The following is a 209,582-nucleotide window of genomic DNA, read 5'->3' as shown; positions in this document are numbered from 1 at the left end:
GGTGTGACCCCACCCGAGTGGGGTCACACCGTGCCGAGGGCGGAGGCTCTCGCTGGGCCAGGACCGCTTTACGGGAGAGGACACCGCCATGGCGGCTGTCGGCGTCCCGGAACATGGCGGTGTTGTCACGCGGTGGGGCGACCTCGTCGTGGATGGGGCACAAAGGAACTCGAAGGGAACTCACAGGTGACAGCTGGTGACGAACGAGCCGTACGCGCAGCGGAGTTGACGCCGTTCACCGAGTTACCGGACTGTTGAGTCACTGAGTCCGCCGAGTCCCATCCGACACTTCACGGAGGCCCGGAACCATGTCCCAGAACCACCCCCGCCTGTCCCGACGCACGGTTCTCGCCGGCGCCGCCGCCGCGCTCGCCGTGGCGGCCGACGCCGGCACGGCGAGCGCCGCTTCCGGCGCCCCGACTCGCGCGTACCCGACCGAGTTCCCGCTTCCCGACGGTTTTCTCCCCGAGGGGATCAGCATCGGCGGAGAGCCGTACGCCTACATGGGCTCGCGCGCCAACGGTGCCGTCTACCGCACCGATCTGCGCACCGGCAAGGGCGGATTCATCTACGCGGGGGCCACCGGCACCGCGGCCATCGGGCTCAAACTGGACCATGACGGCCTGCTCTACATCGCCGGAGGCGGCGGCGGATCCGCGCGGGTCGTCGACTCCCGAACCGGCGAGCTCGTGACCACGTACCAACTTACCGACGAGACCGGCCACTTCATCAACGACGTCATCCTGCTCGGCGGTCGCGCCTGGTTCACCGACTCGCGCGACAGCGTGCTCCACGGCGTACCGCGCGGTCGCGCAGGAGAGATCCTCAGGCTGCCGCTCAGCGGCGACTGGGTGCAGATACCCGATGTGAACAACGCCAACGGCATCGTGGGCACCCCCGACGGCCGAGGGCTGATCGTCGTCAGCAGCACGTCCGGCACGCTCTACCACGTGGACCTCAGGACCGGTCGCGCCACCGAGATCGCGCTGAGCGGCGCGGACAACGTCTCCAACGGCGACGGCCTCGTCCGCATCGGTCGCACGCTGTACGTCGTGCAGAACCGGCTGAACCTCATCAGCGTGTTCGATCTCGACGCCAAGGTCCGCACCGCCACCCTGCGCCGTACGATCACCGACCCCCGCTTCGACGTCCCCACCACCGCCGCACGCTGGGGCAATCGCCTCTACCTCGTCAACGCTCGCTTCACCAGCCCCCAGACGCCCGACACGACGTTCAACGGTGTCGCCGTGTCCCTCTGACGCGGGGGCGCCCGGGCAGGTTCATCGACCCCGCCGGCCGGGCGTCAGGAGCGGCCGCGACGCATGCGGTTCAGGCGGTTCAGGCCCGCCCGGCCACGGGGGGCCTCGCCGGCGCGTACCGGTGGGGCGGGCGGCCGCTCCGTCCGTCCGCCCGCCTGGTGGGACAGCCGCTCGGCGAGGGAGACGATCGTGGGGTGCTCGTACTCTCGCTGGTGTGGGGACCGTGGGCGGGAGGCGAGGGGATGGCCGCCCGCACCGGCCGGACGGATGACGGCGTGGTCCGAGCCGTCACCGCGGCCGAGGGCCTGGCGCTGTTCGACGCCGCCCTCGCGGCGGGCGAGCCCGTCCTCGCGCCGCTGCCGCTGGACCCGGCGGCCTCCCGCGCCCGACGGCCCCTCCCGCCGCCCCTGCGGGACCTGTCCGGTCCGTCCGGCCCTCCGCTGGGCGCGGCCGGGGAACCCGGTGACGGCGGAGGACCCGGTGATGGCGGGGGACCCGCTTCCGGTACCGGCCGGGTGCCGGACGAGACGCCGGGCGCGTGGCGCGAACGGCTGGCGCGGCTACCCGTCGCCGACCACGGCCCCGCTCTGCTCGCACTGGTCCGCGAGGCGGTCGCCCACGTGCTCGGGCACACCGGCGCGACCGCAGTCACGGCCGACCGCGCCCTCAGCGAACTCGGCCTCGACTCCCTGGCCGCCGTTCAGCTGCGCAACCGGCTGAGCCTGCTCACCGGTCTGGAGCTGCCCCCCACGCTCACCTTCGACCTGCCCACCTGCGAGCAGCTGACGAAGCATCTGCTCGCCGGGCTGTCCGAGGCGCCGCCCGACCGGGAGGCGGTCGCCGCCGGGTTGGCGCGTCCCGCGAAGGCCCGGTCACTCCAGACCCTCGCCTCCCTCTACCGCCGCGTGTGTGCGACGGGTGACGTCGTCTCGGCGATGCACCTGCTCGTGACCGCCTCCTTGGCGGTCCCCGGCTTCGGCCCCGAGGATTCCGCCGCGCACGCCCTGGACCCGCTCCACCTGGCCAAGGGTGAGGCCGGCCGGCCGCCGCTGGTGTGCTTCCCCGGCTTCTCCCCGGCCCTCGGCAGACCCTGGTACGCCACGCTCGCCAGCCACTTCGAGGAGGACCGGGACGTGTGGGAGATGCGGCACCCGGGGGTCACCTCGGGCGACGCGCTGCCGCGCGACTGGCGGACACTGGTGGACCTGCACACGGCCACCCTGCGCGAGCGGCTGGGCGGGCGCCGCCCCGTCCTGCTGGGGTGGTCGATGGGCGGGTGCCCGGCCCACGCGGTCGCCGCGCGGCTCGCGGCCACCGGCACTCCGCCCGCCGGCCTGATCCTCCTCGACACCTACCATGTGACCCCCGAACGGGAAGCCGAGCCGTGGCTGCTCGCCATGCCCGCCCGCGCGGCTCTGACCATGGGAGCGGAGTTCGACACGGCGGTGGACGACATGGCCCTGGCCGCGTTCGGCGGCTACACCCGGATGCTCCGGGGTTGGCACCCCGAACCCCCGGACGTGCCCGTCCTGCTGGTCCGCGCCACCGACCGGCCGCCGGAGGCGGACACCCACGGCGACACCCCCGCCGGGCACGAGGGGCAGGCCTCCTGGCCCGGTCCGTGCGACACCATGGAGGTCCCGGGTGATCACTGGACGATAGTGGAGGAACACGCCGTCACCACGGCCCGGGCGGTCCGCGCCTGGGCCGACGGGCTCGCGGGGCGCACCGGCTGAGCCACGGCCACCCGGCACGGGCAGGCCGGACCCGCCCACCTGCGAAATGCGCTCGCGCGGTGCCGCGAGACCGCGGCCCCCGGGGTCAGCCCGTCATGCCCGACGAGGTGTAGCCGTCGATGAACCGGCGCTGTAGCAGGAGGAAGGCGATCAGGACCGGGATGACCATGATCAGGCCGCCGGCGCTGACGAGTGTGTAGTCCTGGGTGTAACCGGACTTGAAGGAGAAGAACGCGGTGGAGACGGGCATCTTGTCGCTGCTCTGGATGAAGGTCACCGCGAGCAGGAACTCGTTGTAGGCCCCGAGGCCGGCGACGAGTGCGGCCGTCAGGATGCCCGGCCAGGCCATGGGCAGGACCACGCGGGTGAACACCCGCCATTCGCCTGCCCCGTCGAGACGGGCCGCCTCCTCGTACTCCTTCGGCAAGCCGACCATGAAGGAGCGGATGAGCAGGGTGGCGAAGGGGCTGAAGATCGCCCAGTAGATGATGACCAGGCCGAAGAGGCTGTCGTAGAGACCGAGGTTGGTCCACATGTAGAACAGCGGGACCAGGAAGAGCTGGATGGGCAGGGCTGTGGTGACCAGCAGGTAGTAGATGATGCCGTTGCTGCCGGGCACGCGCAGCCGGCTCAGGGCGTAGGCCGCGCAGCTGGAGATCACGCACACGCCGAGCGCGGTGGCGATGACCACGATGGCGCTGTTGCGCAGGCCGACGCCCATGTTGGCCTGCTGCCAGGCGTCGACGAGGTTGTGCCACCGCGGGTGGGTGGGCAGGCCGAGCGGGTTGTCGGCGAGGCCGGAGCGGGTCTTCAGCGCGTTGAACGCGAACAGCAGCATCGGGCCGACGGCGAAGAGCGCGAGCAGCAGCAGGACGGCGTAGGTCGCATACCGTCCGAACGAGAGTTTCCTCAACGGAGTCCGTTGGGTCGGCGAGGTGTTCACGGTACTCAAATGTCCCACCCCCGGCGGCGCAGGTAGAGGAAGCCGGAGACCGCGATCACGCTGATCAGGGCCATGATGACGCCCATGGACGCGGCATAGCCGGCTTCTTGGTTGGCGAAGGCGCTGCGGTACAGCAGGGTGCCGAGTACGTCGGTGGAGCCTGCCGGGCCGCCCTGGGTGAGGATGTAGATGTAGTCGAAGATCAGGAACGACCAGATCACGGTCATCAGGCCCAGGAACATCAGGGTCGGCCGGATCCCGGGCAGGGTGATGTGCCAGAACTCCTGCCACATGTTCGCGCCGTCGATACGTGCCGCCTCGTACTGTGAGGGGTTCACCGCCTGCATCGAGGCGAGGAAGATCACGACGAGGAAGCCCCACCACTGCCAGGTGTTGATGAACGCGACCGTGCCCAGCGCCAGGTGCGGGTCACCGAGGAAGTTGACGTCCTTCAGGAATGGCAGGCCCAGGTTGGCGAGGCCCTGGCCGATGCCCTGGTCGGGGCTGAGCAGGCTTTGCCAGATCGAGCCGGAGACGACGGTGGCGACGACGTACGGGATGAAGTAGGCGACGCGGAAGAGCATCTGGAAGCGCTTGACCCGGGAGAGGAGGAACGCTCCGAACAGTCCCATCGCCATGGGCACCGTGAGGAAGAACGCCGTCCACAGGACGTTGTGCCACAGGGCGTTACGGAACTCCGCGTCGCCGAAGAGGCGTTGGTAGTTGTCCAGGCCGACGAAATTGGCCGAGCCGAGCCCGGTCCAGTCGGTGAAGGAGTACCCGATCGACAGAGCGCCGGGCACGGCGATGACGAGGGCGTTGACCACCAGCAGCGGTGCCATGAACGCGAAGCCGATGCCGGCGCGGCGCAGTTTGCCGCGCCGGGCCGTACGGGCGGGCCTGCTGGGCGGGGCCTTGGGCCGGTCGACGTGCAGGACGGCCACGGAGTCACGCTCCCTTCGGAGCGGGCACGGGTGGCCGCTTGCCGGCCTTGAGCTCCTGCTGGAACAGCTTGTCCAGGCCCGCGCAGTAGTCCTTCGGGCTGAGGTCGCCGGTGATCACCTTCTCCATCTGTTCGTAGAGGTAGGTGTCCGACTTGGGCGGCCAGAAGGTCCAGGTGGTGTAGCCGATGTCTTTGGCCGCGTTGAGCTGGAGGTAATGGCGCTTGACCCGGGGATCGATGTCCTTGGGGAAATCCGCTTCGGTCACCTTGACGGGGGCCGGGGCCACGCCGGTCGCGGACAGCCACTCAAGTTGGCGCCGCCCGTCGGAGACCAAGTAGTCAAGCACGTCTACCGCCTGCTCGGGGTGCTCGCAGTCCTTGTTGACGGAGTAGGCGGTGCCGATCGACAGCGGCTGTACTCCCGCGGGCACGCTGCTGTTCATGGACGGCAGCGGTGCCCAGTCCCAGGTCGCGTCGTTGCCGGCTGCCTTGCCGAAGTACGGGGCGATCTCACTGAACGTCCAGGACCCGTTGAAGAACAGGGCCACATCTCCGCTCGCCATCTGCTCGTAGACGGCCGTGAACTTGTTGGTGAAGTACTTGTCCGGGCCGCCCCCGAACCACCCCTTGTCGAACCAGCCCTTGAGCACGGCGATCGCTTCCACGAAGACAGGGTCGGTCCACCTGCGCTTCCCGGTCAGTGCCTCGTACAGGGCCTCGGGACCCGCGAAGGTGTTCCAGATCCAGGTCACATGCCACTCGGTCGCGGCCTTGAACTCCGCGTTGCCCGCGCCGACCGGCACCATGCCCTTCGCCGTCGCGTCCTTGCAGAGATCCTCGAACTCGGCCCGGTTCGTCGGCGGCTTCCAGCCGTGCTTCTTGAGCGTGGCGGGGTTGTAGAAGACGGCCATGGTCTCGTAACCGGACGGCAGCGAATAGAGCTTGCCGTCGGCACGGCCGGCGTCCAGTGCCCACGAAAGCAGATTGTTCTGCCAGCCGAGCTTGTCCACGTAGGGGTCCAGCGCCAGCAGATTGCCGTTGCTGACATAGGGCAAGGTCTGCGCCGGGCCCGCGGTGCCGACGATGTCGGGGCCGCGGCCCGAGGCGATGGCGGTCTGGGTGAGCCGGCCGATCGTGTCGATCTGCTTCACCGACATCTGCACCTTGCGCGCGTTCGCACCGGTGGCGGTCTTGTTGTAGGCGTCGACGAAGTTCTGCTGGAAGTACTTCTCGATGTCCTTGCTGGCGAAGGCTCCCCAGTACGTGATCTGGTTGCCACTCGCACCGCTTCCTGAGCCGCAGGCGGACAGGGCCGTGGCGCCCAGCGCCGCGGTGCCGGTCAGTTGCAGGAATCGGCGGCGTGAAAGGGATGCGGTCATGGGGTGGTCTCCGAGTTCTGAGGTGCCCGGTGTCGGTGACGGTGACAAGGGAGGGGCGGGTGGTGCGACGTCACTTGCTCATCACCAGCCGTACGGTCCGCTCGGCGAGGTCCGAGATACGGGAGCCGTCGAAGCCTCGGATGGCGCTGCGGGCGGTGTCGTTGAGGGGCTTGGTCCAGTGGGCCGGCAGCCGCTCGGCGCCGCTGATGATCCCGGCGACGCTGCCGACGGTGGCGCCGTTGGAGTCGGTGTCCCAGCCGCCCTGCACCGTGAGCCCGATGCTGGCGGTGAAGTCGCCGTCGCCCCACAGGAGTCCGGCCACGACGAGCGCGGCGTTGTTGACCGTGTGGACCCAGGAGTAGTGGCCATAGCGGTCCTCGACAGCCGCGCGGGCCTGCTCCCAGGTGTCCCCGGCCGCGTGCCGGTCGAGGACGAACCGGATGGCCTCGGCCAGCCTGCTGCGGGGAGGGACGCAGGTCAGGGAGGTCTCGACGGCCTCGCGTGCGGTGCCGGTGAACGCGGCGGCCACGAGTGCCGCGGCCCACATCTCCCCGTAGACGCCGTTGGCAGTGTGGGACAACTCCGCGTCACGGTAGGCGAGTTCAGCGGCAGCGCGCGGATCGCCGGGGTGGACGTAGCCGAAGATGTCCGCGCGTATCTGGGCCCCGATCCACTCGCGGTAGGGGTTGTCGATCTTCCCGGCGCGGGAGGGTTCGTGCCCGATGACCAGGTTGCGGTAGGTGGAGCGCTCGGCGGTGAAGGTCTGGGTGTACGGGAGCCGGTCCAGCCATTCGGCGGCCACGTCCTCACGGGTGTAGCCGAACCCGTACTCCTCAAGGATGTGCAAGCCCAGGATCGTGTAGTCGATGTCGTCGTCGCGCGCGCTCTCCGAGATCCGGCCGCGGGTGGTGTACGGCCAGAACTCGCGCAGCCTGAATCCCTCGGGCATGGGGTCCAGGACGGGTATGTAGTCGCGCAGGGGGTAGGCGTCGGCCAGCTCCAGGTACGTGCGCAGGTGACCGGCGGTCCAGTGGTCGCCGTGCTCGACCGGCTTGCCGAGATTGCATCCCGCGCAGCGGCCGAGCCAGGCGCCCAGCATCCGGTCCCGGAGTTCCGGCTCGCCGATCGTTGTCACGGCGGGTGCCTCGGGCAGGGTCGCGAGAATGGCATCGAGGCCATCCGGCTCGTCGTAGGTCCAACTCGCCTTGCGGGCCGTGGTGGTGAGCTCGTCCAGGAGCCTGCGGGCCGCGGTGACGTCGTCACCGGCCGCCGCCTCGTGCCCGGCCGCGGCGAGTTCGCCCAGCTCGTATCCGCTCTCCTGGCGCTGCGCGAGTTCCCAGCGCAGCAGTTCACGAGGATCGTGGGGCTCGTGGTTGTTCATCGTTCACTGCTCCTGTCGTTCACGTGCAAAGGATTTATGGGGGAGGTCAGGCCGACTCGCGGCGCACAAGGGAGTTGGCGATGACGAGTTCCCGGGAGGGGGCCGTCTCCTCGGTGTTCAACTGGCGCAGGAGGGCTTCACCGCACGAGCGGCCCACCTCGCGCGCCGGGTTCACCACGGTGGTGAGCGCCGGGGTGATCAGGGACGCGGCGTCGATGTCGTCGTAGCCGGTGATGGCGAGCTCGGCGGGCACGTGCAGACCGCGCTTGCGTGCGGCATCCAGGACACCGATGGCGATGAGGTCATTCGCGCAGGCGATGGCATCCGGCCTGTCCTCCCGGTCCAGAAGGATCTCGGCCGCCTCCCGCCCCGCGTCCCGGGTGAAGTCGCCCCGGACGACGAGGTTTTCGTCGACCACCTGGTCGGCCTCGGCCAAGGCCCGGCGAAAGCCCGCCTCACGCACATCGCTGGGGCCGGTGTGCCGGGTTCCGCCGATGTACGCCACCCGGCGCCGTCCCAGGTCGCACAGGTAGCGGACCGCCTGGGCCATGCCTCCCTCGTCGTCGCTGCGGACCAGGTCGCCGAGGTCCGCGTCGAAGGGGCCGCCACCCAGGCGGACCACCGGCATGATCTTCCGATGCTCCAGCAGGTCCTTCCTGGAGAGCTGGAAGGGAGCGATGACCACACCGTCGACACTCCGCGTCGCCATGTCCCGCAGGAAAGCGGTCTCCTGCTCGCGGGTTCCGTCGGTGTTGCAGACCACCGTGCGGTACCCGGCCGGCACCAGCACGTCGTCCAGGCCGCGCAGCATCATCGGATAGAAGGGGTTGGTCAGGTCCGGGACGATCAGCCCGACGGTCATCGTCCGCCGGGTACGCAGTCCCTGTGCGAGGGCGTTGGGCTGGTAGCCGAGCTCCTCGATGACCCCGAGCACGCGGGCCTTGGTCTTCTCCGAGACCGGCCGACGCCCCGACAGCACGTGGGAAACCGTGGTGACGGATACCCCGGCCCGCGCGGCGACCTCTGTCATGCCGACCTGCGTCACTCTCGACCTCCGTGCAAAACGTTTGGCATGGTGTGGCCGTCACGTTCGTCCCACCCTTGCTGTGTTGTCAAGAGGTGAACCACGTATTAATTGGCGATTTCCGGACGAGCTCCTGATGTGTGCGATGACTCTTGACGAGGTCCGAGGTATCAGCTTGAGTTGGCGCGCAAATCGTCTTGCATCCACGAAGCCGGTGTCATCGACGTAGTCGATGTGGTTGCCGGTGATGGTGCAGCTGCTGGTGCAGGCGCTCCGGCGGTTACCGCGCACCCGCCATCGCGAGTGACGGGTCCCTTCGGTGCTTCGGTGCGGTACGTAAGCGGTGCGGGCCGTGCGAGACCGCCCCATGCCCGCTCCGTCGTGTGCGGCGGGACGGATCGTGGGTGCCCGGCACCTAGGGATACGGCGGCCTGGTTCCGGCTCCACCGCGCGGCGAACCTGGTGGTCAGGCGGCCGCCGTAGCCGTCGAAACACTCGCCTCGGACCCGTACCGGCGTTCACTCCCGCAGCGGGCACACCGATGAGGCGACTCCACTGAGGAGCACGCGATGAGCATCACCCGCACCATGAGCTGGAACCCCGGGGCCCTCGACGAGATCCTTTCGAACGACGAGGGGCGTCCCGTCCTGTTCACCAACGCCCGCATCCTGACGATGGACCCGCTGATCGGGACCATGACCGGCGCCGACCTCCTGTTCGTCGGCTCCCTGCTGGTGGGGGTCGGCCCCGCCATCGTCACCGCGGCAGGGGACGACAACGCCATCGTCGTCGACTGCACCGGCCTGACCATCGCCCCCGCCGTCGTGGACGCTGTGGCGCTGGCCGGTGGCCGTGGCCACCGCTCGGAGTACGTCGCGACGCTGACCCCGGGCAACACATCCGACTTCCTGGTGGTTCCCGACGAACTCGCCACCGACGTGCCAGGCGCGGTGACCACCCTCGTGACCCGGCCGGAGCGGGTCCACGCACTCGTCGCGGCCGGCCGGCCGGTCCTGTGGGCCGGCGCCGATGTCCCCGGGCGGGTCACCGCCCCCGCGACGGGCATCCCGGCCGCCGCGGACCTGACCGGCAGCCCGCGCGTCGGCGTCTGGATCGACAAGAACGACTTCCTGCACCAGGAGCTCACCGCCGACGGCCGCTATGACGAGACCCGGGGCGGCCGTCCGCACGCCTACCAGGGCCGGTACTGGATCGACGGCGACCGCGTCGACTACCTGGACGACCTCGGCTTCTGGGCCTACGGAGAGTTCCAGGGCGACGAACTCCACCACGCGGGCTACGTCATGAAGCTCGGCTGACCTTCCCTCCGGTCGGCGCGCTCACCGTCCCGATGCCGACGCCCCGGCCGCACGGCCCACTCCGGCTCGCGGCCCCTCCTCCCGGCCCTCCCCGCCGTACTGAAAGAAGCCCCCTCATGAACGTCAACGACACCACCAGCGCCGCCGTGCTCGAAGAGCTCCGGCGCCGTCCCGCCGCCCGTCGGCGCATCCTGTTCACCGGCGCGACCATCGTCACCATGGACCCCGGCCTCGGCGTCATCGACGGCGGCGACCTCCTCGTCGAGGGCGACACGATCACCGCCGTCGGCCGCGACCTCGGCGCGGGCGATGTCGTGGCCGTCGACGCCACCGGCACGATCCTCACCCCCGGCTTCGTCGACACCCACCGGCACGCCTGGGAGGCCCAGCTGCGCCGGATCATGCCGGACGTCGATGACCTCGGCGGCTATGTCATGGCCACCCTGGCCGGCTACGCCACGGTCTACCGGCCCCAGGACATGTACATCGGCACCCGGCTGGCCGCCCTGACCGCGATCGACAGCGGCATCACGACCATGCTCGACTTCTCCCACAACTCCCGCACCCGCGAGCACTCCGACGCCGCGATCGAGGCCCTTGCCGACACCGGCATCCGAGGCGTGCACGCCTCCATGGGCCCGCACTTCGGCGCGTGGGACCGGCAGTGGCCCGGCGACCTGACCCGCCTCAAGGACCGGTACTTCAGCAGCGAGGACCAGTTGCTCACGCTGCGCCTGGCTACCCTGGCCACCGCCGAGATCGCCGGACCGACGCTCGCCTACGGCCACGAACTCGCGCGTGTCGCGGAGGAGTTGGGCATCGGTGTGAGCGTGGACGCCGTCTTCGGCACGTCCTCCTCCGAGGCGGTCCTGCGCTGGGCCGAGGACGGCGTCCTCAGCCCCGACGTCACCCTCATCCACTCCACCGGGCTGACCTCCGAGGCATGGCAGGCGATGGGAGAGAGCGGCACCACCGTGGCCCTCGCCCCCACGTCCGACGCGCAGATCGGCCTGGAGACCGCGATCCCCGCCGTCGACGAGGCACTGTCCGTCGGAATCCGCCCCGGACTGAGCATCGACGTCGAAGTCGCCCTGGCCAGCGACATGTTCACACAGATGCGGGCCCTGCACGCCATCCAGCGGATGCGCGCGGTCAACGCCGCCTACGGCACCGACCGGCAGCCCTCCCGCATCACCACCCACGACGTCCTCGACTTCGCCACCCTCCAGGGCGCCCGCACCAACGGCCTGGCCGGCGTCACCGGCTCACTCACCCCGGGCAAGAAGGCCGACCTGCTGGTCATCCAGGCCGAGGACCTCAACAACATGCCGCTCAACGACCCGATCGGCACCATCGTGCTGGGCTCCGACGCCCGCAACATCAGCGCCGTCCTCATCAACGGCGAGCCCCGCAAGTGGGACGGACGGGTCCTCGACGTCGATCTGGCCGCCCTGCGCGGCGAGGTGCACGCCTCGCGCGAGTACGTGCTGAACACCCCGGCTGCCTGAGACAGGGCCCAGGTGTTCAGTTCACGGAGGTCGGTGACAGTGATCACGGTCGGGTGATCTTGAATGAGTGAGAACTCCGAACGCTGGTCCCCGAACAAGTCCTTACCAACAGCCGGGCTCGCCGCAGGTCTCCAAGCCCGTCGGGCATACCAGGACGACCTGGCACGCGACGCGGTGCCCCCGCTGCCGGCTTGGGCGGGCGAGGCCTCGACCTCATCACCGACCTGCCCTCGACGGCCGACAGCTTGCCGTCCGACTCCGTCAACACGTCATGGCGGGGGAGAACAGCGTGCGGCTGTTCTCCCCCGCCATGACGGGACGGATTTCAGATGGCCTGGGCGGTGGGCATGACGGTGATCTCGGTGAGGTTGACGTGACGCGGGACGGCGGCCATGAAGGCGACGGTTTCCGCGATGTCGGCGGACCGCAGGCAGTCGATGTCGCGGATGAGGTCGGCCATCAGCTTGGAGGCGTCGGGATCGGTGACGTGGTCGGGGAGCTCGGTGTCGACCATGCCGGGTTCGATGGTGGCCACGCGGACCATCCTGGGACCGAGTTCGACGCGGAGCAGCCGGGTGAGGTGGCTGACGTACGCCTTGGTGCCGGAGTAGACGGAGAACTTCGCCAGGACGCGGGTGGCCGCGACGGACGAGGTGTTGATCAGGTCGGCGGGCTTCCCCTGGGCGGCGGCGTCCGTCAGGTGGCGTCGTCGTGGGCGGTGGCGGCGGACTTCTCGCGCCACGGGGCGAGGTCGTCCCGCATCTGCTGGTACTTGACGTCGAGCCGCTCAAGGGTGTCGCGCCCGAGGTAGAGGTGCGTGGGCAGCTTCTCGGCAGAGGCGACTTCGACGATGAGGGCGGCGCCCTTGACGGGGTTGCCGAGCTGGGCGTGATTGGCCCGGTCGATCCAGTCCAGCGTCACGTGGGCGGGGGTGTCGTCGTAATCGGCGATGCGGTTCGCGGCGACCGACAGGGAGCTGGCGTCGAGGAAGTCGGTGCGGAAGACGCCTGGCTCGACGACCATCGACTGGATCCCGAACGGTGCCATCTCGGCGGAGAGCGCCTCGCTGATGCCGGCGACGGCGAACTTCGACGCGCAGTACAGGCTGACGCCGGGCTCGCCCTCGAAGCCCGAGCGGGAGCCGATGTGCACCAGCCTGCCCGAGCCCTGCTCGCGCATGACGGGCAGAACAGCTCGGGTGACGTTGATCAGGCCGAAGACGTTGAGGTCGAACAGTGACCGGGCCTCCGCGTCGGTGATCTCCTCCAGCGCGCCGAGCAGGCCGCGGCCGGCGTTGTTCACCAGGACGTCGATGCCGCCGAACCGGTTCACGGCGGCCTCGACCGCCTGCGGGATGCTGTCCTTGTCCGTGACGTCCAGGGCGACCGCGCAGACCTGGTCGGAGTCCTTCAGGTCGGCCGGCACCCGTTCCGGGTTTCGCACGGCGACCACGACATCGTTACCGCCTGCCAGTGCGGCGCGGGCGATTTCAGCACCGATTCCGCGCGAAGCGCCGGTGACAAACCACGTAGCCATAGGGAAAACCTCTTTCGTCGCTTCCCCTTGTCGGGGATTTCCTGTTGACGAATTCAAGTGTGCCGGTCGGCTACAGCGCGATGAAGGCTGCGCTTTTCCTGGGAGTGTCACACCCAGGAAGGCGAGGCGTATGTCGGGGAGGAGCACCGAAGGCCGCACAGTGGCTCCAGCAGGCCCAGGACCATCATTCGCGGCAGCATTCGGGCCCTCCATTCATGGGCTGCGCCCGGCACCCTTGTCGGAGTCCGTCGACAGGTGCGTATTCCGGATGATTTCCGGGCCGGAATTCCGGGTGCCGTCGAGAGGAATACGCCGTAATCGGCCGGGGCGTCGCATGCCAGTCCCGCCGGGGCACATACGCGTCCGCCGGAGACGGTTTTCCGGCGGTCCCCTGGTTCAGGCGCCGTGTGCGGGATTCCGCTGGTGAGGTACGTCGGGTGCGCCGATGGATCCCAGCAGGGCCAGGCCGTCGGCGGAGGGGGAGCTCGGCTCGGCCTGAAGGATGATGAGCTGCTGTCCCGGGGCGCTGCGGATGTTCAGGGCCTCGTGGCGCAACTCCAGGTCTCCCACGAGGGAGTGGTGCACCCGCTTGACGTCATAAGGCGGGACCCGGGAGTACTCCCGTGCCCACAGGGCGCGGAACTCGCCGCTGCGCACCGACAGTTCGCCGACGAGCTCCAGGATGCGGGGATCCTCGGGGGTGCGTGCGGCGGTCCGCTGAAGGTCGGCGACAGCATGATGCCTGGCCCGCTCCGCGTGCCGGTAGAAGGTCTTCGCCGCAGGGTCCAGGAAGAGCATGCGCAGCACGTTGTCGGGCTGCGCGAAGTCACGGTAGAGAGCGTCGGCCAATGAGTTGGTGGCCAGCAGGTCCTGGGCATGACCGATGATGAAGGCCGGCGTCGTGGTCCAGCTTTCGATCAGTCGCCGCAGATGTGGGCGGACACGCTCGACCCGGACCGGGGACTTCGTGCGGCGGGCTGTCGGCCGGGCCAGCCGGAAGAGTTCCCGCTTGTCCTCATCCCCGAGTCGCAGTGCGCGGGCCATGGCCTCCAGCACCCGGGGTGAGGGGCTGAGTTCACGGCCCTGCTCAAGCCGGCTGTAGTAGCTCAGGCTGACACCTGCGAGCGCCGCGACCTCGTCACGCCGCAGGCCGGCCACCTTTCGGCGGCCGACGTTGGACAGTCCTGCCGCGGCAGGGCTGAGACGTTCTCTGCGGGAGCGTAGAAACTGGCCCAGCCCTCCAACCGAGTCAGGGTGTGTGTCGTTGTCCATATGGCCAAGGCTAGGCGGAGAACGACGGATAGGGCTCTTCCGACAGTGGGTGCGTTACACCCAGGAATACGGGTCCCGGGGGGGCGAAAGCACGTGACGGACTACGGGAAGTCTTTACGGGCGCCTCGTGAGCGCGACCGTTCGAATCGCCGGTGCCCCTCGGCAGGTCCCGGCCGCAGCCCAGCTTCCGCAGCGAGTCGCGGGGGCTGGCAAAGAGCATTGAGCAAGGTGGAGAGTTACCCTGTGTGAAGGGCATGCCACGTGGTGCCACAGTATGCGACCGACACTTCCCGTTGCCGGAAAACCATCTAGTCTTGCGGCATGAGCAACGGGACCCCTTTGGGTGATTTCCTCCGAGCCCGCAGAGAAGCCTTGAAGCCACACGACGTCGGTCTGCCCGAACACGGGAGACGCCGGGTGCCGGGACTGCGCAGAGAGGAAGTCGCGCTGCTCGCCGGAGTCAGCTCCGACTACTACATCAGGCTGGAACAGGGGCGCGAGAACAGCCCGTCTCCGCAGGTCCTCGACGCCGTGGCGCAGGCGCTGAAACTGGACGCGGAAGCCGGCGACCATCTCAACCGCCTCTGCCTCACCGCCTCGCAACGCCCCCGTGCCTGGGGCGAGACGGAGGTCAGCCGGCAATTGTTGCGACTGATGGACGGTTGGGAGCACACTCCGGCCTTTGTCGTCGGCCCGGCCCTCGACATCATGGCGGGTAACTCCCTGGCCACGGCCCTCCACAGTGGGTTCGACCGGTTCGACAACCTCGCCCGCATGGTGTTCGTCGACCCGGCAGGGCGCGAGTTCTACCAGGAATGGGAGCGAGCCGCACACTCCTGTGTCGCCGAACTCAGGGCCGCCTACGGATACGACCCCGACTCGGCCCGTATCGCCGAAGTCGTGGCGGAACTGTCCGCCCGGAGCAAGGACTTCGCCAGGATCTGGCAGATGCACGAGGTGAAGGGCAAGTCTCAAGAAGGCAAGCATCTCAAGCACCCCCAGGTCGGAGACCTGCACATCGAATTCGCGGCTTTCACCGTCAACGGGGCCCCGCACCAGCAACTGGTGGTCTACCAAGCTGAACCGGCAGGCCCGACTGCGGCCGCCTTCGAGACTCTGAGGGCCATGGCCACCCAGCCGAAGCAGGCCCGGGCAGCTGTGCCCGTGGCCGACCTCGCCGTCAACGAGCGGTAGCGGCGAACATGAGCATGTGAGCGGTGTGCCCGGCCCCATGGTCCGGCCCCATAGTCCGGCGCCTTGGGGAGGCGCACGCGGCACGCGGCACGCGGCACGCGGCACACGTCACACGTCACACGTCACACGGCAAGGGGCCGTGGCGGATCGGGTCACACGGGAGACGCCAACGCATGAATGCGCCACCATCGCCACCTGGAGCGAAGCGGACTGACGGATCATCCGTCCGGATCGGCGCTCTCGTTCCGCTGACTCGGCCCGGCTGGGTCGAGGCGGGCCAACACTTGCTCGCTGGACTTGAGTTGGCCGTTCGCGAGGTCAATGACGCCGGCGGGATCGTCGGAAGACCACTCGAACTGGTGGTCCGTGACACCGCGGCTGATCCACAGAGGGCCGCGGCGGCCGTAGATGAATTGGCTCGCCTGGGCGTGGCCGCCTTGGCGGGGGAGTATCACAGCGTCGTCGCTCGCGCCGCTGCCGCCAGGGCCGATGCCCTCGGCCTGCCGTTCCTCTGCTCGTCAGCGGTTCTCGACGCGCTCACCGAACAGCCAACGCAATGGGTCGCGCGCCTCGCCCCGGCGCAGTCCCACGGCTGGCGGATCTACGCGGACTTCCTCCTCAGCGCGGGCCACAGCCGAATCGCCGTAGCGGCCGAGTCGAGTGTCTACTGGGCATCCGGGGCCCGCATTCTGCGGGACTATCTCGCTCCACGCGGCGGCACCGTCATCGAACTCGACATGCGCGCGCTCGCCCCCACGGCGGTGTGCGACGAACTCGTCGACAATCGCGCGACAGCCCTCCTTCTTCTGGTCGGCCACCCGGAGCCAGCGGTGTCGATTGTCAAGTCCGTCCGCCGTGACCAGCGCCTCACCGAGATCATGATCGGTGCTCCGGCCGGGCAGCCGGAGTTCGCCGAATGGGCGGCGTTGCTGGGTGACGACGGCGCCGCGATCCCGTTCCTGCGCTACCTGCCCGAGCGCCTCAGCCCACTCGGTGTACGAGTCGGGACGGCCCTCCGCGAGCGGCTGGCCGAAGCGCCCTCCTTCGTCGCTTTCGAGGGCTATGACACGGTCGCCGTCCTCGCCGATGTGCTGCGTTCTCACGGCGCGGACCGGGCGCGCGCTGCCGAATCCTGGCCGCGCGTCGCAGTCGAAGGCACCCGCGGGCGGATCCGGTTCTCCCGCACGCCAGGCATCAGCGTTTGGCAGTGGGCTTGGCCGCCAATCCAGGTCGCTGATCGAGATCCGGCGGAACCCGGTCGCTTTCGGATCCTTCACGCCGGCTGAGAGAGCACGGAGGTCCGGCCGCCCGGAAGGCCACACCACGCGGACGGCTGGGCATACGTGGCCTGGTCACGCGTGCCCGTCCCGTCTGCCGCGCCGATGACCACCGATGGTGCCTGCCCCCATTCCGCGAATGGGCAGATCGTTCTCTGCCGGGCCTGCCGGGCCTGCCGGGCCTGCCGGGCCTGCCGGGGGTGCCGGGGGTGCGCTGGTGACAGCTGACGCTCGTCCGTAGCGTTGGGCGAGAGGAGCGGAGGTGATGCCGTGTGCGACGACACTGAGCAGAACGGTGCACACGACCACCGGGACGATCGACCGCCAGGCCGGCGGGGCGAGTTCTTCGACCGCCAGCAGACCGAAGATGACGGATGCCAGACCGCGAGGGCCGAACCAGCCCACGAACAGGACCGTCTTCCTGTCCAGACCGCTTCCGGCCAGGGAGAGGGCCACCGGCACCATGCGTACCACCGTCAGGCTCAGTACCGCGTAGAGCGCTGCCTGCCAGGTGAGGTGATCGAAGGCGGCCGGAACCAGTACGGCACCGAAGAGAAGCCACACCAGCACCGAGAACAGCGAGGCGGATTGCTCGATGAACAACAGCACAAGGTGTGGGGCGCCGTGCGTCGATCCGAAGGCCAGGCCGGCGACAAAGGCGGCGACGAAACCGTTGCCGCCGATCGCGATGGCCGAGGTGTAGCTGAGGAGGGCCAGTGCCAGGACACCCGTCCCGGCGACGTCCTCGGTGGCCCAGCCCTTGCGCAGGGCGAAGCGCAGCCCCCATCCGGCGATCAGCCCGAGCACCGTGCCGTAGACCAGGCCGATGGCGAGTTCCACGAGGGCACTGCCAGGGGTGTGCGCGTCCGACGTACTCCCGGCCATGGACACTCCGGCCAGGGCGAGTACGACGAATGGGGTGGCGATGCCGTCGTTCAGGCCGCTCTCGACATTGAGGAGCCGGCGAATCCTCCCGGGCACGACCGGATTGACCATCATCGTGGCGCCGAGCGCGGCGTCTGTCGGAGCGAGTGCGGCTGCGACGTACAGCGCGGCCCACCCCGACACCCCGGGGAGCAGACCCACGGCCAGCAGAGTGCCGAGGCCGATACACATCGGCAGCCCGAGCAGCAGAAGTCGTACATACAGGCCGAGTTCCGGGCGCAGGACCCGAAAGGACAGCCGTGCGGCATCGGTGAAGAGCACCCAGGCCAATGTCACCTCGGCGAGTGTTCGCACCGCCCCCGGCGACGGAGCCAGGTCCAGTACGCCGATTCCCTCGCTCAGCAGCAGGCCCAGCAGTACGAATGCCACGGGGGCGGTGAGTTCGATGTGTGCCAGCCGCTGCAAAAACAGACTCCAGAGGAAGAGAAGAAGCAGGATCAGCGAGGAGATTCCATCCACCGGGGGCTCCGTAACCATGACCGCGTCGTCGGCTGGGTCCGGCCGGCCGGACAGGGCGTAGGGCCTGATTCTCGGCGATCGTGGCGTCCAGAAGATCCAACTGGAGCGAGAGATCCTGGCTTTCACCCGAGTGGTGGTACGCGTACGCGCGGTGCGACTCCCGGAGCCTCGCCGACACTCGGCTCTGTAGGCGTCCGGTACGTCGTTGGAAAACGGCGTCCTGGTCGAGCGCCCGGAAGCCGTCGCTGCCTGATCGTGCGTCACCCGATACATGGTTCTTGACGAATCGCTCGATGGAGCGGCGTCGGCGGCACTACGCTGCTGTGTTGTGCAGGAGACGCGCCTTGACACTGCTCGGATCCGGGCGGCTCGCCGGGTGATCGACCCGATGTTTCTCGACACTCCGCTGTACCGCTGCGAGGCGCTGGAGCCCGGCCTCGGTTGCACGGTGAGCATCAAGCTCGAAACGGCGAACCCGGTCCGCAGCTTCAAGGCCCGCGGCACTGAGGTGGTCGCGAGCCTGCTCGCCGACCATGGCTCGCGAGCCGTGGTGTGCGCCAGCGCGGGCAACCTTGGTCAAGCCCTCGCCTGGTCCGGCCGCGGCCGGGGGCTCGACGTGACCGTGGTGGCATCCCGCTTCGCGACCGCGGCCAAGCTTGACCGCATCCGCGCGCTGGACGCCAGGTTGGAGCTGGTGGACGGCGATCACGAGCTGGCTCGCGAGCGGGCGGCGGCCATCGCGCGGTACGACGGCATCCGGTTGGTCGAAGACAGCCTGGACATCGAGACCTGCGAGGGCGCGGCGACCATCGGCCTGGAACTGGTGGGCACCGTACCGTCGTTCGACGCCGTCCTGATCGCTCTCGGTGGCGGGGCGCTGGCCACCGGTGTGGGGCATGTGGTGAAGGCGTTGGCGCCCGAAGTCGAGGTGATCTGCGTCCAGCCGTTGGGCGCACCAGCGATGACACACTCGTGGCACAGGCGGCACGTCGTCACCACCGACTCGACCAACACCATCGCTGACGGCGTCGCCGGCCGGCGCCCCATTCCGGCCGTTCTGGACGACCTCCTGCTGGTCGCTGACGACGCCGTTCTGGTCCAGGAGGCGTCTATCACCGCCGGTATGCGGATGCTCCTCCACCACGCCGGCCTCGTTGTCGAACCGTCGGCCGCGCTCGGCATCGCGGCGATCCTCGAAGACCGTGACCGCTTCGCCGGCCGACACGTAGTCACCATCGTGTGCGGCAGCAATGTCGACGTAGACGCCTATCACCGCTGGGTCGGTGCCGCTCCCATCCACAGGACCTAAACGCCCTCGCCGGTCTCCGCAACCTCGGGGTGGCGAACCCGCGGCGCGGTGCTCATGCGCACCGGTATCTGGAAGTTGGCCGCCGTACGCCAGGAGTTCACGGTGTGATCCGCGAATTCACCTATGGGCAAAGGGAGTTCACCGGAGTGCTCTGGCAACTCGGCCACGCATGACGGAAAGATAACGGGTCTGGACCCAATGCTGGCGCCTGGCCCGGGAAATCGGATACACACCGTCCTGGGTCCGGTCCCGGCCGCACGCACCCGGCGGACGTACGCCCGCCGGCTCTTCCCTCGCCATCCCTCATCCCGGAGGAACCCGTGACCTCACCCATGGCCCCAGGCGTCTCCCGCCGCTCGGTACTGATCGGCGCCGCCACCCTGGCCGCCCTCGCGGGGCCGCTCCCGGCCGTCGCCCGCGCCGCCGCCAAGACCCCGAAGGTCCTGGTCATCGGCATCGACGGCACACTGCTCAGCAGGATCAAGGACGCCGAGGCACCAAACCTGGACAGGCTCATGGCCACCGGACTCACCGCGCCGAGCGCCCTCTACGCCAACCCCATGGCGCCCACGATGTCCGGCCCCGGCTGGTCCACGATCCTCACCGGCGTCTGGCCCGACAAGCACAAGGTCAAGGACAACAATTTCACCGGGCAGCAGTTCGCCCGGTACCCCGACTTCCTCACCCGGATCGAGACCGCCCGGCCCGCCCTGCGCACCTGTGCCGTCTCGTCCTGGGCGCCTCTCACCGACACCGTCTTCTCGTCGAAGGTCGACACCCGGATCTCCACCCCGGGAGCGGAGTACGACACGGGCACCACGTCACGTGTCGTCTCCCAGCTCAGCTCCGGAAATCCGGACGCCGTGTTCGTACAACTCGACAATGTCGACCACGCGGGCCATTCCTACGGTGCCGCCAGCCGGCAGTACCTGGACGCCATCCATGGCGTGGACAGCCAGATCGGCCAGATCCTGGCCACGGTCAATGGCCGGTCGACGTACGGCTCCGAGGACTGGCTCATCATGGTCACCACGGATCACGGACACACCGACGCGGGCGGGCATGGCGGGTCGAGCCGGCCCGAGCGCGAGACCTTCCTGATCGCCACCGGACCGACGGTCACCGCGGGCTCCACGCGCCACGACATCCGGATGCCCGACGTCGCGGCCAGCGGGCCCATCTCGGTATCGCTCTCGACCCCGCCTGGGACCTGGACGGGCGCCCCCTTCAACAGCCCAGGCCCGACGACTTCGACGCGCTCCGCGGCTCACTCCTCACCCGTACGGATGAGACGGGCATCGGGGCGAACATCCTCGGCTACACCCATACGCCGCCCAGCGGCTGGTCCATCGACAACTCCAGGATGGGCACGGGCGGGGTGAGCGAGTGGCGCGGCTGGTCCTTCACCACCGATGAGTTCTGGACCGCGGCACAACCCGACCAGCAGCGCGAGTGCCATGTCCGGGCGCGCAACGTCTTCGCGGTCGCCGACGGCGACGAGTGGTCCGACAAAACGGTCTCCGGCACCTTCGACTCCACCCTGATCAGCCGGGCGTACCCGGTCACCGGCGGCGCCACCGCCACACTCACGTACACGACGTTCTACCGGCACGAGGCACCGCAGAAGGGCGACGTGCTCGTGTCCTACGACGGCGGCGCCCCCGTCTCCGTGAGGACGTACGACACCGACGCGACCTCGCGTGTCGAGAGGATCGCTCTCCGGGTCCCGGCAGGAGCCACCAGCGCGCGCGTCCACTTCCGCTACACCGGCGGTAACAACTGGTTCTGGGCCGTCAGTGAGGTCTCCATCGGCGGGTGACACTCCGAGGGGGCCGGGGGAGGGGAGGTCACCCTGCCCCGGCCCCCTCGGACAGGATCGGTCCCTCGGTCCGTCGGTCCGTCGGTCCGTCGGTCCGTCGGTCCCGAGGTCATGCGAGGGCGGTCCCGACGGGCGGGCATGGCGGAGAATGTTTACTTCTGTTGTTCCTCTTGTTCTTTATTGGTGGCGGCCCTACCTTCCAGCTAGAACCTCGGATGAATGGCCCTGGACACTCCCCGAAGGAACGACATGAAACCTACGCGACCGGGCTCAGCCCGTACCGGGTTCGGCGGGCGCAATACCGTCTGCGCAGCCGCCGCCCTCATTGCCGGGGTGTTCATCGCCCTGATGGGAACGGCCATCGCGCAGCCCGCCGCGCTTCCGGGGACCTCCACGGTCATCGGAGGTCTGCAAGGTCCTCATGGCGCGGCTGTCGTGGACAACACCGGCCGCACGGTCATCGACGTCACGGACTTCGGCGCTGACCCTTCAGGCAAGGCCGACTCCGCGGCCGCCGTCGACGCCGCCATCGCCCACGCGAAGACCGTGGGCGGCCCCACCACCATCCACTTCCCTGCCGGTACGTACCACATCTGGCCCGAGCGGACGCCGAAGCGGGAGCTGTACGTCAGCAACACGGTCGGCAGCGACCAGGCGTTCAAGACGAAGAACATCGGCATCCTCGTCGAGGACATGCGGGATGTCGTCGTCGACGGCGGCGGATCGAGGATCGTCAACCACGGCTTCCAGACCGTCTTCGCGGCGATCCGCTCAAGCGACGTGCGCTTCACCAACTTCTCGCAGACCTGGGTCGCCCCCAAAACGGTCGACATCACGGTCGCCGACACCGGAGCCGCCTCCGGGCAGGCGTACCGGATCATCGAGATCCCCGAGACCTACGACTACGCCGTGGAAGGCACCTCGGTGCGCTGGAACGGCGAGCGGAGCCCGGCCACCGGACAGCCGTACTGGACCGGCACGGACTCCTTCAACTACTCCCAGGTCCACGACCCCGCGACCAACAAGACCTGGCGTACGTCCAATCCGGTCTTCCAGAACGTCGCGAAGATCACCGACCTCGGCGGCGACAGGCTGCGGTTCACCTACAACGACAGCACCGCCCCCGGCGACCGCGGATACGTCTATCAGATGCGCGAGGACACCAGGGACACGCCGGGCGCCCTGTTCTGGGAGTCGTCACGTATCACGGCCGATCACCTCCGGCTCGGCTATCTGCACGGCTTCGGCATCGTGGGCCAGCTCAGCGAGGACATCAGTATCGACTCGGTCACCTTCAAGGCCGACCGCGCCGGTGGCCGCGTCACCTCGGGCTTCGCCGACCACATCCAGATGTCCGGCATCAAGGGCACGGTACGCGTCACCAACAGCCTCTTCGACAACCCGCAGGACGACCCGATCAACATCCACGGCACCTACCTCCAGGTGACCGCCGCCGAGCCGCAGACGCTGCGACTGCGCTACATGCACGACGAGACATCCGGATTTCCCCAGTTCCACCCGGGCGACACGATCGAACTCGTCAACAAGCGCACCATGCTCGCCGCCCCCGGCGCGACGGCGAAGGTGGTCTCGGTGACCGGACCGACCGGCAGCGGTGTCCCGGACGGCGCGGACCCGGACACCTACCTGCGCGACATGACGGTGGTCCTCGACCGGGCGCTTCCCGCCGCGGTAGTCACCGCTCCCGGCGACTACGTGGCCGAGAACACCACCTACACGCCGACCGTCGAGATCACCGGCAACACGTTCCAGGCCGTGCCGACGCGCGGCATCCTCGTGACGACGCGCAGGCCGGTGCTGATCGAGAACAACCGCTTCGACGGCATGAGCATGGCCAGCATCTACATCTCGTCCGACGCCCGCGCCTGGTACGAGTCGGGCCCGGTGCGGAACGTCACTATCCGCGGCAATGTCTTCGACCGCCCCGCGAGCCCGGTCATCTTCTTCGACCCCACCAACCAGGACTTCGTCGAAGGGCAGCCGGTGCACCGCGACGTCCTCATCGAGGACAACGACTTCAACCTCACTGGCGGGACCATCATCTCCGGCCGCGGCGTCGGCGATCTGACCTTCCGTGACAACCGCGTCGAGCGCTACGCCCATCTGCGGCTCACCGGACCCTCGCGGGACCTGCATGTGGGCGATACGACGACGGTGACCACGGACGCGCCGCCCGCGAGCCACCCGTCCCCGCTGTTCACCTTCGACGGCGCGGATGACATCACCCTCGCGAACAACACGTACGGCGACGGCTTCAACAAGCGGGTCAACACGGCCAACATGGCCGCCTCCGAGGTCACGGTCACCGGCGACGGCCTGGCCCTCAACGCCGACAACATCTCGTCCGCGCCGGTTGCCGTCAGCTTTTCGAGCTCCCACTCGAACGTTGCCACGGTCGACAGCGAGGGCGTGGTCAAGGCGGTGAGCCGCGGCACGGTGACGATCACGGCCCGCGCCACCATCGGCGGCGTCCAGGTGACCTCCAACCCGGTGAGGGTCCTCGTCACCACGGCCGCGAAGTCGCCGACCGGTCAGGCGTGGGCGAGCGGATCCGGCCTTCGTCCCGCGGGCGAACCGCTGAGGCCCGATCGAACGTGACCGCGGCCAACGCCGAGTGGAGCCGTAATCGCTGGTCGGTGCTTCCGCGGAGTGCCCGATGTCCCCGGCTGCCGGGTGTGACGGGATCCGAGGTCAGGGCAGGGTGAGGATACGGGGGCCGTCCTCGGTGATGGCGATGGTGTGTTCGATGTGGGCGGCTCGGCTGCCATCGATGGTGCGCAAGGTCCATCCGTCGGGGTCGGTGCGGTAGTTGTTGCGCCCTCCTGCCATGAGCATGGGCTCGATGGCGAGGGTGAGGCCGTGGCGCAGGGGGAAGCCGCGGCCGGGTCGTCCGTGGTTGGGGACGTGGGGGTCTTCGTGCATCTGGCGGCCGATGCCGTGGCCGCCGAAGTCGGCGGGCATGCCGCAGGCGGCCTTGCGGGCGACGGTGCCGATGGCGTGGGAGATGTCTCCGATGCGATGGCCGACGGTGGCGGCGGCGATGCCGGCGTCCAGGGCCTGCTGGGTGGCGGCGATGAGTTCGAGGTCTGCGGGGTGAGGGGTGCCGACGGTGAAGCTGATCGCGGCGTCGCCGCTCCAGCCGTTGAGTTCGGCTCCGCAGTCGATGCTGACCAGGTCGCCGTCGCGCAGGCGGTAGTTGTCGGGGATGCCATGCGCGACGGCGTCGTTCACTGATGCGCAGATCACGGCGGGGAAGGGGGTGGGGGCGAAGGAGGGCTGATAGCCCAGGAACGGAGAACGTGCTCCGGCCTTGGTGAGAACGGTGCGGGCGGCTTCGTCGAGTTCGCGCAGGCGAACTCCCACGGCTGCGGCCGCGCGGGCGGCCGCGAGTGCGTGGGCCACCACGCGTCCGGCCTCTCGCATCGTCTCCAGTGCCGTATCGGTCTTGATCTCCACCATGTGCTGTGACTCCCTGCGCTGCGACGCTACCCAATACTTATACCGGTATTAGTATCACGACCTCGCCGCCGCCTGCGCGGAAGACGCCGGAGGTGGCGACCAGGCCATGTCGGTGTGACCGTCAGAGGCGCGCCATCCGGTTGAGAATCGGCTGTTCCTGACGCAGCACGATGTGGACTCTTGAGTCACCCCCCGAAGGACTTCCGGAGCCGACCACTCGGTCTCAGCATTCCTGGCGCGTCACACTAAGTGTCGCTGAGGCGGAGCCGCAGCCAGCCGGAAAGGAACGCGGCGGAGGACCAAGCGGCGAGGACCCCGAGGCCGGGCCAGGGGCCGATGGGCAGGTCGCGCAGGTCGGTGGTGGACTGGACGGTCAGTCCGGCGGTCATCGGTGCGATCTGCTGGAGGTGTCTTTGCCAGTCCGGATCCGTGACGATATGGGTGAGGATCGGGAATGCGTAGAGCAGGCCGAGCACGATCCCGACGGCCGTCGCTGCGTCCCGGACGGCGGCCGCGGTGCCGAGACTCAGCAGGGCGATCAGGATGAGGTAGAGGACCGACCCTACGGCAGCGCGCAGCGTCGGCCCGTCGGCCCGTCGGCCAGAGACAGGGGTGCGAAACCGTGCGCCTCGGTGAATCCGTTGCCGGGCAGGATGAGCCGCCCGGCCAGCAACGAGCCGAGGACGGCGGCGCTTCCCGTCACCACCAGCACACCGGCGAGAGCGATCGCTTTGCTCACCAGTACCGTGCTCCGAGAAGGCACAGCTGTGAACGTCGTGTGGATCATGCCGGTGCCGTACTCCCCGCTGATCACGAGCACGGCGAGGACGGCGACCACGGCCTGGCCGAGGTAGATCCCGGTCAGGCTGAGCCTGGTGACGTCCTGGGTGCAGCCGCTGCCGTCGCAGGTGCTGGCCGCGATCGACGCGGCGCTCAGTCCCACGGTCAACCCGATCGTGGCCAGCAGAAGCCAGCCAGTGCCACCGACTGTCCGCATTTTCGTCCACTCCGCGTGCAGGGCGTGCCTCATGCGTCCCTCCTGCGGAGCAGAAGGACGGCCGCGGCGAGGGCCACCACGGCATAGCCGCAGAGCACGGTGAACCCGGCCCACGGTGCCAGCGGAAAGTAGCCGGAGGACGGTGTGTACGTACCGAGCACCTGCGGGTACCGCCGCAGACTCTGCTCGATGGCGAAGCCGGCGGCCGGGGTGACCCGCAGCAGCCACTGCGACGCTGTCGCCGGCAGGACGCCGGAGACCGCCAAGAGGTAGGGCAGCACGATCGCGGAGATCGTGAGCGTCGCCGCCGCCGCGCCGCGTCGCAGCACCGCGCCGACGGCGAGAGCCAGGACGGCGGTGACAGCGAGCAGCAGCGCCGTGCCGACCACCACGCGCAGCTCGGTCGGCAGTGGCACCGGGAACACGTAGAACCCCCGGGCGCGCGCACTGTGGGCACCGATCGGGATGGCGACGGCGGCGACGAGTCCGCCCGCGAAGGCGAGGGCTCCCACCACGATCGCCTTGGACGCCAGAACCCGCCCCCGCCGGGGGCTCGCTGCCAGAGTGGTTCGGATCAGTCCGCGCCGGTACTCGGTGGTGATGAAGGACGTGCTCACGACGATCACTATGACCAGGCCGGCGAACACGCCCACCAGGAAGCTCTCGATGGTCAGACTGCCCCCCGAGGCTGGGCCGCCCACAGCCGGTGCGATGTCTCCGGCCCCGGTCACGGTGAAGCCGCCGGCGGAGCGTTTGAAGCCGCCGCCCGTCGTGTCGGTGTAGCTCCCGGTGGTGCCCGTGCCTCCGAGTTGTTCACCCCGCCAACTGGTGCCCGACCACTGGCCCCGCAGGTTGACGCGGCCGAAACGCGCGGTCGCCACTGCGGGGGCGTAGCCCGTGCGGACGCCGGTCGACTCCGTGGCTTCCGGTGAGGTGACGAACAACCCGGCCTGCACGGTTGACGGCAGCCCGGCCAACCGGGCGGCGCCGACCCGGGTCCAGTGGGTGCCGTCGGTGGAGTTGTAGCCGGTGATGAGATCGCCGGAGCGGACCAGGCGCAGCCAGCGTGGGGAGTCCGCGGAGGTGGTCCCGGCGATGCCGGCGGCGTCGTGAACGTAGTTGTGCTGCATCCGCACGCCATGACTCCCGGTGACCATGATGGCCGCATAGGCCGAGCCCTGCGTGCGGTTCGCCTTCACGATGAGTCCGGCTTTCGCCCATGGTGCGGTGCCCCGCGCGGTGTCTCCCGGTCCGCGCGAGATCACACCGGTCAGGGACGTTACGGGAACGGTGATGCTGCCGTCCCCTGCCAGCGACTGGCGCACGAAGTAGAAGCTGTCGTTCACGGCTTCGCCGTCCGGCCCCTGCGGAACCGCGGGGGCGGCACCACGGCCCGTGCCGGGAGCCGCCGTGCCGAGCAGTCCCACGGCCACGCACACCAGGGCCGCGGCGGCCATCGCGAGCACCCAGCCGCGCACGGTCCTGAACTTGGTCCACTCCGCTCGCAGCAACTGGGCGAAGCCGACGCGGGCCGACCGCTGGCCCGGCCGGTCCGTTGCGGTGGCGGTCATCGGGCCTCCTCCGCGACGGTGGTGCCGCGGTACTCCACCGCGTCCCTGGTGAGGTCCAGATACGCCTCCTCCAGCGACGCGCGATGCGCGGACACCTCTGAGAACGGCACTGCCTGTTGGCCGAGGATCTCCACAACGCCTTCCGTGCTCAGCCCGGAAACGCTGAGTGTGTCGGGCCCGGCGGCGGTTACGGCGGCGCCGGCCTGCGCCAGCGCCTCGGTCGCCCGCAACCGCGCGGAGGTGCGCAGCGTCACCCGGCCGCGGGACGTGCCCGCGAGCAGATCACGCACGCTGGTGTCCGCGATGACCCGGCCGCGCCCGACGACCACCAGATGGTCCGCGGTGTCCTGCAGCTCACTCATCAGATGGCTGGACACCAGTACCGCCCGGCCCTGTTCGGCCAGCGACGCCAGGAAGCCGCGCATCCACATGATGCCTTCCGGGTCCATGCCGTTGAACGGCTCGTCGAGCATGATCACCGGCGGGTCGCCGAGCAGCGCCGTCGCGATCCCCAACCGCTGCCGCATGCCCAGGGAGTAGCCGCCGGCCTTGCGCCGAGCCGCTTTGGTCAGACCGACTTGTTCGATCACCTCGTCCACCCGCTGGGCGGGCAGACCTTGCGAATGGGCCAGCCACAGCAGGTGATGCCGACCGCTCCGGGCCGGCTGCAGCGCCCCGGCATCCAGCAGTGCCCCGACGCGGCACAGCGGACGCCGCAGATTCCGGTACGGTCGGCCGCCGACCAGCGCCGTGCCCTCCTCGACCGCGTCCAGGCCGAGGATCACCCGCATCGTGGTGGACTTCCCCGCGCCGTTCGGCCCGACGAACCCGGTCACCCGTCCCGGTCCGACGGTGAAGGTCATCCCGTCCAGGGCCTGCGTCGCCCCGAACCGTTTACGCAGGCCGGTGACCTCGATCACCGCGTCCCCGTGCGGATGGCGGGGGTGGTCGTCCCCGCTCCTGCGGCTGTCCGGCTGTTGCGTGGCGTCCATGTCGCGGCCTTGTCCTCTCGTCCGGCGTGCAGGAACTTCTGCTGAGCCAGACCCTGCGCCGAACGCCATAACGCGGGCCGAACGACGGCTGTCATACCGCTGTTAGGTGCGGCTGTGCATGCTGGACACCGGACTGCCTGAACGGACACGGGAAGAGAGCCGATGGGAACGCAGCTTGACCATCCACGCCGCACCGCGCGGGCGCGCTTCACCCTCCTCTACAGCGGTATCTTCCTTCTCTCCGGCGCCGTGCTGCTGACGATCGCCGGCATCGTGGCCTCCGGGGCGCAGGAGATCGCCCGAACCGCACCGGGCGGATCGGATGCGCCCCAGGACCCCACCCTCGCGCAGGCCCAGGCCCACATCAGCCAGTTGGAAGCCCAACTGGCCCAGGCGGACACGACACAGTCGCACCAGCTCCTGCTGGGATCGGCCGTCGCCCTGGGCGTGATGGCGGCCGTGTCGCTGCTGGTGGGCTGGGCTGTCGCGGGCCGCGTGCTGCGTCCGCTCCGGACGCTCACGACGGCCACGCAGCGGATCTCCGCGGACAACCTGCACGAGCGGCTGGCCGTGTCCGGCCCCCGCGACGAGGTCAAGGATCTCGCCGACACCATCGACGAACTGCTGGAACGACTTGAGGCTGCCTTCGCCGCCCAGCGCGGCTTCGTCGCCAACGCTTCCCATGAACTGCGTACCCCACTGGCCACCATGCGGGCGTCCCTCGACGTGGCGCTGGCCAAGCCGGAGCCCGCCCCGCAGACACTCGCGCTGGCCGATCGATTGCGCCCCGAACTCGACCGGGTCGACACGCTGTTGGAGGGCTTCCTGGTGCTGGCCCGCACCCAGCACGGCGTCCTCCCCGACCACGCGACGGTCTCGCTCCGCGGACTCGTGTCCGCCGCGCTGGCCGCCCGAGCCGACGACATCACCGCCAAGGAACTGACTGTCATCGATGCCGACGCCGTCGCCGTCGCCCGCGTGGAGGGAAGCCGACCACTGCTCGCCCGCGTGGTCGAGAATGTGATCGATAACGCGATCGACCACAACCACCGGGGGAGCTGGATCCGCATCGCCACCGAGGCCGACGACACGACCGCGCGGCTGGTTGTCGAGACCGGCGGCCCGGTGCTCGACCAGCGGCAGGTCGACCAGCTGACCGAGCCCTTCGGCCGGCTCGGCGCGGACCGGACCGGAACGGATCGCGGCTCCGGGCTCGGGCTCTCGATCGTCGCGGCCATCACCACCGCCCACGGCGGCACGCTCGGCCTGGACGCCCGTGCCGAAGGCGGTCTGCGCGTCCGCGTCTCGCTGCCTTCCGCGGCCCGCACCGCACGAACGGAGGTACTGGCATGAGGGTTCTGGTGGTCGAGGACGCCCGCGCTCTCGCCGAGGTCATCGTCGAGGGCCTGCGCGACCAGGGAATGGCCGTCGATGCCGCGTTCGACGGACTGGAAGCCGCAGCCAAGATCGGCGCCAACGCCTACGACGTCGTCGTGCTCGACCGTGACCTGCCGGGAATCCACGGCGACACCCTCTGCCAACTGATCACCGAACGTGACCAGCGAGCCATGGTCCTGATGCTGACCGCGGCCGGCTCGCCCAGCGACCGTGTCAGCGGTCTGACCCTGGGAGCGGACGACTACCTCAGCAAACCCTTCCACTTCCCCGAACTCGTGCTGCGCGTCCACTCCCTGGCCCGCCGCCGACCAGCCGCACGGGCCCGCACCCTGCGCGTGGCGGGCATCGAGCTCGATCCGCTACGACGTGCGGTCACTCGCGACGGCCGCCATCTCGACCTATCGGTCAAGGAATTCGCCGTACTCGAAGTCCTCCTGAACGCCAGCCCCGGCTTCGTCAGCACCGAGGACCTGCTCGAACAGGTCTGGGACGAGCACGCCGATCCGTTCACCAACACCGTCACGGTGACCATCAGCCGGCTGCGCCGAAAGCTCGGCTCCCCACCGGTCGTCAGCACCACCCCGAACGTGGGATACCGCATCGCCGACCTTTGACCCAGTTGTGGGTAAGCCCCTGCGGCCAGGTCCTGTCCGGCCGATCTTCGCGGGCCCGCGACGCCCGGCACGCACGCTTGGGTCCGTGGCTTACAACAGGGGCGTCCGCCAGGATCTGCCGACTCCTTGTCGACAGTCCGGCAGAGCATCGATAATGGATCCGTCGTGCCACTGCCAGGGAGCACAAGGCGACGGCCACGGCACCGCACTCGGCACCCAGGGCGGGGACATCCATTACCACCCGGGTCCGGCCGGGCCCGTAGAAGCCGGGAAGGCGGACCGCGAGTGACCCCGAGACAGCCGGGCAGGCCGTGGGATCCTGACGAGCAGCCGCACCTTGAGCAGAACGTCACGGCTGTCGGCGGCTTCGCCTACGGTGTGATCGGCGCCTCCCTCCACATCTTCGGTGACGGAGTGCCGCTCTACCTGCTGGAGAACTGGCGTCCGGCGCCCGACACCGACCCGGAGTTCCTCAGGGAGTTACCGAGCCGGATGCTCAACGCCCGCTTCGCCGTCGTCGAGTTCACCGGCCGCCACGCGGAGCTCGCGGATCTGCACCGCTGGTGCCGTGACGGCCCTCGCCTCGCCGCCCGCTGGCTGCACGGCCCGGGAGGCCAGGGCAAGTCACGCCTCGCTGCCCGCTTCGCCGCCGAGGCCGTCGGCATGGGCTGGAAGGTGGTCACGGCCACCCATGGCCCCGGCGCCGTCCTGCCGCCACCCGGCAGCCAGGATCTGCGCCAGGACGGAGCCTCCGGCCTGCTGCTGATCGTCGACTACGCCGACCGGTGGCCCCCGACCCACCTGGCCTGGCTGCTGAGCAACGCCCTGCTGCACCGGCCCGGTGTACGGGCCAGGGTCCTGCTGCTCGCCCGTACCGCAGACGCCTGGCCCGCCCTGCGGGCCTCCCTCACCAACCAGCAGGCGGGCACCTCCAGCCAGTACCTGGAACCGCTCGACCCGGAGGCCGGCGGAAGCCGGCACCGGATGTTCACGGTGGCACGCCGGGCCTTCGCGGCCCACTACGGGCTCGGCGCCCCCTCCGCCGTCCCGGCCCCCCGCGGACTGGACCACCCGGACTTCGGCCTCACCCTGGCCGTACACATGGCCGCCTTGGCCGCCGTGGACGCTTACGCCGCCGGCCGCCGGACACCCGAGGGAGCGGCGAACCTGACGCTGTACCTGTTGGACCGCGAACACGCCCACTGGGCCAGGCTGTACGGCGACGCCACCCATGAACTCGACCCGGCGCAGCGCACCTACCGGACCGCACCCGAGGTGATGCGGCGCGCGGTCTTCACCGCCGCCCTCACCGGCCCTCTCGCCCACTCCACCGCCACCGCCGTCCTGACCTCCCTGGACGTCGGCCCGGCGGAGCAAGTCCGCGACGACCACACCGCCTGCTATCCGCCCAGCGGCTCGAACGCCACAGCCGTCCTGGAACCGCTGTACCCCGATCGCCTCGCCGAGGACTTCATCGCCCTCAGCCTGCCCGGCCACCACGCCGACTACCCCGCCATGAACTGGGCGTCCGACGCCGTCCGCACCCTCCTCGGCCGCGACGACGCGGGTGCCGCCCCCGCCTGGGCGTCGCGCGCGGTCACCTTCATGCTTGCCGCCGCCGAACGCTGGCCGCACGTCACCACCGGCCACCTCTACCCGCTGCTCCGTGAGGACCCCCGGCTCGCGGTCGATGCCGGGAGCACCGCGCTGGCCGGCCTCGCCCGCCAGGAGCACCTGGACACCTCGCTGGGCCAGGCGGTCGCCGAGCACTTCCCGACCCTGCGTCACGTCGACCTGGACGCGGGCATGGCCGCCCTGACCGCCCGCCTCGGCGAGCAGGTGATCGCCGAGACACCCTTGGAGGACGAGGCGCAGCGGCCCGTGCTACGCGCGCTCATCCGATCCGACACGGCGGTGCGCCACTCGTACGCCGGGCAGTACGACTTGGCCGTGGCCGCGATGGAACGCGCGGTGGCCGACTTCGAGGCGGCAGCGGTCACGAAGAGTGGCTTCGAGCCCTACCTCGCCAACGCCCTCACCGGACTCGGCAACTACCTCCATCGGCAGGGCCGAACCGTCGACGCACTCGCTGCGAGCGAACGCGCGGTCGCCCTCCTGCGGAAGTGGGCGGATATTCAACCCACCGTCCACGGCCTCAACCTGGCGCAATCGCTGAGTAACCTCGGCCTGTGGCTGGCCGGGACGGGACGCCACGCGGAGGCCGGACCGGCGCTGGCCGAAGCCGTGGCCCTGCTGCGCCCGGCGGCCGAGGCGGATCCGGACGAGCACGATCGCCATCTCGCCTCCGCTCTGCACAACCTCGGAGGGTGGCTCGCTAGTGAAGGCCGCCGGGCCGAGGCCCTGGATACGACCCGGGAGGCGCTGGCCATCCGGCGTCGGCTCGCCGCCGCACGGCCCGAGACCTACGAACCCGATCTCGCCGACCTACTCAGCAATCTGGCCAGGGACCTCGCCGGAATGGGCCGTCGGGCCGAGGCGCTGGCAGCGTCCGCCGAATCGGCCGAAGTCTACGTCCGCCTGGCGCACAGGAATCCGGCCGCGCACGAAGGCGCTCTCGCGGCAGCGCTGTCCAATCTCAGCGTGGATCTCGCGGAGGCCGGCCGACTGGAGGAGGCCCTTGCCGAGAACGAGCGGGAGACAGCCATCCTGCGACGACTGGCCGAGACCAGTCCCGCCGCATACGAACCCTCGCTCTCCCAGGCCTTGGACAATCGAGGCCTGTGGCTGGCGGACCTCGGCCGTCCAGCCGAAGGCCTGGCTGCCACTAGGGAGGCACTGGCGATCCGCCGCCGGCTCTGGCAGGCCTGTCCCACCGCTTACGAAGCCGCCCTCGCCACGACGCTCAGCAATCTGGGCATCAACTTGGTGAGGGCGGGCCGGCCCGCCGAGGGGCTGGAGCCGACGAGCCAGGCCGTGGCGACGCTCCGCCGGCTCGCGCAGGCCAACCCGGCCGCCCACGAACCCGAACTCGCCCGCTGCCTGACCAACCTCGGCCTTCTGCTCACTCTGCTCAACAGACACGACGAAGCTCTCCCGCTCACCGAAGAGGCGGCCTCGCTCTGGGAGCGGCTGGCCGCGGCCGATCCGGCCGCCCACGAAACCAGGTGGGCCCTGTCACTGTTCCCCTTCGCCCTCTGCCGACAGGCCGCAGGCCGAGCGGCCGACGCGCTGGTCCCGTTGGAACGCTCGGTCGCCATTCTGCGCCGCTCCCCGGGCATGGACTCGGCCGCGCTGGCACCCCATCTGGCCCGCGGCCTGAACCTGCTCGCCCGTGTCCACCTCACCCTCGGAAGAACGGACGAGGCCCTGACCGCGGCGGAGGAGGCGCACGCCCTGCACAGACAGCTCGCCGAGACCAACCCCACCGCACACGGGGCCGGGCTCGACGACTCGCGCCGCCTGGTGGCCGGACTGCGCGCCGCGGTCCCCGGCACGCGATCAGATGCCGCAGGCCGTGAAGGCGGTCATCAGTGATGAAGTCGAGGGAGCGGTCGGTCTGTTGCGGTTCTCGACCCAGTCGGCACCGCCCGGGCCCCCGGACGACAGCTCGGGTCCGTCCGAAAGCTCAAGTCACCATGGACGACGGTTCAACCGCCGCGCCCCTTCATGAGCTTGGGCTGAGTGAGAAGGGCTTTGCTCGGGCTGGGCGTTATGCCATGACCCGTGCTTGGGCGGCCTTCTCCGCCAAGAGGGCCGCCGCGTACCGGTGGGTCAGCGTAATCTCACCTCCCGCCCGTTCCAGCAGTACGAGAGAGGTGACCAGTAGACCGTGGGCGAGTCCGTGGAGCACTTGGTTTCCAGTCGAGGAGTAGATGCCGTCCAGAGCCTCGACGAAGGCCCGGAACGACTCCACTTCCACGTCACAGCCCCCTTGGTCGTTCGGGGTCAGTCCGGACGGCAGCTCCAGGAACTCGGCCGTCCCGCGAGCGAGGGAGGCATACAGCTGTCCCGTGCGGAAGCCTGCGTCCCAGAGCGTCTCACCGCCCAGTTCAAAGGGGTAACTCAATTTCCTCCAGCCCTTGGTCGCAACACCGGCCGCACACCAGGCGTATCTTCTGTGGTCGCTCGGGCAGCGGGATGAAGTTGTACGGCAGCCAGTCCTCGCCTTCCCGTAGGCGCGGGCCGTGGTCACATTCGGCGCACGTCGGCCCCGCCGCCGTGCCTGCTTGTCCGCTGCGAATTGTCCCGTTCGTGAAGGAAGTCGAGCAGCAGGCGGAACAGAACGTCTACCGCCTGCTGTTCTTGTTCCGGTTCCAGCTGGGACCAGTGGTGGCGGGTCTCGCTGCCGGGGAACGCCTCCTCAAGGGCGAGCGCCCGCCAGCCGAGGCTGGTCTCCTCTCCCTTGCGCGTGACCAGCCACTCGGTGAACCCGCGCAGCAGGGCGCATGAGCGGCCCAGGTCATATCCGTCGAGGAACGTGAGGGTCGGATAGTAGGAGCCGTTCAGGCCGTACATTCCCGGACGGGCACGGACCTGCTCGATAAATTCGATGAACTCTTTGTCGTTCACGGATCTCCTCAGAAGTCGACAATGATGTATTCGTGAGAGCGTCAATGGCCCTTGTGCTCAGGGATGCCTTGCGCGCCGCTGCGGCGTCCCCGCTGCCCTCGCCAACGCCTACAAACTATCGGCGTGCTTCCCGGCCGGTCCGTCCGGCATCATCACGGGATGATCGGGAATCGGATCACCCATCGCATGGCGGACGGCGTCCGCGTACCAGGCACCTGGAGGCACGCGTTCATATGCAACGGCGGCTCCTACTTCCTCACCGACCTCTTCATCTACGCTGACGGGCTCGTCGACTGCTGGGAACTGGTCACACTTGACGAGTTCGACAAGAAGCTCCGCAGCGGGTGGGTGGCCACCAGCCTTCCGGACGGCGGACGCGCATCCGCACACCATCTGGCCTCGTGGACATTCGGTGAACCACGCACCTGGTTGACGCCAGAGCTGTTGCTCGCCGAAGTCCGTGACACCATCGACGAGCTCAACGGCCGCCCCGACTCGACCGGCCGCTGTATCGCGGCGGTGGACGTCTTCATGGGGGACCGGACGGAGGACAACCGGGCCGCTGCCCGGGCCGCCTACCTGGCCATCCCCGAGACGGTGCGCCATTACGCGCTCGGCGACATGGACCGCAAGGACCATCCCCTGCAGGTCCTGGTGGCGGGACCCGGCGGACGGGCGCCGGATTGGCCTGAGGAACCGGTTACGCGGGAGGAGTACGACGAGGCCATCGCGTACTTCGAGGAGCGAAGCCGGTGGCGCGCGGAAGCCCCTTCACGAGTGCCGGCCGACGGGGCGGCGAACTCCGTCGCCCGCGCGGTCAAGGTGTACCACTCGTATCCGCGGCGCGCGCTCGAACACCCGGGCAAGCGGGCCCTGCGCAACGACTACCCCGCCCCAATCACCGTCGGCGACGTCACCTACCCGTCGGTGGGGCACGCCTACTGGGCCCAGTCCGTCGCCGAACCGGAGGCCCGTACCGCGGTCGTGACGGCGGACACCGGAGCGAAGGCCCGCACTCTCGCGGCTGCGGCGCCGCGGCGCGAAGGCTGGGAACAGATACGAACCGCGGTCATGGCCCGATTGCTGCGCGCCAAGTACGAGCAGCACGCCGACCTCGCCGCGATCCTGCTGGCCACGGGTGACGCGACAGTGCTCTACGACGACGCGGACTCGGGCTTCTGGGGTGACAACGGAGGCCGGGGCCGCAACTGGACGGGACGCCTCCTGGAACTCATCCGGTCCGAACTGCAAGCCCGACAGGCCCGCATCGACTGACACGAGGCCCGAGGGAGAGCAAGACCCGGGTGGCCAGGAGGTGATGGAGCCTGCTCACGCCTAGCTCCTGTCTTCAAAGTAGCGCCGTCCGCCCGGAGGGCGGGCTCGGCGCCCGCCGCGGCAGCGGCAAGATGTCGCCGCGGTGCGTGCGATCGCAAGGCGGAGGATCACCCCAGTACTGGACGTACTGGCGTGATCCCGACAACGCCGAGCACGAGGCAGGCCCGACCCACCGCGACATCAAGCCGTCCCTCAACAAGCACGTCAACGTCGCCGGGCAGGGCCGCTCAGCCGTTCATCGACGCCCTGACGGCGATGGTTCCCGCTGACTTCCCGGCGTCCTTGATGCGGAGGGAACCATTTGGAACGGTGCGGCATCTGTGCCGTCATGGGTCTCGGAATGTTCTTCTTCGGACTGGTCTTCATGGGCGGGTGGGCGGCGGCCGGTGCCGCGCTGGTGTACGCCGTCGTTGTGCTGGTACGTATCGGGCCGCGGGACTGGGTGCGCCGCCACGGCCACCCGGCGGTACGGCTGTTGGTGCCGACACCCGCGTACCTGCGCTTCGACGTGGTGCTCGCCATGTCGGCCCTCCTGGTCGATCTGTGGCTCGTGGCGGTGGCCATCGTGTTCGGATCGGACGGCATCTTCACAGAGGACTGGATGGGTTATCCCGGCATGACGGATCCCTCCGGGCAGGGCTATCAGGCCGGAGTGGTGAGCGCGCTGCACACTTTGGCGTGGTGGACCTCCGGGGTCGCGGCCCTATGCCGGTGCTGGACCACAGCCGGCGTGCAGCTGTGCGTCCTGCCGTTGGCGGCGTTGTGGATCGGATCGTTCGACACGTATTACACGTGACGTGCGCGGCCGGCCAAGGCCCTGTCGAGGAAGTCCTCCCATTCCTCGTCGGTGGGGATGCGGTGACTCAGTTCTCACAGTTCCTCGATCCGGATGCCGGTGTGCCGCGAGATCTCGATGGCTGCCCAGATCCGGAGTGAACCGCCCCGGGTTCGGTGGAGATCTCAGTTGGTGGCTGTGAGCTGGGGTTTCGTGGCTGCTCGGTAGTAGTTGGCTTGCGCTGATCGCGGACAGCAACCCGACAGGGAACATCTCCGCGGTGACCACGATGAAGGTGGCCAGGGCAAGAACCGCCAGGCCGCCGCGGTGCTTTCCCACGGGAACACGCGGCGCGACGGCCTGGCCCTGCGCGTCCTTGGTGGTCATCCCGAAATAGGGCCAAGAGAAGCCAAGAAACGGCGTACGTGGCCGAGCCAGAGCGTCCGGTTGTCCGCGTCGAGGATGTGTCCTGCTCCGGGCAGTTCGATCAGCGCGGCCCCCTGGATTCCCGCAGCGAGGCGGCGGGAACTTTCCGGAAGCACCAGACGGTCTCCCGTCGGCACGAACACGAGGGTGGGGGCCGTCACGCCGGTGAGGTCGCCGCGGACGTCCACGCGGGAGGCAAGGTCGAAGTGGTCGAGCATGCCGGGAGGCATCGAGGCCTTCACCTGCGCCACCGCCTCCTCCACCTCGGTCGGCGACAGCCCGTTCAACTGGCTCTCGGACAGGCACGCCAGGAAAGCCAGCCGGGCCACCTCCTCCCACTCGCCCGCCTTGCCGAGGAGGGCGATCAGTTGGGAGGCGTGTGCGAGGACTGGATCGGCCACGGGAAACCCTGCCGTGAGCACCAGTCCTGTCACCCGTTCGGGATGGCGGGTCGCGGCGCGCACCGCGATGGCGGTTCCCAGGGACTCTCCGAGGATGACGAACGTGCCGTGCCCGCGTGCCACAGCGGAGGCGACAAGGGCGTCTGCGAGCTCGTCGGGATCGAGCGGTTCAGTTGCGACCGGCGTGCCGCCCGCTCCTGGGTAGTGCGGACCGATCAGCGTGTGGTCCCGCGCCAGATCGTCCAGCACCAGCCCGAAGTTGCCTTGGATACCGCCGCCGGCACCGTGCGCCAGCAGCAGGGCAGGGCCGCTGCCCTGCACGTACACATCAAGATTCCGTTCAAGAACGGCCTGTTCAGCGCTCATGGACACGACGCTAAACTCTGACACCGGTGTCAGAGTCAAGTCGCCGCGAGAGGCAGCAGCCCATGCGTATGAAGGAGATGGTCCAGCGGACTGGAGTGCACGAACGACTCCTGCGCTACTACGAACAGCAGGGGCTGCTCGCCCCGGTCCGACTTCCCAGCGGATACAGGGAGTACAGCGACGCGGACGTGGAGACAGTGCGCCGTATCCGCAGCCTTCTGACGGCCGGTCTCTCCACCACCGTGATCGCTCAAGTCCTGCCCTGTGTTGCCGACGACAATGACCGCCTGGTCCCCATGTGTCCGGACCTGGTCCGTCGGCTCCAAGGCGAACGGCAGCGGATTACACAGGAGATCCAGGCCCTTCAGGCATCGCGGGCCATGCTGGAAACGGTGCTCAACGCGGCTCCGTCAGCCCTCACATCGCGGTGACCGAGGTCGGCCCGGTCGCCGTCTCGCCGTCTCGCCGTCGAGGTGCCGTGGGACCGTGAGAGTGGCTTCGGGCCGCGGAACTCGATCAGGCGGGGTTGGCTCGTTTCCACGCTTGGATGATCTCGATGGGGACGCGGCCGCGGTCGGGGAGGGCGTGGCCGTTGGCTCGGGCCCATTCGCGGATCTCGTTTGTGTCGACGGTTCCCCGTTGGTGGGAGCGGGTGGTCGGGGTCCTGGGCGCGGAGGCGGGGGTGGGGGTGAACAGGGGGCCGTTGTCGAGGATGTCTGTGGGGAACAGAGGAACCTGTGTCGTGCCGCTGATGACCGTGAGGAGGAACGCGGTGAGGGTTCCGCTGTAGGTGTACCAGGGGGCGCGCAGTGCTTCGTTGACAGCGACGGTCCATGTGTCGGGCTTGTCGATGGGATCGGTGACCCAGAAGAGGTAGTCACCGTTAGCGGTGACTCCCATGGCGAAGAGTTGTGGTGGGGGGTGGGGCAGGGGCCAGGGTTCCCGGGCACTGTGCCTGACTTGTTCGATCTGCTGCCGGAGCCGGGCGGGCAACGGGCCAGTGAGGTCTGTCCATTCGTTGGCGGCGTGTGGTTGGTACAGGGTGATGAAGCCGCAGAACTGCCCAGGGCCGTAGGTGGTGAGGAGTTGCTTGTAGTCGTGGGGGAGCCGCATGCCGAGTTCCGCTTCGACCTGGTCCCAGTCGGGGGCCGGCGGTGGCGCGGTGGGGGGTGGGCAGATGTCGGTCAGGGCGAACATGGTGACTCCGTAGGGCGGTTAGGGCGTGTTGCGAAAGTAGCGCCGTCCGCCCGCGGCGGGGCCTGCGGCGTCCGGTGCGTGCGATCGCAGGGCGGAGGATCGTCCGCGTACTGGACGTACGTGGACGACTCGGATAGGCACTCAGCGGCCCGTTGCCCGTACCGGCGATGGTCCGGATCGGATCATCGAGGGTCGGCTTTCTGGGACCAGACCCGCTGGATCGTCCGGTAGTCGATCACAGCGATGTCCTCTTGCCGCAGAACTTCACGGGCCTGCGGCGATGTCAGGAACTCGTAGTCTGTCCGGCGCACTCGCCAGCCACCGTCGACGGCCTGCGACTCCTCATTTCCCAGACCGGGATGCACCGCCCATTCATTGAGCCCAGCAGGCAGGTCGCCCAGCATCTGAACGTATCGCGCCGCCTTTCCTTCGATGTCGAGGGAAAAGCTGTCCAGGAATTCGTTGTCGATGACCGGCAGCCCGCGTTGCCGCATCATCCGGCGTCCGGGTTCGAGCCAGACCCGGACCGCAAGGCCGTACTCGGCTGCCAGTGCTACGGCCAGGTCGAGGACGTCATCGCGGCCGCCGTCGGCCAGGCAATGGAAGTCCAGGTGGGTCGGTGTGAGCCCGGCATCGGCGACGGCACTGATCTGGGCGCGGAACTCGAGTTCGATCTCATCGAGCCGAGCCTGGTCGAGGAGAGCCGCCCGTCCGGCGGGCGTCGGAGGGAACAGCTCACCTGCGGGGTCCAGCAGTGAGGGGACTCGTTGCTTGGCGGTCATCGGCCCCCACCGGATGTCGGGCATCTCGCACACCAGGGTGAGGTGGATTCCGAACGGGATCAGCGGCCGTCGGCTGAGCAGTTCCATGGCCTGCGGTGCCGCGGGACACGGGACCATCAGGCTGCACGAGGTGGCGATGCCCGCTTCGATCGACTCGATCACCGCGGCGTTGATCGCTGGATACATCCCGAAGTCGTCACAGTTGACGATCAGCAGCCGGGCAGCGGGCGGATGCCCCAGTAACTCACTCGACCGCTCTGCGGGTGTGACGGCCGCGGGGGCAGTGGTTTCATCCATGCCCGCAGTATGAGACCCGGCCGGACGCCGCGCACCGCCGGGCGGCGTAGCTCGGTCACGACGGACCGCTGCCCGTCATCGAGGGCACCATCCGTCCGTCTGGGCCACCGACCTCCGGCGGCCCGGGGAGAAGCCGGCGCCGCCGAACAAGCTCAGCACCCACACCCACTGAACTCGGCCAACTCGCAACAGCCCAGTACGCGATGCCATCGGTAAAAGCGGCATGCCCCACCGCGAACGCGATCTCTCGATGGGGCGACGTTCACGGGTTTTTCATGAAGTGGTCGACGAACCATCCCTCGGATGCCCGCATGTGACATCTAACGTCGAACGGCAACCACGACGCGAGTCTGGCGGCCGTACGGGCCGGGTACCCCCGCGAGTGGTTCCCGGACGCGGGCGGTGGTTACTACGAGTCGGACATCAACGGCGTCCACCTGTTCACGATCAACACCGAGACGTACAACGGCGACACGGCTCAGCGCGCGTGGCTCAAGAACCGTCTCACGCAGCTCACCGCCAACCCGACGGGCATCAACAAGCCCATCCTCATCCAGGGCCACCGGCCCGCCCCCGGCACCGTCATGGACGACCAGCAGACGTCCAACCCACTGCTCACCCAGGACCTCGCCGACTTCCCGCAGGCGGTTTACCTCAGCGGCCACTCGCACCTCAACATCAACGACGAACGGTCCATCGCCCAGAAGGACTTCACGGCCGTCAACGACGGTTCGATGTCGTACGTGGAGGTCGATCACGGCTACCAGACCGTCACCGACACCGGTCTCACCAACCGCTTCGAGGCGACCACCGCGCAGGCTCTCTTCATCGAGGTCTACAAGGACCGCACGGAGATCGCGCGTGTCAACATGAACGCCGACAAGCACGACATCTACCAGGGCGGCCAGTGGTCGGCGAACCCGCAGCCGCCGTACGCCAGTTCGGGCACCCTCAGCGGACCGACCTGGACCCTGCGGCTCAAGGGCACGACCGACCAGGAGATCAAGGACAACTTCAGCTACACCGCCGCCGCCCGCAACAAGACCGCCCCGGAGTTCACCTCCCGGCAGCCGCTGAAGGCAGTCACCACCGACGCGGGCGCCACCGCTGTCCGGATCTCCCAGGCGAAGGACGACCAGATGGTCCACCACTACGACGTGACCGTCACGGACACGACGATCGGTGCGAAGGTCGTCTCCTCCAAGGTGCTCTCCGAGTACTACTTCATGCCCCGCCCCAACACCCTCGACATCCCCGTCCCGGCGGGTGCGGCCGGTACGCCGTACACCGCGCGGGTCGTCGCCGTCGACGCGTACGGAAACGCCTCGCCGGCCGCCTCGCTGACGTTCGGCGAGTAGCACCGCCTGTGCTGCCCGGAGGGGGCGGGAGACCGTACGTATCCCCCCGCCCCCTCAGGGCCAACGTGATGGTGGATTGGCAGCGCGAGCTCAAACAAGCGCACCTGTACCTCGACGAACCGCTTACTCAGGTGCTGAAGCCGGCTACCCGGGGCAGATTCCGCTGTTCACCCTGAGGCAGTCGCCGGCCTCAGGCCGCAGCGCGTTCGGCGAGTGGGCGGCGCCGCAGGGCGGTCTCGGTCAGTGATCGCGGGGGCAGGAAGGCGGCGGGGTTGTACAGGTTCGTCCCGGGCGGCACGATTTCATCGATCCGGTCGAGGGTCGCGTCGTCCAGGGTGAGCGCGGCGCCCTTGAGCAGGTCCTCCAACTGCTGCATGGTCCGCGGTCCGATGATCGCCGAGGTGACGGCGGGGTGGGCCACGGTGAAGGCTACGGCGAGCTGAGGGAGGGTGCAGCCGATGCTTGTCGCGAGTTCGATGAGCTGTTCCACGGCGTCGAGCTTGGCGGCGTTTTCGGCGATCGCGGGATCGAAGAAAGCCGGTCGGAGCGCGGCACGGCCGGTCGCCAGGTCGACGGGCCGGTCCTTGCGGTGCTTGCCGGTGAGGAATCCGAAGGCGAGGGGGCTCCAGACCAGTACCCCCATTCCGTAGCGCTCGCAGACGGGCAGGAGCGAGGCCTCGATCCCGCGTGCCAGTATCGAGTAGGGCGGCTGGTCGGTGCGGAAGCGTCCGAGGCCGCGACGCTCGGAGACGTGGTGTGCCTCGGCGATCTCCTCGGCCTGGTAGTTCGAGCAGCCGAAGGCGCGGATCTTCCCCTCGCTCACGAGGTCGCTGAGCACCGAGAGCGTCTCCTCGATGTCGGTGGAGTGGTCGGGGAAATGGACCTGGTAGAGGTCGATCCATTCGGTGTTCAGGCGCCTGAGGCTGTCCTCGACCGCCTTGAGGATCCAACGCCGCGAGTTGCCACCGCGGTTGCGGCCCTCGCCCATCGAGAAGTGCACCTTGGTGGCGAGCACGACATCATCACGGCGCCCCCGGAGCGCCTTTCCCACGATTTCCTCGGACTCGCCCTGTCCGTACATGTCGGCGGTGTCGACGAAGTTGATTCCCTGGTCGAGGGCGGCGTGGATGATGCGGGCACAATCGTCGTGGTCGGGGTTGAAGCCGTCCTGGAACATCATGGTCCCGAGGCAGTGGACGCTGACCTCGATACCGGTTCTGCCGAGAGTGCGATAACGCATGGTGATGCCCCTTACTAGTTCAACCCAGCACGCGGAGCGACAGAGGAGTCGGTCGCACGAGGGACCCTAGGATCTAGACTCGGCTCTAGATCAACCCCGTTACCCTGACCGGCATGGTTGAGATCACAACAAGTCTGAGCATCGGACAGGTCGCCGAACGCACCGGTTTGAGCGTTCACGCGCTGCGCTTCTACGAGCGTGAGGGCCTTTTCGTCAATCCCGTGCGACGCGGGCCCGGCGGGCGCCGCGTCTACAGCCAGGATGACGTCGACTGGCTGACCGTCTGCATCATTCTCCGCGCCTCAGGCATGCCCCTGCCCGCGCTCAGCCGATACGCCGACCTCGTCAGAGAGGGCGCCGGTAACGAGGAAGAACGACTCACGCTCATGCGTGAGCACCAAGCGCACGTCACCACCCAGATCGCTGGGCTCACCGAGTCCCTGGACCTGATCCGGTTCAAGGTCGGGGTGTACGAGGACCTTGTCGACCAAGGCGGCGCCACCGCCCATCAATGTCACGCCCCATCCCCTTCGGCTGACGAAGAACTCACGCCGAGCCTTCGCCACGGAGCAGTGGTCGAGTAACCGGCACCGCACCACGCTCGCCGGCACCGGACGACGGCCACGGAGCCGGTCAACGACAACAGCCCCCCGGAGCTGCGGCGACCGACGACAACGCCGCCGGGCGCCGTCCATCGGCGCGCGACGCCGCCCCGCCTATCCGCGCGGCCTCTTACTCGTCCAGGGAGTGACCGGGGCCGGTTCCGTAGCGGCGCGGCGGCCGGACCCGAGCGCCCCGGCCAGCGTGGAGGCGACGATCAGCAGAGCGAGGACGACGGTCATCGTGAGCCGGAGTCCGATGTGGTCGGCGAGGAAGCCGAGTGCGGGCGGGCCGACGAGGAAGGCGATGTACCCCGCGGTGGCGACCGCGCCGACCCGTGCCGCCGCGTCGTGCGGGTGGTCGCCCGCCGCGGAGAGGGTGACCGGGAAGCCGAGCGAGGCGCCGAGTCCCCACAGCACCGTGGCGGCGCCCGCCACCAGCGGGCTGGGCGAGACGATCACCAACATCAGCCCCACGGCCGCGGTGACGGCGCTGACCCGGACGACCTTCACCCGGCCGAAGCGCTCCAGGAGGGGGCCGCCGGCGAAGCGGCCGAGCGTCATCGACGAGGCGAAGGCCAGGAAGGTCAGCGACCCCGCCGTGGCGCTCACGTGGTAGCCGTCCACCATGAGCAGCGGCAGCCAGTCGTTGGCGGCGCCCTCCGCGAAGGCCATGGCCAGGACGATCACCCCGATGAGGACCAGCCGCCGGTCCTGCCACACCCGCAGCCGGCCCCGCCAACCCCCCTGCCCCAAAGCGCCGTTGGCGGTACCGGCCGCCTCCCTCCCGGTGCCGTGCGGGATCAGGAGGACGGCCCGGACCGCGGCGGCCGCGATGAGCACCGCGACGGCCGACAGGTGCCGGCCGACAGGGAACGCGGCGGCGGTCAGCGCCATGCCCAGCAGTGCGCCGACGACGGTTCCGAGGCTGAAGCAGCCGTGCAGCACCGGCAGGACGGGCCTCTTGATGATGCTCTCGATGGCCGCGCCCTCGATGTTGAACGCGACCTCGGCGAGTCCCATCCCGCCACCGAACAGGGCCAGCCCGCAGAAGACCCCGCCCGCCAGCGACAGGCTCGTGCCCGCCGCGACGACCAGGAGCCCGGCGACGATCAGCGACGCGCCGACGCTGATCGTCGCCCGGCCTCCGTAGCGGCGCACGAGAGGTCCGGAGGCCGTGACGCCGGCCATCGAACCGGTGGAAAGACCGAACAGCACGAGCCCCATCGAGCCGGTGGACACGTCGAGGCCGTCCCGGACGGCCGGGGTGCGGGCCACCCAGGATGCCATGCCGGTGCCGGCGGCCAGCATGAAGAGAAACAGGGCGGTGCGCCAGCGGCGCGTAGGCCCTGTCTTCAAAGTCCCGCCTGCTCGGCGACGCCCGGCACGCACGCTCGCCGCGTTGTCGGGATCACCCCAGTACATCCAGTACTGGGGCGACCCTCCGCCTTGCGATCGCACGCACCGACCGCCGCCGAGCCCGCCCTCCGGGCGGACGGCGCTACTTTGAAGACAGGACCTAGCGGCGTCCATGACAGCGGGGCCTCAGCAGACGGGTCGAAGAAGGGGAGCGACAGGAGCGTACGGTCGTACGCCTTGAGTGTACGATCGTACGCATGACGGACCACTTCGCGGGAGACCCCCGTACCAACCATGAGCGGATGCTCGCCGGAGACCTCTACATCTCCGATGACCCGGACATCGCGAAGGCCCAGCAGCGAGCCGTGCGCCTGGCCGCCCAGTACCTCGCGGCGTACACGGAGGACGCCGATGCCGCGCAGCCCGTCGTCGCCGAACTCCTCGGCGGTCTCGGCGCGGGTGCCCATATCCGGCCGCCGCTCTACGTCGACTACGGCACGTACATCACGGTCGGCGAGGACACGTTCATCAACTACAATCTCACCGCACTCGACGTGGCACCCATCACCATCGGGCGCGACTGCCAGATCGGGCCGAACGTGCAATTGCTCACCCCCACCCACCCGGTGGAGCCGGAGCCGCGCCGGGACAAGCTGGAGGCGGCCAAGCCGATCACGATCGGCGACAATGTCTGGCTCGGCGGCGGAGCGATCGTGCTCGCCGGGGTGACCATCGGGGACAACAGCGTCATCGGCGCCGGAGCCGTCGTGACGAAGGACGTCCCCGCCAACGTGGTTGCCGTGGGCAATCCGGCCCGGCTGGTCCGCTCGATCTAGAAAGGGGAAGCACCGTGGCGACCGGAAGGAACGACCCCGAGCGGCGGGATCGCATCATCACCGCCGCGCTCGACCTGATCGCGGAGGAGGGGGTCGCCGGGACGTCGCACCGCAAGGTCGCCGCCCGCGCCGGAGTGCCACTCGGATCGATGACGTATCACTTCGGCGGCATGGACGAGCTGTTGCGGGAAGCGTTCATCCGCTTCTCCAGCAGTATCGTGGCCGTCTTCGAGGAGCGTCTTGGCGCCGCGAACACCCCTGACGAGGCCCGGGAGGCGGTCGCCGACCTCGTCCACCACCTGTCCAGCGGGAATCAGCGCGAACTCGTCCTCACTCACGAGCTCTACACGCTCGCCGCCCGGAAACCCGCCTACCGCGAGCTGACCCGGGAGTGGATGCGCCGCAGCCGCCGTGCGCTGGAGTGGCACTTCGACCCGGCGACGGCACGGCAGCTCGACGCGCTGATCGAGGGGCTTTCCATCCACCGCGCGCTTGAGACCGAACCGCACGACCGCGCCCTGACCGTCGAGGCGATCGCCCGCATCACGCAGGGCGCACGCGGGAATCCCTGACCCGCGTCCCAGGACCCCTGGCCGGCACCCCACCTGACCAAGGTGCCGGCCAGGTCACACCCGTCACCACCCGGACCGGGATCGGGATCCGGCGCAATCCGCGGCGGAAGCGCCGACGGCACCCCTGACGCGATCGTAAACCGCCCTGAACTGGCTTACCACAGAAGTGATTTACCCGGCCCTGCCCGCCTTCAGGCCCTCTACGCGCGTGACGACGGCCGCGGTGATGAACATCAACTTCTCACGTCAACCGCACCCGGAACTGAGCGCAGAACGGGTCAATCGCCGTTCCGCTGAAGTTAATTGTCGCGCTCAGGCGGATCCGCTGAGGCTCCTGTTGCACACCTGCGGGCAGCGGTCCGGCGCGCGGGTGGCGGATCACCAGTCGTGGACGGTCCCGTCGTGGAGGCGGTTGACCGGCAGATACGCCGGGTCGTACGGGTGGGCCGCTGCCAGCTCCTCGTCCAGCTCCACCCCGATGCCGGGGGCCTCGCCCGGGTGCAGGTACCCGTCGGTGAAGGCGTAGGAGTGCCGGAACACCTCGTGGGTGAGGGGGGTGTGGCCCGAGTACTCCTGGATGCCGAAGTTGTGCACGGCGAGGTCGAGGTGGACGGCGGCGGCCATCCCGACCGGGGAGATGTCCTCCGGTCCGTGCACGGCGCTCTTGATCTGGTACTGGGCGGCGAAGTCGAAGAGCTTGCGCAGCGGTGTGACGCCACCGAAGTGGGTGACCGCGGACCGCACGTAGTCGATCAGCTGCTCGGTGATCAGTGCCTGGTAGTCGTACACCGTGTTGAACACCTCGCCGATGGCCAGCGGCGTGGTGGTGTTGCGGCGCACCAGACGCAGGGCCTCCTGGTTCTCGGCGGGCGTGCAGTCCTCCAGCCAGAACGGCCGGTAGGGCTCCAGGTCCTTGCCGAGCCGGGCGGCCTGGATCGGGGTGAGCCGGTGGTGGGCGTCGTGGAGGAGCGGCAGTTCGGCGCCGAACTCGGCACGTACCGCCTCGAAGACGGCCGGCATGTGGCGCAGGTAGGCCTCGGTGTCCCAGTCCTCCACCAGCGGGCGGGCCTGCTGGTGGAGGACCGGCGCGCCGACGTCGTCGGTGTCGGACACCCCGTAGACGGCCTTGAGGCCGGGGATGCCGGACTGGATACGGACGGCGGGGTAGCCCTCGGCCAGCCTGGCCCGTACGGAGTCGAGGAGTTCGGGTATGTCCCGGCCGTTGGCGTGGCCGTAGGTGCGGACGCGTTCGCGGCTGGCGCCGCCCAGCAGCTGGTAGAGCGGGAGCCCCGCGGCCTTCGCCTTGATGTCCCAGAGCGCTACGTCGACGGCGGCGATGGCGGCCATCGTCACCGGTCCCCGCCGCCAGTACGCTCCCCGGTACAGCGACTGCCAGGTGTCCTCGATCCGGTGCGGATCGAGGCCGACGAGCAGGGGCGCCACATGGTCGGTGAGGTAGCTGACCACGGCGAGTTCCCTGCCGTTCAGGGTGGCGTCGCCGAGGCCGGTAAGGCCCTGGTCGGTCGTCAGTTTCAGGGTGACGAAGTTGCGGCCGGGGCTGGTGACGACGACCTTCGCGTCGACGATCTTCATATGTGTGTTCTCTTTCCGGATGTCGGAGGGGTGGGGGTCAGCCCTGGGCCGGTGCGGAGGCTGTCCTCCGGCTGCCGCTGGGCAACGGCTTCTCAGCCCTTGGTGGCGCCGGAGGTCAACCCGGCGACCAGGTATTTCTGCCCGAGGACGGCGGCCAGTACGACCGGCACCGTGATGAGGGTGGCGGCCGCCATCAGGCCGCCCCAGTCGGTGCTCGCGTAGGAGATGAAGTTGAACAGGGTCACCGGAACGGTCTGGGTCCGGTCGTCGGCGAAGACCAGCGCGAACATGAAGTTGTTCCAGCTGAAGACGAAGGCCAGCAGTGAGGCGGTCGCGGTGCCCGGCGCCGCGAGTGGCAGCGAGATCCGCCAGAAGGCGCCGAAGGCGCTCAGCCCGTCGGTGCGGGCGGCCTCCTCCAGTTCGACCGGCAGCCCCGCGAAGAAGCTGATCATGATCCACATGATGAGCGGGACGGAGACGAACATGTGGCTCAGGACCAGCACGGTGTAGGAGCCGACGAGGCCCATCCGCGCGAACAGGTAGTACCAGGGGACGAGCAGCGAGATCGCCGGGACGATGCGCGCGACGAGGATCAGGGAGCCGGTGCGGTGCATGTTGAACCGGCCCACGGCCCAGGCCGCCGGTACGGCGATGACGGCGGAGAGGACCGTCGACACCAGCCCGACCAGCAGCGAGTTGCCCATGGAGCGCACGATCTGCCCGGCCTCGACGATGCTGCGGAAGTTGTCCAGGGTGGGCCTGAACCACAGGCCGACCGATGGGTCGGTGACCTGCACGTTGGTCTTGAAGGCCGCGGCGAACATCCACACGATCGGCAGCGCGAAGACGAGCGTCACGATCGTGATGGCGGTGCCGCGCAGCCACGACCATGTCCCGCGCCGGCGGGCCCGCGGGGCGTTGTGCGGGACGGCCGACGGGCGCGTGGCACGGGAGACGGTGGCACTCATGCGTTCTTCCTTCCGCCACGGCGGCGCAGCAGAACCACGACACCGATGATGAAGAGCGTGAACAGGACCAGGACGGCGGCGGCCAGGCCGTACTCCTGGTAGTCGAAGGTGAGGCCGTAGGCGTAGACGTTGAGGGTTTCCACCTCGAAGTCCGAACCGCCGCCGGCGCCCTTGGTGGCGTAGAGGATGTCGAAGGTCTTCAGCGCGTCGACGGCACGCAGCACCAGTGCGGTGGCGAGCGTGGGTCCGAGCATCGGCAGGATGACGTGCCGGAACCGCTGCCAGCTGTTGGCTCCGTCCACCAGGGCGGCTTCCTCGGGCTCCTCGGGCAGCGTGGTCAGCCCGGCGAGCAGCAGCAGCGTCATCATCGGCGTCCACTGCCATACGTCGATGAGCATCAGCGTGGGCAGCGACTGGCTGACCGAGCCCAGGAACTCCTGCCGGGGCAGGCCGACCGCGGCGAGCAGGTGGTTGGCTATGCCATTGGTGGGGTCGAGGATCAGCAGCCACAGGATGCCGATCGCGACGGGCGTGGCGAGCAGCGGGATGATCAGGACGGTGCGCACCCAGCGCATCCCCCGGAACGGCTTGCGCATCAGCATCGCCAGGGCGAGCCCGAGCGCCGTCTCCAGCACCACCGCACCGACGGTGAAGACCAGGGTGCGGCGGGCGGCCGGCCAGAACCTGCGGGTGTCGCCCAGCGCGTCGGCGAAGTTGCGCAGGCCGATGTGGGTCCTGTCGGCGTTCACCGCGCCGAAGGCGTCGGTCAGGCTGAGGTCGAGGGTGAAGACCAGCGGGAAGACGATCATCAGGCCCACGAAGAGCAGCGCCGGAGCGAGCATCGCCCACTTCAGCCGCCGGTTGGCCTGCTCGAAGGTGCGCGGCCGGCGTACGCGGGGCGGCTTCGCATCCGACGGTCGGGCAGCGGTGCGGGCCGTGGAGACCTCGGTGGTCGACATCAGGACTCCTTGTGGCGGTTGTCGCGTACCAGGAACTCGGCGAACTCCGCGTCCGCGTCGCGCACGACAGGGCGTACGGACTGGCCGAGGATGCCCGCGACCAGCGGACGGCCCACGATGTCGCGGGCCCGGCCGACCTGGAGGACCCGGGGCCGGTCGTAGCCGCGGCCGCGCTCCGCGTTGATCCGCATCGCCTCGGCGAGATCCGGCGGGAAGGAGGCCAGCGTCTTCGGGTCGGACCACACCGAGGAGCGGGCGCCAGGTATGCCGTCGGACTGGAGGGCGGCCGACATCTCGGGACCCGCGGCCCACCTGATGAACTCCCAGGCGTCGTCGCGCAGCAGGGAGAAGGTGTTGATGCCGAGGCTCCAGGACGGGATGTTGTGCGGCCTGGCACCGGCCGGACCGGCAGGGAAAGGCGCGAAGCCGACGCTCTCGCGCACCTTGGACACCTTCGGGTCGAGGAAGCTGCTGTAGATCGCGTCGGCGTCGATGTAGAACGCCGCCTTGCCCTGCGCGAAGATCGGCATCGCCTGTTCGAGGCTCATGTTGGTCGCCCCGGGCGGCCCGGCCTTGGCCAGCAGACCGCCGTAGTACTCGTACGCCGCCAGGGCCTCAGGGCTGCCGATGCCGGACTTCCCGTCGACGACGAAGTCTCCGCCGTGCGAATAGAGGAAGCTCGACCACTGGGAGACGGCGCCGCTGCGCTGGCCCCGGCCGACGTAGCCGTAGAAGCCCTGCTCGCGCCGGGTGAGTTCCCGTGCGGCGTCCATCAGCGCGTCCAGGGTGCGCGGCGGCCCGCCGAGGTCCTCGACCAGGTCCTTGCGGTAGTAGAGCGCGGGGCGTTCGGTCACCACCGGGACGCTCAGCACCTTCCCCGCGGTCACGGACGCCTCGCGCGGGGCCTTCTGGAAGTCCGGCCAGTCGAACGCCGCGTCGTCGACGCGGTCGCTGAGGTCGGCGAGCCAGCCGTTGTGGCCGAAGACCAGCTGCTCCTGGAGTGCGCGGACCATCATCACGTCCACGTCGGTGCCGGAGGCGTTCAGCTTGACGTTGTAGCTGCTCGCGAGCTGGTCGGCGGTGAGCAGGGTCATCGAGACCCGCCGCCCGATCCGCTCCTCGAACTCCTCGGTACGGCGCTTGATCGCCTGGGACCACACATGGTTGATCGCCATGACCCGCAACGGGGTGTTGGCCGAGGGCTTCCCGCCCCCGGTCGAACAGGCGCTCAGCACCCCCGCCCCGGCGGCCCCCGCGGCCAGCCTCCCGAAGGCGCGCCGGCTCAGGAGCTGGCTGCTCGTGGACATCCTTGTCCTCGTCTCTCTGCGATGTCGTGCGGTGTCGCGTAGTGCCGTGCGGTGTCTCGTGGTGCCGTGCGGTACGCGTCGCGTCCCGGCCCGCGCCACTCCGACCTTATTGGTCCAACTGGTAGGACCAGTTGGTTCAGACGGGACCGTAACAGCAGAAGAGGCATGTCGACCAGCCCCCTGAAGGGAAGTCCGGTGAAGGAAAGTCTTGTGAAGGGAAGTCCTGCGGAACCGGTCACCGAACCGGTCGCCGATCGGGCGCTGGACTATTCGCCCGTTCGGTTGCCGCCCCGTCGGCCCTCGGTCTGGCCCAGCAGTGTCTCGATGTGGTTGCGTGCCATGGTGTCGACCCGCAGATCGAGATCCGCCCCGTAGGTACGCAGGCCCAGCATCAGGTGCTCCCGCATCCGCGCGCAGGCGAGGTCCACGTCCCGCGCCTCGACCGCCTCGAAGATCTCCGGGTGGTGCGGCACACCGGCCTCACCGATCGATGGATCGGAGTTCGAGCGGAGCATCATCTCGAACATCATCCCGCTGATCGAGGACAGCATGATCCGCAGGACCGGGTTCTTGCTCGCCACCGCGATGGCGTCGTGGAAGTCCATGTCGGCCTGGGCCTTGATGACGACATCGGTCGCCGACTCCAGGGCGTCCCGTGCGGACCGCATGGTCGCGATGTCCTCGTCCGTCGCCCGCTGGGTCGCCAGCCGGACCATCTCGACCTCCAGCGGGATCCGTGCCTCGATGAGCTGCCGGACGGTGGGGCGGCCCGCCCGGTACAGCGCGTCGTACCCTCTGGCCTGCCCCGAGGACTGTTCGCGGACGAAGGAGCCACGCCCCGGGGCGACTTCGATCAGGTGCTGCGCCTCCAGCCGCCGGAGGACCTCGCGCACGACGTTCCTGCTGGAACCGAACTGGGCGGCGAGTTCGCGCTCCGAGGGAAGTTTCGTCCCGACGGCGATCTCTCCGGACCTGATGTCGTGTTCCAGCTGGCGGGCGATGCGCTCCGTCAGGAGTCCGCGCCGGGCGGGGTCCGAGACCGGGCCCGACCGCTCGGAACCTGACGGGGAGGAGGGGGCGGACGGCTGCATGGTCGCAGCGTACAGCCAGGTCGCGGCCCGTACGTGGCCCCCCGGCCCGGCTGCGTACACCCCGTCCGCCGCACCTCACGGCCTCCGGCCCGCGCACCGCCCCACGGCGCCCCCCGGGGCCTCCGGCGCAAGGGTGATCAGCCTCGATCTTGAGGGTCACCCGGCTCGACTCGTTGTCCAGCCGATGGAAGGGAAGGTGACGACTCCGGCGTGATGGCCGCCCTCCAGGCTGTGAGATGAGGGGAAAGCGCAATCTTTCCAAGCGAGTTGGAAAGACAGTCAAGTCCGCGTCGAGTCCACATCGTTTGGGGTTCGCGGCTATGCTTTGCGTTGCTCGTTCGATATTCGCTGCTACCTGCGTCGGCCTCATTCGAGGCCGAGTCCCGCAACTGCGGGACCAACAGCGGCGAAAGGAGCCCGAGCATGGCAGGAGAAGAACGGAACGAGGGAGACGACGCCCCGGACGGGAGTCCGCTTCCCAAGTGGGTGCGGATCTTGGTCGCGGTGCTGACCCCCTTGGCGCCCGTTCTTGTGGTGTGTGTAGACGCGTACGCGCGCTGATGCGTGCGTAGGGGTGTGGCTACGGTCGTCGGCGCTTCACGAGGTGAGGTTCGGCCGGCTCGAAAACGGCCGAACCTCACCTCGCACTACATGCGCTGTGGGCCTGCCCCTGGCTGACACCAGGGGCGGGCCCAACTTGCGCACGGGCCTTGAAAGCAGGGGGCACCGATCAACCCAAATAGTACAGCTCGCGTCACGGTCCACCGCCCGGAACTGTACACCGGGTCCGACTCTTATGACGTGACTCAGATCGACGGGCTCGACAGGTTTTTCAGCGTCATGGACCGTGTCCGATGTCGCTGTCGGACCCCGGTGAGAGTGCGATCTCCGAGGGGTCGGTCACATGACGCTGCGGTCACGCCCTCCGGGGGACCGCGGCCGCGGGGGTCTGTTCGCCCGTCCGTTCCGGGTCGTACCCGGTGAAGGGACGGTCGAAGAGCCAGTTGTAGAGCATTCTTGAACTTGTCCAGGTAGTTCACCGACGCGATCGAGTTGAGGCCGACGGTCACCATCCCGGCATAGCCCTCGACCGGCGCGGTGCCGGTCACCTGGTTCTCCGTGGCCGGTGAGTTCCAGGCCGACCACCGTGCCCCCACGGCGCCGGTCTACCAGCAGATCATGCGCGAGCACGTCCCGGCGATGAGCAAGGCCGTTGACCTGTACGCCGCCACGCGCGAGCAGGTACTGAAGCGGGAGGCCGTGCTCACCGGCTCCTGAGCGGGCAGCACGGCGGTCACCGGATACCGGGCGTCGCACCAGGGCCGGGGCCCTACGGACACCCCGTAGGGCCCAGCCCTGGTATGCGGGTGTCGGACCGGCGGTCTTCGACGGCAGCTACTCGGTGTACGACGGCACCGGGTGGCGCCGTACGAAGTCCAGGGCCAGGGCCACGGCCCGGTACGGGTCCTGGCCCCCGATGAACTCCAGTCCCACCAGGCCGCGGTAGCCGGCGTCGGCCAGTGCTCGGCGGACGGCGTTGAAGTCCAGTTCCCCGGTGCCGGGGGAGCGGCGGTCGGGGAGATCGGCGAACTGGACGTGCAGGGTGTCGGGCGCGTGGCGGGCGATGGCCGCCTCGACATCCTCGCGGCTGCGGGCCAGGTGGTAGACGTCGAGCAGGATGCCCGCGTTGTCGGCCCCGGCGTGCCGGAGATCCGCGATCAGCTCGGCGGCCCGGGGCAGGTCGGGGAGCAAGTAGCCGGGGTTGTCACCGGCGTTGAGCGGCTCGATCAGTATCGAAGCACCCGCGCGACGGGCCTCGGCGGTGGCGAAGAGCAGGTTCTCGCGGGCCGTACGGTGCTGCCGCTCGGGTGTGTGTCCCGGACGCCGGTTGCCGTAGGGAAGGTTGAGCAGCCGGCAACCCGTCACCTCGGCGGTGCGGACGGCCGCCACGATGCTCGCCCGGCAGCGGTCGACCTGCCCGGGGTCGCTGAGCAGACCGCGCTCTCCCGCGTTCGTGTCGCCCGCGTCGATGTTCAGGCACACCAACTGGCTGTCGCAGGCCAGCAGGGCGGCCCGGAGCTGGGCTATCTGGGCCTCGACCGGCCCGCTGTCGGTGAAGGGCCACCACAGTTCGACCTGGTCGAACCCGGCGCGGGCGGCGAACCCTATGGCGTCGACGGCGGGCAGCCCGGACAGGCACAGCGACAGGTTCAGCGCGTACCTGCCCCGGGGCGCTCTTCCAGCCGTCACGCGGGCACCGTGCCGAGCAGCCGGCTGAGCGCCCCGGTCACCGCGGCAGCGGCGCGCTCGGCGTCACCGCCATCACCGCTGCCGCTGCGCCACGCCACATGGCCGTCCGGCCGGATCAGCAGGGCGGCGTCCGTGTCGAGCCGGTAGAGCCGGGCGAAATCCGCGGCGTGGACGTCGAAGTCGGGTCCGGGGGCGCGACGGATCTCGACGGGCAGTCCGAACCGCTCGGCCGCGCGCCGTACGGCGTCCGCCCACACCGGCCCCCCGGCGCCGTGCGTGCGGGTCCGCGGGCGAGCCGAACGGCGGGCCGCGACCTCGATCACGTCGCCGGGCTCCGTGAGCGCGGCCTCGATGATCGGCTGGAGCTGCGGGAGCAGCCCGAGCACGGCGTTGGTGCCCAGTCCCGGCAGGCCGAGCCGCTTCGGCAGCGGGATCAGCGGGGCGATCCGCCGCTCGCCGTCCAGCAGGACTCCGGGCTGCTCGGCGCCCGCCGGTCCGAAGCTGACGATTTTCATGACTGCTCTCCTTCGCGGGCGGACCGCGCGGCGACGAGGAAGTCGAAGTCGCAGCCCTCGGGGCTCTGGGTGATGTGCCGGTGGTAGAGAGCCGCGTAGCCGCGCTCGGGAGCCGCGGGCACGGCGGCCGGTGTGCGCCGGGCCAGTTCGGCCGCTTCGACCTCCAGGTCGAGCCGGCCGGTCATGGCGTCGAGCACGATGACGTCGCCGTCGGCCACCAGGCCCAGCGGGCCGCCGGCGGCGGACTCGGGGGCGACGTGCAGCACGACGGCCCCGGTGGCGGTGCCGCTCATCCGGGCGTCGGAGATCCGCACCATGTCGGTGACGCCCTTGTCCAGCAGCTTGCGGGGGATGGGGAGTTGGCCGACCTCGGGCATGCCGGGCCCGCCGAGCGGTCCGACCCCGCGCAGCACCAGCACCGAGTCCGCGTCGACGTCGAGGTCCGGGTCGTCGATACGCGCGTGCAGATCGGCCGGCCCGTCGAAGACGACCGCCCGGCCGCGGTGCCGCCACAGGCCCGGCTCGGCACCGGACCGCTTGAACACGGCACCGTCCGGCGCCAGCGTGCCCCGCAGCAGGGCGAGTGCACCGGACTCGAACACGGGCTCCGCGGCAGGCCGCAGCGCGGGGCTCTCGGTACGGCCGTCCTGCTCCCGGTGCCGCTCCAGCACCGCGGACCAGGGCTCACCTGTCCCGGCGAGCGCGTCGGTGTGCACCAGATGGCCGAGCCGGTCCAGTACGGCGGGCAGCGCGCCGGCGTCCTGGAGGTCTTCCAGCAGATGGGGCCCTGAGGGACGCACATCGGCGAGGACCGGCGTGGTCCGGCTCCACTCCGTCATGGCGTCGAGGCCGAGCCGGTGACCGAGCCGTCCGGCGATGGCCTCCAGGTGGATCACGGCATTGGTGGATCCGCCGACCGCGCACAGGACACGGAAGGCGTTCTCCAGGGCCTCGGGGGTGATGAACTGGTCCGGGGCGCGCCCCGAGCGGGCCAGTTCGACCGCGCGCCGGCCCGTGGCCTCCGCCGCGGCGGCCCGTGCGGCACTGGTCGCGGGCAGCAGGCTGGTGCCCGGCAGGGCCATGCCGAGGGTTTCGGCGAGCAGCGCCATGGTGACCGCCGTACCGAGCACGTTGCACGTCCCGACGCCGGGGATGAGACACCCTTCCAGGCGTGCCCACCGCACGTCGTCGATCTCGCCGTTGCGGCGCTTGTCCGCCAGCGGCCACAGGTCGTCGATGGTCTGCGGCTCGCCGTTCCAGCGTCCGGTGGCGCGCGGGCCTGCCGCGAGGGCGATCGCCGGCTTACCGGCGCTGGCCGCTCCCATCAGCTGGGCCGGGACCGTCTTGTCGCAGCCGCCGAGCAGCACCACCCCGTCCAGGGGCGAGGCGGTGATCATCTCCTCGACGTCCATCGCCATCAGGTTGCGCAGATAGAGCGTTGTGGGCCGGACGAACGGCTCGGACAGGGAGATGGTCGGGAACTCCAGCGCCAGACCCCCGGCCCGGGTGATCCCGCGCTTGACCGCCTCCGCGAGCTGTCTGAGCCCGGCGTTGCACGGGTTCAGCTCGCTCCAGGAGTTGGCGATGCCGATGACGGGCCGTGCGCGCACGGACTGCTCACTTCGGCCGCTGCCGCGCAGGAAGGCGCGATGCAGGAAGCCGTCACGGTCGGAGGAGTGGAAGGCGTCCCCGTTCCGTGTCTGGGTGCCGATCTGGGACATGGGCTCACTTCTCTGCTCTGCGGGTCGGTCTCATATGCCGGTCGGGCGAAGGGCCGGCGGTGCCTTGGGGGATGGCCTGCCGAGCGGCTGCTCGCAGGGCCGGTGTGCTTATCCACGGGCGGCGGGCGCCGCTGACCATCCGGCGCCGGTGTTGTCAGGCGGGGTCAGTTCCACGGGGTGGGCCAGTTCCACGCGGTCGCGCTTGGTGTACAACTCCCAGTAGCGCTCGGCGAGTTCGTCCGGGTGCACGAGCGGAACGTCACCGCCGGCACCCTCGGCCGCCGCGCTGCCGGTGATCACGGCGGCGACGGTGGGGGTGCCGGCGTAGACACCGGTTCCCCGCAACTCGCCGCTGAGGGAGTACGGATAGTTGCGGGCGGCTGCCGCGAGCGGGCCCGGGCCGCTCGTGAATGAGGCCCCGAGACCGGGACCGGCGCCGAAGACGGCGATCACTTTCGACATGGGACGTCACCTTTGTCGCGAGTTATCTTGACAGTGGGGTCGACTTCCCTTCCGGTCGTGACACATATCTTGACCATTGGGTCAAATTGCGTTCGGAGGGTACGTGCGACCATGAACACCGACCACATGACCAGGAGGAACACCGGATGCGGGCCGACGCGCAACGCAACGCGGAGAAGCTGCGAAGAGCGGCTGCCGAGCTCTTCCGGGAACGAGGTCTCCAGGCACCCTTGAAGGAGATCGCCCGGCGGGCCGGGGTGAGCCACGGCACCCTGTACAACCTCTTCGGCACCCGTGAGGCGCTGATAGACGACGTCGTCGCCGACCTCGCCGCGGAGCGGCTGGAGGAGGTGGCCCGCGAGGCCCTGGCCCGGGAGGACGCCTGGGACGGATTCGCGTACTACATCGAGAAGATCTGCGAGCTGCAGGTCAGCGACCCGGCGATGGGCGACGTCGTCACCGGGCGCTACCCGGACGCCGAGCGGCTGATGGCCGTGTGCGAGAGCGCCCGCGCCGACAGTATGCGGATCATCGAGCGCGCCCAGCGGGCCGGCGGCCTGCGCCCGGACTTCACCGGCGGGGACATGGTGTTCGTCTTCGGCACCAACGCCCTGATCGCCCGGGCCGCCAAGGACACCGCCCCCGACACCTGGCGCCGGGGCATCGCCTTCCTTCTCGACGGCCTGCGCAGTGAGGCCGCCCACCCACTGCCCAGCGCGCCGCTGACCCCGCGGCAGCTCCACGAGGTGATGACCAACGTCACCGGCGCCGCCTGACCGCACCCGGCGGGAACCGGCGCCGGCCGCACGGACGCCTCCGGCGACCGGGGTGCGGCTGTCTGCCGTAGCCGGGTGACCCGAGGTCGCCCACGGGCTGGGCGGGCGGGATAGGGAAGTTCTGGTTGAAGACCTCATGGGGGTCGTACTGTCCTTTCGCCTTCCGCGGCCGGTCCAGCGTGGGCTCGGGGAACGCCTCCCGGAGCAGTTCCTTTTCCTTGCCCGACTCGAACTCGGCCGCCGGTCGTCGGTCTCGCGTGCGTATGGACGGGATGCCTCCCTCAAGTGGCTGTGCGGGTGGAGTGGACTGCGCCCGGGGCGGGAGAGGGGGCCGGGCGCCTCCGCGTGGATTCAGCGCCTGACGGCTGATGTGGCGGCCGGTGACAGGACGCCGGAGCCCGGCACCCCATGCCTGCCCGGCCCGGTGACCGGGCTGTCCCTGTCGTAGGCGCGGGCGAGCTGGGCGAGGTCGAGAGCGGAGCCGCCGGAGCCCGCCAGCGCCGCGAACACCTGGTGGGCGGTGTGGAAGACGGGCGCGTCCAGGTCGACTTCCGCGAGTGCCTCGGCGACCTGCTCCTGCACGGGGAGCAGTCCGCCGATCGTCGCTCCGGAAGGGGCCGTGGACGGCGTGAGAGCGGCCGGGAGGCAGTAGTCCAGCATCGCGCCGGCCGCCCAGCCGGACATCAGCACGGTCTTCGCCCGCGCCGCGTCCAGACCCAGTCGGCCGAGCAGGGCCGCCGCCTCGGCAGCTGCCGCCACATGGACGCTGACCAGCAGTTGGTTGACCATCTTGATCTGCAGTCCGGCGCCGGAGGGGCCGAGGTGCAGCAGTTCGGAGCAGTAGGTGCCGACCAGCGGGCGGACGGTGTCCAGGTGTTCCGGCTGTCCGCCCGCCATGCCGGTCAGCCGGCCCTCGTGGGCGCGCCGCGGCCCGCCGGTCACGGGGATGTCGAGGAATCCGGCGTCCAACTCGCTCGCCCGGGCGGCCAGGGCCCGTGCGACACGCGGCGCGAGCGTCCCGTGCTCAACGAGCAGATGTCCGGCGCGGATCCCGGCGAACAGGCCGTCGGAGCCGTGATAAATGGCGTGCACGGCCTTCTCGTCCAGCAGGCAGCCGACGAGGACATCGCTGGCCGCGGCGAGCTGGGCCGGAGTGTCGGCGAGCGTGGCGCCGGCGTCGGTCAGTGCCGCCACCTTCGCGGGTGTGCGGGCATGGACGGAGATCGGGTAGCCGGCGGACAGCAGACGCCGGGCCATGGGAAGCCCCATGACTCCCGCGCCCACAAAACCGACTCGTGGCAATGCGCTCACGTCCGCTCCTTCGCGGTCGTTCCGTCCGCTGCTCCGCTGCTCCGCTCGGTCGGCGCCGGGCGGAACATCTCCAAGCTTCTGGAGTATTTATGAGATGTCAATGGAGTCTTACAGATATATTTCATCGCGCGCGGGTGGGTGCGGAGTGGGCTGCCCGTTGACCCGACGGGCTCGTGGGGAATCCGCGGACTGATTTGTCTACCGGCGCATGCCCACGAACGCGTCGACCATCGCGCCGGCCACCTCGGTGAGGTGCCCGCTCATGAGGCGGCGGGCCTTGTCGGGATCGCCGTCGCGGATGGCGGCGAGCAGATCGTGGTGGGCCGTCAGCTCCACACCGGACGTCAGATGGCTTTCCGCGTCCGGCATGAGGTGGTGCAGCCGCCGCACCTCGTCGAGCTGACCTTCCAGGACGGTGGTGGCGCGCTGGTTGCCGGTGACGGCCGCCACCCGGGTGTGGAACGAGCGTGCCGCCTGCAGCGGTGACGCGAGATTCCGTCCGGTCCGCGACTGCTCGGCGCACAGGTTCGCGAGCTGTTCGAGGTCGGCCTCGGTGTGCCGGGTGGCGGCCGTGGCCGCCATCGCCGGCTCCAGCATGTGGCGGATCTCGAACACCTCGCGGATGTCCTCAAGGCGGACTGGACGCACGATGTAGCCCTTGCGGGGCATGACCGTGACCCAGTCCTCCTGCACGAGCAGCCGCAGCGCCTCGCGTACCGGCGTCTTGGACACGCCGTACCGGTTCGCCAGCTCCGGTTCCAGGAGCAACTGGCCCGGACCGCAGTGGGCTTCGAGGATGTCCTCCTTCAGGCGCCGGTAGACCTGCTCGGTGAGCGAGAGCCGTGGCGCGGGGCTGTCATGCCTTGCCTCGGCCGGGAGGATGGACCGCCGCCGCTCGCTCATCGCACGCCGCCTCTCTCAGATCTCAGAAAAATATCTGGCGTACGTGAGATGAGTCAACGCGACGGGGTGTCAGTCGAGGCCGTCGGCGCCCCCCTCCGGATCGCGGACTGCCCTTCAGGCGTAACTTGACCCCACGGTCAAGATGCGTGTTACGATCGAACGGAAGTCGACCCAAGGGTCAAGATATCCGCGAGGGGAAACCATATGTCGAAAGTGATCGCTGTCTTCGGTGCCGGTACCGGCCTCGGAGTGTCCCTGGCCCGCCGCTTCGGCCGCGAGGGATTCCGGGTCGCCCTGGTCGCCCGCCGCGAAGACCGGCTGGACACCCTCGTCGCGCGGCTCACCGCGGAAGGTATCGAGGCCGCGGCATTCCCCGGCGACCTGTCGCTCCCCGCGCAAGCCCCGGCCCTGGTCGACGCCATCCGCGCGCGCTTCGGACGGATCGACGTCGTCGAGTACGGGCCGATCGCCGGCGACATGGCCTTCACCCCCGCCACCCAGCTCGACGCCGCCACAGTCGAGGAGTTCTCGCGGCTCCTGCTGCTCACCCCCGTGGAACTCTTCCGCACCGTACTCCCGGAGATGACCGAACGCGGAGACGGCGCCCTCCTGATGACCACCGGCTACACCGCCGTACAACCATTGCCGTACATGAGCGGCCCCGGCCCCCTCGCCGCCGCCGCCCGCAACTACATCCACTCCCTCAACGGCGAACTCAAAGACACCGGCGTCTACGCCGGCACCCTCACCATCGCCTCCCTCGTCAGCGGCAGCGAAGCCGCCCAACGCGCCCGGACCGGCGACACCAAAGGTGTCGGCGGCCACATCCCCACCGTCCACCCCGACGAACTCGCCCAGCACTACTGGGACATGTACACCCAGCGCAACCGCACCGAACAAGCCCACCCGGCCGAACTGACCCCACCCGACAACACTGCCGCATGGTCCCCCACCGCCAACGCCAACGGATAACACCCCTCCCACGCCCCCACACCACACAACCCCACCGGCCCGGCCCCGGCATCCGTCCTGCCCGGCATGGGGTTTCGCGGCCCGACGTGGCCGGCGGCTGGTCAAGACCTCCTTGATGGCGAGGCTCACAACTGCCCTCGTCCGCACCGCCGCCAACAGATACCCACGACACCCGTGCCGCGGCGCGGGTTCCACCCACGCGCGAAGGAGCCAAAGCCATGACCACAGGAACTCCCTCCGACTCTCCCTCCGGCCGTCCCGTCGTCCTGGTCCATGGGATCGCCACGAACACGGAAGCGCTGTGGCGCACTGCCGGATGGATTGACGCCTTCGAGGCCGCGGGCCGCACGGTCATCGGCCTGGACCTGCCCGGGCACGGCACCGAAACGGACAACCCCCACCGCGACCCCGTCGACACCCTGCTCGAACTCGCCACGAAACACGGCTCGATCGACACCGTCGGATTCTCTGTCGGTGCCTGGGCCGTACTGACCGCGGCAACCGAGCGGCCGGAGCTCTTTCACCGCGTCGCACTGCTGGGCGCCGCGGACTCGGTGCTCACCCAGGGGTTGCACACTCCGGTGATGCAGGCTCCCATGATCGCCATTCTCCGTGCGGATGAGGCGCCTGCGGACAATCCGATGGCGATCGCGATGCGCGCCATGGTGGCGGACTCCGGAAACGACCGCAACGCGGTGGCGGCGTACCTCGAAACGAAGAAGCGCTTTTGCACGCGCGAAGCCCTCACGGTCGTCACTTCCCCCACCCTGCTGGTTCAGGGAAGTGACGACGAGGCCGGCCCGTCCACGATGCTCGCGCGGACGATCCCCAACACGGAACTGCTGTCCATCGACCGGGCGCGCCACTTCGACATCCCCACCGGCGAACAAACCCTCACGGCCGTCACCGCGTTCATCACCCCGGCGAACTGACGAAAACGCAGAACGCCCGCGCAAGGCGATCGCACCGCGCGAGAAGCCGCAGTGGCCGGGGAACGGCTGACTCACCTCACGATCACGAGGGAGACGCTGTTGCCCTTGCGCCCAAAGCAAACAAGGGGCCTGATCTAAATGCGGTCTTGCGAACATCATTGATGTTCTGACTGTTCGAAGATATGGTGTGTGACCTCTTGTGCTTGATCTCCCGGGGGGCCTGCTTTGTCACGAGCACTCGCGGCCGACGGCGTCGCGGCCACTCCGTCCGCGATGCGCACGGTGTGGAACTCACCGCTCTACCGCGGGGCGACCCTCGCGCTGTTCCTGTCCGGGCTGGGTGCTTCGGCCGCCGCGCCGCAGATCACCCTGTTCCTCGTGGACGAACTGCACGTCTCGCTGACCACGGCCGGCCTGTACTACCTCACGAGCATCACCGCCCCGGTCGCCGGATACCTCATCGGCGCACGCTCGGACCGTACGGGGAGACGGCTCGGGCTCTTCCGGCTGTGCGCCCTGACGGGATTCCTCGGCTGGTCCGCCATGGCCCTGTCGGACCAGGTGTGGATGCCGTTCGTGATCGGTACGGTGGTCCTGGCCTTCTCCGGTGCGGCCGGGTCACAGTTGTTCGCCGCGGTCCACGACGACTTGCAGGCCACCGCCAGCCCCGTCGGTGACGGGATCGTCTCGATCGTGCGCATGGCGCTGACGGCCGGATGGATCGTAGGCCCGGTCGCAGGCGCGCTGCTGGCCACCGCCGCCGGACCGCGCGCGATGTTCGTGGCCACCGGGCTGTGCACCCTCGCGCAGATCGTCCCCATGAGCTTCGCGAGCACCCGATCGGCACGACGTGACGCCACGAGCACGGCCACACCACAGCCGCGGACGCCGGCCGAGCGCCCGGGAACGCGGGCCATGCTGCCCCTGCTCGCCTTCACCGGACTGTATGTGCTCGTCTACGCGGGAGAGCCGATCAAGTACGGCTACTTGACGATCTACATGCACAACGACATGCACCTGCCGACGGCGGTCAGTGGCGCGGTGATCGGCATCCAGCCCTTCATAGAACTGATCCTGATGCCGGTGGCCGTGATCGTCGCACGCCGGATCGGCATGATGCGCCTGATGGTCTTCGCCGCCGCCTTCGGCGTAGGAGCGAACCTCTGCTTTGCCCTGACCGGCAGCGCGGTCGGCATGTTCGCCGGACAGATACTCATGGGCGGGGTGTGGGGTGTCTTCGCCGCCCTGGGAATCATCGTCGCCCAACGGCTGCTGCCCGAAGCCGTCGCGACCGCCTCGGCCGTCTTCATGAGCTCCACCGCCATCGCCAGCGCCCTGGGCGGGCTGACGGGCAGTCTCGGCGTGGGTCTGTTCGGGCTGCCGCACGTGTTCCTCGCACCGGCCCTGTACGGCCTTGTGGCGACCGTCGGCATCGCCATCATGGGCCGCTCCCGGTACGCCGTGGGCTAGCTCCCGGTACGCCGTGGGCCAGGCCCTGTCTTCGAAGTCCCGTCTGCTCGGCGGCGTGATCCCGACAACGCCGCGAGCGTGCGTGCGCACCGGACGCTGCCGAGCCCGCCCTCCGGGCGGACGGCGCTACTTTGAGGACAGGACCTCGGACTTGTGGCCGCATGCCGCTCCCGGCTCTGATACGCACCCCTTGCCCCGGCCCGCCGCGCGCCCGCCCGGAAGTTCCTACCCGTGTCCTGTCTCCGGGCATCAGGCGTATGGTCTGTCGCCGCGGCCGCCCAGGGCGCTCCCGTACCCCGGCGGTCGCTCGTCGCCCGGACCGGGCGCCTCGCACGGCCGTCGGCGTGGGGGAGGATCCCTCCGACACCGCTCCGCTCGCGGGACCGTCCCCGCGCGTCTCACCGAAAGCTGTGAAAGGAAATTCCTGTGTCATCCTCTCCGCCCTATCTCGACCCCGCTCTGACTGTCACCGAGCGGGTCGACGACCTTGTCGGCCGTATGACGCTGCCCGAGAAGGTCGGCCAGATGCTGCAGTTGAATGCCAAGGAGGGCGTACACCTCGTCGCGGACATGCACGCGGGTTCCATCCTCCACGCCTCGCCCGAACGCGTTCTCGAAGCGGCCGAACTCACCGATCGGTCGCGGCTGCGCATCCCGTTGCTGGTGGCCGAGGACTGTATCCACGGACACTCCTTCTGGGAGGGCGCGACGATCTACCCGACTCAGCTGGGCATGGCCGCGACCTGGGACCCGGCCCTTGTCGAGCGGGTCGCCAGGGCGACGGCGGTGGAGGTGGCGGCGACCGGGGTCCACTGGACGTTCTCACCTGTGCTGTGCATCGCACGGGACCTGCGATGGGGCAGGATCAGCGAGACCTTCGGCGAGGACCCCTTCCTCATCGGCGAGCTGGCCTCCGCCATGGTCCGCGGCTACCAGGGCGACGGGCTCTCCGACCCGACAGCGATCCTCGCCTGCGCCAAGCACTTCGCGGGATACTCGGAGACCCAGGGCGGCCGGGACGCCAGCGAGGCCGACATCTCGCGGCGCAAGCTGCGCTCCTGGTTCCTGCCTCCCTTCGAACGCGTGGCCCGCGAAGGATGCCGTACGTTCATGCTCGGTTACCAGTCCATGGACGGTGTTCCGATCACGGTCAACAACTGGCTGCTCAACGACGTGCTGCGTGGCGAGTGGGGTTACACAGGCACGCTCGTGACCGACTGGGACAACGTCGGCCGCATGGTGTGGGAGCAGCGGATCCACAGCGACTACACACAGGCTGCGGCGGCAGCGGTCCGCGCGGGCAACGACATGGTGATGACGACACCGAAGTTCTTCGACGGGGCGCAGGAGGCGGTCGAGCGTGGCACGCTCGACGAGTCGGAGATCGACGAAGCGGTCCGCCGCGTCCTGACCCTCAAGTTCGAACTCGGGCTCTTCGAGGAGCCGCGCCGTCCCGACCCCGCCCGCCAGGCCGAGGTGATCGGCAGCGCGGGGCACGCCGCCCTGAACCTGGAGACGGCCCGTCGCTCGCTCGTCCTGCTCACCAACGACGGCACCCTGCCCCTCGCGGGGGGATTCGAGGCGGGTACCGAAGGCCGGGCCGTCGCCGACGCGGCGATCGCGCCTTGTACGGTCGCCGTCATCGGTCCCAACGCCGACGACGCCCAGACCCAGCTCGGTGACTGGGCCGGCTCCTCCGGCCAGGCCGACTGGCTCCCCGACGGCCAGCCGCGCGCGATGATCACGACGGTGCTCGAAGGGTTTCGCGCGCATGTCCCCGAGGGCTGGAGCGTGTCGCACGCCCGCGGCGCGGACATCCTCACCGTCGGCGCCGACCCGGAGGGCGCGTTCTTCCCCGACGGGCAGCCCCGCCCCACGGTCGTCGTCCCCGCGGAGCCCTCCGAGACGCTGATCGCCGAAGCCGTGGCGCACGCGGAGGCCGCGGACTACGTCGTCGCCGTCGTGGGCGACCGTATCGAACTGATCGGTGAGGGCAAGTCGACGGCGACTCTGGAGCTGGTCGGGGGGCAGGTCGCCCTCCTCGACGCACTCGCCCTGACCGGCAAGCCGCTGGTGGTCGTAGTCATCAGCTCCAAGCCACTGGTCCTGCCGCCGTCCGCGCACAACGCCGCGGCGATCGTGTACGCCTCCAATCCCGGCATGCTTGGCGGACGGGCGGTCGCCGAGCTGATCCTCGGCCTCGTCGAGCCGACCGGCCGTCTGCCGATCTCCTTCGCCCGCCACGCCGGGCAACAGCCCACGTACTACAACCAGGTGCGTGGCCAGCACGGCGGCCGCTACGCGGATCTGACGCAGAGCCCGGCCTTCGTCTTCGGTGAGGGCCTGAGCTACACGACCGTCGAGTACGCGGACCTGGAGATCCCCACCGCGGAGCTCGGAACGGGCGACTCGGTCCACGCACGGCTCACGGTCTCCAACACGGGCACGCGCCCCGTCCTGGAGACCGTGCAGGTGTACATCAGCGACACCGTCACCTCGGTGACATGGGCGGAGAAGGAGCTGAAGGCGTATCAGCAGGTGTCGCTCGCGCCGGGGGAGTCGCGTGAGGTCCTGATCGATCTACCGGTCGCCGCATGCACGCTCGTGGACGCGCAAGGCGAGCGTCTCGTCGAGGCCGGTGCCTTCGAGCTCCTGGTCGGTCCGTCGTCCCGTGACGAATCGCTGCTGCGGGCGGGATTCACCGTCAAGGGCTGACGGCCGGCGCACGCGGACGGCCCCGGCCGCCGACGGCACCGCTGTCGAGGTGTTCGTTGTCGCTCCGTCCCCGGGGCGAGACGCCGGGGCGTCCGTCGCGCGGGTACCGGCCCGCGAAGTCCTCATCGCACCACAGCCCGTCCAGCCGGTCTCTCACCCGCATCGCTGTCGTACCGCCCGGGTTGCTCGCCCGCCGAGCGGGGATGGCGCCAGTGCGCAGTGCCCCATCCCTGGCCGCGGCGCCCTGACCGGCCTGCCGGCTCATGGCTCCGGCGTGGCGCCGGCCGGAGGCTGGATCCGCTGGAGCATCTGTTCCATGACGGGGATGGGCAACGCCGGGTGCCGGGCCGCGGCTTGCGCGGTATCGGTGTCCCGAAGCAGCCGGATCAGCACCCGCGCCGGCAGTTGGGGGTGCCGGGCAGCCGCGTGGCGCACACGTTCGTGCGGGTCGTCGAGCAGCCGTACGGCCGACGCGGGTGTCAGCCGGGGGTCGTTCGCGGCCCGGTGTCGAACTTCCTCATTGCTGTCCCGGCCGAACCGCTCGACCAGCTCGGTCGTCGACTCCGGGTCGTCCAGGGCCAGTTGGCGCATCCGCGGGTTCGGGTCGTCGGCGTAGCGGAGCAGGTCGCGGCGGGGGAAGTTCGGGTGGCCGTGAGGGCGATCGGGGGCGCTGAGGCTGCCGGTCCACCACTGCCACACCCTCAGCAGCATGTCAGCGGGGGCGTCGTCACAGGATTCCGCGAGGAAGAGCTGTACGACACGGTCCTCGTCCCGGGCGAGGCGTTCGACGACGTCCGGCGGGAGTCGCCTGGCCCGCGCGACACTCCTGCGCACGAGGGGGTGGGAGGAGACGGCCAAGCGGCGCATGGCGCCGTGATCGTCGTGCAGCTCCATGACCCAGTCGAGCGGGTAGTGGTGGATACGCGGATCGAAGTCGATGCTGATGTCCGCTCGCTGCTCCTCGGTGAGATCAGGGCGCTTGGAGACCTCGAAGCGGACGCGCTTGTCGGGGTCCTGGGCGAGGAGGACGACCAGGTCCGGGTCAAGACGCGGGTTGCCCGCGAGCGCACGGCGCCGGGCTGGATCGGTGTGACGGGCCAGGTGTTCGGCGAGGCCGCGCTCCAGGCGACAGGTCTGCGCCGCGCGGTCTTGGAGTCCCTCGGCATCGAAGACCGACAGGGGCATCGGGTGGTCTTCGTGGTACGCGAGGAGCGCTTCGACGCGGACCTTGCCGTAGGGGTCGCTGAGGAGCGCGAGCCGGGCCGCACTGTCCAGATGTGGCCAGGCCCTCCGGCAGGCCGAGGCCCGTACGGACGGGTCGACGTCGGCGGCCAGGGCGGTGAGCATCCGTACGGGCAGTCCGGGAAGGCGGGCAGCCTCGTCGCGGACCTTTGCGGACGAGTCCGCGGCGAGCCGCGCGTAGGCCGCGTCGGTGAGTTCGGCTCGCCGGTCTGCCGCGAGCATGGTGAGGATCCACCGGTGCCGGGATTCCTGTTCGCCCAGGATCAGACGGGCCCACTGCTCGGCGGTGATGTTCGGCTGGGCCTCGGCCAGCAGCTGCCGCAGCTTCCACTCCGGGTGCACTATGGCCGCCTCGACGACCGCCGTCGGCAGTGGGCGCCACAGGAGGAAGTGCGACAGGCCCAGGAGGCGGGCGCGGAGGTCATCGGGTGTGGCCGGGTTGAGGGCCAGCCCGTGCGCCCACCTCTCGCGCAGCCTCGCCGAAGGCCCCGGTCCCTGAAGCAGTGCCGCCCAAGCGGCTTCCCGCTCCCGAGGGGTCTCCTGGGCCGCCGAGTGAGCGGCTGCCTCCTGGTGCTCCCCGAGGTGGTCCAACAGGGTGAACCAGATCTCGTCCTCCTCGGTCGTCACTCCGATCAGGGTGCTGCCGTCTGTCGCGAGGGTGACGAACTCCGGCTGCCCGGGCCGCTCGCCGAGGACTCCGGCGAGGTCCCACTGACCAATGAGCCGCACTCGTGTCCAGCGCCTGGGCGCACAGCCTGTCCAGTTGCCGGCGACATCGATGAGGAATTCGCCGTCCTCGCCGATGATCCCGTTGCCGGCCGCGAGCCGGTGCCACTGTGCGTTGAGCTCGGCGACCAGGTCGGGCAGGTCCTCTCGGACGGCCGCGGTCGGCTTGGCGTCGCCCGAAACGACCGGTCGCCAAGCGGCTCGGGGCGGCAGTACCTCCTCGGTCCGGCGGCCCCCCACAACTTCCAGTCCCGCGTGTCGCAGCAGCTCTGTGAGCTGATCTCTCCCACCCGTCATGGGAACCCATCCTGCCCGACGCGGTTCTCCGCCTTCCCAGGCAGGCACACATTCCGCATCCCACGAGTCGGGGTCCGTCAAGCGCGTCTCCTCAGCCGGCGCGGTAGTCCGTCAGCGGATGCGGCCACGAAGATGAGGACGCCGGTGACGATCTGCTGTTCGTACGAAGGCAGGCCGAGCAGGCTCATCCCATTGGAGAGAAACCCCAGGAAGAGAACGCCGATGCCGGTGCGCAGCATGCTGCCTCGCCCGCCGGACAGACTGGTGCCGCCCAGGACGACGGCGCCGACGACGTTCAGCAACAACGGGCTGCCCATGCTCGCGCCCGCTCCGGCGAGTCCGGAGGTCAGGACGATGCCTGCCATCGCCGAGGACAGGCCGCCTACGGCATAGACGCTCGTCTTGGTGCGGGCGACATCGACGCCACCGATACGAGCGACCTCGACGTTCGCTCCTACGTGCACGACGCGGCGGCCCCACGCGGTGCGCGTCAAGGCGAGTTGTGCGATGACGTACAGCCCGACGGCCAGCCATACGGCGTACGGAACGCCGCCCGGACCAGCGATGCCGAAGCTGATGAAACCGGGAGGCATCGGGGCGATCGTACTGCCGTGGCTGAGCAGCGTGGTGCCGCCGCTCACGACGTACAGGGCCGCGAGGGTCACGGCGAACGGCACCACGGGCAGTCTTGAGACGATGACTCCTACCACCAGTCCGATCGCGGTTCCGGTCATCAGCCCTGCGACGACACCCGCAGGGACGCTTTCGGTAGTGGTGATGATCCAGGCGCCGGCGACACCACTCGCACCGATCACGCTTCCGGTGGACAGATCGATGCCGCCGGTCAGAATCACGAATGTCGCGCCGATCGCCGCTATCGCGACCACCGCCGACTGGCTGAACACGTTGGTGATGTTCGACGGCGTCAGCAGGCCATCGGTGACGAGGCTCAGGACGGCGATCAGCAGGACCAACGCGGGCAGCATCGAAAGGTCGGCCAACCAGCCGGGCCGATGGGCCGGATCGAGAAGCCATGGCATGCGGGTCGGCCGCCGGACGGTCGTGGCGGCGAGGGCAGGGCGCGCGGGCGAGGGTGCCTGGGCGAGGCCATCCCCGCGGGAGGATTCAGGCGCCACAGCCCCACACCCGCGCGCTGGTGGTGGCGTGGTTGGCCTGGTTGAGGGGGAGGCCCTTGCTCCGGACGGTCCGGGGCGCGACGGTCTTGCCCTCCAGGGCCGTGGCGATCGCCCCGACCGCCTGCTCGCCGAACTCGCCGACGGGGGTGGCGATGTCGGCGTCGATGGTTTTCTGCCGAACGGCCTCGCAGCCGTTCTGGTCGCCGTCGATGGTCACGACGAACACGTGCTCGGGATCGCCGACCGGGGCCAGCCGCCCGGCCGAGGTGAGAGCGGACTGCACGGAAGGCAGGAGGAAGTCCGACGGAACGAAGATCGCGTTGATCGAGGGGTTCTTCTGCAGAGCGTTGGAGGTCGCGTCCAGGGCCTCTGACGGGTCCCAGTTGGTGGGGACCCGGCTGACGACGGTGACCTTGGGGCTGCCTTTGAGCGCGGCGTTGAAACCGTCCCGGCGGCCGATCGCGTTCTGGTCGGTCAGCGCACCCAACAACTCAAGGACCTTCAACGGTTCGGTCCTGGCGGCCCCGGTGAATTCCGCGGCGGCCAACGTGCCGTCGGTCACCGGGTCCCCGGTGATCTGGAACGTGGTGTCCGCCGTGTCCGCGACCGCGCGGTCGACCGCGATGAACGGGACCTTACGGGCCTTCGCCAGGGCGATCGAGGAGGCGATCTGCTGTCCGTCCTGAGCGATCGCGATCACCGCGTCGACCTGGCGGGTATGGATCATGTCCTGGATCTGGGAGGTCTGCTTCTGCGCGTCCTTGTCCGCGACGCTGAAGACGACCTCGTACCCGGCCGCCTCGGCCGACTTCTCGATCGCTGATCTCTCCGCCTGACGGATCGCGTTGAGCAGATCGAAACTCACCCCGATCGTGACCTTGCCGGAGTTCTTCGATCCTCCCGAGTTCGTCGATGAACCGCATCCGGCGAGAACGAGCGAGGACGCGGTGAGCGCGGCCGCACATCGAATGACTGCGAACGGTTTCATTTTGACTCCTTACGAATGGGTCCCGCCGGCTCAGGCCGTCGCCACCGTCCGGCCCTCGTCCGAGGGCGCCGAAGAGCGACCGGCCGGTCGCACGGTCCGGGCGAGATTCCGCCACCGCACCCCGGCGGCGATGACAGCGACGAGCAGGACACCGCCGCGGACGATGTCGAAGACATAGGGTGATGCTCCGGAGAAGACCAGGCCGGTCTGGGCGGTCGCGAGTACGAGGGCGCCGAGCACGGTCCCGGTGATGCTTCCCCGGCCTCCGAACAGGCTGGTACCGCCCAGTACCACGGCCGTGATGACCGTCAACTCGTAGCCCTGGCCGATGGAAGGCTGGACGGTACCGAGACGGGCGGTCTGCGTGAGGGCGGCGAGGGCGGTCAGCAGCCCGGCCAGTGCGAAGACCGCGGCGGTCACCGTTCTGACGGGGATGCCTGCGTCGAGGGCCGCGTCGCGGTGGGATCCCACCGCCTGGACGTATCTGCCGAACACGGTCCGGCTGAACACCAAGCCCCCGCCGAGTGCCGCCAGCACCGCGAGCCAGACCGGCGCGGGCACGCCGAGCAGGGTCCCGGTGCCGATGCCCCGCAGACCGGCGGGAAGGTTGATGTCCTGCTGGCCGGTGATATGACCACCCAGGCCGCGGTACACCTGCATGGTGGCGAGGGTGACGATGAGCGCCGGTACGCGGGTGAGCGCGACCGCCGCGCCATTGAGCAGGCCCATGAGCAGCCCTGCCGCGCCGACGGCGACGAACACGGTACCGGCCGGTTCACCGCTCAGCGCGCGGCTGGACTCGACGGCGGCGGCCAGGAAGAGCATGGAGCCGACGGAGAGATCGATCCCCGCGGTGATGATCACGTACGTCGCGCCGACCGCGGCGATGATCAAAGGGCTCGCCTGGACGGCGATATTGCGGAAGTTCGCCGTCGTGGCGAATCCGTCGTAGAGACCTGCCGGCACGATCAGCAGAACCACCAGGACCGGCAGCAGCGGCTGCCGCCGCATCGCCGCGCGAAGCCGGCTGTACGCCGTTGCCCGCGGCCTCATCGGACACCGCCTGTGGCGAGGCGGATGACGGCCTCCCGCGTCGCCTGCGACCGGTTGAGGACGCCGGCCAGCCGGCCGTCGTGCATGACGCCGACACGATGGCTCAGCCCGAGCACCTCCTCCATCTCCGAGCTGATGAGCAGGATCGACGAACCGGCCTCGGCCAGATCGACGAGAAGGCGGTAGATCTCCGCCTTGGCGCCCACGTCGATGCCCCGGGTGGGTTCATCGAGAATGATCAGGCGGGGCTGCCGGCTCAGCCACTTGCCCAGCACCACCTTCTGCTGATTGCCGCCGCTCAGCGAGCCACCGACCGCGTTCAAGCCGCCGCGGGCGACCAGGCCCACCGTGCCGGCGAGTTCCCCGGCGAGACGGCGTTCGGCGCTGTTGTCGAGCCATCCGATCGGCCGGGAGCGGCATACCGAGCCGAGATCGACCATGGACAGGCTCTCCCGAATCGGCCGGTCGAGAAACAGTCCCTCGTGCCGGCGGTCCTCGGTGACGAACGCGATGCCGGCTCGAATGGAGGCGCGTACGTCGCCGCGCCGCAGCCGGCGCCCGTCCACCTCGATCCGCCCGGTCCTGCCGGCGAGTCCGGCTATCGCCCGGGCGACCTCGGTGCGCCCCGACCCCATCAGCCCGGCGAGCCCGAAGATCTCCCCTCGGGCGATGTCGAACGAGATATCACTGACGCGGGCGTTGTCGCTCACGTCACGTACCGACACAGTGATCTCGGACCGGGGCCGGGGGAGGGCCGGGTAGCCCTGCGCGAGTTCGCGTCCCACCATGAGCGACTCAAGCGTGGCACGGCCGAGTTCGCTCGTCGGCCGGTCCGCCACGACGCGCCCGTCGCGCATGACCACGACGCGCTGACTGAGTCTCTCGATCTCTTCGAGGTAGTGCGTGATGTACAGGACCGCGACCCCGTCGCCGCTCAGCCGCTTGATGATCCGCATGATCAGCTCGCGCTCGGCGAGGTTCAGCGAAGCGGTCGGCTCGTCGAACACGATGGCACGCGGCTCGGACGCCAATGCCTTGGCGATTTCGACCAGTTGACGCTGCCCGGCGGACAGATCGCGCACGATCGCTTCCGGGCCGAAGCCGGCGCCGACACGCTGCAGAATGCGAGCGGCGGCGCTCCGCAGGCGTCGGGGCCTGACCATCATGGTCCGGGATCCGAGACGGCCGATCAGAATGTTCTCGGCGACTGTGAGATCCGGGAAGAGGCTGGTCTCCTGATGCACCGTAGCCACGCCGGAACGCTTCGCCCTGCCCGCCCGCGCGGTGGCGATCGTGCCGCCGAAGGTGACGTGGCCGGAGTCGGGGCGCACGTTCCCGCTGATGATGTTCTTGATGGTGGACTTGCCGGCGCCGTTCTCCCCGGCCAGGGCGACGACTTCGCCACTCGCCACGGTGAACGAGACGTCCTTCACGGCTGCGACACCGCCGAATGATTTCGACACGCGGCCGACCGCGATCGCGGTCGCCGGGCTCATCGTGGGTGGCTCGCGATCACGGCGGCGGGGGCGGCGCACGCCGGTGACTCGGCCCTGGCCGTCGCGCTGAGCGGGCGGCGGGCGCCGAGGCCGCCGGTCCATCCGCGGTGGTCGGACATGATCCCTCCTTGAAGTTCCGGTCACACGTTGAGCGTTGGGTTCGCCTGGAGAGGGGCTGCACGGGAGGCGTGCCGCCGGTCACGGTTCACGTTGTCCGTGACCGGCCCACGTGTGTCCGGCGAGGTTTCCCGTCAGAGGAGCTGCCATTTCTGGTTGTTGCCGTTCCCGCAGGACCAGAGCTGGACGTTCTGGCGGCCGGCCAGGTCGGCGTCCAGGCAGAGGCGGGAGTCGACTCCGCGGACCGTCCCGTCGGAGAAGAAGTACCACCGCTGGTTGGAGTTGCCCGTGCAGTCATGGCTGACGACAGGGGTGCCGTTGGTCTTGCCGAAACCGAACGCGTCCAGACATTTCGTCCCGTTGTAGACGCCGATCTGTCCGTTGGACATGCGGGTCCATCGTTGGTTGTCGCCGTTCCCGCAGGTCGAGACCTGGAGCCGGACATCGTTGGCGTGGGACGCGCCGGGGACGTCGAGACACGCGTCGTAGCCGACGTTGCGCAGCCGGGTCGTGCTCGAACGGGATGTACCGAAGGCGTACAGGAGGCGGTTGACGGCCGTGGGGTTCGGCTCCCACAGCGGCAGATTCTGGGTGCCGCCGTCGAACGCGCTGAAGAGCCGGAGGATGTTCAGCGAGTCGTGGTCCGGGCTCGTGGTCCTCCCTCCGATTCCGTGGCACCAGATCGCGCCCAGGCCGTAGTCGTGGATGACGTCGGTGATGGCGCGCAGGAACGCGACTTCCTTGGGGGTCGTGGCGCTGGGGGTGGCGTCGTAGTTGATGCCGTTGTCGGCGTCGGCGCCGAACTCCTCGATGACGGTGCGGTCGGTGCAATTGCCCATGAGGGTCTTGATGTCGTTGACCCAGTATTCGTAGGTCCGCGCCTCATAGGGAAAGGCGTAGCGGTGCATCGCGAGGTAGACCCCGTTGAAGCGGGAGTCGTTGCACAGCGGCCTCAGGTCGGATCCCCAGCCGCCTCCGTCGATCTGGGCGCCCTCGATGAACATCCGGTCCCTCGGGAGGCCGGCCGCACTCGCGCGGGTGACCCAATTGGCGGCGAAGTTCAGCCACTCGGCGGTGGTGAAACCGACAGGCTCGTTCATCGGGTCGAAGTAGACCAAGGGGTTGGACAGGTACCTGGCTATGACCGTGTCCCACATCCGGTTCCAGGTGGGCAGGTAGCTGTCCGTGATCTTGTTGCTGCCGTCCTCCGACCAGTAGGACAGGAGGACCTTGAAGCCCTTGGCGGTCGCGGAGTCGATGACGGCGTTGTACGTGTTCCAGCTCGCGGTGGCGGGGTTCATCGGCAGCCGGACGGTGTTGGCGCCCAGGGAGCTCTGGAACGCGGTGAACATCCCGTCGGCCTTGTTCCTGGCGGAGTTGTAGTCGTCGTTCGGGGACAGCCCCTGCAGCACGAGCCGGTCGAAGGTGAAGTTGTCTCCGAGGCGGGACCAGTGCACGCCTTGGAACTGACCGGGGTCGAGCCTGGCGTCGGCGGCGGCGGCCGGTGACGCGTCGGACACCGTCTTGAGCGGCACCAGGACCAGTACGGCCAGTGCGGCCAGCAGCCAGGTGACGACGCGGCGGCCGAGGCGGGTGCGGGCAGGCGGGGGTGCGGTGGGGTGGGAGCGTGGCATGGCTTCCTCTCCGGCTTGGCGCGCGAGAATGGCCGGACGCGGCCCGACGTGGGCGGCAACGCGCCGTTAACAACGTGGACATGAACGTAGCGGCGCTTCCTGAGCGCGTCGATCGCGTATTTCGGAACGCGCCGATCCGTGTGACGAATGGCAAAGCTCGGCCCGGATCCACCGCCCGGTTTCACAGCGGTCTCGGCCGGCTGTGGCCGGCTCGCCGGGGCTCCGGCCTTCTGCGCCCCGTGGTCATCCGAATTCCGGATGACGTCGTCCTGTTACTCGCGCTTCGTCGTGCGACGCCCGCCGTTCTAGGTTGGGTTCTACGGCGATGCCGCCTCAGGTCTCCGCGTCCCTAAGTGAACCCTTCCAGGGCGGCCGCGTCGAAATGTTCCCGGTGCCTTTGCTCGTTGATCGGAGCGCATGAGTGAGTGATGTTCGACGGACACTATTCGCGCGAGGCTCGCGGCCGGACGTTGTGGTGCTGAAGGAGCACCGCAGCGACATCACGACAGTCCCGTTGGATCTCGCATGACCGCGTCGACACCGACCGAGGTCGTCGTGCCGCTGGTTCCGCGGGACGGAGCGGACGACGTCGGGCTCGTTCGGGGCGACGTCAAGCGCGGAACGCCGATCCAGGTCTCCGGCGGGACGGTCGCCGCGATCGACGACATCCCGGCGGGACACAAGGTCGCCGTGCGGGCCGTGGCGGAGAGCGCGCCGGTGCACAAGTACGGTGAGGTGATCGGCGTGGCGCTGCGGGACATTCCGCCCGGTGCCCACGTGCACCTGCACAACCTCGGCGTCGGGCCGCACAGCGTCGGTGTCGCGGCTCCTCCCGCCGGGACGCCGGTGTGGACTTCGCCGACTGCCCCGACGCGTGACCATTTCCTCGGCTACCGCAGAGCGGACGGTCGGGCCGCGACCCGCAGCTATATCGCCGTGCTTCCGACCGTCAACTGTTCGTCGACCGTCGCCCGTATGATCGCCCAAACCGCCAACGCCCGCATCGCGGCGCCGAGTGTGGACGGGGTCATCGCCCTCACGCACGATCTGGGCTGCGGCATGGCCGAGGGCACCGCCGGGGACGACATCCTGCGCCGCACCCTGCGCGGCTACGCCGGGCACGCGAACATCGCCGGAGTCCTGATGGTCAGCCTGGGCTGCGAGATCAACCAGCCCGAGAACATCTTCGGCGACGCCCTCGCCGTCGAAACGCTCGTCATCCAGGACCTGGGCGGGACGGCCGCCACCGTCAACGCCGCGCTGGACCGCGTCGAGGCGATGGCCGCGCGGATCGCCGGCCTTGAGCGGGTGCCCATTCCGATCGCGGAGCTGACGCTGGGGCTGCAGTGCGGCGGGAGCGACGCGTACTCGGGCCTGACCGCCAACCCGGCCCTCGGAGTGGCGGCCGATCTTCTGGTCGCCGCCGGTGGCCGGGTCATCCTCGGTGAGACCCCCGAGATCTACGGCGCCGAGCACCTGCTGCGCAGGCGGGCCGTCAATCCTCCGGTCGGCCGCCGTATCGACGAACTGATCGCCTGGTGGCAGGCGTACACGGCGCGTAACGGCGCCGAGTTGGACAACAACCCGTCCGTGGGCAATCGCGCCGGCGGCATCACCACCATCTGGGAGAAGTCACTGGGGGCGGTTCTCAAGGGCGGTACGAGCCCGCTCAACGACGTGGTCGCCTACGCGGAGCCGGTCACGGCACCAGGTCTCACCTTCATGGACACTCCGGGATACGACCCGGTCTCGGCGACCGGCATGGTCGCGGGCGGGGCGAACCTGCTGGCGTTCACGACCGGACGTGGGTCGGTTTTCGGATCGCGGCCCACTCCCTGCCTCAAGATCAGCACCACAACTCGGCTGTACGAACGCATGCGTGGTGATATCGACTTCGACGCCGGCTCGGCCATGTCGAGTGACGATCAACTCCGTTATGGAACCCTGCTGTTCGAGGCCCTGGTAGACATGGCATCGGGGACGCCCAGCAAGTCCGAGGAACTCGGATTCGGCACCGAGGAGATCGTGCCGTGGCGGATGGGAGCCGTAGTGTGACATCAGTGTTCTGGAACGGGCGGGCCACCCTTGGTGAGGGTCCACTGTGGGACTCGCGCATCGACACCCTGTACTGGGTGGATATCGTCGCCGGGGTCGTCCTCGCCCAGATCTCCGGCGCCGACCGGCCCAAGCGGATCGAGGCCGGGGCACAGGTCGGCTGCCTCGGTCTCACCGACGATCCGCGAGTCCTCGTGGCCGGTCTGCGCACCGGCTGGCACCTGCTCGACGTCGGCACGGGCGACCGTACCCTCCTCGCCGATCCCGAGGCGGATCGCCCGGCCTGCCGTTTCAACGACGGATCGGTCGACCCGGCGGGTCGGTTCTGGACCGGTTCGCTGGAGGACGGGGAGACCCGTGCTGTGGGCCGGCTCTACCGGCTGGACGCCAGTGGCGCCCACACCGTGGTCGACCAGGGCTTCTACTGCCCCAACGGCATCGATTGGTCGCCGGACGGGCGCTGGATGTACTTCGTGGACTCCCGCGCCGACGTGATCTACCGGTACGCCTTCGATGTCGAGTCCGGGGCGGCCACGGGCCGTCAGGTCTTCGTCGACACGTCGTCGCTACCGGGCATCCCCGATGGGCTGCGGGTGGACGCGAACGGCGATGTGTGGTGCGCCTTCTGGGACGGCGCCCACGTGAGCCGCTTCACCCCCCACGGAGCTGTCGCCGAGCGACTGCCCGTGCCGGTCCTGCGTCCGACGAGCGTCGTCTTCGGTGGGCCGGACCTTCGCACCATGTACATCACCTCGGCGTCGATCGGGCTCACCGAGGCTCAGCTGGCCGAGTGGCCCCTGTCGGGATCGGTGCTGCGGCGCACCGTCGACACCCCGGGCCGGCCGTCGACCTTCTTTCACTCCGTACGAGAGGCGCCGGCATGAGATTCAGCGGGAAGGTCGCCGTGGTCACCGGCGCCGACTCCGGCATCGGCCGGGCGACGGCGATCCGGCTCCTGGACGAGGGCGCCACGGTCGTCGCTGTCGACCTGAAACACACCCAGCCGTGGCCGGACCAGTCGAAGGGGCGTCTGCGGCTGTTCGACCTGGACGTCGCGGACCCGGACGCCGGACAGCGCCTGGAGACCTACCTGCGGGCGGAGTTCCAGCGGGTCGACGTGCTGGCGAACGTCGCCGGAATTCTGCGCATCGCGCCGTTCCTCCAGGTCACCCGGGCCGACTGGGACCGTGTGGTCGCGGTGAACCTGACCGGCGTGTTCTTCCTGAGCCAGGCCGCCGCCCGCATCATGGTGGACCACGGCACGCCGGGCCGCATCGTCAACGTCTCATCGGTCCACGCCGTGGTGTCCGAGCCGAACGCGGCGCCCTACACGGCGACCAAAGGCGGCATCGAGGCGATGACCCGCACGATGGCATCCGAACTGGCTCCCCACGGCGTCACCGTGAACTGCGTACGCCCGGGCGCCACCCGGACCGGGATGAGCGAACCGATCTACACGCCGGAGATCGTCAGGTCGTTGACGGCGAAGATCCCGCTGCGGGAGATCGCGCCGCCGGAGTGGGTCGCGTCGGCCATCTGCTACCTCGCGTCCGAGGAGGCGCGCTACACCACCGGCGCCTGCCTCGATGTCGACGGCGGGTACGCCATGGACGGCTCGCTGCCAGGGGCGGCGTACTCATGAGCGCCGTCGCCGTGGTCACCGGCGCCGCCTCCGGCATCGGGCGCGCCACCGCCGTGCGACTCGCACGCGAAGGCTACGAAGTCGCGTTGCTGGACCTGGACGCCGTCGGCCTGGCCACGACATGTGCGCGGATCCAGGAGGCCGGCGGGCAGGCGCACCCTCTTACCGTGGACCTGTGCGACCCACTGGAGGTCGGCGCGGTGACCCGGGAGATCGCGGTGACGGTCGGCCCCCCGCAGGTGCTCGTCAATGTGGCCGGTATCGGCGTGGCCGCGACGGTGCTGGAGACGAGCGACGAAGACTGGAACCGCGTCCTGACGGTGAACCTCACCGGGCCCTTCTTCACCACACGGGCGACGCTGCCGCTGATGCTCGACCGCCGCAGCGGGGTGATCGTCAACATCGCCTCAGTGGCCGGTCAGGTCGGCATGGCCCGCCGCGCGGCGTACTGCGCGTCCAAGGCCGGGCTGGTCGGACTCACCCGCGCGATCGCCGTGGACCACGCCCGCGAGGGAATTCGCTGCGTGGCCATCTGTCCAGGCACCGTGGAGACCGAGTGGATCGGGAAGATCCTGGCGAACGCGCCGGACCCGGTCGCCGCGCGCCAGGCGATGGCAGAACGGCAGCTCGACGGCCGGATGGGATCGCCGGAGGAGATCGCGGCCATGGTCGCCTTCGTCGCGGGCCCGGACGGCCGATTCGTCAACGGGGCCGCTCTTGTCCTGGACGGCGGGATGACGGCGGCGTGAGCGCACGGGCGGTCACGGTCACCGGTGCCGGCCGGGCCCGCGCTAGGTCCTGTCTTCAAAGTAGCGCCGTCCGCCCGGAGGGTGGGCTCGGAGGCGGCCGGTGCGTGCGATCGCAAGGCGGAGGGTCGCCCCAGTACTGGATGTACTGGGGCGATCCCGACAACGCCGCGAGCGTGCGTGCCGGGCGTCGCCGGGCAGGCGGGACTTTGAAGACAGGGCCTAGTTCCGCTCTGCCGGACGCCATGGGGCGGCGGATGCGCCGTAGCGGCGTGAGCGCACGGCCCACTACGCTCGTGCAGCGGATCCGCAGGCGGCGGAACCAGTACGAGTGCGTGAACGCGCCCTCCGCGCACTGGCGTTGAAGCCCCGGGCCGGAGCCCATGCTCGGTGGTAGTGAGGGGGATGCCGCAGAGCCGCGAAAGGGGGCCTCTACGTGAAAGAGCCCAGGACGGAACGCCTCCGGGGCATATCGGGTCCGGCATGGACGACACACGTCACCGCCGACCTGCCTCCCCGCGATCCCCGGGATGCCATGTCGCTGCAGACCGCCTGGTTGCGCAGCTTTCTCGCGGTGGCCGACAAAGGCGGGTTCGGTGCGGCCACCCTGGTACTGCACCTGTCGCAGTCGCGGGTCAGCGCCCATATCGCCGCGCTCGAACATGCCCTTGGGGTGACGCTCTTCGACCGCAAGGCCCGTCCCATTCGCATGACCGAGGCGGGCGAGCTGTTCCGTGGGCATGCCATGACGGCCCTGCTGGAGTTGCAGCGCGGCGTCGACGCGGCACGCAGCACACTCGACACCTTCGTCGCGCATGTGAGTGTCGGCAGTTATCCGAGCGTCAGCTCGACCTACCTGCCCGCGGTGCTGCGGGAGCTGAAGTCGAAGTACCAGGGCATGACGGTCGACTTGTTCGAGGGGAACGCCTCGACACTGGAGGAGATGGCCGTCAACGGGACCGTCGACCTCGCGTTCCGGCCGCTGCTGCCGAAGATGCACGAGACGACGCTCTGCCATCGCACGATCTGGCGCGAGGACATCGTCGCCGTGATGCGCGAGAACGACCCCCTCGCCGGCCAGACCTCGGTCAGCGTCGGCGACATCGAGGAGCGGCCGCTCATCGGCAATCCGGCCGGCAGCGAGGAAGACGGCGGCGGGTTCGATCTGCGCCACACGCTCGGCGAGGCGTCCGGGCGGGCCGACATCGTGTATCTGACCGATCAGCCGACCACCTTGGTCGCGCTGGTCCGCTCCGCCTTCGGCGTCGGCATCATCAACCGTCTCGCACTGCGGACCACCAGCACCGAAGGACTGGCCATCCGCACGATCGACTCTCCGACCGCCTTCCGGGAAGTGGCCCTGTTCTGGGCGCGACGGCGCGCGGACACCGTCGGCGTCAAAGCATTTCTCGATGTTCAGGGACGAGCGCGGCTGCCGCCTGGCGTACAGGCGATCTTGAGCTGACCAGCTCCGTTCGGCCGAAGGCAGACCGCGGCGACCGTCAGCGACGGACCGGCGCAAACCGCGGCCTGGCCTCACCTCATGCCGTTACTGGTTGAGGATCTGCGAGTTGGGTGCGAAACGATTCCTGTCCTCCGGGTCAACGATGTCGTCGAGGTTGCTGAAGTAGAACGATGTCGTCGTGCGGGCCACGACGTCGTGGAGGAACTGGCTGCACGACACCGGATACGCCTCCCAGAGCGGGCCGCGCCCCTCGTTGAGGATGACGGTCCATTCCTCCGGTTCGACATCAGGACGGACCAACCAGTACAGGAAGTGTCCCGCACCTTCCACATACCCCCAGGGCACCAGCCTGACATTGCCCTCATGGAGTTCCGACGGCTTGTCCTCGCCCACTTCCCATAGATCGGCGAGGATCTCCTCGCGTTCCGCGGTCTGGGCGACCAGGTCATACATCGCATCCGGGCAACCCGGTTCCAACAGCCGGACAACCCCTGCGAAGACCCCGCCGCCGTACATCTCGACGAGCCGCCTGTAGTCGGCCGGCAGGGCGATGCCCAACGCGTCCTCCACAGCGGACCACCTCACGGTTCGGCCACCGACGGGCGGCGGGCAGAGGCGCACCAGCGGATCGGTATGGCGCAGGCTCCGGGCCATCCGTATATCGCTCGGCAGGGCGCTGAACCGTGGCGGGGTCCTGGTGGCGTCAAGTACCACCGCACACATCCGGTCGCCGACCGCGGCGCTCGGGGTGTCCGACCACCATGAGCGATGTTTGGTCCGGTCGATGAAACCGTCGTGACCGTCCGCGCTGACGGCGGTCCCTGTCGGAGCCACGGCCGTGACAACCACGTGGAACTCCTGATGATCAGCAAGCATGACCTCTACCCTGCACCATGCCGGCGGTTGCGGACCGAAGGGGGGCGAACTCACAGGCTTGACTACCGTGGACCCGGGTGAGTCCGGCATCCGATCTATACACGTAAGCCCCCGAATCGCCACCCCGGCACCCGGCCGGGACAACCTCAAGAACGGCCTCGTCCGAAGCACGGGCTGCGGCAGCGCGTGCCAGTTACGTGCGGGAACTGTCACCGGACGGCTCCCGCTCCCCGCGCGTTGGCGGGTAGCGGCGTCGGAGCAGACCACGGATCAGCCCGCGAGCCGCAGACCCGGAATCCTGGCGCCTACGTCCGGCCCTTGGACGCCGGTGTGCGGTGGCAGGAAGTGGCACGGTCGAGCCGCCAAGAAGTAGCGATACCGCGGCAATGAACGCGACGGTCGGCGCCACCCCTCCCGGGGCGACGGTGGGTCACCCTGCCGCCGAACAGGAGACGCCGGCCGCGACCTCCGCGGTGTAGTCGGCGGCGAGGTCGACGAACATCGCGTGCAGCGCCCGGGACGCGGCGGTGACCGAGCCGGCGAGCGGCCGCTGGATCACCAACAGTACGGCGGTGTCCTCGACTTCGAGAGGCCGGAAGGTGATCATCCCCGCGCGCTCCAGCGGATCTCCGCGCACGCTGAAGTCGGGCAGTACGGTGGTGCCGAGACCCTCGGCGACCATGAGCTTCCCCATCTCCGCGCCGTCCGTCGAGTACGAGAAGCTGGGACTGCGCCCGTGCAGGAGCCGGTGGACGTAGCGGTGCATGAGGTAGCCCGACCGCATCACGACGAGCGGCTGGCTGAGCAGGTCGTCCACCGAGATCCGCTCCTTCGCGGCGAGCGGACTGCCGGATCGCACACAGGCCACCGGCCGGCCGCGCAGCAGCTCCGTGGTGTGGAATCCGGGCGGGGTGTCGTCGCCCTGAAGGTAGTTGACGAGGCCGAGATCGAGACCGCCCTCCAGCAGCGCGCTGTGCAGCGCGGTCTGCTGGGCACTGACCACCTCGACCTGCGTCTCCGGATGCGCGGCCCGGAACGCCCGGATGGTGGGCACGAGCAGCGGCACGGTGGCGGCGTGGACCGTGCCGAGCCGGATCATCCGGCTGGTGTGGTGCTGCTCGTCGGCCGCTCTGCGCAGCCCCTCGACCGCGTCGAGCACACCGGTGATGTGCGGCAGCAGTTCACGGCCCTCGGCGCTGATCCTGGCCCCCGACCGCCTGCGGTCCAGGATGTCCACGCCCAGCTCACGCTCCAGATTGCGGACGGCCTCACTCAGCGCCGGCTGGGACAGATGCAGGGCCTCGGCCGCCCGGCGAAGAGAGCCGAGACGGGTCACGGCCTCGATGTATTCGAGCTGTTCTATCCGCATGACCTCATGTTCTCCGATCGGCGTTGAAGGGAATCCCTATCACCACTTCACGGATCCCGAATGTACGCGGGCGACGACGACGGCTAACCTCGTGAGCACATGCTTCGGTGAAACAGGTTCGAGAGGTGGTGACGGGCGATGCGGGATCTGTGGGAGCTGACCTGCCGCCGTCACGTGGACCTCGCGCGCGTCTCCAGCGCCCTGTGTCGTCAGGTGCGATAGAACCGGGTCCCGCGGCGCACCGCGTGTCACACCGACGCGGCACGAGCCCGGTGTTCACAGCACATCGGCAGTGGCTTTCGCGGTCTTCTCGCTGCTCTCCGCATGCCAACGACTACGCGCTCCGGCCGGTGCTGTCCTCCATGGGCGCCCAGCACATCGTCCAGGGCTGGTTCGTCCTCGACCAGCACATCACGGCCCTCGAAGGCGGTGGAGTCTCCCTCGACGCCGAGGCCGAGAGGGGACTCCGCCAGGTGGTGGACCAGTTCGCGTGGGCACTGCGGCCGGGCAGCGCCTACCAGGTACCGGCCGCCGCCTGAACCGCCCGTCTCACCGGCCGTTTCTCCCGACCATCCGCCGCACACCGCACGGAGGACCACCATGACCGCACCCGTACCGCCCGACGACGCGGCGTCGGCGAACGCCCATGTGATCGCCGATGACACCGAAGCGCGCACGGTGGCCGCGGAGTTGGCCGACGAGTTCCGGGCCGGTGCGGCGCGGCGGGACGCGGGGCGCGTCCTGCCGCGCGAGGAGCTGGCACGTCTGTCCGCCGGCGGTCTGCTCGGGATCACCGTGCCCCGCTCACACGGCGGCGCCGATGTGTCGGCAGGGACACTCGCCGAGGTCTTCCGGCTGCTGGCGACCGGCGACGCCAGCCTGGCCCAGATACCCCAGAACCACTTCGTCTATGTCAATGTGCTGCGCAGACAAGGCAGCGCGGGGCAGAAGAAGTTCTTCTTCGCCGAGGTGCTCGCGGGTCGCAGCTTCGGCAACGCGCAGTCGGAGGCCGGCACCAAGCACGTCCAGGACATCAGGACCAGACTGGCACCTACGGGCGATGGCTCCTATCTGCTGAGCGGTGAGAAGCACTACTCGACGGGAGCACTGTTCGCGGACTGGATCCCGGTCCTCGCACGGGCCGAAGAGGACACGCTGCACGTCGCGTACGTGGCACGTGACGCACCCGGTGTCACTGTCGTCGACGACTGGAACGGCATGGGCCAGCGCACCACGGCGAGTGGCACTGTGCGCCTCGCGGACGTCAGCGTCGCCGCTGACCGGGTCGTACCCCACCACCTCACCTTCCAGGGCCCCCAGTTGCACGGTGCGGTGGCCCAGCTGCTGCATGCCGCCATCGATGTGGGCATCGCCTCCGGCGCCCTCGCCGAAGCCGCCGAATTCGTCCGTACGAAGAGCCGGCCCTGGTTCGAGAGCGGCTACGAAACCGCCGTCGAGGATCCTCTGCTGATCCAGCGCTTCGGTGAACTGGCACTGCAGGTGAGGGCTTCGGAAGCGCTGCTGGCCGCCGCGGCGTCCGCCGTGGACGCGGCGTCCGCCGACCTGACGGACGACACAGCGGCCGAGGCGTCGATCGCGGTGTCGGCGGTCAAGGTACACGCGGCTTCAACGGCCGTCGACACGAGTAGCGCGCTGTTCGAGGTGTCGGGGACCCGCTCGGCGCTGGACAGCCTCAACCTGCACCGCCACTGGCGCGACGCCCGTACTCATACGCTGCACGACCCCGCCCGGTGGAAGATCCAGCACATCGGCCGCTACGTGCTCAACGGCACCCGGCCGCCCCGCCACGGTCTGATCTGAGCGGGACTCCGTCCCGTCGTCCGCGCCCCGCGCCCCGCCCAACGCCTCCCGCCGGAGGTGTCCTGTCAGAAGAGTCCGGAGAATTCAGTGAGCCTCACCTTCCATTGGTTCCTGCCCACGTACGGAGACAGCCGTCACATTGTCGGCGGCGGTCACGGACTGCCGGCGGGCGCAGCGGGCGGACAGCGCCCCGCCGACCTCGGATACCTGAGCCAAATCGGCCGAGCGGCCGAACAACTGGGCTTCGTGGGAGCGTTGACACCGACAGGGGCCTGGTGCGAGGACGCGTGGCTGACCACGGCGATGCTCGCCCGGGAGACCGAACGGCTGAAGTTCCTGGTCGCCTTCCGCCCCGGCTTCGTCGCCCCGACGCTCGCCGCCCAGATGGCGGCGACCTTCCAACGCCACGCGCCGGGACGGCTGTTGCTCAATGTCGTCACGGGCGGCGAGAGCCACGAACAGCGCGCTTACGGCGACTTTCTCGACAAGGAGAGCCGGTACGCGCGCACCGGTGAATTCCTGCGGATCGTCAGGGAACTGTGGCGCGGAAAGTCCGTGTCGTTCACCGGCGAACACCTCCAGGTGGAGAACGCACAGCTGGCCCGTGTCCCGGATCCCGTGCCACCTGTCTACTTCGGCGGCTCCTCACCGGCGGCGGGCGAGGTCGCTGCCCGTCACAGCGATGTGTATCTGACCTGGGGAGAGCCCCCGGCGCAGGTCGCGGAGAAGGTCGCCTGGATCCGCTCCCTGGCGGCCGAGCAGGGCCGTACCGTACGGTTCGGCATCCGCCTTCATGTGATCACGCGCGACACGGCGGAGCAGGCATGGGCGGAGGCCCGCCGACTGCTCGACGGCTTCTCCGACGAGGCGGTGAAGGCCGTCCAGACCGGCCTGGCCCGCAGTGAGTCGGAGGGCCAGCGGCGCATGCTGGCCCTGCACGGAGGCGACAGGGACGGCCTGGAGGTGTCGCCGAATCTGTGGGCGGGCGTCGGCCTGGTCCGCGGCGGCGCGGGTACGGCACTGGTGGGCAGCCACGCCGAGGTCGCGGAACGCATCACCGAATATCACCGCCTCGGCATCGACGAGTTCATCATGTCGGGCCACCCGCACGTCGAGGAGGCGTACTGGTTCGGCGAGGGCGTCCTGCCGCTGCTCGCCGGGTCCGGCCTGTGGACCCACCCGAACGCCCCGGCGTCCGCCGCACAGCACGGCACGGGGGTCCCGTTCGCCGCCGGTGTGAGGCCCTGACACGAGCGGCGGGGATCGGCGCTTCAGCCGCCCTGCCGGCCGAAGGCAACTCATCGAGCGGGGTAACCCCGCTCGGCAGCGAATCGGAGGCCCGACATGAGCACAGAATATCTCTGGTACATCCCCAACACGGTCGAGCCCGGCCATCGCGGTGACGACACGAAAAAAGGGTGGGGAACGCTCGACTTCTCGACTGAACTCGCCCGGGCCGCGGAGGACCACGGTTGGGGCGGAGCCCTCATCGGTACGGGGTGGGGCCGGCCGGACACCTTCACCGTGGCCACCGCTCTGGCCGCCCGCACCACCACATTCCAGCCACTGGTAGCGATAAGGCCCGGCTATTGGCAGCCCGCGCACTTCGCCAGCGCCGCGGCCACTCTCGACCAGCTCAGCGGGGGACGCCTGCTGGTCAACATCGTCAGTGGCCTGGACAACGCCGGGGCGTACGGCGACGGAGAGAGCGACCCGGCACGCCGGTACGACCGCACACGGGAATTTCTCCAGCTCGTGCGTCGACTGTGGAGCGAGGAGAACGTCACCTTCCGAGGTGAGTTCTTCGGCGTCGAGGGCTCGACGGTCAGCCCGCGACCCTACGGCGCCGAGCAGGGCCGGACCCCGAGGCTCTACTTCGGCGGCGCCTCCGCGGCAGCGGAGCAGGTCTCGGCCGCCGAGGCCGACGTCCAGCTCTTCTGGGGAGAGCCGCTCGACGGCGTGGCCGAGCGGATCGACCGCCTCAAGACGCTGGCCGAATTCCTTGGCCGTGCCCACGCCCCGCTGGAGTTCGGCCTGCGTATCACGACGTTGATCCGTGATACGACCGAGGAGGCCTGGCATGACGCCGAGGCGAAGGTAGCCAGTATGGCGGGCCGCGCCGAGTCGGAGGTGTTCAGTCACCAGCGTCGAGCCGTCGGTCAGAAGCGGCTCTACGATCTCGCGCAGCGCGGCGAGGTGCTGGATTCCTGCCTCTACACCACCCCTGGCCGGTTCGGGGGCGGGGGCGCGGGGACCACCTGGCTGGTCGGTTCTCCTGACGACGTGGCCGCGGCCCTGCGCAAGTACGGTGAACTCGGCATCACCCACTTCGTCCTTTCCGACACCCCATACAAACCGGAGGTCGTCCGCATCGGAGACCAACTGCTGAGCCGGCTCCGGGAGCGGAACCCGGTTTGACGGGTTCTCTTCCGGGACGTTGACGCCTGGACATCTTCGACGCCGCCGCGGGCAGAGCTCGCCACCCGGATCAGAGGCCACTGGGGCATCGAAGACTTCCTGCGCCACGCGCGCGATGACCCCGTGATGTAACGCCCGCATTGCACCCCACGAAGGTGTCATTGCAGTACTGGCCAGGCGAACCGCCTTGCCTTGACCGGCACTTGACCCGTACATAGCTTCGACGCCATGCGCATCCGCCAGCGATTCCGGAGGCGACGGGCCATCGATCTGATGCGCGTCGCCACTGCGACGTGTAGCTGACCCTCCACCACGCCACACCGCGCCGCACGTGCGCGCCGACTTCCCTTTCCGCGCCCTCCGGCGTCGTCCCCTGCTCTGCCGGCTCGTTCCCTCGTTCTGTGAAGGCCCGCATGATCCCTCGTATACGCATGCCTCTAGCAGAAGCACAAGGCTTTCCAGGCGGACACTCTTCGACCGCCGGTACGAGTGAGTGGCCGCCGACGCCATCGCCGGTGAAGGGAGGACGACATGAGCGCCACTGTTTTCGACAAGCCGACGGCACCGGTGACAGACGGAGCCGCGGCGGCCACCCCTCAGCCGCGCCGTCACACCCGAAAGCGGTTTGGCCACGCCGCGCGATCACTACGGACTGCCGCGGCCCGTCGGCAGATACGCCTCACCCAAGGAGAACACGTGAGTCCGTTCAGATCCCGTCCCGCCTTCGTCGCCCTCGGCGCGGCAGCACTGCTGACCGCGTCCGTCGCGGTACCGCAGGCCGTCGCCGTCGGCGAGCGCAGCTCCACGGCGCTCGCCTGGTACGACACCACCGCCGAGACCATCGCCGCGGCCGGCGCGCCCACACAGATCACCAACAACCGTACGTGGGCCATCAGTTGGCTCGCGGCGGCACGGGCCACCCGTAATGTGCCCGCGGGCGTCCAGCGCGGCGCCTACCAGGACGCGGCGCTCGCCGCGGCCGTCCACCGTGCACTCGTGGCGCTGGTACCGGCTCGCACGGAGCAGCTCGACACAGCTTTCAAGGAGACCCTGGAGGGGATACCCGACGGTCCGTCGGAGGAGCGCGGCATCGCGGCGGGAGAGCGGCAGGCCGATCTCATCCTCAGGTCCAGGCAAGGTGACGGCCTCGACCCCGCCTCGGTAGACGCGCCGTACACGGTGCCCTCCGCAGCCCCCGGAGTCTGGCAGCCCACACCACCCGCGTACGCCCCGGCCACGCAGTACGGCAACCGCGTCGCCAAGCCCTTCCTGCTCAAGACGCAGAGCCAGTTCCGACTCGGCCCACCGCCCGCGCTGGACTCCAAGCGCTATGCCGCTGACCTCACCGAGGTACGTACATACGGCGCCTCGGACAGCACCGCTCGCAGCGCGCACCAGACCGAGACCGCCACCTTCTGGTACGGCTCCTCGTACACCCTCTACACAGAACCCCTGCGCGTCGCCCTCTCCCGCTCGGCGCAGGAGATCGCCGGGCAGACGAGGCTGGTCGCTCTCTTCCATGTCGTGCTGGTGGACACACAGATCGCGACCTCCGACTCGAAGTACGCGTACGAGAGGTGGCGCCCGGTCACCGCGATCCGCACCGGCACCATTGACCCCGACCCGGACTGGACACCGCTGCACAACACTCCCGCGCACCCGGACTACCCGAGCGGGCACAACACCTACTCGGGTGCCGCGGAGACCGTGCTGTCGACGCTCTACGGACCTCGCACCGCCCCGTTCGAACTGACCAGCCCCACCGCGCCCGGGGTGACCAGGACCTACACCACCTGGAAGCAGCTCTCGGAGGAGAACACCGACGCGCGGATCCTCTCGGGCATCCACACCCGGTCGGCCGATGAGGGCGGCATCACACTCGGCACGAACGTGGCCAGGTATGACCTGGAAAACGCCGGGCGGCTCTTCGACTCACGCTGACGCTCCGGTCGAGTGATCCAGGGGCACCCGGTGGAGAGGTGTCCTTGGACCTCATAGGCACCGCGGACGGCGACCGCACGCGGCACCACGCGCGCGGTGGCCGGCCTGCTCGCCACCACCCTCGTCACCGCCGCCCACCTCTTCCTCACTGAACAGCGGACCTGCCCAAAGCCCCCTGCCAGGGCCTGACCCTTAACAGGCCCTGGACCTCCTCCAACACCTTCTCGCCACCTGGACCGACACCTGGACCGGCACCTCGACCGGCACCTGGACCACCTGCCGACAACCACCCCATGGCAGCCCTACGACACCACCTGACAAAGCACGACTAGATCAAGGACTCGGATACGGCCCAGAGACGCGCGGCGTTGTCGTGGTCGAGGGCGTAGGAGGCGACACCGGCGATGGCTCCGGCGCGCTCGGTGACGGGTTTGGCCTCGGCGCAGTCCTCGTAGTAGCGGCCGGTGACGCCGGCCACGGCCGGGGAAGCGGCCATCAGGACGGAGGTCGCGGCGCCCTGCTGGACGGTCTTGCCCGGCGGCAGGGCGAGTTCGCCCGCGGCCAACATCCCGGCCACCGCCTCCATGTCGGCGTTGCGGGACAGGCCGGTGTCGCCGACGTTGCCCGGCATCAGGGCGTTGACGGTGATCCCGTCGTCGGCCCAGCGTTCGGCGGCGGCTACGGCGAAGTGGACGACAGCCGTCTTGGACTGTCCGTAGGAGGTCCACGGGTCGTAGGGGCGATAGCGGTAGTCGAGGTCGTCGAAGATGACCGGGGAGAAGAGGTGCCCGATGGAGCTCACCGCGACGACCCGGGCGCCGTCCGCCGCGGCGAGCGCAGGGTGGAGGCCGGTGGTGAGGGCGAAGTGGCCCAGGTGATTGACACCGAACTGCCATTCCCGCCCGTCAGTTGTGCGGGCGATCTGTGGTGGCGCCATCACTCCGGCGTTGTTGACGAGGATGTCCAGCGGACCGTCCCAGGCCGTCACGAACGCGGCCACCGTCGACCGGTCGGACAGATCGAGCCGGCCGACCGACAACTTGCCCGAGCCGGACGGAAGCTCCGCCTCCAGGCGCGCCGCCACCTGCGCGCCCGCGTCGGTGTTCCGGACGGCCAAGGTGACGTCGGCGCCTGCCGCGGCGAGTGCGCGGACAGTCTCCACTCCGATCCCGGAACTGGCACCGGTGACCACGGCGCGGCGGCCGTGCAGGTCGACGCCGTCGATCACTTCGGCGGCAGTGGTGGTCGCTCCGAACGTGCGGGGAGTCTGAGGTACGGACATGAACTGTGTCTCCTGATGTGTGAGGAGCCGAGGACCACCTCACGTGTGGTCACTGTCGAACGAGTCCGACAATCGGCAAGGGATGGCCGCCAGGCCCAGGGTGGGGGCGGGAGGGGTTCCTGCGTCGCCGGGCTGTGACGGGTTGGTCAGCCCTGCGCGATCCGGGAGACGTGCTGCCAGTCGGCCCAGGTCTTGAGTCGTTCGGCGTAGAGCGGCTCGATGATCTCGCTGGGCTCGGTCCCGAACAGCACGCGCAGCGGCGGGTTCTCCGCGTCGACGATCTGCAGCAGGGCGGCGCCGGCGTTGGCCGGTTCGCTGTGGCGGGCCTCGCCCATGCGGGCCGCCATGGCCTCGCGGACCCCGTCGTAGGCGGGGTTCGGCTCGGCGTGCGTGGCCGAGGAACCGGCCCAGTCGGTGCTGAAGCCGCCCGGCTCGACGATGGTGACCTTGATCCCCACGCCGGCGACCTCCTGGGAGAGGGAGTCGCTGAAGCCCTCCAGCGCCCACTTGGACGCCTGGTACGCGCCCAGCGACGGGAAGGCGGCGACGCCGCCGACGGACGAGACCTGCACGATGTGGCCGCTGCCCTGCGCGCGCAGGATCGGCAGCACGGCCTGGGTTACCCAGAACGCGCCGAAGAAGTTCGTCTCCATCTGATCGCGCACCTGCTGCTCGGTGACCTCTTCGACCATGCCGAACAGTCCGTAGCCGGCGTTGTTGACCACGACATCGAGGCGGCCGAACTTCTCGTGCGCCGCGGCCACCGTGGCGGCGACGGCCGCCTTGTCGGTGACGTCGAGTGCCAGTGGCAGGACCGCGTCGTCGCCGTACTTGGTGACCAGATCCTCCAGCGTCGCCGTGTTCCTCGCGGTCGCGGCGACCTTGTCCCCGCGCTCCAGCGCGGACTCGGCGAAGGCGCGGCCGATGCCGCGGGACGTACCGGTGATGAACCAGACCTTGCTCATTGCTTCTCCTTGAGGGATGGCCTCCCGGGGCTGCCCCCGGCGCCGGTTTCACTGTAGCCCAGAAAGTTAGACGAGTCCAAATATGGCTCCGTCCAGAAATGCATCCGTCCAGAAATCGCACGTAGTATGGGCTCATGGGAGGAACCACATGAACCTGCGCGAGCGCAAAAAACTGGCGACCTGGCGTGCCATCCAGACCGCCGCGCTGCGGCTCTTCGACGAGCAGGGCTACGAGGCCACGACGGTCGACCAGATCGCGGCGGCGGCGAATGTCTCGCGCGCCACCTTCTTCAACTACTTCGCCGGCAAAGATGCCGCGGTCCTGGACCAGGATCCTGAGGAGCGGCTCAACTGGCAGGCCCTGCTGGATGAGCGTCCCGCGGACGAACCACTCTGGGACTCGCTCACCGCGATCCTGACGGGGTTCTGCGAGAGTCTGCGCGACCGCGTCCCGCTGCAGCGCCGCCTCAAGGCGCAATCGCCCGCCTTCGCGCAGTCGGCCCAGGGCTTCGGCGAGCAGTTCTTCAACGACCTGAGGCGCTGGACGGAGTCCCGTATCACCGGCCCCGACGAACTGACTCCAATTTTGCAGCTGAACCTCGCGGTAGCCGCCACCCTCACCGCCTACGAGACCTGGCCCGCGGAAGAGTCTTTCAACGGGTACCTGCGACGCCTGGAACGCTGCCTGCGGCAGGCCGGCCCCGGCACTCCCGTCGAGTGACCGGTGGGGGAGAGGGAGCGGCGGGCTGGTTGTAAGGACGTTTTTGGGGCTCCAGCCGACGGAAGTTCTCTGGCTCCATGGGCGGGCTGAAGGGGGCGTGAGGCGGTGTGATTCACGCCCCTGCAGCAAAGTGATTTGGCCCCACTTCGACTGAGTGGTTCCAGTGGCCCTGGGCGTGGGGTCTCGCGGTATTTCGGAAGCCTCGGTCAGCCGCCGCCGGCGTGCCCCCGACAGGTGCGTGGAGGCTGCCGACCCGGCTCCACTCAGGCCCGGCTCGACTCAGGCCGCGGACCGCCCAGTGTCCGCGGTAGCTGGACGAGAACGGGTGATGGTCCGGTCGGCACTGGGACCCGGCGGCCGGGCGCCGCAGCTGACCCTGAGCTCAGCGGGACACGCGCAAGGTTGCGTCGGTCCTTCCCAAGATCCATGAACTCCCGCTATGCCCTGAGTGCTGTGGCGCGGCGGGGACGTGAACCGGTTCGCGTGATGACCACGGGGCAGTGCCCGCGCTCCTGCGCGGGTATGAACATGCCCGTTGTTGCGTCCCTTGACCCGATAAGCGGATGGACCCTCCGTGAGGAGATCGCCGCCAAGCTCGCCATTCCCTTCCATGATCTGACACCTCAGGAGGCAGCTGAGGGTCTACAGGCACAGGGGTTGCCCGGATGGTTCGTAGATGACCTTCTGCGGCTCTACGCGGAGATGGCAGCCGATGCGATGTCCGAGGTGACGACGGCGGTGCGGGACCTGACCGGTCGTGCGCCGCGTACATTCGACAGGTTCCTGGCGAATGGGTAGAGCACGCTCGTAGAACCGTGGATCCCACAACGCCGGAGAATTGACGTCAGGCCGGAGGGGACGGGATTTCTTACGTCGCTTCCTGGCCGAGGGCCTGATCGATGCGCGGTGAGGATGCAGTGCCTACTGCGGTGCGGCGTGGGCCGTGACTGGCGCTGAGGTGGAGCACCACCGGGAAGCGGTCTGACGAGGAGTCAATGCCGTGCGCCTGGGCGAGTGGTCAGCAACGCCTGGAGGGCAACGATGTCCCCGACTCGGACGGCTCAGCTCATGGACGGCACCAGCCTCGCCAGACGCATCGTTGAAGAGGTCGCGGTCAAGGCGGCAGAGATCTCACGGCGCACGGGAACCTGCCCCTGTCCGGCGACGGTGCTGGTGGGAGAGGACCCCGCTTCGCTCGCGTATGTCCGCATGAAACGGGCCCGCTGCGCAAAGGCAGGTATCCAGTCCAGTCCCGGCACATCGGTCTGCCGGCCACCACCACGACCGCCGAACTGATCGACACCCTCGCTGCCCTGTCCGACGATCCGGAAATCCACGGCATCCTGCTCCAGCATCCTTGTGGCCCGCACATCGACGAGCGAGCGGCGTTCGAGGCCATTGCCCCGGAGAAGGATGCTGAAGGCCCAGAACCGGGAGACCGCGTGTCGGATGGGCAGTTCCTCTGATATCGGCTCGCCGCCCGTGAGGGCGGTGAGCCCTCGGAGCGGGGGGCCCGCAGATGCGTCAGCCGGCCTTGGCGGGTTCCGCGCAGCGGGCTCGGGTGCCGGCGAGGCGAACGCCCGCGCCCTGCCGCATCACCTCAACGTCCAGGTCACCGTTCATGACCGGTTGCCGGTTCTGCGGCCCAACCTCGATCTTGTCCCTCGTGGGGTGAGGGCGGCGACGAAAGGGTGTTGCCCCGGTGTCGCCACGAGTGAGGCCGCAGCGGCCTGGAGCCGCTGGTTCAGCCAACGGCGTCGTGCAGCAGATCCCGCAGTGTCAGTGCCGCCGGTAGCGGGGCTGCGGGCAGCGCCACATGGACGGTCCGGCGCAGGGCCGGGTCGGTGAGGCGGCACAGGACGAGTTCGTCGGGGACCGCCCGGGCGGCCAGCGAGGGGACCAGCGCCACCCCCAGTCCGGCGGCCGCGTAGCCGAACTTCCCGGTCCATTCCGCGATCCGGATGATCTTCCTGGGGGTGAAGCCCGCCCGTGCGCAGGCATCGGCGAGCATCGTAGGACGGTCGCCGTACGCGCTGTGAAGCCATGCCTCGTCTCGCAGTTCACGCAGGTCGACCGTGAGGGCTCCGGCCAGGCGGTGCGCGCGCGGAAGAGCCACGAACAGTTCGTCCTCGCACAACAAGGTCGTCGTGACACCGTCGGCCGATGGCAGACCGGACGGGTAGTCGCTGACGACAGCGAGGTCCAACGCCCCGTCCGCGAGGCGCTCCATCAGCGTGTCGGTCCAGCCCTCGACCGCGATGACCTCGACATCCGGCTTCGCGTGCTGGAGTGCCCGCAGGGCGGTGGGCACGAGCGAGATGTTGGCGGTGGCGAAGGCTCCCGTGTGCAGCAGTCCGCCGTTCCCCGCGTTCAGCACGGCCAGCTCCCGCGCCGCCCGCGACAGCCGGTCGAGCACCTCCACGGCGTGCCGGTGCAGCGTACGGCCGAGGGGATTGAGCCGTACGCCCCGAGGGAGCCGTTCGAACAGCGGCCCGCCCGCCTGCTGTTCCAGCGCGGCGATCCGCCGGGAGACCGCGGACTGTGTGTAATTGAGCCGGACCGCCGCCTTGGTGAACGATCCGGTCTCTGCCACGGCCACGAGCAGCCGAAGCGCGTCGACCTCGAACACGCCCCTCCCCCTTCACGATCCTCCGGGCATCGCCCGTCTTCCCACAACCCATTCTCCATATGCATGGGTCCTATGCAATCCAGTCGCTGGTGGAATGCCTTGGCCCGCCCTAACGTCGTTCACACGGCGGGGCTTCGCAGGGGGAACGGCCCCGCCGCACCACTGCCCATGAAGTCCGAGGGGGAAATGTGTTGTCACGACAGGGAGTTGGCATGGGGCGGGACCGATGACCCGGGGGGCCGCTGTCGAACTGCCGGCGATGCTGGCCGATCTGGCGGAACTCGTGCGCTGCGAGTCCTTCTCGGCCGACCACGCGGCGGTGGCGCGAAGCGCCGAGGTAGTGGGCGCGCTCGGGAGGAGGCTGCTGGGGGCCGGGCCGGAGACGATTGTGATCGACGGTGTGACCCATCTGCGGTGGACGTTCGGCACCCCGCGGGTCTTGCTGGTAGGACACCACGACACGGTGTGGCCCATGGGCTCGATCAAGAGCCACCCCTGGTCGGTGGCCGACGGGATCGCCCGCGGCCCCGGGGTCCTGGACATGAAGGCGGGCCTGGTGCAGATGTTCCATGCCCTGGCCTCGCTTCCGTCCCCGGACGGAGTGGGCATACTCGTCAACGGGGACGAGGAGGTCGGCTCGGCGACCTCCCGGCAACTGATCGAGGAATCCGTGCGAGGGTGCGCGGCCGCCTTTGTTCTGGAAGCGTCCGCGGACGACGAGGGTGCGCTCAAGACCGCCCGCAAGGGCACTTCGCGGTACGAGGTCGTCGTGCATGGCAGGGCGGCCCACGCGGGTCAGGAACCGCAGAAGGGGATCAACGCCGCGGTCGAGGCCGCTCACCAGGTGCTGTCCATCGCCGGTCTCGGCGCCGCGATGGGCGCCGTCGACGGCGCGGACTCCGTCCTGGGCTCCGCGACCGTCACGCCCACCCTGCTGTCGGCCGGCAGTGCGCGCAACACGGTGCCCGCGCTGGCGCGGGTGTCGGTGGACGTGCGCGTGCCGACCCCGGTGGCACAGGACCGGATCGACGCGCTCATACGGGGGCTCACGCCGCGGGCGCCCGGCGCCCGGCTGGAGGTGCTGGGCGGCAGCCAACGGCCGCCCATGGAGCCGGAGTCCTCCGCCGGACTGTTCGCCCTCGCCTCCCAACTCGCCGCGGAACTGGGCCAGGAACCGCTGCGGGGGATCGCCGTCGGCGGCGCCTCGGACGGCAACTACACCGCGGCTGCGGGCTGTCCGACGCTGGACGGCCTGGGCGCCGTGGGCGGTGGCGCTCACGCGAGCACCGAGTACGTCAAGGTCGGGCAGATGGTCCCCCGCACCCGTCTGCTCGCTCAACTCATCATGCGGACACGGCGCCGGCCCGACCGTGACCGGCGTGGCTCAGTGTGAAACGCGGCTGGGACTTTCTCTCAGCCTCTCGAAAGCCGGTGCTGCCGTTACTGCTGTTGCTGCCGTTCCGTCAGCCGCACCTTGATGGCTGATGGCCGGTCCGAATCGATGGGGAGATCATGGCTCTGTTCCAGAGGAGACGATTCATCATGCGACAGGGCGTGGACGGGCTCGGCCTCGGCGAGAAGCTCGGTAGTTATCCCGTCGCGGGAGTGGGAGGCGGCCTGGCGCAGATGGCGCGGCGGGTCGGCGTGGTGCTGTACGTCATCCTGGTCGTCTGCTTGGTAGTTATCACGCCCCCGGCGGCGTTCGCCAAGGGCGCCGTCATGACAGCGGTGGTGTTCGTCCTGTTCGGCCTCATGCTGGCATGGCGTCGTATGTCCGCGAGGTTCGGACTCAGGCGGTGCTACCTCTACACGGACGGCCTGGTCGTCACCAATCTGTTCGGCGGCGTGCAGGACGCGGTGGCGTGGAGCGAGGTGACCGTGCTGAACCGGCTCAGCGGCGCGTCGCTCTTCATGACCTTCCACCGGGTCGAGATCGCACGGCATGGCCTCAGGCCCCTGGCGTTCCTGGCGCTGGGTCTGAAGCCCCCTCTGGTGGACGCTCTGCTGAGCCAGCTGGCCAAGAACGGTATTCGCTGAGAGCGGCACGTGCCGACCGAGTCGACGCCGCGGCGGACCTTGATGATGCGTGGCCGCAGCCGCCGCACCCGCAGCCTTGTCGCCGGACAAAGAGTTCGTCCCACCGCGCTGTTCCTTGGGCCGGACAAAGGCCACCGTCAACGAGAAAGGGACAGTGGACATGCGAGCCTACGAACGAGATCGCGGCGCGTCCGACCGAGACGGTGCGGCGATCTTTTTCCAGGGTTGTCAAGCTCATTCGCTGGTCAGTGGCCTGCTCATGGTGCAGGTAAGTAAGGCGAGTGTTCGGCGAGTTGATCTGTCTTCGGGGACCCGCCACTGTCCTCGTCGCATGCCGGCATCGGAGGCACACGTCCAGTGTGCGGCCCCCGGCCTTCTCCTGAGAGGGCGTCACTGATACGGGATGTGGATGCCGGCCGCGCGCAGGTTCGCTTCGACCAGGGCGTTCAACCGGGCGATGGAGGGTCCCTGGTCTTCCCGGTGGTGGTTGACCAGTCCGTACCGGGCGGCGGCGTCGGACTGGTTCTGAAACCCGGTCGGTATCGTCCGCAGCGCACGATTGGTCAGCAGATTGGCGGCCACCGCGGACGCGAGTGCTTCGATCCGCGGGTCGTCGGGATCCCAGGATCTGGCGTCCCAGCTGCGCTTGGTCAGCTCGATGAACTCGGGGTCGGCGAGCGAGTGTTCGAGGTGGGTCAGGAAGCTGTCGAAGATCTCCGGAATCAGTGCCCGGGCCAGCACCAGACCCTCGCGTTGAACGGCCACGTAGTCGGGGCTGAAGCTCAGATCGGTGAGTCGGTCCAGGATCGCGCAGGCCCGGTCGGGCAGAAGGGCCCGGTCGCTGTGGTTGAGCCGGTGCAGCGTGTCGCGGCGTGCGGTCAAGTCCTCGATCCGTTCGGTGAGGCGGCGATGGACGTCGTCCAGGGCGGCGGCGAACCGCTCGGGACCGGCGTCGAGCAGGTCGCCGATCTCGGCCAGCGGGACGCCGGCCCCGGCCAGGGTCCTGGCCTGGATCAGCCGGAGCAGGTCGGCCGACCCGTAGCGCCGGTAGCCGGAACCGTCACGTTCCGGCTCGGCGACCAGGCCGAGCCGGTGATAGTGCCGCACCGTCTTGATCGTGACGCCGACGAACGCCGCCGCCTGACCGATCGTGAGCCCGTTCGCCATCGGTTCAGCACACCTCCAGATCGTGGACGGCCGCGGTCTCGGGGTACGGGTTGCGGGCGATCACAGGGGCGAGGGTAGCGCGCGTTGATCGGTGCCCGGTCAGCCCATGGTCGCGATGGAGGTTGACCTTGACCTTGGGTCAGGGTGCACGCTCATCGCGAGGCCGCCTCGAAGGGGCCGGTAGCCACCAGGGCCAACCGTCACGAGATTGAGGAATGACCATGAGCGCGTCCCTCCACACCACAGAGAACTCCGCTGCCGGACAGGATCGCCCGGAGCTGCGGAAGGCCATCCAGGAGATCGTCGATTCCGGTCTCGCCGGGGTGTCGCTGCGTGTGAACGATGAGCGGGGCGAGTGGGTCGGCAGTGCGGGGGTGGCCGAGCTGGGCGAGGCTGCCGAGCCGCCGGTCAACGGGTACGTCCGGATCGGCAGCAACACCAAGACCTTCACCGCGACCCTCGTGCTGCAACTGGTGGCCGAAGGCAAGATCGAACTGGACACCCCGGCGGCCGACTACCTGCCCGAGTTCGCCCTTGACCGGCGGATAACGGTGCGGATGCTGTTGCAGCACACCAGCGGGGTGTTCAACTTCACCGGCGAGCTCTTCGAGGACGGGACGGTCGTAGCGGGGATCCCCTCCACCATCTCGGGCCAGGAGTGGGTGGACAACCGGTTCAGGACCTACCCCCCGGAGAAACTGGTACGACTGGCGTTGTCCAAGCCGGCGCGGTTCGAACCGGGGACGGGCTGGAGCTACTCCAACACCAACTACGTGCTGGCCAGGCTGCTGGTTGAGAAGGTCACCGGCCGCTCGTGCGCCGAGGAGACGCAGGAGCGGATCCTGGGTCCGCTCGGCCTGTCGGACACCGTGGTGCCGTACACCTCGCCGGAGATCCCCGAGCCGCACGCCCACGCCTACTACCGGTACGAGGAAGCCGGCCGGCAGAAGACGGTCGACATCACCCGCCAGAACCCCTCCTGGATCTCCGCCGGCGGAGACATGATCTCCACCACCCAGGACCTCCACACGTTCATCTCCGCGCTGGCGGGCGGCAAGTTCCTGCCGGCCGGGCTGCTGGCCGAGATGCGCACGCCGCATCCCGAGAGCGGCTTCGGCCTGGGGCTGCGTGTGCAGGACGCGGGCCCCAACGGCGGCACCCTCCTCTTCCACAACGGCGGCGCCGCGGGCCACGCGGCGCTGATGTACAGCACGCCCGACGGCAGCAAGACCCTCACCGCCTCGCTCAACTATGTGGACGACGCCGCGATGTCCCTGGCCGGGGTGTTCCTGAAGGCGATGGAGAGGCTCGTCGATGAGGTGTTCGGCGGCGAGCGGGCCGGATCGACTGACGAGGTGGCCGAGCCGACGCAGCCGACGAACTGAGCACCTCGCACCCGTATCTCTTGAAGGTGGGATCGGGATGGGAGGCAGTCTGCGGGATAGATCGTCTGTCACCGGTCGACTTCGAGGTTCCGCCAGGACGAGCAGGACGAGCAGGACGAGCAGGACGAGCAGGACGAGCAGGACGAGCAGGACGAGGAGGGCGTGCAGGAGGTTCGTCGCGCGAGGTCCGCGAGGGCACCGAGGCCCGGCGCCGACCATCCGGTCGTGAGCAGCTCGGCGTCCGCTGGAGTGATCCCGAGCCTCTGGAGGGCCGGGTCGGTGGTTGTGCGACGGTCGGTGATCTCGGTGATGACCCAGAAGGCGCCGCCGGCCACCAGGAGGGGCGGACACGGTCGACGAACATGGCTTTGTCGGCGCCGAACAGGAACGACAGCAGCATCACCAGGAGGATGAGCATGGCCGGCGTGCCCACGGCGACGAGGGCGGTCCACCACGGGTGATCGGCGATCAGTCCCCACAGGTCCATCCATGGTGATCCACCGGCTGACGTCGTTGGTGAGCCACTTCCACACCATCTTGCCGACGGCCAGTGCAAGGACGGCGTGCAACAGGAACTTCGGCAGCGGGTCGAGCGACCCGTCTTCGTCGAGCACCGCACCTCCAGGTCGAGCACCACACCTCCGGGCGGTTGATGATGGGGTGCCCTGTCAGGCGGCGCGCCGGAGCCGGGCGCGGCGGGAGCGCGCGGACAACCCGAGGAGCTCGTGCAGCGCGGTGCCGTTCTCCGCCCAGCGCCGGAGTCTGTCCCGGTCGACCCAGCGGATGCTGTGCCGGTCGCCCCAGGTCATGGCGTCCCGGGAGAAAGTACTGTTGGTGACGACGACGGCGTGGTCGGCACGGTGGGCCGGGCCTGCCGTTCCCTTCACCGCGTACATGACGGAGGACCCCACCTTCCCGCCGACCCGGGTGTGCTTGGCCTGGATGACGATCCGGCCTCGGTGGGTGTGCTCGCCGATGACGTCGGCGGCCTGGTCGCCTCTGCCCCCCACACGCCGTGCCGACCAGCCGTCGCGGACGAGCAGGTCCCGCAGCGCGTGCTCGAACTGCCGGTCGTCCATCGCGTCGATCTCGGCAAGGGTGATCCGCAGCGTGGCCAACCGTTCCGCGTCACGCCGCCGGCCACGCACGGTTCGCGTGATCCGCCAGGCCCCGATGACCCCCGCCGGCAGAACAAAAGCCAGCAGGAACGGCCACCCGTCCTTGAGCGCTCCGAGGGCCGCGACGGCCATCCGGACGGCCAGGACGAGCGCCGCCAGTGCCACGACCGCGGCCGAGAGGACCTCGGGCGCGCCGCGTGGACGTCGGAGGCGTAACCGCTTGCGCCCCATCAGCGGGCGGCGGGAGAGGAGGCGGCCGGCTGCGGTTGCGCGGGCGGCGCCGTGGTGGCCGCCTCACCGAACCCGAACACCTGCCCCCACAACCAGATGCCGGCCGCGAGGCCGGCGATCATCCAGCCGCTCATCCGCTTCGCCCTGCCCGGCTTCGGATTGCGGCGGATGTGGCCGCGTACGAAGTGGAACCCGTCCGGCGCCTTCGACATGACGTCCCTCCCATCAGCGAGCCACGGTCGCGGCCCGTCTCTCTCATTGATGTAGCAGTGGCCACTGACAGAAATTGACGGTTCATCACGAGGCCGAGCTGGGCCGGGCCGTCATCAAGCCAGGGTCCATCGCATCGTCCGGCTGCCCGCCCGACTCGAAGCCCAGGGCCGCTGACCTGGAGGACGGGCGGCCACGTGACTTGAGTGCGGCCCCCGAGTCCCGCCAACCGCAGCCCTGCGAGGTTCACCGATCGGACGTCTCTCACCTGCGGAGACGGCCGAGGCCGCCTCCGGGCATACCGCGAAGGCGAATGGCGAAAAGAAGCGGGAGCGCACTCGTCGCTATTGTGCGCCGGTGCCGCCGCTCTCGCGGGTCTTCACGCCGGGGTCCCCGCCGCGTACGTGGCCCAGTGCGGCGGCGAGCGCGAGCAGCGCCGGGACGGCTCCGTGCCGGGACGAACCAAGGCCGATTCCCACCACATCGGGTCTTCGGTTCTGCTACGACTTGGAAGGGACGGACGGGAAGGCGGAGGCCAGGTCATGTCGGAATACCAGCACTATCATTTTATGGTTGATGAGTCGTTGACCGACGGACAGCTTGCGGAGATCCGCGCATTGACGACGCGCGCCCGCCTCACCCGGCACAGCTTTGTCAATACCTACACCTGGGGCGACTTCAAGGGCGACCCTCAGGCACTGCTGGAATCCACGTACGACGCTTACCTCTACTTCGCGAACTGGGGCACACGGCAGGTGAGTCTGCGTTGGCCCGACACCGCCCTACCCCTGGACGTCGCCGAAACCTACTGCGCCGGTGCGCCGGCGACCAGTCGGGCAGCCGGCGGATATGTGCTGATCTCCCTGGAGTCGGATTCCGAGGGAGAGGCAGAGGATTTCATCGACCTCTTCGACCATGGGCACGACGGGGACATGGGCGAACAGTGGCTGCCCTCCATCACTCGCGCCCGCTCTCACGTCGCCGAAGGTGACCTGCGTCTCCTCTACCTCGCCTGGCTGCTCAGGCTGCAGGCCGGTGAACTCGACGACAACGACCTTGAGCCCCCGGTGCCGCCGGGCCTGGCAGAGCTGCCCGAATCACTGACCGACCTGGCCACGTTCCTCCGTATCGACCCGGACCTCGTCGCGGCCGCGGCCACAGGCTCACCCCGGCCGGTACCCCGCCCTTCCCTGGCTGCCCACCGCGCCTGGATCGCCACCCTCGACCCCGGCGAGAAGGATGCCGTCCTCGCCCAACTGCTTCACGGAGACGACGTCCAGCCCCTGTCCGGGCTGCGTCGGCGCTTCCAGGACACCTGCACGGCCACGGCGCCTGACCCGGCACCGCGTACGGTCGCCGAACTCCGTGCCGCGGTATCGGCACAAAGAGCGAGACGAATCGCCCACGAGCAACAGCAGGAGGCCGAGGAGAGGGAAAGAGTCGTCCGTGAGGCGCGCGAGGCCCAGGACCGGCGCCTGTCCGACCTGCAGCACGATCCCGAGACCGCCTGGCAGCAGGCGGGAGAACTGCTCACCGTGAGGGGAACCCGCCACTACAGGGAGGTCGTCCAGCTCCTGAGCGACTTGGCTGCGCTGGCCGACCGGGACGACACCATGACCGCGTTCACCGAGCGCTACGGCGAATTCATCACCGCCCACCGGACAAAGAAGGCCCTGCTGCGCGCTCTCAGAGCCGACGGACCAGCCTGCGCCGCCCTCATCGCCCGCACCCCCGCGACGGACTGAGACCCCTGCGGCCGTCAAGCGCCCGCGCCACGCGAACGGACGGGTCTGATTGATGCCCCGTAACACGGCGCACGAGCCGATCCCGGGCAACGACGCGGCGATCCCAGGGAGGGCGGTCACCGTCTAGCGCACGCCCTGAAAGGCGCTTGACGACTCGCCCGCAAGCGAGCCCGTCCAGCCGCCTCGCCGACGACATTGCTGGAGCCACCGGACAGGCTCGGGGTGTGAGGCTCAGCGGCCCTGACCGGCGTTTCCGACTGGGCCGACCTTCATCGGGGGAGTCGGCGCCGTCCGCGACGGGTAGCGTGGCGGCGCCCGGCCAGATTCCTGGAGAGCGCCTTTTGGCGGTCGAGCGTCAAGTCCTCATGTCGGACCGGAGACCCAGAGTCGTGAGGCCGCTGGGAGGCAGCCCGCGTTCGTATCTGCCGGATTCTTCGCCGGGGGAGGAATTCGACCGGGCCGGGCCGGCCACCGCCGCGTACGGCCGCGCGGTCAAGGTCGCCAGGAAGCAGTAACCACCCCGCAACCAGCAGCCCTGACCCAGCCTCACCCGGAAAGGAACACCAACTCACGGACCGTCCTCTGATGGCTCCTGCGGCGCCTGACCTGCCGAATCCGTTCGTGCCAATGCTGTTGGGAGCGGGCGACGTCGCTCTGCGCACGCGCCGCCGATGCCACGGTGCTCCGAAGCCGAAGCCGAAGCCGAAGCCGAAGCCGAAGCCGAAGCCGAAGCCGAAGCCGAAGCCGAAGCCGAAGCCGAAGCCGAAGCCGAAGCGGCAGGCGTTCGTGGCTCAGCGCCGTGCCGACGCCAGTGCCGCGCTGACCTCGGCGGCAGAGGCGGGAGCGGCCGGCTGGTTCCTGTACTGGTCGTTCTTGGTCACCGCGTAGGGCGCGCAGAAGGCCGGGGTGCCCACTTGTGAGCGCCAGCTTTCGGCGAGCGGTCCCATGTCCAGGCAGTCGTACCCGAGCAGCGAGAGCAATTCGGCGGCGTGCTTCTTGGCGCCCGGGTCGTTGCCGGCGATCGGCAGGGTGGTGCGGTCGGCCGCGTCCACGGGCCGTGGCAGTGCCGCCAGGTGTTTGTAGTTGATGTTGTTGAACGCCTTCACGACGTGCGCCTCGGCCAAGTGCCGCTGGAGCAGTTCGCTATCGGTGAGCTCCTGCGCTTCGAGTTCCGGGATGGTGCCGTCACGCGGGGCAAAGTAGTTACCGGTGTCGATGACCGTCTTGCCGACGAGGGGCTCCCGGGGAACCGTCCCAATAGCGCCGACCGGGATCGTCACGACGACCCAGTCCCCGGCCGCCGCTTGCGCGGGAGTGGCCGCACGGGCCCGCGGCCCCAGTTCGTCCACGAGGTCGGAAAGCGTCTGCGGCCCACGCGAGTTGCTGAGCACGACGTCCAGGCCGGCGTCGACCGCCAGACGGGCGAGCGTGCTTCCGATGTGTCCACTGCCGATGAGTCCAAGTGTTGCCATACCTGGGAAACCTCCCGGTTGAGTGCCGATCCGCGCGAGTGCCTTTCTTCGATCCCCGAAGCGGGAGTCGTGTGATCAGCGGTGACTGCTGAAATACATGAGGGACCGCGGCCCCGCAGGGACGCCGTCGCTTGCTCGATCCGAAGTTCCGCTGCGGGCCTTGGACCGCGCCGTGTGCCTCGCCCCGTTGTAGACCCGTTGGGTCCAACAGGCCCCGCTCCGCCCCTGCGAGCGGGGCCCTTCGCCGTCCGGGTCCGCTTGAGGGCGGAACGTGCCGCGCGCGGCTGTGGAAGAGGCCAGGTTCGGCAGCTCCCTCCGTAGCCCGCTGTGCGGGCGTCGGGGACGGGCCGCAGGGTGATCAGAAGACGTAGGGGATGTCGTGGATGATGTCCTGGTGGCGGATGCGCCAGACGCCGCCGGTCCGGCGGAAGGTGAAGCGGTAGTACCCGGACTCGATGGGCTTGATGGCGCCTTGGGCGCCGAAGGTGCCGGCGGGCCACCCGCCCTCGGGCTTCCTGGTTCCGACAACGTCGAAGGTGATGAACTGGGTTTCGATGCCGGCCTCGTCGCCGTCGACGGAGACCAGGTGGTCGTAGGTGGTGTGGTGGCTCCAGCCCAGGGGCGGGTGCGGCGCCATGGCTGTGGACATGGCCGCTGCGATCTGCGCTCCTCCGGAGAGGGTTCCCAGCAGTTCCGTCCCGTTGGGCCCGCGATGGTAGTGGACCTCGACGACCGCGTCGGCCTCGTAGAGCTTTGCCAGCGCCTCGCCGTCGCGCCGGTCCGCGGCCCGGGTGTATCGGGAAACGATCTCCCTGATCTCGTTCTCGGTGCTCATGACATTCTCCGGTTCTCCTTGTGGTGCCTGTCGGCGTCCGGGCTTGTGCGGCAGACGGGCGGCGACCAGTCCGCTTGTGATCCGCAGGCGGCATCCTGGCCGGCCGCAATCTGTATGCGTGAAAAGTACATATCCTTGGACGGAAGTGCAACTGTAAGAGTTGCTAATATGAAGGCGTAGGGAGCCACCCGGACCAAGCGGCGGAAGAAAGAGGTACGAGCATGCTGGACGTGAGGTTCTCCAGCGCACTGAAGGCCATGCTCCTGCTGGGCCATGCCGAAGAAGAGGGCAGTCCCGTCCTCAGCTCGACCCAGCTCGCCAGGAGTCTGGACATGAACCCGAGCCTCGTACGCAAGCTGATGGTCCCGCTGGTGCGGGACGCCCTCGTCGCGTCCATCAAGGGCCGCAGCGGGGGCGTCCGCATCGGCAGACCCGCGGACCAGATCACACTGGGCGAGATCTACCGCTCATCCATTGGGGACAAACCGCTGTGGGCCCCCCGGCCGGAGGGGCCCCGGGAGTGCCTGGTCACCAACCACTCCGCCGAGTACTTCGCCAGGCTCACCGACGAGACCGAGGCAGCCGTCCTCGGCACATTGGCAGGCCGCACCCTCGCCGACAGCCTCGACGAGTTGCGCGCCATCGACCGGGCCGGCGGAGCTCCCGCTCCGGAACGGCCGCTCGCCGCGCCCCGTCATTAGCCGGGCTGGTTACCCCGTTGGGGCTTTCGCACAGGATGGCCCGCTGACCGAGCGGTGCGGTCCTTCCACGCCGTGATCACCGGCTCGATCAACGGCCACTGTAGGACGCGGGTGGGGCGAAGCATCGGCCGGTGAGCGTGACGCCGAGGCGCGCCCTCCCGACCTTTCGGCTGCGGCGTTGGTTCCGGCCCCGACAGGGGGCCGTGTCAGCGTTAGCTTCAGGTCAGGTTCTTCGACTGTCGGCAGTGGATCGCCGAGTACGAAGAGCAGTTCCGGCGGCGCTGACCAGTCTCAGCGGAACGCGGCGACATTGCGGGCGGCCCAGTCCGCGAAGGGGCGCGGGGCGCGGCCGAGGACCCGCTGGACGTCCGGGCTGACGCGCAGCTCGGCCGGGCTCGGGGAACCGAGGATGTCCAGGGTGTCGTCGGCGAGCTCCGCCGGCATGCTCTGGGTCATGGCGGCCTTGGCCTCGTCGCGGGTGAGCTCGTGGAACCTCACTGGCGAGCCCAGCGCGGCAGCGATGGCCTCCGCCTGCTGGCGCGGAGTGATCACCTCCGGGCCGGTCAGCTCGTAGGCGCCGCCGGTGTGCCGGTCATCCAGCAGGCAGGCCGCCGCGACCGCGGCGATGTCCGCCGGGTCGATGATCGGCACCCCGACGTCGCCGAAGGGCGCGGCGACGACCTGTTGCGCGCGGACGGACTCGGCCCACCACAGAGCGTTGGAGGCGAAGCCGCCCGGACGCAGGATGGCCCACTCCAGGCCGGACTCCCGCAGCGTGTCCTCCAGCTCGCGCATCGCGATCCGCGTTGGGCCGAAGGGCCTGGTCACCACGCCCAGCGTGGAGAGCAGGACGACCCGGCGGACCCCGCTGTCCGCAGCTTCGCCGATGATGTCGGCAGGGCTGGCTCCAGTGGTGTGCAGGTCGCCGGACAGCAGGAGGAACATCGCCTTCGCCCCGGCCAGTGTGGGCTTGAGGCCGGCCGGCTCGGCCAGGTCGGCCGTCACGTGGCGGACGCCGTTCGGCACCGCCGCCGTGTGCCGTGACACGGCCGTCACCTGCTGGCCCGCCTCGGCCAGTGCCTGCGTCAACGGCCGGCCGATATTCCCGGTAGCCCCGGTCACCACGATCATGATCAGCTCCTTGTCAGATGTCCTTCTGTGGCCTTCACGCTAGGAGCGCGGGCTAACTTTTGGTAAGGACATACCTTGAGGTAAGCTCATGGCATGGCGGGAAGCGTGCAGCACAGACAGGTCGAGGCGGGGAAGCGGTATGACGTGTTTCACACCGACTGCCCCGCGCGCGATATGGTCGACCACGTGACCAGCAGGTGGGGCATCTGGGTGCTGATCTCCTTGCGGAGCAACGACCTCCGGTTCTACGAACTGCGCGAGAGCATCCAGGGCATCAGCGAGAAGATGCTCGCCCAGACCCTGCGCGCGCTGGTCCAGGACGGCCTGGTCTGGCGGGAGGTCGAGCCGACGACGCCGCCCCAGGTCTCCTACGGGCTGACCGAGTTCGGCCGGGACATCGGCGAGCCGCTGACGGATCTGTTCGACCGGATCACACGGCGACTGCCGCCGCGCAGCGCGGGATAACGGGTAGTGGCTGACACGCATCGCATCCCCGACGCGATGGACGACCCGCTGAGCCCAGATGTGCGCCCTGATCCCATAGCGCCCCTCTGGCCCTGAACGCGAACTGGGTCCCTGGGGAGTGCGGATCACGCTCACGCCCGCACCCCCCACCAATGGATGACGGAGCCCCAGAGACAACCTTGAAGGTTACCCCGGGTAAAACAACTTCTTCTCGCAGTACTGCAACAGAGTGTCACCTTCGAATGTGGCAACTTGGAGCACAATGCCGTTTATTTTGTTATTCTGGCCCGCAGGGTTCATGTATGTATTCCAGGACTTATAGGTGCCGTATCCGTCCATATTCTTGCGCCATGCGTAGTAAATCCTGTCGCCGGTCGTCCACTGCTCGGCGAGCCTGACGCGAACATGGTGACCGTCCGCCTTTTCGTCGTACAGCTTGATATTGATGCCGGTAGCTGACCCCTCGTAAGGCCAGTTTGCGATATTTACGGATCCGCTTGAGGTGAGCGGGGAAGTGGTGCAGCTTCCATAGGCGCTAGCAGCGCTTGCGGGACCCACTCCGAGTACCGAAAACAGGAGAGCCCCGCCAGTCAGCATGCTGAATTTTGCCATTTTATTCATTAATCCCCCAAGATGAATTCAGCTGGCCATTTCGCGTTGCGGAAAGCAGCCCTCGGGTGGGCCATGCGGCATTCGGCGGTCGAGGCGCCGAGATGACCTACCCGGGGTCATTTACGACCCTAGAATTCGCGACTGGGCTGCGACAAGTGTCAGCTTGCCCTGCGAAAGACGTCGACGGTGTCGACCAGCACAGTCACCACGGAAACACCGGCGAGCGCGCGGTCTCGTCCGGCACACCCGTAGGGGTAGCCGGGGTGAACCAACGCCGGCCCGGGGCCGGATGTACCGGCAGCCCCTCGATGTCCTTCCCGTCCCGGCGCGCGCGTCGTCCGGCGTACAGCCCCGCCTCGGCGCGTAAGCCCTGCCTCGGTGCAGAAGGCCTGCCTCGGTGCATAAGGCCCTCGCGTGGCGAGTCAGCCCTCCCGGGGGGTGGCAGAAGTCCTGCTGCGGCGGGGACAATCGGTGTCTTCCCGTGGCGGGTTTCCAGGACCCGGGCACACTGAGCGGCGAGGCAAAAGGGGTGCGGCGTGGGTCCGCAAGCGGCGCCGTCCACGGACTCCCGGCGCGCGGCCGACGTCCTGACCATGCACCGGCTGGCCCACAGGGTGGACGGCGTACAGGCGCTGGTGCGGTGGCTGGCGCGCCGGACGGGGTGCTGGGTCGGGTTGATGGACTCGGCCGGCGGCGTACAGACGGCTTCTCCCCGGGGGCGCGGCTCCGATGTGATGCTGCTCGTCGCCGACGCGCTGCGTGTGATGCGTGAGCGGGGGCTGCGTACGTTCGTCACGGATGAGTCCCCGGGCCGCTCGGTCGCGCTGCTGACCATCGACATACCCGGCGACCAGTCCGGCCCCGTCCCGTGTGGACTGGTCCTCGCGGTCGTCGGATCGGATCCTCTCGGGACGGCCGCCCCGGGCGCCGCGGGGCCACTGCTCGGGATCTGCTGGTGGGCGCGGGAAACCGAACGGACCCGGCGGCGCGTGGAGATCGCCGACGCACGCGGACGGGAGGCCGTGCTGCATCTGCTGATGTCCGGAAACCTCACGACGGCGCATCAGATCGCGAGCGTCCTCGCACCGCGCCTCCACGATCCGGCCAGGTTCCATGTCATCGAGTGCGGCGTCGACCGACGGGCCGAGACGATCCGTATCTGCACCGAACTCACCGGCGGCCGGGCCTGGATCGTACGGTGTCCCGTTTACTCCGACCATGTGCTCGTGGTCGCGTCGGCGACCCCGGATCCTGCCGACGCCCGCCGACTGGAAGCCGCGCTCACGGCCGAGATCGAGGGCTGTGTCGTGGGGACCGGCGACGCGCTGGCGCTGCGTGATACGGCCACCGGCTACGAACAGGCATTCCATGCGCTCGCGGCGGCCCGTGGCCGCCCCGAGCGCTGGGCGCGGTTCGACGCCACCCTGGGGCTGCCCGTAGTGATGGGCCACCATGGCCATGCCTGGGCCGACCGCCTGCTGGCACCGCTCACCGGGCACATCCCCGCCCGGGCCGCCGACCCCGACAGCCGCACACTCACCGACACGGTCCGGTCATGGCTGGCTTTCTCGTCCACCGCGACCCGGCACTTGAAGATCCACCGCAACACCCTTGCCTCACGCCTCCGCCACATCGAGACGCTCCTCGGCCTCGACCTGGAGCTGGTGGGTGACCAGGCGAAGCTCGATCTGGCCCTGCGGATCGCGGCGTTGCCACACGTGACGGACCACGGGCCGACGGGCACGGCGCAACCGGCTCCGGCCGAGGACGCCATCGAGGCGCCGCTCCGCCTGCCGGCCGTACGGGAGTGGGCACTGACGCAGTTGCGCCCCGTACACGAGGACGCGCCCGCGCTGGAGACGACGCTGCGCACCTGGCTGCGCAACGACACCCGGCTGAGTACGACGGCGCGGGCCCTCGGGGTGTCGGTGACAGGAGTCCGGAAGCGGCTCATACGCCTCGAACAGGTCCTGCACCGATCGCTATTACGGGCCCCGAACGCGCGCCATGACCTATGGCTGGCCATCGAGATCCTCGATCGCGGAAAACCGGACAGGAACGTCTGACACCCGGCACCGCGTATGGGTGGTCGGGTCCGCCGGCGGTACGGAGCGGCGGCGCCCAGACACCGGCCGCCGCCGCGATCCGCGTGGCCTACGGTCCGGCGTCTGGGTAGATGTGCTCCCACCAGCTGACGGCGACCGCCCCGCCCGGCATCATGGCGATCAGGACGCCACGTCAGTCCGCGTACACGCTCAGTCCCGCGAGCTGCCCCGCCGGCCAGCCGCTGTTCCCGGTGAATTGGATCCGCACGAACCGCGCCGACGAGCCCACGGCGACCGGGATCGTCACGGTGTTGCCGCTCGCCGGGTTGAACACGTACGCGGCCGAGGCGCTCAATGGGGACATGATGCCCCCGTCGGCCACCGTCGAGCCGAGGACCGACAGTGTCTGGGTACGGGTCGCCCAGGCGGGGTTCGGGGGCAGCGACAGGACGACGCGCTTCACCGGGCTGACCGAGCCGAGGTCGACCTGGATCCACTGCGGGAAGGCGGCGTTGTTGGCGCTCTCCCAGTAGCTGTTGCTGTCACCGTCGACGGCGTTGCCCGGGGCGTAGTTCTGCGTCTGGCTGCTCGCGCTCGCGGGCCTGCGCAGTGCCAGGTCCCCGGTCGGCGGCGGAGTCGTGCCGCCCGGCGGGGTGGGGCGGACCGGGGTCAGCGCCAGCTCGCCCTTCAGCATCCGCCCGCCGTCACCGGTGAGCCGCAGATAATAGTCCGACGAGCAGGCCGTACCGTCCTCGTCCAGGGCCCGGATACCCGAACCCACCGGGATCTGCGAGGAGTTCTCGGCGGTCTTCGCGATCTGGTTGCCCTCGTTGAACTCGTCGAACATGGAGATGTAGATCCCCGCGACCCCGAGCCGGCACATGTTGTAGAACTGCCGCCACATGAAATCGCCGTGCGCACGGTGCCCCGACTGGAGATCACCGGGAAGGACACAGGGCTGGTAGTCGATGCCATGGGCGTCGCAATGTGCCTGGTCGGGCGAGTTGACGTTGGTATAGAAGTTGTCGGCGCCCGCGATGTTCCCGATCCGGCCGACCATCCAGGGCGAGAGCATGTCGAAGGCGTGGTACACGTCCAGGTACCCGGCGCGCGAGTCCTCGTTGCCGCTCCGCCAGTGGGTGGGCACCCCGCCCATCACATAACAGCCCTGCGCCTTGAACCAGTTGACGACATCCAGACAGACCGGCGCCGACCAGGTCTTGTTGGGCTCGTTGAAGCCGAAGCCCCAAATACCCACCACCGGCTTGCCGTTCTGCCGGGCATAGGCGGGCGACGCCGTGTACGCCTTCATCTTCTCAAGCCAGTCCGCCTTCATCTCCGGCTGCATATTCGTCCAGCCGGTGGCGTCGTACATGATGTAGAACTTCCGCCCGTGCTTCTCGGCGGCGCTGCGCACCTTCGCCGCCATGGCGTCCCTCGTCGCGCCCTCGCCGCCGTTGGGGTTGAAGCGCTGGAGGGCGGCGGTGTCCATGCCGTACTGCTGCATCCACGAGAAGTGGGTGTCGACGGTCTGCTGGTCGTACGAGGAGAACAGCGTGGCCGGCTGACCGCTGCCGAGCGCCGGATAGGCGGTCCGGTAGGTGTGGGTGTAGTCGCGTACGTCGGGCCAGCTCACGATCGCGGTATTGGTCGGGGAGGGCGACTGGCCCCAGTTCTGCGACCAGTGCCACCAGCCGTTGATGGGCGCGCCGTCACCGGAGCAGGCGAACCAGCCCTGGTAGCCGACGGTGATCTTGCCGACGACATCTCCCGGCGGGGAGGCCGCCGCCTGTGCGCTCTGGGCCTGGGCCCCCAGGCCCGCAGCCGCTCCGGCACCTGCCAGTGCGGACGCGATGACGGTCCGTCGGGAAACGGCCATGGGATTCCTCGCAATCGGCTCGGTCCGGTCCGTGTCCCTACGTCCCGGCGCGCGTGGTGCGAACGCCACTCAACGTAGGGACACGGAAGGCCATGAGCAAGACGAGGAACCGAAATTTATCGACCAACCGACGTCAGGATCCGACAGATTGAGCGAAATTACTGTTCAGAATGGGTACGTAAACCTGAGGGAGTACGGGAGTCGGAACACAGGAGTCCGTGCCACGGCAGTCATGGACCAGGCATTCACCGAGACGGCGCGCACGTTGTATCGATCGAGCGACAGCCGCGGCCGGCCCGAAGCAACCGCCCCGGTCCTGGCAGTCCTCGCACAGGTGTGGGTGCGGGCGGCGCTTACTCCAGTCCCGGGTGTATCCGACCGCCTTCCACCGGTCGTAGGTGAACCTCTGCCCGCAGCCCGCGCATACCGGCCGCCGCGCCTCCCGCTGTGCGGCTTCCCGCGCCTCACGGCGCCGTTGTTCTTCCCGGGCGGCTTGGCGGCGGCGGGCGATGTGGGCGTCCCGGCGGGGGTTGTCGATCGCGTCCAGCGTGGCTCCCGGTGGTCGCGGCCGCAGCGCCGGAACGCGGGTCCGGCCGGGCCGTGCTCGCGCAGAGTTCCAGCGTGGTCGCCACGATCGGGATGCGGCCGTCGTAGGAGTGGTGGCCGCCCTCGCTGTGCCACCGGCCCTGCCAGTGGTGGCGCGCTGACCCGCAGACCTCGACCTGAAGGTCGGCGGCGGGCGCGACGTCCCGTTGGCGGTCCGCGCGCAGCGGGTCACGACCACGGTGGAAAGACTGATCAAAGCCGGCGCCAGCGTGCTTCGGATCACGGATGAGCCGGACATGGGGCAGTACGCCGTCCAGCTGCGGGACCCGGAAGGCAACGAATTCGACGTTGTCTAGGAATCGTTTGGCCATGCGACTCGGCGCGGACTCGGTGCGGACTCGGCGGGGGCGGGTGCGTGGGCGGCCCGGGCCGGGGCACCCGGGTCCGTTCCATCACGGCCTCGAACTGCGGGGAGTCGCCGCGCTGCCCGGCGGTGATCACGATGCGTCCATATCGGAGGCCGACCGGACTTCCTGCCCCTGGGCAACAGTGCTACCAACACTGCCCGCTGTTCGTCCGTCAGATCTCCGCGCGACACACAGCAAGATCATCTCGCGCTCAAGATTCACTTTCGAAACACGGAACACCTAGCTGTCTGAAGGGTGTGAAGCGGGACGAGTGAACAGGTGTGCTTGCTGTATCCCGGCCTTGCGTAGTTCGTCTGCCACGATACGCAGCGCGGTGCGGGCCATATGCGGGAATATCCCGCCCTTGCAGTCCATCCACACGCGGGGGACCGTGTCGTCGACGGCGACGTAGTTGGGGCTGTAGAGGTCGGTGTCGGTCATGACATCTTCGGCCTCCTCCGGCGAGAGTTCGCGGCCGTCCTCGAACACGCACGTCAGACGGCGTCTCGCGGCGGTGAGCGCCGCGACCGCACGGGCCGGGTCGCTCGACTCGACGGCGATCTCCCAGTGCTGCTGAAACATGGCGCCGTCGTCCCCCAGGATACGCAGCGCGCCCGGGTCTACCGTGATGCCGCTTGGTTCGCTCTCCGAGAGCACGGCCCGGCGCATCCAGAATGCGCTCTGGAGGGTTTCCGCGCATGCCTCGGCCACGCGCCAGAGCATCTGCGGGCCGGAACCGCGAACCGCCTCCTCGAACAGGCCGCGTGCGAGTTGGTGGTCTCCCGACTCCAGGGCCCGGCAACCGCGTCTGAACGCGATCTCGGCAGGGTGATCGGCAGTTGGCAGGAGGGACTCATTGGTATCCATACGTCCATAGCTATCACCCAGCTCTGCCATACAGTCGCTGAGCTGCCGAATCACCGGCAGTGCCGACACGGACCCGACCGGTCAGACCCGACCGGCAAATGGTGATGATCACCTGTCAGAGGACACAGGAGGTGCGATGTCCGTGAACCCGAACCCTGAGACAGCTTGGTACCTCCAGTACGCGGTGAGCCGGCCGGGCGAAGGAGCGGGGGCGTCGACTGTCCGGACGTGGCTCGGGAAGTAGCGGGCCCTGAAACACCGGACGTTCGCGTTCAACGCGGGACCGCCTGCGACAAGTCGTGGGCTGCCGTCCCGGCACTCGGGTGGCAACCCTCGGCCGTACTCAACGGGCGCGGTTCCACCAGTCCACGGTCTCCAGCGCCAGCACCTGATCGAGGGAGTCCAGGACCTCCCGCTTGTCGAGCCAGCCGGAGTGGACGGCCCATGCCACCTCGTCCAGGACGACCAGCCCGTAGCCGGGGGTCTCGATCGCCTTCTCGCCGTGCGCCCAAGCCAGAGGCACACAGGGACGTCAGGGCGCGGGGCCGACATCGAAGCTGGATCTCACCGACTGGTACCGCAACCCGAAGGCACCGGAGCTGGGCCGGTTCGGTTCCCTGCACGTCCGTTACGGAAAGCGGTCCAAGGGTTCCCCGCCCAGACGCCGGACAGTCCTGAGCGTGATGCCGTGGGCCGTGGAAGCGGTCGACGACTACGTCACCAACATCCGCCCCCGCTACCGCGCCTCGACCGGAGCAGCCCTGTGGCCAACGGAACGTGGCGGTCGGCTCCAGAGCCAGCAGATCGAGGACCGCTTCGCCGAGTACCGTGACGCCCTCGGCCTGGACTCCGATCTGGTGCCGCACTGCCTGCGGCACAGCCACGTCACCCATCAGATCGAAGCCGGCGCCGACCCGGCGTTCGTCCAGCGGCAGGTGGGCCACTGGTACGCCTCGACGACCGTCCTCTACACCGGTGTGAGCGGTGACTTCACGAACACGATGATGCGCAAGGTCCTGGACAAGGCCCTGCACCACGGCCAGTAGGGAGACGACGTGACAGCGAAACTGGACTACCGGTGGCATCTGCGGGAGGTCAGCCGCAGCCAGCTGATCCGTCGCCTCCAGGTACTCGGTGTCCGCCCGCGTATGGCCCGCAACGCGGCCCCCGTCGAGCTCGCCTCCGAGCTGCCTGCGGTCGTGGTCAGCCGCCTGCTCGGCATTCACCGGAACACCGCCGACACCTGGAAGCGGCTCGTCGGCCAGGGCAACACCTACGCCGCCGAGGTCGCCAGCCGCGCATAATCCACGATTCTCTGAATTCAGGATTCGATGTACTGTCGAGGTGTGCTGACACTCGCTGCTGACATCGAGGTGCTGGCGCGGTTCGGCCGCGCCCTCGCCGATCCCATCCGCTGCCGCATCCTGCTCACCCTTCGCCAAGCCCCGGCCTACCCGGCCGACCTCGCCGACGCCTTGGAGATCTCCCGGACCCGGCTGTCGAACCACCTGGCCTGTCTGCGCGATTGCGGCTTGGTCGTCACCGTGCCCGACGGCCGACGCACCCGCTACGAACTCGCCGACGAACGCCTCGGCCACGCGCTCGATGACCTGCGGGCGGCCGTGGTCGCCGTCGAGGCCGACAAGACCTGCCCGGACGCTACCGACAAGGGCTGCTGCTGAATGACCGCGATATCCCTCGGCTCCAGCCCCGCCCGCCGCGATATCCTCACCCGGCGCATACGCCTGCTCGTCGCCGCGACCATCACCTACAACGTCATCGAAGCCGTCGCCGCGATCACCGCCGGCACCCTGGCCTCCTCGACGGCGCTGATCGGCTTCGGCCTCGACTCGGTCATCGAGGTGTCCTCCGCCGCAGCTGTCGCCTGGCAGTTCTCCGCCCGCGACCACACTGTCCGCGAAGCCCGCGAGCAGCGCACCCTGCGGATCATCGCCGTCTCGTTCTTCGCGCTCGCGGCCTACGTGTCCGTCGACTCCGTCCGGGCGCTGACCGGCACCGGCGAAGCCGGCCACTCGATCCCCGGCATCGTCCTCGCCGCCCTCTCCCTGGCGATCATGCCGTTCCTCTCCGCGGCCCAGCGCAAGGCCGGCCGCGAACTCGGCTCCGCCTCCGCCGTGGCCGACTCCAAGCAGACCCTGCTGTGCACCTACCTCTCCGCCGTGCTCCTGGTCGGCCTGCTGGCCAACCTGCTGCTCGGCTGGTCCTGGGCCGACCCGATCGCCGCCCTCGTCATCGCCGCCATCGCCGTCAAGGAAGGCCGCGACGCCTGGCAGGGCAAGGGCTGCTGCGCGCCTACGGCTCACGCACCCACCGCGGCTGCCGCACCCACCTGCGAGTGCGCGACGGGCTGTAGTTGCTGCTGAGAACCGCCCCCGAGGTTGGTCCGGGGCGCCCGGGCCGACCTTGACGCGCGCATTGCACAACTTCTGATAGCCGGAACTACCAGCGGTCTCTATGTCCGGCATGACGTGCTCTCCAGCAGCAGAGGGGTGGTCAGGGGTGCACGGCGTAGCAGCGCGGGACGTCGAGGTCGGCGGTGCGGACGGTGGACCATCCGGTCGTGAGCAGCTCGGCGTCCGCCATGGTGATCCCGAGCCCCTGGAGGGCCGGGTCGGTGGTCGCGCGGCGGCCGGTGATCTCGGTGACGACCCAGAAGGTTCCGCCGGGCGCCAGGAGGTGGCGGACACGGTCGACGAACGCGGCACAGGGCGTTACCGGCCTGCCGGTACAGCAGTAGGTCTTCCAAGCCCGACAGGCCCGGCCAGTCGTCTGAGACCGCGGATCCGGCCCAGACCCCTCCGCCTGTTCATTCGACCGGATCCGTTGGAACAGCCACACCCGAGATCAATTCACTGCCCAACGGTCCGTAAGCGGCGGTCCGTGTGAGCCTGACCTCTTGCAGCGCAGGACCACTTCGCCCTGTGCTATCCGGCGCGGCCGAGACGGGTGGCGTTGTCGTACGACTCGCGGGCGTCGAGGAGTTCGTCCCAGTGCTCCTCCGTCCAGGCGCAGGCGATCGCCATCGGTTGGAGCATGCTGCGGCCCAGCGGCGTCAACTCGTACTCGACATGCGGGGTGGCCTTGGCCTAGCCCGGCTTCCCGGACGAGTTCCGCGTCTTCTCTCTTGGTCACGCGGCGGGCCTCGAAGAGTTGCGGACGTGTGACCTGGACTGGACGTACGTGGCCCCGGCGGGCGACTTCGACCATGAGGGCACGCGCGCCGGCCGGTACCGGATCGCCGAGCATGGCGACCCGGCCAGCCGAATTACGTATGAGGACCTGGCGATCGCGCTACTCGACGAGATCGAGGCGCCTCGCCATCTCCGCGCCGCTGTCAGCGTGCGAGAGGCGTGACACCCGAGGTCCACAGCACCCCGGGGCCTGAGGTGCCGCTCCAGTGGAGCGATCACGCCTGTGATTGAGCGGCGCCGCCGGTGCTCGCGGCGAGTTTTCATCCGCCCCCGCGCCACGGCGAGTGCCGGTCCGCGATGTCCGCTCGACCGTTCCTCCCTTCGCCCAGCCTGTCAGCTCACCACGGGTTGCCTTGAAACCGGCTCCGGTCAGGTACGACCAGCTGTTGGGATGTCAGCGACGCGCGCGACTGTCAGCGAGCATCCGACCAGTACGGGAATGGGCGAAGCCCGCGACCGCTCGACCACCCCACCGCCGCACGCCGGCCGCTATCTCATCGGCGCCGCCACCAGCGACCAGCAGGTCTATCCCGAGGACAACGTCCTGACCACCAAGACCGTGCAGGGCAACGACGGCGTGTACGGCGCAAACTCACCGCGACCGCGCCCGCCCCGGTACTCAAGTCGCTGACCGTCTCGCCGAACCCAAGTCGGCCTCCAAGACGCACATCTTGTCCGATGCGCAGGGGCTCCCCCCTACACATCGGACTCTCCGCCGCCAACACCCACGACAGTCAGGCGCTGAAACCGATGCTGTGCCACGTCCACAGGGGACACGAATCCCACACGCCCGAATCCAAGCCCCAACGCCCGCACACCGACGGGGTGTGCGACGTCCCTCATCTGTGGAGATGGCTATGGGGTGAACGCACTCGATGATCTCCACGCCGAACTCACGGGCCACCCAACCCAGCTCCCCAGTGTGTCAGCGAGGGCGTGCGCTGCCCGATCAGTTCCACCGCGTCCATGACCGCGGGAACTTCTCGAACCGCGTCCACTCATTGCAGGCGGTGCCCACCGAGACGGCAACGAGACGGCAATCTCGACAGACTTTTCAACCTCCGACAACAGCGCTCCCCATCCCCGAACGCCCCCGGCCACGCTGATATGTCTGCCCGCGAAACCTAGCCCATTTACCCGCTGTGGTTTTGGGTGCAGTTCTTCTGGAGTGAAGGGGCTGAGCCGGCAGAACGCTGGGCCACGGAGCTGGTTGTAGGCGCGGGCGGGCAGCACGCTTGCCGTGGCCCCGCGTTGCGTGATCGGATTGCGGCAGCATCGCGTGCCGGTGGCGGACTGCGCCAGGCATGGAGGTGCGGAACCGAAGGGACCGCCATCCGTGGCTTCCCACGACGCCGACCGTGCAGCCGCCTTGAGCTTGCGGCTCTCAGAAGCACATCAAGAACTACGTCTCCAGATCGACGAGATCAGGACAAGTCTCGGACACCGCCGGTTGAGCGACGACGCACTTGTCACCCATTGCCTGGCCTTTTGTACCGCGTTGACGTCGCACCATCAGGGCGAGGACGACGGGATGTTCTCCCAGTTGCTGCGCGAACGCCCGGATCTCGCGACGACGGTCGCGAAGCTTGTCGAAGATCATGGAATGATCGCCGCGATCCTGTCCCGGGTGCGTGAACTCGCTGACAGGGCCGCCGAATCGCGTGGCCCGGTCCTGGAGGCAATCGGGCGTGAGCTCGACGGATTGGGGGCGATCATGGAATCCCACTTCAGGTACGAGGAGCGGACGATCAGCGAGGCGCTCGACGACCGAATACCTGACACCGACTGGCCCGACATGGTCTTCCGATTCGGTATGGCATGAGTGACATGTTGTGGGGAGGGCACTGTCGACCAGGGCGATCCACGGCCGCCTCGTACGGGGCCTCGTGCCGCATGAGAACTGGTTGAGTCCGCCGCCAAGTCCGTTCGCCGAGTAGGCCCGGAGCGCGGTGCCGGGATTGCTCCCGGTCCGTTTCTCCGGACCTCTCGCCGAGTGAAGTAGGCCGAGACTGCGACGTTGGGGACGCCGTCGCCGGGCGTAGGAGCGGTCGAAGACAGGGGGCAGCGCCTCGGAGCTGATGCCCGGACCGTGGGAGCGCGCGGACAGGGCGTACAGCGCGCGCCGCATCGAGGTATACCTGCGCGGCCGCATAATCAGTGACTCCATACCCGAGGCGCACGATCAGCGGGCTACTGAGGTCGGACTCGTGGAGTCGTAGGGGCTGACGGGCCGTAGCCCCCCGCGGTATCACCGGAGCATGCGGTATTCACAGGGTGGCGGGCCGACTGCCGAACGTCAGAAGTTCGGCCGCGACAACGGCGGCGGGCATGGCGGCTCGCGGGAGCGCCGCGCCGGGGGCTCGGCGCGGCCGGCGCGGTGTCAGACGTTGGCGTAGCCGGGGATGCCGGCCTTGATGCGCTCCATCTCGCGTTCGTCGGAGACGCCCTGGAGGTCGTAGCGGGGGGTGTAGGGGGTTTCCAGGCGGCGGGCGTCCTCGTCGGTGATGTGGAGGTCGAGGGAGGCGACGGCGTCGTCGATCTGCTGGATCGTGCGGGCGCCGACGAGGGGGGCTGCGACAACGGGGTTGCGGCGTAGCCAGGCGAGGGCGACCTGGGCGCGGGTGACGCCGCGGGCGTCGGCGATGGCGCCGACCTCGTCGATGATGACGCGGTCGCTGTCGGCGTTGGCCTTGTAGAGCATGTCGGCGTAGCCGCTGTCGGTCGCGGAGCGCTCGCCGGTGTTCGCCTGGTCGAAGGGGCGGGCGAGGCGGCCGCGGGCCAGGGGGCTCCACACCATGGTGGCGACGCCCTCGTCGGCGCAGAGCGGGAGCATCTCGCGCTCCTCCTCGCGGGCGAGCAGGTTGTAGTGGTCCTCCATGGTGACGAACCGGGCCCAGCCGTGGCGCTCCTGGAGGTGGAGGACCTTGGCGAACTGCCAGGCGTGCATGGAGGACGCGCCGAGGTAACGGGCCTTGCCGGACTTCACCACATCGTGCAGGGCTTCCAGGGTTTCCTCCAGCGGCGTGTCGTTGTCGAGGCGGTGGATCATGTAGACGTCGACGTAGTCGGTGCCGAGGCGGCGCAGGCTGTTGTCGATCTCGGACATGATCGCCTTGCGGGACAGGCCGCCGCCGTTGGGGCTGCCGGGGCGCATGGCGTGGCGCACCTTGGTGGTGATGACGACATCGTCGCGGTTCGCGAAGTCCTTCAGCGCGCGGCCGAGGATCTCCTCGCTGGAGCCGTAGGAGTACATGTTGGAAGTGTCGAAGAAGTTGATACCCGTTTCGAGGGCGTGCTTGATCAGGGGACGGCTGGTCTCCTCGTCGAGGGACCAGACGGGATGGCCGCGGTCGGGGTCGCCGTAGGTCATGGCGCCGATGGCGACCGGGGAGACGTCGAGGCCGGTGCGACCGAGCTTGATGTAGCGCACGGTGGGGCTCCTACAATGAGGGATAGGAGTAAGCGGAGAAGTCTCCGGTTAGCTTCTGAAACATTAACGGAGACGTCTCCGCTTCGCAAACGGGCGGCCGCCCGTAGCCCAGGAGGTAGCCCATGCCCGACGCCGCGCCGCAGCGCTCCGACGCGCTGAAGAACAGGGAGGTGATCCTCCAGGTCGCCCACGACGCGTTCGCCGAGTCCGCGGGCGCCTCGCTCAACTCGATCGCCAAGCGCGCGGGCGTCGGCCCCGGCACGCTCTACCGGCACTTCCCGACCCGCGAGGCACTGATCCTGGAGGTCCACCGGCACGACATGGGCCGCCTCGTCGACTCGGTGCCGGAAGTACTCGCCACCCGTGCCCCGCTGGACGCGCTGCGGCAGTGGTTCACCACGCTCGCCGGGTACGTGCGCATCAAGCACGGCCTCGGCGAAGCACTGCACTCCGCGGCCGCGCAAGAGGTCGTCAGCGCCTCGTGGCCCCCCGTCACCGCCGCGGTCGGCCAGCTGCTCGACGCATGCGAACGCGCCGGCGAGGTACGCCCCGGCATCGACCCCATCGACGTCATCATGCTCATGAGCTGCCTGTGGCGCACCCCCGACAGCCCCGACGGCTCCGCCCAGGCCGACCGCCTGATGGAACTGGCGATCGACGGCTTCCGGCCGTAGAGCGTCCTCCGGGGCCGACACGCCACCGTGCCCCGCGAGGGGGCGAGTAGTGGTAATGACTGACGAAGTGGACGCGGTCGATCGTGATGCCACGCGCGGGGGCCGCAGCCCCCGGTCGAGGTCCCGAGTCGAGGTCCCGATCGGCGAAGGCGGTCGGCCGGGGGCGTACGCGGTGCCGTGTTCGGCGCCGTCGGGGTTCCTAAGTCCTGGCCTGACGCTCCCCGGGCGGCGCGGGCGGCTCACCGTTCCAACCGGCGAGGAGGCGCAACGCGTGTGCGGAGGAGGAGCCGGGTTCCGCGGTGTGGAGGCCGAGCGTCTGGTACGGATCGCCGTCGGGGGTGAGGGCCTCGTAGTCCAGGGCGAGTTCACCGACCAGCGGGTGGCGGTATCGCTTGCTCCCATGCGTACGGCGCAGCACGTCCTGGTCGGCCCACCAGCGGCGGAAGTCCGGGTCGCGGTGGGAGAGTTCACCGATCAGTTCGGCGAGGTGGGGGTCGTCGGGGTGACGCCCGGCGTACAGCCGCAGGGAGGCGACGGTGCTCCGCGCGGAGGCCGCCCAGTCGGCGTACAGCTCGCGGGCGGACGCGTCGAGGAAGAGATACCGGACCATATTGCGCTCCCGGTGCGGCAGCGCGTCGAAGTCGGTGAACAGGGCCCGTGCCAGGCGGTTGGTGGCCAGGACGTCCATGCGACGGCCGAGTACCACCGCCGGGATCTCGGTCAGGGTGTCAAGCAGCCGGTACAGGCCCGGTCGCACCCGCTGCGGCGGCATCGGCCGGCGCGGGGCGCGGGTGGGTCTGGCCAGGGCGAAGAGATGGCCGCGTTCCGTGTCGTCGAGCCGCAACGCGCGGGCGACGGCGTCCAGCACGTTCTCGGAGGCGTTGATATCGCGTCCGCGCTCCAGCCGTACGTAGTAATCGACGCTGACCCCGGCGAGCTGGGCGACCTCCTCCCTGCGCAGGCCCGGCACGCGGCGGCTGCCGGGCTGCGGGGGCAGGCCGGCCTCCTCGGGGGTCATCCGGGCTCTGCGGGAGCGCAGGAATTCGCGCAGCTCCGTATTGCCCCGTCCCGCATCGCCCCGTTCCGTGTTTCCTTCGGGGCCCGACGCATCGCTCATGGTCTCCAGGCTAGATCCTCCGTCCCGTCGACGGTCGGCGACAGCGGTCAGCGGCGGCGGAGGCGCTTGTCACCGATCGCGGGCGACGCGGCGAGATAGTTGTCCGCCGGGTTGATCTCGGTGCCGGGAGGCACGATCTCGTCGATCCGGTCGAGCATGTCCTCGCTCAGTTCCGCCTCCGCGCCCGCGAGCAGATCGGCGAGTTGTCCGGGGGTGCGGGGACCGATCAGTACGGAGGTGACGGCCGGGTGCGACCGTACGAACGCGAGAGCCAGACGCGTCAGCGGCATGCCCGCCTCGGCCGCGAGATCCGTGAGGCGACCGACGGCCTCCAGCCTCGTCCGGTTGGCCGGCACCGTCAGGTCGAACGCCTGCGGGGCTGTCGCCGCGCGGTGGCTCGCGGTGGTGCCCGCGCGCCCGGACAGCCAGCCGCTGCTCAGCGGCCCGTAGGTCAGGATTCCCAGGCCATGGCGCTGCGCGGTGGGCAGCACCCCGCCCTCGATCGTTCTGGTGAGGACCGAGTACCGCGGCTGCTCCGTCAGGAAGCGGTGGTGCCCGCCCCTGTGGGCCGCCCACTGGGCCTCGACCATCAGCTCGGGAGGGAACGTCGAGGAGCCGATCGCACGCACCTTGCCCTCGCGGACGAGGTCGGAGAGCGCCGCGAGTGTCTCGTCGATATCCGTGTCCGGGTCGGGCCGGTGCATCTGGTAGAGATCGATGTAATCGGTGTCGAGCCGCCGCAGGCTCCCCTCAACCGCTCGTCTGATCCATCGCGCCGAGCCACCGCGCTGATTGGCGTCCGGTCCCATCGGCAGACCGAACTTCGTCGCGAGCACCACGTCGTCGCGGCGCCCCTTGAGCGCCTTGCCGACGATCACTTCCGACTCGCCCCGCGAGTAGACGTCCGCGGTGTCGACCAGATTGACACCGGCGTCCAGTGCCGTGTGAATCATGCGGACCGACACCTCGTGGTCCGTGTTGCCCATGGCGCCGAACATCATCGTCCCGAGGGCGAACTCGCTGACCGACATGCCGCTTCCGCCAAGAATCGCGCGTCTCATCGTGTGCTTCCTGCCTTTCCGGGCCCCGGCCGGCCCGATCGCCGTGGCCGTACCTCAAGTCGACCACTCGGCGGGGGCGCGCGGCCCCGCGAGAGGGGACCGCTTGGACCGGGGGTCCAGCAGACCCCCCCACCCCACGCGTGCCCGACGGCGGGCTGGGCCCGGAAGCCGACCCAGCCCGGCCACAAGTACGCCCGATCCCTTGTACGGCATCCACCCGGGCAAGGAGATGCCGCTGAACCTGTTCCAAGGCGACCGCTACTGGAACCTGACCGGTGGCCGGACGTCGACCGCAGCGCACAGGCCACGCTCGGCGACTCCGCCCGGCTCTACCTGAGGCTCCCCGAACGCCATCCGGCGGGAGGCGGCACACCGAGCGCGGAACCTCACCCGCCTTGTACGGATGCCGACGGTTCCCACGCCCCCTCGTTGTCCGCCGCGACCGGGCCGTGATGACCGGGCGCGGCGGTGGTCGACCGGATCAGGCAGGCCACCGCGACGGCACCGGCCAGGGCCAGTGCGGCGCCGAGTATGAACGCGGAGGTGTAGCTGCCGGTGGTCTCCACGATGGCACCTGTCACGATGGGTGCCAGGATGCCCGCGAGTGTCGAGCACATCTGAACGACGCCGGCCAGACGTCCGGTGTACTCCGGTGGGACCGTGGCGATGATCAGTGCCTGGTAGTGGTAGCTGGCGAACAGGAAGAAGATCGCCACACAGACGAGCAGCAGGCCGACGGTGGGGGATCGCACGGCGGGGGAGGGGCCGAAGCAGGCGGCCACCATGACGAGGGATACGACGATCATCCACTTGCGCGGTGTGATCAGGCTGGCGCTCTTCTTGATCAGTCTGTCCGCGGTGAGCCCGCCCAGGACCAGCCCGGCCGTCGCCGCGACCCACGGGATCGTCGCTGTGCCGGCGAGGTCCGACTTGTCCATGCCGCGGGCGTCCACGAGGTACTGCGGATACCAGGTCAGGAACATGAACAGGACCCAGGAGTAGGCGAAGAAGGCGATCGCGAGAGCGATGACGTGGCGCTGCCGGACGAGGTTCCAGAATTCGGCGTGGGAGGTGCTGCCGGCCGTCCGGCTCCGGTTGGTCGCCGGTGTGTGGTCCGGTGTGTGGTCGGCGGTGATGTAGGCATGCTCCGCCGCGTCGACGCCGGGGTGGTCCGCGGGCCGGTCCCGCGCGGTGAACCACCACACCGCGCACCAGATCACACCGAGCGAGCTGAGCATCAGGAACGCCGGACGCCAGCCGAGGGTGGCGCAGATCCAGACCACGAAGGGGGTGGCGATGATGGGGCCCACGGTCGTGCCCGCCTGCGCGAGGTTCAGCATCGTCGAGGTCTGCCGCTTCGGGAACCAGTCCGCTGTGAGCTTGGCGCTGATGGGGGCCTGCGGCCCTTCGCCCATGCCGAACAGCATCCTGACGGCTATGAAGGTGGCGGCGTTCCAGGCGCCCGCTGTCAGCGGGATGGTGAGGGACCATGCCAGCATGCATGCCGTGTACGCCCGGCGTACACCGATACGGTCGACCATGAAGCCGCCGAGGAGCGCGAAGGGCGAGTACGTCCAGAAGAAGGCGCTGAGGATGAGGCCCCACACGGCGGGGGAGAAGTGGTACTCGGCGAGGATGAACGGCGCGGCGACGGACAGGGCGGTCCGGTCACCGTAATTGATCAGACACGCCAGGAAATTGAGCGCGAAGAGCCGGTAGCGGACTTTGGACATAGCGACTCCGCAGTGGTGTTCGCGCCACACGGCCCCGGGGAGTGGCCGAGCGGCGGGAAGAGAGCAGGACAGAAGGCCCTCAGGCCGGGTGAAGGACGACGCTCAGAAGACGCAGATCGGGTTCACCGGGGAACCGGTACCGCCCGGGAGCCGCAGCGGAGCCACGGTCAGCAGAAACTGATAGGCATTCAGCTCGCCGCAGATGGCGATGAGCCCGGCGAGCCTGGGGCAGTCGAGGAGAATCAGCCCCATGGACACCAGCCCGATCTGGTGCAGGGGCAGCGGTACCGCCTTGCTGGGGAAGGGGATGCGTTCGACGCAGTCGCCGCTGTAGACGGCCACTTCGTGGTCGTGCAGCCAGGGGACGCACTCACCCCGGTCGACACCGAGCTGCGCGCGGTCGAGGTGTACGACCTGACGTTCGCCGGGTACGACGGCCATCCCGTACGCGGCTGGCTGCGCCTGCCGCGGGCCCGCGACGGCCGGCTCCCGGCTGTGGTCCAGTTCCACGGTTACGGCAGCGGGCGCGGCCACCCGTACGACGACCTGCCGTGGGCGTGCGCCGGATACGCGCACCTGTTCTCGACCGGGCTCGCGGACGACATCTGCCCGCCGTCCACCGTGTTCGGCGCCTATCACGCCTATCGCGGACCCAAACGGATCACGACATGGGAGTTCAACGGGCACGAAGCCGGGGGCTCCAAGGACCTCGCCGACGCACTGGCCGTCTTCCGCGGCGCACTGGCCCCAGGAAACGAGGAACGATGACCATCCGGACCGCTCGACGCAAGCTCACCGCAGGCGTACTCGTCACCGCCCTGACCGGGCTGCTCAGCGCCTGCGGGGCGGACACGGGGTCCGCGCCGAACCAGATCAACTGGTGGACCTGGGACGACAAGCAGGCCGCCGCCTACGAGGTGTGTGCGAGCGACTTCGAGAAGGCCAACCCGGGCGTGAACGTCACGATCTCCCAGTACAACGTGGCGGACTACTTCACCAAGCTGCTCGCCAACTTCGTGGCCGGCACCGCGCCCGACGCCTTCCAGAACAGCCCCCAGTTCTTCCAGCAGTACGCCTCACTGGACCAGCTGATGCCGCTGGACGACCTCATGAAGAAGACCGGCTACGACCTCGACCGGTTCTCCACCGGCGCCACCACCTGGAGGTACACCGACGGCAAGCAGTACGCCCTGCCGCTGGACTGGTCCTCGGCCGCCCTCTACTACAACCAGGACACGGTGGAGAAGGCGGGATACACCGCCTCCGACATCGAAAATCTCACCTGGAACCCGGACGACGGCGGAGACTTCGACAAGGTGATCGCCCACCTCACCGTCGACCGCGAAGGAGTACGCGGTGACGAGCCGGGCTTCGACAAGAAGCATGTCGCCACGTTCGGCATCGGCCCACTCGGCACGAAGGACTTCACCGGCCAGACCACCTGGGCCCCGTTCTACGCCTCACTGGGCAAACACGTCGCCAACAAGCCCGCCTGGCCCACCGAGTTCACCTACAACGACCCGCGGTTCGTCACGACCATGAAGTACATCCGCTCACTCAGCGACCGCGGATTCGCCCCGCGAGACGGTGAGTTCGCCTCAGCGGGCAACACCCCGAGCGGCCCCGAGCTGGTCGGCTCGGGCAAGGTGGCGATCATGCCGGACGGCTCCTGGTCGGCCGCCCAGTACGCCCAGGTGCCCAACCTCAAGACCGGAATCGCACCGACCGTGACCGGACCCGACGGCACGACCCGCGGCACCATCTCCAGCTCCAACGGCAACAACATATGGTCCGGCACCCCGCACCCCGACCTCACGTGGAAGTGGGTCTCCTACATGGGATCCGCCGCTTGCCAGACCAAAGCGTCCGGCTCAGGCAGCTTCCTCCCCTCCATCCCGGCCGCGATGGACGCCTCAGCGCGATCCATGTCCGCCAGGGGCGTCGACCTGTCCGTCTTCATCGACCAGCAGAAGAACGGCGAACTGTTCGCCAGTCCCGCCTACGGGAACGGCACCGCGATCCAGGCCACCGTCGAGCCGCTCTTCCAGTCGTACTTCGCCCACAGCCGCGGCGAGGACGCCTTCAAGGAGATGGCGAACCGCAGCAAGAGCCTGCTGGCCGGCGAGAAGTAGGCGCACGGCGCCCCCGATGAGGCCGGACTCCCGGCCCGCACCCACAGGTTTGAGAGGACATGGCATGACCCGCACCACCACCCGGACCGTTCACCTGCGCGCGGCCGGAGTGAGCTTCGTCGTCGAGCTCTGTGACCCGCTGCCCCGGATCCTGCACTGGGGCGAGGATCTCGGTGAACTGACCGGCAGCGGCCTGGCCGCGCTGAGCCTGACGGCAGAGGCCGCCGTGCTCAACAACGCCATCGACGCGCCACGGCAGTTCACCGTCTGGCCCACCGAGGCCGACGGCTGGTCCGGCACTCCCGCACACCAAGGCCACCGCGGTGGTGCCGCCACCACCCCGCGGGTTCGTCTCACCGGCGCCGAAGAGCGTCCCGGTGAACTGACCGTCTACCTGCGGGACGAGGGCTCCGGCCTGGATCTCGCCCTCACCTACCGCCTGGACGCGTCCGGGATCCTGGGCGTCCGCACCCGCATGACCCGCCCCACCGCGACGGATGACGGCCGGCAGCTGGGACCGCACGAAGCAGCTCCGTACGATCTCACCGGCTCCACCACGATGCTCCCGCTGCCCGGCCGGGCACAGGAGATCCTCGACTTCACCGGCAAGTGGTGCCGCGAACGCTCCCCGCAGCGCGGCCGGCTTGCCCACGGCAGCCACGTCCGCGAGGTGCGCAGGGGACGCCCCGGCCAGGACGCCCCGCATCTGCTGACCGTCGGTGTACCCGGCTTCGGATTCCGCAAGGGTGAGGTCTGGGCCCTCCACGTGGCGTGGAGCGGCAATCAACGCTGGCTGGCCGAGCGGCTGCCCGAGGGCGCCGGCGCGCACTCCGGGGTACTGGGCGGCGGCGAACTGCTCGCCCCCGGCGAGATCCGGCTCGCACCCGGGGATACCTACACATCACCCGAATGCCTCTTCGCCTGGTCGGACGAGGGCCTGGACGGACTGGCGGACCGCTTCCACGACATGATTCGATCCCGCCCCCAACACCCGGCAACCGTACGCCCATTGACGCTCAACACCTGGGAAGCCGTCTACTTCGACCACCACCAGGACCGGCTGCTGGACCTGGCCGACCTCGCCGTCGCGTCCGGGGTGGAACGCTTCGTGCTCGACGACGGCTGGTTCCTCGGCCGGCGCGACGACACCGCGGGACTCGGCGACTGGACAGTGGACCGTACGGTCTGGCCGGAAGGACTCGGCCCACTGGCCGACCGGGTGCACGGCCACGGCATGCAGTTCGGGCTCTGGGTCGAGCCGGAGATGGTGAACCTCGACTCGCGGATGGCGCGTGAGCACCCCGAATGGATCCTCGGCCCGTCCGCGGGTCTCGGCCCGAGCGCCCGTCACCAGTACGTCGTCAACCTCGCCCACGAGGACGCGTTCGCCTACCTCCTGGAATCGCTGGACGCGCTCGTCACCGAGTACGCCATCGACTACCTCAAGTGGGACCACAACCGTGACCTGCACGAAGCGGTCCACCGCGCCGCGCACGGCGCCGACCGGCCCGGCGTACACGCCCAGACCAAGGCCCTCTACCGCCTCATCGATGTACTCAAGTCCCGCCACCCCGCGCTGGAGATCGAGTCCTGTGCCAGCGGCGGCGGCCGCGTCGACCTCGGCATCCTCGAACGCACCGACCGAGTCTGGGCGTCGGACTGCAATGACCCGGTGGAACGCCAGAGCATCCAGCGCTGGACCGCTCAACTGCTGCCGCCCGAACTGATCGGCTCGCACGTCGGTGCTCCCCGCGGTCACACCACGGGACGGACCACGGACGCCTCGTTCCGGCAGATCACCGCGCTGTTCGGCCACGCGGGCATCGAAGACGACCTCACCGCCAGGACCCCCGAAGAACTGGCCGCGCTGACCCAGTGGGCGGCGCTCTACAAAGAACTGCGCCCCCTGCTGCACAGCGGCCGGGTGGTCAGAGCGGACCTCGACGACGAGACGACCCTCCTGCACGGTGTCGTCGCACGAGACGCGGCCTCGGCCCTCTACTGCTGGGCCCGCACCGAGACCTCGGCGGACGGTCAGTCGGGCCGGGTCCGGCTGCCCGGCCTCGACCCGGCGCGGACCTACCGCGTCCGAATCCGCGGCGAGGCCGGGCTGCCCCTGCTGCACCAGGGCAGCGGACCTGCCTGGTACACGGCGGCGCTCGACGGCTGGGTTCCGTTCCCCGGCACCATCCTGACCAGGGCGGGCCTGCCCATGCCGACGCTCGCCCCGGGCCAGGCTCTGCTGATGGAGATCGACGAAGTCCGATTCGACCGGCGAGGCGGCGCCGGCCATCATGCGTGACCTCGCCCGCTTCGTCGGTCAGCGCCCAGTCCTCCTGCCGCGTTCGCCGGCGGCATTCGCCACAGGCGGCTGACCAGCCTTGATATCGGGCCCGGATATCTCGCTGCTCGCGGCCGCGACCCTGCTGGAGCTCCGCCGGGCGACGCGCGCTCAGGTGGCCGCGGTTGCCTGGGCGTCGCCCAGTGCCATGCCGTGCCCGAGAGCGCTCCACGCCGTCGCGAGGATGTGAGGCTGAGCCTGCGGCGGGGTGACCGCGGGGGCGTGGTCCGGCGCGGCGACGGCGAGTGTGCAGAGGGCTCCCAGGGCTCCGATCACACGGCACCAGCGTTCGAGGTCTCCCTGCCTGGGTCCCGGCAGGCCGAACATGCGACAGAAGTCTTCGCCGAGCCGTTCCAGGCCGCGCCGCAGGTGCGGCTCCTCAAGAGATGTCATGAACGCGGACACGAGGGTGATGTAGCCCGGCCTGCGCAGTGCCAGGTCGGTCAGCACGGTGAGGGCAGCCGCGTCGCGTGCCGGCCCGCAGGGCAGGTCACTGACGGAGTGAAGGGCGATGCGGGTCTGACTCCCGCATTGCTGAACTGCCCTTTCGATCAGAGCGTCCTTGCTGGTGAAACGGTTGAGGATGCCGGCCTTGGAGTAACCCGTGGCATCGGCGACGGCCTGGATCGAGGTGCCCTTCACGCCTCGGCGGGCCAGCAGCCCCGCGGCGATGTCGAGTACCTCTTCGTCGATCTCCTCCTTGGAGGGCCGGATTCTCATGCGCTCAACCTAGCGCGAGCTGACCACCCCAAACATTGACTGACCGCATCGGGAATAGTCTGACCGAATCGGTCAGTTAATCTGTGGCAGTGACCGCCTCCGCGTATCACCCCGCGGTCAGCCCCGTACCCGACACCAGGAGCACCCATGTCCAGCAACACACCGCCGACCCCCAACATCTTGATCGTCGGAGCCGGAGCGATGGGCCTCATGTCCGGCTACCACCTGCGGCTGGCCGGCGCCGAGGTGACGTTCCTGGTGCGTCCCAAGCGCGTGGAGAAGCTGTCACAGCCCCAAGTGCTGTACTCCTACGACGACGCGAGCCTGAGGCCCTTCTCCGATTACCGGCTTCTCTCGGATGTCACCGAGGTCGGCGACCGCGCCTACGACTACGTGATCGTCACCCTCGACGGCGCTTCCTCACGTTCCGCCGAGGGCACCGCCCTGCTGAGCGACCTCGGCAACGCCGTCCGCGACACCTCTGCCGTCGTCATCATCGGCGGCATCGGCCTCGGTCTGCGCCGGCACTGTCTCGACGCACTCGGCCTCGACGAGGAACGCGTCATCAGCGGAGCGCTCACCCTGCTGGCCCACCAGGTCGCGTCCGCCGACCTTCCCATCCACCCGCCCACCGACCCCGCCCTCCTGGCTCAGGCCGACATGGCCTACCGCACCATGCCCACGGGAAGCTTCACGGTCGAGGACAGGTTCCCCGCCGTCGCTGCCCGCTTTAAGGCGCTCTACGACGCCTGCGGCGTGTCGCACTGCGACATCGTCGACCACGGCCAGTTCCCGGCCCAAGTGGCCATCGTGTTCCCCATCTTCGCGGCGTGCGAGCTGATGGGCTGGCCCCCTGCGGCACAGCTCACCGACCACAAGGACACCTGGCAACTCGCCGTCGACGCGGTCCGGGACATCGTCTCCCTCGACGAGTACGGCCCCGCGGGCCGGACCATGGGGAGCGAGAGCCTGACGCGGATGATGGCGGCCTTCGAGGAGAAGGCCCTGCCGTTGGACGCGAGCGCGTTCAACGCGTTCCACCACGGCGGCAAGGTCGCACAGCAGGACCTGGAACTGCTGCGGGACCACGTCGCGGCCGGGGAGCGCGAGGGCAAGCCCATGGTGGCGCTGAATCAGTTGATCGCCGAGCTGACGGCGTTCCGCCGGCAAGCCGTCTGACGATCCACCGCGGAGCCGGCCCTCCCGGTCAGGTGCGCTCCTGCGGGGGATGAGCACCGTCTTCGGTTCGGCGGCGCCGGGTGTCGTGTGGCCGGGTGTGTCCGCTCCGATGCCGCCACGGGGTACGGCCGGTGCCGGTGGACGGTCACGGGTGCGGCTCCGGTGTGAGAGCGGGAAGTGTCACCGTGACGGTGGTTCCTGTCGCGGCTCGGGTGTGTGAGGTGATGCGCACGGTTCCGTGGTGGGCGTGAACGACGGCCTGGACGATGGCCAGGCCCAGACCGGAGCCGCCGCGGGCGCGGCTGCGGCCGGCCTCGGCCCGCCAGAATCGGTCGAACACATGGGAGAGGTCGTCCGGCGCGATTCCGGGTCCCTGGTCGGTCACCCGGATGACTGCCTCGCCTTCGGATGCCGTGACGGTGACGGTGATGGCTGTGCCTGCCGGTGTGTGCTGGATGGCGTTGCCGATGAGGTTGTTGAGGACCTGCTGGAGCCTGGGGGCGTCTCCGCTCACATGGACGGGTGAGGCGGCGTGCAGGCGAATGGTGCGGTCCGGAGCGACGACGCCGGCGTCCTGGACGACATCGAGTGCGAGGCGCCGCAGGTCGACCCGCTGGGCTTCCAGGGGGCGTCCGGCGTCGAGGCGGGCGAGCAGGGACAACTCCTCGACGAGGAGCCGCATTCTGCCGACCTCGCCGTCGACCCGTTCCAGGGCCCGGTCGAGTTCGGCGGGGGTGGTGAGGCCGCCCTGGTGGTAGAGGTCGAGCCAGCCGGAGATCGTCGCCAGAGGGGTGCGCAGTTCGTGGGAGGCGTCGGCGGCGAAGGCCCGGATGTTGCTTTCAGCACGCGCCTGGGAGTCGAAGGCGTGGTTGACGGCGGTGGCGAGCCGGTCGGTCTCGGTGCGCTCCCCGTAGGTGGGGAGGCGTTCGTCGCGGGCGCCGGAAGCGATGGCGTCGGCGGCGTTGGCCATGCGGCCAAGAGGCCGCAGGCCGACCTTCAGGATGAGCAGTGCGGTGGCGAAGGTCAGGACGAGGGTGATTCCGACGATGGACGCCTGGCCGGAGATGAAGTCCGCGACGGTGACCTGGTCGATGTCGGTGCGCACGGTGAGGATGACCGCGGTGGAGGCCACGTCCCCCTCGGATGTCTTGACCGTCAGACCGCTGGTGGGGACGCGCAGAGCGATCAGGTCGGGCACCGACTCGTGGCCGTCGATGGTGACGAGCTGGTCGAACCGGTCGGCGGTCAGCGCGTTGATGGCTTTGGGTACGCCGTCGCCGGCCTGGACGGCGACCTTTCCGTCGTCGCCGATGACGGTGATGCCGAGGATGGGTTCGATCAGGGCGGAAAGCTGGCTTCCGTCGACTGTCTGGGGTTGGCTGACGAGCGCTTGGTGGACGCGGGCGCCGGATGCGTGCAGGGTCGTCTCCGCCCGGTGGTGCAGGTAGTCGCGCAGGGTCAGGGCGCTGGCGATGGAGTTGCCGACGAGTCCGGCGGTCAGGAGCACGAGTATGCCGATGAGGATCCGCCCGCGGATGGTGGTGAGCCGGCGTGGTTTGAGGGCGGAGAGACGCGGGCGGTTCATGTGGTGGGGCGGCGCAGGCTGTAGCCGATGCCGCGGACGGTGTGGATGAGGGGTTCGCGGCCGTGGTCGAGTTTGCGGCGCAGGTTGGACACGAAGCGCTCGACGACGACGGAGTCACCGCCGAAGTCGTACTGCCAGACCGCTTCCAGGATCTGGGAGCGGGTCAGGACGTGTCCGGGCCGGGACAGCAGGAAGCGCAGGAGCCGGAACTCGGTGGGTGACAGGTTGATCACATCGCCGCCGCGGCGCACGGTGTGGCGCGTGTCGTCGAGTTCCAGGTCGGCGTAGCGCAGGACGCCGTCGCCGCCGAGAGGGCCCGCGCTGCCGCGTGAGCGGCGGATCAGAGCATGGAGGCGGGCGCCGACTTCCACGACGCTGAAGGGTTTGGTGACGTAGTCGTCGCCACCGAGCTGGAAGCCCCGGACACGGTCCTCGATGGCATCCCTGGACGTCAGGAAGAGCACCGGCACGGTGATCCCCCTGGAGCGGATCAGCTGCAGGACCTCGAAGCCGTCGCCTCCGGGCAGGCCTACGTCGAGGACGATGACGTCCGGGGTGTGCCGCGCGAGGCTGGTCAGGGCCTCGGGCACGTCCTGGGCGAGGCGGACATCGAACCCCGCGAAGCGCAGGGCGGACATCATCAGGTCGCGAATGCCGGCGTCGTCCTCGACGACGAGGACCGTGTCCGGGGTGTTCATGAGGAGACGTCCTGCTGGGAACCGTACTGGTAGGTCAGGGGCACGGGATCGGGTTCAGGGTCGGGGTTCGGGTCGTTCAGGTGTGCCCCTTCAACATCCAGGTTGGGCAGCCACTTGTCCAGCAGATGTGGCAGCCACCACGCCCGGTCGCCGAGCAGCGACAGAACGGCCGGGACCAGCGTCATACGGACCGCGAACGCGTCGACCAGGACACCGACCGCCAGCGCCAGGGCGATCGGCATGATCGCGGGATCGTGGGTGAACAGGAAGCTCGCGAAGACCGCCACCATGATCAGCGCGGCGGCTGTGACGACCCGCGAGGAGTGACGGGCGCCATCGACGATCGCCGCACGGGAACGCCCGTTCTTCACGTACTCCTCGCGCATGGCCGAGACGAGGAAGACCTCGTAGTCCATGGCCAGCCCGAACAGGACAGCCATCACGATGATCGGGACGAAGCTGGCGATCGGCCCGGTGGAGGGCACATTGAGGGCGTCGGCGAGCCACCCCCACTGGAAGACGGCGACGATCGCGCCGAAGGACGCGCCGACCGACAGAAGGAAACCCAAGGTGGCCTTGACGGGGATGGCCACGGACCGGAACGCGGCCATGAGGAGCAGGAGCGAGAGTCCGACGACGACACAGGCGAAGGGCAGCAGAGCACCGCTGAGTTTGTCGGAGACCTCGATACTGACGGCCGTCCGGCCGGTGACCGCGATAGCGCTGCCGGTCCGGTCGGCCAGCGGAGCGACACGGTCCTGGAGCTCGGCGACCAGCTCACTGGTCGCGGGATCACGGGGCCCGGTCTTCGGGATCACCTGCACCCGTGCGGCGGCCGCGTCGTCGGCGTAGTCCACGGGGCTCACCCGCGCGATGCCTTTCACTCCCGTCAGTTCCCGGGCGACTTCCTCGCTGGTGGTCGTCAGGGTTTTGGCGGGCGCGTCGGTGACCAGGATGACGAGAGGCCCGTTGGCTCCGGGGCCGAAAGTGTCCGCGATCCTGTCGTAGGTCTGCCGGACCGCGGTGCCTTGCGGTCCGCTGCCGTCATCGCTCAGTGCCAGCCGCAACTGCAGGGCGGGTATCGCGAGCACCGCGAGCCCCAGGGTGACCGTGATGAGGGCCCGCCAGGGGTGGCGTACGACACGACTGACCCAGCGAGCTCCCATCGAGGGGCGCCTACGGGGATTGGCCGCGTCCCGCATCCGGCGCACGGTACGGGAACCGGGCCGCGGTCGCAGCCGCTCGCCGGCCAGCGCCAGCAGCGCGGGCAGCAGGCCGAGGGACATGGCGACGGCGACAGCCACGGCGGCTGCCGCGCTCAGTCCCATGGACGTGAGCACGGGAACCCCGGCGACCGTCAGCCCGACCAGCGCGATGATCACCGTGAGGCCCGCGAAGGCCACGGCGCTTCCGGCCGTCGCGGTCGCACGGGCCGCCGCTTCCGTCACACCGCGGCCCTGCGCCAGCTCGGTACGGTGACGCGAGACGATGAACAGGGCGTAGTCGATTCCCACCGCCAGCCCCAGCATGATCGCGAGAGTCGGGGCATTGTCCGAGATGCCCACGACGGAGGACAGGCCCATCAGCCCCGCCATGCTGGCGACCACCGCGAGCAGGGCGGTGACCAGGGGCATCCCCGCCGCGAGCAGGGATCCGAAGGTGATGGCGAGAACAGCCAGGGCCACGAGGACACCGGCCACTTCCATCGGTCCGACCAGCGCTCTGGACTCCTTGTAGGCGTCGCCGCCGAAGAGCACATCGATCCCCGCGGCACGGCTGCCGGCCGCGGTGTCCTTCAGGGCAGCGAGGTCACTCCCACTGACGTCCTGGTCCTGGGCCACGGAGAACTCGATCCGGGCGAGAGCCGTCCTCGCGTCCGGCGTCACGGTCCGGCCGCGTATCGGATCACTGACCGAGAGCACGCCGGGGACGGTGGCAGCGGCCGTCAGGGTGCGTGTGAGGGCGGCGGCGTTCGCCGGGTCCTTGAACGTGGTGCCCTCAGGGGCTTCGAAGATGATCTGTGCGCTCTTGCGGTCGGAAGCCCCGAAATGGCGGTCCATCTTCTCCAGCGCGCTCTGCGCGGCAGACCCCGGAATGTCCGACTTGGCGTCGAAACTTCCCGCGAAGGCGATTCCTGCGCCGGCGGTCACGGTGACGACCAGCAGCCATGTGGCCAGCACCGTACGGTAGCGACGCACCGCGAACACCCCCCACCGATGAAGCAGCACAGCCATGATCACAGCTCATTTCCGTAAGAGACGGTCAGCGAAGCCCCCATCAAAACCGCCTCACTTGACGGAACCACCTCCCACAACCTGACGGTTCCTTGACGGGCGCCGCACGCCACCTGGCGGCGCTTCCCCGTCCGGGGGCCGCTCAGGCGTGATCGGTCCGGGAGGCGCTCTCCTTCTGGGCTTCCGTTTCGTGGAGCCGGGCGGTGAGGGAGGCGTGCACCGCCGCGTAGGCGTCACTGCCCAGCAAGAGCCTGCGGGGAGGCTGTTCCGCCTCGGCCGCGGCGATGACCGCGGTGGCGAGCCTGGCCGGATCCCCGACGGGTTCGGCGAAATTGCCCAGCAGCCGCTCGCGCAGTTCGGCGTAGACCGGCAGCGCGGGCGCGGCGTCCACGCTGCGGTTGTTGGCGTCGGTGCGGAATCCGCCCGGCTCGACCAGGGTGGTGGCGATGCCCAGCCCGGCGACTTCCTGGGCCAGCGCCTCGTAGAAACCTTCCATGGCCCATTTGGTCGCGTTGTAGATGCTGACGAAGGGGAAGGCGGCCTGTCCTCCGATGCTGGAGAGCTGAATCAGATGACCGCCGCCCTGGCCGCGCAGGTGTGGCAGCGCCGCGCGGGCCAGAGTCATCGAGCCGAGGACGTTGGTGTCGAGCTGACGCTCGACCTGGGCGTCGGTGGGTTCCTCGGCGGCGCCGACCAGCGAGTACCCCGCGTTGGACACGACGACGTCGATCCGCCCGAGCGCGGCGAAGGCGTCATCGACGACCTGCCGTACCTGAGCCGGCTTGCTGACATCGAGTCCGGCGCGCCACAGGAGGCCGCCGTACCGGGCGGCCAGGTCGTCGATCGCGGCGGGACGGCGCAGCGTGGCCGCGACGCGGTCTCCGCGGGCGAGCAGTTCCTCGGTGAGAGCACGGCCGAAACCGGTCGAGGTCCCCGTGATGAACCAGGTCTTGGATGCCATCGAGTGGCTCCTGTCTTGTTGTCCAGGGTCGGGTGGCGGGCCGACGGTGATACGGACGGTCGGCCGATGGATAACACACAGCTCGTGCGTTAAAGATGTTACGGCGGCCTCTATCGACATGCAACGCACACCATGTGCACTATTCGCGCCGTGATCGCCCGCGCTCCGCCCGGGCGGAGCTGCCGGACCGGGGGAGGGGGCGCCGGGCCGGCGCGTACGACGGCTGTCCGCGTCCCCGGCGGCGCGGTCAGAAGTACAGGGGCGACGACTGTGGCTTGTGCCAGCGCATCACTGGGCTGCGATCCGGTGCCGGAAGTGTGTGCGCCCGGAGGCCGTTGTCCGCACGCGAGGTCCGGGTCCCCTGAACCCGTCGGAAGGGGATGCCTGGTTCACGGCCTTCCCGTGCCTGACACCGTTGCCTGGACCAGGAGGCCGACGCAGGTCGCGGTCAGCAGGCGCGTCAGTGTGGCGGCGAAGTCGAGGGCCCAGGTGGGCGCGATGGTCCGGTCCTCGGCGTAGGCGCGCGCCAGTGTCTCGGGCGGGTGGGCAACCTGCCAGAGAGTGGCCGCGACGGCGTTGGCGGACGTCACGATGTCGAGCGCGTCGCGGTGACCGAGACCCGGCAGCGCGTCCCCGACCGCTTCGGCCATGGACATGACGGCCGCGCGGCTGACCCGCTTGAACGAGACGACACGCTCCACATCGACGTCGTGTTCGAGGTGCAGGGGAACGTTGGCGAGCAGGTCACAGAAGAGCGGATCCTCGGCCAGCGTGGTCGCCAGCACCTCGGCCACGGTCGCGGGGGTCGCGGGAACACGGGCCCGCAGTGCGTCGCACACGGCGTCCGACCAGCGCGTCCAGCCCTCCGCGGCCAGGTGGAGAAGAACGTCTTTGTGTGAACTGAAGTAGCGCCGCACGGCGGAGTGGTGCACCCCCGCGCGGTCGGCCACAGCGGTCAGCGTCACTGAAGCGACACCGGTCTCCAGTGCCAGGGACCGCGCGGCCTCGATCAGCGCGGTCGACCTCTGGCGCTTGTTCTCGGCGGAGCGCGCACGCTGAAATGAAGGGTTGGCCACTCTCCCACGCTAGCGCACATGGTGTGCGTTGCGCGTTGAACCCCGGTACCTCAGCGCATTTAGTGCACAGGCCATGCGTTAAATGAGGCCGGCCGGAGTGCCGGCCAGTTCAGTCCCGCGCCGCCGCGTCCGTCAGCCGGAGGTGCGCCCTGCGCAGATGCGTACGCATCCGGGCCGCCGCCGTCTCCTCGTCGCTCTCGCTCACCGCTTCCAGGATCCGTTCGTGCTCCGTGCACGTTGCCTCCGCCCAGCCCTCGCGGAACGAGAGCCGGTACTGGTGCGTGTGCGCATGGAGCCGTTCCAGGGTCGAGCGGAGGAATCCGTTACCGCTCAGGCGGGCGATGCGGTCGTGGAACACGGAGTCGTGGTGCATGTAGAGCAACAGCGTTGCACGGCTGCGAAAGTCACCCGTCGCCTTGCGCATCTCGGCCAGCATCTCGGCGAGTTCACGCAGATCGTCCTCCGTCGCCCGCGTCGCGGCATGGGCGGCCGCGGTCGGCTCCAACAGGAGCCGCACCTCGAAGAGTTCGCCCAGACTCCGGGTGCTCAGCAGCGACGCCGCCGCGTATCCGGCGAGTGAACGCTTGATCACCAGGCCCTCCGCCTCCAGACGGGCGAGAGCTTCCCTGAGCGGCGTCGGGGAGATCTCCAGCTCCAGGGCCAGAGTGTTGATGTTGAGCTTCGTCCCCGGTTCTATCTCGTGGTCGACGAGGCGTCGACGGATCGTGTCGTAGGCCGTGTCGGCGAGAGCCTGTCGCCGGGGCGTACCTGCCATGCTGCTGCTCCTGTGATCGGTCTCCAAGAGGGTAGCCCTTCTCGATCATATTTTTTCCGGCGCCTCAGCTGGGGTGGTACAAAGTCCTCCTCATCGTCGCACCCTGATCGATGTCCGGTGTGGACCAGCCGCTGAGAAGTGGCCCCAAGGTGACTCCAATAACCCTTCTGAACTGGGAGTTCAGCCACCCTCGGGGTGTGGGCCGGCTGACGTCACATCTCGATCAGGTAAAGATCGGTACGAGTATTGACTGCGCGGTGATGCTGGCTAACCTTCTGGAAAGTATACGAAACAGTGTTTCTGGTAGTTCGATCGACGGCACACGGTGGCCGGGGTCCGGCCGCGACGCGCGAAGCATCAAGGAGGATGACATGAAGCGCACAACTGCTCTCGTGGCGGCGGTGAGTGGCCTGGTGAGCGTCTTGGCGATCACGGGCTGTTCCACGGGCCAGAGCGTGGCGGGCGGTGGCGGCTTGACGTTCATGACGTTCGAAACCCCGGCGCTGACCGCCACCTTCTGGGATGCCTCCATCGCGCAGGCGCAGAAGTCGGTCCCGGACAGCGAGGTGAAGAAGATCGTCTCGCCCGACGCCGACCGGAACGCCTATGCCAAGCAACTCCAGGCGTCGGGCCAGTTCCCCGACATCCTGTCCTCGATCAATCCGAAGGACTTCACCGAGGCCGGGCTGCTCAAGGCGTACGACCAGAAGTGGCTCGACGAGCACTTCACCGACCCCAACGGGAACGCGATCGGCGGTAAGACGTACATCCCGCCGACCAACTCGCAGATCGTCCCGATGGTCTTCTACAACAAGAAGATCTTCGCTGAGCACAAACTCGATGTCCCGACCACCTGGGACGAGTTCATGAATGTCGTCACCACCCTCAAGAAGGCCGGCGTTACCCCGGTGGAGATGGCCGGCGGCGAGCCATGGTCGGCCGCGATCCCGCTGTCCGGTCTCATCACCGCCGACGTGCTGGGCGCCGACCCCGAGTGGATCCAGAAGCGCTACAAGGGCGAGGTCGAGTTCACCGACCCCGAGGTGGTCGCCGCCGCGGGCAAGTATCGCGAGCTCATCGACGCCGGTGCCTTCGACAAGGGCGCGCTGAGCGTGAGTTACGCGGACGCCAACAAGAAGTTCCTGGCCGGCGAGAGCGCCATGTATCCGATGGGCAGCTGGCTGATCGGCCAGATCCCGGCGGAATCGGCGGACGATTTCGGTACGTTCCTGCTGCCGAGCGAGACGGGCGAGCCGGTCGTCCCGTTCAACACGGGCGGTACGACATCGGTCAACGCCAAGTCGAAGAATGTCGCGGACGCGACCACGTTCGCGCAGACGTGGTCACTGTCCAAGCCGAATCTCAAAACGCTCATCGAGACGGACGGCGCGTTCCCGATGCTCAAGGGCGTCACCCTTGACGACTTCGGCGCGAAGGTCACGCCGATCTATACCGAGGGCTACAAGCTCGTGACCGACCGGAACAGCAAGGTCAGCGCCTTCGGCTGGGTCAACAACGACGACGCGCTGCCGCCGGGCGTGGTCGATCAGTTCAACTCCCTGTCCCAGAAGCTCTTCACCAGTTCCGACACCAAGGGGCTGCTCGCCACGTTCGACGCCGACTGGGACAAGGCCGCCAAGTAGGCGGAGCCCGCCGGTGAAGCGGGCGGGCCGAGGTCCGGACGGATTCTGACATCGTTGTCAGACCCATGTATCCAGATCACGTACATGGACGTCCAGCCGCGGCCCGCCGCTTCGCCCCTCAACTCGAAGGATCAAGCTGTGCACAGTCGATCTCCACGAGCGGGCCGCGGCTTCGGGCTGGCTCCCGCTGCGTTGATCGCGGCCGTTCTGTACGGGGTGTTCCTGCTCTACCCACTGGTCCAGAGCCTCTGGCTCAGCTTCACGGACAAGAGTCCACTCCAGAGCGGCAGCGACTTCGTCGGCCTGTCCAACTACCGCGAGCTGTTCGGGGACGACCGGCTCGTGTCCAGCCTGCTGTTCACCACGGTGGTGGTCGTGGCGGTCACCGCCATCGCCAATGTGGTCGGTCTGCTGCTGGCGATGCTGCTCAACCGGTCCACCGCCAACTACCGTGTGATGCGCACCCTCATCTTCATTCCGCAGGTCCTGTCCGGCGTGATCGTCGGCTTCATCTGGAAGTCGATCCTCACCCAGAACGGCCTGCTCAACACCGTGCTGGCGCAGATCGGCCTGATCGATGAACCGGTCTCCTGGCTCGGTGACCCCAGCCTCGCCACGTTCTCGGTGATCGTGGTCGTCAGCTGGATCACGATCGCCTTCGCCACCGTCGTGTACACGGCCTCGCTCCAGTCCGTTCCGCGTGAGCTGTACGAGGCGGCCCGGATGGACGGCGCCAGTGCCCTCGGCCGCTTCCGCCATGTGACCCTGCCGATGATCGCACCCGGCACGACGATCAGTGTCGTCCTGTGTCTGATCACCACACTCAAGCTGTACGACGTGATCGCCGCCCTCACCGGCGGCGGCCCCGCGGACTCGACCAAGTCGACCGCCTTCTACCTGATTTCCGTGGCCTTCACCGACAACCGGTTCGGCTACGCCTCGTCCATCGCCATGTTCCTCCTGGTGCTGACCGCCGTCGTCTCGTACGGCGTCACCGCCCTGCTGCGCCGAAGGGAGACAAACCTGTGAGCGCTCCCGTCGCACCGCGCGAAGTATCCGGGCCGCGGAAGACCAACGCACCTCACGCGTCCCGGAGGCCGGACCCGTCACGGAATCAGGGGCCACGGCGGCTGTTCTTCCGCGAGAAGTCCCGTCTCCTGGGCGCCTGGCTGATCACGCTGGCGTTCATCCTGCCCGTGTACGTGGCGTTCGTCAGCGCCTTCAAGACCCAGGACCAGATTCTGGCCAACCCGGCGGCCCCGCCCGTACCGTTCACCTTCGACAACATAGTCAACGCCCTGCGGCGGCCGGACAATCTCGTCCAGGCGGGACTGCTCAACTCGGTCTTCGTGACGGTCGCGACCCTCGTCATCCTCGTGCCGCTCAGCTCGATGCTCGCCTTCTACATCTCCGAGCGCACCCCGCGCGTCCGCAACACCATGCTCGCGGTCTTCGCACTCGGCCTGATGGTGCCCCCGCAGGTCGTACTGCTCCCGATCGTGACGCTGCTGCGCGAGATCGGCCTCGCCAACTCGTACGCCGGCCTCATCCTGTCCAACGTGGGTGGCGGCTACCTGTCGTTCGCGGTCTTCGTGTACGTCGGCTTCCTGCGCACCATCCCGCGCGAGGTCATCGAGGCCGCCCGGGTGGACGGCGCCGGAGACCTGCGGCTGTGGTGGCGGATCGTGTTCCCCGTGGTGCGCCCGGCCACCGCCACCGTGGCCATCTTCCTCGGACTCTGGGTCTGGAACGACTTCCTCAACCCGCAGTTCATCCTCGGTCCGCTCCAGGGCCAGACGATCACCACCGGCATCTATGTCTCGCTGGGGGCCTACTCCACCGACTACAGCCAGCTGTTCGGAATCATGTTCCTCGCCGCGATCATCCCTGTCGTCGGATACCTCGTCAGTCAGCGCGAGTTCATCCATGGACTCATGTCGGGAGCCTCCAAGTGACCGAGCACATCAGCGGAGTTCCCGCTCTCGACACACTCGCGGGCGAGTGGCTGGAGCGATCCGCGCTGAACCACCTGCCCTCGCTGCGCAACCAGTGGGGCCAGGGGCACGTCAACGCCGACCTGACGTCGCTGTCCTGGCTCGCGTTCGCGCCGTACAGCGGCGGCTACCATACCGGCGCGCTGCGGATCGACGGCCGCGTGCCGGTCGCCGAGCGGCTGCGCTGGTCCCCCTGGGGCGTGGAGCGCGCGGCCACCGCGAGCGCTCTGGCGATCACCACCGACGTACGCATGGGGTACGAGCGCAGCCGTCTGATGTGGCGTCTGACGCTCCGCAACGATACGCCGGAGCAGGTCACGGCCGTGGTGGAGCAGGAGCTGCTGGCCATGTTCGCCCACTCCGACGTCGACTGGGGCTGGCTGTACGGCAGCCCGTGGAATGCCGGGCATCACCACGACTACTTCACCACCGAGCGCATCCGCGACGAGGCCACGGCCGACAGCCCGCGCCAGGTGCAGTTCCTGCCCATCGGCGAGCGCTGGGTCCGGCTCGGCAGCCCCCGTATCCCCGGGATCCAGCGCGACGAGGACACCGCGCCGATGCTGCTGGAGTCGGAGCTGCCCGACCACTCGACGAAGGACGCGGGGCGGGTACGGGCGCCGGGCGCGGCCTGCCGCGTCAGGTCGGTCCATGTACGTCCGGCGGGCGACGGACCGCTGATGCCGCTCGGCGACGGGTCGGAGTCGGAGTCGGGGTCGGGGTCGGGGGCGGAGTACAGGGTCGAAGCCGGCACGGATCTGCGTATCGGAACGGTGGAGCTGCGCGGCGGGGATGTCCTCGCCTGCGGCATACGGGTCGACGAGCCGGACGTGACCGGCGTCGTCCTCACCCACGGCAACCACCCCGACTCCCTCCAGATCGCCCTGGAAGATGGGCGCTTGACGCTGCGGATCGCGGGCGAGCTGCTGCTCTCCCCGGAGCCGCTGCCCGTCGGCAGCTGGCACACCGTCAGCGTTCGTATAGGCGACGGTGGTTGTGAGCTGAGCGTGGACGGCGAGCCCGTACTGGCAACGTCACTCTGGTGGGAGGGACAGCGCTGGACGGCCACGACCGACGGCGCCACCGTCTCCGTCACCGACACCCGATCGGCCGCACGCTGCGTCTACGCCTTCGCGGCGGCTCCCGACACCGTCGAGGTGGCCGGTGCGCGTGCGGTCGGGCGCTGGAATGTCACGCTGGAGCCGGGAGCCGGGACCACACTCGGCATCATCCTGGAGATCGGCGTGTCGGCGGAGCAGGTCGCGCGGGACGCCGCGGCCGTCGCGGCCTCCTTCGCCACCGAATTCGAGGCGGTGGCCGAGCGGTGGCGTACGACGTGGGACAGTGCCTTCGAGCCGGGGAACACGGAGTTCTCCGGCCATCTGCCCACACTGCGCACCGAGGACGCCGACCTGGCCCGTACGTACTATCTCGGTGCGCTGCTGGCGATCTATCTGCGCAACACCACCGTCAGCCCGATCGGCCCGGTGTTCCTGACCGGCGGGCCGCGTCTCGGTGCCACCACGACCTTCTTCTGGGACCAGTCGGAGTGGGCCAGGACGGCGGCCCTGCTGGAACCGGCCGGGCTGCGCGCCTGGATCGTGGCCGCGCTCGCGCAGCCGTACGATCACTGCCACTCCTTCGATACCCGCAATCTGCTGCCAGTCGGCAACCACTACGCGGCCAACGACCACTCCCTCTTCCGTACGGTGAAGGCGTACGTCGGCGTGACCGGCGACCTCACGCTGCTGGACGAGAAGCCCGGCGGCCTCAGCGTGCTCGACCATCTGCGGGCGATGGCCTACCGGCCGCGCGGGTTGCGGGGGGCATTCGGCGCCGGAGTGCTCGCCGACTTCGGACGCGACGCCTGGGAGTTGCTGGAGTGTGTCCCCAACTACCGTGACGGCGTTGTGTCGTTGAACGCCGGGTATGTCGGTATGCTGCGCTCCCTCGCCACGTTGCTCCGCGCGCTGGGCGATGACGGCGACGCGGAGGCGGCGACGGCGACGGCGGAGGCGGACGAGCTGGCCGCGGCCGTACTCGGCCAGTACGCGGGCGACGGCCGGTGGATGATCGCCCACCCCGAGGGCGACGAAGTCATCGGCCACTGCCTGGACTTCGAGCTCGTCGCCGCCGACATGCCGCAGGACCTGTCACCGGAGCGGGGCGACGCGATGGTCCGCTTCGTCAGCGAGCACCTCATCGACGGGGACTGGATGCGCGCGCTCGACCCCGGCGACCCGATCGCCCCTCTCTCCGACCGGCCCGACCACGGCGCGGCGGGCGCGTTCGCCGCATGGCCGGGGGCCACGGCCTTCGGGATGTGCCGGCTCGGCCACCCCGACATCGCGGCGGACGTACTGCGCCGCGCGCACCGCGCCACGTCCGGCGGGCTGTGGGGGCAGGCGATGGAGGTCACCGACGACGGTACCTACCGGGTCGCGGGCCGCGGGGTCGCCAACCGTGACAGCAACGCGGCCGTCGCGGTGACGGAGGCCGTGATCGCCGGACTGTTCGGCATCGAGGCCGGGATCGAGAGCCTGACCGAGGACATAGGGACGGTACGGAGCCCGTACGGCGAGCTCGACCACGTACGGGCGATCGGCTTCGGACTCCCGAGGCCGGGCCGCTGACGGCCGCCGTCGGCCGACGGCGCCCACCATGAGACGCACCACTCGCACACGCACCACTCGCACACGTACCACTCGCACACGTACCACTCGCACACGTACCACTCGCACACGCACCCCCCCGTACATGTACCACCTCACCTCTCGTACCACCCCCCGCTCAAAGGAGAGTAAAGATGGGGCAGGAGAGAACGACGCGGTCACGCTTCCGCGGTACTGGCCGTATACGGCGCCACTCAGGGCTGCTGGCGCTCGCCGTGGCGATACCCCTCGTCGTCCCCGGCGGCGCGCTGGCCGGACCCGCGGTCGCCGCGCCCGTCCGGGGGGCGGCGGTCGCGCCGACTCCGGCCGAGCAGTGGAACACCCTGCGGCCGAAGCTGGAGGGCATCAAGGGCACCTGGACGAACCAGAGTTACACCGGATCGGTGTCACGCACGATGCCGGACACCGCCCTCCTCGGGAACGGGGACGTCGGAGTGACCTCCGGCGGCAGCACGGGCGTGAAGTCGTTCTACGTCTCCAAGGGCGACTTCTGGGCGGGGAACCCGCAGACGAAGACCGCGCCCATCGGCGGTGTCACCATCCAGAGCGCCACCGAGCAGGACAACGCCAACCTCGCGCTCGGCGCCACGGCGACCGCCAGCAGCACAACCGACTCCTTCGCCGCGTCCCGCGCGGTCAACGGGCAGTGGGGCAGCGGGTACGAAGGCTGGGTCTCGGCGATCGGCAAACCACAGTGGATCGCCCTGGACCTGGGCTCCGTCAAAACCATCGCGCGCTTCGTGGTGCGCAACGACAACGCGGCGCGCCCCGGGAACGAGGCGTTCAACACGAAGAACCTGACGTTCCAGACCAGCGCGGACGGCACCACCTGGAACACCGTCAACACGGTCACGAACAACACCGCCGATGTCATCGACCGGACCGTCACCGCCGTACAGACGCGGTACGTCCGTCTGCACATCACCGAACCGACGCAGAACACCACACCCGACTCGACGAACAATCCCCGCGCCCGCGTCGGCCAGATCGAACTGTACGCGAGCGCGGGTGGTACGACCCCGCCCGCGCAGCCGTTCCGCGAGGAACAGCACATCGTCGACGGTTCGGTCACCACGTCCGTGTCGATGGACAACACCCCGCTGTCGATGAGGACATGGCTGGCCGCCGAGAAGAACATCATGGTCACGTCGGTCACCTCGACCGGTGCCCAGCCGGTGCGGCTCCAGGCGTCGACGTTCGCCGGTGCCATGGGCAGCCCCAACTCCCAGTACAGCAACTCGTCCGGCGTCAACGGCGGGGTGATGTGGGCCGAGCGCGCCACACCGTCGGGACCGAACTGGGTGTCCCGCGCGGCCCTGGCGTCCACGGTGCTCGGAGCCAGCGCCGTACAGCCGCCCACCTCGTCCGGCCCCACGGCGCGGACGGTCTTCACCGTTCCCGCGGGGGGCACCGTGACGCTGGTGACGGCGGTCGCCGGTGGCGGCCGGAATCCCACGGCTCCGCGCGACGCCGCGGTGGCGCAGGTACGGGCGGAGAACGCCGGTTCCATCGGAACGCTCGACACCCAGCGGGTCGCCTGGTGGAAGAACTTCTGGATGCGCTCGGCCGTCAACCTGAACGACTCCGCGCTGGAGAGGTACTACTACCCCGCCCAGTACTTCATCGGCGCGTCCAGCCGCGCGGGCAAGACCGTTCCCGGCATCTTCGGGATCTGGACCACCACGGACGACCCGATGTGGGACGGAGACCTCCATCTCAACTACAACGCACAGGCGCCCTTCTACGGGGTCTACTCCAGCAACCGCCCCGACCTCGCGCTGCCGTTCCACGACGCGATCCTCTCCTACGTGCCGGAGGCACAGCGCCGGGCCAAGCAGGACCTGCGGCGGGTGAATCAGGGCTACGTCAACTCGCGCTTCCCGAGCGGGGGCGTGCCGTCGGGTGTCCTGTTCCCGGTGGGCATCAGCCCGCTCGGCTCGGCGAGCGGCTCGACCACGGACGACCAGTACCACCAGCAGGTCTCCAACTCCCTTTTCTCGGCGACGCAGTTCGTGGCGTACTACGAGTACACCCAGGACGAGAACTTCCTGCGTACCAAGGGATATCCGTTCCTGAGCCAGGTCGCGCAGTTCTTCGAGTACTGGCTGGAGCGGGACGCGACCGGCGCGTACTCGCTCTGGGGCGGCCCGCACGAGGGCACCTGGGGCAAGAACTCCTCGCCCGACATCGGCATGCTCAAGCAGGTGCTCACCGCCGCCGTTTCCGGCAGCCTGAAGCTGAACGTCGACGCCGACCGCCGGGCGGTCTGGCAGAACATCCTCGACAACCTGCCGGGCCAGCCGACAACCACGCTCAACGGCAAGACGGTCTACTCACTGGCAAGCAGCATGCAGGGCACGGACACCCGGCTGATCCGGCCGGGTGACAACACCATCAACCTCGAATTCATTCAGCCCGCCGACCAGTTGGGCGTCAACTCCGACGCCGGCCAGCTCCAGATCGCGCGCGACACCGTCACCGCGATGAACTCGTGGGGCCAGGAGAACAGTTTCCCGAAGATCTTCAATCAGGCCGCGCGGGTGGGCTATCCGGCGGATCAGCTCATCAACACGTTCAAGTCGGTGATCTCGACGCGTACGGCGCCGAACCTGCGGATCACCGACCCGAACCACGGTATCGAGAAGTCGGGCGCGACCGAGGCGATCAACAGCATGCTGGTGCAGAGCGACAGAGCCGTCATCTCGCTCTTCCCGGCCTGGCCCGCGGCCAAGGACGCGAGTTTCTACCAACTTCGCCAGAAGGGCGCGTTCGTGGTCTCCAGCTCGAAGGTGGCGGGCAAGGTCGAGTACGTGGACGTCCGGAGCGAGGTGGGCGGCACGCTGCGGGTGAAGAACCCGTGGACGACGGCCTTCACGGTGACCGACGCGGCCGGCGACCCGGTGCCGTACACCACTCCGGGAGGTGTGATCACGGTCCAGACGACAGCCGGCCAGACGTACCACATCAACCCGGTCTGAGAACCGGACGTCGGCACAACGAGAGCGGGCTTCCATCGGTTCCGGAAGCCCGCTCGTCGCATGTGCGCCCGCGGCGGACGCCGCCCTGGCCCGGGTGGCGTCAGGTCCTGCCCTTTCGACCAGTGAGCGGCTGAGGAGCCCGTGCCGTCGGCGGAACCGCGGAACGGCCATGCCCACCAACACCGACGGTCAGACACCATCCCCGCCGAGATCAACCCCTGAGGCACGACTTCCCTATGTGCGATGTCGCGGTAGCTCGCGGTCTTGGCCGTCGCATACGCCGTAGAGCGCTGCCCGCACGATGGCGGCAGAGTCCAGGGACCTGACGCCGTCGGCGGTGAGAAGTGCGCGGCCGAGCACGGGGCCGATGAGGAGTTCGAAAACCAGGCGGTGGTCGACCGTTCTGGGCAGCTCGCCGCGCTCCTTGGCCCGCTCGATGACCTCAGCGCAGAGCTTGAGGCGCTCGTCGAGGTAGCCGACCTGAAGCTCGGCGAGCGACGGCTCGTTGGAACGGATCAAGTCCAGCAGGACAGGTCCAAGAGCAGACTGATACATCGCCAGCACATCATCCAGCATCTGGACGAGTTCGTCGTACAGACTGCCGGTGTCCTGAACGGGTACCGCGCTGTCGACGGCTCCGAGTAGCGCATCGCGCACGAGCGTGGCGCGGTCGCCCCAGCGGCGGTAGATCGACGTGTGGTGCACCCCTGAACGCTCGGCGACAGCGGTGATGGTCGTCGCCTCCAGGCCCTCCTCAAGGAGGAGGGCCTGGGTGGCCGCGAGGACCTCGTGTCGGACTCTAGCGCTGCGGCCGCCTGTTCTGCGGACTGGTTCTGCCATGCCACCAATCTAACGCACGCGTGCTTGCAATAAGTGCGCGAGGGCGCGTAGCATCGCCGTTATCGCACAACGATGTGCGTTCACGGAAGGGGAGCAGGATGAAGCTTTTCGTCATGGGCGGCACGGGCTACATCGGATCGGTCGTCTGCGAACGGCTGCTCGCTGAAGGGCACGAGCTGCGGGGACTGGCACGCAGCGACGAGGCGGCGGCCCAGCTCGTCGAGGACGGCATCGAGCCTGTGCGTGGCGCGCTCGGCGATGTCGACATCATTCAGAAGGAGTCGCGGGCGGCCGACGGCGTGGTGCAGATCACGACGGGCGGATTCCTGGTTCAGGCGCTGGACACGGTGCACGAAGCCGTGGCGACCACCGACGCTGTACTGGAGGCCCTGGCCGGCACGGACAAGCCCTACATCTGGACAGGCGGCACCGGCGGCTGGCTCGACACCGGCTGTGCTTTCCCCGAGCGGGTCGTCACCGAAGCTGATCCGATGACCGTGCCGCACTTCTACATTCATTTCCTTCAGATCGCCCAGAAGCTCCTGGCGGTCCAGGACGTCCGCGCGATCATCATCGCTGCGGGCCAGCTGTACGGGCGGGGCGGCGGCTACATCGGGCCGGTCGGGCGATCGTTCAACGACGTTCGCAAGCATGGGGTGGTCCACGCATGCAACACGGACAACGCGTTCACCTTCGTCCATGTGGATGATCTCGCCGACCTGTACGCGATCGCTCTCAACAATCCCTCCACACGCGGGCAGTACATCGCCGCGACCGACACCGTCCACATGATGGATGTGGCGCGCGGAGTCAGTAAGGCGGCCGGCCTCGGTGGGGAGATCGTAGTCGTCGATCACATGACGATGCGACAGCTCAATGGCCGAGCGAATGAAGGGGATTTCTTCTACAACCTCCGCGCCTCGTGCGCGAAGGCGCGGGAAGAACTTGGCTGGCAGCCGCACCGCCCCGGTCTCCTTGAGGAGCTCGCGTCACTTCCCCAGCCGCTTGACCTCAAGACCGTCTACCCGGAGCCGAAGCGTCAACCGGCGGCGTCGCTCGTCAAGTTCTGATGCGAGGGCTGCTGGGACAGGACGACTCCTGCGCATCGAAAAGACTGTACGACGTGGGCCCTGGCCGCCGCGCGTGGCGCGATCGCCTTGACCCGGCGAGACCCGAGGCCAGTGGGTGACCTGTGCCGGCCCGGGCGGTACGGATCGACGCCGGTCGCATCTCCATCGCGATCGGCGTCGATGACGTGTTCGATGCGATCGACGCTCTGATCACCGCTCTCGCGCGGACCTTGCGGAAGGATCTCAAGAGATGATGCTGATCGACTACTTGGATCGAGGCGCGAGGATCGCCCCTGACGCGCCGTGCATGACACTGCCCGACGGAACGACACTGAGCACGCACGCCGAGTTCCATCAGCTGACCCATCGAATCGCCGCGGCATTTCTGTCCAATGGGTTCAAGCCCGGCGACCGTGTCGCCGTGTACAGCCCGAACGATGCCGACGCCTTCGCGTGTGTTGTCGCTACGATTCGCGCGGGCGGAGTGTGGACACCGGTGAACGTGACCGGCAGAGAGGACGAGACCGGCGGCTTTCTGCATCTGGTGGGGTGCACCCGATTGATCTATCACGGCAGCCTTGCCGGTCGAGTACCCGCATTGCTCGCGCGCGTCCCCTCGATCAGGTCGGTGGTCTCCATTGGCCGCGGCCGCGACGACGATCCCATGCTGTCGGACTGGATCGCACCGGCAGGAACTCTGTGTGCCGATCAGCCTGCTGACACGGAGCGCCTTGCGATGTTGGCCCCGACCGGAGGCACCACGGGCGCCCCCAAAGCGGTGCCAATCACCCATCGGCAGTTGGTGCTGATGTGCCTGGCGCACAACGTCCACTTTCCTGAACAGCAACCTCCGAGATACATCTGCGCGACGCCGATGACGCATGCCGCCGGGATGGCGGCTTTCCCGGTGCTCGCCGAAGGCGGCCAGGTGATCATCCATCAGGGGGTCACAGCGGTCGACATCTTCGAATCAATCCAGCTCAATCAAGCGACCAGGATATTTCTTCCACCGACGGCGCTGTATGCCCTGCTGGCTCACCCGGATGTGCGCACGCGAGACTTCTCGTCCTTGTGTTACTTCCTGCTGGCCGCAGCGCCGATCGCCCCTGAACGGCTCGCCGAGGCGGTCGAAGTGTTCGGCCCGGTGATGACCCAACTTTTCGGCCAGGCCGAAGCCCCGTTCGTATGCACAGTGTTGACACGGGAAGAAATCGCCGACGCCGCTGCCAACCTGAAACATCGCGGCAGGCTTGCGTCCTGTGGTCGACAGACGGCCGCGGCGCGAGTGGAGATCATGAATGATCTCGGAGATCTCCTCGGCCCCGGCGAGCAGGGCGAGATCGTCGTACGCTCCGATCTCGTATTCGGCGGGTACTGGAATAATCCTGAGGCATCGACCGAAACCCGACGCCCAGGAGGGTGGCACGGCACCGGTGATATCGGCTACCGCGACGAAGACGGCTACATCTACATACTCGATCGCAAGAAAGACATCATCATCACCGGTGGCTTCAACGTCTTTCCATCCGAAGTGGAAGCAGTGCTTCACACCTTCCCGGCCGTGAACGACTGCGCAGTCATCGGCATCCCGGACGATAAATGGGGCGAGGCGGTCACTGCCGTCATCGAAACGAAACCGGGGCAGACCCTGGATCCTGACCAGGCCATTGTCGCCTGCAAACAGGCTCTGGGCTCTGTGAAGGCGCCGAAATCCATCGAATTTCGTGACCTTCCACGCTCTCCCGCAGGCAAAGTTCTCCGTCGAAAGCTGCGGGACGAGTACTGGGTTCACCGCGACCGCAAAGTCTAACCACAGGTCCGTTCTCCAGATGTTTCGCGCCAAGGGCCGATCTGCTGCTACGCCTTCCAAGAAAGATCTACGAACGAAGCGCCGGAGGCCACAGTGATGCCCTCCTGCGCCATGGAATGGTCGATGACCGCGGTCTCACCAGAGGCGGCTCGCATGACAGCGAAGCCTTGCCCTGCCAGAGTCCTGCCCCTCACGCTCTGCGGGCTTATCCCCGACACGTCTGGAGTGTTCCCGTCGGACAGCGCCGATATGGAGAAAGCCGGAGTCTCCCGCTCCGGATTCCCGTCCGCGGCCGCGGCCGCCGGCAGTCCGGCCGCCAGAAGCGTCATCGGAACCACCGCCAGAGAAGCCGCCGTCATTCCAGGGTGTCGTTTCGTGATTCCCTCCCCGTTTCCCGCACCTGCATGACATTCCCCACGCCCGCGGACGAGGTCGCCCTGGCGAGTCCCCCGGACAGGGCCAGTTGTTCCGCTGACGTGGGGGAGACGTAACATCATCCAGTAGGCGCGGGAAACCTCTCTCTCACCGGGGTGCCTCTCGCGTACACCGAACAAGCCTGATGGCCCACGGCGAGGAGCCCGCTATGCCCACCCGAGCCACGGACAGCCCTGCATCCCTCTACGGAGTCGTCTCGCTCGTACTCGGCTCCGTCGCGCTGATTTCCGTGGTCTTTTCGGGGGTCGTCGGCATCGCAATCCCGCTGCTGTGCGGCAGTCTGGCCGTCGCTCTTGCTGCCCTCGGCCTGAACGCGGGGATCCACCGTGTTAAATGCGCCATCGGTCTGGCCACTGGCGGCCTCAGCGCGCTTTACCTGATTTATCTCCTGATCACCTTTATGAGCTGACGTCCCGACCCGACCCCGGCGAGACCGATCCAGAGACCGATCCAGTTGGCTACCACCGTGAGCGAAGCACACTACGGTCCATACCGAGCGGCAAACTGACCTCGGCCGGTGGCACGCCAACGAGATCACGGGCCGGCTGAGCACGGTGGAGGATGACGAGACGATCTCGGATGCTGATTTCGACTGCGCCCGCCAGGCCGTCAACAACGCCCTCGGAATCGAATGAGGTAGGAGTACCGGCCCCGCCCGCTCCTCGTAGTGGCCGGAGTGGCGGACGACGTTGAACGCGGCCGTGGCCGTGGCCCCGAAGACAACCTTCTTCGGGGCCACGGCCGCGTTACGACCGCGCGAAGGGGTTGCGCTCCAGCGATGCTCGCGGGCCGATCTCACCGATGATGTCCGCCAAGGTGACGGAGCCTTTCTTCATCCGTCGTCAGATCAGTCCCCATGGTCGCTGCCGGAACGAATCCCGATGCCGATGGTGGAACTCATTCGGTGAATCCTTCGAGTTCGGCGATGCGGCGGAACACTTCGCGGGTGTCGACTCGCTCCAGGGTGGGGTCGAGTTCGTAGTAGACGGCGAGGATGTTCTGGGCGATCCGCCCGCGCTCGTCGAGATCGGCGAACCGGCCGAGGTTGATGTCGCGCATGGCGTCCTCGGGCGTCATACCTTTCTCGTGGCGGGCTCGCGCTTCGGCCTGCACCCAGGTCAGGTAGTCGCGGACCTGGTGGATGCCCGAGGCGGCGATGACGGGTCCGTGGCCGGGGACCACCAGTTCGGGTTCCAGGGCGAGCATCCGGTCGCAGGCGGTGATCCAGTTGGAGACAGGGCCTGCCCAGCTGATCGGTGTGCCCCCGATGAACAGCAGGTCGCCGGCGTACAGCACGCGTTCGGAAGGCACGAACACCACGGTGTCACCGCCGGTGTGGGCCGGACCCATATTGATCAACTGCACCTCGATGCCGCCGACGTCCAGGGCCAGCTCGTTGTCGAAGGTGCGCGTGGCGCCGGTCGGAGTGATGCCGGAGAAGTCGAACGGCTCGAATATGTGGCGTGCGAAACGGCCGACCGGCCCTGTCTGGGTGAGCAGGCCCTTGACGAGGTCCGGACCGCTCGTCGCCATCTCGTCGGCGGTGGCCCGCGACGCGATGATCTGGGCGTCGGCGACCAGTTCGTTGCCGTACCAGTGGTCCCCGTTGGCGTGGGTGTTGACGACGGTCCGGATCGGGTTGTCGCCGGTGAGCGGACGCAGGCCGTCGAGCATCTCGCGGGTCATGGCCAGGTCGAACAGGGTGTCCACCAGCAGCGATTCACCGGCCCCGGCGACAAGACCGGCATTGCTCCAGCCCCATGTGCCGTCGGGGACGAGCCAGGCGTGGCAATGCTCGGTGAGGCGGTGCGGGCCGCGGGTGTAGGCGATGGAGGGAGTCGATGTCATGGGTGTGTTCTTTCCGGTTGGGCAGCCGGCGGGACCGGTTGCTGCGGGGGAGTGGAGAGGATGACGGCCCCGGCGGTGGGCCGCGCCGCGCCGCCGGGACGGGGTTACCTCGGACGGCCTCGCAGTGCATGGATCTCGTGTCGTGCACGTAGCTCCGCCTTGCGGATCTTGCCGACGCTGGTGCGTGGGAGGCGGTCGAGGAACACGACGAAGCTGGGGACTTTGAAAGCGCTGAGCCGTTCGGCGCACCAGTTCAGCAGGTTGTCGGCTGTGAGCTCGTAGCCGGAACGGACGGTGGCTACGAGCACGATGGCCTCGTCGCGGATCGGGTCGGGGACACCGATGGCGGCGCATTCGGCGACGGCGGGGTGGTCGCCGGCGACGCGTTCGATCTCGCCGGCCGAGATGTTCTCCCCGGAGCGTTTGATCATGTCTTTGGAGCGGTCGACGAAGAACAGGAAACCGTCGGCGTCGCGATGTGCGAGGTCGCCGGTGCGCAGGCCCTGATCGGTAAAAGTCTCCCGGGTGGCGGGAAGGTCGTGCCAGTATCCGGCGGCCAGGGTTTCACCGGGACGTCCGACGATGCGCATCTCGCCGGTGCCGGGGCCGTCGATGATGTGGCCGTTCTCGTCCACGAGGTCGATGGTGACGCCCCGGACGGGGCGGCCGATGCTGTCCCACAGGCGACCGCCGTCGTCGGGGTTCATGGTGGGTGGCAGGACGGTTTCGGTCATCCCGTACAGCTGCACCAGGCGGGTGCCGAACCGGCGCTCGAATGTGGCCGCGTCGGTGGCGGTGAGGTTCTGGGCGAACAGCACGGTCCGCAGCCGGTTGTCCGCGTCGCCGGGCCGTGGCGCGCCGGCCAGGATCATGCGGACAGGTGCCGCGAACAAGCTGGCGAGGGTCGCATCCATCGTTCGCGCCTGTCGTGCCCAACCGCTGGCCGAGAACCGCGGCGCGAGGGCGACCGACGCACCACGCACCAGTGCCGACATGGCGCAGTAGTACTGGGCGTTCGCGTGGAACAGCGGCAACACGATCAGCCACCGGTCCCGCTCGGTGACCTTCAGATGGCCGGCGACGGCGTTGCCCGCGGCGACATAGTTCGCGTCCGTGACCATGACACCTTTGGCGCGACTTGTGGTGCCCGACGTGTAGAGGATGGAGGCGACCCGTCCCGGGTTCCGCTCGTCGGTGTCCTGCGCCGCGGGCACCGGCGTGGCGCCGCGTAGAGCGTCGACCTCGGCGGTGTCGCGGATCGAGACCACCGGGGCCGCGTCATCGAGGATGTCGCGCAGTTCGTGTTCCGAGGACTGCGGATTCGTCGGCACCATGACGGTGCCCGACAGCGCCGTGGCAAACCAGACGTCGAAGAACTCGGGGCAGTTCGACAATTGCACATGGACACGGTCACCGGGTCGCGCGCCACTGCGACGCAACCCCGCCGCCACCGCCCGGCTGCGTGCCAACTGCTGGGCGTAGGTGATCGTTTCGCCGTCGGGCAGCACAGCGAAGACGCGGTCCTCTCCCACGGCGTGGCGACGCAACAGTCCGGCGACGGTGTCAGTCATGAGCGACGTGTATCGACGGCGCACCGTGATAGCTGGCGACTCCCGCGCCCTCGCGACGGACCTGCTTGTTCCCCACAGTGTTACGCAGCACCCCGACTCCGGACGCATCGAGTTCGACCACGTCTCCGGGCTGGATCCATCGGTCGAGTTCGAAACCGCATCCACCACCGACCGTCCCCGTGGCGAAGAACTCCCCGGGGTAGACGTCCTCGTCGAGCGAGGCCCAGGCGAGTACTTCGGCGAAGGAGAACTGCCGCTCCTTGGACGTGCCCGACGCCCACACCTGCCCATTGATCCGGGCGCTCATCGCGATCGACCACTCGTCGACCTCGTCCATCGTCAGGACACACGGGCCCATCGCGGTGCAGAAATCCTTGCCCTTGGACGGGCCGATGGTCATGGCCATCTCGAACACCTGGATGTCGCGAGCGCTCACGTCGTTGAAGATCGTGATGCCCGCGATACGCGTGCCGGCCTCGGCCGGTGTGAGGTCACGCCCGCCACCGCCGGTGAAGAAACCGATTTCCAGTTCGAAGTCGAGTTGGTCGGTGTAGGACGGCCACAGCAACTCCTCACCGGGGCCGATGATCGTCTCGGCGTTGCACTTGTAACAGACGGGCATCGCCGCGAAAGCCGCCGGCAGGGCAAGCCCCGCACCGGTGGCGTGCTGGTTATAGGTCATGTAGTCCCGCACGCGACGAGGGCGCGGTACCGGTGCGAGCAGTCGGACATCGTCGATCGCGTGGACGACAGGGGCGTCGTCGTCGCCGGTGAGGGTGTCGCCGCGGCGGCGGCGCTCACGCACGATGTCCAGCGCCCGGCGCGCGTGTTCGAGGCCGTCGTCGCCGCTCTCGAAGAACGCCACCATCTCCGTCGCGACCTCGGGCGCTCGCCCGACGGCTGCCGGCCCTGATCGCAACCTCTGCTCAGCTCGCAATACCGGTCCCGGTTCGACCACGCTCTCGCCGTCGAGGACTCCGAGTCGCGGTCCACCCGCACCGGGGCGAAATGTCACCAGTCGCATGCCCGTCTCCCATCTGCTGATTGCTGTGCTGCGTCGCGGCTCGGACAAGGACACGCGGGCGGCGGCAGCTTGCCGTTCGCCGTGTCACTGGGCCGCTCCGTCCGTGTCCGCGCCGGCCTGATCCGGCGGTGGACCGATCTCTTTGTGAATCCCTGAGAGCGTGTTGCAGCACACACTGGCTCCCCGTGCTGGCGTTGTCAATCAGAGTGCGGTAAGAAGTGAATATCGAATAGTCGATGGCGATGATTCGGATGAGGAGCCGCGATGAGTCAGCGAGTGCACGTGGCGGGGGTGGGCATGGTCCCGTTCGCCACTCCCAGGACGAGCGAGCCCTACGACGTGATGGGTGAGAAAGCCACCAGGGCGGCGCTCGGCGACGCCGGGATCGACTACGAGCGGGTGCAGCAGGCCTACGTCGGCTATGTCTACGGCGACTCGACCTGCGGGCAGGCGGCGCTCTACCGCGTAGGCCAGTCGGGCATTCCGGTGATCAACGTGACGAATAACTGCTCCACCGGGTCCTCGGCGCTGTTCCTCGCCCGGCAGGCGATCGAGAGTGGCGCGGTGGACTGTGTGCTGGCTCTGGGGTTCGAGCAGATGCGGCGTGGCGCCCTCGGCATGGGGTGGCAGGACCGGCCCAGCCCGTTGGTCCGGTTCGACGAGGTCGCCCACGCGATCCAGGGCGAGTCCGACGCCCCGTTCGCCGCCCAGTACTTCGGCGGCGCGGGTGCGGCCTACGCCGCCGAGTACGGTCTGGCCGACGACACGCTCGCGAAGATCTCCGTCAAGGCCCGCGCACACGCGGCGAACAACCCGTACGCGGTGTTCCGCGACCCGGTCACCGTCGAGCAGACGCTGGCGTCGCCGCGGATCTTCGGCCCGCTGACCCGGCTGCAATGCTGCCCGCCAACGTGCGGCGCGGCGGCCGCGGTGCTGTGCAGTGAGGACTTCGCCCGCGACCACGGGCTGCGCACCGACGTCGCGATCAAGGCGCAGGCGATGACCACCGACACCCCGTCGACCTTCACTGACGCGGATATGCGGAAAGTCGTCGGTTACGACATGACGAAAGCCGCCGCGCGGCAGGTGTACGAGAAGTCCGGCGCATCCCCCGAGGACATCCGGGTCGTCGAACTCCACGACTGCTTCACCACCAACGAACTGCTCAGCTACGAAGCGCTGGGCCTTACGCCCGAGGGCACCGCGGAGAAGTTCATCCTCGACGGCGACAACACCTACGGCGGCCGCGTGGTCACCAACCCCTCGGGCGGCCTGTTGTCGAAGGGACATCCGCTCGGCGCGACCGGGCTGGCCCAGTGCGCGGAACTGGTGTGGCAGCTGCGTGGCCAGGCCGACGCCCGGCAGGTGGAGAACGTGAACTTGGCGCTGCAGCACAACATCGGCCTCGGCGGCGCCGCGGTCGTCACCCTCTACGAGAAGGTGAGCTGACCCTTGACCGTCGACCCGGACAAGGCCATGGCGCTGGTCTTCGACCCGCTGACGGTGCGAGCCGAGCGAGGGCGGCTGGCGTTCTTCGCCCGCACGATCGGTGAAACGGATCCGGTTTACACCGACCTCGACGCAGCCCAGCAGGCCGGGCACCGCGACCTGTTGATCCCGCCGACGTTCTACTTCAGCCTCGAACTGGAGGCCCCCGACCCGTTCGGCTACCTCACCGAGCTCGGCATCGACCTGCGCACGATCCTGCATGGCGAGCAGTCCTTCACCTACCACTCGCTCGCGTATGCCGGAGACTCCCTCACCCTTCGGCCACGCATCAGCGAGGTGTACAGCAAGAAGGGCGGCGCGCTGGAGTTCCTGGTCAAGCGCACCGACATCACCCGTGACGGCGACCTCGTCGCCGAGGCCACCTCGGTGCTCGTCGTCCGTCATCCGGAGGCAGCGAAATGACCACGGCACCGGACATCCGGGTCGGCTCCGAACTCCCGCCCCTGCGCGTCGAGTCGATCTCCCGGGCCACGCTCGCCCTGTTCGCCGGCGCGTCGGGGGATCACAATCCGATCCATCTCGACGTCGACGTCGCGAAGTCCGCCGGACTCGACGACGTGTTCTGCCACGGCATGCTCTCGATGGCCTACCTCGGCAGGCTCCTGACCGGGTGGGTCCCGCAGGAGCGGATCCGCTCCTGCCGGGTGCGCTTCGCCTCGATCACCCCGGTCCACGGCCAACCGACCTGTACCGGCACCGTCGTGTCCCTCGACCACGACGTGGCGACCGTCGAACTGACGGTCACCCTTGAGGACGGCACCATCACCCTCACCGGCGACGCCGTCATCGACGTCCGAAACGGTCCCGGTCCGTGACGACGGCGCTCGAAGTCCCGCTTGCCGGACGCGCCTGTGACGTTCGCGGACCCCGGGGCCCCGTCCGGCAGCGACGCAATCCTCATCGATGACACGTGACGACGAAAGGTCTTGACGTACATGGGAAAGCTCGACAGCAAGGTCGCGATCGTCTCCGGCTCCGGCCGCGGCATCGGCCGTGAGATCGCGCTGAAACTCGCCGCCGACGGCGCGTCGGTCGTGGTCAACGACCTCGACGACGTCCCGGCCAAGGAAACCGTCGCCTGCATCCGGGACGCGGGCGGACAAGCTGTCGCGGTTGTCGGCAGCGTCATCGAGGACGGCTTCGCCGAGACGTTCGTGCACGCCGCGGTGGAGAACTTCGGCGGGCTGGACATCATCGTCAACAACGCCGGATACACCTGGGACACCGTCATCCAGAAGATGACCGACGAGCAGTGGGACGCCATATTCGACGTCCACCTCAAAGCGCCATTCCGGATCCTGCGCGCCGCTCAACCGGTGATCTCCGCGGCGGTCAAGAAGGCCGTGGCGGCAGGCGAGCCGGTGCCATGCCGCAAGGTCGTCAACATCTCCTCGGTCGCCGGTCTCGGCGGCAACGCCGGGCAGGCCAACTACGCCGCCGCGAAAGCCGGCGTCACCGGACTGACCAAAACGCTGGCCAAGGAATGGGGCCGGTACAACGTCACCGTCAATACCGTCGCCTTCGGCATGATCAAGACCCGCCTCACCGAAGCATCCGCCGATGGCGACGGCACGATCGACGTGGCGGGCCAGGAGATCAAGGTCGGCGTCAACCCCGAACTGCTCTCCACCATGGAACGGATGATCCCGCTCGGCCGCACCGGCACGGCCGAGGAAGCCGCCGGCGCGGTGTACCTGCTGTGCATCCCCGAATCGGACTACGTCAGTGCCCAGACCCTGGTCTGCGGCGGCGGATTCATCATCTGAGACCGACGCCGGCGCGTCACGGAAGGACGGCAACGATGCCCACCATTGGCGGAACTCTGCGAGCGAGCGCACGCCGCGTCCCCGACGTGCCCGCGCTGGCCTTCGGCGACCGGACCTACACCTACCGGGAACTCGACACCGCGGTCGACCGGGTCGCCGGTGTCCTGACCCGCCACGGGGTGAGCCGGGGTGACCGGGTCGCGTTGATGGCGGCGAACTCCGACCGGTTCGTCATCACGTTCTACGCCGCACTGCGCCTCGGCGCGATCGTCGTTCCGGTCAACCCGGCCTCCGCGGCCCCGGAACTGCACTACCTGCTCGAAGACTCCGGGGCCGTACTGCTCGCGTTCGGTCCGGCACTCGCCGCCACGGTCACGACCGCGACCGGCATCGGTCTGCCCGTGACGACCCGCCACTTGCTCGCCCTCGGTGACTCGCCCGGCCACCAGGATCTGTTCGCGCTCGCCATGGCCGAGGACCAGGACCCCGTCGGCGCCGACGATCCCGTCGTCGAGTCCGATGACGCGCTGATTCTCTACACGTCCGGCACGACCGGCAAACCCAAGGGCGCGCTGTTCGACCACCACCGGGCGATGTGGGTCGGGGTGAACATGATCTCGGCTTGCGGCATGCAGGCCGGAGACCGGTTCCTGCACGTCGCGCCGCTCTACCACGCGGCGGAGCTGTGCATCATGCTCATCCCCGGCATCATGATCGGCGCGAAACACGTCATCCTGCCCGGCTTCGACGCCGCCATGGTGCTCGACGCGCTGGAGTCCGAGCGCATCACCATGTTCTTCGGCGTGCCGACCATGTTCCAGTTCCTGTTGCGGCACCCCGAACTGTCCACCCGCGACCTTTCGGCCTGGCGCACCGGCCTGTTCGGAGCCGCACCGATGCCGGCCAGCGCCGTCGAGCGGTTGGTCGCCGCGCTGCCGAACGTCGCCGTCGTGCAACTGTGCGGACAGACCGAAGCCGGGCCCGGCGGCATCTACAGCAGCTATGAGCAGGTCAAAGCACGCCCAGAGGCCTCCGGGCGGCAGGCGCTGCCACTGACCGAGGCCCGCGTCGTCGACCTCGAAGGCGACGACGTCGAGCCCGGCGGTGTCGGGGAGCTGCTGCTGCGTGGCGAGACGATCATGAAGGGCTACTGGAACAAACCAGCCGAGACCGCCGAGGTCCTGCGCGACGGGTGGCTGCGCACCGGCGACCTCGCCCGCGTCGACGCCGACGGCTACCTCACCCTGGTCGACCGGCTCAAGGACCTGATCATCACCGGGGGCCGCAACGTGTACTCCGTCGAGGTGGAGAACGCCCTCGCCGCACACCCCCGTGTCGTCGACTGCGCCGTGATCTCCCGGCCGCATCCCGATTACGGGGAGAGCATCGTCGCCGTGGTCAGCCTCCGGGACGCGGCCACGCTGACCCTCAAGGAGGTGAAGGCGTTCTGCGCGGACAGGATCTCGGCCTACAAGATCCCGCACGAACTGGTGATACACGACATCCCGCGCAACCTCTCGGGCAAGATCCTCAAACACCGGCTCCGCGACAGCCTGCGGGCCACCCTGGGCACCGGTGTGCGAGAGTGACGATCGAGCACCCGGCAACCGCGACGCGGAGGAGACCATGACCGTCGGCAGCGCGGCACCGCGGACCACCCGCCCACGTAACCGTCGCGCTCTCATCGTGAGTGCGGGCACCGAGCTGTTCTTCGACCGTGGCTACGACAAGGTCGGCGTGTCCGACATTGCCGAGGCCGTCGGCATCGGCCCGTCGGCGCTCTACCGCCACTTCGCCGGCAAACAGGCCCTGCTGCGTGAAGTCCTCACCTCGGCCCTGGTCCCGTTCCGCGCGACCATCGAGACCCTGGATCTCACCGATCGGACCACCGGGCTTCCCCAGCTCGCGGTGCTGGCGCTCGAACACCGCCGGCTCGGTGTCCTCTGGCAGCGCGAGGCCCGCCACGTCGCCCCATCGGACTTCACCGACCTGCGCGTCGAACTCAGCGGGATCGGGCAGTTGCTCGCGTCCCGCCTGCGGCACGCCAGGCCGGACCTCTCCCCGGCGGCGGCCGACCTGCTGGCCTGGTCGATCCTCGGGGTTCTGATGAGTACTTCGTTCCACCGCCTCGACCTGCCCATGCCGGAGTACACGGCACTGCTGACCGATCTCATCGGCACCGTCGTCGACACCCCACTGCCGCGTCTACCCGATCCCGGTCCACCCGCACCCGGGCCGCCGGGGCTTGTGCCGCATTCACGCCGCGAGGCGATGCTGACCCAGGCCGTGCGGATGTTCGCCCGTGACGGCTACACCGGAGTCGGCATCGAGGACATCGGCGCGGCCGTCGGCATCGCCGGAGCCTCCCTGTACAACCATTTCGACACCAAAGCCGAGCTGCTTGTCACCGCCCTGAGGCGTGGCACCGCCGTGCTGTCGATGGAACTCACGACCATCTACGGCACAGCCACCGACCCGGCAGCCGCGCTCACCCGGCTCGTGGCCTCGTATGTAGGTTTCTCCCGCCGGCACCACGACCTGATCGACCTCATGATCACCGAACTCGGGCACCTGCCCGACAACGAACGGCACGATGCCCGCCAAGCCCAGCACGACTACGTCAGTGAATGGGCACACCTGCTGCGTGCGGCCCGGCCCGAGCTCGGCCCCACGGCCGCCCGCATCCGGGTCCACGCCGCACTCGCCGTCGCCAACGACACCGCCCGCACACCGCATCTGCGCCACAACCCCGCCACCGAGCCCGCGGCGCGGACGCTGTGCCTGCGGCTGCTGGGAATCCCGGACTCGCTGTGACGCCGAACCCACGTCGGCGAACACAGGCTGTACCGCACGCCGCCGATGGAGGGTCGCACTCAAGTGACGGCGAGGGCCCGGCAGCACCACGCCCGCTTCGGATGTTGTCAGCGCCGGGCTCGTCTGCCGGTCACGCCTTCCTGGTCCTGCCCCGAGCCGGCCGAGCGGCCGCACGTGGCGGACCGGTGTAGCCGACGGTGCCCAGGCAGAAGTCCACATAGCGCCGAGCGATCTCGGTCGGCGTCAGCGGGCCGCCCGGTCGATACCAGTTGGCGACTCCCTGACACATGGCCAGGACCGCACGGCACGCGTCGGCCGGGTAGGGCGTACTGAAGGCGTGCTTTTCGACGCCGTCCACAACGGTGTCAACGAGTGTGTGTTCCAGGTAGTCGCGCAACGCTACATAGCGGGCGTGGTTCTCCGGTTCGAGGCTACGGATCTCCGTGTCGAGAAAAGCGAGCTTCCGCCGGTTCGCCATGTAGAGCACGATGCTCTCGACGAGCAAGGAGAACCGCTCGACGGGGTCGTCGCCGGCGTCGGAGGTCGCGGCACGGCACCGGTCCAGGACGTCCCGCATCAGGCGGTCCAGCAAGGCGACCAGCAGGGCCTGCTTGTTCTCGTAGTGGTAGTACAGGGCCGGTACGGTCACGCCGACGCGGCGGGCGATGTCGCGCACCGTGGTTCCGTGATACCCGTGCTCGTGGAAGGCGGAAAGCGCTCCGCTGAGTACGGGGTCCAGTTCCAGCGGGGCATAGTCACGCCAACCTTGTGGGGCGGGGGCCTCCGTCCGGGGCGCTCTACTCACCGGGAACTCCTTCCGGTCCGCTGACCCTCGCCGAGCGCGTGCCCGCACGCCGCATGGTATCCGACACGCATATGCGGTTCGGAAACAGCGCCCGCCGCACCGTCGCCGGGCGGGTCAATCTACTTAGCGATGGATCAGTGAAATCCCTCCGATTCTAAGCCCAGGACGTCCAGATCCCTTCCTGAGCGTGCTACTTCCTCTTGACTGCGAGAGACGGGCCTGCCTACGCTCTGAGCGAGCGCTAAGTAAGTTGATCCATTCTGGCGATCGAGCCGAGGACGGGTCCGTCCCGGACCATCCCGGCACCGCTTCGCTCACAACCCCCTCATCCCGCAACCTTCGCCACGCTGACCCGCGAACCCAGGCGGGGCCCGGACACCGGGGCAGTCGGGGTCCACGACGACCATGCGAAACCCCCTTGCCGGCCAAGCGCCGAACGTCCACACACCACACTCAAGCCGAAGTGGCGGAGCCACCATGACAAGATCTTCATCCGGGCCGCTTGCCGGAGTGCGCGTCATAGAGATCGCCAGCCTCGCCCCTGGGCCGTTCGCCTGTACGGTGCTGTCCGACCTCGGTGCCGACGTCCTGAGGATCGACCGCGCGGCCTCGGACGTCGCAGCGCCCGAGGGACCGACAGACCCGCTGATCCGGGGCCGCCGATCGGCGGCCGTCGACCTCAAGCACCCGCACGGCGCGCGCTTGGTCCGTAACCTCGCCGCTTCGGCCGACGTACTGGTGGAGGGGTTCCGACCCGGTGTCGCCGAACGTCTGGGCATCGGCCCGGACGACTGCCGACGGCTCAACCCGCGGCTGGTCTACGGCCGGATGACCGGCTGGGGGCAGGAAGGACCGCTCGCGCCACGTGCCGGTCACGACATCAACTACATCGGATTGGCCGGGGCGCTGGAGCCCATCGGCGACAGCGCACGGCCCACCGTGCCGCTGAATCTCGTCGGCGACTTCGGTGGCGGCGGCATGCTGCTTGCCGTCGGCATCCTGGCCGCGCTCTTCGAGCGCGACCGTTCCGGCCTCGGCCAGGTCGTCGACGCCGCGATGGTGGACGGCGCCGCGCTGCTCACCGCCGGCCTCCACGGGATGCGTGCCGCGGGGCACTGGCCGGCAGGGCGCCGGGGGAACCTGCTCGACGGCGGCGCACCGTTCTACGACACGTACGAGACCGCCGACGGCCGCTTCGTTGCCGTGGGCGCCCTTGAGCCCCAGTTCTACGCCCAGTTGCTGGCCGGACTGGGCCTGTCCGAAGCCGATGACGTACCGCGGCAGGACGATCGCGCACGGTGGCCCGAACTCCGCCTCCGCCTGGCGGCGGTGTTCAAGGAGCGCACCCGTGACGAGTGGACGGCCCGCTTCCAGGACACCGACGCCTGCGTCACGCCGGTGCTCAGTCCCTGGGAAGCCCACGAGCACCCGCACAATGCGGCCCGCGGAGTCTTCCAGTCGTCGTCCGGTGTCCGGCAGCCGTCTCCCGCGCCGCGCCTGGATCGGACGCCCGGCTCGATCGCCGGACCGCCGCCGCACCCCGGGCAGCACAGCGTGTCCGCGCTCGCCGACTGGGGCCGAGCCGAGGAGGAGGTCTCCGCACTGCTGGCAGCCGGTGTCATCGCCACCGCCCCGGCCACCGTCTGAGACGGACCTCCCGCTACCTCTCGTACTCTCCTACGGCCCCGAGGAATCCAGTGAAGAGCAAGCTCTATACCGAGGACCACGAAGCGTTTCGCGAGATGGTCCGCGAGTTCATCGCGCGCGAGGTCACGCCGCATCAGGAGCGCTGGGAGCAGGAGCGCCTCATGGACCGGAAGTTGTGGACAGCCGCGGGCAAACAGGGACTGCTCGGCATCGCCGTGCCCACGGAGTTCGGTGGCGGAGGCGAGAGCGATTTCCGCTATCGCGCCGTCGTCATGGAGGAACTGGCCGACGTCGGAGCCGCGTCAGTCAGCTTGAGCCTGAGCTTGCAGGACGACATCGCGCTGCCCTACCTGCTCGACCTCGCCACCGGGGAGCAGAAGCTCCGATGGCTCCCCGGTATCTGTTCCGGCGAGATCGTCACCGCCATCGCCCTGACCGAGCCCGGCGCGGGCAGCGATCTGCAAGGCATCCGCGCGACCGCAGTCAAGGACGGCGACGACTACATCGTCAGCGGAGCCAAGACGTTCATCACCAACGGCATTCACTCGGACCTCGTCATCATGCTGGCCCGGACCGATCCCGCGGCCGGTGCCAAGGGGATGAGCCTGTTCGTCATCGAGCGCGGCATGCCCGGCTTCACCCGAGGCCGCAAACTCAACAAGGTCGGGCTGCACGCGCAGGACACCGCGGAGCTGTTCTTCGACGAGGTCGTCGTTCCCGCCGCCAATCTTCTCGGCACGCCGGGCCACGGTTTCGTCCACCTCATGGAGCGCCTGCCCCGTGAGCGCATGGCCATCGCGGTCGTCGCACAGGCCGCCGCCGAGGCCGCCCTGCGATGGACACTCGCATACTGTGCCGAGCGGACCGCCTTCGGCAAGCCGATCGCCGACCTCCAGAGCACCCGCTTCACCCTGGCTGAACTCGCTACCGAGACAGAGGTGACGCGCGCTTACCTAGACCGGGTGATAGGCGACTTCAACGACGGCACGCTCAGCGCCGTCGACGCGGCCAAGGCCAAGTGGTGGGCCACCGAACTCCAGAATCGCGTCGTCAACCGGTGCGTGCAACTCCACGGAGGCTACGGCTACATGCTCGAATACCCCATCGCGCGGGCCTTCATCGACGCCCGCATCCAGACGATCTACGGCGGCACCACCGAGATCATGAAGGAGATCATCGGCCGTGACCTCACCTCTCACGGATGAGTGGAGTGTCACGACGACGACCACTCCAGCCGACCCGGTTCGCATTCATCATCGCGTGCTCCGTTGCTCCGTCGCTACCCATGAAGCCGGCGGAAGCCTGAACGCCGAAGCCATTGAGCCCGGGGCGGCGCGTCCCTCGTCCTGATCGGCTCGGAGACCGCCGGGCTGGTCAACGGCCTGACACCGCGCAGCACCGCACAACGCCCCGCTGCTCCGCTCCACCCGGCGAAACCCGCTCTGGTTCGTTCGCTTTCGTTCGTTGCGGCGGTGACCGGTTACCGGCGACCGGTGCGCGAGCGGGCGCAGGGTCCCGTATTGCGCGGTTCCGGGTTGTCCCGTCCTCGGCAGGCTGCCTGTTGTCAGGGGGAGTGAGTGCCGGGGAGCAGGACAGGAAGAAATACCTCGTCCACGATACTGATGATCTCCTCGTCGCCGACCCTGCCATGCATCAGGAAATCGTGGCGCAGCAGGTCCACAGGGAGTGTGAGCACGCGGGAGGTCGGGAGGTCGGGCCCGAGCTCTCCCCGGGCAATGGCCCGGTCCACCAGCGTGACCACCAGTTCCTGGCGCAGGACGCGAGAGTGCTGGGTCAGGACCAGGGCGAAAAGCCTCTCGTCGTGGGCGGTTTCGGCCATGAGGCCCCAGAACACCTCCGGGCCGAGGTCGGCGAATCTGCCGGAGACCCATCGGAGCAGGGCGATGACATCGGAGCGGAGGGAGCCGGTGTCGGGCAGGTCGTCCGTGCCGGGATGAGAGTTGGCCACGGCGGCGAGTACGAGTTCGGCGCGGGTGGGCCAGCGGCGGTTCAGGACCGGCCTGCTGGTGCGGGCCCGGGCCGCGACGCCTTCGATGGTGAGCCCCACGTAGCCCGTCTCGGCAAGTTCCTCAAGCGCGGCGCGGAGGATGGCCTGTTCCAGCTCCTTGCCGCGGCGACGTGTGGCGGCCTTGCCCGCTGTCCGAGTGGTGGGCGCGAGCTGACTGGCAGTGGAAGTGTCCCGCACCAGGCCTCCTAAGAGCGACTATGCATCTTATGTGGTTCACTATACCGCGACGACCGAAGATGCGCCGTGCATCTTATTCTCGTCATGCGTTGACACTTCCCTTACCCGCACCACACATAGATCCAGGAGGACCGGTGACTCCATCACCGTCATCACCGCCCCAGGCCCCGGCGCCGCCCTCCGATGACTGGCGCCGCCCCGCGATCGTCGTCGTCGGGCTGGTCGTACTCTTCCTCGCCATGCTGTCGGCCTTCGCCCTGCCACCCCTGCACTCGAAGCCGCATGATGTCCCGATCGCCGTCGCCGGACCGAGCGGGCCGGCCGGGCAGCTCCGCGATCAACTGCAGGAGCGGGAACCCGGCGCGTTCGACATAGTCACGCTCAGCGACGGCCAGGCGGCCAGGGACCGCATCCTGGACCACGACGCGTACGGCGCCATCGTCACCGACGGCACCCATACGACCGTGCTGGTCGCCGGCGCCGCCAGCCCCGCGGTCGCCAATACGCTCAAGACCCTCGCCGCCCAGCTTGGTGAGGCGCGGGGAGCGGCTGTTCCGGTCGAGGACGTACGGCCGCTGCCGCCGGACGACCCCACGGGTGCCGGGCTCTCCGCGGGGGCGTTTCCTCTCGCGCTGGGCGGCTGGATATGCGCGGCCGTGCTGCTGGCCACCGTCCCCCGGCAGCGCCAGCGTGTCGTCGCCGCCTTCGGCTTCTCTGTTACGGGGGCGATGGCTCTCACGGCCCTGCTGCAGTACGGATTCGGCTCACTGGACGGCGACTATTGGCTGACCAGCGCCGGCGCCGCCCTCGGGATCGCCGCCACGGCATGGACGATCCTCGGCCTGCGCACGGCGTTCGGCAACGTGGGGCTCGGTCTCGGTGCCGTCACGATGATCTTCGTCGGCAACCCCCTGTCCGGCCTGACCAGCGCACCCGAACTGCTCCCGTCCGGCTGGGGAACCCTGGGCCAGTTCCTGCCACCGGGCGCCACCGGCAGCGTGCTGCGCTCGTTCGCCTTCTTCGACGGTGCCAACTCCACGCGGCCGCTGATCGTTCTGTCCTGCTGGCTGGTCGGGGGCCTTGCCTTGTACGTCATCGGGCTGCGACGCCCGCGCGGCAAGGCGCCGGCCGTCCCGTCGGCCAATAGCGAGGGCAAGCCTTCCAGCGAGGACAATCCTTCCAGGGAACTCCTGCCCGCCACCTGATCATGTCGACCCCGCGACCCCTCGATACGGACGTTGTGGACGAGTGGCTCTCCTCACGAGCGGTCATCGATCTGGGGAGAGCACCGCTGGGACACTCGTCTGTGACGCGGGGTCGCTGGGAAGTGGTCGACTTTGACATGGATCAGGAGGCGCAGGACGAAGGCGTCGACCCCGGTCACCCTTGGGATCCACACCATCGGGGCGGACGTGATACCCGTGCCCCCGCCCCGTCGGCACCCCACACACCCGGGCAGGACACCGGACGTTCGATGATGGCGCGGCAGTGGTCGAGTCGGGCACTCCAGGAGGATCCTTGCGGTCGCTTCGAGGACAGCGCGGCGCACACGTGAACTGCGGCCAACCGGCCGGCGCACTGCGGTATTCGCGCCTTCGAGATTAACGCACATGCCACTTGCGTTTGCTGCGCGGCGCACCTACGGTGAGCTAACGCACAAAGCTAGTGCGTTAGCAAGGGACATCACAATGAAACTGTTCGTTACCGGGGCGACGGGCCACATCGGTTCGGTCGTCTCGGACCGCCTGCGAGTCGATGGGTATGTGCTCACCGGGCCGGCGCGCAGCGAAGAATTGGCGGCGCAACTCGTTGCGTGCCTGAAAGGAATGACGCGATGAGCGCCAACGACCCCTTCGCCCGCCTCCCCGAGGCGGCCTCCTTCACTGTTACCAGCACCACCGTCGCCGACGGCGCGGCCTGGTCGCCCGAGCAGTTCTCCGGCATCTTCGGCGTCCCCGGCGGAAAGGACGTCTCCCCGCAGCTGTCCTGGAGCGGCGCCCCGTACGGCACCAAGAGCTACGCCGTCACCGTCTACGACCCCGACGCCCCCACCGGGTCCGGGTTCTGGCACTGGGCGGTCGCCGACATCCCCGCCACCGTCACCGAACTGCCCGAGGGCGCCGGCGACGGCACCGGCTCGGGCCTGCCCGAGGGCGCCTGGCAATTGCCCAACGACACCCGCGCGGCCCGCTACATCGGCGCCGCCCCGCCGGCCGGGCACGGCCCGCACCGCTTCTTCATCGTGGTGCACGCCCTCGATGTCGCCTCCATCGGCGTCCCGGCCGACGCCACCCCGGCCTTCCTCGGCTTCACCATGGCCGGTCACACCCTCGGCCGCGCGGTACTGACCGCCACAGCCGAAACCCCCGCCTGACGAACAGCGTGTCCGCACTCATCGACACCACGGAGATGTACCTCCGTGGTGTCGATGAGTGCGCGTCAACCGCCCGGAGGCCGCCCCCTCCGCAATCGAGGGATGACGCTTCGCCGACCGAGACGCCGAGGGGCGCGAGCCGGACGCCCCTGAAGGGGCTGATCGCAAGTTGGGGCGATGTGCGCGAACACTGCGGGAAGTCGTCGCGGGGCTCCGGGCGGCCAAGGGCCCCCAGCACGTTCACGCGTCGGCCCTTTTTGTCCTCGCGCGGCACGACAGACCTAGTCACCGGTGCTTCCGGGCAGCCGCTGATGATGGCCCGGGACGGCGAACTGCACATTCCGGCCCCAACTGGGGCCGGAATGTACAGTTCGCCTGGAGCGGAGCCGACTTCAGCGGCGAGCCCCTGTGTCGCGCGGTTTCTCACGTAGCACCGAGCCGCTGTCCACTCGGGTCTTGGTGGTCCGGAAGGTGATGCCGAAGCGGTCCGTGAGCACCGGATTGTTCAGTGAGTACTGGAAGGCGTCGGTCCCGTCGGCGTTCTCCAGGCCGATGGTCGCTTCAGCGCCGGCCTCCAGGAAGTCACCGACGGTGTCCTTGTAGCGGTAGGAGATCGTGCCGTCCTCTCCGATCAGAGCCGTGACGGAGAACCGCTCGCCATGACCCCACATCTGGATGACGTTGCGCCATTCGACGACGTAGGAGCGGTGCGGCGCTGTGCCCACGACCCCCGTGTAGACCGCGGCGTCGAATTGCGGGAGGTAGAACAGCTGGTCCCAGAACGGGTAAAGGGCCGCGTTCGGGGCACCGGCGGACGGGAGGGCGCCGTTCTCGTCATCGGTGCTGGGCTCGGTGAAGGTGATGGCCCCGTCGGCGGAGACCCAGCCCGAGGTGTAGCTCTCTCCGTACAGCGATACGGGGAAGGGCAGTTCGACCTTCTCCGAACCGGAATCCCCCGTGAGCCCGAGTTTGTGGTCGCCTGTGACGAAGTCGGCCGGGCCGGCGACGCAGGTGTATCCGAACGTGTCGGTCTTGTCGGGCAGCCGGATGTCGAGGACGGTCTCGCCCGTCACCTCCGCGACTGCCCTGCCGCGCCCGAGACAGAGATCGGAATGCGAAGCGGTCAGTTCGTACGTTCCCAGCGGAAGAGTGGTGTCGAAATACCCTTGGGCGTCCGCGGTCGCGACCACCGGGGTACCCACCACGGTGATGACGGCTCCGGAGGCCGGGCCTCTGCTGCTGGAGACGCTGCCGGTGACCTTGGCGGAGGGCAGTTCACCGAGTGTGACATCACCGGTCGCCGTTCCCCCCTCGGTAACCGTTACTTCGGCGGTCGCTGTTACGTGGGCGTACTTGGACACAGAGATCTTGTAGTTGCCCACGGAGAGCAGCGGGATCGTGTATTTTCCGTCGGCCCCGGTGTGCACCGTACGGTCGAGGGGGCCCTGGGCGACGACCTTGGCTCCGGGGAGGGGGACGCCGCCGGAGGTGACGACACCCTGGATCGTGCCCAGCGGACTGTGTGGAGCGGCCGTCGCCAAGGCGTTCACATCGAGCCTGCCTTCACCGAAGACATTGTTGTCGGCGGCGGTGCCGCCGCAGGACTTGTCGTCGGTGTCGACCGCCGTCCGGTCGAGCAGTGCTTCGGTCGCTTGGATGTCGTTCTGCAGTTCGGGGGCCAGCGACCACAGCAGGGCTACGGCTGCCGTGGTGTGGGGAGCTGCCATCGACGTACCGGACATCGAACCGTACCCACCGCCGGGGACCGAGGAACGGATGTTCTCACCGGGCGCGGAGATGTTGGGCTTGATCTCCCCGTTCTCTCCGGCGCCGCGTGAGGAGAAGTCCGAGATGGCGTTGTCGATGTCGAACGAACCCGAGCTGTAGCTGTTGACGTACATTCCCGGTTCGATTGAGGTAGTGCAGCCGGGGCCGGCGTTTCCGTTCGAGAACGACGGGAAGATGCCCGCAGCGCGCCAGGAGTCGACAATCTTCTGGTACCAGTACCTGACGGGCGTACCGCCCCAGGAGTTGTTGACCACGTCGGGCGCCAGGTCGGGGCGGGGATTCTGTCCGTTGAGGTCGGTCGGGGCGACGATCCACTGCCCAGCGGCGATGAGGGACTGCTCGCTGCAACTGTTCGATTCGCAGCCCTTGACGGCCGTCCAGCTGGCTCCGGGCGCGACGCCGGTCTGATTGCCGGAAGCGTCGTCGCCGGTCATGGTGCCCATCGTGTGTGTGCCGTGCGATGTGTTGTCACACGGCTCCGTTGTGGGGCACGAGTTGGACGGATCGAACCAGTTGTAGTTGTGGTCGAAGGTGCCGTCACCGTTGTTGCCCCGGTAGGAAGCCTCCAGGGCAGGATGCGTGTAGTCCACTCCGGTGTCGATGTTGGCGACCACGATGCCCTCGCCCCGGCTTCCGAACTCGTCCCACACCTTGGGAGCGTTGATCCGGTCGACATTCCACTCGACGCCGGCGACCCTCTTGTGCGTACCGGCCTTCACCGGCTTGGGAAGCTGGATGACGTCATCCGTTTCGATGCGGGCGACGTCGGCCCGCGCCGCGAGCTTCTCGACCAGCTTCTCGACCAGCTTCTCGTCGCCGCCCTTGACCTGGACGGCGTTGACTATCCAGTACGAAGTGTGTGCGACACCCGCCGCGTCCAGCGCCCTCAACAGCCCGGCCTGGGTGCGTCTGGCGTGGTCTCGCTCGGCCTTGTAGACCGCGGCACCGCGCTCGGCTTTGGTCCGGGCGCCGTCGACCGCGGCATTGAGGTCGGCGGCGCTGTCGAGATAGACCCAGAAGGTGTTCTCCCGGCTTTCGTCGAACTGACGGAGGAGTCCCTCCGCCACCTTCTTCGCAACAGCCGCTTGCGGGGGGTCAGCCGGACCGGACCTCTGCGCCGTGCCCTGCTGCGCCGTCGCCGCGCCGGTTGACACGGAAATCGTCAGAAATATGGACAGGACAGCGAAGAGTAACTGCCGTGATCTCTTACATCGTGAACTGCGGGCCACATTGGGCTCCTCTGCGTCGCACGGCGGGGCAAGCCCGTCCGCGGTGGGTGGGGGGTAGCGTGCTGCGGTCTCCTGGAACCCCGCGCCGGAGTCGGCCCAGGGCGGCGAGTACCACCCAGGCAATGTCATGCTCCGACCAAGGCTCACATTGGTCTGTACCTGCCCAGGTAATCGCACTCGCATGTGCGACTGTCCGCATACCGGCCAGGGAGCAACGCGTACATTTCCCACCTTGACGGGTCAACCCGACCGCGATGGGCTGCCTGGCGATGCCGCGGCGCGGGCCGTCGGGGAGGGCCGGCGCCCCGCGAACACCCAGGCCGGAGGGAACCGGGCTCGCCCTCGCCCGCGTCTGGCGTCATCCCCCACCCGAGAGGATGGGACGTACGATATTCCGTCTCGAAACATGCACCACGGATCGTCAACGAGAGCAGTAAATATCTTGAAATAGGTGCGTTCATACCATGCGGAACCAGCTGATGGGTGCGGGGCTGGTCACTGATCGAGTCCGTCGGCGGCGTGTCGCTGGAAAAGGCCGAGCAGAGGTGCGACCGGACGCGCCGTCAATTCCAGTCTGCTCACGGGGGGAGTTACGCCTGGAGAAGAGGCAGCCCACGACCAGTTCCCTCATCCGCTCCTCGCGTCGGAAGTCCACCACCAAATCGATATCGTGCGGTTCCATGCCCCTCGGGCGTGGGCGCCGAAGAGCATCAGCGCCTTCACCGCGCCCGTGACTCTCACCCCGTGAGCCCACAACTTGACCAACCAACGACATGAGATGTCTTGTATTCGGGCGATACGGCTCCAGGAGCCTGTCCCCATAGGCCACCGTCCTGCCGCTCGGAGTGCGGGGCGCGTTCCCACGTCGGAGAACGGGTCAGTCAGCCGAGGCCGGTGCGAGCCGCGCGAGCAGTTGGGCCGCTGCCTGACTGCCGCTGTCGCGGGAGAAGTCGACTTGGTCGGTGACGACGCCGGCCCAGAAGAGGGTGTCGTCGACGGGCTGGTAGATCTTCCGTACGCCGGTGACTTTCCAGGAGTCGGTGAAGGCGGCGCGGGCGAAGGGGTCCTTCGCCCATTCGTGCTCGATGACCGTGACGGGTTCCACGGAGTGGTCGCCCGCGACGCTCCGGATCCCCTCCAGGAACTCCCGATGGCGCTGGTCGGCGGGCAGGGCGAGGAGCCGTTCGGCCTCGCTCTCCTCGGCTCCCGCGAGGACGATCCGTCCCGAGTAACGGAGGTCTCCCATGGCGCCGTTCATCAGCCAGAGCGGTCGGTCCGCCTCTTGGACGTGGTCGGCGTCATCCGGGAGCACCGGCCTGTCGAATTCCATGAGGACCTTGCTGATCGCCACATGCGGTACGGCCCTGAAGGCGTCCGTCTTCTCCTTCCCAAGCTCAGGGGAGAACGTGACGACGCCGGCGTTCAGTACGGCCACGGGCAGCGCCACCACCGCGGCACGCGCCTGGTAGGTGGCGCGGCGCCCGTCCTGCTCCGCCACGACGACAACCTTGCCCGGCGCGTGCTCCACGCGGTTCACTACCGTGTTCAGTTGGATGGACAGTCCTTCGGCGAGAGGGTGAAGGACCTGGTGGTAGCCGCCGACGACCTGGAAGTTGGTGGGGATTTTGAGCGTCGTCTTCCGCCATGGGTCACCCACGCGCTTACGGGAGTGCGTCTCGGCGTGAGTGTGGGTCTCCAGGCCCTGCCGTCGTACCAGTTCCCAGGTCGAGGCGTTCCTGCCGTGGATGAACTGCGCGCCGAGTTCGACCGGGATCGACAGGGCGCCGTGACGGGTCCACAAGCGGCCGCCGATACGGTCACGGGCCTCGACCACGACGACGTTCTGCCCGGCGTCCGTCAACTCCCGGGCAGCGCTCAGCCCGGCGGCCCCCGCACCGATGACCACGACATCGAGTTCGCCTCCCCGCCGCGGGGCCGCGTTCTCGCGTGACGGTTCGGATCGCGCCGCATCCGGCTTCGACCGCGCGGGACCCGGTGCTTCGCCCGACCATGCCGCGCGGGTGGCGGCCGCGACTTCTCCGGCGACACCGGCGAGTAGGCCGAGGGGGCCCACCCGGGGCAGTTTGTGGTTCATAGCGCTTCGGCCCTTCAAGTCGTCAAGGTGCGCGGGCACTCGCCGTGCACACCCTCCACACTGGCCGCGCGGGTGCCGCGGTCACCATCCGCCACCCGGTCACCGCACCCCCGCCGACCGGAGGGAACAGGCACTTCTCCAGGCCCCGGGGCGACCGAGGCTCAGGCGGCGGTGGCCGTCCTGAGCGTGCGCAGACGGCAGGAAAGCGCGGTGTGCTTGGGGGTGTTCTGTTCACGGGCCTGCTCCCAGGCGGCGTAGAGCAGCGCCCACACGACGTTCTGCGGCCATGTGCTGTTGACGCCGGGGTCGAGGGGCCGTCCCGCTGACCGTGCCGGATGAGGGCGAGCAGGGCGTGGTCGGACGGGACTTCCTCTTCCTCGGCCAAGTCAAGCTGAGCCTTGGTCCCAGGTCAGGGACCTGCGCAGGTGAGGCGGGAGTGTCTTGACCGTCTCGACCAGAGCGTCGCGTGTGCCGGCCGCTGAGTGGTCGAGGCGCAATGTGTGCGAGCAGCACGTAGCTTCGTACGGTGACCCGCGCGCGAGACGGGCTCCCGAAAGCTGGTCGACGACGTCGTGGCCGGCACCGATCCCCAGGCGGACTTCAGCGCGTACGACCGCCGTGGGTCTTCGCCCTGCCGTCGATCCGGTCGACCGGCTTTCCGACGATCCGCTCGACCGGTGTGCCGACCCTGCGCTCGGGGGCCTCCGGGTGCGAATGGGTCTGTGTCATGCCACGCTCCCGTCGGTGAGCAGATCCCTCAGCGTCGCGACAATGGTGCGCTGCGCGAGGGTGATCTTGAAGGCGTTCCCGGGCAGGCCGGTGGCGGGCTCCAGTTCGGTTTCGGCGGCCAGCCGGAACGAGTCCTCTGTGGCTGGCGCGCCGAGCAGCGCACGTTCCGCCGCGTGCGCGCGCCACGGTTTCGCCGAGACGCCACCGAGCGCCAGCCGCACATCGGTCACCTTGCCCCCGGTCACTTCCAGCGCGACGGCGGCCGAGACCAGCGCGAAGGCGTACGACGACCGGTCGCGCACCTTGCGGTAGCGCGAGTGCACCGCGACCGGGGCCTCGGGCAGCTCCACCGCGGTGATCAGCTCATCGGCGGCGAGTGTCGTCTCGATGTGCGGGGTGCTACCGGGCAGTTGGTGGAACTCCGGCAGCGGTATCCGCCGCGTGCCGCGGACGCTCTCGACCTCGACGGTCGCGTCCGGGGCGGACAGTGCCACGCACATGTCCGACGGATGCGTGGCAATGCAATCCTGGCTGACGCCCAGAATGCCGTGGGCGCGGTGGAAGCCGCCGATCGCGTCGCATCCGGCGCCGGGCTCGCGTTTGTTGCAGGCCGCAGCGCTGTCGTAGAAATACGGGCACTTCGTGCGCTGCACCAGGTTGCCGCCGACGGTCGCCATGTTTCGCAGCTGGGCCGAGGCCCCCTTGAGAATCGCCTGCGACAGCATCGGATAGCGGCGCCGGATGAGCGGATCGGCGGCGAGCCGGCTGTTCTTCACCGTCGCGCCGATCCGCACGCCGCCACCGGGCAGCTCCTCCACCTCGTCCAGCGGCAGTCCGCTGATGTCGACCACGGTGTCCGGCTGCTCGATGCGCTCACGCATCAGGTCGACCAGGTTCGTGTCGCCGCCGAGGAACTTCGCGTTCGGTTCCTCGGCTATCGCGCGCACCGCGCCGGCCACGTCCGGCGCGCCGACATAGGAGAACGTCCTCATCGGGCCACCTCGCCGATCGAGTCGACGATGCCGTTGTAGGCGCCGCAATGCCCCGTGCTGGGTATGTCGCGTGCTGGGCAGGACAGCTTCATGACTCACGGACGGTGTTCTCGGCTGCTCGAACCTGCGCGGCGAATTCCTTCGCGGGCAGCCCATGGCCGTGGCTCGTACCGGCCTCAGGCCCGGTACCGAGAGATCGGTACCGAGAGATCGGTACCGAGAGATCGGTACCGGGCCTGAGGCCGGTGGGGGTGAATCAGGTTGAGCGCTACTTCAGCCGCTTGAGCAGGTCGGCGGCGGTCTCCTTACCACTGTCGTGAGAGAAGTCGACCTGATCGGTAATGACGCCGGCCCAGAAGAGGGTGTTGTTGACCGGCTCGTAGATCACATCGGCGCCCGGGGCACCGTATTCCGAGAAGGCCGCACGGGCGAACGGGTCCTTGGCCCATTCATGCTCGACGGCCTTGACGGGTTCGACCTTGCGGTCGCCCGCCACACACCGGATCCAGTCGAGGAGTTCCGCGTGGCGACGTTCGCGGGGCATGGCCAGCAGACGGCTGGCCTCCTCCCCGTCCGCCCCCATACCGACGACCTGCCCCGCGAAGCCGGGCGTCTCCTGGGAGGCGTTCCACATGAACATCAGCTCTGACATGCCGGCTTCGGCGATGTCGTCAGCACCCGCCGGGAGCACCCGGTGGTCGAACTCCATGAGGACCTTCGCGATGGGGACCTGCGGCACGGCCTTGAAGGCGTCCACCTTCGCCGACGGCAACGCCGGAGAGAACTCGATGGCGTCGGCCGCCAGTACGGCGACGGGAACGGCCACCACCACGGCGCGAGCCCGGTAGCTGACACGGCGCCCCCGCTGCTCAGTGTGGACGACGACTCCGGCTGACGAGTGCTCCACGCGCCGTACCACCGTGTCGAGTTGGATCGACAGCTTTTCGGCGAGAGGAACAAGGATCTGCTTGTAGCCGCCGATGACCCGGAAGTTCTTGTACTCGGGCGGGAGGGTGGACTGGTCGGTCATCTCCCATGCGCCGCCCGGTTGTGTACGGGAGGCACTGACGGCCTGGAAGTGGGTCTTCAGTCCCTGCCCGCGGATCAGCTCCCAGGTCGGGCCGTCCTCCCTCGTCCGGCACCGACGCTTCGGTCCGTGCCGCGCTGGCCGGCCAGGTGGCGACGGCGCCGGCCACGAGGCTTGCGCCGGCACCGATGATGATGCCGCGCCGGTTTACCGAGGGACGTTTGTGTTCCACTGCGCCTCCGCCTTCCCTTTGTGCATAGCGTGCGCACTTTCTTACGCGCACACCCATGCTGGTCACCCCGGGACTGAATTGATCACCCCCAGACCGGCGGTCGAACCCCCGACGGTCGGGGGGAAGTGGCATCCACGAGATCCACCCAGCCACCCAGGAGCCATCAGAAATGGCCTTTCTAAGTGCTGTCCTGGGCCGCCGGACCGAGCAGGTGAACGCCGGGCCGTGCCGACGGGTTCCGCGTCGAGTGGCGCGGTGGTGTGTGTCAGCCGAAGGGAATGGCGGTGGTCAGCACGGCGACCGTGAGCATGACCAGGGAGACGGCGGCGGCCCGCCACAGGGCGAGTTTGTGGTGGTCGCCGAGGTTGACCTTGGACAGTGATACGAGCAGGAGCAGGGCGGGGACGAGCGGGCTCTGGAGGTGGAAGGGCTGGCCGATGACGGATGCCCGTGCCATCTCCGCTGGGGCCACGCCGTAGGTGGAGGCGGTCTCGGTGAGGACGGGCAGCACTCCGAAGTAGAACGCGTCGTTGCTCATGAAGAACGTCATGGGCAGGCTGAGCAGTCCCGTGATCAGGGGCAGGTGGGGTCCCATACTGTCGGGGATGATTCGTACCAGCCACTGCGATATCGCGTCGACCATGCCGGTCCCGTCGAGGACACCGGTCAGGACACCGGCCGCCATCACCATGGCGACGACCGCGACAACGCTGGAGGCATTCCCCCTCAGTTGGTCCGCCTGCTGGGCGACGCTGGAACGCGTCCCCCTTCGCCGACGGCGATTCCGGGGATAAATCGATGGTGTTGGCGGTCAGTACGGCGACGGGCACGGCCACAACCCGCGGCACGGGCCCGGTAACCGACCGGGTTCCCGTGCCGCTCGGCGCGGACGACGACTCCGACGGGCGAGTGCTCCACGCGCCGTACCACCGTGTCGAGTTCGACGGACATCGAGATCCGATCGCCCCACATGCGGCCGCCGACGCGGTTCCGGGCCTCCACTACGACCACTCGTCTTCCGGCGCCGGACAGATCCCGGGCTGCACTCGATCCGGCAGCGCCGGCGGTGGGTCCGAGGGTGCGGCGACGCCCGACACCGGGGTGTCTGCTCAGCATGTGTCGCTCCCCTTGCCCATGCGGTTGAGTTGCGCAGGTGTCGCGCTCGCCACCCACCGCGGCCGCCCCGGCACCGCACAGCCATCCGTCACCTGGTGGTGGAAGCCCCCCCGATCGGGGGAGCAGCCTCGACCGACCGGCAGGGCACCGCGTCACGGGCGCGTTTTCCCATGGCGCTGGATGATCTGCGAATATCAAGGTCAGGGGTGCATTCACAGCCGGCGGAGCACCCCCGCCGAGTGGCTGGAGCTCCGCTTCGGACGCCACGGTGAGCGGCGACGGACCCTAGAGTCGGGTCGACAGCGACCAACGACAGGCAGGACAGGATGGAGCGCGCGTGATCCGAGTCGCGGTGGTGGACGACGAGGCTCTGGTCCGGTCGGGCTTCAGCCTCATTCTGGGCGCGGCCGACGACATCGAGGTCGTCGCGACCGCGACCGGCACGGAGGCTCTTGCCTCGGTCCGGGAACACCGGCCCGATGTCGTCCTGCTCGACATCCGGATGCCCGACGTGGACGGTCTGACCGTGCTGCGGCAGCTGCGCGCGCTGCCGCAGGCGCCGATTGTGGCGATGCTGACGACGTTCGATACCGACGAGTACATCGTCACCGCACTGCGCTCGGGGGCGGCCGGTTTCCTCCTCAAGGACACCGAGCCCGATCAACTCGCCCAGCTCGTAAGGTCCCTGGCGGCCGGCGGGGTAGTCCTGTCCCCGAAGGCATCGCGTTCCATGCTGCAGAGCCACTCCCAGGGCGGTGCCGTCACCGACGATGCGGAGGTCGCCCGAGTGGGGCGGCTCACCGACCGCGAGCGCGCGGTGCTCGTGCTCGTCGCCGAAGGACTGTCCAATGCCGACATCGGGGGCCGCATCCATCTGAGCGCGGGCACGGTCAAGGACCACGTCAGCGCGATCCTCGCCAAGCTCCGTGTCAGCAGCCGCGTGCGGGCCGCGCTGCTCGCGCAGCGTTCGGGCCTGCTCGACGACTCCGGCAGGGCGGAGGAGCCACGGTGACCCCGTGGCCGGCCGGCCGTCGACGGGTGCCGCCCTGGGCCGTCGACGCGGGCCTGGTGGTGCTGGCCACGCTGGAGATGTGGCCCAATCTGGCGTACGACATGACGTACTGGCAGTCGGCAGCCGGCGCACTCGGCGCCGCGGCGCTCCTGTTCCGGCGCCGTTTCCCCTTCACCGTGTTCCTGTGCACGCTGCCCGCCTCGCTCATCCTCGGACTTCTCTTCGCCCCGTTCGTGGCCCTGTTCACGCTGGCCGAGCGCTCGCGCGACCGGAAGCTGCTCGTCGGCTGCGCCCTGCTCAGCGGCGTCGTCTCATCGGTCTCATGGCTGCTGTCGGGGGAAGCCTCGGAAGAGCACACCTATTCTCTGGTCCAGTCCGCGTATCTGCTGGCGATCGCCGTCACGCCGATCCTGCTCGGCCAACTCGTCCAGACCAGGCGGGACTTGGCGCGGCGTCTCATCGAGATCGAACAACGCCGTGAGCACGAGCGCGCGCTGCATGAACAGACCGTCCTGGCCCGCGAACGCGCCCAGCTCGCACGGGAGATGCACGACGTCGTCTCCCACCAGGTGAGCCTGATCGCGGTACAGGCCGGGGCACTTCAGGTCGCCACCAAGGACCCCGATGCTCGCGAGACGGCTCGCACCATCCGCTCTCTGAGCGTGGGCACCCTGGACGAGCTGCGTCATATGGTCACCTTGCTGCGGGCCTCGGGAGGCAGGGCCACCGAGCTCAGCCCTCAACCCACGCTCGCCGACCTGCGCCGCCTCGTTGCCACCAGTGGCATCGAGGCCCACCTGACCGGTGAACTCCCGCCGGACATCGGCACCCCGGCCCAGCGCACCGTCTACCGCACGGTGCAGGAGGCTCTCACCAACGTACGTAAACACGCGCCCGGCGCCACCGCGACCCTGCGCCTGTGGCATGACGCCGGCCACTTCGGAGTCGACATCACCAACACCGCGCCGACCCGCATCTCGCTGCCGCTGCCCGGTTCCCACCACGGGCTGATCGGTCTCAGGGAACGCGCCGAGCTGCTTGGCGGCACGCTCAATTCGGGCGTCACACCCGAGGGCGGCTACCAGGTCCGGCTCCGCGCCCCACTCGCGACGGAATGATGACCGCCAAACCGCTGGGCCCTGGGGCTACTTGACATGCCGGGCAAACGTGGCCGCGGCGTTGAGGGGTGGCTCCAGGGCCACTTCGGAAACAGTGTGACCAGGAGACCGCGAACGCCACGATCACCACGGTGAACATGAGCAACGTCGGACGCGCACCGGAACCGGGCGAGATCACCGACGGCTGCCCCTTCGCCCCACGGTGTCCCCGCGCCGACGACCAGTGCCTGCGACAGGAACCCGGCCTCGTACGCGCCGGCCCCGAACACCGCGTCGCCCGCTGGCACCCCACCCCGCCCGGCACCCCTCATCCCACGACCGCGGACGAACCCCTGGAGAGCGACCATGCCTACCCCCCCCGCACGTCCGCGGCCCCCAACGGCCGGACAACCTCTCCGCGACAACCCGGCACTGGTGACCACCATGAGCGACCTCGAATTCCGCGACTGCCTCCGAGCCGCGTAGTGGTGGCGTGGCACGAGGGCGACACGAATCCCTTGATCCGCTCATTCGTCCGGATCGGGACCGTCTCCTACCGCGCCTCGGACAGCCACGACCGATATCCCCGAAACATGCCGGCGCGATACACACACCCCCTTGACCGAACCCATAGGAGCCCGGCAGGGCGGCTCCGAAGGGTCAAACCTTCATGCCCCCGGGCTCCCCTCTCCGCCCCCAGGGGAAAAGCAAAGGGGGCGGGGACGCAGTAATGCGTCCCCGCTGCCCGACTCATCATCGGCGAGGACCACAAATCAGCGAACGGCACCTTCGTTGAACGCGGCATCCACCCTCGCGACGGACATCCTGGTCTACTTCTGCCATCCCGGCAGCCCCTGGCAACGCGGCTCGAACGAAAACACCAACGGTCCGCTCCGGCAGTACTTCCCCAAGAGCACCAACCTGTCCGTCCACACCCGCGAGCGCCTCTACGCCGTCGCCGCCCAACTCAACGGACGCCCACGCAAAACGCTCGACTGGGAGGCACCACCCGAGCGCCTGCGTAAACTACTCGCGGCCTGAACAACCGACTACGGTGTCGCGACGATCCCCAGAAACCGCCCAGAGAGCGACGGGGCTCCTATGACAGCCTGAAGCTCGCCCTGCCCTCGAAGCAGTCGCCCCACGGCCTGCACTGGGGTAGCCGAATTCACTCACGTACGGAGGTCGGGCAGGCTGCTGCCTCGCTGCTGCTGCCAGGTGTCGCCGGCCTCGTCGTAGTCGGTGGATCGGCTCAGGTGCTCCCATTTCATGTCAGTCTCAACCCGGTGGCGCCATGCCTGGCGGCCGTATTCGTAGGCGTCGCTGCCGGCGAGGACCCGCAGCGGTGGTTCGTCGAGTTCGGCGAGGGTGAGCACGAGCGCGGCGACCTTGTCCGGGTCGCTGTTGGCGACGTGCTCGAACCCTGCCATGGCGCGTGCGGACGCGCCGACGGTGGTCCGGTACGGCTCGCTCGTCGGTGGTGTGGTCATCGACGAGCCGGCCCAGTCGGTGCGCATTCCACCGGGCTCGACGACGGTGACCTTGATCCCTAGCGGCGCGACCTCGGCGGCGAGCGCCTCGCTGAACCCGCCGACGGCCCATTTCGCCGACTGGTAGGCGGTCATGCCCGGACTGCCGACCCGGCCGCCCAGCGACGAGATCTGGATGATCCGGCCCCCGCCCTGCTCGCGCAGGATCGGCACGGCGGCCTTGGTGACGTAGACCGTACCGAGGAAATTCGTGTCGATCTGTCGGCGGAATACCTCCAGCGTGGTGTCCTCCAGCGATACCCGGTCGCCCTGGCCGGCGTTGTTGACCACGACATCGAGTCGACCGAACGCCGCAGCCCCGTTCGCGACCGCGGCCTGGGCCGCGACCGGATCGGTGACATCGAGCCGCTCGACGTGAATCAGATCGCGGTAGCGCGCGGCGAGGTCGTCGAGGGCGTGCGGATCGCGGGCCGTTGCGACCACCTGGTGACCGGCGGCGAGAGCCTGCTCGACGATCTGGCGGCCAAGCCCTCGCGACGAACCGGTCACGAAGAACACTGAGCTCATGGCGAAGGTCCTCACTCGTTGAAGTTAACGCAAAGAGAATGCGTTAACTTCGAGGGTATGTCGCCCGCCGACTTAAGTCAAAGGGCATGCGTTATGGTGGGCCGGTGAGCCAGCCCAAGCGTCGAGCCCGATCTCCGCACGACAAGCAGGAGCGCAAGTCGGCCCTGTTGGACGCCGCCCGCGACCTCGCGATCGAGCAAGGTGTCCGCGAGGTGACCCTTGTCGAGGTCAGCGCCCGAGTCGGCCTGCACTCCTCGGCGCTGCGCCGCTACTTCGACTCGCGCGAGGAGCTGATGCTGGAACTCGCCGAGCAGGGGTGGGCGCAGTGGTGCGACCGCCTGGTGAATGATCTCGGCGACGCCCGGGGTCTGACCGCCGACCAGGTCGCCGACATCATCAGCGGCTCGCTGGACCAATTGCCGCTGTTCTGCGACCTGCTGACGCATGTGGTCCTCAGTCTGGAAGGCTCTGTGCGACTGGAGCGGGCACGCCGTTACAAGACTGCGGCGAGCGCGGCCTACGACACCATGACCCAGGCGCTGGTCGACGCCGGCGCCGGTCTCGACCACGAGGCCGCCCAGATCCTCCTGACGGCCGCCATGAGCTGCGGGGCCTACTTGTTCCAGCTCTCCCGCCCCACCGCGACCCTGCGCGAGCTCTATGAGCAGGAGCCACGGTGGGCACATGACGCCCTCCGATTCCGCGAACAACTCACCACCCTGCTCACCACCGTCACCCGGGGCGCACAACATCCGCAGAGCTAACCACCAGGGCCGACCGCGGCCAACCCCCACGAATGAGCGACGTCCGGCCGCGGGCGGTTCGCCGTGCGGTGGCCAGTGCGACGAAGCCGTGGGGCATCGGCGGAGGCTACAGGGCGCCACCAGCGTCGCGCGCAGCCGTGACACTGGAGGCTTCTGATCGTCTTTACGGTCGCCTCACCGGGTTTACGGTCGCCTCACCGGGCCGACTGGGTGAACAGGCCGGGGCGGATTCGGTGAGGATGCCGCGGGTGACCAGGCGTTTCAGCTTCCAACGAATGCCTTCGGTGTTCTTCACGATGATCGGCAGGTCGAGGGCCTGGCAGATGTCCCGGGCCCGTAGCGGCCGGTCGGCGTCGGTGAAGACGGCCAGGATCTGCTGGTAGGCGGGGTGGTCCGGAACCTGGGCGGCCGGCTGGGGAGCCTGTCCCGGGGCGAGGTCGATAAGGGTCTTGCGGGTGATCCGGAGGTGTTCGAGTCCCTCGTCGAGTTCGCGCAGTCGCACGGTCAGTTCATCGATCCGGGCCCGAGTCTGCTCGGCCTCGCCGGTCAGGTCCCGCTCGCGCATCGAGGAGGTGTTCTTCGCTGACGTGGAGCTGGGCACGGAGAACGGCTTCCGGGAGGCAGTGGCCCGCTTCGATGAGCGTTTCCCGGAGTACTCCATCGACAAGGGGGTCCGATTCCCCGTCGACGAGTGGGACCCGCACCGGTACAGTCCGTGGTTCCTGTTGGCCTGCGCCTTCCGGCGCCGGCCTCCCGCGAGGCGGTAAGGGCGCGGCCATCAACCGGCAGTGATGAAGGGCTACGTGTCCAGGCGCCTCGACGCCTTCATGGCCGAACACGGCCTGACCCTGTTGAGGCCGAGCTACCGAAATCTCCAGCGCCGACCCGGCGAACACCTGCTCAATCCCGTCCGCCAGCTCATCGAGTCGGTCAACGACACCTTCACGGGCCAACTCGACCTCGAACGCCACGGAGCGAGAACTCCGGCCGGAGTCCTCGCCCGCGTCGGAGAGCGAATCCTGGCCCTGACCGCCGCGATCTGGCACAACCGCACCACGGACCGACCCATCACACGATCACTCATCGCCTACGACCACTGACCAAGCCTTCGGACTTACTCGTCTCTAGTAGTCGATGGGCTGGAGCAGGCCGCGTCTTCGCATCGCCCGCTCGACCGACGAACGAGATATCTCATGACCTGCGGCGGCCACTATGGCAATCCCGTTGCGGCACCGGGACGCTGGCATTTTCCTGCTCAGCGAAGACCGCGCTTCTCGCGTTCGGCTTGGACGAGCTCCTCCATGAGTTCCCCCGGGTCCACCGTGAACTTGGTGTCATCGAGGGCGTCGTAGTCCTGGGTGCTCAGCCGTAGGCCAAGCTCGGCGAGCTGGGCGGCCAGTTGTGTGAACGCGATTCGCTCGTCGGGCTCGTCCTGGTAGCTTGCCTGCTCGGCGGCGGACCCCTCGGTCAGGGTGAGGCCGACCAGGCCCCAGAAGGTGAACTCGGTGTCCAGCTCTATGAGGTGCCAGGCACGGTCCACGGGTTCGTCGGGGTGCAGCCAGTAGCCGATCCACCCTTTTCCGCCCTTCGCCACGAGCTTGACGTACTTGGCCATCTCCGCGGCTCCGGCGTTGACGGCCCGCATCTCCGGGTCCGCGCGTTCCTTTTCACTCAGATAGCTGGTGTCCAGGAGCGGATGGACCTCTCCCGCCTCGAAGAAGTCGAGGTCGAGAAGGTGGGTGAAGCCGGTGCGGCCTTCCCACTGCGCCACCAGCAGCACGCGCAGATCGTCGGGTATTGGACGGCCGTCCAGCCGCTCGCGGGAGAACTCGGTGAGCCGTTCGTCGTACATACGCCCTCTCCAGAGGTCGGAGGAAGATCCTCACGTCAACGTAACAGCGGTGTCTGACAAGAGGTTGGGTCGCCGGCGACCGCCGACCACCCCCGTGATCCGGACTCAGAAGAGGTCCTAGTCGGATTCCGGAACGAGCGCGGTGATGGACAGTAGAATCGAAGGATCACCTAGATGCCGTGCGAGCCCTGAGCTTGGCTGCGGAACCTGCAGTTCAGACCCAGAATCGTATTTTCGAGCGGGACACGGTTGTGTCAGGTGACGCGTAGTCCGCCGTCGACGAAGAGATCCTGGGCGTTGACGCCGGTGTTGCGGAGGAGGAAGTCGGTGGCGTCGGCGACTTCCTCCATGGTCACCAAGCGCCCGATGGGAGTACGCGATACGTGCGGATGGTCGGGCACATCGCGCCACCTCGGGCTGTCGCCCACGACGCCGGGATGGAGCGCGTTCACACGATGAGGTGCGATCTCCACCGCGAGGGTCTTCACCAGTCCGGTGACGGCAGAGTTGATGGCGGTCACGATGGTAGAGCCGGGGTAGGGGCGCTCTTTGGCCAGGCCGCCGAAGAGTACGACCGACGCCTCAGGGGTGAACCGGTCACGCAGAACTCGCACGGTCTCCGTGTACCCCACCAGCTTGATGGTCACGGCTTCCACGGCCTTGGCGATGTCGAAATCCGCGAGAGTGTTGAAACCCTCTGAGACGCCGGTGATCACCAAGTTGTCAACGTCCCGTACATCGGCGAGCGCTCCGTCGATGGTTTCCGGCCGCGACAGGTCAACGGCCAGACCCCGGACGCTGCCGGCGATTTCGGCGGCTACGGTATCGGCGCGCTCCCTGGCGCGGCTAGTGACGATGACGCCGTCACCACGGTCGGCGAATCGCTGTGCCAGTACGCGCCCCAGGGCGCCGCTTCCTCCGACAATGATCGATGTGGTCACGAGCCAGGGGTCCCTTCGGATGGAACACACAGTCAGTCGGCGACCCTATAAGGCCGGAGACGGACGGTGCGGGCGCAGCCGGACTGGTCCACCCGGACGGCCGAGCACCTGTTGCGCCGATCGACCGCTCCACCCGAATGTGCAGGCGGCCTTGGTACGCCGGGGCCGCCTGCACGGCGTGCTTCAGCATGCCGCCGAGCAGCGAGGCGACGGCGATGGACAGCGCGGCGGCGCAGATGTAAAGGACGTCGCTGAGCATGACTTGCTGCAGTGCCTGGCTGGTCTTTCCGGTCATGTGTGCGTGCTTCAGCGCGGAGAGGGCGTCGTCACCCGCGGCGCCGGCGAAGAGGACGGAGAGCCACCGAAGGTGAGCAGCGGATGGTCGCGATCATGCCGCGGCGTCGGCCCCGATTCCGGTCATCGAACGCCGCGGACACCGTCGAGGCGGCATGGGGAGATCGCATCTCGCGGGTGCTCTCTCGCTCTGTGGATGTGGAACCGTAGGAAGCGCACTCATCTCAGCTCAGAGGTCATCCGCGGCTTCACGCCCAAGCCCCGGACCACCTAACACTCGGTGAATCGAGGCCAAACCGCCCGTCGCCCTCCCTCGTGGGCACGGGCTTCCTGGGCCCCGGATTACGCGAAGAGCCAGGGCGGCTCGCGTACCCCGGGGCCTCCCGCACGGCCCCGGAGTCCTAACTCGGACATCAGCCGCAAAGTAGCGGTCAGAACTTCGGGACCACGATCTTCTTGGGCCGGCGGGGAACAATCTTGGTCTTGTCGAGGTGTCCATACACCGTCGACCGCGGCACCCCGAAGAGGTCGACGATCTGCTGGACGGTCTCCTCGCGGGCGTCGTAGAGCTGCTGGGGGAGCGCGGCCTGGTCGGCGGTGAGCTTGGGCCGGCGCCCGCAGACCCGGCCGCGGGGTCCGTGCGCGGATTTTGAGCGGCCTCTACGCGCACGCGGGCGGGTAGGAACTAAGCCTGGCGCCACCGTCGTTGGGCACCTATCGGCCGCACTTGTGACGCCGCTGATCCGAACCCTATGGTGGCGAGGTCGTCATCGTCGTGTACTGGGATGACGGCCTCAAGACCGGTCCCGACGACAACGGACTTCCCGTCGGTCACCCGACCGCATCGACACCTCCGCCGCGGTGCGGCGAGAAGTTCCGGTCGACCAGATGTTCCAGGAACCGGCAGGCCACCCTCGGCCGGGATGTCCTCCGCCGCAAGCGGCGGGATGATCAGCTCCCCATCCGGCGACAGCCGCACCTCGCCCTGGACGGCAGGTGTTCAGGGAACTGAACGCCGTAGCCTGATTCCCGGCCCTATGTTCCTCGGCAGCAGAACTAGGCGGCCCACTTCACCCCGCTGAACCGCCTCACCGGCGCAGCAGGGCGATCACGGCGGCTGCGGCGGCCATCACGGCGGCGAGTGCCGTCAGAGTGGTCAGCGCGATGGTGAGGGGCGCTTCGAGCGTGGGGTGCCGGTAGGTGAGGTAGGCGACGCCCCCGCATGCGAGCGGCACCACCAGGACTACGACCAGGGCCAGCGACACGCTCATGACCACGATGGCCGTCGGCAGAGTCGATGCCTGGGCCGGGGCGGGCGTCGGCGGCTCGGGAAGGGGGGGCGGGCTGGTTGGCTGGGGCAGCCGGAGCAGACATGACGTCGGTTCCCTTCGGTCGGGCGTACGAGGGATCGCACGCGGAGGGGTCCCCGAGTCGGCCGGGCACCAGGAGAGATCCCCTCTTGTCCCCGCGCTTGGTGCGGGGGCGACCAGCGGGATGCGGTCACGAGGACTACTAGAGACCAGCGGGATCCTGGTACGCACGCGCGGCAGAATGCTGCTCCGTGTCGGATTTTCTTCGGATGTGAGAACCAGTGGCTGACCAGCAATTGGACACCTTCGACGGCGAAGATGATGAGGACAGGAAGCTGCGGGAGGCGCTCAGCGGCTTCAAAGAGATGGTTCGCTCTCTCGTCCGGGAGACCGGCCTGTCGACGAATCAGCTGACGGACATGTACGGCTTCGGGAAAGGGAAGGTCAGCACCTGGCAGACGGCGAAGCCTGAGCAGCCCAATATCCCGCCCCTGCGGTTCGTCGAGGTGCTGATCAAGGAAGCGCGGGAACGCGCGAATCTGCAGGACAGGGCGGCAGCGGTGTTCCTGCACCAGTACGGCGAGCTGCTGAAGCTGTACTGCGCGCGGGCGAACCCGCACAACGTCCACCGTCAGATGCTCCTCGACTACCAGAACACCCTCTTGATCCGCGAGCTGAACGAAGCGACGAACGCGGCGCTGGAGAAGATGGCGGGGCTCACCGAGGAACTGGAGACGCTGCGCGGGGACCGGGACGGGGAACGCCGGCGCCGGATCACTCTGCAGCACCAGATCGACGCGCTGAGGAGCCAGAACCAGGACCGGGCCGCGGAGAAGAAGACAGCCCTTGCCCAGCGGGACCAGATCCGTGCCGGCCTCAAGGCGTACGAGAGCGACCAGCAACTGGAGAAGTGGCAACCGGGCGCTGGGCAGGGTGGTTCGCATACGTACCACCCCCGCGAACCCGCTTCCGTGCCGCCCGCCCCGCCCTCCGGCCCCGGCATCAAACGGCGGGGACGCGTCCCCTCCCTGATCGCAGTCGTGGTCTTAGTCGTCTCCCTCGCTGTCTACGCCGGCACCCAGTTGTCTGGCGATCAGAACGACTCCAAGAACAGCGCCGACAGCACAACGGACCCGGCTCCCACCTCACCGACACCCACACCCACGCCCACGCCCACGTCGAGCCCTGATCCGCCCGCACCCACGCCTGAGCCCCCGCCCAGGCCCACGGCACCCACAGTGAAAGTGCGCTGGCAGGGCACGCTGCTCCTCTACAGCAACGGAGCGCCCACGGGATGGTGGCTGGACAACCGGCCGCCGACCCAGGCTTTGCTCGGTGACCTCGGCCTGGAGTGCGACTGCCACCCCGGCGAAGTCGTTGGCAACGCTCTTGCGGCATGGGATGGTCCGACACCTCCGGCATACCAGCAATGCTCCGAGATGAGTGGCCAGTTGGCGCGACGGGTGGTTGCTGTTCAGGAGGGGGCCATGGCCTGCCTCAGAACCCAGAACGGCCGTCTGGGCTACTTCACGGTGACGAGCGTATTGGGCCCTTCCGAACTGAACGTGGAAGCGACCATCTGGGATCGTCAGTGACCCTGCCCCGGCACGACCGACGCGACCTTCCCCAGCAGGCCCCAAACCCCTATCTCTGACCCGGCCTTGCGCTCCCAGCCATGGCCGGGAGCGCAAGGCCGCGTAGGACGGTCTCATAGGTTCCACTAGGTTCCACGGGCGTTCCTTCTCGCAGCTCAGCGCGCTGCCTTGGATCTCATGGGTTGCCCGCCCCGGTCCCGTCCGACGTACTGGAGACTGAACTCCTCGACCGCCGGGCGGGAGGTCCGGAGCAGGGCAGCCCACAACGGCTGGCGGCGGCGTACGACGGAGCGGAGCACGCGCACCGTGCCGTTGCTGCCTACTCCTGGAGATCACCGTGGCTGAGCCCTCGAACCGACCGCCGGACGACGAACCGCTCCCCACCCCGTGGATCCTGACGGCCGGACGCTGCACATCGTCAGGCAGGAAGCGGCCCAGGGTGGGGTCGTTGGTGCCGCCCGACGAAGCCGCGGGTGCCGGGGAACTGTTCGGCTTGTTCGGAGCGGGTCTGGCCGAAGGAGAGTTGCTTGCGGCGGGTGATGGGGAGGCTGGTCATGGCAACTGCTGCCATGGCGGTGCCCTGGTGGTCGGGGAGGAGGGGGAGAAGCCCTTGTTCGTGCGTACGGCGACGGCCTCGTCTCCGTGGGTGTGTAGTACCGGACAGCTTTCTTGGTGCCCGCGCTGGTGGCCTTGAGCTCGTTGCCGCCGGGGGAGGGCGAGGGATCTGGCTGCCGTCGGCGTCGTAGAGGTAGCTGGTGGTCTTACCGGCTTCGGTTGGGGCGGCGAGGTGGCGTGGGCAGGGGCTGAGATGCTCGTGCCGGTCGTGGGCGTGATCGAAAGCAGGTGATCATCCGGCACATTCCCGGTTCGCGGGAATCGCGATGCCGGGTCTGGAGTGCCTCTGGTGGCTCCGAGGAGAGCCGGGCCGTTGGCGGCGGGGTTCGGTCAGTCGCTTTCCCGAGAGTTCATGAACCAGTGGGTGTCGAAATAGCAGGCCATCGTGAAGGGGTGGTGCGGGTCGATGAGGATGCGACAGACGAACTCCGCGGCCTGGCAGTCAAAGGGGACGTCCTCGCCGTCAAAGGACCGGACCACGACGGGCCAGCGGTCGGGGTCGTCGCCGTCGGCCCTCCAGCAGTACAGGTCCTCGTGCTCAGTGCCCGCCCAGATGAACAGACCGTCTCTTCTGAGATCCGTCCACGGCTCCTGATTCAGTCCAGGTATCCGTCGAAGGCGCCGTTGCCGAACGTCTCGACCATGCGCTTGTAGTCGCTCGGCAGCGCGGTGCCCAGACGCGACTCCACCTCCGCCCAGTCCACGTCCGGCCGCTGGGCAGGTTGTGTCCAGCCGGTGATCCGTACGAGCCGTTCCATCCAGTCGACGTCCTCGTCCTCGTCTTCATCCGGAGCGATCGCCAAGGGTTCTGGCACTTCCCTGTGAGCGACCACCAACACCGGCCACTCGGCCCCCTTCGCGTCCCGTGCCGTACCCGTGCCGACCCACTGATCCCCGTACGCCCACGCCCTTATCTTCACGGCCCGGCCCTCGAAGGGGACGAGAAGAGCCGCGCCCCTGGACTCGTCGACCGTCGGATCGGTGAAGCCATCGAGGACAAGCGTGCGCGCGGCGCCGTACCTGCCGTCGAGCAGGTCGGTCAGGCCCTGCGGGTCCAGGTCGCTGGGCAGGTACATGTAGCTTTTTCCCGGGCCGAGTTGGGTCAGTAGGTCGTTGACGGTCGCTTGCGTGAGCTCCATGGCGGACAGTGAAGCGCACCGCACTGACAATAGGCATCGCCCAACCTGAAGCTGCAGGTCACGGGGCTGGCGTGGGCCGAGGCTGGGGTGCTCGCGCCGTCCGCGACGCCTTGACTTCGCGGCATTGGGTGATCGCCCGTCACCGTTAGTTAAACCTCGGCATTCGTCAGCACGAGGGGGGCGCGCAGGAGGGTGGTCGCGTGTCGGGCGTTCATACGGGCCTTGGTGAGGATCCGCCAGTTCTTCAGGTCGGCGAAGCCGTGCTCCTTGGCCGTGCGCTCGCGGCTGATCAGCTTGTCCGCTTCCTTCTGAGTGATGCTGAGGGGACGGCTGCGGGTAGCTTCGCGGCCGGTGGTGATCACGGGGTCGTTGGGATCACCGTCCAGGCTGGTGAATCCGAGATCCGCCAGCGCCGAGGCCGGCTCCCCGCAGCTTGGGGTGATCTTGTTGTGCCGGGCGGTGGTCACCTCGCTGGAGCGGCCGGGCCTTGCCGCCGAGATCCACACCAGGTTGCCGCGCTCGTCGGTGAGGGCGAGAAACAGCAGGCCATGAGCCTTGTGCTTCCCGCTGTAGTTCGGCCGGTTGGCGTCCCCGGTTCGCTTGCGAGTACGGACGAGAGTGCCGTCGAGCAACACAACGATGCCACCCCTCTGGGCGATTTTCTTCAGGGACCGCGGACCACGCCGGATACCAGGTCCAGGGTGACGCTCGACAGCGGCAGGCGGCACGGGTAGAAAAGCCCTTCAGTGTCCTCGCCGGGGTTGGTGTTCTTTCGCATGGAGTCCTCAACTACCGTCGAGATCCTGCACGTTACGTCGAAATCAGGCCGCGGTCGCTGAGACGGAGGGCTGCGGCAGGGCGGTGAAGCGGCCGGCGGGGGTGCGGTGCGGCCAGCCTTGGTCAGCCGGCTTCGGCGTTTCTCAGGGTGGTGTCAACAGCCAGATCGCTCCTGACTGCTGGTATCCGTCACGTATTCGTGGTGCGCGCTATTTCTCTGCCTCAGAAGATGAGCGGGCATGCCGCGGTCTGCACAGGGAAGCGGTTTGCGGGGGCTGTTCCGCGCTGGGTGCGGAGAGGCGGTGGGCCCGCCACCGACCGGCAACGGGCCCATCTGCACGGGGGCGGTCGCGCGTCATCTCCGTCCGATGCCTGCCGGTGCCGGAGCCTGGCACAACGGCTCAGTAGCGGCCGAGGATCAGCTGGGTCTTGAGGACGTCGCCGTGGTACAGCCAGCCGCGTGCCTCGGCGACCGCTATGGCGTCGCTGTGCAGTTGGGCGGCGTCGGTGTAGGTGTCGGCCTTGAGGGACAACTCGACGACGTACTCGGTGCCGGTCCCGCTTGCGCCCACGACGGGGAGCACCTCGACGCTCGCGTCGTCGGAGGACGCCCATGCGCCCGACCAGACCTGTGAGGTCACCGGGCCGTGGGCGTGTGAGGCCTTGAGCGTGTCCGAACCCCATTTGCTGTAGAGCCAGTCGTCGAGCTTGCCGGGGGTGTCGTTGACCAGCCAGGTGCGGGCGGTGCTGCTCGACGGCATCGAGGTGCCGGAGTAGCCGCTGGCGCTGTGACTCTTCTCGTTGGAGAAGCTGAGGGTCTGCTTGGCATAGCCCCAGTCCACCTGGGCGTCGTAGTTGGTGTCGCTACTGTCGAAGCCCGCGGCGTTCGCCTCGTCCAGAGCGGCGTCGATGTCGCCGTTGACCACGGGGAACCGCTTCTTGTAGGTCTCTTCGAAGGACGAGTCCGACTTGTGGCGGAGGCGGACGCTCCAGCCCTCGGCGTCGAGGTCGAGCGCGTCGGTGTCGAAGTACTCGTACGACCGCACCTTGGCGGAGCTTGTGATGCCGAAGGCCGATTTCACGGCCGACGTCGGGTTGTGCGACGAGTCGAGCGCGGCAGTGGTCAGGTTGATCTTGACTTCGTACGTTGGCACAGCGTTGGACTCGGCGAACGCCGCCGGCGCGGGGGCGAGCACGGTGACAGCGACGGTGAGGGAAGCGACCAGGGCGATCGCCGACGAGGTACGCAGGCGACGGGCCGGCAGAGTGGCTATGGTCATGTCAAGATCGTGTCCTCGGTGGGTGGTCACCAGGCGAGCGTCTGGAAAGGACCTCCTGAACCCTGGATGTCGGTGAGAGAACGCGGCGACGTCTCGCCGCCGCCGACCGCCCTCGCGTCGCCGGACGCCGCGTTCACAACTGAGGCCGATTCAGTCCCGCGTCCGCGCTCCAGCAGCCCAGCCTGCCCGCCGTTGTCAAGGCCAAGAACATCACCGCGGTGCGCGCCAAGAACATCACCGCGGTGCGCATCGTGACGTACCACCTGCGCACCCACGCCACGCACGAGTACGTCTACCTGCTTGACAACCCCAAGACGGACGAACGGCGGTACGGTCAGCGAGATCACCGCGCTCAGCAACACGATCTTCCTGGTCTACGAGCGGGACGGCAGCATGCAGCCCGGCGGGTACAAGAAGCTGTGCAAGAGCAACATCAGCGGCGGGACCGACGTGGGGCCCTCGGCCCACGTGCGGGGGAGTGCGTATGACGGGGCCAAGGGCGGGCTGCTCATCGGCCAGGACCACCGGACGATCGAGGCGTACGTCGGCGAGGGTGACACCGCCGCGGCCCGGGCTGCCCTGAACGCGGCCGACGTCACCCCGGTCACCCAAGACCACATACCTGGACCTGGGAGCCCTGGTCACCGGTCTCGACCCGGCCGGCGGCTTCTTCGGCCACGACAAGATCGAGGGCATCGCCACCACCGACGGCGGCCATACGATCTTCGTCAGCAACGACAGCGACTTCGGCATCGACGGCGTCTCCAACGACGCGGCGCCCTACGCCCTGCACCACAAGATCCCGCCCGATGGCAGACAGGACAACGGCGCGTTCCTGACCGTAGACACCACCAAGCTACCGGCCGCGACGAGCACGGCCACGGTCACCATCAGGGTGCGGTGACGGCGCCCCGTACCAGCGGCTGAGGACGGCGGCCCCCACACGTCCCGGCGGTGGCCGACGTCGGGGCGGAGGCGGCAGTCGCGAGCCGGGGGCACGGTCCGGAAGGTGATCCATCCGGTGGCCGGGGAGACCACGCTCAAGGCGCCGGCGGCGGAGGCCGCGGCGAACGAGGCCCGCTACCGGGCCCGGGTGCGTACGGTGCTGCGCTCGTCGCACTCCAACCACTGGCGGCGGACGCTCTCGCCGCTGCTGAACGCGCTGGAGCTGAAGTACAACAACACCGCCCACCGGCCGGTGATGGACGCTATCGACCTGATCGAGCGGTATCTGGACCAGCCCATCGCACGGCCTCCCAGCCCTCTTCGGGTTCCGGGCGGAGCAGGTACGCGGCGAGCGGAGTGAGGCACGCTTCCAGGACGGCGTCGAACAGTGCCCGCGGCAGGGGCGGCGGGGCTGGCGCGGCCCCTGCGGAGCGGGTGTAGCGGCCGGGATCCCAGTCTCGGACGACCCGCTCCGCCTCGCCACTGGCGAGGCGAGGCAGAAGAGCGATCGCTGCCTCGACCTGGCCAGGGTGCCGTGCCAGACCAGAGATCAGTCCGGCCCAAACCTGGCGGGTTCGCAGGATGGCGGGCAGGTCAGCGGCGGTCACCGTACCTTCCGCTGCCAGGGCGGCCAGCATTTTCTCGTCGGCGTGCACCAGGAGCCGGCTCCGCAGCCGCTTGGCAGACGTCCGGGCCAGTAACGCGGGCAGTGCGGTCCGGAGGGCTTCCTCCCGCCACTGATCGGCCCGGGAGTCAAAGCCGTACGGGCTCTCCGCCGGGGCACACAAGGCCTCGATCACCACCTTGAGGGCTTCCTTGGGAAGGTCCTCGCTCATCGCAAGATCCCGCCACAGCGGGTACGTACGGGCATTGACCATCCTCGGAGCCCCTCCCATGCCTGACCCGGAGTCACCGCCCGGTCGCCATCCGTGGAACGACCGTACGGCGCACCCGGGTCCGAGCGGGGCGAGATCCACGAAGTCGACTCGCCTCACTCGCTTTGGCAGCACTCGAAGCTCCGCAGAGATCGAACAGTTTATGACTTCAGGCAGCACGGGCCCCTGCCGGGATTTCAGCAGGGGCCCACGGTGTAGAGAGCAAGGCCGGGACCTGTCCTCGATGAGCGGCTTGCCGGCCGACATCAGTTACCGTCTGCTGCCGGTCTGACGGCCCGGCCTCACTTCAGATGTCGGGTGAAGAACTGGGCCGCGGCGTCCCCCGCGAAGTGCGGGACGCCGGTGTGCCCGCCCATATTGGCGTGCAGGGACTTCTCCTTGGAGCCGAAGGCGTCGAACAGATCCAGGGCCGCCTGCCGGTTGTTCCCTTCGTCGTCCCACTGCAGCAGGACGTGCAGTGGAATGGTGACCTGCCGGGCCTCCTCGAACAGGGCGCGAGGCACGAAACTCCCGGCGAACAGAACGGCGGCCGAGACGCGGGGCTCGACCACCGCAAGCCGGATACCGATGGAGATCACTCCCCCCGAGTACCCGACCGGGCCGCCGATCTCGGGCAGCGAAAGGAGGGCGTCCAGGGCGGCCTGCCATTCCGGGACCGCCTTGTCGACCAGCGGGAGGATGAGGGCGTCGACGATCTCGTCGCTGACCGGCTCGCCGGCCTCCATCGCCCGGCGCAGGTCGGCGCGGGCCTGGTCGGCGGCGGGCCAACGGGGCCGGTCGCCGCTTCCGGGGAGCTCGATGGTGGCCGTGGCGAAGCCCTCCGCCGCAGAGTGCCGGGCCCGGGCCACCAGCCGGGGGTACATCTTGCGCAGCCCGAGGGGAGGGTGGCCGAGCAGGATCAGCGGCGCCGGTACGGGTGCGGATGCGGGTGTGGGTGCGGGTGTCCACAGGATGCCGGGGATCTCACCGAGGGTGAATTCGCGTTCGAGGACGCCGTCGTCGAGGCGCTGCTCGGAAGTGAAATGCATGGTCGTGCCTTTCGGGAGTGCACTGGAACGGCGCTCCCGGACGACCTGCCTACCGCCCGACCGTGACCCCGGAGGGGAGCACCCATGTCGATACTGCGTTCACGGGTACCACCTCCTCGATCTCTCGCACGGCCTCCGGAAAACTAGCAGTGGTCGCCGTGGTCCGACAACAGGTTTGCGGAGGCTCCGTGGCCGGATGCCACGGAGCCCCTACGCAGAGCTACTTGGGGTGTCGTTGCGACTCCCCGAGCGTCGGCTCTGCGACGGGGGTGGGGTGCACTGGCGCTGTCCTCACTGGCCAGGAACGGATTCAACAGCATGAGCAGGGCGTGCGGTCGGTGCAGAGGAATGATGTGGCCACAGTCTTCGATGACGTGTCCGGTGAGGTCGTCGGTGAGGGGGCGGAGTTGGCGTTCCAGCGCGGCGCCGACAGGGTGTGCGCCCAGCGCCATTGTTGGCACCGTCAGGCGGGTGGTGGTGACGGCCTGCGAGATCTGCAGTGCGCTTTCGGGCAGAGCCCGGTAGTACGAGAATGCGCGGCTCAATGCGTGGCTGCCCGTGTATGCGTGGACAAAGGCGTCCCGGATGGCAGGGGGCACTCCGTCGCCGAGCGTGCCGGTGTGCAGGAACCAGTCGATGTAGGCGGCCTCGTGGCCTTCCAGCACGGTCTCGGCGAGGCCGGGCGCGGCGGTATGGAAGCCGAACCACCACGGCGGCCCGCCGGCAAGGAAGTCCTCGGCGCCGGGCAGCCCGCCCAGCACGGATTCCATGAGGACCAGGCGTCGGACGAGACCGGGGTGGCGCAGGGCGAGGAGGAAGGCCGCCGGGGTGCCCGCGTCGATACCCACTACAGCGGCCGAGGCCACGCCGAGTTCGGTGAGAAGCGATGCGGCATCCTCGGCCAGGGTGCCGGCGTCATACCCGGAGGTGGCCGGGCTACTCGCGCCGAATCCGCGCAGGTCCGGCGCGATGACGCGGTAGCGGTCGGACAGGTCGGCCATGATGTCTGTCCATAGCTCCCAGGTGTGCGGAAAGCCGTGCAGTAGCAAGAGGGCCGGGCCAGAGCCGGCGAGGGCGACGTTGAGTTCGACACCGTTGACAGGGACACGTCGCAGTTCGGGCATGGAGGGAGTCCAGGGGTGGTGAGGATTGGTGACAGGGTCACGCTAGGGAACTAGCCTGGTCCTTCCAAGACGGCACTTTCCCATCAGGTGGTGAGCCCCGGGTGACCACGTCCATGCCCGGCGAACCCAGTCGGCGGCCGGGTGAGCGCGGTGATCTGCTGGACCCGCGCTGCCCGACCCGCCAGTTGCTCGACCGTATCGGTACCAAGTGGACGTCGATGGTGGTCAAGGTGTTGGCCGAGACGGATCCCGGCGAACTCCGGTTCGCGGAACTTCGGCGTCGCATTCCGGGCATCTCGCAGAAGATGCTGTCTGTCACGCTGCAGAGTCTGGTCCGTGATGGCCTGGTCGCGCGCCGCGTGGAACCCACAGTGCCGCCCGCCGTCCACTATCGGCTCACCGAGCTCGGCCTGTCCCTCGAAAGGCCGCTCTCCGCCCTGCGGGTCTGGGCCGAGACACACATGCCCGAGATCGACCGCAGTAACCGGCTCGCCGGGGCCTGACTTCCTTGGTGGGAAGAGCGACGGTCACAGCCACTCGTTGATGGTGGCAACGAGGACGGTCGCCTCGTAGCGGACCGCCAGCTTGTCATAGCGCATGGCGACCGCGCGGTGCCTCTTGAGGCGGTTGATCCCGCACTCGACCACGTGGCGCGCGCGGTAGTCGGCCGGGTCGAAGTGCGGCGGTCGGCCGCCACGGAAGCCGAGCTTGCGTCGGTTGCGCGCCTGATCACTCTTGTCCGGAATGGTGCAGCGGATCCCGCGGCGACGCAGATAGGCTGCCTCACCCTGCTCGGCGAAGCGGCGGGACCCACTTGTGGGCCGTGGTCCGCGAGATACCCATCTCGGCAGCGACATGCGCAACCGGGCGGCCCGCGTGGACACGCTCGATGAGGATCCGTCTGCCGTGAACGGTCAGCCGGGCATTACGGTGGGACACGAAGACCTCCGTGCGGTGCAGTCCTAGACAGCTCCACCACACCGGAGGTCTTCGCCATGATCAAGCACCGGCACGTGTCAACAACGCTCGTGATCAATACACCCAGGTCCGTGGAAAGCGCCTCCCGGGGCAGGGAACCGTGTGGCAGTGTGCTGGTGCCGATCGGCACCGTCTCCGAAAGCCGAATTGGTACGCCGTTCTTGACCGCGTCGACCTCCAGCGACTCCCAGATGCGTGTGACGGGGTGTCCGTCCGAGTGTTCCGGGGTCGGAGGAGTATCCCTCCCGCACCTCGACGCTGGGGGACGAGCTCCGCAGTTCCGTGCCCAGGATGCCGGCCCAGCGAGCCATCAGGGCGTACCTCTCGATGTTGCCGAGACCGTACGGAAGCATGCCGAACAGGTCAGGTTTCTCACTGACTACCCAGCACACCGGAGGACACCCGGTCCGGATCAGCTCGATCAACGCCTCGGCGGCGCGCGACTGCCCCTCGATAATCTCTGCCCTGTCCACAGAGAGAGCGTTCCCGAAGCCGACACCCGGGACAACAGGCCCTGTACGCCTGTCTGCGCCGGCGCGACGCAAACGCCCGCCACCGCGACGTCCTGGCCACCGAACGCACACAACGCCCGTATCCGCAGCGAGAGCGGCCCCCGCTGGGGCGGACGCCAGGACGCCCCCTCGCCGCCGCAGCCTGACCGACCCGGCGAACCTACGCCGGTCACAGCACAAGCTGAATCGCCGGTCAGGGCAACGGGTGTCCGCCGGACAGGGCCTCCTCCTCACCTCCAGCTGCACCGCCCGCGATATCGCCGCCCTCCTGCGTACCTGGTCCACAAGCTGACAGCACACCGCTCACAGCCGAACTCGCAGACAGCGCCGCCGAGCGGAAACGCCGCTGGTTCCTGGCCGAGCTCGCCGCACGCCCGCTGGACGGCGACACGGTCGGGGCTGTCATCAGACACGTTCTCCGTGATCAGGGACGTATGCCGCCAGTGCCGCCAGTGCCGCAACTCCGAATTCGGTCCTTGAAGAACAAGCTGAGTACCCCAGCCTTCGAAGGCTGAGTACGTGAACCGGTGTGCTGGGCCCGGCCATCGAGGTTGCATCAGAGCATGGACCCAACAGCCCAGCAGCTGCCCGTGACCGATACCGCCGGCGTAACGGACCGGACCCGATTCTGGTCCGTCCTGTGCGCTGTCCTCTTCGTGCCCACTGCCCCTGCCCTCTGTGTGCTGACCCTCCTCTCCGAGCGGGCGTCGGACTGTCTGACGTACGGCGGAGAGCAGTGCGGGTCCTTGCTTCCCGGGTGGTTGTTCACCTGGGGCATTGGACTGGCGGTGTTGGCATGCGTCATCGCATCGGCGGCACCCACGGTGCGGGTACGCAAAGCGGCGTTCGTCGTGCAGCTCCTGTCCGAGTGCGCGGCGCTGCTGGTGATCCTCAGCTACGCGTAGTCACCTGCCGGAGGGGCTGGGACCTCCAAGGTGTTGGTCCGTGCGGGGGAGACGTTCGGGGTCAGCCGCAGTCGTTGCGGATGATGCGCAGGGAGCGGGTCCGGTCGGAGTCGTTGCGGATGGGGCTGCCGCGGTCCTGGATGTCGGAGGGCAGATCCTTCACGCTTCCGTCGACGGCGCGCTTCACCCACGGCTGTCCGCCGAAGTTGATCTCGGGGTAGATGCATACGTAGCCGTCCGGGCAGTCGATCGCCCGCGAAGGATCTGGGGCGGCCACGGGCGCCGCAGCAGCGCCGGCTCGTGGAGCGCTCCGCCGTCATCGTCACCTCGGCGGTAGCCCGCACAGGCCTGGGTGTTGGCAGGCAGGGTGTTGTCCGCCGGCTTTCGCGGCGCGAGCCGGCGGGCGGGCTATTCGATGATCCGGTCGAAGAAGAGGACAGCGGTGGCGGTCATCGCGGCGCCGGCGGTGACGGCCAGCGGCCACGGGTTGGTGGCCAGGAGGGGCAGGCAGCCCGCGCCGATACCGACCAGGGCGCCCAGCAGGAAGCTCATCGCAGAGCGCTGGTTGAGCAACGGCTTGTTCCCGTCACTCTGGTGGCGATTCGCGCCTGGCCGGGCCGCGGTACCGATCACTGCTGCTCGTTGAGCGAGGTCGCCGAGGCGTGCACCCGGTCGCCGGGGAGTCTGCGGGCGGGTGCCGCCGACCTCGGCCGCACCCGGTGGATGTCGAGGTGCGTGCCCGGCGCCCGGTCGGCCGTCAAGGAGTTGCGCTTGCGGTGTGCTCTTCGCGGTAAACCGGGGCGGCGGGGACCCGGCCTCGGTCAGCTGCCGGCCGGTTCGTGCCCGGGCGGGGGTTGTCCCGGAAGCCACCAGGCGTGGCGTTCCAGCACCCGCTCGTTGTCCCAGGCGCCGTACGTACGGTCATCCCCGTGGTCGCCGGGATGCCCCGGTCGTGCCCGCAGAGCCACCACTCGCCCGGGGAGCGGTAGAGCGCTGGGCAGCGCGTGCGCCCCTGGTAGCGCACCTCGACCAACGAGCCGGCGACGATGTAGGGGTGGCCGTGGCGGCGTCCGCGATCCGGTAGCGGTGGCCGCCGGGGTGGCGTCCGAGGATCCGTACGTACCGCCCCGGCCCGCCGGCCGGAGCTCAGGCCTGGTAGATCTGGCCGCGTTCGAGGTGGTGGTCCGCGGGCAACTCTCCGCTGGCAGAAGGCGATGAGCGGACCCTATCGCGGCGCGCCGACGCTCAAGGTGGGACCGGCCGGCACTCCGGGCGGCTCGCAGCGCCCGGCCCCCGGCGGCGGCCGATCGGCTGCTTTCGGACGACGAGCGACGGCGCCGACACGTATCAGCCTTTAGTGAGCGTTTCACGGCCGGCTCGGGGCTGCTCCGCTGGAACGGATTCCGGCAGAGCAGTCCTTGTTCTGGCTGGGCGTTACCCCATGAGCCTTGTCAGGGACTTCCTGCCCGCGTCGGTAAGAATCGGCCCCGGGGCGGAGACGGCCCGCGTGATGGCGACCCGCATGCCCTCGGACGCGACCTGGTACTGACCGTTGCCGATGAACTCGGTGAAGGTGGCGTTGTCGCCGTCGAGGGCGATCCCGGCCGCGTTACGGACCTCCTTGTTCTTGCTCTTTTCGGCAAGGCGCTCGACGTAGGAGCGGTTGTCGTGACTCTTCGGCGGTCTTCCAGCCGTTGCGCAGGTAGTCGATGACGACCTCATCAGGGCCGCCGAGGGCGGCCTCGGCTGCGGCACGCCCCCGTGACGTGCCGTTCTTCATCGCCAGGAGCGCCAGCTGGCGACCTTGGTCGGCAACGGCCTTGAGGTCGGCGCCGGGCTTGGCGGCCTCGGCCACCAGCCGGTCCCGTTCGGCGTTCCTTGTCCGCGGCCGCTCCAGGTCCGGGGGAGCGGCAGTGGTACGAGAGGAGAGCGAGGTCCTCGCTCATGCCGCCCGCGCGCAGCCCGACCCGGTATCCGCCGCCCGCGTGATCTGCTGTCACATGGTCTGGCGATGAGTGAAGCGGAAGCACGCCAAGACGGCCTTGAGGAAGATCTACCGCTACTACTGTGGTCGCGGATCTTGGTGGGCCGGCGAGAACAGGGAGCTGTTCAACCCCATCTCGGTAGGCACCACGCGCTACCGCTACCGGGGAGCGGCCATCCCTACCCCCTGGCCAATCACGGGATGAGAACCACCACCACGAGGCTCCTCCGGGGCTTGTGGAGAGCTGGGTGGGTGCCAACCGCATGCCCGGTTCGGGAAGCGGCTCCGGGGAAACGGGCCGGTCGAAAGACCGGAACCGCGTCCCGGGCCGAGTTCACCATCGGAGAATCGGACCCTTCGCTTGGACTCGGAGCCTCGCTCCCGTCTCGGCGCGGTACGGCACTTCTGTCGGCTGCGGTCGTTGAACAGGGCGACGGCACGAGGAGGAAAGACATGAACGACACCTGCCCCCTGGAAAACCCGCCCGATCTCGGCCGCCGATGTCGACCGCGCCCGCCAGGCCGTCAACAACGCCCTGGGGATTGGCCGAAGAGGAAGTGCCAGGCCCGCCTGCTCCTCTGATTCGGGCGGAAGACCTCGACGAAGTTCAGGATGCCGAGACATCGCCCTGACCCCTGGCATCCCCAGACACCACTTCCAGATCGGCCCGACATGTACGACGTGATCGTGGTAGGCGCGCGCTGCGCCGGAGCGGCCATCGCTCTGCTGCTGGCCCGCGCCGGCCGCAGAGTCCTGCTGCTGGACCGTGCCCGCTTCCCCAGCGACACTCTGTCCACCCTCTACATCCACCAGCCCGGGCTGGCCTGCCTGGACCGGTGGGGCCTCCTGGGCGAGGTGTTCGCCGCAGGCGCGCCCCTGCTGACCCGCCTGTCCCTCAGCTTTCCCGGCGCCCACCTCACAGGACCCGCCCCCGCCCTCGGGGCGATCACCGGGGGCTGCGCTCCCCGCCGTTACGCCCTGGACCCCCTCTTGGTGCGGGCAGCCATCCGTGCGGGCGCCGAGTTCCGTCCCCGCACCACTGTCGTGGATCTGCAGTGGGAGGACGGGAAGGTGACCGGTGTGCGCCACGGCACCCCGCGAGGTTCCACAACCCTGGCACGCGCCCATCTGGTCATCGGCGCCGACGGCCGAAACTCCACCGTGGCCCGCCTGGCCCACGCACCCGTTGTGCGTCAGGATCCCCGCAGCACCCGTGTCTACTACTCGTACTGGAGCGGCATCCCCGACCACGGTATGCGGATCTACACCGGACAGGGCATGGGGGCGGGCTGCATTCCCACCCAGGACGGGCTGACCCTCGTATCCGTGCAGGTCTCCCGTACCATCCCCGCCCCCAACGACCGGCAGCGAACCTACCGGGAGATGGCCAGGCAGTCGTCGGCGGAGCTGGACCAGCAACTCACCGAAGGAAAACAGGAAGACCGCCTGTACTGCTGCTCGGACCTGCCCAACTTCTTCCGCCGACCGCACGGTCCTGGGTGGGCGCTGGTCGGTGACGCCGCACACAACAAGGATCCCACGCCCGGACGGGGGATCACCGACGCCTTCAACCAGGCCGAAATGCTTGCCGAGTGCCTGGACATCCCGCTTGATGACACTCGGCAGGTGGATGCCGCCCTGGTGAAATACGCCCGGCAACTGCGTGAGGAGTTCACCCCGGCCTACGAGAGCACCCTGGTCACAGCGCGCCTGGATCCCACCGAGTACATCCAGCACCTGATCGACAACCAGCACGATCCTGCCTTCACCGACCGTTTCTTCCGCTCCTTCTCCGGCATCAACTGACAAACGAACGCCGCCAGTCCGCGGAGCCCCGCCCCCTATGCGCTGGAGAATTTCACCGGCCGGCCGGCCGCCGGCGTGCGGGAAGACTGTGGCGACGGTGGCCGCAAAGGGCCGCCGGGCGATCGTTCCCTGGGCAGTTCCCGGCAGGCGCCCAGTACACGGCTTTGGACCGCGGTTGGCTGGATCCGACGCGGTTTCGCCGCACGCCGGCCGGCCTGCCGCTGCCGAAGGCGGCCGACGGGCGGATCGTGCTGGCCGTGTACGTGAGCAACTGGCTGCGCCCCGACGCCCCGACGCCCCGATCAGCGACGACCGGCTGTTCTGCCACGTCTACGGACGCTACGGACGCGGAGACCGCAAGACGGGCCAGTTCGTGCCGGGCCGGCCGTACTCCTTCGTCGCCGCCCCGGAGTCCGGCCGCACCTTCTGGGTCGCGCTGCTGGACGCCGTTCGCCTCGGGCCCGCCGACGGCGCAACGCTCGTCACCGCCTCCCGACTGCGCGACGTCGTCGAGCGGTTGACACAAGCCGGGCACTAGTGGCCCGGGGACCTGGAGATTCTGATCGTGATGGACGCCGGCTACGACGTCACCTACCTCTCCCACGCTATGGCCGACCTGCCGGTCGTGCTGGTCGGGCGCCTGCGCTCGGCCCGGGTCATGCTCCGCGACGCAGGCCCCGCGCGTTCCGGTCCGAAGGGCGGGCGTCCCCGTCGGCACGACGGCGTCCTCACCTTCGCCAAGCCCGACAACTGGCACCAGCCCGACGTCACTACCAGGCACGGACACCACCCGCTACGGCAAGGCCGAGGCGATGGCCTGGGACCGGATGCACCCCAGACTCACCAACCGCGGCCCATGGCTGGACCACGCCGAGGAGGAACTGCCCGTCCCGCACGGTACGTTGGTGCGGCTACACGCCGAGCGCCTGCCGGGCGACCGCGACCCGAAACCGGTCTGGCTGTGGTGCTCAGCCACCGCCGCGACGCCGGCGGACGTGGACCGCTGGTGGCAGTCCTTCCTCCGCAGACTCGATCTCGACCACATCTTCAGGCTCCTGAAGCAGACGGTCGGCCGGACGGCCCCGAAGGTCCGCCACGCCGACAGCGCCGATCTGTGGACCGGGCTCATCATCGCCGCCTACACCCAGCTCCGCCTCGCCCGCCCTTCGCCGAGGACCTGCGCCGTCCCTGGGAGCGACCCGCCGAGCCCCACCGCCTCACTCCCGCCCGCGTCTGCCGGAGGTTTCGTAACGCCCGTGCGAAGGCGCCACGTCCGGCGGCCGCACCGAAACCGTCCAAGCCGGACCCGGGACGGCCTCCCAGTTCGAAAAACAAGCACCGGGCCAAGCACCACGACGTAGGCAAGACCGTCAAACGCGCCGAGTCGATCAAGGAACACCAAACCCGCCGAGGATAAACATCAAACTGAGCTTGAGTTTCAACTTGCCGGAGGTTCTCCGTCACAGCGGAACCGGGCACGGCCCTGGTCGATGTGACGGAGGAACTCCTCGACGGGCCTGATGAGGGTAAATTTCGGGCAGGGGAACACACGATCGACGGGGGAGCATGATGCAGCACCTGGGGCCGCTGGAACTGGTCGGGAACCGATGGGTTATCGGGGACCCAAAGCGGAACGATGGGTCGTGCCTGGTGCTCGCCACCGAAGGCATCGAGCACCACATGCGGGGAGAGGCGGAACCCCGGGACGTCGTCCCGTGGAGCAGCCTCCACACCGTTCGGCTGAGGGCCACCATGAAGCCATGGATGGCCACCCGCACCGGGGGTGTCATTATCGCGGCAGGCGGCCACATGGACGGTGGCAGCAACGGCTGCTCCCTGTCCGGCATTCGTGATCGGTATGAGCCCTGGTCGGTGAAGTACACTCACCACGACCGCACTTACACGTCCATGCACATGGCTCTGGTAATCGACCTGGTCGCGAAGATGTCCGAGGCGAAGGCGCTGCACCGCCTCGGAGACCCGGAGTGGCTCAGCGCAGTGGTCTCCCGGCTGGCGCCAACGCCGCGATGGACCCCCCTCCCGGTCCGCCGGGTGAGCGAAATCATCGAACTCCTCGGTACCTGAGCATCGGGGCTGCCGGAGCGGGACCGGGCGTGTTGCATTCCGAGAGAGTCGATGTGATGCGGCTCACTCCGCGGGTGCCTGAGGTAGGGCATGCGCGATCGTTGAGCTCACCGTGGCGACGCGGTGAGACAGATCGCCGGCAGGGATGTCGATGAGCTCGTAGCCGAACGCGCGGTAGCTCTGTTCGTGGATCTTTTCGAAAGCCAGTGATTCCTGGAAACTGATCCGCCGGGCCGCGGTCGGCTCGCAGAACCCTAGATTGCGGACGAAGAGCACTTGCCGCTCGTAGACCCCTTCCGAGGTAATCCGTTCGAGCTCCGCGGCCAGCGCCGGGGACACCGGCCACCCCAAGTAGGTGGCGAGGGCGTGGGTGCAGACCGGTGACCGGTCGAACACCTGAACAGGGCTGGTCGCCTCCAACTGTCGCTGCCGCTGCAGAGCGACGATCTCGTCGATGAAGGACGCCCGCGTCCATGGCTGGTCCTCACCCAGCTCCTGCGTTCGTGCGATGACCGCCGTTGCAGCCTCCTCGACAACCCCGTATCCAAGCTCGTCCAGGCACCGCAGGATTGATGTCTTGCCCGCGCCCGGCGTGCCAGTGAGAACGTACCGCCGCATGATTCGAGAACCCTTTCTTGCAGGTCGAGACAGGTCCATGGATCACCGTGTGGGCCTCCGGCGGAGGCAACGAGCCAGTGGATCCCTGGAGATGGAGATGGAGAGGGAGATGGGGGACACAGGCGGATCCTCGAACGGCTCACGTGCCGGAGACGCCCCTGATGCCCGAGGCGTTGAGCAAGGCAACCAGGGCCAGATTGCTCAACGTCCTTCTTGGTTCCAGTACATCCTGTCGACCAGACTCTCGGCAACCACCGCTGAGCAACCGGCGTCAGAACGAACGGTTCAGGAGTCCTGCCGCATCAACTGGATGTCCCGATGATGGTGCTTCGCGGTGCGGGCAGACGGCTCACCCCGCTTGCCGCGGCGGCGACGTCGCGGAGCCGGACGATTTGGGCTTCGCGGGGGTCGGGGATCTCCCCGGCCTGCTGTAGCGCCTGCAGACGTCGCTCGAACTCGGTGCGGAGGTGGGCGCATGGGCGGGTGCCGTAGAAGGCGGTGCGGTCGACGGCGGCCCCAGTGGCGAGAGTCTTGATATCGCGTTTTCCGTCGCCCGGGATCTCGCCACGTAGGAGCCGGTCCATGGCCGCCCGAATCCGGTTCTCGTTCTCGGTGCGCTGGGCTGCGGAGATTCTCATGAGGACTCCTCGTTCATAGTGGCACTGGCGGCGTCGATCTCGGCGACGACCCGGAGGGCTCGGTCGAGGTCGGCCCGGAGCCGGGTGCGTTCGGTCTTGCGGGTGGTGCCGAGTTGGCCGATGAAGATCTGTGTTCTGTCGGTGTGCTCGGCCCAGACGGGCTGGCTTCGTTCACTTCTAGGGGTTCTGGCTCGCTTTCCGTGATGTGCGCACGCTGAGTGACGGTTGATGCTCCGGTCGGGCTCCGGGAAGTTGCCTGAAAATGACCAGGGCCGATCTTGATGTGATCGACAGTGCGGCGTCGTGGAAGAGATGGCGCCCCGCCTGGAGGGCCTGCTGTTACCGTCCATCGCGGACGTGTCGGTGCTGTCGCTGGACGTGAGCCACGAGGCGATACGCATCGGCGTCTGCAGTACGGCGGACGGGGCGGCATGCCCGGACTGTGGGAGCGAGTCGACCCGGGTGCACAGCTCTTACCTGCGGTTTCCAGCGGACGTGCCGAGTGGGGGACGTCTGGTGGTCCTGCAACTGCGAGTCCGGCGGTTCGGGGTGTCCATCAGCCGCAGCGCGGTGTTGCGGCTGATCGATGCATTGCCTGAACCCGCAGTCCCGGCCCCGCGAGTGGTGGGGGTTGATGAGTACGCCACACGCAAAGGACGGGTCTACGGCACGGTGCTCGTCGACGTCGAGACCCGTCGGCCGGTGGATCTGCTGCCCGACCGAGAGGCGTCCAGCCTGGCCGCATGGCTGGCGAAGCGTCCCGGGATCGAGATCATCTGCCGGGACCGCGCGCCTTTCTTCGCGGAAGGCGCCACAGCCGGGGCACCACAGGCGACGCAGGTCGCCGACCGCTGGCATTTGTGGCACAACCTCGGGGAGGCCGCCGAGCGGGCTGTCGCCCGTCACCGCCAGTGCCTTCGCGTCCTGCTCCCCGATCGCGAGGCGAAGGCCGACGAACCGACGCCGCCCGAGGAGAAGGCGAACTCTCCATGGCGGAGCGAGCGATTCGCCAACCGCGTCCGAGCCCGGCACGCCACGGTCCCCGCGCTGCTGGAAGCCGGTCACAGCCGCCGTTCCATCGGGCGTCAGCTCCAGATGACCCACCGCACCGTCAAGAGCCTCGCCGACGCTGCGAAGCCGGAGGACCTCTTTCGCGGCCAGTGGCAGCACAACAGGACCTCCGTCCTCGATGAGTACAAGCCCTACCTGGACGAACGGTGGGACGAGGGCTGCACCAACGCCTGGAAGCTCTGGGAGGAGATCGTTCCGTTGGGCTATCGAGGCAGCTATGGCCGGGTCAGCGCCTATCTGCGAGGGAAGCGCACCTCGCCACGGCCGGTCACCGCGCAACCGCCGGCACCCCGCGTGGTGACAAGATGGATCCTCAGCCGACCCGAGACGCTTACCTCTATCGAACAGCTCCGGCTCAAGGCCGTCCTTGCCAACTGCCCTGGAACTCCGGCGTCGTCGAAGGACACGTCAACAGGATCAAGATGCTCAAGCGCCAGATGTTCGGCCGAGCCGGTTTCAGCCTGCTACGCAAACGCGTATTGCTGGCCACCTGATCAACCACCCGGCTCTCGGTGATAGGACTTCCCTCTACGGAAAGATGATGCGAAGGCGACAGCGTGAACGCAGTAGTAGTGATCAGCCTGATCCGCATGGCCGCCGCAGACTTGGCCATGGAACCTTGGCAGCGCCCCTCGGACGCTTACCTGGTCCAGTTGGGCCTGGACGCCCTGATGGCCGACATCGAGGCTCCCTCGCTTCCCCTGCTGGCTGGCCTCGCGCGTGGTGAGTATCCCCAGGCCCGCGAGCTGTTCGACCTTGTACTGGAAGAGTTGGTTCTACTGCCGCTGACCTCGGAAGATCTTGCCAAGGCGCGATGGACCGCGGCCCAGTGGTGGGCCGGCCAGATCGTGGCGTGCCAACTCGATCCCGTGCAGGGAGCGAAGCTGATCTATGAGGAGGCTGCAGCCGAACTCGACTACCCCGACGCGCTGCAACCCTTCGTTGATCTGGCGAGAGCGCTCGACCTGCCGAACGATCAACCTCCGGACCAGCAGCACATTCGCGACCGGGTCACCTCCGCGGCGCGAGACTTTCTCGCCACAGAAGCGCGCCAGAACCACAGCCTTTGAGCTACGTCGCATGACCCACCGTGACCGATTCACGGAAATCGAGCCAGAACCACTACTGGCTCTGGCCCGGTTTGCGGTGGTGAGTGTTGCGGGGGGGGTGGGGCGGCACCCAAACCACCCCCCAGCACCCGGGGGGGGTACATAGGAGGTGGGGCCGCGCGGGCACGAACCGCAGCATGCCCGGGGGTTTAAACAAAAAAAA

General features: G+C 68.7%; 188 protein-coding genes, 11 pseudogenes and 1 riboswitch. Of the genes and pseudogenes, 95 read left to right on the top strand and 104 right to left on the bottom strand.

Annotated features, from left to right (window positions below):
* Positions 1 to 308 precede the first annotated feature (308 nt).
* Positions 309 to 1,259, top strand: a complete 951-nt coding sequence (locus ACFRMN_RS16750) for an SMP-30/gluconolactonase/LRE family protein (RefSeq protein ID WP_383019657.1) — start codon at positions 309 to 311, stop codon at positions 1,257 to 1,259.
* Positions 1,260 to 1,453: 194 nt separating this feature from the next.
* Positions 1,454 to 2,995 carry an alpha/beta fold hydrolase gene (locus ACFRMN_RS16745; RefSeq protein WP_383019654.1) on the top strand — a complete coding sequence of 514 codons (1,542 nt, stop codon included), beginning with the start codon at positions 1,454 to 1,456 and terminating at the stop codon, positions 2,993 to 2,995.
* Between the two features lie 85 nt (positions 2,996 to 3,080).
* Here ACFRMN_RS16745 and ACFRMN_RS16740 read toward each other — a convergent pair whose 3' ends face one another.
* The 6 genes from ACFRMN_RS16740 to ACFRMN_RS16715 all read right to left on the bottom strand — a co-directional run bounded on the left by ACFRMN_RS16740 (position 3,081) and on the right by ACFRMN_RS16715 (position 9,034).
* Entirely contained in the window at positions 3,081 to 3,938 is an 858-nt protein-coding gene (locus tag ACFRMN_RS16740) for a carbohydrate ABC transporter permease (RefSeq protein ID WP_383019679.1), read from the bottom strand.
* Between the two features lie 5 nt (positions 3,939 to 3,943).
* Positions 3,944 to 4,882, bottom strand: a complete 939-nt coding sequence (locus ACFRMN_RS16735) for a carbohydrate ABC transporter permease (RefSeq protein WP_383019651.1) — start codon at positions 4,880 to 4,882, stop codon at positions 3,944 to 3,946.
* Positions 4,883 to 4,886: 4 nt separating this feature from the next.
* Positions 4,887 to 6,260, bottom strand: a complete 1,374-nt coding sequence (locus ACFRMN_RS16730) for an ABC transporter substrate-binding protein (RefSeq protein ID WP_383019648.1) — start codon at positions 6,258 to 6,260, stop codon at positions 4,887 to 4,889.
* A gap of 70 nt (positions 6,261 to 6,330) precedes the next feature.
* Positions 6,331 to 7,641: an ADP-ribosylglycohydrolase family protein gene (locus tag ACFRMN_RS16725; RefSeq protein WP_383019645.1), complete on the bottom strand. Its 1,311-nt coding sequence runs from the start codon at positions 7,639 to 7,641 to the stop codon at positions 6,331 to 6,333.
* A gap of 46 nt (positions 7,642 to 7,687) precedes the next feature.
* Positions 7,688 to 8,671: a LacI family DNA-binding transcriptional regulator gene (locus ACFRMN_RS16720; protein WP_383019642.1), complete on the bottom strand. Its 984-nt coding sequence runs from the start codon at positions 8,669 to 8,671 to the stop codon at positions 7,688 to 7,690.
* 54 nt (positions 8,672 to 8,725) lie between these two features.
* A complete protein-coding gene (locus ACFRMN_RS16715; protein WP_383019639.1) occupies positions 8,726 to 9,034 on the bottom strand; it encodes an Atu4866 domain-containing protein in 309 nt (102 codons plus the stop codon).
* Between the two features lie 200 nt (positions 9,035 to 9,234).
* Here ACFRMN_RS16715 and ACFRMN_RS16710 point away from each other — a divergent pair, with 200 nt between their 5' ends.
* Together ACFRMN_RS16710 and ACFRMN_RS16705 are read left to right on the top strand one after the other, a co-directional pair.
* Positions 9,235 to 9,984 (top strand): Atu4866 domain-containing protein, encoded by a 750-nt coding sequence (locus ACFRMN_RS16710; RefSeq protein ID WP_383019638.1) that lies wholly within the window; start codon positions 9,235 to 9,237, stop codon positions 9,982 to 9,984.
* A gap of 116 nt (positions 9,985 to 10,100) precedes the next feature.
* Entirely contained in the window at positions 10,101 to 11,492 is a 1,392-nt protein-coding gene (locus ACFRMN_RS16705; RefSeq protein ID WP_383019635.1) for an amidohydrolase family protein, read from the top strand.
* Positions 11,493 to 11,817: 325 nt separating this feature from the next.
* Here ACFRMN_RS16705 and ACFRMN_RS16700 read toward each other — a convergent pair whose 3' ends face one another.
* From ACFRMN_RS16700 to ACFRMN_RS16690, 3 genes are all read right to left on the bottom strand, one after another.
* A complete protein-coding gene (locus ACFRMN_RS16700; protein ID WP_383019633.1) occupies positions 11,818 to 12,234 on the bottom strand; it encodes an SDR family oxidoreductase in 417 nt (138 codons plus the stop codon).
* Positions 12,189 to 13,028, bottom strand: a complete 840-nt coding sequence (locus tag ACFRMN_RS16695) for an SDR family NAD(P)-dependent oxidoreductase (RefSeq protein ID WP_383019630.1) — start codon at positions 13,026 to 13,028, stop codon at positions 12,189 to 12,191. Before ACFRMN_RS16695 ends, ACFRMN_RS16700 begins: the two co-directional genes overlap by 46 nt.
* 396 nt (positions 13,029 to 13,424) lie before the next feature.
* Positions 13,425 to 14,300, bottom strand: coding sequence for a helix-turn-helix transcriptional regulator (locus ACFRMN_RS16690; RefSeq protein WP_383019627.1), 876 nt, complete (start codon positions 14,298 to 14,300; stop codon positions 13,425 to 13,427).
* 321 nt (positions 14,301 to 14,621) lie between these two features.
* Between ACFRMN_RS16690 and ACFRMN_RS16685 the strand changes: the two genes are divergently transcribed.
* Positions 14,622 to 15,494, top strand: a complete 873-nt coding sequence (locus ACFRMN_RS16685; RefSeq protein ID WP_383019625.1) for a helix-turn-helix transcriptional regulator — start codon at positions 14,622 to 14,624, stop codon at positions 15,492 to 15,494.
* Positions 15,495 to 15,667: 173 nt separating this feature from the next.
* Positions 15,668 to 16,780 carry an ABC transporter substrate-binding protein gene (locus ACFRMN_RS16680; RefSeq protein WP_383019622.1) on the top strand — a complete coding sequence of 371 codons (1,113 nt, stop codon included), beginning with the start codon at positions 15,668 to 15,670 and terminating at the stop codon, positions 16,778 to 16,780.
* Between the two features lie 66 nt (positions 16,781 to 16,846).
* Here the strand turns inward: ACFRMN_RS16680 and ACFRMN_RS16675 are convergent, their stop codons facing one another.
* A complete protein-coding gene (locus tag ACFRMN_RS16675) occupies positions 16,847 to 18,175 on the bottom strand; it encodes a cation:proton antiporter (protein WP_383019619.1) in 1,329 nt (442 codons plus the stop codon).
* A gap of 328 nt (positions 18,176 to 18,503) precedes the next feature.
* On the opposite strand from ACFRMN_RS16675, the gene ACFRMN_RS16670 reads away from it, so the two are divergent.
* The 3 genes and pseudogenes from ACFRMN_RS16670 to ACFRMN_RS16660 all read left to right on the top strand — a co-directional run bounded on the left by ACFRMN_RS16670 (position 18,504) and on the right by ACFRMN_RS16660 (position 23,922).
* Positions 18,504 to 19,484, top strand: coding sequence for a threonine/serine dehydratase (locus ACFRMN_RS16670; RefSeq protein ID WP_383019617.1), 981 nt, complete (start codon positions 18,504 to 18,506; stop codon positions 19,482 to 19,484).
* A gap of 332 nt (positions 19,485 to 19,816) precedes the next feature.
* Positions 19,817 to 21,303, top strand: a pseudogene (locus ACFRMN_RS16665) (alkaline phosphatase family protein).
* A gap of 249 nt (positions 21,304 to 21,552) precedes the next feature.
* A complete protein-coding gene (locus ACFRMN_RS16660) occupies positions 21,553 to 23,922 on the top strand; it encodes a right-handed parallel beta-helix repeat-containing protein (protein WP_383019614.1) in 2,370 nt (789 codons plus the stop codon).
* A gap of 93 nt (positions 23,923 to 24,015) precedes the next feature.
* On the opposite strand, the gene map is transcribed toward ACFRMN_RS16660, so the two are convergent.
* The 5 genes from map to ACFRMN_RS16635 all read right to left on the bottom strand — a co-directional run bounded on the left by map (position 24,016) and on the right by ACFRMN_RS16635 (position 28,343).
* Positions 24,016 to 24,783 (bottom strand): type I methionyl aminopeptidase, encoded by a 768-nt coding sequence (map, locus tag ACFRMN_RS16655; protein ID WP_383019612.1) that lies wholly within the window; start codon positions 24,781 to 24,783, stop codon positions 24,016 to 24,018.
* Positions 24,784 to 25,028: 245 nt separating this feature from the next.
* Entirely contained in the window at positions 25,029 to 25,259 is a 231-nt protein-coding gene (locus ACFRMN_RS16650) for a hypothetical protein (RefSeq protein ID WP_383019609.1), read from the bottom strand.
* An 86-nt stretch (positions 25,260 to 25,345) separates the two neighbouring features.
* Positions 25,346 to 25,813 (bottom strand): hypothetical protein, encoded by a 468-nt coding sequence (locus ACFRMN_RS16645; protein ID WP_383019607.1) that lies wholly within the window; start codon positions 25,811 to 25,813, stop codon positions 25,346 to 25,348.
* Positions 25,810 to 27,351, bottom strand: a complete 1,542-nt coding sequence (locus ACFRMN_RS16640; RefSeq protein ID WP_383019605.1) for an ABC transporter permease subunit — start codon at positions 27,349 to 27,351, stop codon at positions 25,810 to 25,812. The genes ACFRMN_RS16645 and ACFRMN_RS16640 overlap by 4 nt, the downstream gene beginning before the upstream one ends.
* Positions 27,348 to 28,343 carry an ATP-binding cassette domain-containing protein gene (locus ACFRMN_RS16635; RefSeq protein ID WP_383019602.1) on the bottom strand — a complete coding sequence of 332 codons (996 nt, stop codon included), beginning with the start codon at positions 28,341 to 28,343 and terminating at the stop codon, positions 27,348 to 27,350. Before ACFRMN_RS16635 ends, ACFRMN_RS16640 begins: the two co-directional genes overlap by 4 nt.
* Before the next feature lie 162 nt (positions 28,344 to 28,505).
* Here ACFRMN_RS16635 and ACFRMN_RS16630 point away from each other — a divergent pair, with 162 nt between their 5' ends.
* The 3 genes from ACFRMN_RS16630 to ACFRMN_RS16620 all read left to right on the top strand — a co-directional run bounded on the left by ACFRMN_RS16630 (position 28,506) and on the right by ACFRMN_RS16620 (position 33,850).
* Positions 28,506 to 29,696: a sensor histidine kinase gene (locus tag ACFRMN_RS16630; protein WP_383019599.1), complete on the top strand. Its 1,191-nt coding sequence runs from the start codon at positions 28,506 to 28,508 to the stop codon at positions 29,694 to 29,696.
* Complete coding sequence (locus ACFRMN_RS16625; protein WP_383019596.1) at positions 29,693 to 30,355, top strand: response regulator transcription factor; 663 nt, start codon at positions 29,693 to 29,695, stop codon at positions 30,353 to 30,355. The genes ACFRMN_RS16630 and ACFRMN_RS16625 overlap by 4 nt, the downstream gene beginning before the upstream one ends.
* Positions 30,356 to 30,640: 285 nt before the next feature.
* A complete protein-coding gene (locus ACFRMN_RS16620) occupies positions 30,641 to 33,850 on the top strand; it encodes a tetratricopeptide repeat protein (RefSeq protein WP_383019593.1) in 3,210 nt (1,069 codons plus the stop codon).
* A 175-nt stretch (positions 33,851 to 34,025) separates the two neighbouring features.
* Here the strand turns inward: ACFRMN_RS16620 and ACFRMN_RS16615 are convergent, their stop codons facing one another.
* Positions 34,026 to 34,382, bottom strand: coding sequence for a DUF6086 family protein (locus ACFRMN_RS16615; protein WP_383019591.1), 357 nt, complete (start codon positions 34,380 to 34,382; stop codon positions 34,026 to 34,028).
* Between the two features lie 122 nt (positions 34,383 to 34,504).
* A complete protein-coding gene (locus ACFRMN_RS16610; protein ID WP_383019588.1) occupies positions 34,505 to 34,885 on the bottom strand; it encodes a hypothetical protein in 381 nt (126 codons plus the stop codon).
* A gap of 159 nt (positions 34,886 to 35,044) precedes the next feature.
* On the opposite strand from ACFRMN_RS16610, the gene ACFRMN_RS16605 reads away from it, so the two are divergent.
* Positions 35,045 to 36,160, top strand: coding sequence for an NADAR family protein (locus tag ACFRMN_RS16605; protein WP_383019585.1), 1,116 nt, complete (start codon positions 35,045 to 35,047; stop codon positions 36,158 to 36,160).
* 388 nt (positions 36,161 to 36,548) lie between these two features.
* Positions 36,549 to 37,016, top strand: a complete 468-nt coding sequence (locus ACFRMN_RS16600) for a hypothetical protein (protein ID WP_383019582.1) — start codon at positions 36,549 to 36,551, stop codon at positions 37,014 to 37,016.
* A gap of 362 nt (positions 37,017 to 37,378) precedes the next feature.
* Here the strand turns inward: ACFRMN_RS16600 and ACFRMN_RS16595 are convergent, their stop codons facing one another.
* On the bottom strand, positions 37,379 to 38,188 hold the full coding sequence (locus ACFRMN_RS16595) for an alpha/beta fold hydrolase (RefSeq protein ID WP_383019580.1): 810 nt from the start codon (positions 38,186 to 38,188) through the stop codon (positions 37,379 to 37,381).
* Between the two features lie 62 nt (positions 38,189 to 38,250).
* Between ACFRMN_RS16595 and ACFRMN_RS16590 the strand changes: the two genes are divergently transcribed.
* Entirely contained in the window at positions 38,251 to 38,619 is a 369-nt protein-coding gene (locus tag ACFRMN_RS16590) for a MerR family transcriptional regulator (protein ID WP_383019577.1), read from the top strand.
* Positions 38,620 to 38,704: 85 nt separating this feature from the next.
* Here the strand turns inward: ACFRMN_RS16590 and ACFRMN_RS16585 are convergent, their stop codons facing one another.
* A complete protein-coding gene (locus ACFRMN_RS16585) occupies positions 38,705 to 39,385 on the bottom strand; it encodes a histone-like nucleoid-structuring protein Lsr2 (protein ID WP_383019574.1) in 681 nt (226 codons plus the stop codon).
* Positions 39,386 to 39,567: 182 nt separating this feature from the next.
* The gene (locus ACFRMN_RS16580) at positions 39,568 to 40,464 is read right to left on the bottom strand and encodes a polysaccharide deacetylase family protein (protein ID WP_383019572.1); all 897 of its coding nucleotides are present in this window, start codon (positions 40,462 to 40,464) and stop codon (positions 39,568 to 39,570) included.
* 584 nt (positions 40,465 to 41,048) lie between these two features.
* On the opposite strand from ACFRMN_RS16580, the gene ACFRMN_RS16575 reads away from it, so the two are divergent.
* Positions 41,049 to 41,822: a hypothetical protein gene (locus ACFRMN_RS16575; protein WP_383019569.1), complete on the top strand. Its 774-nt coding sequence runs from the start codon at positions 41,049 to 41,051 to the stop codon at positions 41,820 to 41,822.
* Between the two features lie 190 nt (positions 41,823 to 42,012).
* On the opposite strand, the gene ACFRMN_RS16570 is transcribed toward ACFRMN_RS16575, so the two are convergent.
* On the bottom strand, positions 42,013 to 43,062 hold the full coding sequence (locus ACFRMN_RS16570; protein WP_383019567.1) for an aldo/keto reductase: 1,050 nt from the start codon (positions 43,060 to 43,062) through the stop codon (positions 42,013 to 42,015).
* A gap of 113 nt (positions 43,063 to 43,175) precedes the next feature.
* Here ACFRMN_RS16570 and ACFRMN_RS16565 point away from each other — a divergent pair, with 113 nt between their 5' ends.
* Positions 43,176 to 43,646, top strand: a complete 471-nt coding sequence (locus ACFRMN_RS16565) for a MerR family transcriptional regulator (RefSeq protein ID WP_383019564.1) — start codon at positions 43,176 to 43,178, stop codon at positions 43,644 to 43,646.
* A gap of 132 nt (positions 43,647 to 43,778) precedes the next feature.
* On the opposite strand, the gene ACFRMN_RS16560 is transcribed toward ACFRMN_RS16565, so the two are convergent.
* Positions 43,779 to 44,972, bottom strand: a complete 1,194-nt coding sequence (locus ACFRMN_RS16560; RefSeq protein WP_383019676.1) for an MFS transporter — start codon at positions 44,970 to 44,972, stop codon at positions 43,779 to 43,781.
* 305 nt (positions 44,973 to 45,277) lie between these two features.
* Here ACFRMN_RS16560 and ACFRMN_RS16555 point away from each other — a divergent pair, with 305 nt between their 5' ends.
* Together ACFRMN_RS16555 and ACFRMN_RS16550 are read left to right on the top strand one after the other, a co-directional pair.
* Positions 45,278 to 45,856, top strand: coding sequence for a sugar O-acetyltransferase (locus ACFRMN_RS16555; RefSeq protein WP_383019562.1), 579 nt, complete (start codon positions 45,278 to 45,280; stop codon positions 45,854 to 45,856).
* 14 nt (positions 45,857 to 45,870) lie between these two features.
* Complete coding sequence (locus tag ACFRMN_RS16550; protein WP_383019559.1) at positions 45,871 to 46,428, top strand: TetR/AcrR family transcriptional regulator; 558 nt, start codon at positions 45,871 to 45,873, stop codon at positions 46,426 to 46,428.
* Positions 46,429 to 46,806: 378 nt separating this feature from the next.
* Here the strand turns inward: ACFRMN_RS16550 and manD are convergent, their stop codons facing one another.
* The 5 genes from manD to ACFRMN_RS16525 form a co-directional block, all read right to left on the bottom strand.
* Positions 46,807 to 48,021, bottom strand: a complete 1,215-nt coding sequence (gene manD, locus ACFRMN_RS16545) for a D-mannonate dehydratase ManD (protein WP_383019557.1) — start codon at positions 48,019 to 48,021, stop codon at positions 46,807 to 46,809.
* A gap of 92 nt (positions 48,022 to 48,113) precedes the next feature.
* A complete protein-coding gene (locus ACFRMN_RS16540; RefSeq protein WP_383019554.1) occupies positions 48,114 to 48,989 on the bottom strand; it encodes a carbohydrate ABC transporter permease in 876 nt (291 codons plus the stop codon).
* The gene (locus ACFRMN_RS16535; protein WP_383019551.1) at positions 48,986 to 49,948 is read right to left on the bottom strand and encodes a carbohydrate ABC transporter permease; all 963 of its coding nucleotides are present in this window, start codon (positions 49,946 to 49,948) and stop codon (positions 48,986 to 48,988) included. The genes ACFRMN_RS16540 and ACFRMN_RS16535 overlap by 4 nt, the downstream gene beginning before the upstream one ends.
* Positions 49,948 to 51,255 (bottom strand): ABC transporter substrate-binding protein, encoded by a 1,308-nt coding sequence (locus tag ACFRMN_RS16530; protein ID WP_383019548.1) that lies wholly within the window; start codon positions 51,253 to 51,255, stop codon positions 49,948 to 49,950. Before ACFRMN_RS16530 ends, ACFRMN_RS16535 begins: the two co-directional genes overlap by 1 nt.
* Positions 51,256 to 51,521: 266 nt before the next feature.
* Complete coding sequence (locus ACFRMN_RS16525) at positions 51,522 to 52,346, bottom strand: FadR/GntR family transcriptional regulator (protein WP_383019546.1); 825 nt, start codon at positions 52,344 to 52,346, stop codon at positions 51,522 to 51,524.
* 423 nt (positions 52,347 to 52,769) lie between these two features.
* Between ACFRMN_RS16525 and ACFRMN_RS16520 the strand changes: the two genes are divergently transcribed.
* Both ACFRMN_RS16520 and ACFRMN_RS16515 read left to right on the top strand, forming a co-directional pair.
* Positions 52,770 to 52,907, top strand: a complete 138-nt coding sequence (locus ACFRMN_RS16520; protein WP_383019543.1) for a hypothetical protein — start codon at positions 52,770 to 52,772, stop codon at positions 52,905 to 52,907.
* 537 nt (positions 52,908 to 53,444) lie between these two features.
* On the top strand, positions 53,445 to 53,624 hold the full coding sequence (locus ACFRMN_RS16515; RefSeq protein ID WP_383019540.1) for a hypothetical protein: 180 nt from the start codon (positions 53,445 to 53,447) through the stop codon (positions 53,622 to 53,624).
* Between the two features lie 117 nt (positions 53,625 to 53,741).
* Here ACFRMN_RS16515 and ACFRMN_RS16510 read toward each other — a convergent pair whose 3' ends face one another.
* The 4 genes from ACFRMN_RS16510 to ACFRMN_RS16495 all read right to left on the bottom strand — a co-directional run bounded on the left by ACFRMN_RS16510 (position 53,742) and on the right by ACFRMN_RS16495 (position 57,294).
* Positions 53,742 to 54,596 carry a hydroxypyruvate isomerase family protein gene (locus tag ACFRMN_RS16510; RefSeq protein ID WP_383019537.1) on the bottom strand — a complete coding sequence of 285 codons (855 nt, stop codon included), beginning with the start codon at positions 54,594 to 54,596 and terminating at the stop codon, positions 53,742 to 53,744.
* A complete protein-coding gene (locus tag ACFRMN_RS16505; RefSeq protein ID WP_383019534.1) occupies positions 54,593 to 55,111 on the bottom strand; it encodes a hypothetical protein in 519 nt (172 codons plus the stop codon). The genes ACFRMN_RS16510 and ACFRMN_RS16505 overlap by 4 nt, the downstream gene beginning before the upstream one ends.
* Complete coding sequence (locus tag ACFRMN_RS16500) at positions 55,108 to 56,832, bottom strand: dihydroxy-acid dehydratase (RefSeq protein ID WP_383019531.1); 1,725 nt, start codon at positions 56,830 to 56,832, stop codon at positions 55,108 to 55,110. The genes ACFRMN_RS16505 and ACFRMN_RS16500 overlap by 4 nt, the downstream gene beginning before the upstream one ends.
* A 108-nt stretch (positions 56,833 to 56,940) precedes the next feature.
* Entirely contained in the window at positions 56,941 to 57,294 is a 354-nt protein-coding gene (locus ACFRMN_RS16495; RefSeq protein ID WP_383019528.1) for a hypothetical protein, read from the bottom strand.
* A 146-nt stretch (positions 57,295 to 57,440) separates the two neighbouring features.
* Here ACFRMN_RS16495 and ACFRMN_RS16490 point away from each other — a divergent pair, with 146 nt between their 5' ends.
* Complete coding sequence (locus tag ACFRMN_RS16490) at positions 57,441 to 58,070, top strand: TetR/AcrR family transcriptional regulator (protein WP_383019526.1); 630 nt, start codon at positions 57,441 to 57,443, stop codon at positions 58,068 to 58,070.
* Positions 58,071 to 58,421: 351 nt separating this feature from the next.
* Here ACFRMN_RS16490 and ACFRMN_RS16485 read toward each other — a convergent pair whose 3' ends face one another.
* Positions 58,422 to 59,381, bottom strand: a complete 960-nt coding sequence (locus ACFRMN_RS16485) for an NAD(P)-dependent oxidoreductase (protein WP_383019523.1) — start codon at positions 59,379 to 59,381, stop codon at positions 58,422 to 58,424.
* A 198-nt stretch (positions 59,382 to 59,579) separates the two neighbouring features.
* The gene (locus ACFRMN_RS16480; protein ID WP_383019520.1) at positions 59,580 to 60,284 is read right to left on the bottom strand and encodes a GntR family transcriptional regulator; all 705 of its coding nucleotides are present in this window, start codon (positions 60,282 to 60,284) and stop codon (positions 59,580 to 59,582) included.
* 204 nt (positions 60,285 to 60,488) lie between these two features.
* On the opposite strand from ACFRMN_RS16480, the gene ACFRMN_RS16475 reads away from it, so the two are divergent.
* From ACFRMN_RS16475 to ACFRMN_RS16460, 4 genes are all read left to right on the top strand, one after another.
* Complete coding sequence (locus ACFRMN_RS16475; protein ID WP_383019517.1) at positions 60,489 to 61,256, top strand: SDR family NAD(P)-dependent oxidoreductase; 768 nt, start codon at positions 60,489 to 60,491, stop codon at positions 61,254 to 61,256.
* A 218-nt stretch (positions 61,257 to 61,474) separates the two neighbouring features.
* Positions 61,475 to 62,188 carry an alpha/beta fold hydrolase gene (locus ACFRMN_RS16470; RefSeq protein WP_383019514.1) on the top strand — a complete coding sequence of 238 codons (714 nt, stop codon included), beginning with the start codon at positions 61,475 to 61,477 and terminating at the stop codon, positions 62,186 to 62,188.
* Between the two features lie 225 nt (positions 62,189 to 62,413).
* The gene (locus ACFRMN_RS16465) at positions 62,414 to 63,658 is read left to right on the top strand and encodes an MFS transporter (protein ID WP_383019511.1); all 1,245 of its coding nucleotides are present in this window, start codon (positions 62,414 to 62,416) and stop codon (positions 63,656 to 63,658) included.
* 426 nt (positions 63,659 to 64,084) lie between these two features.
* A complete protein-coding gene (locus ACFRMN_RS16460) occupies positions 64,085 to 66,373 on the top strand; it encodes a glycoside hydrolase family 3 N-terminal domain-containing protein (RefSeq protein ID WP_383019509.1) in 2,289 nt (762 codons plus the stop codon).
* Here the strand turns inward: ACFRMN_RS16460 and ACFRMN_RS16455 are convergent.
* From ACFRMN_RS16455 to ACFRMN_RS16420, 8 genes are all read right to left on the bottom strand, one after another.
* Complete coding sequence (locus ACFRMN_RS16455) at positions 66,363 to 66,638, bottom strand: hypothetical protein (RefSeq protein WP_383019506.1); 276 nt, start codon at positions 66,636 to 66,638, stop codon at positions 66,363 to 66,365. The two genes, ACFRMN_RS16460 and ACFRMN_RS16455, sit on opposite strands and share 11 nt — an antisense overlap.
* Positions 66,635 to 68,638, bottom strand: a complete 2,004-nt coding sequence (locus ACFRMN_RS16450; RefSeq protein WP_383019503.1) for a HEAT repeat domain-containing protein — start codon at positions 68,636 to 68,638, stop codon at positions 66,635 to 66,637. The genes ACFRMN_RS16455 and ACFRMN_RS16450 overlap by 4 nt, the downstream gene beginning before the upstream one ends.
* Positions 68,639 to 68,715: 77 nt before the next feature.
* Positions 68,716 to 69,774 carry an ABC transporter permease gene (locus ACFRMN_RS16445; protein WP_383019500.1) on the bottom strand — a complete coding sequence of 353 codons (1,059 nt, stop codon included), beginning with the start codon at positions 69,772 to 69,774 and terminating at the stop codon, positions 68,716 to 68,718.
* Positions 69,764 to 70,762 carry a sugar ABC transporter substrate-binding protein gene (locus ACFRMN_RS16440; protein ID WP_383019497.1) on the bottom strand — a complete coding sequence of 333 codons (999 nt, stop codon included), beginning with the start codon at positions 70,760 to 70,762 and terminating at the stop codon, positions 69,764 to 69,766. The genes ACFRMN_RS16445 and ACFRMN_RS16440 overlap by 11 nt, the downstream gene beginning before the upstream one ends.
* A gap of 30 nt (positions 70,763 to 70,792) precedes the next feature.
* Positions 70,793 to 71,815, bottom strand: coding sequence for an ABC transporter permease (locus ACFRMN_RS16435; protein WP_383019495.1), 1,023 nt, complete (start codon positions 71,813 to 71,815; stop codon positions 70,793 to 70,795).
* The gene (locus ACFRMN_RS16430) at positions 71,812 to 73,311 is read right to left on the bottom strand and encodes a sugar ABC transporter ATP-binding protein (protein WP_383019492.1); all 1,500 of its coding nucleotides are present in this window, start codon (positions 73,309 to 73,311) and stop codon (positions 71,812 to 71,814) included. Before ACFRMN_RS16430 ends, ACFRMN_RS16435 begins: the two co-directional genes overlap by 4 nt.
* Positions 73,308 to 73,430 (bottom strand): hypothetical protein, encoded by a 123-nt coding sequence (locus ACFRMN_RS16425; RefSeq protein WP_383019489.1) that lies wholly within the window; start codon positions 73,428 to 73,430, stop codon positions 73,308 to 73,310. The genes ACFRMN_RS16430 and ACFRMN_RS16425 overlap by 4 nt, the downstream gene beginning before the upstream one ends.
* A 132-nt stretch (positions 73,431 to 73,562) precedes the next feature.
* Complete coding sequence (locus ACFRMN_RS16420; RefSeq protein WP_383019486.1) at positions 73,563 to 75,062, bottom strand: ricin-type beta-trefoil lectin domain protein; 1,500 nt, start codon at positions 75,060 to 75,062, stop codon at positions 73,563 to 73,565.
* Positions 75,063 to 75,587: 525 nt separating this feature from the next.
* Here ACFRMN_RS16420 and ACFRMN_RS16415 point away from each other — a divergent pair.
* The 5 genes from ACFRMN_RS16415 to ACFRMN_RS16395 all read left to right on the top strand — a co-directional run bounded on the left by ACFRMN_RS16415 (position 75,588) and on the right by ACFRMN_RS16395 (position 80,970).
* On the top strand, positions 75,588 to 77,117 hold the full coding sequence (locus ACFRMN_RS16415; RefSeq protein ID WP_383019484.1) for a UxaA family hydrolase: 1,530 nt from the start codon (positions 75,588 to 75,590) through the stop codon (positions 77,115 to 77,117).
* Positions 77,114 to 78,001, top strand: a complete 888-nt coding sequence (locus ACFRMN_RS16410) for an SMP-30/gluconolactonase/LRE family protein (protein WP_383019481.1) — start codon at positions 77,114 to 77,116, stop codon at positions 77,999 to 78,001. The genes ACFRMN_RS16415 and ACFRMN_RS16410 overlap by 4 nt, the downstream gene beginning before the upstream one ends.
* Positions 77,998 to 78,759 carry an SDR family NAD(P)-dependent oxidoreductase gene (locus tag ACFRMN_RS16405; protein ID WP_383019479.1) on the top strand — a complete coding sequence of 254 codons (762 nt, stop codon included), beginning with the start codon at positions 77,998 to 78,000 and terminating at the stop codon, positions 78,757 to 78,759. Before ACFRMN_RS16410 ends, ACFRMN_RS16405 begins: the two co-directional genes overlap by 4 nt.
* Entirely contained in the window at positions 78,756 to 79,508 is a 753-nt protein-coding gene (locus tag ACFRMN_RS16400; protein WP_383019476.1) for an SDR family NAD(P)-dependent oxidoreductase, read from the top strand. The genes ACFRMN_RS16405 and ACFRMN_RS16400 overlap by 4 nt, the downstream gene beginning before the upstream one ends.
* Before the next feature lie 532 nt (positions 79,509 to 80,040).
* Positions 80,041 to 80,970: a LysR family transcriptional regulator gene (locus tag ACFRMN_RS16395; RefSeq protein ID WP_383019473.1), complete on the top strand. Its 930-nt coding sequence runs from the start codon at positions 80,041 to 80,043 to the stop codon at positions 80,968 to 80,970.
* Positions 80,971 to 81,054: 84 nt separating this feature from the next.
* Here the strand turns inward: ACFRMN_RS16395 and ACFRMN_RS16390 are convergent, their stop codons facing one another.
* Both ACFRMN_RS16390 and ACFRMN_RS16385 read right to left on the bottom strand, forming a co-directional pair.
* On the bottom strand, positions 81,055 to 81,846 hold the full coding sequence (locus ACFRMN_RS16390) for an SMI1/KNR4 family protein (RefSeq protein WP_383019471.1): 792 nt from the start codon (positions 81,844 to 81,846) through the stop codon (positions 81,055 to 81,057).
* A 430-nt stretch (positions 81,847 to 82,276) separates the two neighbouring features.
* Complete coding sequence (locus ACFRMN_RS16385) at positions 82,277 to 83,215, bottom strand: LysR family transcriptional regulator (RefSeq protein WP_383019469.1); 939 nt, start codon at positions 83,213 to 83,215, stop codon at positions 82,277 to 82,279.
* A 138-nt stretch (positions 83,216 to 83,353) separates the two neighbouring features.
* Between ACFRMN_RS16385 and ACFRMN_RS16380 the strand changes: the two genes are divergently transcribed.
* The 6 genes and pseudogenes from ACFRMN_RS16380 (at position 83,354) to ACFRMN_RS16355 (ending at position 89,395) form a co-directional block, all read left to right on the top strand.
* Positions 83,354 to 83,437, top strand: coding sequence for a putative leader peptide (locus ACFRMN_RS16380; RefSeq protein ID WP_383019673.1), 84 nt, complete (start codon positions 83,354 to 83,356; stop codon positions 83,435 to 83,437).
* A 104-nt stretch (positions 83,438 to 83,541) separates the two neighbouring features.
* Positions 83,542 to 83,754 (top strand): annotated as a pseudogene (locus ACFRMN_RS16375) (hypothetical protein); the annotation flags it as partial.
* A 61-nt stretch (positions 83,755 to 83,815) separates the two neighbouring features.
* Positions 83,816 to 85,036, top strand: coding sequence for an SfnB family sulfur acquisition oxidoreductase (locus tag ACFRMN_RS16370; RefSeq protein WP_383019467.1), 1,221 nt, complete (start codon positions 83,816 to 83,818; stop codon positions 85,034 to 85,036).
* 87 nt (positions 85,037 to 85,123) lie between these two features.
* Positions 85,124 to 86,284 (top strand): LLM class flavin-dependent oxidoreductase, encoded by a 1,161-nt coding sequence (locus tag ACFRMN_RS16365; protein ID WP_383019464.1) that lies wholly within the window; start codon positions 85,124 to 85,126, stop codon positions 86,282 to 86,284.
* Between the two features lie 96 nt (positions 86,285 to 86,380).
* A complete protein-coding gene (locus tag ACFRMN_RS16360; RefSeq protein ID WP_383019461.1) occupies positions 86,381 to 87,454 on the top strand; it encodes an LLM class flavin-dependent oxidoreductase in 1,074 nt (357 codons plus the stop codon).
* 696 nt (positions 87,455 to 88,150) lie between these two features.
* Positions 88,151 to 89,395, top strand: a complete 1,245-nt coding sequence (locus tag ACFRMN_RS16355; RefSeq protein ID WP_383019458.1) for a vanadium-dependent haloperoxidase — start codon at positions 88,151 to 88,153, stop codon at positions 89,393 to 89,395.
* Between the two features lie 328 nt (positions 89,396 to 89,723).
* Here ACFRMN_RS16355 and ACFRMN_RS16350 read toward each other — a convergent pair whose 3' ends face one another.
* Positions 89,724 to 90,677: an SDR family NAD(P)-dependent oxidoreductase gene (locus ACFRMN_RS16350; protein ID WP_383019455.1), complete on the bottom strand. Its 954-nt coding sequence runs from the start codon at positions 90,675 to 90,677 to the stop codon at positions 89,724 to 89,726.
* 146 nt (positions 90,678 to 90,823) lie between these two features.
* Positions 90,824 to 91,642, bottom strand: coding sequence for an SDR family oxidoreductase (locus tag ACFRMN_RS16345; protein ID WP_383019453.1), 819 nt, complete (start codon positions 91,640 to 91,642; stop codon positions 90,824 to 90,826).
* Between the two features lie 148 nt (positions 91,643 to 91,790).
* Between ACFRMN_RS16345 and ACFRMN_RS16340 the strand changes: the two genes are divergently transcribed.
* Positions 91,791 to 92,363: a TetR/AcrR family transcriptional regulator gene (locus ACFRMN_RS16340; RefSeq protein WP_383019450.1), complete on the top strand. Its 573-nt coding sequence runs from the start codon at positions 91,791 to 91,793 to the stop codon at positions 92,361 to 92,363.
* Positions 92,364 to 93,296: 933 nt separating this feature from the next.
* Positions 93,297 to 93,382, top strand: a riboswitch (ZMP/ZTP riboswitch).
* A 22-nt stretch (positions 93,383 to 93,404) separates the two neighbouring features.
* Positions 93,405 to 93,787 (top strand): annotated as a pseudogene (locus tag ACFRMN_RS16335) (tetrahydrofolate dehydrogenase/cyclohydrolase catalytic domain-containing protein); the annotation flags it as partial.
* 320 nt (positions 93,788 to 94,107) lie between these two features.
* On the opposite strand, the gene ACFRMN_RS16330 reads toward ACFRMN_RS16335, so the two are convergent.
* Complete coding sequence (locus ACFRMN_RS16330; protein WP_383019447.1) at positions 94,108 to 94,992, bottom strand: LysR family transcriptional regulator; 885 nt, start codon at positions 94,990 to 94,992, stop codon at positions 94,108 to 94,110.
* A 259-nt stretch (positions 94,993 to 95,251) separates the two neighbouring features.
* On the opposite strand from ACFRMN_RS16330, the gene ACFRMN_RS16325 reads away from it, so the two are divergent.
* Entirely contained in the window at positions 95,252 to 96,385 is a 1,134-nt protein-coding gene (locus tag ACFRMN_RS16325; RefSeq protein ID WP_383019670.1) for a M20 family metallopeptidase, read from the top strand.
* Positions 96,386 to 96,534: 149 nt separating this feature from the next.
* Positions 96,535 to 97,029, top strand: a complete 495-nt coding sequence (locus tag ACFRMN_RS16320; RefSeq protein WP_383019444.1) for a hypothetical protein — start codon at positions 96,535 to 96,537, stop codon at positions 97,027 to 97,029.
* Between the two features lie 390 nt (positions 97,030 to 97,419).
* Here the strand turns inward: ACFRMN_RS16320 and ACFRMN_RS16315 are convergent, their stop codons facing one another.
* Positions 97,420 to 98,196: a MerR family transcriptional regulator gene (locus ACFRMN_RS16315; RefSeq protein ID WP_383019442.1), complete on the bottom strand. Its 777-nt coding sequence runs from the start codon at positions 98,194 to 98,196 to the stop codon at positions 97,420 to 97,422.
* Positions 98,197 to 98,417: 221 nt separating this feature from the next.
* Here ACFRMN_RS16315 and ACFRMN_RS16310 point away from each other — a divergent pair, with 221 nt between their 5' ends.
* Positions 98,418 to 99,581 carry a serine hydrolase domain-containing protein gene (locus tag ACFRMN_RS16310; protein WP_383019440.1) on the top strand — a complete coding sequence of 388 codons (1,164 nt, stop codon included), beginning with the start codon at positions 98,418 to 98,420 and terminating at the stop codon, positions 99,579 to 99,581.
* A gap of 68 nt (positions 99,582 to 99,649) precedes the next feature.
* Here the strand turns inward: ACFRMN_RS16310 and ACFRMN_RS16305 are convergent, their stop codons facing one another.
* The 4 genes from ACFRMN_RS16305 to ACFRMN_RS16290 all read right to left on the bottom strand — a co-directional run bounded on the left by ACFRMN_RS16305 (position 99,650) and on the right by ACFRMN_RS16290 (position 101,619).
* Positions 99,650 to 99,916 carry a hypothetical protein gene (locus ACFRMN_RS16305; RefSeq protein ID WP_383019437.1) on the bottom strand — a complete coding sequence of 89 codons (267 nt, stop codon included), beginning with the start codon at positions 99,914 to 99,916 and terminating at the stop codon, positions 99,650 to 99,652.
* Between the two features lie 333 nt (positions 99,917 to 100,249).
* Entirely contained in the window at positions 100,250 to 100,930 is a 681-nt protein-coding gene (locus ACFRMN_RS16300) for a restriction endonuclease (RefSeq protein WP_383019434.1), read from the bottom strand.
* The gene (locus ACFRMN_RS16295; protein WP_383019432.1) at positions 100,930 to 101,142 is read right to left on the bottom strand and encodes a hypothetical protein; all 213 of its coding nucleotides are present in this window, start codon (positions 101,140 to 101,142) and stop codon (positions 100,930 to 100,932) included. Before ACFRMN_RS16295 ends, ACFRMN_RS16300 begins: the two co-directional genes overlap by 1 nt.
* A 342-nt stretch (positions 101,143 to 101,484) precedes the next feature.
* Positions 101,485 to 101,619 carry a hypothetical protein gene (locus ACFRMN_RS16290; RefSeq protein WP_383019429.1) on the bottom strand — a complete coding sequence of 45 codons (135 nt, stop codon included), beginning with the start codon at positions 101,617 to 101,619 and terminating at the stop codon, positions 101,485 to 101,487.
* 63 nt (positions 101,620 to 101,682) lie between these two features.
* On the opposite strand from ACFRMN_RS16290, the gene ACFRMN_RS16285 reads away from it, so the two are divergent.
* Positions 101,683 to 102,885, top strand: coding sequence for a hypothetical protein (locus ACFRMN_RS16285; RefSeq protein WP_383019426.1), 1,203 nt, complete (start codon positions 101,683 to 101,685; stop codon positions 102,883 to 102,885).
* A gap of 389 nt (positions 102,886 to 103,274) precedes the next feature.
* Positions 103,275 to 103,400, top strand: coding sequence for a hypothetical protein (locus ACFRMN_RS16280; RefSeq protein ID WP_383019424.1), 126 nt, complete (start codon positions 103,275 to 103,277; stop codon positions 103,398 to 103,400).
* A 276-nt stretch (positions 103,401 to 103,676) separates the two neighbouring features.
* On the opposite strand, the gene ACFRMN_RS16275 is transcribed toward ACFRMN_RS16280, so the two are convergent.
* Together ACFRMN_RS16275 and ACFRMN_RS16270 are read right to left on the bottom strand one after the other, a co-directional pair.
* Entirely contained in the window at positions 103,677 to 104,357 is a 681-nt protein-coding gene (locus ACFRMN_RS16275) for an NADPH-dependent F420 reductase (RefSeq protein ID WP_383019421.1), read from the bottom strand.
* A gap of 358 nt (positions 104,358 to 104,715) precedes the next feature.
* Positions 104,716 to 105,192, bottom strand: a complete 477-nt coding sequence (locus ACFRMN_RS16270; RefSeq protein WP_383019418.1) for a nuclear transport factor 2 family protein — start codon at positions 105,190 to 105,192, stop codon at positions 104,716 to 104,718.
* A 221-nt stretch (positions 105,193 to 105,413) separates the two neighbouring features.
* Here ACFRMN_RS16270 and ACFRMN_RS16265 point away from each other — a divergent pair, with 221 nt between their 5' ends.
* The gene (locus tag ACFRMN_RS16265) at positions 105,414 to 105,893 is read left to right on the top strand and encodes an RrF2 family transcriptional regulator (RefSeq protein WP_383019415.1); all 480 of its coding nucleotides are present in this window, start codon (positions 105,414 to 105,416) and stop codon (positions 105,891 to 105,893) included.
* 291 nt (positions 105,894 to 106,184) lie between these two features.
* On the opposite strand, the gene ACFRMN_RS16260 is transcribed toward ACFRMN_RS16265, so the two are convergent.
* Positions 106,185 to 107,024 carry an SDR family oxidoreductase gene (locus tag ACFRMN_RS16260; RefSeq protein ID WP_383019412.1) on the bottom strand — a complete coding sequence of 280 codons (840 nt, stop codon included), beginning with the start codon at positions 107,022 to 107,024 and terminating at the stop codon, positions 106,185 to 106,187.
* Between the two features lie 93 nt (positions 107,025 to 107,117).
* On the opposite strand from ACFRMN_RS16260, the gene ACFRMN_RS16255 reads away from it, so the two are divergent.
* The gene (locus tag ACFRMN_RS16255) at positions 107,118 to 107,489 is read left to right on the top strand and encodes a winged helix-turn-helix transcriptional regulator (RefSeq protein WP_383019410.1); all 372 of its coding nucleotides are present in this window, start codon (positions 107,118 to 107,120) and stop codon (positions 107,487 to 107,489) included.
* A 186-nt stretch (positions 107,490 to 107,675) separates the two neighbouring features.
* Here the strand turns inward: ACFRMN_RS16255 and ACFRMN_RS16250 are convergent, their stop codons facing one another.
* Entirely contained in the window at positions 107,676 to 108,101 is a 426-nt protein-coding gene (locus ACFRMN_RS16250; protein WP_383019407.1) for a hypothetical protein, read from the bottom strand.
* Between the two features lie 536 nt (positions 108,102 to 108,637).
* Between ACFRMN_RS16250 and ACFRMN_RS16245 the strand changes: the two genes are divergently transcribed.
* Positions 108,638 to 110,167: a helix-turn-helix domain-containing protein gene (locus tag ACFRMN_RS16245; RefSeq protein WP_383019404.1), complete on the top strand. Its 1,530-nt coding sequence runs from the start codon at positions 108,638 to 108,640 to the stop codon at positions 110,165 to 110,167.
* A gap of 172 nt (positions 110,168 to 110,339) precedes the next feature.
* Here the strand turns inward: ACFRMN_RS16245 and ACFRMN_RS16240 are convergent, their stop codons facing one another.
* Complete coding sequence (locus ACFRMN_RS16240) at positions 110,340 to 112,025, bottom strand: discoidin domain-containing protein (protein ID WP_383019401.1); 1,686 nt, start codon at positions 112,023 to 112,025, stop codon at positions 110,340 to 110,342.
* 719 nt (positions 112,026 to 112,744) lie between these two features.
* On the opposite strand from ACFRMN_RS16240, the pseudogene ACFRMN_RS16235 reads away from it, so the two are divergent.
* Positions 112,745 to 112,927 (top strand): annotated as a pseudogene (locus ACFRMN_RS16235) (VOC family protein); the annotation flags it as partial.
* Between the two features lie 291 nt (positions 112,928 to 113,218).
* Here ACFRMN_RS16235 and ACFRMN_RS16230 read toward each other — a convergent pair.
* Positions 113,219 to 113,914 carry a hypothetical protein gene (locus tag ACFRMN_RS16230; protein ID WP_383019398.1) on the bottom strand — a complete coding sequence of 232 codons (696 nt, stop codon included), beginning with the start codon at positions 113,912 to 113,914 and terminating at the stop codon, positions 113,219 to 113,221.
* Between the two features lie 274 nt (positions 113,915 to 114,188).
* The gene (locus tag ACFRMN_RS16225) at positions 114,189 to 114,368 is read right to left on the bottom strand and encodes a cob(I)yrinic acid a,c-diamide adenosyltransferase (RefSeq protein WP_383019396.1); all 180 of its coding nucleotides are present in this window, start codon (positions 114,366 to 114,368) and stop codon (positions 114,189 to 114,191) included.
* 160 nt (positions 114,369 to 114,528) lie between these two features.
* On the opposite strand from ACFRMN_RS16225, the gene ACFRMN_RS16220 reads away from it, so the two are divergent.
* From ACFRMN_RS16220 to ACFRMN_RS16205, 4 genes are read left to right on the top strand one after another with little or no spacing between them, the layout of a single operon-like run.
* On the top strand, positions 114,529 to 114,891 hold the full coding sequence (locus ACFRMN_RS16220; RefSeq protein WP_383019667.1) for a tyrosine-type recombinase/integrase: 363 nt from the start codon (positions 114,529 to 114,531) through the stop codon (positions 114,889 to 114,891).
* Positions 114,892 to 114,900: 9 nt separating this feature from the next.
* A complete protein-coding gene (locus tag ACFRMN_RS16215; RefSeq protein WP_383019393.1) occupies positions 114,901 to 115,149 on the top strand; it encodes a hypothetical protein in 249 nt (82 codons plus the stop codon).
* A gap of 42 nt (positions 115,150 to 115,191) precedes the next feature.
* On the top strand, positions 115,192 to 115,527 hold the full coding sequence (locus ACFRMN_RS16210) for an ArsR/SmtB family transcription factor (RefSeq protein ID WP_383019390.1): 336 nt from the start codon (positions 115,192 to 115,194) through the stop codon (positions 115,525 to 115,527).
* Positions 115,528 to 116,229 carry a cation transporter gene (locus ACFRMN_RS16205; protein ID WP_383019386.1) on the top strand — a complete coding sequence of 234 codons (702 nt, stop codon included), beginning with the start codon at positions 115,528 to 115,530 and terminating at the stop codon, positions 116,227 to 116,229.
* A gap of 561 nt (positions 116,230 to 116,790) precedes the next feature.
* On the opposite strand, the pseudogene ACFRMN_RS16200 reads toward ACFRMN_RS16205, so the two are convergent.
* Positions 116,791 to 116,934 (bottom strand): annotated as a pseudogene (locus tag ACFRMN_RS16200) (transcriptional regulator); the annotation flags it as partial.
* Between the two features lie 82 nt (positions 116,935 to 117,016).
* Between ACFRMN_RS16200 and ACFRMN_RS16195 the strand changes: the two are divergent.
* From ACFRMN_RS16195 to ACFRMN_RS16180, 4 genes and pseudogenes are all read left to right on the top strand, one after another.
* A complete protein-coding gene (locus ACFRMN_RS16195; protein ID WP_383019384.1) occupies positions 117,017 to 117,220 on the top strand; it encodes a hypothetical protein in 204 nt (67 codons plus the stop codon).
* Positions 117,221 to 117,496: 276 nt separating this feature from the next.
* Positions 117,497 to 117,688: a hypothetical protein gene (locus ACFRMN_RS16190; protein WP_383019382.1), complete on the top strand. Its 192-nt coding sequence runs from the start codon at positions 117,497 to 117,499 to the stop codon at positions 117,686 to 117,688.
* Positions 117,689 to 117,704: 16 nt separating this feature from the next.
* Positions 117,705 to 117,808: pseudogene (locus tag ACFRMN_RS16185) on the top strand (IS5/IS1182 family transposase); the annotation flags it as partial.
* Between the two features lie 585 nt (positions 117,809 to 118,393).
* Positions 118,394 to 118,879 carry a hemerythrin domain-containing protein gene (locus tag ACFRMN_RS16180; protein WP_383019379.1) on the top strand — a complete coding sequence of 162 codons (486 nt, stop codon included), beginning with the start codon at positions 118,394 to 118,396 and terminating at the stop codon, positions 118,877 to 118,879.
* 558 nt (positions 118,880 to 119,437) lie between these two features.
* On the opposite strand, the gene ACFRMN_RS16175 is transcribed toward ACFRMN_RS16180, so the two are convergent.
* On the bottom strand, positions 119,438 to 120,487 hold the full coding sequence (locus tag ACFRMN_RS16175; RefSeq protein ID WP_383019376.1) for an aldo/keto reductase: 1,050 nt from the start codon (positions 120,485 to 120,487) through the stop codon (positions 119,438 to 119,440).
* 122 nt (positions 120,488 to 120,609) lie between these two features.
* Between ACFRMN_RS16175 and ACFRMN_RS16170 the strand changes: the two genes are divergently transcribed.
* Positions 120,610 to 121,161, top strand: coding sequence for a TetR/AcrR family transcriptional regulator (locus ACFRMN_RS16170; protein ID WP_383019373.1), 552 nt, complete (start codon positions 120,610 to 120,612; stop codon positions 121,159 to 121,161).
* A gap of 199 nt (positions 121,162 to 121,360) precedes the next feature.
* On the opposite strand, the gene ACFRMN_RS16165 is transcribed toward ACFRMN_RS16170, so the two are convergent.
* From ACFRMN_RS16165 to ACFRMN_RS16150, 4 genes are all read right to left on the bottom strand, one after another.
* Entirely contained in the window at positions 121,361 to 122,278 is a 918-nt protein-coding gene (locus ACFRMN_RS16165; protein ID WP_383019371.1) for a helix-turn-helix transcriptional regulator, read from the bottom strand.
* A 47-nt stretch (positions 122,279 to 122,325) separates the two neighbouring features.
* On the bottom strand, positions 122,326 to 123,339 hold the full coding sequence (locus ACFRMN_RS16160; RefSeq protein ID WP_383019368.1) for an aldo/keto reductase: 1,014 nt from the start codon (positions 123,337 to 123,339) through the stop codon (positions 122,326 to 122,328).
* Between the two features lie 386 nt (positions 123,340 to 123,725).
* The gene (locus ACFRMN_RS16155) at positions 123,726 to 125,072 is read right to left on the bottom strand and encodes an MFS transporter (RefSeq protein WP_383019365.1); all 1,347 of its coding nucleotides are present in this window, start codon (positions 125,070 to 125,072) and stop codon (positions 123,726 to 123,728) included.
* Between the two features lie 102 nt (positions 125,073 to 125,174).
* Positions 125,175 to 125,414 (bottom strand): hypothetical protein, encoded by a 240-nt coding sequence (locus ACFRMN_RS16150; protein ID WP_383019363.1) that lies wholly within the window; start codon positions 125,412 to 125,414, stop codon positions 125,175 to 125,177.
* Between the two features lie 3 nt (positions 125,415 to 125,417).
* Here ACFRMN_RS16150 and ACFRMN_RS16145 point away from each other — a divergent pair, with 3 nt between their 5' ends.
* From ACFRMN_RS16145 to ACFRMN_RS16135, 3 genes are all read left to right on the top strand, one after another.
* Positions 125,418 to 125,840, top strand: coding sequence for an acetylxylan esterase (locus ACFRMN_RS16145; RefSeq protein WP_383019360.1), 423 nt, complete (start codon positions 125,418 to 125,420; stop codon positions 125,838 to 125,840).
* The gene (locus ACFRMN_RS16140; protein ID WP_383019357.1) at positions 125,837 to 127,204 is read left to right on the top strand and encodes an ABC transporter substrate-binding protein; all 1,368 of its coding nucleotides are present in this window, start codon (positions 125,837 to 125,839) and stop codon (positions 127,202 to 127,204) included. The genes ACFRMN_RS16145 and ACFRMN_RS16140 overlap by 4 nt, the downstream gene beginning before the upstream one ends.
* Before the next feature lie 64 nt (positions 127,205 to 127,268).
* Positions 127,269 to 129,506 (top strand): alpha-galactosidase, encoded by a 2,238-nt coding sequence (locus tag ACFRMN_RS16135; protein WP_383019355.1) that lies wholly within the window; start codon positions 127,269 to 127,271, stop codon positions 129,504 to 129,506.
* Between the two features lie 150 nt (positions 129,507 to 129,656).
* On the opposite strand, the gene ACFRMN_RS16130 is transcribed toward ACFRMN_RS16135, so the two are convergent.
* Entirely contained in the window at positions 129,657 to 130,265 is a 609-nt protein-coding gene (locus tag ACFRMN_RS16130) for a TetR/AcrR family transcriptional regulator (RefSeq protein ID WP_383019353.1), read from the bottom strand.
* A gap of 147 nt (positions 130,266 to 130,412) precedes the next feature.
* On the opposite strand from ACFRMN_RS16130, the gene ACFRMN_RS16125 reads away from it, so the two are divergent.
* Positions 130,413 to 131,444 (top strand): ketopantoate reductase family protein, encoded by a 1,032-nt coding sequence (locus tag ACFRMN_RS16125; RefSeq protein ID WP_383019350.1) that lies wholly within the window; start codon positions 130,413 to 130,415, stop codon positions 131,442 to 131,444.
* 145 nt (positions 131,445 to 131,589) lie between these two features.
* Here the strand turns inward: ACFRMN_RS16125 and ACFRMN_RS16120 are convergent, their stop codons facing one another.
* The 6 genes from ACFRMN_RS16120 to ACFRMN_RS16095 all read right to left on the bottom strand — a co-directional run bounded on the left by ACFRMN_RS16120 (position 131,590) and on the right by ACFRMN_RS16095 (position 138,773).
* Complete coding sequence (locus ACFRMN_RS16120) at positions 131,590 to 133,029, bottom strand: sensor histidine kinase (protein WP_383019348.1); 1,440 nt, start codon at positions 133,027 to 133,029, stop codon at positions 131,590 to 131,592.
* On the bottom strand, positions 133,026 to 133,727 hold the full coding sequence (locus tag ACFRMN_RS16115) for a response regulator transcription factor (RefSeq protein ID WP_383019345.1): 702 nt from the start codon (positions 133,725 to 133,727) through the stop codon (positions 133,026 to 133,028). The genes ACFRMN_RS16120 and ACFRMN_RS16115 overlap by 4 nt, the downstream gene beginning before the upstream one ends.
* Entirely contained in the window at positions 133,724 to 135,961 is a 2,238-nt protein-coding gene (locus tag ACFRMN_RS16110; RefSeq protein ID WP_383019343.1) for an MMPL family transporter, read from the bottom strand. Before ACFRMN_RS16110 ends, ACFRMN_RS16115 begins: the two co-directional genes overlap by 4 nt.
* 142 nt (positions 135,962 to 136,103) lie before the next feature.
* Positions 136,104 to 136,922, bottom strand: a complete 819-nt coding sequence (locus ACFRMN_RS16105) for an SDR family oxidoreductase (protein WP_383019340.1) — start codon at positions 136,920 to 136,922, stop codon at positions 136,104 to 136,106.
* A 389-nt stretch (positions 136,923 to 137,311) separates the two neighbouring features.
* Positions 137,312 to 137,998 (bottom strand): TetR family transcriptional regulator, encoded by a 687-nt coding sequence (locus ACFRMN_RS16100; protein WP_383019337.1) that lies wholly within the window; start codon positions 137,996 to 137,998, stop codon positions 137,312 to 137,314.
* A gap of 109 nt (positions 137,999 to 138,107) precedes the next feature.
* On the bottom strand, positions 138,108 to 138,773 hold the full coding sequence (locus ACFRMN_RS16095; protein ID WP_383019334.1) for a GntR family transcriptional regulator: 666 nt from the start codon (positions 138,771 to 138,773) through the stop codon (positions 138,108 to 138,110).
* A gap of 371 nt (positions 138,774 to 139,144) precedes the next feature.
* Here ACFRMN_RS16095 and ACFRMN_RS16090 point away from each other — a divergent pair, with 371 nt between their 5' ends.
* The 5 genes from ACFRMN_RS16090 to ACFRMN_RS16070 all read left to right on the top strand — a co-directional run bounded on the left by ACFRMN_RS16090 (position 139,145) and on the right by ACFRMN_RS16070 (position 148,060).
* On the top strand, positions 139,145 to 140,416 hold the full coding sequence (locus ACFRMN_RS16090) for an ABC transporter substrate-binding protein (protein WP_383019331.1): 1,272 nt from the start codon (positions 139,145 to 139,147) through the stop codon (positions 140,414 to 140,416).
* Between the two features lie 138 nt (positions 140,417 to 140,554).
* Entirely contained in the window at positions 140,555 to 141,445 is an 891-nt protein-coding gene (locus tag ACFRMN_RS16085) for a carbohydrate ABC transporter permease (RefSeq protein ID WP_383019329.1), read from the top strand.
* Positions 141,442 to 142,371, top strand: a complete 930-nt coding sequence (locus ACFRMN_RS16080) for a carbohydrate ABC transporter permease (RefSeq protein ID WP_383019326.1) — start codon at positions 141,442 to 141,444, stop codon at positions 142,369 to 142,371. Before ACFRMN_RS16085 ends, ACFRMN_RS16080 begins: the two co-directional genes overlap by 4 nt.
* Positions 142,368 to 145,043, top strand: a complete 2,676-nt coding sequence (locus ACFRMN_RS16075; RefSeq protein ID WP_383019323.1) for a laminin G domain-containing protein — start codon at positions 142,368 to 142,370, stop codon at positions 145,041 to 145,043. Before ACFRMN_RS16080 ends, ACFRMN_RS16075 begins: the two co-directional genes overlap by 4 nt.
* Before the next feature lie 173 nt (positions 145,044 to 145,216).
* The gene (locus tag ACFRMN_RS16070; protein ID WP_383019321.1) at positions 145,217 to 148,060 is read left to right on the top strand and encodes a discoidin domain-containing protein; all 2,844 of its coding nucleotides are present in this window, start codon (positions 145,217 to 145,219) and stop codon (positions 148,058 to 148,060) included.
* Between the two features lie 234 nt (positions 148,061 to 148,294).
* On the opposite strand, the gene ACFRMN_RS16065 is transcribed toward ACFRMN_RS16070, so the two are convergent.
* A complete protein-coding gene (locus tag ACFRMN_RS16065) occupies positions 148,295 to 148,900 on the bottom strand; it encodes a TetR/AcrR family transcriptional regulator (RefSeq protein WP_383019318.1) in 606 nt (201 codons plus the stop codon).
* Between the two features lie 98 nt (positions 148,901 to 148,998).
* Here ACFRMN_RS16065 and ACFRMN_RS16060 point away from each other — a divergent pair, with 98 nt between their 5' ends.
* The 3 genes from ACFRMN_RS16060 to ACFRMN_RS16050 all read left to right on the top strand — a co-directional run bounded on the left by ACFRMN_RS16060 (position 148,999) and on the right by ACFRMN_RS16050 (position 152,624).
* The gene (locus tag ACFRMN_RS16060) at positions 148,999 to 149,970 is read left to right on the top strand and encodes an NAD-dependent epimerase/dehydratase family protein (RefSeq protein WP_383019316.1); all 972 of its coding nucleotides are present in this window, start codon (positions 148,999 to 149,001) and stop codon (positions 149,968 to 149,970) included.
* 250 nt (positions 149,971 to 150,220) lie between these two features.
* Positions 150,221 to 151,780, top strand: a complete 1,560-nt coding sequence (locus tag ACFRMN_RS16055; RefSeq protein ID WP_383019313.1) for an AMP-binding protein — start codon at positions 150,221 to 150,223, stop codon at positions 151,778 to 151,780.
* 583 nt (positions 151,781 to 152,363) lie between these two features.
* On the top strand, positions 152,364 to 152,624 hold the full coding sequence (locus ACFRMN_RS16050) for a hypothetical protein (RefSeq protein WP_383019310.1): 261 nt from the start codon (positions 152,364 to 152,366) through the stop codon (positions 152,622 to 152,624).
* Positions 152,625 to 153,112: 488 nt separating this feature from the next.
* Here ACFRMN_RS16050 and ACFRMN_RS16045 read toward each other — a convergent pair whose 3' ends face one another.
* From ACFRMN_RS16045 to ACFRMN_RS16035, 3 genes are all read right to left on the bottom strand, one after another.
* Positions 153,113 to 154,063, bottom strand: a complete 951-nt coding sequence (locus ACFRMN_RS16045) for an MBL fold metallo-hydrolase (RefSeq protein ID WP_383019308.1) — start codon at positions 154,061 to 154,063, stop codon at positions 153,113 to 153,115.
* 104 nt (positions 154,064 to 154,167) lie between these two features.
* Positions 154,168 to 155,634: a class I adenylate-forming enzyme family protein gene (locus ACFRMN_RS16040; protein ID WP_383019305.1), complete on the bottom strand. Its 1,467-nt coding sequence runs from the start codon at positions 155,632 to 155,634 to the stop codon at positions 154,168 to 154,170.
* Positions 155,627 to 156,502, bottom strand: coding sequence for a fumarylacetoacetate hydrolase family protein (locus tag ACFRMN_RS16035; RefSeq protein ID WP_383019302.1), 876 nt, complete (start codon positions 156,500 to 156,502; stop codon positions 155,627 to 155,629). Before ACFRMN_RS16035 ends, ACFRMN_RS16040 begins: the two co-directional genes overlap by 8 nt.
* A gap of 420 nt (positions 156,503 to 156,922) precedes the next feature.
* Here ACFRMN_RS16035 and ACFRMN_RS16030 point away from each other — a divergent pair, with 420 nt between their 5' ends.
* From ACFRMN_RS16030 to ACFRMN_RS16005, 6 genes are all read left to right on the top strand, one after another.
* On the top strand, positions 156,923 to 158,107 hold the full coding sequence (locus ACFRMN_RS16030) for a lipid-transfer protein (RefSeq protein WP_383019299.1): 1,185 nt from the start codon (positions 156,923 to 156,925) through the stop codon (positions 158,105 to 158,107).
* A 3-nt stretch (positions 158,108 to 158,110) separates the two neighbouring features.
* A complete protein-coding gene (locus tag ACFRMN_RS16025) occupies positions 158,111 to 158,569 on the top strand; it encodes a MaoC family dehydratase N-terminal domain-containing protein (RefSeq protein ID WP_383019297.1) in 459 nt (152 codons plus the stop codon).
* Positions 158,566 to 158,982 (top strand): MaoC/PaaZ C-terminal domain-containing protein, encoded by a 417-nt coding sequence (locus tag ACFRMN_RS16020; protein WP_383019294.1) that lies wholly within the window; start codon positions 158,566 to 158,568, stop codon positions 158,980 to 158,982. Before ACFRMN_RS16025 ends, ACFRMN_RS16020 begins: the two co-directional genes overlap by 4 nt.
* Before the next feature lie 120 nt (positions 158,983 to 159,102).
* Positions 159,103 to 159,933: an SDR family NAD(P)-dependent oxidoreductase gene (locus ACFRMN_RS16015; RefSeq protein WP_383019291.1), complete on the top strand. Its 831-nt coding sequence runs from the start codon at positions 159,103 to 159,105 to the stop codon at positions 159,931 to 159,933.
* Between the two features lie 35 nt (positions 159,934 to 159,968).
* A complete protein-coding gene (locus ACFRMN_RS16010) occupies positions 159,969 to 161,522 on the top strand; it encodes a class I adenylate-forming enzyme family protein (RefSeq protein ID WP_383019289.1) in 1,554 nt (517 codons plus the stop codon).
* Positions 161,523 to 161,559: 37 nt separating this feature from the next.
* Entirely contained in the window at positions 161,560 to 162,747 is a 1,188-nt protein-coding gene (locus ACFRMN_RS16005; protein ID WP_383019286.1) for a TetR/AcrR family transcriptional regulator, read from the top strand.
* Positions 162,748 to 162,877: 130 nt separating this feature from the next.
* Here the strand turns inward: ACFRMN_RS16005 and ACFRMN_RS16000 are convergent, their stop codons facing one another.
* Entirely contained in the window at positions 162,878 to 163,552 is a 675-nt protein-coding gene (locus tag ACFRMN_RS16000; RefSeq protein ID WP_383019283.1) for a TetR/AcrR family transcriptional regulator, read from the bottom strand.
* Positions 163,553 to 164,029: 477 nt separating this feature from the next.
* Here ACFRMN_RS16000 and ACFRMN_RS15995 point away from each other — a divergent pair, with 477 nt between their 5' ends.
* The gene (locus ACFRMN_RS15995) at positions 164,030 to 165,199 is read left to right on the top strand and encodes a CaiB/BaiF CoA transferase family protein (protein ID WP_383019281.1); all 1,170 of its coding nucleotides are present in this window, start codon (positions 164,030 to 164,032) and stop codon (positions 165,197 to 165,199) included.
* Positions 165,200 to 165,249: 50 nt separating this feature from the next.
* A complete protein-coding gene (locus tag ACFRMN_RS15990) occupies positions 165,250 to 166,404 on the top strand; it encodes an acyl-CoA dehydrogenase family protein (RefSeq protein ID WP_383019278.1) in 1,155 nt (384 codons plus the stop codon).
* A 359-nt stretch (positions 166,405 to 166,763) separates the two neighbouring features.
* On the opposite strand, the gene ACFRMN_RS15985 is transcribed toward ACFRMN_RS15990, so the two are convergent.
* Positions 166,764 to 167,405, bottom strand: a complete 642-nt coding sequence (locus ACFRMN_RS15985; protein ID WP_383019276.1) for a TetR-like C-terminal domain-containing protein — start codon at positions 167,403 to 167,405, stop codon at positions 166,764 to 166,766.
* Positions 167,406 to 167,539: 134 nt separating this feature from the next.
* Between ACFRMN_RS15985 and ACFRMN_RS15980 the strand changes: the two genes are divergently transcribed.
* The 3 genes from ACFRMN_RS15980 (at position 167,540) to ACFRMN_RS15970 (ending at position 169,779) form a co-directional block, all read left to right on the top strand.
* The gene (locus ACFRMN_RS15980) at positions 167,540 to 168,610 is read left to right on the top strand and encodes a hypothetical protein (protein ID WP_383019273.1); all 1,071 of its coding nucleotides are present in this window, start codon (positions 167,540 to 167,542) and stop codon (positions 168,608 to 168,610) included.
* A gap of 483 nt (positions 168,611 to 169,093) precedes the next feature.
* On the top strand, positions 169,094 to 169,243 hold the full coding sequence (locus ACFRMN_RS15975; RefSeq protein WP_383019270.1) for a hypothetical protein: 150 nt from the start codon (positions 169,094 to 169,096) through the stop codon (positions 169,241 to 169,243).
* A complete protein-coding gene (locus ACFRMN_RS15970; protein ID WP_383019268.1) occupies positions 169,240 to 169,779 on the top strand; it encodes a YbhB/YbcL family Raf kinase inhibitor-like protein in 540 nt (179 codons plus the stop codon). Before ACFRMN_RS15975 ends, ACFRMN_RS15970 begins: the two co-directional genes overlap by 4 nt.
* 392 nt (positions 169,780 to 170,171) lie before the next feature.
* Here the strand turns inward: ACFRMN_RS15970 and ACFRMN_RS15965 are convergent, their stop codons facing one another.
* From ACFRMN_RS15965 to ACFRMN_RS15935, 7 genes are all read right to left on the bottom strand, one after another.
* Positions 170,172 to 172,634 (bottom strand): S8 family serine peptidase, encoded by a 2,463-nt coding sequence (locus ACFRMN_RS15965; RefSeq protein WP_383019265.1) that lies wholly within the window; start codon positions 172,632 to 172,634, stop codon positions 170,172 to 170,174.
* A gap of 1,039 nt (positions 172,635 to 173,673) precedes the next feature.
* Positions 173,674 to 174,891 carry a flavin monoamine oxidase family protein gene (locus tag ACFRMN_RS15960; protein ID WP_383019262.1) on the bottom strand — a complete coding sequence of 406 codons (1,218 nt, stop codon included), beginning with the start codon at positions 174,889 to 174,891 and terminating at the stop codon, positions 173,674 to 173,676.
* 600 nt (positions 174,892 to 175,491) lie between these two features.
* Complete coding sequence (locus ACFRMN_RS15955) at positions 175,492 to 175,620, bottom strand: hypothetical protein (protein ID WP_383019260.1); 129 nt, start codon at positions 175,618 to 175,620, stop codon at positions 175,492 to 175,494.
* Complete coding sequence (locus ACFRMN_RS15950; protein WP_383019257.1) at positions 175,617 to 176,612, bottom strand: FAD binding domain-containing protein; 996 nt, start codon at positions 176,610 to 176,612, stop codon at positions 175,617 to 175,619. The genes ACFRMN_RS15955 and ACFRMN_RS15950 overlap by 4 nt, the downstream gene beginning before the upstream one ends.
* 268 nt (positions 176,613 to 176,880) lie before the next feature.
* A complete protein-coding gene (locus ACFRMN_RS15945) occupies positions 176,881 to 177,642 on the bottom strand; it encodes a flavin monoamine oxidase family protein (RefSeq protein WP_383019254.1) in 762 nt (253 codons plus the stop codon).
* Positions 177,643 to 178,136: 494 nt separating this feature from the next.
* Positions 178,137 to 178,562 carry an SLC13 family permease gene (locus tag ACFRMN_RS15940; protein ID WP_383019252.1) on the bottom strand — a complete coding sequence of 142 codons (426 nt, stop codon included), beginning with the start codon at positions 178,560 to 178,562 and terminating at the stop codon, positions 178,137 to 178,139.
* Positions 178,563 to 178,597: 35 nt separating this feature from the next.
* Positions 178,598 to 178,987: an FAD-dependent oxidoreductase gene (locus tag ACFRMN_RS15935; protein WP_383019249.1), complete on the bottom strand. Its 390-nt coding sequence runs from the start codon at positions 178,985 to 178,987 to the stop codon at positions 178,598 to 178,600.
* A 337-nt stretch (positions 178,988 to 179,324) separates the two neighbouring features.
* Between ACFRMN_RS15935 and ACFRMN_RS15930 the strand changes: the two genes are divergently transcribed.
* The 4 genes and pseudogenes from ACFRMN_RS15930 to ACFRMN_RS15915 form a co-directional block, all read left to right on the top strand.
* Entirely contained in the window at positions 179,325 to 179,999 is a 675-nt protein-coding gene (locus ACFRMN_RS15930) for a response regulator (RefSeq protein WP_383019245.1), read from the top strand.
* Between the two features lie 77 nt (positions 180,000 to 180,076).
* The gene (locus ACFRMN_RS15925; protein ID WP_383019664.1) at positions 180,077 to 181,117 is read left to right on the top strand and encodes a sensor histidine kinase; all 1,041 of its coding nucleotides are present in this window, start codon (positions 180,077 to 180,079) and stop codon (positions 181,115 to 181,117) included.
* 137 nt (positions 181,118 to 181,254) lie between these two features.
* A complete protein-coding gene (locus tag ACFRMN_RS15920) occupies positions 181,255 to 181,827 on the top strand; it encodes a hypothetical protein (RefSeq protein WP_383019662.1) in 573 nt (190 codons plus the stop codon).
* 76 nt (positions 181,828 to 181,903) lie between these two features.
* Positions 181,904 to 182,137 (top strand): annotated as a pseudogene (locus ACFRMN_RS15915) (IS30 family transposase); the annotation flags it as partial.
* A 131-nt stretch (positions 182,138 to 182,268) separates the two neighbouring features.
* On the opposite strand, the gene ACFRMN_RS15910 reads toward ACFRMN_RS15915, so the two are convergent.
* Positions 182,269 to 183,153, bottom strand: coding sequence for an SDR family NAD(P)-dependent oxidoreductase (locus tag ACFRMN_RS15910; protein ID WP_383019242.1), 885 nt, complete (start codon positions 183,151 to 183,153; stop codon positions 182,269 to 182,271).
* Positions 183,154 to 183,257: 104 nt separating this feature from the next.
* Here ACFRMN_RS15910 and ACFRMN_RS15905 point away from each other — a divergent pair, with 104 nt between their 5' ends.
* Complete coding sequence (locus ACFRMN_RS15905; protein ID WP_383019240.1) at positions 183,258 to 183,917, top strand: TetR family transcriptional regulator; 660 nt, start codon at positions 183,258 to 183,260, stop codon at positions 183,915 to 183,917.
* Between the two features lie 163 nt (positions 183,918 to 184,080).
* On the opposite strand, the gene ACFRMN_RS15900 is transcribed toward ACFRMN_RS15905, so the two are convergent.
* The gene (locus tag ACFRMN_RS15900) at positions 184,081 to 184,518 is read right to left on the bottom strand and encodes a hypothetical protein (protein WP_383019237.1); all 438 of its coding nucleotides are present in this window, start codon (positions 184,516 to 184,518) and stop codon (positions 184,081 to 184,083) included.
* Positions 184,519 to 184,720: 202 nt separating this feature from the next.
* On the opposite strand from ACFRMN_RS15900, the gene ACFRMN_RS15895 reads away from it, so the two are divergent.
* A complete protein-coding gene (locus tag ACFRMN_RS15895; protein ID WP_383019234.1) occupies positions 184,721 to 185,017 on the top strand; it encodes a hypothetical protein in 297 nt (98 codons plus the stop codon).
* A 155-nt stretch (positions 185,018 to 185,172) separates the two neighbouring features.
* Here the strand turns inward: ACFRMN_RS15895 and ACFRMN_RS15890 are convergent, their stop codons facing one another.
* From ACFRMN_RS15890 to ACFRMN_RS15875, 4 genes are all read right to left on the bottom strand, one after another.
* On the bottom strand, positions 185,173 to 185,769 hold the full coding sequence (locus tag ACFRMN_RS15890; protein ID WP_383019232.1) for a hypothetical protein: 597 nt from the start codon (positions 185,767 to 185,769) through the stop codon (positions 185,173 to 185,175).
* 254 nt (positions 185,770 to 186,023) lie between these two features.
* Positions 186,024 to 186,710: an SDR family oxidoreductase gene (locus tag ACFRMN_RS15885; RefSeq protein ID WP_383019229.1), complete on the bottom strand. Its 687-nt coding sequence runs from the start codon at positions 186,708 to 186,710 to the stop codon at positions 186,024 to 186,026.
* 725 nt (positions 186,711 to 187,435) lie between these two features.
* On the bottom strand, positions 187,436 to 187,705 hold the full coding sequence (locus ACFRMN_RS15880) for a helix-turn-helix domain-containing protein (RefSeq protein WP_383019227.1): 270 nt from the start codon (positions 187,703 to 187,705) through the stop codon (positions 187,436 to 187,438).
* Positions 187,706 to 188,092: 387 nt separating this feature from the next.
* A complete protein-coding gene (locus ACFRMN_RS15875) occupies positions 188,093 to 188,275 on the bottom strand; it encodes a hypothetical protein (RefSeq protein ID WP_383019224.1) in 183 nt (60 codons plus the stop codon).
* Between the two features lie 320 nt (positions 188,276 to 188,595).
* Here ACFRMN_RS15875 and ACFRMN_RS15870 point away from each other — a divergent pair, with 320 nt between their 5' ends.
* The gene (locus tag ACFRMN_RS15870; RefSeq protein WP_383019221.1) at positions 188,596 to 189,909 is read left to right on the top strand and encodes a hypothetical protein; all 1,314 of its coding nucleotides are present in this window, start codon (positions 188,596 to 188,598) and stop codon (positions 189,907 to 189,909) included.
* A 1,211-nt stretch (positions 189,910 to 191,120) separates the two neighbouring features.
* Here ACFRMN_RS15870 and ACFRMN_RS15865 read toward each other — a convergent pair.
* The 4 genes from ACFRMN_RS15865 to ACFRMN_RS15850 form a co-directional block, all read right to left on the bottom strand.
* The gene (locus ACFRMN_RS15865; RefSeq protein ID WP_383019219.1) at positions 191,121 to 191,663 is read right to left on the bottom strand and encodes a hypothetical protein; all 543 of its coding nucleotides are present in this window, start codon (positions 191,661 to 191,663) and stop codon (positions 191,121 to 191,123) included.
* A gap of 149 nt (positions 191,664 to 191,812) precedes the next feature.
* Entirely contained in the window at positions 191,813 to 192,295 is a 483-nt protein-coding gene (locus tag ACFRMN_RS15860) for a transposase family protein (RefSeq protein WP_383019217.1), read from the bottom strand.
* A gap of 546 nt (positions 192,296 to 192,841) precedes the next feature.
* On the bottom strand, positions 192,842 to 193,720 hold the full coding sequence (locus tag ACFRMN_RS15855; protein WP_383019214.1) for a hypothetical protein: 879 nt from the start codon (positions 193,718 to 193,720) through the stop codon (positions 192,842 to 192,844).
* 26 nt (positions 193,721 to 193,746) lie between these two features.
* Positions 193,747 to 194,082 (bottom strand): hypothetical protein, encoded by a 336-nt coding sequence (locus tag ACFRMN_RS15850; RefSeq protein WP_383019211.1) that lies wholly within the window; start codon positions 194,080 to 194,082, stop codon positions 193,747 to 193,749.
* Positions 194,083 to 194,729: 647 nt separating this feature from the next.
* Between ACFRMN_RS15850 and ACFRMN_RS15845 the strand changes: the two genes are divergently transcribed.
* The gene (locus tag ACFRMN_RS15845) at positions 194,730 to 195,026 is read left to right on the top strand and encodes a hypothetical protein (RefSeq protein WP_383019209.1); all 297 of its coding nucleotides are present in this window, start codon (positions 194,730 to 194,732) and stop codon (positions 195,024 to 195,026) included.
* 816 nt (positions 195,027 to 195,842) lie between these two features.
* Here the strand turns inward: ACFRMN_RS15845 and ACFRMN_RS15840 are convergent.
* Together ACFRMN_RS15840 and ACFRMN_RS15835 are read right to left on the bottom strand one after the other, a co-directional pair.
* Positions 195,843 to 196,589 carry a dienelactone hydrolase family protein gene (locus tag ACFRMN_RS15840; protein WP_383019206.1) on the bottom strand — a complete coding sequence of 249 codons (747 nt, stop codon included), beginning with the start codon at positions 196,587 to 196,589 and terminating at the stop codon, positions 195,843 to 195,845.
* Positions 196,590 to 196,732: 143 nt separating this feature from the next.
* Positions 196,733 to 197,713 carry an alpha/beta fold hydrolase gene (locus ACFRMN_RS15835; protein ID WP_383019203.1) on the bottom strand — a complete coding sequence of 327 codons (981 nt, stop codon included), beginning with the start codon at positions 197,711 to 197,713 and terminating at the stop codon, positions 196,733 to 196,735.
* 101 nt (positions 197,714 to 197,814) lie between these two features.
* On the opposite strand from ACFRMN_RS15835, the gene ACFRMN_RS15830 reads away from it, so the two are divergent.
* Positions 197,815 to 198,216 carry a winged helix-turn-helix transcriptional regulator gene (locus tag ACFRMN_RS15830; RefSeq protein ID WP_383019201.1) on the top strand — a complete coding sequence of 134 codons (402 nt, stop codon included), beginning with the start codon at positions 197,815 to 197,817 and terminating at the stop codon, positions 198,214 to 198,216.
* A 290-nt stretch (positions 198,217 to 198,506) separates the two neighbouring features.
* Here the strand turns inward: ACFRMN_RS15830 and ACFRMN_RS15825 are convergent.
* Positions 198,507 to 198,652: pseudogene (locus ACFRMN_RS15825) on the bottom strand (helix-turn-helix domain-containing protein); the annotation flags it as partial.
* A gap of 1,114 nt (positions 198,653 to 199,766) precedes the next feature.
* Between ACFRMN_RS15825 and ACFRMN_RS15820 the strand changes: the two are divergent.
* Positions 199,767 to 200,108 (top strand): hypothetical protein, encoded by a 342-nt coding sequence (locus ACFRMN_RS15820; protein WP_383019198.1) that lies wholly within the window; start codon positions 199,767 to 199,769, stop codon positions 200,106 to 200,108.
* 61 nt (positions 200,109 to 200,169) lie between these two features.
* On the opposite strand, the gene ACFRMN_RS15815 is transcribed toward ACFRMN_RS15820, so the two are convergent.
* From ACFRMN_RS15815 to ACFRMN_RS15795, 5 genes and pseudogenes are all read right to left on the bottom strand, one after another.
* Positions 200,170 to 200,385: a peptidase inhibitor family I36 protein gene (locus tag ACFRMN_RS15815; protein WP_383019196.1), complete on the bottom strand. Its 216-nt coding sequence runs from the start codon at positions 200,383 to 200,385 to the stop codon at positions 200,170 to 200,172.
* Between the two features lie 131 nt (positions 200,386 to 200,516).
* Complete coding sequence (locus tag ACFRMN_RS15810; RefSeq protein WP_383019194.1) at positions 200,517 to 200,660, bottom strand: hypothetical protein; 144 nt, start codon at positions 200,658 to 200,660, stop codon at positions 200,517 to 200,519.
* A 77-nt stretch (positions 200,661 to 200,737) separates the two neighbouring features.
* Positions 200,738 to 200,869, bottom strand: a complete 132-nt coding sequence (locus ACFRMN_RS15805) for a hypothetical protein (protein WP_383019191.1) — start codon at positions 200,867 to 200,869, stop codon at positions 200,738 to 200,740.
* 673 nt (positions 200,870 to 201,542) lie between these two features.
* Positions 201,543 to 201,830 carry a hypothetical protein gene (locus tag ACFRMN_RS15800; protein ID WP_383019189.1) on the bottom strand — a complete coding sequence of 96 codons (288 nt, stop codon included), beginning with the start codon at positions 201,828 to 201,830 and terminating at the stop codon, positions 201,543 to 201,545.
* Positions 201,831 to 201,843: 13 nt separating this feature from the next.
* Positions 201,844 to 201,888, bottom strand: a pseudogene (locus ACFRMN_RS15795) (hypothetical protein); the annotation flags it as partial.
* Positions 201,889 to 202,764: 876 nt separating this feature from the next.
* Between ACFRMN_RS15795 and ACFRMN_RS15790 the strand changes: the two are divergent.
* The 3 genes and pseudogenes from ACFRMN_RS15790 (at position 202,765) to ACFRMN_RS15780 (ending at position 205,983) form a co-directional block, all read left to right on the top strand.
* Positions 202,765 to 203,898, top strand: a complete 1,134-nt coding sequence (locus ACFRMN_RS15790) for an NAD(P)/FAD-dependent oxidoreductase (RefSeq protein WP_383019186.1) — start codon at positions 202,765 to 202,767, stop codon at positions 203,896 to 203,898.
* Positions 203,899 to 204,044: 146 nt separating this feature from the next.
* Positions 204,045 to 205,315: pseudogene (locus tag ACFRMN_RS15785) on the top strand (transposase); the annotation flags it as partial.
* 347 nt (positions 205,316 to 205,662) lie between these two features.
* Positions 205,663 to 205,983 carry a hypothetical protein gene (locus tag ACFRMN_RS15780; RefSeq protein WP_383019183.1) on the top strand — a complete coding sequence of 107 codons (321 nt, stop codon included), beginning with the start codon at positions 205,663 to 205,665 and terminating at the stop codon, positions 205,981 to 205,983.
* 63 nt (positions 205,984 to 206,046) lie between these two features.
* Here ACFRMN_RS15780 and ACFRMN_RS15775 read toward each other — a convergent pair whose 3' ends face one another.
* Positions 206,047 to 206,601: an ATP-binding protein gene (locus ACFRMN_RS15775; protein ID WP_383019180.1), complete on the bottom strand. Its 555-nt coding sequence runs from the start codon at positions 206,599 to 206,601 to the stop codon at positions 206,047 to 206,049.
* Positions 206,602 to 206,903: 302 nt separating this feature from the next.
* Positions 206,904 to 207,239, bottom strand: a complete 336-nt coding sequence (locus tag ACFRMN_RS15770; RefSeq protein WP_383019178.1) for a hypothetical protein — start codon at positions 207,237 to 207,239, stop codon at positions 206,904 to 206,906.
* A gap of 312 nt (positions 207,240 to 207,551) precedes the next feature.
* On the opposite strand from ACFRMN_RS15770, the pseudogene ACFRMN_RS15765 reads away from it, so the two are divergent.
* Both ACFRMN_RS15765 and ACFRMN_RS15760 read left to right on the top strand, forming a co-directional pair.
* A pseudogene (locus ACFRMN_RS15765) lies at positions 207,552 to 208,097 on the top strand (transposase); the annotation flags it as partial.
* A 770-nt stretch (positions 208,098 to 208,867) separates the two neighbouring features.
* Positions 208,868 to 209,380, top strand: coding sequence for a hypothetical protein (locus ACFRMN_RS15760; protein WP_383019175.1), 513 nt, complete (start codon positions 208,868 to 208,870; stop codon positions 209,378 to 209,380).
* The last annotated feature ends 202 nt before the right edge of the window (positions 209,381 to 209,582 follow it).

Source organism: Streptomyces sp. NPDC056835 (genome assembly GCF_042789485.1).
Lineage (GTDB): Bacteria > Actinomycetota > Actinomycetes > Streptomycetales > Streptomycetaceae > Streptomyces.
Note: the sequence above shows the minus strand (reverse complement) of the source record. Positions and strands in the feature narration are given on the sequence as shown.

Coding starts and splice junctions, on each gene's coding strand:
- ACFRMN_RS16750 (WP_383019657.1), top strand. CDS start 309: ATGTCCCAGAACCACCCCCGCCTGTCCCGACGCACGGTTCTCGCCGGC.
- ACFRMN_RS16730 (WP_383019648.1), bottom strand. CDS start 6,260: ATGACCGCATCCCTTTCACGCCGCCGATTCCTGCAACTGACCGGCACC.
- ACFRMN_RS16725 (WP_383019645.1), bottom strand. CDS start 7,641: ATGAACAACCACGAGCCCCACGATCCTCGTGAACTGCTGCGCTGGGAA.
- ACFRMN_RS16720 (WP_383019642.1), bottom strand. CDS start 8,671: ATGACAGAGGTCGCCGCGCGGGCCGGGGTATCCGTCACCACGGTTTCC.
- ACFRMN_RS16715 (WP_383019639.1), bottom strand. CDS start 9,034: ATGGGGCGGTCTCGCACGGCCCGCACCGCTTACGTACCGCACCGAAGC.
- ACFRMN_RS16710 (WP_383019638.1), top strand. CDS start 9,235: ATGAGCATCACCCGCACCATGAGCTGGAACCCCGGGGCCCTCGACGAG.
- ACFRMN_RS16705 (WP_383019635.1), top strand. CDS start 10,101: ATGAACGTCAACGACACCACCAGCGCCGCCGTGCTCGAAGAGCTCCGG.
- ACFRMN_RS16695 (WP_383019630.1), bottom strand. CDS start 13,028: ATGGCTACGTGGTTTGTCACCGGCGCTTCGCGCGGAATCGGTGCTGAA.
- ACFRMN_RS16690 (WP_383019627.1), bottom strand. CDS start 14,300: ATGGACAACGACACACACCCTGACTCGGTTGGAGGGCTGGGCCAGTTT.
- ACFRMN_RS16685 (WP_383019625.1), top strand. CDS start 14,622: ATGAGCAACGGGACCCCTTTGGGTGATTTCCTCCGAGCCCGCAGAGAA.
- ACFRMN_RS16680 (WP_383019622.1), top strand. CDS start 15,668: ATGAATGCGCCACCATCGCCACCTGGAGCGAAGCGGACTGACGGATCA.
- ACFRMN_RS16660 (WP_383019614.1), top strand. CDS start 21,553: ATGAAACCTACGCGACCGGGCTCAGCCCGTACCGGGTTCGGCGGGCGC.
- map (WP_383019612.1), bottom strand. CDS start 24,783: ATGGTGGAGATCAAGACCGATACGGCACTGGAGACGATGCGAGAGGCC.
- ACFRMN_RS16645 (WP_383019607.1), bottom strand. CDS start 25,813: ATGAGGCACGCCCTGCACGCGGAGTGGACGAAAATGCGGACAGTCGGT.
- ACFRMN_RS16640 (WP_383019605.1), bottom strand. CDS start 27,351: ATGACCGCCACCGCAACGGACCGGCCGGGCCAGCGGTCGGCCCGCGTC.
- ACFRMN_RS16635 (WP_383019602.1), bottom strand. CDS start 28,343: ATGGACGCCACGCAACAGCCGGACAGCCGCAGGAGCGGGGACGACCAC.
- ACFRMN_RS16630 (WP_383019599.1), top strand. CDS start 28,506: ATGGGAACGCAGCTTGACCATCCACGCCGCACCGCGCGGGCGCGCTTC.
- ACFRMN_RS16625 (WP_383019596.1), top strand. CDS start 29,693: ATGAGGGTTCTGGTGGTCGAGGACGCCCGCGCTCTCGCCGAGGTCATC.
- ACFRMN_RS16605 (WP_383019585.1), top strand. CDS start 35,045: ATGATCGGGAATCGGATCACCCATCGCATGGCGGACGGCGTCCGCGTA.
- ACFRMN_RS16600 (WP_383019582.1), top strand. CDS start 36,549: ATGGGTCTCGGAATGTTCTTCTTCGGACTGGTCTTCATGGGCGGGTGG.
- ACFRMN_RS16595 (WP_383019580.1), bottom strand. CDS start 38,188: ATGAGCGCTGAACAGGCCGTTCTTGAACGGAATCTTGATGTGTACGTG.
- ACFRMN_RS16590 (WP_383019577.1), top strand. CDS start 38,251: ATGCGTATGAAGGAGATGGTCCAGCGGACTGGAGTGCACGAACGACTC.
- ACFRMN_RS16585 (WP_383019574.1), bottom strand. CDS start 39,385: ATGTTCGCCCTGACCGACATCTGCCCACCCCCCACCGCGCCACCGCCG.
- ACFRMN_RS16580 (WP_383019572.1), bottom strand. CDS start 40,464: ATGGATGAAACCACTGCCCCCGCGGCCGTCACACCCGCAGAGCGGTCG.
- ACFRMN_RS16575 (WP_383019569.1), top strand. CDS start 41,049: ATGGACGACCAGCAGACGTCCAACCCACTGCTCACCCAGGACCTCGCC.
- ACFRMN_RS16570 (WP_383019567.1), bottom strand. CDS start 43,062: ATGCGTTATCGCACTCTCGGCAGAACCGGTATCGAGGTCAGCGTCCAC.
- ACFRMN_RS16565 (WP_383019564.1), top strand. CDS start 43,176: ATGGTTGAGATCACAACAAGTCTGAGCATCGGACAGGTCGCCGAACGC.
- ACFRMN_RS16560 (WP_383019676.1), bottom strand. CDS start 44,972: ATGCTGGCCGCCGGCACCGGCATGGCATCCTGGGTGGCCCGCACCCCG.
- ACFRMN_RS16555 (WP_383019562.1), top strand. CDS start 45,278: ATGACGGACCACTTCGCGGGAGACCCCCGTACCAACCATGAGCGGATG.
- manD (WP_383019557.1), bottom strand. CDS start 48,021: ATGAAGATCGTCGACGCGAAGGTCGTCGTCACCAGCCCCGGCCGCAAC.
- ACFRMN_RS16540 (WP_383019554.1), bottom strand. CDS start 48,989: ATGAGTGCCACCGTCTCCCGTGCCACGCGCCCGTCGGCCGTCCCGCAC.
- ACFRMN_RS16535 (WP_383019551.1), bottom strand. CDS start 49,948: ATGTCGACCACCGAGGTCTCCACGGCCCGCACCGCTGCCCGACCGTCG.
- ACFRMN_RS16530 (WP_383019548.1), bottom strand. CDS start 51,255: ATGTCCACGAGCAGCCAGCTCCTGAGCCGGCGCGCCTTCGGGAGGCTG.
- ACFRMN_RS16525 (WP_383019546.1), bottom strand. CDS start 52,346: ATGCAGCCGTCCGCCCCCTCCTCCCCGTCAGGTTCCGAGCGGTCGGGC.
- ACFRMN_RS16520 (WP_383019543.1), top strand. CDS start 52,770: ATGGCAGGAGAAGAACGGAACGAGGGAGACGACGCCCCGGACGGGAGT.
- ACFRMN_RS16505 (WP_383019534.1), bottom strand. CDS start 55,111: ATGAAAATCGTCAGCTTCGGACCGGCGGGCGCCGAGCAGCCCGGAGTC.
- ACFRMN_RS16500 (WP_383019531.1), bottom strand. CDS start 56,832: ATGTCCCAGATCGGCACCCAGACACGGAACGGGGACGCCTTCCACTCC.
- ACFRMN_RS16495 (WP_383019528.1), bottom strand. CDS start 57,294: ATGTCGAAAGTGATCGCCGTCTTCGGCGCCGGTCCCGGTCTCGGGGCC.
- ACFRMN_RS16490 (WP_383019526.1), top strand. CDS start 57,441: ATGCGGGCCGACGCGCAACGCAACGCGGAGAAGCTGCGAAGAGCGGCT.
- ACFRMN_RS16480 (WP_383019520.1), bottom strand. CDS start 60,284: ATGAGCGAGCGGCGGCGGTCCATCCTCCCGGCCGAGGCAAGGCATGAC.
- ACFRMN_RS16475 (WP_383019517.1), top strand. CDS start 60,489: ATGTCGAAAGTGATCGCTGTCTTCGGTGCCGGTACCGGCCTCGGAGTG.
- ACFRMN_RS16470 (WP_383019514.1), top strand. CDS start 61,475: ATGACCACAGGAACTCCCTCCGACTCTCCCTCCGGCCGTCCCGTCGTC.
- ACFRMN_RS16455 (WP_383019506.1), bottom strand. CDS start 66,638: ATGAGCCGGCAGGCCGGTCAGGGCGCCGCGGCCAGGGATGGGGCACTG.
- ACFRMN_RS16450 (WP_383019503.1), bottom strand. CDS start 68,638: ATGACGGGTGGGAGAGATCAGCTCACAGAGCTGCTGCGACACGCGGGA.
- ACFRMN_RS16440 (WP_383019497.1), bottom strand. CDS start 70,762: ATGAAACCGTTCGCAGTCATTCGATGTGCGGCCGCGCTCACCGCGTCC.
- ACFRMN_RS16435 (WP_383019495.1), bottom strand. CDS start 71,815: ATGAGGCCGCGGGCAACGGCGTACAGCCGGCTTCGCGCGGCGATGCGG.
- ACFRMN_RS16430 (WP_383019492.1), bottom strand. CDS start 73,311: ATGAGCCCGGCGACCGCGATCGCGGTCGGCCGCGTGTCGAAATCATTC.
- ACFRMN_RS16425 (WP_383019489.1), bottom strand. CDS start 73,430: ATGTCCGACCACCGCGGATGGACCGGCGGCCTCGGCGCCCGCCGCCCG.
- ACFRMN_RS16420 (WP_383019486.1), bottom strand. CDS start 75,062: ATGCCACGCTCCCACCCCACCGCACCCCCGCCTGCCCGCACCCGCCTC.
- ACFRMN_RS16415 (WP_383019484.1), top strand. CDS start 75,588: ATGACCGCGTCGACACCGACCGAGGTCGTCGTGCCGCTGGTTCCGCGG.
- ACFRMN_RS16405 (WP_383019479.1), top strand. CDS start 77,998: ATGAGATTCAGCGGGAAGGTCGCCGTGGTCACCGGCGCCGACTCCGGC.
- ACFRMN_RS16400 (WP_383019476.1), top strand. CDS start 78,756: ATGAGCGCCGTCGCCGTGGTCACCGGCGCCGCCTCCGGCATCGGGCGC.
- ACFRMN_RS16395 (WP_383019473.1), top strand. CDS start 80,041: ATGTCGCTGCAGACCGCCTGGTTGCGCAGCTTTCTCGCGGTGGCCGAC.
- ACFRMN_RS16390 (WP_383019471.1), bottom strand. CDS start 81,846: ATGCTTGCTGATCATCAGGAGTTCCACGTGGTTGTCACGGCCGTGGCT.
- ACFRMN_RS16385 (WP_383019469.1), bottom strand. CDS start 83,215: ATGCGGATAGAACAGCTCGAATACATCGAGGCCGTGACCCGTCTCGGC.
- ACFRMN_RS16380 (WP_383019673.1), top strand. CDS start 83,354: ATGCGGGATCTGTGGGAGCTGACCTGCCGCCGTCACGTGGACCTCGCG.
- ACFRMN_RS16370 (WP_383019467.1), top strand. CDS start 83,816: ATGACCGCACCCGTACCGCCCGACGACGCGGCGTCGGCGAACGCCCAT.
- ACFRMN_RS16360 (WP_383019461.1), top strand. CDS start 86,381: ATGAGCACAGAATATCTCTGGTACATCCCCAACACGGTCGAGCCCGGC.
- ACFRMN_RS16350 (WP_383019455.1), bottom strand. CDS start 90,677: ATGTCCGTACCTCAGACTCCCCGCACGTTCGGAGCGACCACCACTGCC.
- ACFRMN_RS16345 (WP_383019453.1), bottom strand. CDS start 91,642: ATGAGCAAGGTCTGGTTCATCACCGGTACGTCCCGCGGCATCGGCCGC.
- ACFRMN_RS16340 (WP_383019450.1), top strand. CDS start 91,791: ATGAACCTGCGCGAGCGCAAAAAACTGGCGACCTGGCGTGCCATCCAG.
- ACFRMN_RS16325 (WP_383019670.1), top strand. CDS start 95,252: ATGCTGGCCGATCTGGCGGAACTCGTGCGCTGCGAGTCCTTCTCGGCC.
- ACFRMN_RS16320 (WP_383019444.1), top strand. CDS start 96,535: ATGCGACAGGGCGTGGACGGGCTCGGCCTCGGCGAGAAGCTCGGTAGT.
- ACFRMN_RS16315 (WP_383019442.1), bottom strand. CDS start 98,196: ATGGCGAACGGGCTCACGATCGGTCAGGCGGCGGCGTTCGTCGGCGTC.
- ACFRMN_RS16310 (WP_383019440.1), top strand. CDS start 98,418: ATGAGCGCGTCCCTCCACACCACAGAGAACTCCGCTGCCGGACAGGAT.
- ACFRMN_RS16300 (WP_383019434.1), bottom strand. CDS start 100,930: ATGGGGCGCAAGCGGTTACGCCTCCGACGTCCACGCGGCGCGCCCGAG.
- ACFRMN_RS16295 (WP_383019432.1), bottom strand. CDS start 101,142: ATGTCGAAGGCGCCGGACGGGTTCCACTTCGTACGCGGCCACATCCGC.
- ACFRMN_RS16285 (WP_383019426.1), top strand. CDS start 101,683: ATGTCGGAATACCAGCACTATCATTTTATGGTTGATGAGTCGTTGACC.
- ACFRMN_RS16275 (WP_383019421.1), bottom strand. CDS start 104,357: ATGGCAACACTTGGACTCATCGGCAGTGGACACATCGGAAGCACGCTC.
- ACFRMN_RS16270 (WP_383019418.1), bottom strand. CDS start 105,192: ATGAGCACCGAGAACGAGATCAGGGAGATCGTTTCCCGATACACCCGG.
- ACFRMN_RS16265 (WP_383019415.1), top strand. CDS start 105,414: ATGCTGGACGTGAGGTTCTCCAGCGCACTGAAGGCCATGCTCCTGCTG.
- ACFRMN_RS16260 (WP_383019412.1), bottom strand. CDS start 107,024: ATGATCGTGGTGACCGGGGCTACCGGGAATATCGGCCGGCCGTTGACG.
- ACFRMN_RS16255 (WP_383019410.1), top strand. CDS start 107,118: ATGGCGGGAAGCGTGCAGCACAGACAGGTCGAGGCGGGGAAGCGGTAT.
- ACFRMN_RS16250 (WP_383019407.1), bottom strand. CDS start 108,101: ATGGCAAAATTCAGCATGCTGACTGGCGGGGCTCTCCTGTTTTCGGTA.
- ACFRMN_RS16240 (WP_383019401.1), bottom strand. CDS start 112,025: ATGGCCGTTTCCCGACGGACCGTCATCGCGTCCGCACTGGCAGGTGCC.
- ACFRMN_RS16220 (WP_383019667.1), top strand. CDS start 114,529: ATGCCGTGGGCCGTGGAAGCGGTCGACGACTACGTCACCAACATCCGC.
- ACFRMN_RS16205 (WP_383019386.1), top strand. CDS start 115,528: ATGACCGCGATATCCCTCGGCTCCAGCCCCGCCCGCCGCGATATCCTC.
- ACFRMN_RS16190 (WP_383019382.1), top strand. CDS start 117,497: ATGGGCGAAGCCCGCGACCGCTCGACCACCCCACCGCCGCACGCCGGC.
- ACFRMN_RS16170 (WP_383019373.1), top strand. CDS start 120,610: ATGCCCGACGCCGCGCCGCAGCGCTCCGACGCGCTGAAGAACAGGGAG.
- ACFRMN_RS16165 (WP_383019371.1), bottom strand. CDS start 122,278: ATGAGCGATGCGTCGGGCCCCGAAGGAAACACGGAACGGGGCGATGCG.
- ACFRMN_RS16160 (WP_383019368.1), bottom strand. CDS start 123,339: ATGAGACGCGCGATTCTTGGCGGAAGCGGCATGTCGGTCAGCGAGTTC.
- ACFRMN_RS16155 (WP_383019365.1), bottom strand. CDS start 125,072: ATGTCCAAAGTCCGCTACCGGCTCTTCGCGCTCAATTTCCTGGCGTGT.
- ACFRMN_RS16140 (WP_383019357.1), top strand. CDS start 125,837: ATGACCATCCGGACCGCTCGACGCAAGCTCACCGCAGGCGTACTCGTC.
- ACFRMN_RS16135 (WP_383019355.1), top strand. CDS start 127,269: ATGACCCGCACCACCACCCGGACCGTTCACCTGCGCGCGGCCGGAGTG.
- ACFRMN_RS16130 (WP_383019353.1), bottom strand. CDS start 130,265: ATGAGAATCCGGCCCTCCAAGGAGGAGATCGACGAAGAGGTACTCGAC.
- ACFRMN_RS16125 (WP_383019350.1), top strand. CDS start 130,413: ATGTCCAGCAACACACCGCCGACCCCCAACATCTTGATCGTCGGAGCC.
- ACFRMN_RS16120 (WP_383019348.1), bottom strand. CDS start 133,029: ATGAACCGCCCGCGTCTCTCCGCCCTCAAACCACGCCGGCTCACCACC.
- ACFRMN_RS16115 (WP_383019345.1), bottom strand. CDS start 133,727: ATGAACACCCCGGACACGGTCCTCGTCGTCGAGGACGACGCCGGCATT.
- ACFRMN_RS16110 (WP_383019343.1), bottom strand. CDS start 135,961: ATGGCTGTGCTGCTTCATCGGTGGGGGGTGTTCGCGGTGCGTCGCTAC.
- ACFRMN_RS16105 (WP_383019340.1), bottom strand. CDS start 136,922: ATGGCATCCAAGACCTGGTTCATCACGGGGACCTCGACCGGTTTCGGC.
- ACFRMN_RS16095 (WP_383019334.1), bottom strand. CDS start 138,773: ATGGCAGGTACGCCCCGGCGACAGGCTCTCGCCGACACGGCCTACGAC.
- ACFRMN_RS16090 (WP_383019331.1), top strand. CDS start 139,145: ATGAAGCGCACAACTGCTCTCGTGGCGGCGGTGAGTGGCCTGGTGAGC.
- ACFRMN_RS16070 (WP_383019321.1), top strand. CDS start 145,217: ATGGGGCAGGAGAGAACGACGCGGTCACGCTTCCGCGGTACTGGCCGT.
- ACFRMN_RS16065 (WP_383019318.1), bottom strand. CDS start 148,900: ATGGCAGAACCAGTCCGCAGAACAGGCGGCCGCAGCGCTAGAGTCCGA.
- ACFRMN_RS16060 (WP_383019316.1), top strand. CDS start 148,999: ATGAAGCTTTTCGTCATGGGCGGCACGGGCTACATCGGATCGGTCGTC.
- ACFRMN_RS16055 (WP_383019313.1), top strand. CDS start 150,221: ATGATGCTGATCGACTACTTGGATCGAGGCGCGAGGATCGCCCCTGAC.
- ACFRMN_RS16050 (WP_383019310.1), top strand. CDS start 152,364: ATGCCCACCCGAGCCACGGACAGCCCTGCATCCCTCTACGGAGTCGTC.
- ACFRMN_RS16045 (WP_383019308.1), bottom strand. CDS start 154,063: ATGACATCGACTCCCTCCATCGCCTACACCCGCGGCCCGCACCGCCTC.
- ACFRMN_RS16040 (WP_383019305.1), bottom strand. CDS start 155,634: ATGACTGACACCGTCGCCGGACTGTTGCGTCGCCACGCCGTGGGAGAG.
- ACFRMN_RS16035 (WP_383019302.1), bottom strand. CDS start 156,502: ATGGTGGCGTTCTTCGAGAGCGGCGACGACGGCCTCGAACACGCGCGC.
- ACFRMN_RS16030 (WP_383019299.1), top strand. CDS start 156,923: ATGAGTCAGCGAGTGCACGTGGCGGGGGTGGGCATGGTCCCGTTCGCC.
- ACFRMN_RS16020 (WP_383019294.1), top strand. CDS start 158,566: ATGACCACGGCACCGGACATCCGGGTCGGCTCCGAACTCCCGCCCCTG.
- ACFRMN_RS16015 (WP_383019291.1), top strand. CDS start 159,103: ATGGGAAAGCTCGACAGCAAGGTCGCGATCGTCTCCGGCTCCGGCCGC.
- ACFRMN_RS16010 (WP_383019289.1), top strand. CDS start 159,969: ATGCCCACCATTGGCGGAACTCTGCGAGCGAGCGCACGCCGCGTCCCC.
- ACFRMN_RS16005 (WP_383019286.1), top strand. CDS start 161,560: ATGACCGTCGGCAGCGCGGCACCGCGGACCACCCGCCCACGTAACCGT.
- ACFRMN_RS15995 (WP_383019281.1), top strand. CDS start 164,030: ATGACAAGATCTTCATCCGGGCCGCTTGCCGGAGTGCGCGTCATAGAG.
- ACFRMN_RS15975 (WP_383019270.1), top strand. CDS start 169,094: ATGAAACTGTTCGTTACCGGGGCGACGGGCCACATCGGTTCGGTCGTC.
- ACFRMN_RS15970 (WP_383019268.1), top strand. CDS start 169,240: ATGAGCGCCAACGACCCCTTCGCCCGCCTCCCCGAGGCGGCCTCCTTC.
- ACFRMN_RS15960 (WP_383019262.1), bottom strand. CDS start 174,891: ATGAACCACAAACTGCCCCGGGTGGGCCCCCTCGGCCTACTCGCCGGT.
- ACFRMN_RS15955 (WP_383019260.1), bottom strand. CDS start 175,620: ATGACACAGACCCATTCGCACCCGGAGGCCCCCGAGCGCAGGGTCGGC.
- ACFRMN_RS15950 (WP_383019257.1), bottom strand. CDS start 176,612: ATGAGGACGTTCTCCTATGTCGGCGCGCCGGACGTGGCCGGCGCGGTG.
- ACFRMN_RS15945 (WP_383019254.1), bottom strand. CDS start 177,642: ATGACCGACCAGTCCACCCTCCCGCCCGAGTACAAGAACTTCCGGGTC.
- ACFRMN_RS15940 (WP_383019252.1), bottom strand. CDS start 178,562: ATGGTGATGGCGGCCGGTGTCCTGACCGGTGTCCTCGACGGGACCGGC.
- ACFRMN_RS15935 (WP_383019249.1), bottom strand. CDS start 178,987: ATGCTGAGCAGACACCCCGGTGTCGGGCGTCGCCGCACCCTCGGACCC.
- ACFRMN_RS15925 (WP_383019664.1), top strand. CDS start 180,077: ATGTGGCCCAATCTGGCGTACGACATGACGTACTGGCAGTCGGCAGCC.
- ACFRMN_RS15920 (WP_383019662.1), top strand. CDS start 181,255: ATGAGCAACGTCGGACGCGCACCGGAACCGGGCGAGATCACCGACGGC.
- ACFRMN_RS15910 (WP_383019242.1), bottom strand. CDS start 183,153: ATGAGCTCAGTGTTCTTCGTGACCGGTTCGTCGCGAGGGCTTGGCCGC.
- ACFRMN_RS15890 (WP_383019232.1), bottom strand. CDS start 185,769: ATGTACGACGAACGGCTCACCGAGTTCTCCCGCGAGCGGCTGGACGGC.
- ACFRMN_RS15875 (WP_383019224.1), bottom strand. CDS start 188,275: ATGAGCGTGTCGCTGGCCCTGGTCGTAGTCCTGGTGGTGCCGCTCGCA.
- ACFRMN_RS15865 (WP_383019219.1), bottom strand. CDS start 191,663: ATGGAGCTCACGCAAGCGACCGTCAACGACCTACTGACCCAACTCGGC.
- ACFRMN_RS15855 (WP_383019214.1), bottom strand. CDS start 193,720: ATGACCATAGCCACTCTGCCGGCCCGTCGCCTGCGTACCTCGTCGGCG.
- ACFRMN_RS15840 (WP_383019206.1), bottom strand. CDS start 196,589: ATGCATTTCACTTCCGAGCAGCGCCTCGACGACGGCGTCCTCGAACGC.
- ACFRMN_RS15835 (WP_383019203.1), bottom strand. CDS start 197,713: ATGCCCGAACTGCGACGTGTCCCTGTCAACGGTGTCGAACTCAACGTC.
- ACFRMN_RS15820 (WP_383019198.1), top strand. CDS start 199,767: ATGGACCCAACAGCCCAGCAGCTGCCCGTGACCGATACCGCCGGCGTA.
- ACFRMN_RS15810 (WP_383019194.1), bottom strand. CDS start 200,660: ATGAGCTTCCTGCTGGGCGCCCTGGTCGGTATCGGCGCGGGCTGCCTG.
- ACFRMN_RS15800 (WP_383019189.1), bottom strand. CDS start 201,830: ATGAGGTCGTCATCGACTACCTGCGCAACGGCTGGAAGACCGCCGAAG.
- ACFRMN_RS15790 (WP_383019186.1), top strand. CDS start 202,765: ATGTACGACGTGATCGTGGTAGGCGCGCGCTGCGCCGGAGCGGCCATC.
- ACFRMN_RS15780 (WP_383019183.1), top strand. CDS start 205,663: ATGGCCACCCGCACCGGGGGTGTCATTATCGCGGCAGGCGGCCACATG.
- ACFRMN_RS15775 (WP_383019180.1), bottom strand. CDS start 206,601: ATGCGGCGGTACGTTCTCACTGGCACGCCGGGCGCGGGCAAGACATCA.
- ACFRMN_RS15770 (WP_383019178.1), bottom strand. CDS start 207,239: ATGAGAATCTCCGCAGCCCAGCGCACCGAGAACGAGAACCGGATTCGG.